Consider the following 227766-nt stretch of genomic DNA (forward strand, 5'->3'; position numbering starts at 1 on the left):
TCGGCGCCGTCCTCCATCACCACCCGGTAGACGACGTTGGGTGCGGTGGAGATGAGGTCGAGGTCGAATTCCCGCTCGAGCCGCTCGCGGGTGATCTCCATGTGCAGCAGTCCCAGGAATCCGCAGCGGAATCCGAACCCGAGCGCCACCGACGTCTCCGGTTCATAGGTGAGCGCGGCGTCGTTGAGTTGCAGTTTGTCGAGCGCCTCGCGAAGCACCGGATAGTCGGAGCCGTCCACCGGGTAGAGCCCCGAATACACCATCGGGCGCGGTTCCCGATAGCCGGTCAGCGCCTCGGTGGCGCCGTGCCGGGCAGTGGTCACCGTGTCGCCGACCTTGGACTGACGCACGTCCTTGACGCCGGTGATGAGGTAACCCACCTCGCCCACACCGAGGCCCTTCGACGGTTTGGGTTCGGGCGAGACGATGCCCACCTCGAGGAGTTCGTGGGTGGCCCCGGTCGACATCATCGCGATCTTCTCGCGCGGCACGATGCGGCCGTCGACCACGCGGACATACGTGACCACACCGCGGTAGGTGTCGTAGACCGAGTCGAAGATCATCGCGCGGGCCGGTGCGTCCGGATCGCCGACCGGTGCGGGCACCTGCCGGATCACCTCGTCGAGCAGTTCGGGCACGCCGGCTCCGGTCTTTCCGGAGACCCGCAGCACCTCGTCGGGGTCGCAGCCGATGATGTGGGCGATCTCGGCGGCGTAGCGGTCGGGGTCGGCGGCGGGCAGATCGATCTTGTTGAGCACCGGGATGATGGTCAGATCGTTGTCCATGGCCAGGTACAGGTTGGCCAGGGTCTGCGCCTCGATGCCCTGTGCTGCATCGACGAGCAGCACCGCGCCCTCGCAGGCTTCCAGTGCCCGCGACACCTCGTAGGTGAAGTCGACGTGGCCGGGGGTGTCGATGAGGTGGATGACGTACTCGGTGTCGGTGCCGTCGGGGTCGGTGACCGTCCACGGCAGCCGCACGTTCTGCGCCTTGATGGTGATGCCGCGCTCACGTTCGATATCCATGCGGTCGAGGTACTGCGCCCGCATGTCACGCTCGGCAACCACGCCGGTGAGCTGCAGCATCCGGTCGGCCAGGGTGGATTTTCCGTGGTCGATGTGAGCGATGATGCAGAAGTTCCGAATCCGGGCGGGATCGGTGAACGTGGTGTCGGCGAAGGTGGGAATCGATCTGCTCCTGGTGACGCGCCGCGCGGCGGGTGGTCGGCTGTTCGGTCCAGTTTCTCACGAGTTCGCCGCCGGCCTGCGCGGCCGGGTCATCACCTGGCCCGTGTGCAGGGGCCAGGCCGCTCGACTCACGTGGGGATTCCGATCCGAAACCCGCCGACGAGCGGCCCGGGGTTTCCTCCCGGTATCGCCTCCCGGTCGATCCACATCGTGGTCGGTTCGATCCGGTCGCCGACGTCGAATGTTTCGTAGCCGGGTAGGAGATCGACCAGCATCCAGACCTCGAGTGCTGATTCGCTCGCCGTGTGATTCGTGGGCACCGGACGCATGCGCCCGGTTATACCGTGGATGGCGTGAATGTCGAGACCTTCTCCGCCGACGATGTTGTCGCCGACGTCTACCGGCCGGGGGGGACCCCACGCGCGGTGGCGGTGCTCGCGCACGGGGCGGGCGGTAACCGGCAGACCGCCATTCTGCGGGCATACGGCACCGAGTTGCGTGAGCGCGGAATCCTTGTCGCGTGCATTGACCTGCCCTACCGGCAGCGCCGTCCGAAGGGACCGCCGAGCCCGTCGACAGCGGCCGCCGACCGAGCCGGGATCCGCGCAGCGGTGGTCATGTTCCGCGGCGACGCCGACGGGCCGCTGATCCTCGGCGGCCACTCCTACGGAGGAAGGCAGGCGTCCATGGCCGTGGCCGACGATCCCGACCTTGCCGACGTACTACTGCTCTCGTCATACCCCCTGCATCCGCCCGGAAAGCCCGAACGCGCTCGCACCGAACATCTTTCGCAGATCACGACGCCGACGGTGATCGTGCACGGAGCCACCGACCCGTTCGCCACGACGCCGGAGATCACGGCCGCAGCCACATTGTTCGCCGGACCCACTCGGCTCGTCGAGATCGAGAAGACCGGGCACGATCTGAAACCGGACAAGCGGCCCACCGCGCAGCTGGCCGCCGATGTGCTCGATGAGCTGATCACCGCCGCCGGGAAACACCGGTGACCGGTCGCGCTCCGGGACGCCCGACCCACGAATTCGCTCGTGAGATCGTCTACTCCCCCGACCTCGACGGTGCCGCCGACCCGGGCGAGATCGTCTGGACCTGGGTTCGTTACGAGGACGACCCGACTCAGGGCAAGGATCGGCCCGTGCTGGTGGTGGGCCGCACCGGCGAAGGTGACCACGCACGGCTGTTGGGTCTGATGCTCTCCACCAAGCAATATCACCGAGACGACCCGAACTGGCTGGCCCTGGGATCAGGCGCCTGGGACGCCGAACACCGGCCCAGCTTCGTCCGGCTCGACCGGGTGCTCATCGTTGCCGAACACGGGATTCGCCGCGAGGGTGCGGTACTTGAACGATCCCGTTTCGAGACCGTGGCCGCGGCGCTGCGTGTCGACCACGGCTGGCAGTGAGGATGCCGGAGAACTCACGCCAGGCGCGTGATCTCCACCACCACATCGAGGTCGGTGGCCTTGCCGCCGGTGTAGATGCCCTTCAGCGGTGACACATCGGAGTAGTCGCGGCCCACGCCCACCGACACATGTTGCTCGGTGATCGGCTTGTCGTTGGTCGGGTCGTAACCCCACCAACCGCCGGTCCAGACCTCGATCCACGCGTGGCTCTGCCCCTCGACGGTCTTGTCGATCTTGGCGTTCGGTTTGGGGTGCAGGTACCCCGACACGTAGCGGGCCGGGACTCCGAGACTGCGCAGCATCGACAGCGTCAGATGCGCGTAGTCCTGGCACACCCCTTTGCGTTCGTTCCACGCATCCACGGCGGTGGTGTGCACGCCCGTGGTGCCGGGCACGTACTCCATCTCCTCGTGGACGAAACGGCAGATCGCCTCCACGGCGGCCTCGGGCTCGAGTCCCTTCGACAGCCGTCGCGCGGTGGTGGTGAGCTGTCGGTTCTTGGGCACATACGTTGTGTACGAGAGCATCTCGTCGTAGCGATCAGCCACGTAGTCGCTCTGGATGCGTTCCCAGTCCGCTGATTTCTCGGCGTCTGGGCGCTCACCGGCCTCGGTCTCGACCACCGACATCCCCGACACCTCGAGCTCTTCGTGGGGTGCGTGGAGGTCGAACGCGGTGACCGCGGTCCCCCAGTAGTCGGTGTAGCGGTAGGCACGGGTTGCCGGAACGGTCTCCACACGGTTGACGATCACGTTCTGGCGGGCATCGCTGCGCGGGGTCAGCCGTGCCTCGTTGAACGATGAGGTCACCGGGCTCTGGTAGGCGAACCCCGTGGAATGCACCACTCTCAGACGCCAGCTCACAGTTCACTCTCCTCGATGACATGGTCTTCGCCGTCGCTCACACGGGCATCCGCCCACGACACGTACGGCGAGACGTGGAAGTACTGGGCGGTGATCGCCTCGTTGACCTCACGACAGGTGTCCTGCAGGTCCAGCAGGCGTTCCTGCAGACCGTCGATGAGGTGTCCGGGTTCGAGGAACTCCAGCGAACTGCGCGCGCGGCCGAGGAGCAGCAACGCCTCGGCCTGCTCACCCACGCGGCTCGGGCGTTTCTCCAGCTCACCCAGATTGTGTTCGGCCACACGAAGGGCATGGAAGATCGACCGCGGGAACAGTCGGTCGATCAGCATGAACTGAACGATGTTCTCCGCGTCGAGGAGGCCACGGTAGGTGCGCAGATAGGTGTCGTGGGCGCCGGCGGACACCAGCACGTTCACCCACGCCGGCGAATCCACCGGGTCGCCGGCCCGCGACAACAGCATGCGGATGGTCATGTCCACTCGCTCCACCGACCGACCGACGAGCAGGTAGCGGTAGCCGTCGTCGTGACTCATGGTCGCGTCGGCCAGGCCCGCGAACATCGCCGCACGATTCTTCACATACGACAGGAACTCGTGCGGTCCGAGTCGGCGACCGCGGCGCTCGGCGTCGCCGAGTCCGTTGTAGGTGGTGTTGAGGCATTCCCACATCTCGCTGGAGGTGACCTCACGTGCCCCGCGGGCGTTCTCGCGTGCCGCGCGGATCAGATCGACTACCGACCCGACGGCTTCCTTGTCGTAGGCCATGCGTTCGGTGAGCGACCACACGTCGAGTGGTTCGTCTGTCTCCGGCGGTTCGAGCCCGAGCACCCGGATGACCATGCGCACCGTGCCGTCCACATCGGCGGAGGTGTCTTCGAGGAGTTGATGGATCGCGACGTCGAGCAGTCGTGCCATGTCGTCGGCACGCTCGACGTAACGACCGATCCAGTACAGCGATTCGGCGTTGCGGGCCAGCATCATCGGTGGCCACCCTCCTGCTGTTGCTGTTGCTGTTGCTGTTGCTGTTGCTGTTGCTGTTGCTGTTGCTGCTGTTGTTGCTGTTGTTGCTGCGTTTGGGTGAACGTCTGGTCGGGTGCGCTCTCGGAGGGACGCGCCGCTTTGGCTCCGCGCGCGGTGACCACCTTGCCGCCGCCGAGTTCACGCTCACTTGCCGACGAACGCGAGGCCAGCACCCACGTGTCCTTGGAACCGCCGCCCTGGCTGGAGTTCACCACGAGCGATCCCTCGGGCAGGGCCACGCGGGTCAGGCCTCCGGGCAGCACCCAGACCTTCTCGCCGTCGTTGACGGCGAAGGGCCTCAGGTCCACGTGGCGGGGACGCAGATTGTCGCCGATCTTCGTGGGCACGGTCGACAGCTGCACCACCGGCTGCGCGATCCAGCCGCGCGGATCGTTGCGCACCTTGCGTGCGAGGGTGTCGAGTTCGGCGGGGGTGGCGTCGGGCCCGAACACGATCCCGTAGCCACCAGAACCCTCGACGGGTTTGATGACCAGTTCGTCGATGCGGTCGAGGACCTCTTCACACTCATCGGGCAGCCAGCACCGCAGGGTGTCGACGTTGGACAGGATCGGCTTCTCACCGAGGTAGTAGTTGATGATCTCGGGCACGTAGGTGTAGATGAGCTTGTCGTCGCCCACCCCGTTGCCCACGGCGCTGGAGATGACGACGTTGCCCGCGCGGGCGGCGTTGAGCAGGCCGGCCACGCCGAGCATCGAGTCGGGCCGGAACTGCATCGGGTCGAGGAAGTCGTCGTCGATGCGACGGTAGATGACGTCGACTCGCTGCTCCCCCTCGGTGGTGCGCATGTACACGACGTTGTCGCGGCAGAACAGGTCGCGGCCCTCGACGAGTTCGACGCCCATCAACCGGGCGAGCAGCGAATGCTCGAAGTAGGCGGAGTTCGCGACACCGGGCGTCAACACCACGATGTTGGGATCTGCTTCGTTGAACGCCGCCGAGGCGCGCAGCGCCCGCAGCAGGTGACTGGGATAGTCGGCGACCGGCCGCACCCGGTGGGTGGAGAACATGTCGGGGAAGACGCGCGCCATCGTGCGGCGGTTCTCCATCACATAGGACACCCCCGACGGCGAACGCAGGTTGTCCTCGAGCACCCGGAAATCGCCGTTCGCGTCACGGATGAGGTCGATGCCCGCGACGTGGATGCGAACACCGTTGGGCGGACGGATGTTTGCGGCCTGACGGTGAAAGTGCTCGCATGAGTGCACCAGGCGTTTGGGCAGCACACCGTCGCGCAGGATCTCCTGCTCGCCGTACACGTCGTCGAGGAACAGTTCGAGGGCCTGCACACGCTGGGTGATGCCGGCCTCGAGCTTGGTCCACTCGGCAGCCGAAATGACTCGCGGCACAACGTCCAACGGGAAGGGCCGCTCCATACCCGAGAGCGAAAACGTGATGCCCTGGTCGATGAATGCGCGACCGAGCGCGTCGACCCGGGCCTCGAGATCGGCCTGATCCGACTCGGCCATCACCTTGAAGATGCCCCGATACGCCGGGCGCACCTCGCCGTCGGCGTCGAACATCTCGTCAAAAGCCTTGCCGTACGGGCCTTTCGAGTATCCCTCGAAGATGCCGGTGTCGGTGGGGCTGGTGCCGCCGCGTCCCGCTTTCGGCTTGGCTGTCTTCGCCGGTTTTGCCGACGACGTCGAACTCGTCGACGATGATCGGGTGGATGTGGACTTACGCGCCGCCTTCTTGGCTGGCGCACCGGTCGACGCGGGGCTCATAGACAGACATGGTGCTACAGATTTCCCATCTCGGCATTGTTGATGACCCAGGCGTGTTGCCTGCCGGTCACTGCGGCGTCACCGCGACGACCACGATCACGGTGGCGCCGGCGCACGGCGCCACCGTGCCCGCACCGTCGAGGTTCAGCGGCGAGGAGTGCGCAGCGCGGTCGCACGCCGGGCGGCCCGGCGGAGCAGATTTCGCCCGCGCGTCCGCCATCGCGGCGCCACGTCGGGCAGCGGGGCGCGCTGCACCATTTCGGCCAGGGTGTCGAGGGCAACCTCGAGAACCTGCTGGGTGGTCGGCGCGGTGTCATCTCCTGCGGCGGTGGCCTTCACCTCGAGGTCGGCGAGGTTACCGGACACCGCATATCCCGCAGCCTTGACGCCGTCGATCATGTGGGCGGCCTGCCGCGACGCCCAGGAACGTTGCGCCGCGGACAGTCCCTGCGGTGGCCCCGACCTGGACGCGAACAGGATCTCGCCGATGACCTGGCCCTTGATCACCCGCTCGTACCGGCGCCACTCGATGTGCTCGGGTTGCACCCGGCTGTTGAGCTGCCTGAGGAACTCGGCCTGGGCCGCCGACAGTGACTTGTTGGTGCTGGGCACCGGAAGATTCAGCAGTGCGGGATCGATGTCGAGCACCGCCAGGAATCGCTCCCACAGGCCGTCCCCGGCAGCGGCGCGCGTTGCGGGCACGGTCACGACGTGAATGCGCTCGGGGCCCACCGCGGCGGCCCAGCGTTCCAGGATCGCCACGTAATCCTGGAACTCCCAGAACGGCTCTTCGGGTCCGTCGGCGTCCGTGGGTGCGTCCGGCGGGTCCGCGTGGGCGCGGACGTTGTCGATGAATGCGTCGAACGTCGTGGGTCGCTGGTTCTTGACGTTCTCCTGCCACACCGACGGCAACTGGCGCGCGAGGTCGCGGACAGTCGCGATGACGTGCACCTCGTCGGCGAAGGAGAGGTCGTCGAGCAACGTCGCGATATGCGCGTCGGTGGCCGTGGCGAACAGTTCGTGCGAGAGCAGCGAGTTTCCGGGCCAGGCCCGCATCTGAGCCCGCATCGTCGGCCAGGTGCCGGCGAAGGCGGGATCGGCCCAGTCGAGGTAGCGCTCCGGCTGTAGGTGCGTGGCGACATGGAAATGGTCGGAGATCACGTTGCCGGGATACAAGAGACCCGACGTCCGCAGCGCCACGTCGCGGTTACGCCAGAGGCGATCCTGCAGGTGGGTGGTTCCGGTCTTGGGAAGTCCGATATGCACAAAAACGACAGACATGGTGGTGCGAGCGTAGAACAGCGCGGTCGCACTGATGCGACGGCGCGCGATTTGGGTGGCGATCCTTCCGGCTGGTAAAGTTGTTCGCTGTCGCAGAGTCGGCGTGGTGGGATCTTCATCATTGCGTCGTAGCTGCTCAGGAGCGATCCCGACATCGCGGACCCCGGTCAACCGGCCACCGCACGGATCACTCGAGACCGACGAACACCGAGCAACAACGAGTACGAGGTAAAAACGCGTGGCAAACATCAAGTCGCAGGTCAAGCGCAACCGGACCAACGAGATCCGTCGTCAGCGCAACCAGTCCGTCAAGTCGTCCCTGCGGACCGCGATCCGCAGCTTCCGTGAGGCCGTCGACGCCGGCGACAAGGACAAGGCCGCCGAGCTGGCCCAGTCTGCGGGCCGCAAGCTGGACAAGGCCGCCAGCAAGGGCGTGATCCACGCCAACCAGGCCGCCAACAAGAAGTCGGCGATGGACCTCGCCGTCAACAAGCTCTGAGTCCGATCCCGGTCAGAGGCCGATAGGTCCCGAGCGCGCACCGTTGAGGTTGCAGCGCCGACCGTCGTACTCCGCACCTGACAACTCACCCCGGTGACGCCCACGCCGTCACCGGGGTGGGTTGCGTTGTCCATGCGGTTGTTCGTCAGCATGAACACGGCATGTCGGCCGCGCGGATGTCAGCGTCGTCGCCCGGTCGGCCGGAGACCGGCCACCGCCGACACCGCATGGGTCAACGCGTAGTCGGCGTCTGCCGCCTGCCCTTTCACCTCACCGTTGAGCGCCGCGACCACCACGACCGCCTGCGCGATCGAGTCGGAATCCCAGGCTCGAGCCTGCGACTGCACGTTCTTGACGCGGCGCGGTGGCATTCCCAGCTCGGACGCGGCAGCGTACTGGTCGACCGATCCCATCGCCCGCACCCTCGCGATCGAGTGAACCGCCTCGGCCAGGGCATCGGCCAGCAATACCCGCGGCACCCCGTGGTGCAGCGCCCAGGCAAGCGATTCCAGCGCGCCCGCCCGGTCGCCGGTCACCGCCTTGTCGGCGACCTCGAATCCGGTCACCTCCGGGCGGCCCTGGTAGTAGAGGCGGACCGCGTCACGGTCGATCTTGCCGCCGGTGTCGGCGACCAGCTGACTACACGCCGCGGCGAGTTCACGGAGCTCCGAACCGACTCCGTCGACCACCTGCTCCACCACGTCGGCACTCACCCGCACCCCCAGAGCGCGGAACTCGTTACGGACGAAGTCCATGCGCTCCGACGGCCACCGGGGTGCGGCGCAGTCGTGCTCGGCGGCCCCGGCCTTGCGCAGGTCGGAGACCATCGATTTCGCGCGGCCGCCACCACTGTGGATCACCATCAGCGTGATCCCGTCGGGTAGTTCGCGGGCCGCCTGCACGATGAGGGCGGCCGGTTCTTTGCCCGCGTCGGCAGCGGACTCCACCACCACCACTCGTTCCTCGGCGAACAGCGACGGGCTGAGCAACTCGGCCAACTCGTGGTGGCTGACGTCGCCGGCGCGCACCCGGGTGACCGGAACGTCGGCGTCGGCCTCGCGTGAGATCTCGGCGGTGACCGCGCCGATCACCCGTCCGGTGAGGAAATCGTCATCGCCGAGGAGCAGGTGGAGTCGTTCGGTCACGAATGTCATGGTGCCAGACGCTTCCGACGACACGGCGCGCCCTGCGCGATGCCCAGGCCCACCGCCATCCGATCAACGCCGCCACACACGTCACGCCGAGCACGAGAAACATTCCGGTCGCGCCCGGCGGCAGTCGGATCACCGCCCACCGCACATCACCGAGGTGTTGCGCACAGCTGAGCATCCACCACAGCTCAGGTCCGAGGGAGCGCAACAGTAGCTGGGCGACGAGGGCGGCCGGACCGTCGGGCGGTCCGGCCGCACCGATCAGCGCCGCCACCGTGCCGACCACACTGATGACGGCCACCACGGGTGCCACGAGGACGTTGGCCGGTATGGAGGCCAGGTTGAATGTCGCACTGATGAATGCGATCAGTGGGGCGGTCACGATCTGCGCCGCGATCGCGATGGCCAGGGCTTCGGCGATCGCCGGCGGTACCCGACGATCGCGGAGCCGGTCACGTAGCACGGGCGCGAGCAGCACCAGCCCGGCCGTCGCCGCCACCGAGAGGGCAAACCCGGGCTGCGTGGCCAACTCCGGCCACCACAACAGACCCCCCACCACTGCGAATCCCAACGCCGGCAGGGCATGTGCCCGGCGCGACGACATCACCGCGAGCAGTCCCACGGCGCCCATCATCGCGGCCCGCAAGACACTGGGCGACGGCCGGACCAGGACGACGAATCCCACGATGACGATCGCACCGAACACGGCGGCCGCACGGGGTGATGCTCCGAGCAGCCGGATGAGGGTGACCGCCGCGCCGCACACGATCGCGAAGTTCGCGCCGCTGACGGCGGTCAGGTGACTCAGTCCGGCGGCTCGGAACTCGGTACGGACGTTCTCCGACAGCGTGCTCTCGTCGCCGATCACCAGACCCGGCAGCAGGCCCGCCGATTCGCCGTCGAGCGCCCGGGAGGCGTTCTCCTGCAATCTGTTCCGAATCATCCCGGCGATCCGCTGCACCGGCGGGGGACGGCCCACCAGCCGTGGCGTTCCCCGTGCGGCCAGGCGCGCTACCGACAGGCCACCCCCGCGCGGCGGACTCACGCTGACCAAGGCCACCACCCGTTGACCCGGTGACAGGTCCGCCCAGCCGGAACTGCGAGCCACCAGGTCGGCGACACCGGCACGGACGCGCCGACCCGCCACCACGTCGACGGTCACCCGGGTGGTGACCTGTCCACGCGCGGCGGGACCGAAATTTCGGGGATCGTCGCGAATGATCATCGAGACTGTGGTCTTTCCCGTCATCTCCGACAGCGGATGGTCGGCGCGTGTCTCCATCCGCAGCCACAACGCGCCGGCGCAGGTCGCCGCCAGACCCGTGCCCACCACCAGAAGGCCGATCCGGTTCCACCCGAACCGACCACCCGCACAGACCACCACCGCTGCGACACAGCCCATTCCGGAAAGTACCGTGACGCACGGCGTCGACCATCCCGGTCCACACAGGCCGATGAGTGTGACCACCCATACCACCAGCGCGGGGACCACCAGGCGAAAGTCCATGTCGGGGACGGTAGCCTCACACGGCAACCACACCGAACATCATTCGGCCGCATACGCATTCGTCTGTGTACACACCACGACCTGTGGACCGTCGACCGTGCCCAGAACCCCGTCGACCGTGCCCGAATGCGGGCACGCTCAACCGAAATGTGGGCACGCTCAACCGAAATGTGGGCACGCTCAACCGGAATGTGGGCACGCTCAACCGAAATGTGGGCACGCTCGACGGGGATCAGACGGTCACCAGATCCTTGAGCTTCGCCAGCCGGGCGGGGCCGATGCCGTCCACCTCGCCGAGTTGGTCGACGGAGGTGAACTTCCCGTGCGTCGTCCGCCAGTCGATGATGGCCTTGGCGGTCACCGGTCCCACGCCGGGCAGTTCATCGAGTTGCTCGGCGGTCGCGGTGTTCAGGTTCACCTTGCCGCCGGCACCGGGCGTGGTCGCAGATCCAGTTGTTCCTGTGGTTGATTGGCCACTCGATGATCCACCTGACGAGTCCGCTGCGGGCGCACCGGACGAGACAACCGCACTGCGCAACGACATCTGGCCCTGCTTGCCCGCGTATCCGACCAGGATCTGATCGCCGTCGTTGAGCACTTGGGCGAGATTGAGCGAGACGGTGTCGGCGCCCGGCCGCGCTCCCCCGGCCCGGGCGATGGCGTCGGCCACCCGCGCACGTGGGGCCAGCCGCACCAGCCCTGGACGGTGCACGAGCCCGACCACACTGACGACCATCGCGGCGGCGGGTACCGGTTGCTGCGCCGACGATGGTGTACCCGACGATGGTGTGCCCGACGCCGCCACGCCGTCCTCCTGCGACGGCCCGCCCTGCTGCGACGCCGCGGTGGGACCCGCAGACTCCGGAAAAGCCACCGTGGGCGTCGCGTCGGGACTCCGGAAGAGGCCGTATGCGGCTACCGCGCAGGCGATCACACCGACGAGGATCAGGGCTATCGCCCCTGGCGGCGCGATCCGCACCCGATGTCGGGATTCGGATTCGTCGTCGTCGGGATCCCAGTCACCCGTCCCGAATCCGTCGGGATCGGCCTCCCCGACCCGGGTCTGGTCGAGCCACGCCGGCGCGGCGCCGATACCCCACTGGTCTGCGTGTCCCGGACTCCCCGACTGCTTCCGACCCCCCGACTGCTCCCTCCCCTCAGCGGCACCAACGACGGACTCGTCGCTGACGGTCTCCCCGGGGGGTGGCGGTGTGATGGCGAGGCGGTCGAGCGCCGAGCGTCCCGCCGGCTCGGCCGCACGACCGAAACCCGTTCGGCCCGCCGTCATCCGGATCGGGTGTGTGCGATTGTCGCTCATGCCGCCACACGGTACGACGGCAATCCGGCTCCGCCGGGGCCGATCACACCGCGTCGATCACCCGCTGTGGACGAACCGGGATGTGTGGATCACGACGTCGACGGAAGCCGCTCGATGGGTTCGAGGTAGCTACCGATCACCACGCCGACCGCGCCCGGCCCCACATGACACCCCAACACCGGTCCGAGGTCCACGGTGATCGTCGAGGTCACATGCCTGAGCCGGTCACGCAACCGTCCGGCGAGATCGGCCGCGGCCGCCGGGGACTGACAGTGCTGAATGCCGACGGTCACCGGACGGTCGTCGACGAACTCGACCGCGGTATCGGCCATCTTGTCGAGCGCCTTGGAGAAGGTGCGAGTGCGTTCACGCAAGGTGAGCATGCCGTCCACCACGTGCAGGATGGGCTTGATCGCCAACGCCGACCCCAGCATCTTGCTGGCCGCACTGATGCGGCCGCTCTTACGCAGGTTGTCCAGGCTCTGCACACACAGCAACGATTCGACGGTGGCCGTCTGCCGGATCGCGGCCTCGTATGTGCGGTCGCGGTCGGCGCCGCTCGCCGACGCTTGGGCCGCGGCGATCGCCGCGAATCCGACGGCGAGGCCCACCGTCCGCGAGTCCACCACGCGGACCTGTCCCGAGTACTCCTCGGCGGCCAGCCGCCCGGCGCTCCACGTTCCCGACAGCTTGCGCGACATGTGGACCGCCACCACCCCGTCGCCCTCACTGAGTTCCACGGCACGCCCGTAGGCCTCGGCGAGATCGTGCGGGTTGGCGCCCGAGGTGGTGACTCCGGGGGTCGAAACGATGTCGTCGGGAACGTTGTCGACACCCTCGCGGTAATCGGTGTCGCCGATGGTCAGGTGTAACGGCACCTGGATGATCCCGTATCGATCGGCCACCGCGGTGGGGAGCCGGGCGGAGGAATCGGTGACGACGACGACTGGCACGCGGTCCACGTTAGCCGGTGGACACCCCCGTCAGTCGCCCGATGCCGACAGCGCGCGCATCACCGGCTGCGCGACCACCTCGGCCACCCGCCGATGGCACTCGAATCCCCAGTGGATGCCGTCGGGGTTCATCTCCTGAGCCGGATCGGAAAAGGCATCGCGGGTGGGCGGATACAGATCTGCGCGGGGCACCCCACGGCCGTCGGCCCACCGGGTCATGGCGGCCGTCGTCGGCACCCGCCCGGTGTGCACGAAGCCGTAGTAGGGGCTGCGGTGGGTCGGCGGCAGACACATCACCAGCGGCAGGTCGGGTCGTAGCTGGTGCAACGCAGCGCGGATCTTCTCGAGGTAGTCCACCGTGACCGCGGGCGGCAGCGCCAGCGGCCAGCCCACTTTCGCCGCCCTCGGCTGGACCCACTGATACGCCGACCGCACCGCCTGCCGCAGCTGCGGCGGCCGCACGTACCGGATCTCCTCACGCAGCGCCGTGGGTAGCGGCGACGGCAGACTGTCCATGCCGCCGAACGCCAGCACCACGAGCCGGGCGTGCGGCACCGCCGCCCAGATGTTGGGGTCCTGGGTCATGGCCCACCACACGTCGCGGCTGGTCCAGCCGATCCGGCCGAACAGCGCGACGGGCAGCCCACAGCGCTCACCGAGCAGGTTGGGCCAGATCCGCGGGTCGTCGGCGGGCAACCCGCCGCGCGGACCGAAGTAGGCCAGCGAATCCGAGAGCACCAGCAGGGTGTCGCCGGCTCCGGGAGGCGTGCTCATCGGCGGACACTCACCGGACGGCGCTCACAGACGGCACTCACAAGACGGCTCTCACAAGACGGACGCGTCGGCCACCTCGGCCGACGCGTTCCACACGTCCAGCCGCCAGCGGGGCCGCGCACCGCGCACGCCGTGACCCGACAGCTGCACCCAGCTGGTGTTGGCGAGGCCACCGAACACCGGCCAACTCCCCTCCGGCAACCCGAGCAGCGACGCGGTCATCGCGGCGATCACGCCGCCGTGCGCCACCAGCACCACGGGTGATTCCGACCGCTCACCGCTTCCCCACTCGGGCAGCCCGGCAACGAGTTCGTCGACCACCGGGGTGGCGCGGGCGGCCACGTCCACGCGGCTCTCGCCGCCCGGCGGACGCCACGTGGCATCGTCACGCCACTGCGCGCGTGCACCGGGCATGATCGCGTCCACCTCGAGGTGGGTCATGCCCTGCCACTGGCCCAGATGCGTCTCGCGCAGCCGCCGGTCGGTGTCCACCGGCAGTCCGGTGACGATCGACAGGGCGGCGGCGGTGTCGGCGGCACGACGCAGATCCGACGACCGGATCAGCAGCGGATCCCGTTCGACCAGTGCGCTCGCGGCCGACTTCGCTTGGCGCACACCGAGTTCGGACAGGTCGGTGTCGAGCTGGCCCTGCATGCGGCTGGTCGCGTTGTACTCGGTTTGCCCGTGCCGCAGCAGAATCAGCCGTCGCACCACGGGGGTCAGCCGCTCGACCGCGGTGTCGTGGTCGTCGGGTTGTCCGCTCACGCCTGTGCCTCCACGTCGATTACCGGACAGTCCTGCCACAGCCGGTCGAGCGCGTAATAGGCACGCTCGTCGGCGTGCTGCACGTGCACGACGATGTCGATGTAGTCCAGCAGCGCCCAGCGGCCCTCGCGCGTGCCCTCGCGGCGTACCGGCTTGTAACCCGCGTCACGCATCTTGTCCTCGATCTCGTCGGTGATCGAATTGACCTGCCGTTCGTTGTCGGCGGACGCGATCACGAACAGGTCGGTGATGACCAGTTGCTCCGACACGTCGATCACCGTCACGTTCTCGGCGACCTTGTCTTCTGCCGCGGCCACCGCCACCCTGGCCATCGCAAGTGATTCGGCTGATGCTGTCACGCGTGTCCCCTTCTGATTCGGCCCGCGGGTTCGCGGTCCGGAGTCTCTGGTCAGTGGCTTGTGCGCGGTTCACCGGGCGCACTCCGGCTCTCAGGGTGCCGACACCCCGGGTGAATCGACCTTCGGCCGGCGATACAGCCGTCGTTTGGCGATGTATTGCACCACCCCGTCGGGCACCAGGTACCACACCGGGCGCCCGCCGGCCGCCCGGCTGCGGCAGTCGGTGGACGAGATCGCGAGCGCGGGTATCTCCATCAGGTGCAGCGTATCGGGCGGCAACGTCGACAGGTGGGTGGCCAGGTGGCTGGCATTGAGTTCGTATCCGGGTCTGCTCACCCCGACGAAGGTGGCCAGTTCGAACAGTTCCTCCCAGTCCTGCCACGACAGGATCGATTCCAGAGCGTCGGCGCCGGTGATGAAGAACAGGTCCGCGTCGGGCAGGATGCCACGCAGATCACGCAGCGTGTCGACGGTGTAGGTGAATCCCTCGCGGTCGATGTCGACGCGGCTGACACTGAAGCGGGGATTGGACGCGGTGGCGATCACCGTCATGAGGTAGCGATCCTCGGCGGGACTGACCTGGCGTGTGCGGTCATTGGCGCCGCCATCGTGCGAACGGGTCGGGGTGCGCGGCTCGGCGGGCTCGGCGTCGGAGAGTTTCTGCCAGGGACGCCCGGTGGGAACGAAGATGACCTCGTCGAGCGAAAACCGATAAGCCACCTCGCTGGCCGCGACGAGGTGGCCGTTGTGGATGGGATCGAACGTCCCGCCCATCACGCCGATCCTGCGTGCGCGCGGGCGCTCTGCTGACATGACGAGTGAGTTTACGCGGTCGGTCACACCGGGAGCAGGTCGGCGATGACCTCCGACAATTGCGCGGCGTTACGGCATTCGAACATGTCGATGACGTCGGCGTAGTCGGCGGCAATCGAATCGCCACTCCCCCAGAGGATTTGTTCCTCAGGGTTGAGCCAGTAGGCGTGACGGGCCCGCTCGGTGAGATCGCGCAACGCGCCGAGCTGCGGGTCGTGATAGTTGTTGCGGGCGTCACCGAGTATCAGGAGTGCGCCGCGATGGGTCAGCGAGTCGGCGTATTGCTCGACGAAGCCGCGCAGCATGTGACCGTAATCGGAGTGTCCGTCGCGGGTGACCAGCCGCGCCCCGGTCAGCATCCGGTGCATCGCCGCCCCGACGTCGGCGCCGCCGAATCCGTCGTCGCCGCCGGAGTCGAAATGATCGGTCACCTCGTCGACGCTGTCGACGAACGCGAACACGCGGACCTTGGAGAACTGCTGACGCAGGGCGTAGACGAGTTGCAACGTGAACTGGGAGAATCCCGACACCGAGCCCGACACGTCGCAGATGATGATCAGTTCCGGTCTGCCGGGGCGCGGTGCGCGCGTCTTGAGTTCGATGGGCACCCCACCGGTGGACATCGACGCCCGCAATGTCGCACGGACGTCCACCGAGCCGCGGTGTGCCCGCCGCCGCCGCACCTCGAGCCGCGACGCCAGCAACCTCGCGAGGGGGGCGATGGTGCGCCGGATCTCGGCGAGATCCCTGGCTCCCGCGGAAAGGAACTTGATGTTCTCGGGCAACTTCGGCACGGCGTAGTCGCCGACGCGGTCACGACCGTTACGGTCGGCCATCCGACGCTGGGTTTCGACCTCGATCGCGGTGCGTAACCGCCCGGCACGTTCGCGCGCGGCACGCCGGTACGTCGGGTCGGCGCCCACCCGCAGGTCGTCACCGCTCCCGCCGGCCATGGCCGCGGCGATCCGGGCGATGAGCGTTTGCGGGTCGACGCTCGACAGCGCCTGGTAGGCGGAGAACGCCTCGCCCCTACTCGACTGATAGCGACCGAGTTCGTCGACCACCTGCGCCACCGCACGTGACAGTCTTCCATCGCTGTCGGCCGAGTCGTCGGCCAACAGCGCGGCGAGCATGTCGCGTAGCGCCGACATGTCGATCTCGCCGTCGTCATCGCGGGGCAGCCCGTCGCCGCCGGTGCGCGCCCCGATCGCCACCGGAAACCACAGATCGAAGAGGCGATCGAACGTGTCACGGTGGAGGTGATCGTCGAGCAGCGTCGCGGCCAGACCCTCGCGGACGCTCGACCGGTCGAGCAGATCGAGCACCTCGACCGCGCGGGCGGCATCGATCAGCGCCGACGGCCCGACCACGATCCCACGGCGGCGCAGCTCGTCGACGAAGTCGGTCAGGTGCGCGACCAACGGGATGGTGCCGGGGCCGCCGGCGTCGGCGGCCATCAGCCGAGCTTGAGTTCTTTGACCGCCGTCTTGAGGTCGGGCCGGTGTTTGAGGACCACGCCCAGCGTGCGGGCGATCAGTCCCTCGTCGAGACGTCCCGACCGTGCACCGCTGTCGCCGGCACCGAGTGCGAGCAGGGTGTTGGCCCAGTCGATGGTCTCGGCGACCGACGGTTTCTTGCGGATGTCGAGGGTGCGCAGCACACCCACGATGCGCACCAGTTCCGCGCTGAGCCTGTCGGGCAACGCGGGCACCCGCGAGGCGAGGATCTCCTTCTCACGCGCGGCGTCGGGGAAATCGATGTAGAGGTACAGGCAACGCCGCTTGAGTGCCTCGGACAGTTCCCGCGTCGCGTTGGACGTCAGGATCACCACGGGCCGGCGGGTGGCCACCACGGTGCCCATCTCGGGGATCGTGATGGCGAAGTCGCTGAGCACCTCCAGCAGCAGGCCCTCGACGTCGACGTCGGCCTTGTCCACCTCGTCGACGAGCAGCACCGCCGGTCCCTCGCGGGTGATGGCGGTCAACAGCGGCCGCGGGAGCAGGAACTCGTCGGAGAAGATGTCGGTCTTGGCGTCGGCCCAGTCGCGCGTGCCGGTGGCCTGGATGTGCAGGATCTGCTTGGCGTGATTCCACTCGTAGAGTGCCCGGGCCTCGTCGATACCCTCGTAGCACTGCAACCGGACCAACTCGGCGTCGGTGGCCGCGGCGATCGCCCGCGCGAGTTCGGTCTTGCCCACTCCGGCGGGTCCCTCCACCAGCAGCGGTTTGCCGAGGCGATCAGCGAGAAACGTGGCGGTGGCGGTGGCGTCGTCGGGCAGGTACCCGGTGGCGCGCAGCCGGTCCACCACGTCGGGCACGCCGGTGAACGACGGCACGATGGGCGGTGTGCCCGCGGCGTCGACGCTCACGCGGGACGGATCTGGCCGTCGCCCCAGGCCAGCCACTTGGTCGAGGTCAGCTCGGTGAGCCCCATGGGCCCCCGGGCATGCAGCTTCTGGGTGGAGATGCCGATCTCGGCACCGAAACCGAACTGCTCACCGTCGGTGAACGCGGTCGACGCGTTGACCATGACGGCCGCCGCGTCCACGCGGTCGGTGAACTCCTCGGCCGCGCGCAGGTCGGTGGTGATGATGGCCTCGGTGTGGCCGGTGCCGTAGGTGTCGATGTGCGCGACGGCGGCGTCGAGACCGTCAACCAACTTCATCGCGATGTCCATGGACAGGTACTCCTCGGCCCAGTCGGCTTCGGTGGCCGGTTCCATTCCGGGTTCGTCGCCGTGGATCACCACACCCTGCGCCTGCAGGGCATGACTGATCTTGGGCACCGCGTCGGCGGCGATCGCCTTGTCGACGAGGACGGTTTCGGCGGCGTTGCAGACGCTGGGCCGCCGGGTCTTGGCGTTGAGCACGATGCGGGTGGCGACGTCGATGTCGGCGAGCGCGTGCACGTAGATGTGGCAGTTGCCGGTGCCGGTCTCGATGGTGGGGACGGTGGCGTCGGCGACCACAGCGCTGATCAGGCCGGCTCCTCCGCGCGGGATCACCACGTCGACGAGGCCGCGTGCGCGGATGAGCGCGGTGACGCTGGAGCGATCGTCGGTGGGCAGCAGCGCGACCACGTCGACGGGCACGCCACGCGCGCCGAGTACCTCGCGAAGAATGCGGACCAGTTCGGCGTTCGACGACGCCGCCGACGACGAACCGCGCAGCAGCACCGCGTTTCCGGACTTGAATGCGATGCCGAAGGCGTCGACGGTCACGTTGGGGCGCGCCTCGTAGACGATGCCGACCACCCCGAGGGGCACCCGCACCTGCCGCAGCCGCAGCCCGTTGGGCAGGGTCTTGCCGGAGACGAGTTCTCCGATGGGGTCGGGCAGCGCGGCCACCTGGCGCAGGCCGTTGGCGATGCCGACCACCCGTTCGGGCGTCAGTCGCAGCCGGTCGAGAAGGCTGGCCTCGATACCCGCGGCCTCGGCGCGTGCGATGTCGTCGGCATTGGCAGCGAGGATCGACTCGGTCCCCGCCTCGACGGCGTCGGCAGCGGCCAGCAGCGCCTCGTTCTTGGCTGCCGCGGACATCCGCGACAGCGTGCGCGAGGCCGAACGGGCGGCCTTGGCCAGGTCGTGGACCACCTGTTCGGTGTCGGCGCCTGCTGGGCGATCGACGGACGGGGGAACGGTGGGTGCGCTCATCTGGAACCTCCACTTCGCATGCACGACGGGCATCCGGACCAGCCTACGTCCGTGGCGGTGCGGCACCCAAGTCCCTGAGTCGTCAGCATTGTGTCGTCAGCATTGCTGCAGGGCCCGCGTCAGCACGTCGCGAGACGAGCGATCCACCTGCAGGCCGTATGCCGTGAGCACGTCGACGAACTGAATGGCGTACTGGCAGTGGAATCCGGTATTGGGCGGCATCCAGCGCCCCGGCTCGCTGTCACTCTTGTCCTGATTGGAATCCCCGTCGACGGCGACGAGGTTGGCCGGATCGTTGGCGAGGTCGGCCCGCCGGGCTGGTGGCCACGCGAAAGCGCCCATGTCCCAGGCGAAGGCGAGCGGGACGATGTGGTCGATCTGGATCGCGGTGGCACGCCGGTCGCGGCGGAAGATCACCACCGCACCGGTGTAAGGGCTGCGCAGTTCACCGGCGAGCACGGCGTGCGGACAACTGGCCACCGGACCCGATCGGGTGTCGGAGAGGTCGCGGGTCAGGATGTCGTTTCGGGTGTCGCAGCCGTTGTCGGAGTCGGCGACATCGGTCGCGTCGGTCCACGGTGAGCCGAAGGCCGTGCGCTCGTAGTCGTCGCGGCGGTGCCGCCCGTCGACCACCGGCACCGTCACCAGGACGCGCAGGGTCGAGGCGGCGAGCGCAGCCAGGTGCGTGTGATCGGCGGGCCGCGCATCACGCAGCGTGCCGCCCGCCACCCCGACCGCGGTGGCCACGCCCGCCGTGACCACCAGCCACCGACGCAGCGGCCACTCGCTGCGCGACCGGTGATGCCATCGACCACGAAGCCGGTAGCGCAGCACCCGACATGTCTCCGCGAGCATCGCTCCCCCATTCGTGGCCCGAACAGTCCGACGCGGCGGCATCGCGACGGGTTCCGCGCACACGTCGGGACTTGCGCCGGCGTCAGGACTTGTCGAGGTAACGCACCTTGCGCGGCACGAGAATGGAGTCGACGAGGTCGGCGACGGGCCGGTGATCGACCAGCGTGATGTCCTCGTCGACGATCCGTTCGGCGAGCTCACGCGCATCGGCGATGACGTCGGCGTCGTCGAGCAGCGACAGGTACTGCAGCGACGACACCCCACCGGACTGCAGCGAACCCAGCAGATCTCCCTCGCGGCGCTGCAACAGATCGACGCGCGCCAACTCGAATCCGTCGGTGGACGATTCGACGGCCGTCAAGCGCGCCGCGGCCTGCGAGATCTCGGGCATCGCCGTCATCAGCAGGCACAGGCCGGGGTGGCTGCCGCGGCCCACGCGGCCACGCAACTGATGGAGCTGGCTGACGCCGAACCGGTCGGCGTCGACGATGACCATCATCGACGCGTTGGGCACGTCGACGCCCACCTCGATGACGGTGGTGGACACCAGGACGTCGATCTCGCCGCGCCCGAAAGCGTCCATGATTGCGTTCTTCTCGTCGCCGGGCATCCTGCCGTGCAGCATCTCCACGCGGTACGCGCCGAGCGGTCCGGCGACCAGTTCGGCGTACTGGTCGAGCAGCGATGTGGTCTCCGGGGCCGGTGGCCCGTCGTCGGAAGTCTTTCTGCGGGAGGGTGGTTCGGTGTCGCCGATACGCGAACACACCACATAGACCTGTCGTCCGGCGTCGACCTCCTCGGCGGCGCGGCGCCACGTCCGTTCGACCCAACGAGCGTTCTTCGACGACACCACGCGGGTGGTGATCGGCTGACGGCCGCGCGGCAGTTCGGTGAGCACCGACGTGTCGAGGTCGCCGAATGCGGTCATCGCCACCGTCCGCGGGATCGGCGTGGCGGTCATCACCAGGAAGTGGGGTGAGGTGTCGCCGCGGCCACGGCCACGCAGTACGTCGCGTTGTTCGACACCGAAGCGGTGCTGTTCGTCGACCACCACCATGCCCAGGTCGAAGAACTCGACGTTCTCCTCGAGCAGAGCATGCGTGCCGATCACGATTCCCGCCTTGCCGGTCACCACATCGAGCAGGGTTTCTCGTTTGCCCTTGGTCTTCATCGATCCGGTGAGCAGAGCAACACCGGTCGCGCCGTCGGCGGCGCCGAGCTCGCCCACCGTACCGAGGTCGCCGAGCATGGTTCGGATCGTTCGATGATGCTGCGCGGCAAGGACTTCGGTGGGTGCGAGAATCGCGCACTGATGACCGTTGTCCACCACCCGCAGCATCGCGAGCAGCGACACGAGGGTCTTACCCGAACCCACCTCACCCTGCAGCAGCCGACTCATGGGCACGGTGGCGTCGAGGTCGTCGCCGATCTCGACACCCACGGCACGTTGACCGTCGGTGAGCGAGAACGGTAATCGCTGCAGCAGACGGTCTTCGAGCCCTCCGGCCACGTGCGGGCACCGCGGAGCGTTCTCGGCACGACCGGCGAGCCTGCGCTGGGCCAGCACCACCTGAATCGCGAGTGCCTCGTCGAATCGCAGTCGCGTGCGAGCGGCCTCGATCTGCTCCTCGGTGTCGGGAAGGTGGATCGATTCGATCGCGGTCTGCAGTCCGACGAGTCCGCGGGCATGCCGCTGCTCGTCGGTGAGCGGATCCGCCAGCGGCGGAAGTTGGTCGAGGAGGCGTCGGATGGTTCCCCAGATGTCCCAGGTCTGGATCTCCCGGTTGGCCGGGTAGATGGGAATGATCGCGCGATCGAAGCTCACCGAGAGCCGCGTGGCTTCGGGAGTTCTCTTCGCCCCGGTGATCTCGGCCTCGAGTTCGTACATCTCGGCCAGCATCGCCGATCCCACCACCCGGTCCACCTCGACGTCGCCGTCGGGGAGCACCACCCATTCGGGATGGGTGAGCTGCGGCTGCTGATGGTAGAACTTCACCGTCCCGGCCACCATCACCCGGGCGCCGGGCGTCAGCGCACGCCTGATGGCGCGTGGGTTGAAGAAGGTGACGTCGTAGGTGCGGTTGCCGTCGGAGACGGTGACCTTCAGGAAACTGCCGGAGCGTTTACGCATCCTGATCATGTCGGCGCGGGTGATCCGCCCCACCACGGTGATCCATTCCCCCGCGACGAGCGTTTCTTCCGGGGACGCCTGCCCGTGCCGCAGGTACCGCCGGGGCGCGTACCGCAACAGTTCGCCCACTGTCGACACCCCCAGTGACGCCAGTCCGGCGGCCGCCACCGGTGGTAACACATCGACGAGCGGGTCCGACAGCGCGACCACTATTCGATACCCAGCTGAACGAGGTCGTCGGCCTGCCCCGTCTCGTAGACCGCCAGTTCCACGCCGGGGTAGGTGCGGTGCATGTGCTCGTCGAGCGCCTGTACTGCTGCCGCGTCGACGTTCGCGCCGGTGAGCGCGGTGACCATCTCGCCGCCGGTGGCGAGCATCAGATCCACCAGTGACACCATCGCGGTGGTCTGATCGGGCGCGATCACCAGCACGTCCGAACCGATCAGGCCCAGGATGTCCCCGACCTCGGAGGTGCCCGCCAGGGTCATGATCTTCTCGTGGGCGACCTGCAACGATCCCCACCGCGCTCCTGCCGCCGCCTCGGCCATCGCGTAGGCGTCGGCGTCGGCCGGTTCGGACGGATCGTGCACCGCGAGGGCGGCCAGGCACTGCGCCATCGACGAGGTCGGCAGCGACACCACCGAGCGCTGCGCCGAGCGCACCTGTGCGGCAACGGTCACCAGATCCTGTGAGGTCAGCGCCCCGTTGGCCATCACCACGACGTGCGCCGAATCCGTGGCGCGAATGGCCTCGGCCAGCGCCGCCGGGGTCAAGCCCGCGTCGGCGCGCAGCACGGCCGCCCCGGCGTCGGCGAAGAGTTCCGCGGCGCCGTCGCCACGCACCACGGCCACCACCGCACGTCTGTGCCGCGGCGGCGGTTCCGTCGAATTCGCTTGCGCTCGTATGGAATCGAGGGCGAAGCAGGTTATCCGGATGTCGGTGATCACGCCCACACCGATACCCGCCTCCACGGCAGCACCGGGTTCACAGGTGTGTACGTGCACGGAGAAGCGCTCGCCGACGGGCGACCCGTCACCGACGATCACGACGGCGTCGCCGAGATCGTCGAGCCGGCTCCTCAGGTGCGCGATGCTGTCGCCGGCGGCTTCGGAGAGCAGATACATCACCTCGAAATCCATGTCACCGGGGTCGTCGCAGTTGTCCTCGTCGGGCAGTCGGGTGTGGCCGCCGCCGGACAGGATGCCGCGGTAGCGACGCCGGCGATGCGTGACGCCGGTCAACACCCCGACCATCGCGTCGAGCATCACCAGCAGTCCGCGCCCGCCGGCGTCCACCACGCCGGCCGACGCAAGTTCGGGCAACTGCTCCGGCGTGCGTTCGAGCGCATCAGCCGCCTCGTCGGCGATTGTCCGTGCGAGGTCGGCGGGTTGATCGTCGGCGTGCGCGGCCGCGGTCTCCGCGGCCACGCGGAGCACGGTGAGCACGGTGCCCTCCCGCGGATCGCTCACCGCCCTGGTTGCGGCCAGCGACCCCAGGCGCAGACCGGAGATGGCGAACTGGGAGAACGTCATGGCCGCGTTGCCGACGGCCAGTTCACACGCGTCGGCGACGCCGACGAGGACCTGCGACATGATGATGCCGGAATTGCCACGCGCGTTGGTCACGGCGGCATCGGCCATCGCGCGCGCGAGCATCGCCGCGTCGGCGTGGGCCGGGACGGTGTCGAGGGCCTCGACCACCGCGCGCATCGTGGCGACCATGTTGCTGCCGGTGTCGGAGTCGGGAATCGGAAAGACGTTGAGGTCGTTGATCTCGCCGCGCACGAGTTCGAGACCGTCCACGCAGGCGTGCGCCCAATCGCGCAGCAACTGGGGGTTCATCACGTGTGCCACCCCGGTGCCGGGCGCCGCCATACGCAGACCCCTTTCGCTCAGATCCACCGGCGGTCGAGCGGCCGCCACGAGGTGTGTTCGAGATTACTCGGCGGCAACGACAGGTCGGGATTTGGCCGTGGACACCGGCAAACGCTATCCTTGCAGGGTTGCCTTGCTGCCGTTGTCACCGCGTCGCGGTGTCCGGCGAGCGGCGTGGCGTAACCCAGAAGACATTTCCATCTACCAAGGGAGTTCGACAATGGCTGCCGTCTGTGACGTCTGCGGCAAGGGTCCGGGCTTCGGCAAGTCCGTTTCGCACTCGCACCGCCGTACCAATCGCCGCTGGAACCCGAACATCCAGTCGGTGCGCGTCGAGGTTGCCCCGGGCAATCGCCGCCGCAAGAACGTCTGCACCTCCTGCCTGAAGGCCGGTAAGACCGCTTCGGCCTGACCGCCGGGCACCACGACCCGATCCCGACCGAGCGCACGCTCGGGGCCGGGGTCGGGTCTTTCGTGTGCGCCGACTAGGGTGTCGCAATGACCTCCGTCACGACGCCCGGGGTGACCCGGCAAGGCTCCCTGCTCATCATCGCGGTCTCCGACGCCGCGTCCGGATCCGCACTCGACGCCGGGGCACTGGCGTCCGGGACGGCGGCGCTGCGTGAGATCGCCTGCGGTCAGCGCGACGCCGGCGCGATCCTGCTCACCGGGTCGGGGCGCAACTTCTGCGCGGGCGGTAACGTCCGCGACTTCGCCGACGCGCCGCACCGGCCGGCATTCCTGCGTGAGCTGGCCGATACGTTTCACTCGTTCGTCACCGCATTGCTCGAAGCCGAACGACCCGTCGTCGCCGCGGTCAAGGGCTGGGCCGCCGGTGCCGGCCTGAGTCTGGTGCTGCACGCCGACGTCTCCGTGGGCGGTCCGTCCACCAAGCTGCGGCCGGCCTACCTGGGCATCGGCCTGTCCCCCGACGGCGGCATGACATGGACACTGCCCCGGGTGGTGGGTACGGCACGTGCCCGCGAGATCATCCTCACCGACCGCATCATCGGAGCCGAAGAGGCACTCGAATGGGGCATCCTGTCCCGGCTGGTCACCGACGACGAGATCGACACGGCCGCGATCGACGTCGCCCGCACGCTCGCCGCCGGGCCACGTGCCGGCATCACCGCCACCCGTGCACTGCTGTCGCGGTCGGCGACGACGACACTGCGGGATCAGCTGGCCGCCGAGGCCGCGGCGATCTCCCTGGCCAGCGGCACTGCCGAGGGCATGGAAGGGGTCGATGCCTTCATCGGGAAGCGCGCACCCGACTTCGTGGCCGCCCGCGAGCGGGGGTGACCGGCGCACGACGGTGATCCCGGAAAGACGGCTCGCTACGGCAGGCGCCAGTCCACCGGTTCGCCGCCGAGATCCTCGAGCTCGGTATTGGCCCGGCTGAACGGTCTCGAGCCGAAGAAGCCCCGACTCGCCGACAACGGCGACGGGTGGGCGGAGACGACGGCGGGCACGTCGGGCATCCATTTCTGCAGTCCCGCCGCGTCACGTCCCCACAGGATCGCCACGAGCGGCTCGTCGCGGTCGGCGAGCGCGCGAATCGCGCACTCGGTCACTGCCTCCCAACCCTTGCCGCGATGAGATGCCGGTTGTCCCGGCGTCACCGTGAGCACCCTGTTGAGCAGCAGCACTCCCGCCCTTGCCCACGGCGTGAGATCGCCGGTGGTAGGCATCGGGTAGCCGAGATCGGCGCAGTATTCGGTGTAGATGTTGGTCAGCGAACGCGGAATCGGCGACACCTCCGGCGACACCGAGAAACTCAGTCCCACAGCGTGACCGGGGGTGGGATACGGATCCTGCCCGACGATGAGCACCCGCACGTCGTCGAAGGGCTGGGTGAAGGCGCGCAGCACGTTCTTTCCGGCGGGCAGGTAGCCGCGGCCCGCGGCGACCTCGGCGCGCAGGAACTGTCCCATCTCGGCCACGTTGTCGGCCACCGGCCCCAGCGCCTGCGCCCACCCGGCGTCGACGAGTTCGGCGAGCGGTCGTGGTCCGGAGGTCAATCGAGCCTCCGCAGTTCCGCACGGTAGTGCAACGCATTCTGGTGGTACATCTCCACGTTGAGGTCGACATGTCCCGACGTGACCTCGAACCCCTCGCGAATCCGTGCGGGCACCCCGAGCGCCATCCGGCGGGCGGGCACCTCGAACCCGAACGGCACCACCGCGCCGGCCCCCACCACGGCGCCGTCACCCACTCGGGATCCGTTGAGCACCACCGCCCCCGACGCGATCAGGCAGTCGTCACCGATCGTCGACCCCTCGATGTGGGCGTTGTGGCCCACCACGCATCCGGTACCGATCACGGTCGGATCGATCGGCGTGCAGTGGATCACGGTGCCGTCCTGGATGTTCGTGCAACGGCCGATGGTGATGGTGCCGTAATCACCGCGCAGCACCGCACCCGGCCACACCGACGCTCCGTCGCCGAGGGTGACCGCGCCGATCACGGTGGCATCGGGGTGGACGTAGACATCGCGCCCGAGCACGGGTTCACGGTCGCCCAGAGCGTAGATCGCCATGCGTCGATCTAATCAGGATGCCCCGCCGCCCTCGTCGACCGGCCGCCCGAACGACTGCCAACCGGACAGTCCGGCCAAGGGTGTTCCGTCGACCCACACCTCACCACCGGGCCGCGTGCCGGCCCCGACCTCGCCGATCACCGTCCACCCCGGCGGCGGCCCGGTCGGCGCGAAGGTCGCGAGCAGGTGGTGATCCTCACCGCCGGTGAGAGCCCACCGGCGTTCGTCGGCGCCGAGCTCGGCTGCCGCCCGACCGGTGGCGGGCGTGCGCGGCACCGCCGCGGAATCCACCGACAGCAGCACCCGCGACGCGGCCGCCATGGTGAGCAGTTCCTCGACGAGGCCGTCGGAGATGTCGGTCATCGCGTGCGCCCCGGCACGGGCCGCGACGGGACCGGCGCCGAGGTCCGGATCGGGCAACCGATGGGCGGCGACGACCTCGGCGTGGCGGTCGAGCAGGTCGGCACCCGCCGACGGCCCCCGGCGCTCGGCCGCCTCGAGCACCGCCAGACCTGCCGCACCCGCACCCAACGGACCGCTGACGGCCACCACGTCTCCGGACCGGGCGCCGCCGAGGGCCACCGGCTCCAGCCCGTCGAGCGCGCCGACCGAGGTGACGGTGAGCACCATCTCGCCGGCCTCCACCAGGTCGCCGCCGAGCACCCGGGCGCCGAGACGGTGCGCGGCACCGACGATGCCCGCGTTGAGATCGAGAACGGTCTGCGCCGGGGTGCTCGACGGGCAGCCGATCGACACCACCACACCGACGGTGCGGGCACCCATCGCAGCGATGTCGGCGGCACTTTGCACCACCACCCGGGCCCCGACCTGCTGCGGTGAGGACCAGTCGAACCGGAAGTGACGTCCCTCGACGGCGGTGTCGGTGCTGATGACCGTGGGACCGGCGGCGTCGAAGACCGCTGCGTCGTCGCCGGAACCGATCACGATGTCGCCGCGCGCATCGTCCTCGCCGCCGGCGGCGGCGGTGAACAGCGCAATCATTCGTCGTTCGCCCAGATCACCGACGGTGCCCCCGGGCCATTTGGCCGTCGTGCGCTCCGTCCCGACCTCGTCGCCGGTGGCCAAATCAGCTCCCTCGCTCGCCCTGAGTCGCGCTCGCACCCGGTTGTCGGTGACAATGTGTGCCACAGTGTATTGGTTTCCCGAGTAACCACGTCGCCTCTCGACGGCGCCGGTTCACCGGGGCCGGGTGCGCGGCACGACGCGAGTCGGGCGGCACCGACGTGGCGCCGACAGCCCGGCACGCGATGAGGCAGACACGAGAGGATGGCCGTGGTTCAGGCATACATACTGATCCAGACCGAGGTCGGACGGGCCGCGTTGGCGGCGGCGACCATTGCGGAGATCTCGGGCGTCGCCTCATCCGAAGAGGTCAGCGGACCTTATGACGTCATCGTCCGCGTCGAGGCCGCCGACGCCGCACATCTCACCGACGACGTGGTCCCGCAGATCCAGAAGGTCGACGGCATCACCCGCACCCTCACCTGCCCGGTGGTCACGGCCGGTCACTGATCGCCCGCTGACACCGTCGACGGCCCGGATGCCCGATGTCCTAGGGTGTTCGTCGTGACCTCATCCGGCCCCGACGATCAGCACGATCGTGACGACAACGATCAGAACGATCCCGAGTCGGCAGCGGCCGATCACGCCGATTACGACACCGGGCCCCGGCTCAGCCCGGCACTCATCGCGACCCTGGTCACGATCCCGGTGATGGTGATCGTCGGGTTCATCGTGTTCGCGGCGATGCGTCCCGACACCCCGACCACCCCGGTCGATTCGTATGCCACCGAGTCCTCGGCCGCTCCGGAATGCGGCAAGTTCCTCGCTGCGTTGCCGGCGACGTTCGAGGGTTTCGGGCAGAAGAAGGTGTCCGGGAATCAGGCCACGTGGTCCGCCGACGGCGACGGCGGTCCGGTGATCGTACGGTGCGGGGTGTCGCGTCCGTCGGATCTGTCGGCCACCAGCAACCTGCAGGTGGTCAACCCGGTGCAATGGTTCATCACCGATTCGGTCGAAGGCAGCGGACAGGCCTTCGTGTGCGTGGGTCATCGTCCCTACGTGGCGATCTGGGTTCCGGCCGACGCCGGCAACGGACCGATCACCGACGTCTCGGCAGTCATCGAACGCACCCTGCCGCGCGGGCCGCTCGATTTTGGCTGACCCGGTCCGGACGGGTCAGTCCCGGTAGACCTCGGGCTTGGACCGGCGCCCCAGCAGTGAGCTGATCGCGTCGGACACCGACAGGCCGGAGTGGCAGACCTTGTCGACCGCCTCGGTGAGTGGCATCTCGACGTGGTGCTTTTCGGCCAGCGCACGCACCGACGTGCACGACTTGACTCCCTCGGCCACCTGGCCGTTGGTTGCCGCCTGTGCCTCCTCCAGAGTGGCGCCCTCCCCGAGCCGCGCCCCGAAAGTGCGATTGCGTGACAGCGGCGACGAGCAGGTGGCCACCAGGTCGCCGATTCCGGCGAGACCGGCCATCGTCTCGATCTCGGCACCCATCGCGGTGCCCAGCCGGATGACCTCGGCGAGTCCGCGGGTGATGATCGTGGCGAGGGTGTTCTGTCCGAATCCGACACCGCTTGCCATGCCGCAGGCGAGCGCGATGACGTTCTTGGCGGCGCCACCGATCTCGCAGCCGATCACGTCGGTGTTGGTGTACGGCCGGAAATAGCCGGTCCTGAAGGCACCCTGCAGCGTCGTGGCCCGGTCGATGTCGGTGCAGGCGATCACGGTGGCCGCGGGCTGGCCCTCGGCGATCTCACGGGCGAGGTTGGGGCCGGAGAGCACCGCGATCCGATCGCCGGACACCTCGGTGACCTCGGCGATGACCTGGCTCATCCGCATCAGGGTGGACGTCTCGATGCCTTTCGCCAGTGAGACCAGCGACGCGTCGGGTTGGAGGTGTTCACGCCACTGCGCGAGATTTTCGCGCAGCGCCTGGGACGGTATCGCACACACCACGATGTCCGCGCCGGTCAAGGCATCCACCGCCACGGCCGTCGCGGTGATCTGTGTGGGCAGCGTGATTCCGGGCAGGTACGTGGCGTTGGTGTGCTCGCCGTTGATCTCCTCGGCCACATCGTTGTGGCGCGCCCAGATGACGGTTTCGGTCCCGGCGTCGGTCAGCACCTTCGCGATCGTCGTACCCCACGAACCGGCACCCATCACCACCGCACGCACATCGATCCTTTCGCCGATCCAACTGTTGGCCTCCTCACAGTAACTCGCGACACATCGCGTTCCGGCCGTTTGCACCCACATCACCACGCCGATCGACCCACCCGGTCGTGATGGGCCATCATGAACAGATGACCGTGCCGTGCAGCGCCAGCCACTCGGCGCGCCCGTCGCAGCAGGCACGCGGTGTGGCTGTGACGGACGTGGTCGCGGTGCTCGCCGTCAAAGACCTCCGCGACGCCAAGACCCGTCTGGCCGTCATTCCCGGCCCACCGTCGGGTCGCGCAGAACTGGTGCTCGCGATGCTCGCCGACACCATCGCCGCACTCCTCGCGGCAGGCATCGACCGGATCGTCGTGGTCAGTCCGGACGAAACCGTCCGCGAACTCGCGGCGCGCGCCGGTGCACGTCCGATACCCGAGGACATCAGCGGGGGCGGACTCAACGCCGCGTACGCGCAGGGGGCCGCGCACGCGCGCGCGCTCTGGCCGGTGGCCGGCATGGCACTGATGATCCAGGCGGACCTGCCCGCCGCGGCACCGCACAGTCTGCGGCAGATCATCGAAGCAGCGGCACCCGACACACAGTCGATCGTCGCCGACCGTTCCGGTGCGGGTACCGCACTGTTGCTGCGTCCCATCGCGATCGACGAGTTGCCCCGCTTCGGGACGGATTCGGCTGCCGCGCACCGCAACGGCGGTGCCACTGAACTCGACCCGCAGGGCACGCGATGGCCCGATGTCCGCACCGACGTCGACACCGTGGACGATCTGCGCGCGGCGATGCGCCTGGGCGTGGGCCCACGCACGCGCATCGCAGCCATCTCGGTGGCCGGTGCGGGGCGGCCGGGCGCGGCCACCGGTGTCGGTACCCAGGCCGATGCGTCATGATGGCAGGGTGAGCCCAGCCGACGACACCGCCACCCCTCCGGCACCCACCACACAACCCGTGGGAGCGATTCCCGGCGCGCCGCCGGCGGCCACGCTGACCCCGGACGAATCGGCCGACCTCCCCGAGGATCGGTATCTCAATCGCGAACTCAGTTGGCTGGACTTCAATTCACGGGTGCTGGCCCTCGCCGAGGACACCTCGATTCCGCTGCTCGAGCGCGCCAAGTTCCTTGCCATCTTCGCCTCGAATCTCGACGAGTTCTTCATGGTTCGCGTCGCCGGGCTCAAACGTCGTGACGAGACGGGTCTGTCGGTGCGCTCCGCCGACGGCCTCTCGCCGCGTGAACAGTTGCTGCGCATCGCCGGCCGCACCCAGACCCTCGCCGACCGGCACGCCCGGGTGTTCCTCGATTCGGTACGTCCAGCCTTGGCGGACAACGGAATTCACGTCGTCTCCTGGTCAGATCTGACCGACCGGCAGAAGCACCGAATGGTCGAGTACTTCCACGAGGAGGTATTCCCGGTGCTGACTCCACTCGCCGTGGACCCGGCACACCCGTTCCCGTACATCAGCGGGCTGAGCCTGAACCTGGCGGTCACCGTCAAGGACGCACACGAGGGTGGCGAACACTTCGCCCGTGTCAAGGTGCCCGACAACGTCAACCGGTTCGTGCGCGTCGACCGCTTGCTGCCGCACACCTCCGAACCCGACAGCAAGGGTCACTACGAGGTCTTCTTCCTGCCGATGGAGACGTTGATCGCCGCCAATCTCGAGCACCTGTTCCCGGGCATGGAAATCGTTGAGCACCATGCGTTCCGGATCACCCGCAACGCCGACTTCGAGGTCGAGGAGGACCGCGACGAGGACCTGTTGCAGGCACTCGAGCGGGAGTTGGCCCGGCGTCGGTTCGGCTCGCCGGTGCGACTCGAGGTGGCCGACGACATGAGCGACCACATGCTCGAACTGTTGCTGCGTGAACTCGACGTCAACCCCGCCGACGTCATTCAGGTCCCCGGATTGCTGGACCTGTCCTCGCTGTTCGAGGTCAACGCGCTCGACCGCCCGCACCTCAAGGACCGGCCCTTCGTGCCGGCAACGCATCCGGCGTTCGGTGAACGCGAGACACCGAAGAGTGTCTTCTCGACACTGCGCGAAGGCGATGTGCTCGTTCATCATCCCTACGACTCGTTCTCCACGAGCGTCCAGCGTTTCATCGAGCAGGCCGCCGCAGATCCGCAGGTCCTCGCGATCAAACAAACCCTGTACCGCACGTCGGGCGACTCCCCGATCGTCAACGCGCTGATCGACGCGGCCGAGGCGGGCAAACAGGTTGTCGCACTGGTGGAGATCAAGGCCCGCTTCGACGAACAGGCCAACATCAAGTGGGCCCGGCAACTCGAGCAGGCCGGGGTGCACGTCGTCTACGGCCTCGTCGGACTCAAAACCCACTGCAAGACGTGTCTGGTGGTGCGCCGCGAAGGGTCGACGATCCGTCGCTACTGCCACATCGGCACGGGCAACTACAATCCCAAGACCGCGCGACTCTACGAGGACGTCGGCCTGTTGACGGCCGCTCCCGACGTCGGCGCGGATCTCACCGATCTGTTCAACACGCTGACCGGGTATTCGCGCAAACGGGAGTACCGCAACATTCTGGTGGCGCCGCACGGCATTCGGTCGGGGATCATCGAGCGGATCGATCGTGAGATCGAGTTGCGGCATGCCGGCGACAGCCGAGCGCGGGTGCAGTTGAAGGCCAACGCCCTTGTCGACGAGCAGGTGATCGACGCGCTCTACCGGGCATCCCAGAACGGTGTTCCGGTCGAGATCGTCGTCCGCGGAATCTGTGCGCTGCGGCCCGGGATGCCCGGGGTCAGTGACAACATTCACGTGCGGTCGATTCTCGGGCAGTTCCTCGAACACTCCCGGATCTTCCACTTCGGTGCACAGGACGAGTACTGGATCGGCAGCGCCGACATGATGCACCGGAATCTCGACCGTCGGGTCGAGGTGATGGTCCGTGTGCGCGACGAGCGGCTGACCGGTGAACTCGCCGACATCTTCACCTCGGCACTCGACCCCCGAACACGGTGTTGGGTACTGCAATCCGACGGCACGTGGCTGGCGTCTCCGGCTGCGGGGGAAGAGGTGCGCGATCACCAGCGGCAGATGATGCGTCGCAACCGTCGTCGCAATGCCGGCGCCTGACACCACGGTGACCGATTCCGGTACCCGATCGGTAACCTCGACCTCTTAGGATCGGCACCGATGTCGAAGACGACGAAGACGATCTGGGCCGCCGGCGGTGTGCTGTGGCGGTTGACCGCTGCCGGTGACGTCGAGATCGGCCTCATCCACCGCCCCCGTTACGACGACTGGACCCTTCCCAAGGGCAAGATCGAGTCCGGCGAAACACTGATCTCCACGGCGGTGCGCGAAATCGCCGAGGAGACCGGCTATCACGCGCATCTCGGCCGTCACCTGCGTGACGTCCATTACGACGTCGGCAACGGCCGCAAGCATGTCCGGTACTGGTCGGCACGCGCAGTCGGCGGTGATTTCGCGCCGAACCACGAGGTCGACGTGATGGAGTGGGTGAGTGTCGAGGCGGGCCTCGCGCGGCTCAGTTATCGGCAGGACAAGGACATCGTCCGCGAGTTCGTCCGGCTCCGCGCGGATCTCGACGTCATGCTGCTGGTTCGGCACGCGCGCGCCGGCAGCCGGTCGGGTTTCGCCGGCGACGATCGGCTGCGCCCACTGGATTCGACGGGTGACCAACAGGCACGAGCACTTGTCGCGCTGCTCACCGCCTTCGGCGTCACCGAACTGCACAGCGCCGACCGCACACGCTGTGTCCAGACACTCGAACCCACGGCCGCCGAACTGGCGGTGCCGATACAAGTGGAACCGACGCTGTCGGAAGAGGCATACAAGGTCGATCCGGATGCGACGCGCGACCGACTGCGTGAACTCGCCGGCACGAGCGGTGGGCCGGGTCGGGTGATTCGCGCAGTGTGCAGTCAGGGCAAGGTGATTCCACCGGTGATGGAGTGGTGGTCGGCGCGCGACGACCTCACGCTGCCCGCTGCCCGCACCCGGAAGGCCAGCATCTGGGTGATCTGCACCAGCGGCGGCACACTCCTCAGTGCCGACTACATCGACAGCCCACTGCCCGGGACGGACACCGGCGTCGGCTCCTGAGCGCAGTGCGCGAAGAGTCCCCGAATACACCTCACCCCCCGACGGGGGAAGACCGTCGGGGGGTGAGAGGGGTTGGGTGCCGGGTCAGCGACGAGTCGTCTTCTTGGCGGCCGTCTTCTTCGCCGGGGCGGTCTTCTTGGCCGCCGTGGTCTTCTTGGCCGGTGCCGCCGTCTTCTTGGCGGCGGTGGTCTTCTTCGCCGGCGCCTTTGTGGCGGTGGTCTTCTTCGCCGGGGCGGTCTTCTTGGCCGCCGTGGTCTTCTTGGCCGGTGCCGTCGTCTTCTTGGCGGCGGTGGTCTTCTTCGCCGGCGCCTTTGTGGCGGTGGTCTTCTTGGCCGCCGTGGTCTTCTTGGCCGGTGCCGTCTTCTTGGCGGCGGTGGTCTTCTTCGCCGGTGCAGCGGCTCCGCTGCCCCGCTTGACCGCCGGGCCGGACGCGGTGAGCTTCTGCTTACCGGACACGACCGCCTTGAACTGCGCGCCCGGACGGAAGGCCGGGACCGAGGTCGCACGGACCTTCACCGTCTCGCCCGTGCGCGGGTTGCGGGCGACGCGCGGTGCGCGGCGGCGCTTCTCGAACACACCGAAGCCGGTGATGGTGACGCTCTCGCCCTTGTGGACCGCGCGGACGATCGTGTCGACGACCTGCTCCACCGCCTCGGTGACGGTCTTGCGATCGGCGTCGAGCTTCTTTGTCAGCTCATCGATGAGCTCTGCTTTGTTCATTGGAAAACCTCCGCAAGCTGTTCTGGCCCACTTGTCGGGTCAGCTAACACCACACGGTAAACGTCAAACACGAAAAGTTCCATCTTCCACGCCAATTAGCGGAACGTGTGTCGAATCCTGTGTGGGCTCTAGGACGTTCCGGGCGGTCGGCCGAGAGGCCGAAAAGGTGACGCGGCTCAGTATGGCAGAGTGACCGGCTTCCACGACGGGCGGCTCGACTCGAACTCAGAAATGGCTTCTACCTGGCGTAATGTCAGGCCGATGTCGTCGAGACCTTCCATCAGACGCCATCTGGTGTAGTCGTCAATTGCCAACGGCACCACGAGGTCTCCCGCCGTCACCGTCTTATCGGCAAGACTGACCGTCAATTCCAGACCGGGCTGTTCCTCGAGTCGCTTCCAGAGCAATTCGACGTCGGACTGCTCCACCTGTGCGGCCACCAGGCCGGCCTTGCCCGCGTTCCCGCGGAAGATGTCGGCGAACCGGGAAGAGATGACGACACGAAATCCGAAGTCTGACAGCGCCCACACGGCGTGCTCGCGCGACGAGCCGGTGCCGAAGTCGGGGCCCGCCACCAGAACCGAGCCGTGGCTCCACGGTTCGGCATTGAGAATGAAGTCGGGATCGGTTCGCCAGCCCGCGAAGAGTCCGTCCTCGAAGCCTGTCCGGGTGACCCGCTTGAGATAGACGGCGGGGATGATCTGGTCGGTGTCGATGTTGCTGCGCCGCAGCGGGACGCCGATACCGGTGTGGGTGATGAAGGGTTCCATTACCTCAACTCCTTGGTGTACGAAGCGAATGCGAGTCGTCAGAGATCTGCCGGCGAGGAAAGTGTGCCGCGGAGCGCGGTGGCCGCGGCCACCGCCGGCGACACGAGATGGGTGCGGCCGCCCTTGCCCTGCCTGCCCTCGAAGTTGCGGTTGGAGGTGGATGCGCATCGCTCCCCCGGCGCGAGCTGGTCGGGGTTCATCCCGAGGCACATCGAGCAGCCCGCCTGCCGCCATTCGGCGCCTGCGGCGGTGAAGATCTCGCCGAGACCTTCTTCGTCGGCCTGTGCCCGCACCCTCATCGAGCCGGGCACCACCAGCATCCGGACGCCGTCGGCGATGGTGCGCCCGTCGAGGATCTCGGCCACCGCGCGCAGATCCTCGATCCGGCCGTTGGTGCACGACCCGACGAACACCGTGTCGACGGCTATGTCGCGCAGCGGCATTCCCGGGGTGAGGTCCATGTACTCGAGTGCCTTCGCCGCCGACGTCGACGCCGACTCGTCACCGAAATCGGCGGGATCGGGCACCGTGGCCGACAGCGGCGCGCCCTGACCGGGATTGGTGCCCCACGTCACGAACGGGCTGAGCGACGACGCGTCGATGTGCACCTCGTCGTCGAACTGCGCGTCCTCGTCGGTGCGCAGCGAGGTCCAGTACGCCACCGCGGCATCCCAGTCGGCGCCGGTCGGCGCATTGGGCCTGCCCCTGAGGAACTCGAAGGTGGTCTCATCGGGAGCGATCATGCCGGCTCGCGCCCCCGCCTCGATCGACATGTTGCAGATGGTCATTCGGGCCTCCATCGACAGCTTCTCGATGGCGCTGCCGCGGTACTCCAGCACGTAGCCCTGACCACCGCCGGTGCCGATCTTCGCGATCACCGCGAGGATCAGGTCCTTGCTCGTGACGCCCGGGGGCAGGTCGCCGTCGACGGTGATCGCCATCGTCTTGAACGGACGCAACGACAACGTCTGCGTGGCCAGTACATGCTCCACCTCGGAGGTGCCGATACCCATGGCCAGTGCGCCGAACGCGCCGTGCGTAGAGGTGTGGCTGTCGCCGCAGACGACGGTCGTCCCGGGCTGGGTGAGACCGAGCTGCGGACCGACGACGTGCACGATGCCCTGTTCGGTGTCACCCATCGGGTGCAGACGGATGCCGAACTCGGCGCAGTTGCGGCGCAACGTGTCCACCTGGGTTCGCGACACCGGGTCGGCGATCAACAGATTGGTGTTGAGGGTAGGCACGTTGTGATCCTCGGTGGCGATCGTGAGATCGGGTCGGCGCACCTCGCGTCCCGCGAGCCGCAGTCCTTCGAAGGCCTGCGGGCTGGTCACCTCGTGCACGAGGTGCAGGTCGATGTAGATCAGGTCCGGATCGCCCGCTGTGCCGCGGACAACCACGTGGTCGTCCCAGACCTTCTGGGCGAGAGTACGTGGCGTGGTGGCGTTGCTCATGGTGCATTTACTCCGACTCGACAAGACCCGGCACGTGGCTGGTGGCACCGGGACGCGAAATCAATCGCGTGCATCTCACTATTTGGAACGCTAATATCGTCCTATGGGAAAGGATAGCGCATCCGAGACGCTCAGCGGAATCGGCGTCCTCGACAAATCGGTGAGCGTGCTCCGGGCCATCGCCGAGGCGCCGGCCAATCTCACCGAGCTGTGTGAACGCACCGATCTGCCGAGGGCCACCGCCCATCGGCTCGCCGTGGGGCTCGAGGTCCACCGCTTGCTCGCGCGCAATGCGGCCGGGCGATGGTATCCGGGGCCCGCACTCGGTGAGCTCGCGGCGTCGGCGCACGATTCCGTTCGCGAGGCATCGCTGATGGTGCTGCCGCGGCTGCGGGAGATCACGGGCGAATCCGTTCAGGTATATCGCCGTGAGGGAGCCGAACGCGTCTGCATCGCGGCGATGGAACCGCCGACCGGACTGCGTGACACCGTGCCCGTGGGCACCCGCTTCCCGATGAACGCCGGGTCGGCCGCGAAGGTGTTGCTGGCCTGGGCAGAGCCCGCCACCCAGCGAGCGCTGCTGCACGACAGCGTGTTCAGCGAGCGGGCACTGCACGAGATCCGGCGCCGAGGATGGGCGCAGAGCGCCGGCGAGCGCGCCGCGGGCGTGGCCAGTGTGTCGGCACCGCTGCGCGACGGCGAGGGTGAGGTCGTGGCCGCCATCTCGGTGTCGGGGCCCATCGATCGGATGGGTCGCCGACCCGGAGCCCGGTGGGCGGCCGACCTTCTCGCCGCGGCCGACGCCATCCACAAGCGGCTGGTCTCCACCACGCAGGGCTGAAGGCGGATACGAATCGCCGTGATGCACACCGGAGCCGGTCCGGTGTCGGTTAGCGTCGTCTGCATGGGAACCAACCAGCGTCAACAGATCGTGATGACGGACAACGAGATTGCCGATTTCGTGGCCCGCAGCCGCACCGCCACCCTGGCCACCTCCGGGCCCGACGGCAGTATCCACCTCGTCGCCATGTGGTACGGCGTCGTCGACGACGCCATCTGGTTCGAGACCAAGGCGAAATCACAGAAGGCGGTCAATCTGCGTCGCAATCCACGGTGCTCGGTACTCATCGAGGATGGCGACACATACGGCACCCTGCGCGGCGTGGCCTTCGAGGGCACCGGGGAGATCCTCGAGGACGCCGACACGTGCCTACGCGTGGGAATCAGTGTCTGGGAGCGCTACACCGCGCCGTACACCGAGGAGGCGCGTCCACTCGTCGAGCAGATGATGAACAAGCGTGTGGCGATCCGACTGGTACCCGAGCGGGTCCGTTCCTGGGACCACCGCAAACTCGGACTGCCCGACATGCCGGTTGCCGGCAACACCGCACCGGCCTGAGCGACCGCAACGCAAATCGTGCGGGGCCGGGTGAGGGGCTGCGATCCATACAGAACGGGCGCCTCCTGGGCATGCGACGCGCACAGGCGCCGGTGGTGTTTGCCGTGGCCGCCAATTCTGTACGGACCCAGAAGCGCCACGCCACGCCGCCTTGGATTCGCGGCATGCCTATGCAGGTTTCCGTGGGCAAAACGTGGGCACGACGCCCACAGACTCCGAACACACGAAGACCCCCTCACCGCTGGTGAGGGGGTCATTCTGCGTTGTAGCCCCGACGGGATTCGAACCCGCGCTACCGCCTTGAGAGGGCGGCGTCCTAGGCCGCTAGACGACGGGGCCATGGATCTCTATTCAGTTGAAACCTCCGGGTGTGGTGTCCCGGCTGTTCGCTGGGGTACCAGGACTCGAACCTAGAATGGCTGAACCAGAATCAGCTGTGTTGCCAATTACACCATACCCCAAGGGTTGTTCTTCCCGGTGAGGAAAAGAACCTGCAGTAGAGTAGCAGAGGGCAACCCGGTAACCGCAAATCGCCTGATCAGAGCCCTATTCTGGGATGTTGGCCCGCGCCGCCGTCAAGCGCGACAAGGTCTTGTCGCGACCGAGTAGTTCCATCGACTCGAACAGTGGCGGACTGATGGCCGACCCGGTGACCGCGACCCGGACCGGACCGAATGCCTTGCGCGGTTTGAGCTCCAACCCGTCGATGAGCGCGGCGTTGAGTGTCTCCTGCAGTGCGGGCGTCTGCCAGGACGCCAGATCGGTCAGCGCGGTGATCGTGGCGTCGAGAACGGGCCCGGCGTCGGCGCCGAGATTCTTCGCCGCCGACTTCTCGTCGATCGCGAACTCGTCGTCGGACACGTAGAGGAACGAGATGAGCGGCCACGCGTCCGCCAGCACCTGGATGCGGGTCTGGACCAATTCGGCAACGGTGGTGAAGGTGACGAGGTCGACGGGTTCGGCGAGCTTGCAATGCGTCACCAGGTAGTCGCGCAGACGCGCGGTGAAGTCGCCGAGTTCGAGCATCCGGATGTGCTCGGCATTGATCGCGTCGGCCTTCTTCTGATCGAAGCGGGCGGGATTCGAATTGACCTGGCGCACATCGAAGGCGCCGATCATCTGATCGAGGGTGAACACGTCGGTGTCGTGCGAGTAACCCCAACCGAGCAGCGCAAGGTAATTGAGCAGGCCCTCCGGGAGAAAACCACGATCACGGTGATGGAACAGATTCGACTGCGGGTCGCGCTTGGACAGTTTCTTGTTGCCCTCCCCCATCACGAACGGCAGATGCCCGAATTCGGGTACCCGCTGCGCGATTCCGATGCGGATCAGCGCCTCGTAGAGCGCGATCTGCCGCGGCGTGGACGAGAAGAGATCCTCCCCGCGCAGCACGTGGGTGATCTTCATCAGGGCGTCGTCGACCGGATTGACCAAGGTGTAGAGCGGGTCCCCGTTCGCGCGGGTCAGGGCAAAGTCGGGCACGGTGCCCGCCTTGATCGTGGTGGTGCCGCGCACGAGGTCGTCCCACGTGATGTCGTGGTCGGGCATGGGCAGGCGCACAACGGGTTTGCGCCCCTCCGCCAGGTAGGCCTCGCGTTGCTCGGCGGTGAGGGTGCGATCGAAGTTGTCGTAGCCCAGTTTCGGGTCGCGTCCGGCGGCGCGATGGCGGGCCTCCACCTCCTCCGGCGTGGAGAATGCCTGATACGCCTCGCCGGCGGCGAGTAGCTGCGCGACCACGTCGAGGTGGATGCCGCGCCGTTCGGACTGCCGATAGGGTGCGTAGGGCCCCCCGACCTCGGGCCCCTCGTCCCAGTCGAGTCCCAGCCAGCGCAGCGAGTCGAGGATCGCGTCATACGACTCCTTGCTGTCGCGGGCCGCGTCGGTGTCCTCGATCCGGAAGACAAAGGTGCCCTTGTCGTGCCGTGCCTGTGCGAAGTTGAACAGGGCTGTGCGCACCATCCCCACGTGCGGGGTTCCGGTCGGCGACGGACAGAAGCGGACGCGAACGGTATCGGTGCTGCTCATGGTGGTCAGCGTATCGAACCGGTACCGACGGCCCGACGCCCTCCCGTCGCCGGCTCAGTCTCGATGTCGTCCGAGGAAGTCCAGCATCAGGCGGTTGACTTCCCGAGGTTGCTCCAGATAGCCGAAATGACCTGCGCGGGCCACCTCCGCATACTCGGCCGCGGGGATGGCGTCGGCCACCTCGCGCGCCAGAAAGACCGGAAGGGTGCGATCATCGGCGAATCCGACCACCAGCACGGGCCGCGAGATTCCCCGGTAGGCCGCGAGCCGATTGGGTTCGGCGGTGTGGATCGAAAGTTGGGCACGCATGCCCGGAGTCATCCCCTTCGACGAGAACATGATGACGTCGAGCCAGTCGCGCACCGTCCGGTCGTCGGCGAGGGTGTGCGGTGAGAGGTTGAGATGTGCGGTGATGGCCGCCGCATACTCGGCGGGCAGGTCGATCTTGTTGTCGTAGAGCGCACGTTCGCCCGCCGAAATCGCTTCCTGCAGCACGGTGCTGCGACCATAGGTGCCCAGCAACACCGCGGCGCGCACCAGATCGGGCCGCGTCAGCGCCAGTTCCTGGCTGATCCGGGCGCCGAGCGAAGTTCCCACGACGAGGGCGGGCGCCACCCCGAGGTGCTCGATGAGTGCAGCGGTGTCGGCCACCATGTCGTCGAGGGTGAATCCGTCGGCGCACTCCGACGACGGTGCGATCCCGCGGTTGTCGAAGGTGATCACCTCGTAGCCGGCGGCGACCAGCGCGGGCTGTTGATTGGCCTTCCAGACCCGACCGGGACTGCCGCTGCCCATCACCATCACCACCGGCGCACCCGAACCGGCTCTCTCGTAAGCGATCTCGATGCCGTTGACACGCGCGGTTCCGGTGGTCACGGTTTGTCCACCACCGGATTGCTCAGCGTCCCGATGCCTGCGACCGTCACCGACACTCGCTGTCCCGCGACCATCGGGCCGATTCCCTCGGGTGTGCCGGTGAGCAACACGTCGCCCGGGAGCAGCGTCATCACCCGCGAGACCCATTCCACGATGGCACCGACATCGTGCAGCATCAACGATGTTCGGCTCCGCTGTCGGACCTCACCGTCGATTTCGGTGACGAGTTCGGCGTCGGCAGGGTCGAAATCGGTCTCGATCCAGGGACCCAGCGGGCAGAACGTGTCGTATCCCTTTGCGCGCGTCCACTGACCGTCGACCTTCTGCTGATCACGCGCGGTGACGTCGTTGGCGACGGTGTAGCCGAGGATAACGCTCTTCGCGTCGGCGGCGCGTACGTCCTTGCACGGCCGGCCGATCACCACCGCGAGTTCGCCCTCGAAATCAACGCGCTGAGACGACGGTGGCCGCACGATCGGCACCTCGGGGCCGACGATCGAGGTGTTCGGCTTGAGGAAGATCACCGGGTCCTCGGGTGCGGTGCCACCCATTTCGGCGGCATGGGCCGCGTAATTCTTGCCCACACAGATGATCTTCGTCGCCAGGATGGGGGCGAGGAGTCGAACGTCGGCCAGGGGCCATGATCGGCCGGTGAACGTGGGCGTGCCGAAGGGATGTTCGGCGATCTCCCTGGCAACACCACCCGATTCATCCTCGATCGAGACGAACGCCACACCATCGGGACTCGCGATACGACCTAGACGCATACCAGAACACTAACGTACGCACGATGTCCACTGTCTGGGACAGCAGTTGGTTCGGGTCGTCATCGGTTTTACAATGTGAACATCTCATCCCATATTTTGAGACTGTGTAGTGTGAGGTCGCCGCTCTGGAGGAATCGCCCATGCCGGATCAACGCAAGCAGGAGGAGGTCGCGTGACGACATCGACCACGATCGGTTCCGCCCGACGCTGGACCATGCTCGCCTGCTCGCTGCTGGCCGCGATGACCACCACCTGTGTCGTGAGTGGAGTCGCCTACCTCATACCGGCGCTGCATACGCGCGAGGGCATGTCGATCGCCCAGGCGTCCGTGCTCGCCACCGTTCCCACGATCGGGCTCATGCTGGCGATCATCGGCTGGGGTGCACTGCTCGACCGTCACGGAGAACGCCTGATCCTGCTCGTGTCCATGTCGATCAGTCTCACCGGTGCGGCGGCGGCGGCAATCGCCGCTGCGCTCGACGCCCCGTTCGCGGTGGTCGGCGCGTGCCTGTTCGTCGGCGGCATCGGGGCCGGCGCCGCCAATGGCGCCAGCGGCAGGATCGTGGTCGGCTGGTTTCCGCCAGAACTGCGCGGCACCGCGATGGGGATTCGCCAGATGGCGCAGCCGCTGGGGATCGCCGTCTGCGCTCTCACCATGCCGGTGGTAGCCGCAGGAGCGGGTGTGGCTGCGGCACTGGCGATTCCGGCAGCGGTCACGGCCCTGGGACTGATCGCGGTGATCGCCGGCATCATCGACCCTCCGATGGCGACGGCCGTGCCCGGTGCCCCGGAGATCGCCGGTGCGAAACGAAACCCATACCGCGAGAGCTGGTTTCTGACTCGCGTGCACGCGGTGAGCGTGCTGCTGGTGATACCTCAGTCGATGCTGTGGACGTTTGTGCCGACATGGCTGATCGTGGCCCGGCACTGGTCTCCCGCGGCGGCAGGCTTTCTCGTGACGGTGACACAAGTGATCGGCGCTCTCGGACGTATCGCCGCGGGTCGGTGGTCGGATGCGTGGCTGTCACGAATGCGTCCGATCCGGCTGATCGCGTTGGCCGGTTCGGGCGCAATGACCGCCTTGGCCGTCACCGATTGGATCGGCGGTCCGGTGGCACCCGCGCTGATGATGATCGCGTCGATCATCTCGGTGGCCGACAACGGGCTGGCCTTCACCGCCATCGCCGAATACGCCGGGCCCGGTTGGAGCGGCCGTGGTTTGGGAATCCAGAACACCGCCCAGTACCTGGCGACGGCGGTGACCACGCCCGTCTTCGGTGCGGTGATCGCGGCCGTGGGCTTCCCGCTGGCCTTCCTGGTGTCGGCCGCGGCACCCGTACTCGCAGCCCCGCTGGTGCCCGCCGACGCCGCACCCCGAGAGGAACCCGTCACCTGATCGGTCGGCCCATCACCGAGCGTGCCTCCACCCGCTGGTTGAGCGCCCCCGCTGGTCGAGCCCCGCCGCTGGTCGAGCCCCCACCGCTGGTTGAGCCTGTCGAAACCACCCCCCGCTGGTTGAGCCCCCACCCGCTGGTTGAGCTTGTCGAAACCACCCACCGCTGGTCGAGCCCCCACCCGCTGGTCGAGCCCCCACCCGCTGGTTGAGCGCCCGCCGCTGGTTGAGCTTGTCGAAACCACCGCTGTGGATAGAAATGTCGAGCTATCACTCACGTGGTCGAGAGTGATGTGATGAGCGGATACATCTACATCCTCGAATGTACGGACGGCAGTTTCTACGTCGGAAGCACGCGGGACGTCGCCCGTCGCGTCGATCAGCACAACAGTGGTGACCGCGGCCGGTATACCAGAACCCGACGACCCGTTCGCCTTGTCTACCAACACGAATGCGAGACCGTCGCCGAGGCATACGCACGTGAGAAGAGGGTCCAAGGCTGGTCACGAGCCAAACGTCGGGCGCTGGTTGCCGGGGACTTCGATTTGCTGACTGAGCTGTCGAGAAGCCGGCGCTGAATCTGACGACAGCGACAAGGGTGGTTTCGACAAGCTCAACCAGCGGGCGGCGCTCAAGCAGCGGGGGCGCTCAAGCAGCGGGGGGCGCTCAACCAGCGGGCTAGAGGCGAGCGCGAATCCGCTTCCCGATGTCTTGGGTGGACAGTGTCTGCCCGCCCCGTTCGAGGAGGTCGTCGGCCACGGCACGCTCGATCCGACCCGCCGACTGCGCATCACCGAGGTGGTCGAGCAATAGACCGACCGACAGGATCGCGGCTGTGGGATCAGCCTTGCTCTGACCGGCGATGTCCGGCGCACTGCCGTGCACGGGCTCGAACATCGACGGATTCGTACCGGTGGCGTCGATGTTGCCCGACGCCGCCAATCCGATGCCGCCGCTGACGGCGGCGGCGATGTCGGTGATGATGTCGCCGAAGAGGTTGTCGGTGACGATGACATCGAACCGGCCGGGGTCGGTCACCAGGTAGATGGTGGCCGCATCCACGTGGCAGTAATCGACTGTCACGTCAGGGTATTCGGCACCGACCTCCTCGACGGTGCGGCTCCACAAGGAGCCGGCGAAGGTGAGCACGTTGGTCTTGTGGACCAGGGTGAGATGCTTGCGTCGACGGGTCGCGCGCTCGAAGGCGTTGCGCACCACACGCTCCACCCCGTATCGGGTATTGACGCTCACCTCGGTGGCCACCTCATGGGGGGTGCCGGTGCGGATCGCGCCACCATTACCGGTGTAGGGACCCTCGGTGCCCTCGCGGATCACCACGAAGTCGATGTCGGGATCCCCCGCCAGCGGCGACGCCACACCCTGGAATCGGCGTGACGGGCGCAGATTCACGTGATGGTCGAGTGCGAAGCGCATCTTGAGCAGTAGTCCGCGTTCGAGCACTCCGGAGGGCACCGACGGATCACCGATCGCACCGAGCAGGATCGCGTCGTGCTCGCGCAGCGACTCCAGGTCGGCGTCGGTGAGCAGTTCACCGTTGCGGTGGTAGCGGCGGGCACCGAGGTCGTACTCGGTGACCGAGACCTCGGGCACCACCGTGGTGAGCACCTCGAGAGCCTCGGAGATGACCTCAGGACCGATACCGTCGCCGGGAATGACCGCGAGCTTCATGACAAATCCACCTGCTTGATCAGCGTGGCGCCCACCGCTTCGGCGATCGCGGTCACCACGACGTCGTCGACCTTCTCGTTCACACGCAACATGACCGTCGCCCCGCCGCCCTCTGCATCCTGCGAAAGGCCTGCCGCGAGGATGTCGATCCCGGCGTTGCCGAGCAGGGTGCCGATCTTGCCCAACGAGCCGGGCTTGTCGGCGTAACTGACGAGAAGGTTGCGTCCCTCGGCCCGCAGGTCGAAGTTGCGGCCGTTGATGTTGACGATCTTCTCCACCTGCCGCGGCTCGGTGATGGAACCGGCCACGTTGTGCACCGATCCGTCGGCGAAGACGGCCCGCACGTCGACGACGCTGCGGTGGCTCGGGCTCTCGGTGGCGTTCACGACCTCGCTGGTGACGCCACGCTCGGCGGCGACGGTCGGCGCGTTGACGAAAGTGACGGGCTCGTCGAGCGCCGCCGAGAACAGACCACGCAACGCCGACAGTCCGAGCACGCCGACATCACTGGAAGCGAGCTCGCCTCGAACGTCCACCACGATCGACGACGGCAGTTCGGTGCTGATGACGCCGATCATCACGCCGAGCTTGCGGGCCATCTCCAGCCACGGCGCCACCTCTTCATCCACGGCACCGCCGGTGATGTTGACCGCGTCGGGCACGAAATGTCCGGCCAGCGCGAGCCGCACACTCTTGGCGACATCGGTACCGGCACGATCCTGAGCCTCGCTGGTCGAAGCGCCCAGATGCGGGGTCACCACCACCTGGGGCAGCTCGAACAGCGGCGAGTCGGTGCACGGCTCGGTGGCAAAGACATCGAGACCGGCGGCGCGCACCTGACCGGAGGTGATGGCGTCGGCCAGCGCCTGTTCGTCGACGAGGCCGCCGCGCGCGGCGTTGACGATGACGACGCCCTTCTTTGTGCGCGCCAGCGCGTCGGCGCCGATGAGTCCCAGGGTCTCCGGCGTCTTGGGTAGATGCACGGTGATGAAGTCGGCTCGCTGCAACAGTTCGTCGAGGCTCACGAGTTCGATGCCCAGCTGAGCGGCCCTCGCGGCGGACACGTAGGGGTCGTAGGCGATGATGTGCGTTTCGAAGGCGGCCAGGCGCGACGCGACGAGCTGTCCGATGCGGCCGAGTCCCACCACGCCGACGGTTTTGTCGAAGATCTCCACACCATTGAACGACGACCGTTTCCAGGTGTGCTCGCGCAGCGTGGCGTCGGCGGCGGGGATCTGGCGAGCCGCGGCGAGCAGCAGGGTGATCGCGTGCTCGGCGGCGGTGTGGATGTTGGAGGTGGGTGCGTTGACCACCATGACGCCTCGCGCGGTGGCGGCCGGAACATCGACATTGTCGAGGCCCACACCGGCGCGGGCGATGATCTTGAGCTTCTTGCCCGCATCGAGCACCTCCGCGTCGACCGTGGTGGCCGAACGCACGAGCAGAGCGTCGGCATCGACGACCGCCTCGAGGAGCTTCGGACGATCGGGACCATCCACCCACTGCACCTCGACGCCGTCACCGAGGGCTTCCACCGTCGATGGCGCCAGTTTGTCGGCGATGAGGACGATCGGACGGCCTGCTGAGGTCACAGTGATTTCTCCAGGATCGGTTGCAGAAGCGGCGCCAACGTCGTATGACGCCCGCCAGACAGCTTAGATGCCGCCTTCACGGACTCTGAAGCCGGTCCGAGGGATGCGATGGACGCTCTGAACGAATTCCCAGGAAAAGCGGGTACATTGTGCTCGGCATTACGGATAGGTTGCAATGCAACCCCGGGTCGATTCCGCACACGGCAGATCGTCCGCGGCGGCCGTTACGGTGTCAGAGGCCTGTCGGTACGACTGGTCCATCGGTGGTGTGTTGACGAGTGGAGCTGTGAATGATGAGAAAGCTGACGGCGATTGTCGCGGTGCTGGTTGCGACGTTGCTGGCCGGCTGGGGCGCGGGCAGTGCGACTGCCGCACCGGCGAAGATCTACCTGGGCGGTGGGTCCGGAATTCTTATCCTCAAAGGCGGTGATACTGCTGCCGCCTGCACACTGACCACCATCGGTCACGCCAAGACGGGTCAACTGATCGGCATCACCGCAGGTCACTGCGGAACGCCGGGTCAGAAGGTGTACTCGGAGACCTTCCAGAACCGCGGCCAGGCCGGCACCATCACCTACTCCGATCCCAAAGAAGACGTCGCGATCATCGAATTCAATCCCGACCGCGTGGTGCCACTGCGCAGCGTCAACGGTGTGACCATCCGATCGATCGACACCCATCCCATCGGATTCCCGACCATCGCCTGCAAGACGGGCCGCACCACGGGCAACACCTGCGGCGTCTCCTGGTTCTCCGACGGCGACGTGCACTTCTCCCAGATGTGCGTCATCGAGGGCGATTCGGGCAGTCCGGTCGTGGTCGGTGACCGGTTGGTCGGCATGGTCAACGCCTACTACTTCGTCGCGTGCCTCGGTCCGGAGACCGGTACCAACATCGCTCCTGTTCTCGACTATGTGAAGTCCACCAAGTACAAGGGCTTCACCCCGATCTGATCGTCCCCTGATCTGGCGGGACCAGACACCCCGGGCGCCATCGTGCACCCGGGGTGTCGTGCATCCGGGCTGTCTTGCATCGGACCGGGGCTGAGTGACAAGTGCCGGCCGTTCGTTCCGCTCGGGCGTACCACGACGACGACGGCCCGGTTCCGCAAAGGAACCGGGCCGTCGTGCCTGTGAGTCGTTGACCGTCAGGCTGTCTCGGTGATGGGGCGATCCACCCAGCTCATCAGGTCGCGCAGCTTCTTGCCGGTCACCTCGATGGGATGCTCGGCATTCTTCTTGCGCAGTTCCTCGAGTTCCTTGTTGCCGCCCTCGACATTGGCGACGAGGCGCTTGACGAAGGTGCCGTCCTGGATGTCGCGCAGGATGCCGCGCATGCGCTCCTTGGTGTCCGCGTCGATCACGCGCGGACCCGACAGGTAACCGCCGAACTCGGCGGTGTCGGACACCGAGTAGTTCATCCGCGCGATGCCACCCTCGTACATGAGGTCGACGATCAGCTTGAGCTCGTGCAGCACCTCGAAGTAGGCCATCTCGGGGGCGTAGCCGGCCTCGACCATCACCTCGAAGCCGGTCTTGACCAGTTCCTCGGTGCCGCCGCAGAGCACGGCCTGCTCACCGAACAGGTCGGTCTCGGTCTCCTCCTTGAACGTGGTCTTGATGATGCCGGCGCGGCCACCACCGATCGCCGAGGCATAGCTGAGCGCGAGCGCCTGGCCCTCGTCCTTGGGGTCTTGGTCGACGGCGATCAAGCAGGGCACGCCCTTGCCGTCGACGAACTGCCGGCGCACCAGGTGGCCGGGGCCCTTCGGCGCCACCATGGCGACGGTGACGTTGGCGGGCGGCTTGATCAGGCCGAAGTGGATGTTGAGGCCGTGTCCGAAGAACAGCGCGTCGCCGTCCTTGAGATTGGGCTCGATGTCCTCGGTGAAGATCTGCGCCTGGCTGGTGTCGGGCGCGAGCAGCATGATGACGTCGGCCCATTCGGCGGCCTCGGCCGCGGTCATGACCTTGAGTCCCTGCTCGGCGGCCTTCTCGCGCGACTTCGATCCCTCGCGAAGGCCGACGGCGACGTCGACACCCGAGTCGCGCAGCGACAGCGAGTGCGCATGCCCCTGACTGCCGTATCCGATCACCGCGACCTTGCGGCCCTGGATGATCGACAGATCGGCGTCGTCGTCGTAGAACAATTCGATCGCCACAGTTATTGATCCCTTCGATTTTCTCTTCTGCCCCACAAGAAGTGGACTTCTCGCCGGGCCCTGTGCAGTGGTTGTGGTGTCAGCGATGCGCCGACATGCTCTTGGGTCCTCGACCCAGGGTCACGGCCCCGGACTGTGCGATCTCCCGAATCCCGTAGGGGTCGAGCATTCGCAGTAGGGCTTCGAGCTTCTCGTCGGTGCCGGTGGCTTCGATCGTCACCGACTCGGGCGACACGTCGATCACCTTGGCGCGGAACAGATTCACCACCTCAATGACCTCGGAGCGGACGGTGGAATCGGCCCGCACCTTGACCATCATCAACTCCCGGGACACCGAGCTGGCCGGGTCCTGCTCGACGATCTTGATCACGTTGATCAGCTTGTTGAGCTGCTTGGTGACCTGTTCGAGCGGGAAGTCCTCGACGGACACCATGATGGTCATCCGCGAGATCCCTTTGAGCTCGGTGGGTCCCACCGCCAGCGATTCGATGTTGAAACCACGGCGGGAGAACAACGCCGACACGCGGGCGAGAACGCCTGGTCGGTCCTCGACGAGGACGCTGAGGGTATGAGTACTCACTTGCTGCCGTCCTTCAGTGCGGCTCGGTCGGGCTGAGCGATGGTGTGGTGGATGTCGGCGACGTCCTCGGCGGCCGAGTCGTCGTCGTCGAACAGCGGGCGGATGTCGCGGGCCGCCATGATCTCGTCATTGCCGGTGCCCGCGGCGACCATCGGCCAGACCTGCGCGTCGGCGCCGACGATGAAGTCGATCACCACCGGACGGTCGTTGATCTCGCGTGCCTGGGCGATGACCGCGTCGACATCGGCCTCGTTCTCCACCCGGAACGCCGCGCAGCCCAGGGCCTCGGCAAGCTTGACGAAGTCGGGGATGCGACGCGAATGGGTGGCCAGATCGGTACTCGAGTAACGCTCGTCGTAGAACAGCGTCTGCCACTGTCGCACCATGCCCAGGTTGCCGTTGTTGATCAAGGCCACCTTGATCGGGATGCCCTCGATGGCGCAGGTTGCCAACTCCTGGTTGGTCATCTGGAAGCAGCCATCGCCGTCGATGGCCCACACCTCGGCCGACGGGTCGGCCATCTTCGCGCCCATCGCGGCAGGCACGGCGTAGCCCATCGTGCCCAGACCACCGGAGTTCAGCCAGGTGCGCGGCTTCTCGTAGGAGATGAACTGCGCCGCCCACATCTGATGCTGCCCCACGCCGGCGCAATAGATCGCGTCGGGTCCGGCGATACGTCCCACCTGGGAGATCACGAACTCCGGCGACATCGATCCGTCGGCGGGTCGGTCGTAACTGAGCGGATAGGTGCGGCGCACTCCGTCGAGGTAGGTCCACCACTCGGTGAGGTCGGCTGCGGTGTCGCTGGTGGCACGGCTGGTGCGCAGCGTCTCGGTCAGCTCGGCGATCACCGCCTTGCAGTCGCCGACGATCGGCACGTCGACGGCGCGGTTCTTGCCGATCTCGGCCGGATCGATGTCGGCGTGGATGACCTTCGCGTTCGGCGCGAACGACGACAGCTGGCCGGTGACGCGGTCGTCGAAGCGGGCGCCGAGTGTGATGAGCAGGTCGCTGCGTTGCAGCGCCGCGACTGCGCCGACGGTGCCGTGCATGCCCGGCATGCCCAGGTGCTGGGGATGCGAATCGGGGAAGGCGCCGCGGGCCATCAGGGTGGTCACCACGGGGATGCCGGTGAGTTCGGCGAGCTCGCGCAACTCCGCGGACGCGTTCGCGCGGATCACACCGCCGCCCACGTACAGCACGGGGTGTTTGGCGGCGTCGATGAGACGCGCGGCCTCACGGACCTGCTTGCCGTGCGGCTTGGTCACCGGCCGGTAGCCGGGCAGGTCGATCTGCGGCGGCCAGGAGAACGTGGTCTGGCTCTGCAAGATGTCCTTGGGGATGTCCACCAGCACCGCACCGGGCCGGCCGCTCTCGGCGATGTGGAAGGCCTCGGCGATGATCCGCGGGATGTCGGCGGCATTGCTGACCAGGAAGTTGTGCTTGGTCACCGGCATCGTGATGCCGGAGATGTCGGCCTCCTGGAAGGCGTCGGTACCGATGAGCGCACGCCCCACCTGCCCCGTGATCGCGACGACGGGAACGGAGTCCATCTGGGCGTCGGCCAGCGGCGTGACGAGGTTGGTGGCGCCGGGCCCGGAGGTGGCCATCATGACGCCCGCCCTGCCGGTCACCTGGGCGTAGCCGGTGGCGGCGTGCCCGGCGCCCTGCTCATGCCGGACCAGCACGTGGCGAACCTTCTCCGAATCGAGCAGCGGGTCGTAGACGGGAAGCACCGCGCCACCGGGGATACCGAAGACGACCTCGACACCGATCTCCTCGAGCGAGCGGACCACCGACTGTGCGCCACTGACCCGCTCGGGCGCGACGGTGTTCTGCGGCACCGCACGGAGGTTCCCCGCGGCGGGGGACTGCTCGAGGAGTACGTCCGCGGCGCGTCCGTTCGTCCGGGCACCGCTCGCTTGGGAATCGCGGTCGGGGTGGCCCGCTTCGTTTGCGGCGCGTGCTGTTGGTGCGCTCACTGCAGGTCCTCACATCTTCTGATCTGGTTGGGCGGGAAAGTGGCAACAAAAAACCCCCGACAGCGAGGCTGTGCGAGGGTGGCGCGTCGATGCTGGAGGTCTACGAAGTGACCGGTCAGGCGACGCGCCGGCCGATTACTACGAGGAGGTTCTTGTGCATCACACTTCACACGGTAGGACCGCGCGTACACACGAGTCAAACTCCGCCCCATCGGTTCCCACATACTGGGAAACCACAGGTGGAGGCTTGGTTGGTAGAGGGTGCCAGAATGGGGAACGTGCCCCCGAATTCCCCCGATCCCACCGATTCGCCCGACGCCGCCGACTCCCCGGGCGCCGCCGACTCCCCCGGCGTCACCGACTCGCTCGACGACGCCATCGAGCTGCCCCAGACCTTCCGCATCCAGCGGGTCGCGTACTTCACCGTGCCCGCTGTGCTGCTCGCGACGGTGATTCTGGCCGGCGCGTCACTCGTCTGGCTCGGGTGGACATTGGTGCTGCCGATCCTGGTCGCCGTGTGGATCGCGCGTCTGCGCACGGTGGTCACCGAGGACGGCATCGTGGCGGTTCAGACGTGGAAGACACGAGAGATCTTGTGGCCGGAACTGGCCGGACTGCGCTTCTCCAGGTGGGGCCCGGTGCGCGCGGTGCTGATCGACGACACCACGGTGCGGCTGCCCGCGCTGGCCTTTCAGGATCTGCCACGATTCTCTGCGGCCAGTCGGGGACGTGTCCCCGACCCCTACGCTTCGGCGGCAGGCGCGGATTCGTGACACCTGTGCGATGGTGGGCGCCAACTCGATAAACCCGCGCTGAACCGGAGGTTAACGACCGAGGTCGGCGTGCGCGGGTGGCCGGCGAGCCGACTACCTTCGCTACGTGCCCACGCAAACGCTGCGACCCCAAGAGGTCAAGGATCTGATCGAGGCCGGCAAGCTCGCCGAACTCGCCGACCTGATGTCGGCGATGCCCCCGAGGGAAATTGCCGCCGTGGGCAACCATCTGCCGCGCCACGACGCCGGCATCGCGTTTCGCCTGCTACCCAAGGCAACGGCGCTCGAGGTGTTCGAAGATCTCAATCCCAAGGTGCAATACCGGCTGATCAAGGCATTGGGCACCAGCGAGATCGGCGAATTCTTCGAAAGCCTCGATCCCGACGACCGCGCCGAACTGCTCGACGAACTGCCCGCCCCCGTCGCCCACGACCTCGTCGCCACCCTCAACCGCGAGGAACGCGAGATCACCGGCCAGGTCCTCGGCTATCCGCAGGGCTCGGTGGGACGGCGGATGAGCCCGGAGATCGTGCATGCCTACACCGACGAGGCGGCGGCGGACGCGATCGAGCGGGTCAAGGAAGTCGGCCACCGGGTGGAAACCATCTACATGATTCCGGTCATCGATCGCGAACGCACCCTCGCCGGGGTGGTGAGCCTGCGCGACCTGCTGCTGGCCGACCCCGACACCCGGCTGTCGACGATGATGCGCTCACCGATCGCCGCCAACGCCGATGACGACGCCGAGCAGCGGGCGCTGCAATGCGTGGACCGCGGCATCCTCGCGATGCCCGTCGTCGACAGTGACCACCGGGTCGTCGGTGTCCTCACCCTCGACGACGCGGTCGAAGTGGTCAATCAGGCCCGCGATGTCGACCAGGCGCGTGCCGGTGCGAGTGAGCCGCTCGACGAGCCCTATCTGCTCTCCTCGGTCTTCTCGATCACCCGCTCACGCATCGTGTGGCTGTTCGTGCTGGCGATTTCGGCCATCCTCACCGTCAACGTGCTCGAGATCTTCGAGGCCACCCTCGACGAGATGGTGGCGCTGGCGCTGTTCATCCCCCTGCTCACCGGCATCGGCGGCAACACCGGATCGCAGGCCGCGGTCACTGTGACCCGGGCGCTCGCCGTCGACGAGGTACGCCCACGCGATGTGGCCTTGGTGGTGGGCAAGGAGTTTCGTGTCGGCCTGACGCTGGGCGCCGTGCTCGGCGTCGTCGGATTCGCGATCGCATCGCTGGCCTACGGACTCGACATCGGCGCGGTGATCGGTCTCACCATTCTGTCGATCTGCACGATGGCGGCCACCGTCGGCGGGTTGATGCCGCTCGTCGCGAAGACCATCAAGGTTGATCCGGCGGTGTTCTCCACCCCGTTCATCTCCACGTTCTGTGACGCCACCGGCCTCATCATCTACTTCTCCATCGCCAAGGCCGTGCTCGGGATCTGAGCCGATCGCGGTTTTGTTCGCGCACCTCAGCGCGGAGTAACGTGGATCGGCGAACACTCGCCCGGCGCCACGCCGACGCTTCGCAGTCACCGCGTCCGCGCCGCCGATTCACCGGGGCGAGAACCGAACCCGATCGAGGAAGTACTCCATGCCAGCTCTGAGGTCGCGCACCACCACCGTCGGACGAGAGGCCGCCGGAGCCCGCTCGCTGTGGCGGGCCACCGGAATGACCGACGACGACTTCGGCAAGCCCATCGTCGCCATCGCGAACTCGTACACCCAGTTCGTGCCCGGGCACGTACACCTCAAGGATGTCGGCGAGATCGTTGCCGACGCGGTGCGCGCCGCGGGTGGGGTGCCCCGTGAATTCCACACCATCGCCGTCGACGACGGCATCGCGATGGGTCACGGCGGCATGTTGTACTCGCTGCCCAGCCGCGAGATCATCTCCGACTCGGTCGAATACATGGTCAACGCCCACACCGCCGACGCCCTGGTGTGTATCTCCAACTGCGACAAGATCACTCCCGGCATGCTCAACGCCGCGATGCGCCTGAACATCCCGACCGTGTTCGTCTCGGGCGGCCCGATGGAAGCCGGCAAGGCCGTCGTCGTCGACGGGGTCGCGCAGGCTCCGACCGACCTGATCACCACCATTTCGGCCTCGGCCAACAGCGCTGTCGACGACGCCGGGCTCAGCGAGGTGGAACGCTCCGCGTGCCCCACCTGCGGCTCCTGCTCGGGCATGTTCACCGCGAATTCGATGAACTGTCTCACCGAGGCGCTGGGGTTGGCGCTGCCCGGCAACGGGTCGACGCTGGCCACCCACGAGGCTCGCCGGGCGCTGTTCGAGCGGGCAGGCCGAGTCATCGTGGAGGCCGCCACCCGGTGGTATCGCGACGACGACGCGTCGGTGCTTCCGCGGTCGGTGGCCAACGCGACCGCGTTCCGCAACTCGATGGCCCTCGACGTCGCGATGGGCGGTTCCACCAACACGGTGCTGCACATTCTCGCCGCCGCCCAGGAGGGTGAGGTGGACGGCTTCGATCTGTCGGTGATCGACGACATCAGCCGACAGGTGCCGTGCCTGTCGAAGGTGTCTCCGAACTCCGACTATCACATGGAAGACGTGCACCGGGCGGGCGGAATCCCGGCCATCCTCGGGGAGCTGCGGCGCGCCGGACTCATCGACGACAGCGCTCCGACCGTGCATTCGGGCACCATGGCACGGTTCCTCGACGACTGGGACATCCGCAGCGGCACCGCCGTGGACGAAGCGTTCGAACTGTTCCACGCCGCACCCGGTGGCGTCCGCACCACCACCCCGTTCTCCACCGCCAACCGCTGGAGCTCCCTCGACGTCGACGCCGAGAACGGCTGCATCCGCGATCTCGAGCACGCCTACACCGTCGAAGGCGGGCTGTGCGTGTTGAAGGGGAACCTCGCCGACGACGGCGCGGTTCTCAAGACCGCGGGTATCAGCGAGGATCTGTGGCATTTCGAGGGTCCCGCGCGGGTGGTCGAGAGCCAGGAGGAGGCCGTGGCTGTGATCCTCTCCAAGACGATCCAGGCCGGTGAGGTGCTCGTGGTGCGCTACGAGGGCCCCTCCGGCGGTCCCGGCATGCAGGAGATGCTGCACCCGACGGCGTTCATGAAGGGCACCGGCATGGGCCGCAAGTGCGGCCTGATCACCGACGGACGGTTCTCGGGTGGGTCGTCGGGCCTGTCGGTGGGCCACATCTCCCCGGAGGCCGCGGCCGGCGGCGTCATCGGCCTCATCGAGGACGGCGACCCGATCCTGATCGACGTCAAGACACGACGCCTGGAGGTGCTCGTCGACGACGAGGTGCTGGCCGAGCGTCGCGCGAAGATGGAGGCGTCCGAGCGGCCGTGGCAGCCCAAGGACCGTCAGCGACCGGTGACCACCGCGCTGCGCGCCTACGCGAAGCTGGCCACCTCGGCCGACCGCGGAGCGGTCCGCAAGGTCGACTGAGCCCACCTGGAGCGGTTTCGACAGGCTCAACCAGCGAGTGGCCGGGCAACCAGCGGGTGGGCGGGCAACCAGCGGGCGGGGTGGTTTCGACAGGCTCAACCAGCGGGCGGGGTGGTTTCGACAAGCTCAACCAGCGGGCGGGGTGGTTTCGACAAGCTCAACCAGCGGGCGGGTGGCCGGGTCAGCGTGGATTTCCGGGCGATGAGAAGGGATCGGTGCCGTTGCACAGGATCCATATCGCACACGCAGCGCCGACACCGATGAGCAGCCACAGCACCGACCCGAGGAACGGCCGCCGCGCCCACGAGCGCGGATAGTCGAGCGAGTAGAGGCCCGGCCCGGTGAGGATGATCGCCGCTGCCGCGACCGCCATCAACAACTCGAACTCGACCCCGCCATCGGCCATGAAGAAGGCGAAGCCGCCGTTGAGGGTCACCCGGAACGCCGACGCGACGAGCATCACGCCGAGAATCGCGGATGCACCCACGGGGGTCAGCAGGCCGACGATGACCATCAGCCCACCGATCGTCTCCGACAACGCGCCCAGTGCCGCCAGCGGTTTCGCCAGATCGGCGTGGAACCCGATCGACGTGTTCGGCTGATTGATCAGGATGTCCTCGAACCCGCTCAGCTTCGGGCCACCCCACCACCCGAACAACTTCTGCAGACCGTGAGCCATGGCGACCACCCCGACCGCCACCCGCAGAAGCAGCAACCCGAGGTCGAGGGTGCCGCGCCGCACACGCGGGCGTTCGGCGTCGTCATCATCGTCGGATCGCTTGCGGCCGCGACGTGCTGCCGCGTCACCGTCGCCGTCGCCGTCCGGTTGCCTGTCGCCGTCCATGTCGTCGTCGACCTCGTGACGCGCGTCCTCGTCGCGGGAGTCCAGGTCGACGACGGTCGCTGTCGACGTCGGCTCGTCGGCCGGTACCGGCGTCGGCGGTTGTGCGCCGATGACCTCGGTGGGTGCGGACTCGCCTGTGAGTGCGGGCCGCTCGGGGCGCGCTGCACCCTGGGGTTGAGCAGCACCTTGGGGTTGAGCTGCGCGCTCGGGCTGAGCAGCGCGGTCACGTTGTGCGGTGAGATCGGGAACGGTCGGCGCATCGGCGGGTTGGGGCACCGGTCTGCGCCGAGACGCCGACGCATCGTTCGCCGGGAACGGCCGGGTCTGCACCTCGTCGGGATCGAGATCGTCGAGTTCCTCGACCGGGGTCAGCGACGGTGGGCGACGCGCATGGCGGTCGTAGAAGGCGTCGCGATCGCGGGCCTGCGGTCGTTGGAGGGGGATTCTGCCGGTCTGTTCGTCGTACGGGCTGGCCGGTTTCCCGGACGAGCCGTCGAAGGTCTGCGGGTTGTTCGAGACGCCGTGACCGTCGGCGTCGCCGCGTCGATCGTCTCGTTGGTTCACGGTTCCGACTCTAGAGCGTGGGAGCCGTCGCGCCGCTGAGCACGCCGCGGTGAGTCGGACGCGATCGCCTACTGTGGTGGTCATGCGTGAGGGGTTGGACAACCGGCGACACCACCGGCGCACCACCACCCACGGCCGGTGGGCGACGGTGCTCGCGGTGACGTCGGCGCTGACGATCGTCCTCGCGGGGTGCGCCAACTTCTCCGCGCAGGATCGTGATCGGGCGGCCGGTCCTTTCAGCGCCGACAACCAGTCCCCGCGAATGCAGCAGACACCGTCACCGCCGAGTGCACCCACAGAGAATCAGGCCCCACCGCCACCGGGCCCCTGTGTCGACCCCGATCCCCAGGTCATCGCCACCTGCCTCGCGTCCACCGGCGGGCTGATGCCCGGCGACGACCAGGCGCAGACGACGGTGGTGGCCGAACGCACCACCGGCAAGCTCATCTCCTCCAAGCGTTACGGTCCGCAACGTGTGGTCGCCTCGTTCCCGGTCGACGGGTCCGGCGACGGAGGCCTGATCGATTTCGCGCTATCCCCCACCTATAGCCAGGACCGCCTGATCTATGCGCTCATCACCACGGCGTCGGACAACCGGATCGTACGGGTGGCTCCCGGGGACGTGCCCAAGCCGATTCTGGTGGGAATTCCCAAGGGTGCCACGGGAAATATGGGCGCGATGCTCTTCCGGTCACCGACCGAATTGCTCGTCGCCACCGGCGACGCAGGGAATCCCGCCGCGGCCGCCGACCCCGGTTCGCTGGCCGGAAAACTGCTCTCGGTGACGCAGCTGGCTTCGGGTACCAACGACCGGCCGAAGGTTCTCGCGTCGGGCCTCGGGTCCGACGTGGCGCTGTGCCCCGCCGACGACGGAGCCCTCTACATGACCGATCAGACCCCGACGGAGGATCGGCTGCAGGTGGTCGAAGCGTCGGGGCCCAAACCGCTGTGGACCTGGCCCGACCGCCCGCAGGTCGCGGGCTGCGCGGTGGCGGCCGGTCAGATCTTCGTCACCACCACCCGCACTCAACACATCGAGGCGCTCAACGCGCCCACCCGCGACAAGCCCACCATCACACCGCCGGTGGTGGTGCTGGAGAAGCGGTACGGAGCGCTCGGCCGGATCGTCAGCTCATCGAGTGGGGCGTTGCAGTTCGCGACGGTCAACCGCGCGTACGGCAAACCGGTGAGCTTCGACGACAGAGTGGTCCGGTTCATCCCGCCGGCGTCGTCGGAGAACCGCACCTGAGCGGTCGCTTCGACCGGTGACCGCACGGGGCGCACGCGGGCCGAGTACGAATCCCGCGGTGCGGCACTAGCTGCAGGCGGCCAGCACCAACTCTTTGACCCGTGCCGGATCTGCTTGCCCCCGAGTTGCTTTCATAACATCTCCGACGATCTTGCCCGCGGCCTGCACTTTGCCGCCGCGGATCTTGTCGGCGATGTCGGGGTTGTTGGCGAGCGCCTCGTCCACTGCCTTCTGCAGTGCGGAGTCGTCACGGACCACCTCGAGTCCGCGGTCGGCGACGATCTGTTCGGGTTCACCCTCACCGTCGAGCACCGCAGTGGCGACCTGCTGCGCCAGCTTGGTGGTGAGCTTGCCGTCGTCGACGAGGCCGATGATCGTGGCCACCTGCGTGGGCGTGATCACGAGGTCGGCGAGTTCGACGCCGCGGGTGTTGGCCTGCTGCGCGAGGAACGACACCCACCAGCCGCGGGCGGCCTCGGGGGCCGCACCGGCATCGACGGTCGCGATGATGAGGTCGATCGCCCCGACATTCACCAGGTCGCGCATCACCTCGTCGGACACGCCCCACTCCTCCTGGATGCGCGCGCGCCGCAGCCACGGCATTTCGGGCAGTGTGGTGGCGATCTCGGCGACCCATTCCGGGTCGGGCACCACCGGCGGCAGGTCGGGTTCGGGGAAGTAGCGGTAGTCCTCCGCGGTCTCCTTGCGACGACCCGGCGACGTGGTGCCGTCGGTCTCGTGGAAGTGGCGGGTCTCCTGCACCACCTCACCACCGGCGGCGAGCACCGCCCCCTGCCGCCTCATCTCATAGGCGACGGCCACCTCGACACTCTTGAGCGAGTTGACGTTCTTGGTTTCGGTGCGGATGCCGAATTCGGTTGCGTCCTTACGCATCAGCGAGAGGTTTGCATCGCACCGCAGCGAACCCTGGTCCATGCGCACGTCGGAGACGTCGAGCGCCTTGAGGAGATCGCGTAGCGCGGTGACGTAGGCACGGGCCACCTCGGGGGCACGAGCACCTGCGCCGACGATCGGTTTGGTGACGATCTCCACCAGCGGAACACCCGCCCGGTTGTAGTCGAGCAGCGAATGGTCGGCGCCATGGATGCGGCCGGAACCACCGATGTGCGTCGACTTTCCGGTGTCCTCCTCCATGTGCGCGCGTTCGATGTCCACGCGCCACTCGGTACCGTCGGCCAACACCAGATCGAGATGACCGTCGGACGCGATCGGCTCGTCGTACTGCGAGATCTGATAGTTCTTGGGCTGGTCGGGATAGAAGTAGTTCTTCCGGGCAAAGACGCTCGACGGACGGATCGAGCAGTTCAACGCGAGTCCGATCCGGATCGCGTACTCGATGGCCGTGGCGTTGGCCACCGGCAGCGACCCCGGTAGGCCGATGCAGACCGGGCACACGTGAGTGTTGGGATCGGCGCCGAAGGTCGTCGGGCATCCGCAGAACATCTTGGTCGCAGTACCGAGTTCGACGTGCACCTCGAGCCCCATGACCGGGTCGAAGTCGGCGACCACCTGGTCGTAGTCCATCAGTTCGGCGGCAGCGGCTGTCATGCCGACCAGTTTATGCCGACCACCCGCGACCGTCCGGGCGGGTCGTCGGCCACCAGGACCCGGGTCGGGATCAGGGTGAACCCCGATGTCACGGCGTCGAGTCGCGCCTAGCGTTGTTGGTGTGGGTGAGCGCCCACACGAGAAGCGAAAGGTTCCACGATGACCTCCCCGACCCCCTACCCCTCAGCGCCGGTTCCGGCACCCCAGAAGCGGCTGATGCGATCACGGTCGGATGCGTGGATCGGCGGTGTCTGCGGCGGGCTCGCCCAGCGGTACGGCTGGGACCCGACGCTGATTCGCGTGCTGTTCGTGTTGTCGGTCCTGCTGCCCGGCCCGCAGGTGCTCATCTATCTGATTCTGTGGCTGGTGATCCCCCGCGAGCCGGCCTGACGTCGAGCGTGCCCAGATCCGAGTCGAGCGTGCCCATTTCGACGTTCAGCGTGCCCACTCCCGCGTCGAGCGTGCCCACTCCCGCGTCGAGCGTGCCCACTCCCGCGTCGAGCGTGCCCATTTCGACGTAGAGCTTGTTCCCTCCACTGATCGAGCTTGTCGAGATCACATCGATTCTCGCCATTGGTGGTTTCGACAAGCTCAACCAGCGGGGGGAAGGCACGCTCAACCAGCGGGGAAAGCACGCTCAACCAGCGGGGAAGGCCCGCTCGACGGGATTGTGGGCACGCTCGACGGGATTGTGGGCACGCTCAACCGGCGGAATCTGGGCACGCTCGACCGAAATGTGGGCACGCTCGACGCGGATCTGGGCACGCTCGACGCGGTCTACCCGAAGATGACGCGCATCTCCTTGTACTGGTCGGCGGGAACCTGCTTGTGGTTGGCCAACGCCTGGTCGAAGGTGGTGCGTTCCACCTCGGTACCTCGCAGCACCACCATCTGACCCCAGCCCTTGTCGGCGATCAGGTCGGTGGTGGCCATGCCCAGCCGGGTGGCCAGCACCCGGTCGAAAGCGGTGGGCACACCACCGCGCTGAATATGGCCGAGCACCGTTGCACGCGTCTCGATACCGGTGCGTTCCTCGATGAGCGGTGCCAGCACCTCGCCGATGCCGCCGAGCCGCGGGCGGTTGAATCCGTCGAGGCCCTTGACCGAGTACTCCTCTTTCATGTCGGGGAGTTTGAAACCCTCGGCCACCACCACCATCGGCGAACGGCCGCGGTTCTTCACGCTGGTCACCCACGCGCAGATCTGGTTGAGGCTCTCGGGCTGTTCGGGAATGAGGATGGCGTGCGCGCCGCCGGCGATACCGGAATACAGCGCGATCCACCCGGCGTGCCGGCCCATCACCTCGAGCACCATGCACCGCTTGTGTGAGTTGCCGGTGGTGCGCAGCCGGTCGATCGCCTCGGTCGCGATCTCCACGGCGGTGTTGAACCCGAACGTGTAGTCGGTGGCGTCGATGTCGTTGTCGATCGTCTTGGGCACGCCGACGATGTTGATACCGTCTTCGTAAAGCCGCTTGGACGCCGACGCGGTGCCCTCGCCGCCGATGGCGATCACCCCGTCGATACCGAGGTTCTTGAGGACCTTCTTGATGTTGTCTGGACCACCGTCGGGCTCGGAATACGGTCCGAATCGGCTGGTACCGAGGATCGTGCCACCCTGGTTCGACAGACCGCGGACCGTGGTGCGGTCGAGTTCGATGATGTCGCCGTAGACCAGCCCGTACCAACCGTCGCGGAAACCGACGAACTCCTGTCCGTAGACGGTCTCACCCTTGAGAACCGCGCCGCGGATCACCGCGTTGAGACCCGGGCAATCGCCTCCGGAGGTGAGGATGCCGTATCTCTTGCCCATGGTGTGACGACCCTTTCGATGGCCCGGTGCGGATGCACCCAATCTAGTGGCCACCGCAGGCTTGTGCCGGACGACCGCAAGACCCGACTGACCCCTCTTGGATGTCACCACGACCATCCGCCGGGCTCGTCACACGACGTTGCACCGCCTGATCCCGTGTGTTCGCCGGAAGGTCAACCCAATGGGCCGCGCGCCGCCTCGTAGGCAGCGCCCACCCGGTAGAGCCGGTCGTCGGCAAGCGCCGGCGCCATGATCTGCAGCCCCACCGGCAAACCGTCGTCGGCCGAGAGTCCCGACGGCACCGACATCGCGGCCACACCGGCCAGGTTGACCGGCAACGTGCACAGGTCGAACAGGTACATGGCCAGCGGGTCGTCCACCTTCTCCCCGATCCGGAAGGCGGTGGTCGGGGTGGTCGGCGAGATCAACACGTCGACGCTCTCGAAGGCGGCGGCGAAATCGCGCGCGATGAGGGTGCGCACCTTCTGGGCCTGCCCGTAGTAGGCGTCGTAGTAGCCCGACGAGAGGGCGTAGGTGCCGATCATGATGCGCCGCTTGACCTCCGGGCCGAACCCGGCCTCGCGGGTCAGTGCCATCACCTCTTCGGCGCTGTGGGTGCCGTCGTCGCCCACCCGCATGCCGTAGCGCATCGCGTCGAACCGGGCGAGGTTGCTCGACACCTCCGACGGCAGGATCAGGTAGTAGGCGCCGAGGGCATAGCTGAAGTGCGGGCACGACACCTCCACCACCTCGGCGCCGCGTTCGGTGAGTGCGGCGACGGCGGCGTCGAAGGAAGCAAGCACGCCTGCTTGGTAGCCCTCACCCTGCAGTTCGGTGACCACACCCACCCGTACTCCGGCCAGATCCTGTTCGGCACCCGCGCGGGCCGCACCCACCACGTCGGGAACTGCCACATCGATCGACGTGGAGTCGCGCGGATCATGTCCGGCGATCACCGAGTGCAGCAGCGCGGTGTCGAGGACGGTGCGACCGCACGGCCCGCCCTGATCGAGTGACGACGCGCACGCCACCAGCCCGTAGCGCGAGACGGTCCCGTACGTGGGTTTGACGCCGACGGTGGCGGTGACCGCCGCGGGCTGGCGGATCGAGCCGCCGGTGTCGGTGCCGATCGCCAGGGGCGCCTGATACGAGGCCAGTGCCGCGGCGCTGCCGCCACCGGAGCCACCCGGGATGCGCGTGGTGTCCCAGGGGTTGCGGGTCACCTGGTAGGCGGAGTTCTCGGTGGAGCTGCCCATCGCGAACTCGTCCATATTCGTCTTGCCGAGGATGGGGATCCCCGCGGCGCGCAGGCGTTCGGTGACCGCGGCGTCGTACGGCGGCACCCATCCTTCGAGGATCTTCGACCCGCACGTGGTGGGCGCGTCGGTGGTGGTGAAGACGTCCTTGAGTGCCAGTGGCACACCGGTGAGCGGCGAGGTGGCCGTGCCGGCGGCGATCGCGTCGTCGGCAGCTTTGGCGGCCACCAGTGCCTCGGCGCTGCTGACGTGCAGGAATGCACCCAGGGTGTCGTCGATCTCGGCGATCCGGTCGAGGTGGGCGGTGGTGACCTCCACCGATGACAGTTCGCCCGACGCGATCTTTTCGCCCAGTTCGGCTGCGGTCAGTCCGGTGATCTCACCGGCCGTGCGGGTGGCGGGAGTCTGCTCGGTCACTGCTCCTCCCCCAGGATCTGCGGCACGGCGAAACGGTCCTGCTCGACGGCGGGCGCCCCCGACAGCGCCTGTTCGGTGGTCAGCCCGGGGACCACGAAGTCGGGTCGCAACACGTTCGCCAGCTGCGCCGGGTGCGCGGTGGGCGGCACATCGTCGGCGGCCACCTCGGAGACCTGCGCCACGTGGGTCAGGATCGAATCGAGTTGCTCCGCGTACAGGTCGAGTTCGGAGTCGCTCAGCGCGAGCCGCGACAGCCTGGCCAGATGCGCGACCTCGTCGCGCGAGATGGCCGCGCCGGATCCGTCAGACATCTTCAGATCACGTCCTTTCACTCCGGCGGCATTCGCGACGCCGGCAACCCCACCAAGCCTAGGCGACCACCCGGAGACGACGATCACCGACCGAGGTGCGGAAAACCGCCGCCTTCAGCCCAGCCAACGTTTGAGGCGCGCGGTGATCCAGGGCAACACGAAGTACACCATCAGTGGCGTGTTGATCAGCGTCGCGATCAGGGTCTTGAGCACCAGTGGAAGGTCGCCGAGGTGCGCGATGACCAGGAAGTTGATGGCCAGCGACATCGGAAAGAAGCCGAGCCAGATGGTGATCGCCTGCTTCCATCGGGGCGGCGGGGCACCCACCACGCGAACCGCGTTGGTGAGATTCGACTGGGGCTCGAACCATCCTTCGATGCCCGACAGACGATGGGTGGCGTACTCCACGGCCATGCCTTCTCCCCTGTCGAGCCATGCCCTGCGCACCGGCGACGAGTTCCAGTCGTCGAGCGACTTCTCGTCGGCGAATCGGTACACCACGTAGTACTCGTCGGGATGACGTGTGGAGCGTAGCCAGCCGCCACCGAGGAAGCCGGGAAACGTCCGCGCCAGTGCGATGCCCGCATCGGTCCAGGTGATGAAGTCATGTTCGCGCCCGGATTCGATCCGGCGCGCCACCGACGTCGTCACATGATCTGCGCCGGCCTCGGTTCCGTCGGGGGTCTCGGCCACCTGCACGAGTCTAGGGACGTCCGACGGTCACCGCCCGGTACGGACCGCCCGGTGCCACGAGTGGCTCCCCGCACCACCGGCGCCCCGAGCGGATCCGCTGCGCCGATGCGAGAATGTCGGTCGTGTCCTACCTGCTTCGGGTGTACCTCAAGGATCGGCCGGGCAGTCTCGGCCTGCTCGCGGCACAACTGGGCTCGGTGGGCGCCGACATTCTCTCTCTGGAAGTGGTCGAACGCGGCGACGGCTACGCCGTCGACGATCTCGTGGTGGACGTGGCCCCGGGTTCGCTGCCCGACGGGCTGATCACCGCCGCCGAACGCGTCAAGGGCGTTCGCGTCGATTCCATACGGCCGTATTCCGGGATGCTCGACACGCATCGGGAGTTGGAGCTGATCGATCAGGTGGCCACCGCCGAGCGTGATCGGTTGCAGATCCTGGTGGACAACGCCCCGCGCGTGTTGCGCGTCTCGTGGGCGATGGTGGTGGCCCGCGGTTCGCACGGGGTGCTGCAGTTGTTCGGCAGTTCCGGGGCGCCGGAGACTCCGCTGACCACCGCCGACTGGCTACCGCTCGACCATGCCGCGCAATTGGCTCCCGATGGGGCGTGGGTGCCCGCCGCCTGGCAGGAGATGGATACGAGGATGGCCGCGGCACCGCTCGGTGACGGGTCAAAAGCGGTGTTGCTGGGCCGAATCGGCGGTCCCGACTTCCGGCCGTCGGAAATCGCGAGGCTCGGCTATCTGACCGGCATCGTCAGCACCGTGCTGCGCAACGGGGAGTGACGGCGATGGTGTCGATCGATCTGGTTCACGGAGACATCACCCGTCAGGATGTGGACGCGATCGTCAATGCCGCCAACTCGTCCCTGCTCGGCGGCGGCGGTGTCGATGGCGCCATCCATCGCCGCGGCGGCCCGGCGATCCTGGCCGCCTGTCGCGAACTGCGGGCAACCCGGTTTCCCGACGGTCTGCCGACCGGACAGGCCGTCGCCACCACCGCAGGCGATCTGGCCGCCCGGTGGGTGATTCACACCGTCGGTCCGGTGTATTCGTCGCGCGCGGACCGAAGCGCACTGCTGGAGTCCTGCTACCGCGAATCACTGCGTGTCGCAAATGAACTCGGCGCCCGCTCGATCGCCTTCCCGGCCATCTCGACGGGCGTGTACGGATGGCCCATGGTCGACGGCGCCCGTCGCGCGGTGACCGCCGTGCGCGAGTCGGACACGCCGATCGACACAGTGCGTTTCGTGCTGTTCGACGACGTGGCCTTCGCGGCGTTCACCGATGCCCTGACCTGAATCCCGATGTGGGGCAACGCCTCAGTCCGGATTCTCCTCGGTCGCCTGCTCCTCCTCTGTCGCCGGGCCCTCGCCGGTCGCCAGCAGGTGTTTGAACGCGCCCTCGTCCAGGATGGGCACCCCGAGTTGTTCGGCCTTGGCCGCCTTGCTACCCGGCGAATCCCCCACCACCACGTAGTCGGTCTTCTTCGACACCGAGCCCGAGGCCTTGCCTCCCCGTTGCAGGATGGCTTCCTTCGCGCCGTCGCGGGAGAAGTCCTGCAACGATCCGGTCACCACCACGGTCTTGCCCTCCAGGGTCCGCGGAATCGACTCGTCACGCTCGTCCTCCATGGAAACACCTGCGGCACGCCACTTCTCGACGATCTCACGGTGCCAGTCGACGGCGAACCAGTCGTGGATGCTCTGCGCGAGCGTCTCGCCGAGACCCTCCACCTCGGCGAGTTGGTCGGTGCTCGCGTCCTCGATCGCCTGCAGGGAGCCGAATTCCGTTGCCAGCGAACGCGCGGCGGTGGGGCCGACGTGGCGGATCGACAACGCGACCAGCACGCGCCACAACGCGGCATCCTTGGCGTTCTCGAGGTTGGCGAGCAGCCGGGCGCCATTGGCGGAGAGCGCTCCGTTCTTGGTGGTGAACAGATCGGTGCGAAGCAGGTCGTCGGCGGTGAGCGAGAACAGATCACCCTCATTGGTGATCACACCGGAGGTGAGCAGGGCGGTGGCCGCCTCGTACCCGAGGGCCTCGATGTCGAAGGCGCCGCGCCCGGCGAGGTGAAAGAGCCGTTCGCGCAACTGCGCCGGGCAGGTCTCGGCGTTGGGACAGCGGATGTCGACGTCGCTGTCCTTTTCCGGTCGCAGCTCGGCGCCGCATTCGGGACAGTGCGTGGGCATGACAAAGGCTCGCTCACTGCCGTCACGCAGGTCCACCACCGGTCCGAGGACCTCCGGGATCACGTCACCGGCCTTGCGAATGGTGACGGTGTCGCCGATCAGCACGCCCTTGCGGCGAACCTCGGACTCGTTGTGCAAGGTGGCCCGCGACACCGTCGAACCCGCCACCAACACCGGCTTCATGAACGCGAACGGTGTCACCCGTCCGGTGCGTCCGACACCGACCTTGATGTCGAGGAGTTCGGTGGTGGCCTCCTCGGGCGGATACTTGTAGGCGATGGCCCAACGTGGTGCTCGGGAGGTGGAACCCAGTCGGCGTTGCCGGGCGAGGTCGTCGACCTTGACCACGATCCCGTCGATCTCGTGCTCCACGTCGTGGCGGTGCTCGCCCCAGTAGGCGATCTTGTCCAGGATGGCGTCGACGCCGTCGACCTTCTCCGTGTGCGTGGACACCGGCAGCCCCCACGCGCCGATCGCGAGGTAGGCCTCGTGCAGGGAGGTGGGACGCCATCCCTCGGTGTGCCCGATCCCGTGGCAGATCATGCGTAGCCTGCGGCGGGCGGTGATCTGCGGGTTCTTCTGCCGCAGCGATCCGGCCGCCGAGTTGCGGGGATTGGCGAACGGCGGCTTGCCGTCGGCCACCAGAGACGCGTTGAGTGCTTCGAAATCCTCCACCCGGAAGAACACTTCCCCGCGCACCTCGAGCACGTGGGGAAGCGGATACTTCTCGGTGCCGGTGAGTCGCTGCGGCACGTCTTCGATGGTGCGCGCGTTGAGCGTGACGTTCTCCCCGGTGCGTCCGTCACCGCGGGTCACGGCGTGGTCGAGCACGCCGTCGAGGTACACCAGGGCCAGCGCCACACCGTCGATCTTGAGTTCGCACAGGTACTCGGTGTCGGCGCCGACCTCGTCGGAGACCCGTGACACCCATGCCCGCATCTCGTCGGCGTCGAAGACGTTGTCCAGGGACAGCATCCGTTCGAGGTGGTCGACCGGCGTGAACGCCGTGGAAAACCCGCCGCCGACGAGTTTGGTGGGCGAATCGGGCGTCGCGAGTTCGGGGTGATCGTCCTCGAGTTGCTGTAGCCGGCGCAGCAGCTTGTCGAATTCGCCGTCGGTGATGATCGGGGCGTCTTTGACGTAGTAGCGGAACTGATGGTCGCGGATCTCCTCGGCCAGTTGCGACCACTGCTCGCGCAGATCGCCGCTCGGGTCCCTGGTGTCCCCGTCCTCTACCACGCCGTCCCCTGCCACGCCGTCCTCTGCCACGTCACGAGCCTATCGGAGGGGTCGGACATCATTGGCCGGTCACATAGCCTGGACGTCATGCCGCACCCCATCATGTTCGACGATTCCGACCCGCATCTGATCCGGGTGCGCGAGATCGCGCTGGCGCTGCCCGATGCCGTCGAGAAGGTGGCACACGGCAGGCCGACGTTCCGATGCGGAAAGATGTTCGGCAACTACGGGGGCAGCGTCAAGGCGTCCGGCGGCCACTGCTCCGTTCCCGCGTACCGATTTCCCTCCCGCGTAAGAGATCCGCTGCGCGGGAGGGAAATGACGCCGCGGGAAGGTGCCCCAGCGTCACAGCGCGTCGGGATCGGCGGCGAGCAACTCCCCCGCCCGCGCGCAGATACCGAGGGCGGTACGCGCCCACTTCGGCGGCGCACCGGCCAGGCCACACGACGGCGTGACCATCACGTTCTCGGACAAGACTTTTCGTTTCAGTCCGATCCGGTCGGTGATCCCGGCGAGCGCCGTCGCGACGGTCTCGGCGCGCGCCGTGCGGTCGACACGATCGGAAGCCACCACCCCCGCCACCAGGATGTCGCCGCGGTCGACCAGTGCACCGATACCGTCGAGTGTCTCCACGTCCATCGACGATGCGCCGGTGCGCACCGCGCGGTCGAGCACCACCGAATGGCCGACGCCGGGCAGCCGGGCGATCAGGTCCCAGCGCGGCGCGCCGCAGTTGTGCACGATGGTGGGACGACCGACGAGGTCGACAATGTGCCGCAACGATTCGGCGACGTCGGCCACCGGCACCGCGGCGATCGGATTCATCCGCGTCAACGGGGTGACGCTGCCGTCGATGACGGCGCCGACGAGCGGTTCGTCGAGTTGCACCACGACGTCGGCACCGAGGCGCCGCGTCACCTCGGCGACGTGCCCGATCACTCCTTCGGCGGTGGACTCCACGATGTCCGACAACGCACCACGATCACGGATTGCCTTGTGCCCGTTGGCCGTTTCGACCGTCGCGGCGAGGGTGAACGGGCCACACACCTGCACCTTGAACGCCCGCCCGGTGTTGATGAAACCCGCAGTGTCCCAGAGCTCTTCGACGGCATCGAGGTCGGCATGCAAGAAGTCGGCGGCGCGGCGCGAGGCATTCGACGGGCGAGCGGCCAGGCGATAGCCCCACGTGCCCGCATCCATCGGCATGTCGACGAGCAGGGTGGCCATCCGGCCGATCATGTCGGCGCCGATGCCGCGGGCGGGCAGTTCGGCCAGATGCGCCAGGTCGAGTTCACCGTTGACGACCGCGGCGGCCTCTGCGGCGTCGGTGCCGGGCATGGAACCGACACCGGTTCCCACGCCGACCGGCAGGGAGTTCACGCGCGTGCGACGGCGGCGTGCCGACTCGCGGCATCGGCCGAGGTGGTGCTGATACGCCCCGATCCCAGCACCAGGTCGCCGCGAAGCTCGTCGGGGAGATAGAGAACGGCGGCCTGTCCGCGGGCGACGCCGGTCAGCGGTTCGCGCAGCGCGATGTCGATCGCGGGTTCGCCGTCCATCTCCGTCGCGGTGGCGACGGCGGCCGCCAGTCCCCCGTGTGCGCGCACCTGCACCGTGCACTCGATCGGCTCGGTGGGCGTCACACCCGACGTCCATACGGCCCGTGTCGCGCGGATGTGCCACACCTGGAGATCCGCCGACGAGCCGACGGTGACGGTGCCCGATCCCGGGTCGATATCGGTGACGTACCGCGGTTTGCCGTCCGCGGCGGGGTTCTCCAGCCCCAGCCCCTTGCGCTGCCCGATGGTGAAACCGTGTACGCCGTCGTGATCGCCGAGGCGTTCCCCCGTCGTGGCGTCGACCAGTGCACCCGGCCGGATCCCGATGCGGGCGCCGAGAAATGCGCGCGTGTCGCCGGTGGGGATGAAGCAGATGTCGTGCGAATCGGGCTTGTCGGCCACCGACAGTCCGCGGCGGGCGGCCTCGGCGCGGATCTGCGGCTTGGGCGTATCACCCACCGGGAACATCGCCCGGGCGAGCTGCTCGCGGGTCAGTACTGCCAGCACATACGACTGGTCCTTGTCGGCGTCGACCGCGCGCCGCAACTCTCCGTCGGCCAGGCGCGCATAGTGTCCGGTGGCCAGCACGTCGAAGCCCAGCGCGACCGCCTTCTGCGCCAGCGCCGCGAACTTGATCTTCTCGTTGCAGGTCAGACACGGATTCGGGGTTTCGCCGGCGGCGTAGGCATCGACGAACTCGTCGATCACGTCGTCCTTGAATCGATCGGCGAAATCCCAGACGTAGAACGGGATACCGAGAACATCGGCGGCCCGGCGCGCGTCGTCGGCGTCCTCGCGCGAGCAGCAGCCACGTGAGCCGGTTCGCAGCGCCCCCGGCGCGGTCGACAGCGCCAGATGCACGCCGACCACTTCGTGACCGGCCTCGACCGCACGTGCGGCCGCGACGGCTGAATCCACACCTCCGCTCATTGCGGCGAGAACGCGCATCAGCGTGCCCTCCCCGCAGGGGCGGAAACCAGACCGGCCATGCGGGCACGGTCGACGATCTCGCCGATGACCTCGGCGACCGTGTCGATGTCGGATTCGGTGGTGGTGTGCGCCAGCGAAAATCGCAGTGACCCCCGCGCCGTGGCCACGTCGAGTCCCATCGCGAGCAGTACGTGGCTGGCCCGCGCGACGCCGGCGGTGCACGCCGAACCCGTCGAGCATTCCACGCCGTTGGCGTCGAGCAGCATGAGCAGCGAATCACCTTCGCATCCGGCGAAGGTGACATGCACGTTGCCCGGCAGACGGCGGTCGTCGCGCGGACCGTTGGCCGAGGCGCCCTCCACGGCCAGCAACGCGTCGAACAGCATCTCGCGCAGGTGTGACACCCGTGTGATGGTGGCGGGCAGTGTCGCGACCGCCCACCGCAGGGCGGCCGCCATGCCGGCCGCGCAGGGAACGTTCTGCGTCCCCGACCGCACGTCGCGTTCGTGCCCGCCCCCGTGCAGCAACGGCACGCAGGCGACGTCGCGGCGCAGCAGCAATGCACCCACTCCCAACGGGCCACCGAACTTATGCGCCGCCACACTCATCGCCGACAGCCCGCTGGCCGTGAAATCGACCGGAATGTGCCCGACCGCCTGCACCGCATCGGAATGGACGGGTACTCCGAACTCGGCGCCGAGCGCCGCGACCTCGGCGATCGGCTCGATGGTGCCGACTTCGTTGTTCGCCCACATCACCGAGATGAGTGCGGTGTTCTCGGCGTTGGACTCCAACTCGGCCCGCAGCGCGCTCAGCGACACCACACCGTCTGCGTCCACGGGCAGCACCACCAGTTCGGCGCCGTCGCAGTCGGCGAGCCATTGCGCCGGGTCGAGCACCGCGTGATGCTCGACGGCGGACACGATGATCCGACGCCGCCGATCGTCCTCGCCGCGGCGGGCCCAGAAGATCCCCTTGATGGCGAGATTGTCGGCTTCGGTGCCACCGCTGGTGAAGATCACCTCCGAGGGCCGCGCCGACAGCGACGCCGCGATGGATTCGCGCGCCTCCTCGAGTAGACGGCGCGAACGGCGTCCCGAACCGTGCAGCGACGACGCATTCCCCGGCTGAGCCGAGGCAGAGATCATCGCCTCGACGGCCTCCGGCAGCAGCGCTGTGGTGGCGGCATTGTCGAGGTAGACGGGTTCACGGGCGGTTGCGGACATACGACTGCAAGGATAAACGTGTCGCGACCGCTGACAAATTCCCGCAATCTGCTCGTTGAGCGCAATGAGGTCGAGCGCAGTGGGGTCGAGCGGCTGCGTGCGCGCCTCACCGCATCACCTGCCCGGCCCGCAACACTCCCGCCGGATCGTATTGCTGCGCGAGTGCCGACAACCAGGCCGCGGTGTCGTCGTCGTAACAGCTGCGGATCATGGCGGGGTCGGTGCCGGCGGTGAAGTTCGGGAGCCGGCCACCGGCGGCCCAGGGAGCCATGTCGGCGACCAGACGTGCCGTGGCTTCGGGCACCATTGCGGCGATGGGCGGCGCCAGGATGCCCACGGCGTGCAGGTTGATGGCCGCGTCGCGGTGACAGAACGCGCTGGTGACCGCCGGCGGGTCCGCGTAGGCCCCGCCGAGGAGCCGCAGCTCGACGACGAGCAGGGGCGACATCACCTCGGGGCCGACGTTGCGCAGCAGTGCCGCGGCGGCGTCGTCGGGCAATCCCGACAGCAGCAGCCCGCCCTCGTAGGCCGGTGCAGGGTGCACGGGATCGGCGTGGATGGCGCCGATCGCCGCGTAGGGCATCACGCCCACCGCGTCGAGGATGGGCGCCGCGACGGCGCGGATCGGTGCGAACGCCTGCGCGGCGGAGTCGGGGGCGGCGACGCTGGCGTACCGGACGGCAACCGTGAGTCGTCCGGCGAGCACCGGCGGCACACCGGGCATGTCGGGCAATCGCAGCAATGCCAGCGAGGTGGACGCCTCCCGGGGCAGATCGGTGGTCCAGCGCTGCCAGGCCGCAAGCACCTCCGGAGCGTCGGCGCCGTCGAAATACACTGCACCACCATAGAATTCGGTGATCGGAAGCAGGTCGATCACCGCGTCAGTGATGATGCCGAGAGTGGCCTTGCCTCCACGCAGCCCCCAGAAGAGTTCCGGATTCTCTTCCGGCGCAGCATGTTTGATCTCACCGTTACCGGTCACCACACCGAAGGACCGCACGCGATCGGACGATACCCCGAATGTGCGGACGAACGGACCGATGCCGCCGCCGCTGAGAAATCCGACGGCACTCACCCCGGGCGCCGATCCGCACAGCGGGGCCAGGCCGTGGGCGGCGGCCTGCTCGATGACCGTCTGCCACGGCACACCCGCACCCACCCGGGCGGTGCGCGTCGCGGGGTCCACCACACATTCGTCGAGTGCGTTGGTGCGCACCAGGATCGACCGGTCGTCGACGGGTGTCCCGCCGTGGCCGGTGGCGAAAACCGTGACGGTCATCGCGTTGGCCGCCGCGAATGCCACAACGGCGGCGATGTCGGCGGCGTCGGCGACGTCGACCACCGCCCACGGTGTGCGCGGCACCGCCACGTTGAATCCGGGACTTGGGTAATCGGGATCGCCCGGGCGGTGCACGGCACCCCGAACCTCGCTTCGCAGTCGGGTGATGGCGGCCTGGTCGGTGTCGGACGCTGTGGACATGAAATTCTCCTTCGCACTCGTTGCGACCGATTGATCGCTCCGCCAGAGTGCGCCGGGGTCATTGCACCACGCTTGGAAGGTGCTTGGACCCTTGTCGTCCTACCGTTGGTATACGGATTCGGTGTGCGGGGTTCAGCGATCCGGGGGTTCAGCGATCCGACGTCTGTGCCGACAGCCGCACCTGCACCGCGGAGTCGGCGAGCTGCTGCATACCGAGCGAGCGGGCGCGGAACTCTATCTCGGCCAGCGCTGCCGAACGCGCCTCCGACGGGGCCTGCCTGCGGAGGCCGAGCAGCCGGCAGCGCAACATCGAGGGCACTCCACGGCCGGTGCGCGCGATGTCGTGCGCAGTGCGCAGTGCCTCGTATCCGCGGTCGTCGTCGCCGATGAGGTAGTGCAGTTCGGCGAGCGCGAGTGCGACCGGACCGACACAGCCGACCTGTCCGAGCGTCGCGATGTGGTCGGCGAACGGGGTCAGGTGATCGATGAAGGTCGGCGCGTATTCCACCATGCGGAGTTCGGCGACGACGTGGGCCAGCAGCACCGCCTGGCACAGCGACGTCCACACCATGGGCCGGTCATCGTCGAGCCACACCGTGATCATCGTCCGCGCCAACTCTCGGTCGCCCGCGGAACCGGCGATCCGCGCGATCCCGGCAGCAACCAGCAGCGCGATCTGGTCGTGGGTGAACTCCTCGCTGCTGCGGCGCGCCCAGTCGAGGGGGTCGGGTCCTCCCGCACCCGCCAGGTCGTCGAGCATGCCGCGTTCACAGGCCATCGCCATCATCGCCAGCCAATTGCTGCCTGCCACGTACAACTCGGTCTGCTCGTGCACCGTGACGGCCGTGTCGAAGTGCTGCCTGGCCAGCGAGAAATCCCCCCGCCAGGAGGCCAGGGACATCTCCATCCAGCGCAACTGCGCGCGCAGGATCGGCAATCGCAGGTATTCGCTTCCCGCGATCGCCCGTCGGACCAGGGTCTCGGTGGTGTCGACGTCGCCCAGCGTCATCGTCGCCATCGTGAGGATGGTGTCGACGACCACCGAATCGACATCGGCATCCGGATATGTCAACGACCGCAACCGCTCGGCCCACTCGAGAGAGGCGTCGGCGTAGTCGGCCACGCCGGAGTAGGTGATCAGGCGCGCGAGGATCACATCGGCCAGCACCGCATCGTCGTCGAGTCCGGCGACCAGCGCGTCCGCTCGCGCCAGCAAGCGAGCCGGAACGGCCGTGTCGCGGTGATAGCAGTGCCCGATCGCGGCGGCAGCGCAGACTCGCGCGAGACTTGCCGGGTCCTCCAACGCGGCATCGGCGGCCCCGGTCAGCGCGGCCAGCAGACTCTCGTCGGCCACGTGGGGGCCGATCCACGGCCAGGCGCCTCCCGCGCGGATCAGACTGCTCGCCAGCAGTCCCAGCGTGCCGTGCGCACCGGCCCGAATACATTCGTAGAGTCGCGTTTCGACCGTCTCGAGAACCATCCGCACCTGACCGGCGCGGGCCCGCGCGGCCAGCAGTGCGATCAGCAGATCGTCGCGCTCGGCGATGGTCGACGCGGTGACCCCGGCGGATTCGTAGGTGCGCAGCGCAGCGTCGAGCCAGTACGACGCGCTTTCCGAATCCCACTGTGTGGTGGCCTCATCCGCTGCCGCCCGGCAGGCTGCGACCACTTCGGCGGCCTCGGCCACCGGACGCGCCTCGAGCAGGTGCGCCGCCCGGCGCGAGATCGCGTCGGCACCGTCGGCACTCGCAAAGATCTCCGCACAGCGCAGATGAATTCGACACCGGCGCAACGGGCGAATCGTCGACAGAGCCTCGTCCCGTAACAGGGCGTGCGCGAAACGCGTCTGCCCACCGGTGTGGGTGGCCATCAGGATTCGCTCGTCGACGGCCTCGTCGAGACAGTCCGCGATCTCGGCAACGTCACGACCCATCACCGTGGCAAGCAGATTGACGTCGATCTCGGTGCCGAGAACAGCCGCGTGACCCACCACCTCGAGCACTGCGGGATCGAGTGAGAGCAGTCGACGGTCGAGCACCGACCGCACCGCGGCCGGAACCATCTCACGACGCCGTTCATCGGGCGGGAGGCGCGCGAATTCGGTGACGAAGAGCGGGTTTCCGCCGGTGCGCCGGGTGAGCGTGGCCGCATCCGCATCGGCGAGCGTGTCGCCTGCCACGGCCCGGACGAGTTCGGCCACCTCGGTGTCGTCGAGCTGAGGAACCGCGATCAACATCCCGCCTGCGCGCGACACCGCCGTGCGCAGCCGCTGTGCGTCGGCTCCCCCTTCACCGTCCCGTACGGTCACCACCATCTGCAGCGGGGTGTCGCGCAGGACCGTGGTGAGGTACGCCAGCAGGCCCAGGGTCATCGCGTCCGCCCAGTGCACGTCCTCGACGATCACCGTCACCGTTTGTGGCGGAACAGATTCCAGCAGAGCTTGGACTCGCTCGTACACGGCGAAACGCGCGGTGTCGGCGTCGGCCCCGGCGGGCACCGACAACACATCGGCCGGGTCCACACCCAGTCCCCGGCACAGCTGCCGCAACGGCCACCACGCCGGGACACCGTCGGCGTCGGGACAACGCACCCAGACCACCGAGTGGCCGGCACGCTCCGCTCGGTGCGCGACCTCCTCGGCCAGTCGTGTCTTGCCGATTCCGGCGGGACCACTGAGCAGCAGCCACCGCGTTGCCGGCGAACCGTCGAAAAGTGTCGAGATCCGATCGATCTGGGCGTCGCGTCCCACCAGGGGGATCTCGCTCATGTCCGCGCCATCGGTCACCGCGGACGACGACACGGGCACCGAAGCAGGCGGATCGGTGACCTCGGCAGGGGCCGCCACGGATTCGGCGCCGGACCAGTGCGGCGCACGCGGCCACGCCGCGATGACCGGATCGTGGCGGAGGATCGCACCCTGCAACTCGACGAGTTCGGCGCCCGGGCGCAGACCCAACTCGGCGTCGAGGGTGCGCGCGTGCCGTGAGTACACGTCGAGCGCATCGGTGGCCCGCCCGGCCCGGTACAGGGCCACCATGTGCAACCAGACTCCCCTGTCGCGCAACGGGTCCCGGGCCCGCAGACCGACGATGCCACTCAGCGCACCGCCGGTGTCCCCGGCGGCGAGCAGCGCGGTGATGTGCGTGTCCTGCACGGCGAGCCGGGCTTCGTCGAGGGCAGCGGATTCGGCCACGATCCACGGGACTTCGGCGCCGGCCTCCGCGAGAAGCTCACCACGCCACAGCCCACGCGCCGATTCGGCTTCGGTGAGGGCATCGGTCCAGCGGTCCTCGTGCCTGGCCGCCCGTGCGGCGGCGACGTGTCCGCCGAACTCGATGAGGTCGAGACGGTCGTCGCCGAGCTCGAGACGGTAGCCGGTGGCGACCCGCTGGATCGGGGAACTCTCACCCCGGTCCGAACGCAGCGACCGCCGCAGGTTCGAGATGTAGGCCTGCAGGCTGGTGACGGCGGCTGCCGGGGGTTCGTCTCCCCACACCGTGTCGATCAATCGGTCGGTGGACACCACCGCACCGCGGGCGAGAAGCAGTGCACCCAGCACCGTCCGCTGTTTGGGAGACCCCAGATCGACCGGACGCCCGTCGTGACGCACCTCGAGCGGACCGAGCACCAGATACTCGCGCACGGATGCCTCCTGCCTGCCCGGATTGTCTGTTTGATCCCGGCCAGAGTGTACGTCGCCGACGGCCGCGAGGATGCTCAGTGCGTCCTCTCATCGACCAAACGGGGCGGGGTCGCGGCAGGCAGGTCGATGCCCCCGTATGAATCGCCCCCGTACGAATCGCCCCCGTATGAATCGCCCCCGGTGCTCGCGCGGGCCGAGCGCATCGCCGCGACCACGACGAGGGCGCCTGCGGCCGCGACTGCGCAGGAGATCCACAGCGCTACCCGCAAGGAGTCGACGAATGCGGCGGGCGAACCGCCGGTCAGCACGGACTGGGCGGGGAACACCGCTCCGAGGGCTGCCACTCCCAACGCGATTCCCGACTGCCGGAAGACGTCGTTGATACCTGCGGCAAGCCCGGAATCGTCGTGGTGGCTTTCGGCGAGCACCACCCCGCTCATGACCGGATTGAAGACGCCCGCGCCGACACAGGCCACAAGGAAGCCGGGCACCATCACCCATCCACTGCTGTGCAGACCGCCGATCGTCATCCACGCCAGCCCACCGGCAACGCCCACCAGTGCCGTCGCCAACAGCACCCAGGGCGCCACCCTGCCGAGGAGTTTGTCGGTGAGTCCGGCGACCACGAGCATCACCATGGTTCCCGGCAGGTAGACGAGGCCGGCCTCGATCGCGGTGAGTCCCAGCACTCCCTGCAGGTAGATGGTCACGTACACGAACACGGCGAACATCGACGCCGAGATCGCGAAGGTGGCCAGCTGGGCGCCGGCGAACGCCGGGTTGCGCAGCATTCCCAACGGCAGCATCGGCTCTGGGACAACACTTTCGATCACCACGAAGGCGCTGATCGCGACCGCGGCCACTGCGAAGGCAGCCAGTGTGACGGAATCCGCCCAACCGCGGGAGTTGGCCTCGAAGAACCCGTAGGTGAGTGCGCCGAGACCGGCGATCACCGCCACCTGCCCCCACCAGTCGCCGTGGCGCGGGGCGCTGCTCCGGGATTCGTCCACCCAACGGGCTCCGAGGACCATCAGCACACCCACGGGGATGTTGACGACGAAGATCGCCCGCCAGTCGAACACCTCGGTCAGCACACCACCGAGCAACGGTCCCACCGCGAACGATGCGCCGATCGTCGCCCCGTACGCCGCCAGCGACGTGGTGCGCTCGGTCCGCCCGGGAAAAGCGTTGGCCAGCAACGCCAACGACGAGGCGAACATCAGGGAGGCACCGAGTCCCTGCACCACGCGGGACACGTTGAGCAGCGCCATCGTCGGGGCGGCCGCGCACGCAGCCGAGGCGAGCGTGAACACCACGACACCCGCCACGAACACACGACGCCGGCCGATCCGGTCGGCCCATGCGCCGGCGCTGAGCACGACTGTGGCCAGTGCGAGGGTGTATCCGTCGACGACCCACTTGAGCGGGGTGATGTCGGCGCGGAACTCTCGGGCGATGGCCGGCAGCGCAGTGTTGACCACCGCGATGTCGAGCATGAGCATCGCTGTCGCAGCACACACCACTGCCAAGGTGATGCGTTGTGTCCGTGAGAAGGCCGGGCTCTTACGTCCCAAGTGCGGGCTCGTGTCCGCCATGTCTCCACCTTTGTTCGATCCGATTCGGTGAAGTCAGGGTGGGCCGAGGGCCTTGGAGGTCGCTTGCGGACTGCTTGGTCGCGCCCTCCGGAGTGTGACGTCGGGGGTGGTGTCGCGTGTGTGATGTCAGGGGTGCGGCAGCGGGCCGCCGACGAGGTCGGCGCAGCGGCGGGCCAGTTCGCGACGGTCGTCACCGGGAAGCTGGGATTCATGGATCCGCACGCGCATGGTGAGTCCACGCATCCGCAGCACCCGACGCATGGTGTCGGCGGGCGAATCGTCGCCGATGAACCCCGGCGCTGCAGTGATCGCACCGTCGACGCTGAATTCGAGGTGCATCGGGATCACCGGCACCCCGGCATTGATGGCTGCCTGGAAGAAGGCCGGACGGAACTCGCCGCGGGCGCGCCCGCACCATGTGGTGCCCTCGGGGAAGACCGCGACCGACGAATCGGATTCCAGGTCGTCGACCACCCGATCGACGGTGTCGGGCAGGGTGCGCAGCGAGCAGCGGTCCACCGGGATGATGCCCAGCCGTCGCGCGACGGTGGAGATCACCGGCATCGCCATCACCTCGGATTTGGCGACGAAATGCGCCGGATTGACCACGGCAATCGCCAGAATGTCCAGGTAGGACACGTGATTGGCCACCACCAGTCCTCGGGTCGACGCCGCGAAGGGGCGGCGATCATCGATCACTACCCGCACTCCGAGGGCACGCAGCACGGCCCGCGACGACCGGCGCAGATAGGCGCGGCGGACCAGACGGGGCAGCGGCATCACGAGCACGCCGCTCACCAGGAGACCGACGAGGATGACGACCAGCCGGGTGACGCGGGCAACCACCCGCATTACACCGACCACGTCGCACCGGTCGGCGCCCAGGCAGGGGGTCCCGCAGGGGCTCGTGGGATACCACGCGTGGGGCGTGTCCGCGACGGGCATGGGATGAGAAGGCCGCAGCGGTGTCGGAACGAGATGGTGTGCGAAAGTGGGGAATTCGGATGTGTCCGGGATGGTCGGCGCCGCTGTGGTCATCGGTCCCTCATTCTCCGGCGTCGGTCAGTCGTGCGCAGGTGGCACGGAGTCGTTCCAGGTATCGGGAGTTGCCGTTCTGCCGATCGAGGACGGTGACGAAATCACCGACGTCGAAGATCTCGTCGATCGCCGGGTCGCCACACACCCGTGCGCCCAGGCGCAGATACGCACGCATCAACGGCGGCACCCCGGCGGTGTCGGGAGGGTCGATGCGGTCGAGCGGTTGCCCGTCGATGGTCGGAGGTGTCAATGGGTGCGCCCGCCACTGCGCCAGGTGCCGATCGCGGAGGAGGTCACGGGCACCGCGCAGCGCCGCGCCGCGCACCCGGCCGTCGATGTCGGGGCCACCCACGGGCACCGAGACGCTTCCCATCAGGTACCGGTAGTCGTTGTGCTCCAGATAGGCGAGCAGCGCCGCCCACAGCAGCGCGGTGATCGAACCGTGGCGATGTCCGGTGGCGACGGCGGCGCGTCCCATCTCCACGGTCGCCGCGCCGATGGAGTCGAGTTCGCCGAGGTCGAAGGCGCCTGCGGTGTACCAGCCGCCGGCGGCGATGGCCCGCGGCGGCGGTAGCAGTCGGGCGCACCCGATGATCCCGGCATCGTCGTGCACCGCGATCAGATGCTCGGCGTACTCGTCGAAGCGGTCGGCGTCGCGGCCGGTGTCCGCATCACCGATGGAGTCGGAGAAGCCCGGCTCGGCGGCGAAGACGTCGAAACGCAGCCGCTGCACCGCGTCGATGTGGTCGGGGTCCTCGGTGAGCAGGATGCGTGTGGCCCCGGCGGCGAGCAATGTGCGCGGTCGGGTAGTGGCCGCGCCCGGCAATCCGGTCATGCCCCCGATGAAATCCAGGTTCAACGACCCCGCGGGAACGGCCGCGTGACGTGTCGGTGCGCGACGGGTGAACTCGCCGCGAGCAACCCCCGAAACGACGTGACCCCCGGCACGGGCCGGGGGTCACGGGGTGGTTTCGACAAGCTCAACCAGCGGAGGGCGCTCAACCAGCGGAGGGCGCTCAACCAGCGGAGGGCGCTCAACCAGCGGAGGGCGCTCACCCAGCGGAGGGCGCTCAACCAGCGGAGAGACGCTCAACCAGCGGAGGTGCCGCTCACTTGCGCTTCTTGACCTCTTCGGTCAGCTGCGGCGCGACGTTGAACAGGTCGCCCACCACACCGAAATCGGAGATCTCGAAGATCGGTGCCTCTTCATCCTTGTTGACGGCGACGATGGTCTTCGAGGTCTGCATGCCGGCGCGGTGCTGGATCGCACCGGAGATGCCGAGTGCGACGTAGAGCTGCGGCGACACGGTCTTGCCGGTCTGGCCCACCTGGAACTGACCCGGGTAGTAGCCGGAGTCGACCGCGGCACGCGATGCGCCCACAGCGGCACCGAGCGAATCCGCGAGTTCCTCGACCACGGAGAACTTCTCCGCGCTGCCCACACCGCGACCACCGGACACGACGATCGTGGCTTCGGTGAGCTCCGGCCGGTCGCCACCGACGTTCGGCTCCACCTTGGTGATCTTGACCGCGTTCTCGGGGGCGGCGGGAACCTCGATGTCCACCCGCTCACCGGCGCCGGCCTGAGGCTCTGCCTCGACGCCGCCCGGACGGATGGAGAAGACCGGGGTGTCGCCCTTGGCCTGCGCCTCGACGGTGAATGCGCCACCGAAGATCGAGTGCACGCCCACGGCGCCCTCCTTGACGTCGATCACGTCGGCGAGTACGCCCGAACCCAGGCGTACGGCCAACCGGCCCGCGATCTCCTTGCCGTCGGCGTTGGCCGCCACGAGGATGCCCGCGGGTGCCGCCTGCTCGGCGATCGCCGACAACACGTCGATCTTGGGGCTGAGGAGATAGCTTGCGGCGTCGTCGGATTCGGCGACGTAGATCTTCTCGGCGCCCGCGGCTTTGAGGTCGTCGATGATGCCGTCGGCCGAGCCGGGGGCACCGACCACGACGGCCGCCGGGGTGCCCAGTGCACGGGCGGCGGTGATGAGTTCGTTGGTCACCTTCTTCAGGGCGCCTTCGGCGTCCTGTTCGACCAGCACGAGTGCTTCTGCCATTGTTCTTCGCTCCTGATGTCTTTCGATGCCCGCGGCCCATCGGGGCGGCCGCCGAGCGGGGTGGTGGTCTGCTCGAGAGGGGTCAGATGATCTTCTGGCCCACCAGGTACTCGGCGACCTTCACGCCGCCGTCGCCCTCGTCGGTGACACGCTCACCCGCGGTCTTGGGCGGCTTGGGGGTGGAGCTGGTCACCGCGGTTCCGGCGTTCTCCAGGCCCACGTCGGTGGGCTCGACGTCGATCTCGGCGAGGGTGACCACCTGAACTTCCTTCTTCTTGGCGGCCATGATGCCCTTGAAGGAGGGGAAGCGGGGCTCGTTGATCTTCTCGTTGACGCTGACGATGGCCGGCAGGTCCGCCTCGATGTGGTAGATGCCGTCATCGGTCTCGCGCTCGCCGGTGAGGTGATCGCCCTCCACGGTGAGCTTGCGCAGGTGCGTGAGATGCGGGAGTTCGAGGTACTCGGCGATCATCGCGGGCACCGCGCCGACGCGGCCGTCGGTGGCCTCGTTGCCTGCGATCACCAGTTCGACACCCTCGACGGTGCCGAGCGCACGTGCCAGCACGTAGGCGGTCTGGACGGAATCGGAGCCGTGGAGCAGGTCGTCCTGGATGTGGATGGCCTTGTCGGCGCCCATCGACAGCGCCTTGCGGATGGCCTCGGTCGCGCGGGCCGGACCAGCGGTGAGGATGGTGACCTCGCCTCCGTTGGCCTCCTTGATCTGGAGCGCCTCCTCGACGGCGCGCTCGTTGATCTCGTCGAGCACCGCGTCGGCGGCTTCACGGTCCAGGGTGAAATCCGAGTCGGAGAGCTTACGCTCGGACCAGGTGTCCGGAACCTGCTTGATCAGAACGACAATGTTTGTCATGGGTCTTCGTCGACCTCCTGCGTCGGGTTCGGCAACTTACCGGCGGGTAAGGCCATCGGTCTACCCCACTTTAGCGTTTCCTATTTGGCCGTAACACATCGCCTACCTCACAGTATGGCGATCAGGGCGCAGGGGCGGGCACCGACAAAGAGTGACAACCGTACACCGAACTCCCACCGAGCCCGGTGCCATCGCGTCTGCGGGTACTACTGTCGTGGGGATGACCGACACACAGGGGGCACCGACACCGGTCGCCGAGCCGATACGCGGTGTGGCCGACCTCGGGACCGACGAGCAACTCGCGCTGACCGGTGAGCGCACCGTTCCCGGGATCCCGGCAGAGAACTACTGGTTCCGTCGCCACGAGATCGCCTACGCCGCCGTCGCCGATGAGTGCGCGGGGCGTCGCGTGCTGGAGGCCGGATCGGGCGAGGGGTACGGTGCGGCGATGCTCGGCGCCGCGGGGGCACACGTGACCTGCGTCGATTACGACCCGAGCGCGGTGGAACACACGCGTCGTCGCTATCCCGGACTCACCGTGGTGCAGGCCAACCTTGTCGACCTGCCGCTGCCCGACGGGTCGGTCGACGTCGTCGTGAACTTCCAGGTGATCGAACACCTCTGGGATCAGGCGCGGTTCGTCGACGAGTGTTTCCGGGTGCTGAGCCCCGGCGGCCGGCTGATGATGTCCACACCGAACCGGATCACCTTCTCACCGGGCCGCACCACTCCGCTCAATCCGTTCCACACCCGTGAACTCGACGCCACCGAACTGTCCGACCTGATCACCGCGGGCGGATTCACCGTCGAGCGGATGTCGGGGGTGTACCACGGCCCGCGCCTGCAGACACTCGACGAGAAGTGGGGCGGATCGCTCATCGACGCGCAGATCGAACGCGCGCTTGCCGGTGAGGACTGGCCCACCGAGCTGGTCGCCGACGTGGCGGCCATCGCCGCCGAGGATTTCGTCATCGTCGAGGCGGGTGACGGCGTCGACATCGACGACTCGCTCGACCTGATCGCCGTTGCGGTCCGACCCGCAAACACCGTATGCCCCTGACACACCGCGTGACGAGTACCGGCACCGCAGCACCGGGCACCGACGTTCCCGGCCAGTTCACCCTGGTGCTGCATTCGCATCTGCCGTGGTTGGCCAATCACGGACGGTGGCCGGTCGGCGAGGAGTGGCTCTATCAGTCGTGGGCCGGGTCCTACCTGCCGGTCGTCGACATGCTCCGCCGCCTGGGGCGCGACGGTTTCACCGATCAGGTGTCGCTGGGCATCACCCCGGTGCTGGCGGCTCAGCTCGACGACCCTCACTGCATCGAGTCGATGTACTCCTGGCTCGCCGACTGGCAACTGCGCGCCGTCGAGGCCGCCGGCTCGTCCGATGCGACGCGGCGCGACCTGGCGACCCTCGAGTTCCGCAATGCCTGCTCGGCCCGGGGACTGTTCGAGCGGCACTGGCGCCACGGCGGTGCGCCGGTGATCCGTGGACTGATCGATTCCGGTGTGATCGACCTGCTCGGTGGTCCGTTGGCCCACCCGTTTGCGCCGCTGCTCGACCCGCGGTTGCGTCGTTTCTCGCTGACCGAGGGACTCGCCGACGCGGACCTGCGCTGGGCGGCACGTCCAGCCGGCATCTGGGCTCCGGAATGTGCGTTCGCACCCGGCATGGAAACCGAGTACGCCGAGGCCGGTGTGGCCCGTTTCATGGTCGACGGTCCCGCGCTGCACGGCGACACCGCCCTGGGCCGACCGGTGGGTGACTCCGACGTCATCGCCTTCGGCCGGGATCTGGCGGTGAGTTACCGCGTCTGGTCGCCCAAGTCCGGCTATCCGGGGCACCCTGCCTACCGCGATTTCCACACCTACGACCATGCCACCGGACTCAAACTGTCCCGCGTGACCGGGAAAACCGTTGCTGCACAGGATAAGAAGCCCTACGACCCGGCACTTGTCGATGCGGTCATCGATCGACAGGCCGACGACTTCGTCGGCCATGTCCGCGAGCGGCTGATCGCCGAGTCCGATCGCCTGGGCAGGCCTGCGCTCGTGGTGGCCGCCTTCGACACCGAACTGTTCGGCCACTGGTGGCACGAGGGTCCGCGGTGGCTGGAACGTGTGCTGCGGACGCTACCCGAGGCCGGGATCCGCGTGGGCACGCTGCGCAGCGCCGCAGCCGACGGATTCGTCGGCGAGCCGGTGCACCTGGCGCCGTGCTCATGGGGATCGGGCAAGGACTGGCGGGTGTGGAACGGACCCGACGTCGACCACCTCGTTCGGCTCAACGCGGAAGTCACCGAGTCCGCACTCGACGCGGTCGACAAGCTCATCGACACCGACACGACACGCAATCGGGTGGCCGATCAGATCGTGCGGGAAACCCTGCTCACGGTGTCGTCGGACTGGCCGTTCATGGTGTCCAAGGACACCGCCGCCGACTATGCGATCCGCCGCGCCCACACCCACGCGCACGCCACGCGCGAGATTGCCGACGCGGCGATGCGTGGCCGCACCGCACAGGCGACGACGCTGGCCGATGGCTGGAACCGCGCCGATGGACTCTTCGCCGATCTCGACGCCCGCCGGCTCCGCATCGGACGCCACCGGTGAAGATTCTTCTGGTCTCCTGGGAGTACCCACCGGTGGTGGTGGGCGGTCTCGGGCGACACCTCGGCCACCTCGCCATCGAGCTGGCCGCGCTCGGCCACGACGTGGTGGTGCTCACCCGCCGGCCGTCGGGCACCGATGCCGGTAGTCACCCGACATCCGACACCCGGGTCGACGGGGTGCGGGTGATCGCGGTCGCCGAGGATCCACCCGAGTTCGAGTTCGGCCGCGACATGATGGCGTGGACCTTGGCCATGGGCCACTCATTTGTGCGCGCCGCATTGAGAATCCTTGCCGCGGAGACGGATTCGCGGTGGACACCGGACGTGGTGCACGCGCACGACTGGCTCGTCGCCCACCCCGCCATCACACTGGCCGAGGTGTTCGACGTTCCGCTGGTGTCGACGATTCATGCCACGGAGGCGGGCCGGCACAGCGGCTGGGTGAGCGGCCGCATCAACCGGCAGGTGCATTCGGTGGAATGGTGGCTGGCCAACGACTCCGATGCGCTCATCACCTGTTCGGCGTCGATGCGTGACGAGGTGACGCGGCTGTTCGGTCCGGCGATCCCCGAGGTGACGGTGATCCACAACGGAATCGATCTGCGGGCCTGGCCATTCGCCGATCGGGCCGACGCCACGCCGGGCACCGAACTGCTGTTCGCCGGCCGTCTGGAGTACGAGAAGGGTCTGCAGGATCTGCTCGCCGCGCTGCCCCGCATCCGCCGCACCCACCCGGGCACCGTGCTGACCGTGGCGGGCACCGGCACCCAACTCGAGTGGCTGCGCGAGACGGCGCGACGGCACCGCGTGTCGCGGGCCGTGCAGTTCCTGGGCGCTGTCGATCACGAGGGGCTGGTGGCGCTGATGCATCGGTGCGCCGCGATCGTGTTGCCGTCACGATACGAACCGTTCGGGATCGTCGCATTGGAGGCCGCGGCCACCGGCGCACCCCTGGTGGTGTCGACGGCCGGCGGTCTCGGTGAGGCCGTCTCGGCGCCGCTGACCGGACTGACCTTTCCCCCCGGAGACGTCGCCGCCCTGGCCGCAGCCGTGCGCACCACACTCTCGGACCCGGCGCAGGCCGCCGCACGGGCGCGCCGGGCCCGGCAGCGTTTGACCGAGGACTTCTCCTGGCGCGAGGTGGCCGAGCGCACGGCGGGTGTCTACCTGGCCGCCAAACGGGGCGTCCGGCACCCGTTGGCAAGACCGATCATCGACGAACGGCCGTTGCCCGAGCGCGACCTGGGGTAGCCGGACTGCACGCGCCGCCGAGGTCGCTCAGGCCTCGCCGCGCGCCGCTTCGGCCTTCTTGCGTTCGATGTCGGCCAGCGCACGTTCGAGTTCGGCACGTTCGGCCGCGTTGGCCGCCCAGGCGTCCTTGCGGTTCTTCACCACGCGAGCCGGGGCGCCGACGGCGATCGAGTAGTCGGGAACCTCCCCCTTGACCACCGCATGCGCGCCGAGCACGCAACCCCGGCCGACGATGGTGTTACGCAGGATCGACACCTTGGTGGCCACCCAGGTGTCCGAGCCGATCCGCACCGGCCCCTTGACGATGCCCTGGTCCTTGATGGGCATGGTGATGTCGTCCATCTTGTGGTCGAAGTCGCAGATGTAGCACCAGTCAGCAACCAGCACCGACCCGCCGATCTCCAGGTCGAGGTAGGAGTTCACCACGTTGTTGCAGCCGAACACGGTCTTGTCGCCGATCCGCAGACTGCCCTCGTGGCAGCGGATGGAGTTGCCGTCACCGATGTGCACCCAGCGGCCGATCTCCATACGACTCATCTCGGGTGTCGCGTGGATCTCGACGTTGCGTCCCAGAAACAGCATGCCGCGCAGCACGATGTGCGGATTGGCGGCCCGGAAACGGGCCAGGCGCACGTACCGGACCAGGTACCACGGCGTGTAGGCGCGGTTACGCAACACCCAGCGCAGTGACTCCATCGTGAGGAAGCGCACCTGCTGGGGATCGCGGCGGCGACCGGCTCGCCAGCGGGACCGGTAGGAGGCGTTCCACATCGTGGTCATGACGACACACCCTAATCCACCGGTTCACCCCGCCGATCTCCCGGCGCGGTGGATGGCACACGATAGGCTCTACTGCTGGCGTCCCGGCGCACTTGCCGAGGACCGACGGACATCATCAACAGCGACGGACAACGGGAGCACGATGACGCGAGTGGGCGGGCGAGCACTGTGGGCCGGCATGGTCGTCGCCGTCGTGTCGGTCCTCACCCTGTCGGCGTGCTCCGACGGTCACGCCGACGTGCGGTCGGTCGCGAGTCCGGGATGGTCGAGTTTCGGCGGGAACGCCGCCAACTCGAACTTCGCCTACCCCGAGGTACCCGACGACCTCACGCTGAGCTGGACGCGTCCCACCGGTGGCCCGGTCACCGCGCCGCTGACGGTCTCCGGCCACTCCAACGTCAGCGTCACCGCGAACACCGACAACGGCTGTAACTTCCTGGTTCTCGACCCCAACTCCGGCCGGAAGAACTTCTGCAAGCGGATGCAGACCGGTATCGCTTCCAACGCGACCCTGATCGACCAGTACGACCAGACGTACGTGGGTGAGTCCACCAACTTTCTCGCGCTCAACGCCGGCGGCGCCTTCCGGTGGCGGATGCCGGTGATCGGGGTGCCGCTGTCGGCGAAGTTCGCGGCACCCAGCGAGGTGCTCATGGTCACCACGCAGGGTCAGATCCTGATGCTCAACTCACAGACCAGCGACTTCACCGCACCCGAGGTGCGGTTGCGGCCCGAGGCCGACCCGGGCGACCCGCTGTACGGTTTCGGCGACTGCGTCACCAACGGCCCGCGATGCGCGGTCCCCGCTCCCCCGGCGGTCGACGAACAACACGAGCGGTTCTTCCTCAACTTCTGGCCCACCGGGGCGATCGCCTCCCAGATCCGCGGTTTCTCCTTCGCCAAGAAGGACGGCGCACGGGCGGTGCGCGAGATCTGGCACGCGGACGTCCCCGGCGGGGTGATCGGCCCGCCGACCCTCTCGGCCGACGGCGCCACGCTCTATACGTTCAGCCGCCTCGGACAGATCGTGGCGATCGACGCGGCATCGGGCACCACCAAGTGGACCTATGACAACGGCGGCTACGGATTCGCCACGATGACCGTCTCCCCCGACGGCCTCATCATTCCGACGGGAGTGATCGGGGCACCGTTGACGATGCTGCGCGACGCCGGTAACCGAGCCGAGCAGGTGTGGCAGCGAAAGGATCTGGCCGTGGTCAGCCTCTCGACGCTCACCGACTCCAAGACAGCCTGGTCCGTGATCCGCGACCCCGGCAAGGATTCTCTGTCGTTGATCGAGGTCAGCAGCAGCGACGGCGCCACCAAACGCACGCTCCCACTGCCGGATTCGGTTGGATTCGCCACCGGGATCGCGGTGTCGCCGGGCGGACAGATCGCCGTCGCCACGAACATCGGCGAGGTCTACTTCTTCGACTCGAAGAAGGAGATCGAATGACCCCCACCCCGGACTGGGTTTCCACGTCGATCTGGTGGCACGTCTACCCGTTGGGTGCACTCGGCGCCGACACCACCGGCGCCGACCGGGGTTGCCGTCGTTCACTGGCCGACCTCACCGGCTGGCTCGATCACGTGATCGCGCTGGGCTGCAACGGAATCGCCCTCGGTCCGATCTTCGCGTCCCGTACGCACGGGTACGACACCCTCGACCACCACGAGATCGACGAACGGCTGGGCACGCTCGACGACTTCCGCACGCTCATCGACGCCTGCCAAGCTCGTGGCATTCGGGTGATGCTCGACGGTGTGTTCAATCATGTGTCCCGCCACCATCACCTGGTCGCCGACACCGCCCACGCCGTCGACTCCGGTTGGGCCCGCCGCGGGAGGGACGGAGAGCTGCGCACCTTCGAGGGACACGGCGAACTGGTTACCCTCGATCACCGAAATCCCGAGGTCGCCGACCTGGTGGTCGACGTGATGTGTCAGTGGCTCGAACTCGGGGCCGACGCCTGGCGACTCGACGCCGCCTACGCGGTACCGCCCGACTTCTGGAGTCACGTGTTGCCGCGGGTGCGCGCACGTTTTCCCGACGTCTACGTGGTTGCCGAGGTGATCCACGGCGACTACCCGGGTTTCGTCGCCGCGAGCACCGTCGACACCGTGACCCAGTACGAGCTGTGGAAGGCGATCTGGAGTTCGATCACCGACGCGAACATGCACGAACTCGCCTGGGCGCTGACCCGCCACGACGAGATGCTCGAGACCTTCGTGCCGTGGACCTTCATCGGCAATCACGACGTCACCCGCATCGCGACCCGGCTACACGGGCTGCCCGCCGACCTCGCGCTGGTACTGCTGGCCACGCTGCCCGGCACCCCTGCCGTCTACTACGGCGACGAGTTGGGCTGGACGGGCGCCAAGGAAGAGCGCGTCGGCGGTGACGACGACATCCGGCCCCCACTGCCGGATGCGCCGCCCACCGATGCCGAACTCCCCCAGGCGTTCCGCCTTCATCAGCGCCTCTTCGGACTGCGGCGTCGCTTCCCCGATCTGCATCGGGCCCCGGTCACCACACTGCACGTCGCTCAGGGTGGCCTCTGCTACCGCGCGGGCGCCGAGAGCCCGATCGTGGTGGCGCTCAACGCCGGTCGCACGCACGAATCGATCACCGTGCCGCTCGGCGACGCGGGGCACCTCGATTCCGAGCATGCCCACCGCGAGGGCGACACCGTCCATCTCGATCCCGGCGGCTGGTACATCGCGGGCGGGTGAGTGCCCCTCTCGCCCCGCACCGGTTCGCTGCCGCAGCCGTGTGCTGTGGCGACATCGCGCTGTCAAGGGGCGCGCACACCCGCGTCGCAGACGAAGCCGACGCCGTGGCGCCCGATGCGGGTGAGCACCAGCGCCAGAGACCGTGCTCCCTTCGGCTTCAACCGCTTTCGCAGCGCATCGGGGTCCACGTCGAGGCCGCGGACCAGGATCTCGAGGGCACCGCAGTCGTGTGCGGCGAGCGTCTTGCGCAGCATCTTCTCCGATACCGTGGTCTGCGCGATCACCCGGAACCCGCGCGCCCCCGATGGCACCGAATCCCCGGTGAGATAGGCGATCTGCGGGTCGAGTTGTCGCAGGCCGTGCCGGTGGGCGTATTGGCGGACCAGACCGGCCCGCACCACCGCGCCATCGGGATCGATGATCCACTCCCCCACCGAGCCGGCGGGTTCGATGTCGTCGGGTTCGCCGTCGCGTACCTCCTCGACGCTCACACCACCGTGCTCGTCGGTCCGCAGCACCGTGGCACGATGTCCATCGGCGATCCCCGGCCCGCTCCACAGGCACGCCTCCCGCACACCGCCGTCGAGCGAGACCACCTGCACCTCACCACCGAAACCGATCCGATCGCGCAACGCCCGATAATCCAGTCCCGGAGCGCATTTCACCACCAGAGGACGACCCGCGTAGGTCATCAGCACGGCCGGCAGCGGCGGCGTGAGTTGATCGAACCGGAACACCCGCCCGGCGCCGGATCGCCGCGCCGGATCGGCGATCACCACGTCGGCGGTGGATGTCGGCGTGAGAGCGTCCGCGCGCATCAGCACCACCGGGTGTGCCCCGTCGGTCAATACATTGTGCTGAGCCATCGCCAGCCGTACCCGGTCGAGGTCCGAGCCGATCACCCCCGCGATCCCGGTGCGGGCCGACAGTTCCACGAGTTCCCCACCCACCGAACAGGTCACGTCGTGTACCACCGCTCCCGGGTGGCGCGCTGCGATCTCGGCGGCGCGGTGCGCGGCCACCGCCGACGGGGTCGCCTGCTGCAGCGCGTCGTCGGTGAGGAGCCACCGATCGGGGTCCCGCAGCTTCGACGCCCGTCGCCGGCACCGCACGGTCTCGATCAGCGCCGCATCGTGTGGCGCATACCGACTACGCGCCTGCGTCACGTCGGCGATCATCGTCGACGGGGTCAACGCCAGCGCGGACATCGATGCCAGTGCCGCCTCGCCGTACCGTGACCGAAGGTAGGTCACGTCGTCGAGGGTGAACGCGTAGCTCATCGGCGGGTACTCGGACCCCGACCGCTCACTCCGGCTTGGTGCCGGTCACCACCACGTTGTAGAAGTACTTCGGCGGCACCACCTTGCGCAGGACGTGCTCGTCGAGCCAGGTCATCCGCTTCCATCCGCCGAAGGCGAACCGCGCCCACCCCCAGCCGAGCTTGTCCGGTGGCACCGCGGCCTCGAAGGTCCGCACCGGCCATCCCAGCATCGCCGCCGCGAGTTCCTCGGTGGCGGTGTCGACTTCGGCGGCGCCCGCCGCGCGTGCGATGCCGGCGAGTTCGTCGGGATCGAAGGTGTGGATGTCGACGACCGCCTCGAGTGCCGCGGCCCGCGACGACTCGTCGAGTTCGGCCTGGGGTCGGCGCCACGACCGCAGCGGCCCGAACCTGGTGAGGTTGGTGGTGGCGTACCAGGTGGCCCGGCTCATCCAGCGTGCGTAGAAATCGCCGATGGTCGACGGTTCACCGGCGAAGACGAACCGACCACCCGGCTTCAGGACGCGCAGCACCTCGCGCAGCGCCTGCTCGACATCGGGAATGTGGTGCAGCACAGCGTGTCCGACCACGAGGTCGAAGGTGTCGTCGTCGTAGGGGATCTTCTCCGCGTCGGCCACCCGGCCGTCGACGTCGAGTCCGAGGTTCTCGGCGTTGCGCAGCGCCACCTTGACCATGCCCGGCGACAGATCGGTGACCGAACCCTTTTTCGCCACCCCCGACTGCATCAGGTTGAGCAGGAAGAAGCCCGTCCCACAGCCGAGTTCCATGGCCCTCCCGTAGGGCAGCGGCACTTCGGAGGCGACGGCGTCGAAACGCCCGCGCGCGTAGTCGATGCACCGGTCGTCGAAGCTGATCGACCACTTCTCGTCGTAGGTCTCGGCTTCCCAATCGTGGTAGAGCACCTGCGCGAGCTTGGTGTCGTCGAGCGCCGCGGCAACCTCGTCGGCCGTGGCATGCGGATTGGGTTCCGGATCGGTATCGGGGGTGGGCGTGGTCGTCATCGTCCTCTGCTCTCTCACACTCTCATCGCTCCCGGGCATCGGCGGTGGCGGGATGCCCGGATCGTCACACCGTAGCGGCCGGGCCGGTCACTCGCCGGTGAAGACAGCCTTACCGGGTCCGTTCTCGATGAACGACGCCATGCCGATCTCACGGTCCTTGGTGGCGAAGAGCGACGCGAACAGCTGTTCCTCGATCTTGAGTCCGGTGTCGAGGTCGACGCCGAGACCCTGATCGACCGCCTTCTTGCCCGCGGCCAGCGCGATCGACGCCGCATTGCGAAACTGCCCGGCCCACGCAAGCGCGGCGTTGTACACCTCGTCGGGGGCGACCACCTCGTCGACGAGTCCGATCGAGAGGGCCTCGGCGGCCCCGACGAAACGGCCGGTGAAGATCATGTCCTTGGCCTTGGCGGGACCCACCAGGCGCGCCAGCCGCTGCGTGCCGCCGCCGCCGGGGATCACCCCGAGGAGCACCTCGGGTACGCCGAGCTTCGCGTTGTCGCCCGCGATGCGCCGGTCGGCACCCAGAACAACTTCGAGTCCACCACCGAGCGCGTACCCCGTGATCGCCGCAACGGTGGGTTTGGGAATGCCGGCGATGGCGCCGAGGCCCGACTGCAGCTTGCCGGCGACCTTGCTCATCTCGGCGAAGGTCATCGTGTCCATCTCTTTGATGTCCGCGCCCGCGGCCAGTACCTTGGGCCCGCCGTAGACCACCACGGCCTTGATGTCGTCGCGGTCGGTGGCTTCGGCGGCGGCGGCGGCGAGTTCCGTCTGCACCTGCCGGTTCAGGGCGTTCATCGGCGGGCGGTTGAGCAGGATGGTGCCCACGCCGGGATGATCGTCGGATGTTTCGAGAGTCACGAACTCAGCCATGGTCGAAGGCTACCGCCCGCCACGTCGGCGTCGTGACGTGGCCCACCCCGCGGTGCGGGCACCTACAGTGGGCACATGCCCTCCTCGGCGTCCGGCGATGCCGGCGACCCGGTGACTCTGGACGTGGGCGAGCGCAGCGTCCGGCTCTCCAGCCCCGACCGCATCTATTTCGACGAGCGCGGAGAAACCAAACTCGACCTCGCGCGGTACTACCTGTCCGTCGGTGACGGCATCGTGCGTGCGCTGCGGCAGCGCCCGTGCATGTTGCATCGCTTCCCCAAGGGCGTCAGCGGCAAGAAGGTGCACCAGAAGCGGATCCCCGCCGGTGCCCCCGACTGGCTGCAGACCACCCAGATCTACTTTCCGCGTTTCGGCCGGACCGCCGACGAACTGTGCGTCACCGAACTCGCCAGCGTGATCTGGGCGGTTCAGATGTCCACCGTCGAGTTCCACCCCTGGAACTCACGGTGCGCCGACCCCGAGGCACCCGATGAGTGGCGGATCGATCTCGACCCGATGCCCGAGTGCGACTTCGAGCGCATCCGACGGGTGGCGCACGTCGCGTACGGGGTGCTCGACGATCTCGGTGTGCGGGGCTTCCCCAAGACCTCCGGTGGCCGCGGCCTGCACATCTACGTGCGGATAGCGCCGGAGTGGGGTTTCCCGCAGGTGCGCCGCGCCGCGCTGGCCTTCGCCCGTGAGGTCGAGCGGCGGGCTCCCGACGACGTCACCACCACGTGGTGGCGCAAGGACCGCGACCCGGCCGCGGTGTTCGTCGACTACAACCAGAACACGCGCGACCACACCATGGCCTCGGCGTACTCGGTGCGCGGCAACGCGCGGGGCACCGTGTCGGCGCCGGTCGGCTGGGACGAGATCGACCACATCGAACCGGACGACTTCACCATCGCCACCATGCCCGCGCGGTTTGCCGAACTCGGCGACCTGCATGCCGAGATCGACGATGTCGCGTTCCGCCTCGACACGTTGCTGGAGTGGGCCGACCGTGACGAGGCCGACGGCGACGCGCCTGCGGGCACAGATCCCGACGTCGTCGACCTCGACCGCTGAACAACCTCCATCAGGCGGCCGGCCCGGGCGCCGCCGAAACGGGCCTCAGCGCAATAATGCGGGAGGTGCCTGGTCGCCGAGACCGGCGAAGTAGTCGTCGGAGTGGGCGAAGCGTAACGCGGCGAGCCCCTCACCCACGCTGACGTCGGGTTCGATCGGCTCGATGGGGTGCTCGGCGTCGAGGAGATCGTCGACGGAGTCGAAGCGCGCCACCTCCGTGAGCTGCGCCCACGTGGGGGGCAGCAGGAAATGTTTGCCCGACTCCCAGGCGGCCAGTGCGTCGCGCGCGCCGGCCCAGCGCGCCACCTCGGCCTCCGATGTGGCGTCGTCGGGTGTCTGTCCCGCCGGTACCGCGGCGAGGAAGAACCGGGTGTCGTATCGGCGCTTTTCGTTCTTCGGCGTGATCCAGTGCGCAAGCGGGCGCAGCAGGTCGGCACGCAGCGTGAGTTCGCGCCTGCGGAGGAACTCCGCGAACGAGAATTCCTTGGCCACCAGCGCGTCCCGATCGTCGCGGAGCGACGCGGGATCGGCGAACGTGCCGTCTGCACGTGAGGCCAGCAGCACCCCGCACTCCTCGAACGTCTCCCGTACCGCGGCGCAGACCAGGGCCTGGGCGAGGTCGGGTGTTGTCGAGAAACGCGCCGCCCACCAGCGGGCGTCCGGTCCGGTCCAGGCGGGGTCGGCGTCGCTGTCGCGGACGTCCACGCCACCGCCGGGAAACACGGTCATGCCACCCGCAAACGCCATCTGCTGCACACGGCGTTGCAGAAACACCTCGACCCCCGACACGCCGTCGCGCACCAGGACCACGGTCGCAGCGTCCCGCAACGGGGCCACGGCCGCCGCCCCTTCGCTCTCCGATTGGCTCACGACGACCTCCTGCGGTCCCGGCGGAACCCGAATGTGCCACGGTGGCAATGCACCCTCGCGGCGAACGTTACCGCACAGTGTGACGTGGGCTACCCCGCGGTGACGTCGGCGGGCGTGCTCAGTCGGCCGCGGCGCGCCGATGACCGCCCGCGCGCCGTGACCGGCGGGCGAAGAAGCGGTTGCCGTCCTTGGTGAGGGTGATCTGCTGCCGGAATGTGGCGGACAGGTTTTTGCTGGTCAGCACATCTTTGATCAGACCCTGCTCGACCACCTCACCCTCCGACAGCAGCATCGCATGGGTGAATCCGGGTGGGATCTCCTCGACGTGATGGGTGATCAGCACGATCGCGGGAGAGTCGGGGTCGGCGGCCAGCCTGGCGAGCCGGTCCACGAGTTCTTCGCGGCCACCGAGGTCCAGTCCGGCGGCGGGCTCGTCGAGCAGCAGCAACTCGGGATCGGTCATCAGCGCACGCGCGATGAGCACCCGCTTGCGCTCTCCCTCCGAGAGCGTGCCGAACCGACGGTCGGCGAGGTGTTCGGCGCCCATGGATTCCAGGGATTCGATGGCCTGTGTCCGGTCGGTCTCGTCGTAGGTTTCCCGCCAGCGTCCGATCACCGAGTAGCCGGCGGAGATCACCACGTCGGTGACGATCTCGTCGTCGGGTACCCGGTCGGCCAGCCCGGGGCCACTCACACCGATCCGGGTGGACAGTTCGCGCATCTCCACCCGCCCGAGCTGCTCGTTGAGAAGGTAGGCGACGCCGGCCGTCGGGTGCAGTTCGGCGGCTGCGAGGCGCAGCAGCGACGTCTTTCCGGCACCGTTGGGTCCGATGATCACCCACCGCTCGTCGAGTTCCACCTGCCAGGTGATCGGCCCGACAAGCGTGTTTCCGCCACGGACCAGACTCACGTCACGGAAGTCGATGAGCAGATCGGGATCGGACGTATCGCTGGCGCTCACGCGTCCCATCGTGCCCTACCGGACGCCGTCGCGTGCGTAGCTGTCCCGAAGTGTCGGCGGACGCGGGCGTCGGGAATACCGAGCGGCGCCGCAGCCTTGCCATTGACATGTCCATCGATCTGTCGATTCTCGATCTCGCGCAGGTCGGTCGCGGTGAGACCGTGGCCGAATCCCTCGCCGCCTCAACCGAAATGGCCCGCAACGCCGAGCGGTGGGGATACCGCCGAATCTGGTACGCCGAGCATCACAACATGCGATCCATCGCCTCATCGGCGCCCGCTGTGCTCGTCGCGCATGTCGCTGCGCACACCTCGACCATCCGGTTGGGTGCCGGCGGGGTGATGCTGCCCAACCATGCGCCACTGACCGTCGCCGAACAGTTCGGCACATTGGCCGAACTGCATCCCGGGCGCATCGACCTCGGGCTGGGCCGGGCTCCCGGCTCCGACCAGCAGACCTTCACCGCTCTGCGGCGCGACATCGCCTCCGCGGACCGGTTCCCCTCCGACGTGCTGGAGTTGCAGGGCTATCTGCGCGGCCAGTCACGCATCCAGGGTGTCGCGGCCACCCCGGGCGCCGGTACGGATGTGCCGCTCTACATTCTGGGTTCCTCGCTGTTCGGCGCGCAGCTGGCCGCGGCACTCGGTCTGCCCTACGCCTTCGCGTCACATTTCGCGCCGCAGGCGCTCACCGAGGCGGTGGCCCTCTACCGGCAACAGTTCCAGCCGTCGGAACAACTCGCCGAACCGTACGTGATCGCGGGCGTCTGCGTCATCGCCGACGACGACGGCGACCTCGCGCGGGCGCAGTTGCTGCAGGCCAAGCGGCAGCGGGTCAGCGCGCTCTTCGGTCGGGGCAGGCAGTTCACCGACGACGAGGCGGATGCGGTGCTGTCGATGCCCCAGGGTCGTCAGATCGACCAGATGATGACCTATACCGGTGTGGGTACGCCCGCCGAGGTGCGTTCCTATCTCGACTGGTTCGCCGGGCATGCCGACGCGGACGAGTTGATCGTGGCGTCGGTGGCCCCGGATCGCGACGTGTGGATGAGCACCCTGGGACATCTCGCGCCGGCACTCACTCCGTCACAGCCCGCGACCTGAGGGTGATCATCGCTTCGGTGTGATCATCGCTTCGGTGTGATCATTCCTCGAGCGCGAAGTCGGCGAAGTCGAACCCGGGCACCACGATGCAGCTGACCAGAGATGCCTCGTCACCGCCGCACCGTGCCCGCTGCCAGTGCCCTGGTGGAACGAGGGCCTGGGGTCGGTGTCCGGCCGCCACATCGGGGCCGACGAGCACGGACTCGTCCGATGCGGGTGCCGTCGCCGCGCCGCCCAGGTCGAGTTCGACCGGTGCACCCCGGTGATACAGCCAGATCTCGCTGCCGCGCACCGTGTGCCACGCCGACTCCTCACCGGGCAGCAGGAGGAACACGATGGCGGTGCCGGCCGCGCGTGGACCGGTATAGCCGTCGGGCAATACGTGGCCCGGCAGCGTCACCTCACTGCGCCACGTCTCGCGGAACCAGCCGCCCTCCGGATGGGGCGAGAGATCGAGTTCACGCGCCCATTCGGGCAGACGACGGTCATCCATGCGGCGGCCCTGTCTCGATGCCGCTCGTGATGTCGGCGATGACCGTCACCGATCCGGGTGCGATCTCGGTGAAACCCGCATCGCGCACGGCCACCGCCCGCCCGGCGGCCTCGGCGGCCAGCAGATCCGTCCAGCGGGCTTCGTCGGGCGAGCAGATCCGCAGGGGACAACCGACGTCGCGCCATGCACGAGCATGCGCCGCGTCGAGCAACCGGACCGCGAGCATCGATCCGTGGCCCACCTGAGCGGCGAGCTTGCCCACCGTCATCTCGAGTGTCGGGTTCACCCACAGGCACACGCCCGGTACCGCCGGCGCCGTGGGCAGCTCGCCGGCGACGTCGGTGCCACCGATCTGCAGCCGTGCGATGCGGCGATCCACATCACCCACCCGGCCCGGGACCAAGGCTCTCGCCGCGGCGTTGCCCTCGGTCGCGGTCAACCCCCAGACCTCTTGTGCGGCATGCCATTGCGCACCGCGAGCGCGCCGCGCGATCTTTCGGATCCGCGCGTCGCACCACGCCTGCATGGGCGCACCCCACGGTCCGTCCGCACCGGATCGGTCGTCGAGGCAGGCGAGTGCCACCGCCCGTGCCGCCGCGACCAGCAGGTCGGTGCGGTCGGGTGGATCGGTCTTCTCGATGTGCAGGACCATCTGCATGGCCAGCACGTCGGCCGGGTCGGGTGGGTCGTCGGCGCCCCCCACGTACCCGGTGAGCCTGCGGTAGGCGTCGGAAAAGGGATCGTCGGCATCGGGCATGCCCGTCACGGCAGCGGCACGCGTCGCAGCACACCGTCGGCCGCGTCGGCAGCCTCGATCTCGTCACGCGTGACGCCGAGGATGAACAGCACCGCATCGAGGAACGGATAGTTGAGCGCGGCGTCGGCCACCTCTTGCAGTGCGGGTTTCGCGTTGAAGGCGATCCCGAGTCCGGCGACGCTGAGCATGTCGATGTCGTTGGCACCGTCGCCGACGGCGACTGTCTGCTCCATCGGCACGCCCACCTGGTCGGCGAACGATCGCAGCGCCCGCGCCTTGCCGGGTCGGTCCACGATCTCGCCGATCACCCGCCCGGTCAGTCTGCCGTCGATCACCTCGAGGGTGTTCGCCCGCACGAAATCCAATTCCAGTTCATGTGCCAGTCCGTCGATCACCTGCCGGAAACCGCCGGACACGAGTCCGCAGTGGTAGCCGAGCCGGTGCAACGTCCGAATCGTGGTGCGCGCCCCCGGGGTGAGGGTGAGGTCGGCGGCCACCTCGTCGAGGACGCGGGCGTCGAGTCCCGCCAATGCGGCCACACGTTGGTGTAGCGACTCGGAGAAGTCGATTTCGCCGCGCATGGCGGCTTCGGTGACCGCGGCCACCTCTGCCTCACGCCCGGCGTGGGCGGCCAGCATCTCGATGACCTCGCCCTGGATGAGGGTGGAGTCCACGTCGAACACGATGAGTCGCTTGGCCCGCCGCGCGAGTCCCCCGCGTTCCACCGCAATGTCGACGCCGTGCTTGGCGGCCACCGCGGCGAGACCCTTGCGCAGTGCGGCGTCGGCGGCCACGTCGTTGCGGCCGGCCACACTGACCATGAGTTCCAGGCCGGTCACCGGGTAATCGGCGACCCCGCGGATGGAGTCGATGTTGCCGTTCTGCCCGGCGAGCTGAGCGGCCACGGCACGGAAGGCTCTCGCGGTGACCGGACTGCCCAGCAGCACCACCGCGTGACTCGACGGCGGATGCCCGGTGGTGGCGCCACCGACCTCGACGATGACCTCCATACCCACCGATGCCATCGCCTGCTCGACGATGTCCTGCAGCTCCTCCGGGTCGCCGCCCACCGACACCATGACCCCGAGGGTGAGCCGGTCGTTGATGACCACCTGCTCGACGTCGAGCAGATCGACCCGCTGGTTGGCCAGCGCGCCCATGAGTACCGAGGTGACGCCGGGCTTGTCCGGGCCGGTGACGGTGATCAGTACCGGTGTGGGGTGTTCCACCGAATTCAGCGGTCGGGATCCCCGGACGCCTCGTGACTTCCGGTCACCAGTGGCTCACGTCGGACGGATTCGGCGGATGCACTGTCGTGGCCGCTTCGCGATCCGACGTGCGCCTCGGCATGCATGCGGTCGACCATGTGCGGGTAGTGCAGCTCGAACGCGGGGCGCTCGGACCGGATGCGCGGCAGCTCGGTGAAGTTGTGCCGCGGCGGCGGGCAGCTGGTGGCCCACTCCAGCGAGTTGCCGAAGCCCCACGGGTCGTCCACGGTCACCACCTCGCCGTACCGGTAGCTCTTGAACACGTTCCACAGGAACGGCAGCGTCGAGAGACCGAGGATGAACGCGCCAACCGTGGACACCTCGTTGAGGGTGGTGAATCCGTCCGACGGCAGGTAGTCGGCGTAACGACGCGGCATGCCCTCGTTGCCCAGCCAGTGCTGCACCAGGAACGTGGTGTGGAAGCCGATGAACGTCAGCCAGAAGTGCCACTTGCCGAGACGTTCGTCGAGCATCCGGCCGGTCATCTTGGGGAACCAGAAGTAGATGCCCGCGTAGGTGGCGAACACGATCGTCCCGAAGAGCACGTAGTGGAAGTGCGCCACGACGAAGTAGGTGTCGGAGAGGTGGAAGTCCAGCGGCGGGCTGGCCAGCAGAACGCCGGTGAGACCACCGAAGAGGAACGTCACGATGAAGCCGACGGAGAACAGCATCGGCGTCTCGAAGGTGATGTGTCCCTTCCACATCGTGCCTATCCAGTTGAAGAACTTGACGCCGGTGGGCACCGCGATCAGGAACGTCATGAACGAGAAGAACGGCAGCAACACCGAACCGGTGACGTACATGTGGTGCGCCCACACGGCCACCGACAGCGCGGCGATCGACAGGGTGGCGTACACCAGGCCGGAGTACCCGAAGATCGGTTTGCGGCTGAAAACCGGGAAGATCTCGGAGACGATGCCGAAGAAGGGCAGCGCGATGACGTACACCTCGGGGTGACCGAAGAACCAGAACAGGTGCTGCCACAGGATCACACCGCCATTTGCGGGATCGTAGAGGTGCGCGCCGAACTGGCGGTCCACCTCGAGGCCGAGCAGGGCCGCGGTCAGCAGCGGGAAGATCAGCAGGATCAGGACGCTGGTCACCAGGATGTTCCAGGTGAAGATCGGCATCCGGAACATCGTCATGCCGGGAGCACGCAGGCAGACGACGGTCGTGACCATGTTGACCGCGCCGAGAATGGTGCCCAGGCCCGAAACGCCCAGACCCATGATCCACAGGTCGGCGCCCACACCCGGGGAGTGCACCGCGTCGGTCAGCGGGGTGTAGGCGGTCCAACCGAAGTCGGCGGCACCACCCGGGGTGAGGAAGCCGCTGATGGCCACGGTGGAACCGAAGACGAACAGCCAGAAGCCGAAGGCGTTGAGCCGCGGGAACGCGACGTCGGGCGAACCGATCTGCAGCGGCAGGACGAAGTTGGCGAAGCCGATGACGATCGGCGTCGCGTACATCAGCAGCATCACCGTGCCGTGCATGGTGAACAGCTGGTTGAACTGCTCGGTGGAGAGGAACTGCATCCCCGGATGCGCAAGCTCGGCGCGCATCAGCAGCGCCATCAGACCGCCAATGAGGAAGAACGCGAAGCAGGCGGTGATGTACATCATCCCGATCAGCTTGTGATCGGTGGTGGTGATCAGCTTGTAGATGAACGAACCCTTGGGCTGGTAGCGCGCCGGATACGGACGCACTGATTCCACTTGCGTGGTGGGCTGGTCAACCGCGGTCACAGATCCTCCTCTTGCCGACCATTGGCCTCGTCACGTCGTGACTAAAGACTCTGTCGGCACATGAACAAACCGAGCGCTGATTACCGATCCTAAACCCTTCTCAGCCCCTCGGCCGAGCGGGTCCTACGATCTGTCGTATTAATTTGGCCGCCCGAGCCGTCACGGCAGGTCAGCATGCCGAACACCCTCGACGCGCCGGGCTCGCGACACCCCCGGAACGTGACCCCCGGACACAGGTTGGGGAAGGCGCGGGACGCGCCGTGCGCCGGGCGGGCGTCACATGCACCGATGCTAGTTTGTTGCGGTGCGAAGCGGCGGTGTGTTCCCAGGTGCGATGACCCCTCACGGGAGCCGTCGTGACCCGATCCGATCGGGCCGACGCACGGTGGGGACGATGCTCGTGGCGGGGATCTGTGCGCTTGCCGTCGGCCTGGCCGGCTGCGGGCAGGACGCCCCGTTGACCACCCCCGACGGGAAGCCGATCTCGACGTCGACCACCAGGATCGCGCAGGTCAACGTCGTCTCCGCCGACCGCGATTACGCACACACCTGCCTGGCTCCGACCGCACCCGACGATGCAGCGGCCGAGGTCGACCGCATCGTGGTCACCGACCCAGGGCTCCTCGACGCGGTCTGCGCGCTCGGGATCGGTCCGAAGGTCACCGCGGTCACCGCAGCACCGGGCTCTGTCCCGCAGTACCTCGGTCCGCAGCTGACCTCCGTCCCGGCGATCGGCACCGCCCCCGACGCCGCGGCCGTGAAGTCGGCCGCACCCGACGTGGTGCTGACCACCCCCGCGACCGCCGCCTCGGCCGCCGCATTCGGTGGCACCAGGGTGGCGACCATCGCACCCGGCGATTGGGAGCAGCAGTTCACCGAGGTCGCCGACGCCCTCGGGCGAGGCCAGAGCGCCCCCCGATTGCTCGACGAGTTCCGCACCGAGGCCACCAGAACCGGACGGCGCATGGATGCCGCCCATTCCCAGGTCTCGTTGGTCCGTTTCACTCCGAACGGCGAGGTGATCGAGGGCACCGAGAGTTTCGCCGGACAGATCCTGTCGATGATCGGCGTCCAGCGTCCCGCCTCGCAGCGCCGGCCCGGCACCATCACGGTGACCGACAAGAACTTTTCCGACGCCGACGCCGACCTCATCTATGTCAGCTTCGACGGTCCCGCCGGATTGTCGCGCGGTAAGGAGGTGCTCCTCAGTGATCGCTGGCTCGACATGGGCGCCCCCACCTGGAAGCGCGTGCTCGCCGTCAACGACGAGATCTGGTACGGCACGTCGGGGCTGGCCGCGGCGTGGCTGGTGCTCAACGACGTGAAGGGCTCGCTGGACGGCAGCTCCGCCGGAGAGTGATTCCGCCCGGTCATGGCCAGCCGGGAGCCGACGGGATCGACCCGTCGGCCACCGCCGCGGCCAACTGGGCATGGTCGCGTTCGGTCTGGTCGGCGTAGGCCTGTGCGAACGAGACCACCGAATCCTCGGCCTTGTTCGACTTGCCGAGGTATTGGGCGATGGCGCGAGCGTCCCCGCTGCGGCCATGAGCGCGGGCCAGCACGTGCCCGCACGCACTGGCGAACGCATCGAGGACGTGGGCCACGCCGGGACCGTCGGGGATCACCTTTCCGTCGCGGAACTGCCGCACGTAGAACTCCTCGTCCCCGATCCGGGTCCAGCCCAGGAACATGTCGGAAGCACTCTGGATCAGCCGTTGACCATTGACCACCCGCTGGCCGTGATTGGCGTACACGCTGGGTGCGAGAAACTTCTCGTACACCGACGGCGCGGCCTGCTTCACCTGCAGGAACAGGGGGTCGGCGGTCACGTGCTCCTCCAGCAGTGTCAAGAACACGCGCATGCCCACACTGCCCACGCCGACCACCTGCTGAACCGCGTCGACCATGTCGAAGCGACGTAGCAGCGCCGCAACCCTCTCGCCGAGCGACCCGTAGTACTTCACGACGATCTCGTCGAGTAGATCAGTGGCCGAGCCGTCGAGGTGTTCCCGGTACGGCGGGTCCTCGATGATCATCCGCTGTCCGTCGACGATGTGGGTGAACTTCTTCGACGCGCCGCGACTGGTGCGCTTCTTGGCCCGTTTGGTGATGGCCTTGTCGAGTTCGGCGCCCTGCGCCGGCGCCAGATACCCGGACAGTTCGTCGGCTGAGATCGTCTCCGCCCACACGTCCAGAATGGGCCAGCCCGCGTAGTCCAGCATCGACGTGTGGTAGGCGGTGAAGCCGGCGCGAACCGCGTCGACCGAGGCGTCCTCGGTGACCCCGTTGTCGCGGCCGAGCACCACCAGGCTCGCGAGGAACCGCAGCAGATCCCACTCGAACGGACCGGGCAGGGTTTCGTCGAAGTCGCGCAGGTCGAACGCCAGTGTGCGTTCGGGGGTGTTCCAGAGCCCGAAGTTGAGGACGTGGGCGTCGCCGCACATCTGTACGTGGATCCCCGTGTTCGGCCGCGACGCCAGATCGGCTGCCATCACCGCGGCGGCACCCCGGTAATACGTCCAGGGCGACTTCGACATCCGGCCATGCCGGATGGGGACGAGCCGTTGATCGCGGATCTCGTTCTGCGCCAGGATGGTCTGTAGGGCATCGTGGCCACGCCGCGACGGATCCCACTGCCCGAGTTGACTGCGCGGGACGACCTTGCGCGCCGCCTTCCCGACGGGATTGCGGGTGGTCGAGTACTTGGTGGGACCGGAAGCCAGCGCGGCGCTGAAGGTCGATGGCCCGGCGGCGGTGGTGGGATCCGACGGAGACATGTCCGGTTCGGTGACGGGCACGTCGGCCATGTCGTCGTTCGGCGTGTCGATTCCTGTCGTGTCGCCGTCTGTCGTATCGCTGCCTGTCGTATCGCCGTCTGACGTGTCGCTGCCTGACGTGTTGCCGTCTGTCGTATCGCCGTCTGTCGTATCGCCGTCTGTCGTATCGCCGTCGCCGAGTGGTGTCGTCATGGGTCAAGTGTGGACCGGTCTGCTCGCATACCCGGCAGTTGTGTCCAAACCGGTGTCGGCCGTCCCGGTTACAGTGGCTTCATGGGGTCGACCGTCTCCGAAGATCGCGTCGGGGCGGTGTCGGCGTCCGGACTGCATGTGCTGTGGCGCCCGGGTATCGGCCTGGCCGTCTGGCTGGACCCCGCATATTCCACCCCGGCCGGAGACCAGCTCCCTGCCACATCTCCTCACCAGACCGGTACCGCACTCCCCGACGCCGTGTCCACACTGTTGGCGGGCAAACGTTTTCGCCGCGACATCGCACTCATCGGGCCCGACGGCCACCGAAATTTCGTCTCCGCAATGACGTTGGGGACGTCGTCGGCCGTCACCCTGCTCGACGCCACCCGGTCCCTGCCGGTCGGCGGGGATGTCCGCTGGTGCCGGCTGATCCTCGACGGCGTTCGCCGATTCGTCGATGCGGGCGCGGTGGTGCCGGCCGTCGTCGACGTCGCCGGGGAGACCGTGGCGCGGTGGCAGCCGATTCCCACCCCGTCGTGGCGCAGTTGGTGCACGGTGGTGGCCGCGGGCGCGCCGCAGGTGCTCCTGGACAACGGGGGTGCGTCCGCGCTGGGTGACCTCGCCGCCGAACTGACAGACTTCGAATGCCGCTCCCGCCTCGCCGCGTCGATACCGCGCCTGGGCCCGGTCGCACCGTCCACGCCGGTGCTCGCCTCCCTGGTCGACGGCGCCACGGTGCCACCGCAGGCACGCCATCCGGCCACCCGGACGGCCTGGAGTCAGTGGAACAGCAGTGCACCGCAAGATGATTCGACACTGATCTTCCGGCTGCACGAGCCCGAGGATCTACCCGCTCCCGACGATTCCTTCGGCGAGTGGGAACCCGACATCGCCATCGCGGAGCCCCGGTGGCGCCTGCAGGTGTGTCGCCGGGCACCCGACGGCCACACCGAACCGGTGCTCCCCCATCGTCTCGACGCCCACGACCTCGACCAGATGACCACCGAACTCGCTTCGGCGGTGCGGGCTTTCGGGGAACTCGCCCAGGCGGAACCGGACCGCACCACGCTCGATTTCCTGCTGGGTACCCGCGCGGTGGAGCAGTTGTTCGCCGAGGGAGCCGCCGCCCTGGGTGATGCGGGATTCCCGGTTCTGTTGCCGCGCACGATCGCCGACGTGCGGCCGGTCCTCGGTGTGCGGGCGACACCGGTTCCCGGTGGCGGCGCGCCGGCCAGAATGGTCGGGTTGCGTGAGGTGCGGGAGTTCGAATGGCGTCTGTCGCTGGGCGACGATCCCGAGGCCGTCACACTCACCGACGGTGACCTCGACGAATTGTCGCGCCAGAAGGGCGATCTGGTCCGGGTTCGCGGAGTATGGATGCGCGCCGAGGGCGCCGCCCTGACCCGCGCGGCAGCATTCATCCGGACCCAGCGCGCCCTGCGCGCCACCGACCAACCCGCCGACATGGGCGAGTTGTTCGGGCTGGTGGTCGACGGAGCCGGCAACGCGCCCGTACCCGTGACCTCGGTCGAAGGGTTGGGCTGGCTCGACGACATCGCGGCCGGGGGCGCGCTGCGGCCGGCGCCACTGAGTCCCCCCGCGGCACTGGCCACCGAACTCCGTCCCTACCAACTCCGTGGACTCGACTGGCTCTGGTATCTGTCGACACTCGGGGTCGGCGGTGTCCTCGCCGACGACATGGGCCTGGGCAAAACCGTTCAGGTGATCGCACTGCTGTGCCGTGAACGGGAGTCCACACCCCCTGGCGCAGTCACCGAACCCACCTTGATCATCTGTCCGATGTCAGTGGTGGGCAACTGGTTTCGCGAGCTGCAGCACTTTGCACCGCACCTACGGGTGGTGGTGCACCACGGCGCCGACCGTGCGCGCGGCAGCGAGTTCGGCACACGCACCGACGGCGTCGACGTGGTGTTGAGCACCTTCGCGATCGCCACCCGCGATCGCGGACTCCTGGCGGGCCGGTCATGGCGGCGCCTGGTGGTCGATGAGGCCCAGCACGTCAAGAACGTCAACACCGCGGCAGCCAAGGCGCTGCGGTCGATTCCGGCCGCCCATCGACTGGCACTGACCGGAACGCCGGTGGAGAACCGGCTGGAGGATCTGCGTGCGGTGATCGACCTGGTGAATCCCGGAATGCTCGGATCTGCGTCCGTCTTTCGCGCACGTTTCGCCGAGCCGATCGAACGTGACCGCGACCCCGGGGCGTTGCGCAGGTTGACCGGTCTCACGCGCCCGTTCATCCTGCGGCGGGAGAAGAGCGACCCGACGATCATCACCGATCTGCCGGAGAAGACCGAGATCACGGTGCGCGCCAACCTGACCGTCGAACAGGCAGCCCTCTACCGCGCGATCATCGACGATCTGATGGCCGCACTCCGCGTGAAGCAGCAACGCGCGATGCGCCGGCGAACCGTCCTCGCCGCCCTCACCCGCCTCAAACAGGTCTGCAACCATCCCGCCCACTACCTCGGTGACGGCTCGGCGATCATGCACCGCGAGCAGCACCGTTCCGGCAAGGTCGAATTGCTCGGCGACATGGCGGCCACCCTGGTCGCCGACGGTGACCGCGCCCTGGTCTTCACCCAGTTCGCAGTCTTCGGCGAGATGCTCTCGGCGTGGCTCGGCGATCTGCTCGAGACGCCGATTCCGCTGTTGCACGGCGGTGTCACGCGCACCGAACGCGACCGGATCGTCGGGGAGTTCGGGTCGGGGCACACCGGACCCCCGATCCTCGTGGCCACGTTGAAGGCCGGCGGCACCGGGTTGAATCTGACCGCCGCCAACCACGTGATCCACGTCGACCGATGGTGGAATCCGGCCGTCGAGGACCAGGCAACCGATCGCGCGTACCGGATCGGTCAGCATCAGCATGTGCACGTCCGCCGGTTCGTCTGCGTGGGGACACTCGAGGAACGCATCGACGACATGGTTGCCAAGAAGCGTGAATTGTCGCGGCTCACCGTCGCCGCGGGCGAGAACTGGATCTCCGATCTCGGCGACGACGAGTTGTTCGACCTGTTCCGGCTACGCGACGAGGCGGTCAGCGAATGAGCCGCGGAACGGTCCCGGTGCGGGGATACGCGTTGACGCGCTGGTCGCGCACGTTTGTGGACGTGGTGGAGGGACGCGCCGACATCGCGGGCGTGGGCGAGATCACCGAGTCGGCCGACAGCCGTCGTATCGCCAAGGCGCGCAGATACTTTCGAGACCGACACGTACATCGGCCGGCCATCACACCCGGACGGGTGACCGCGTCGGTGGAGGGCAGCCAGCTCGAGCCGTTCGAGGTGACCCTCACGATGCGCACCGTCGATGCCGCGACGGTCGCCGAGCTGCTGCGGGCCAACGGTGGGGTCGATGACGTGATGTCGGTGACACGCGGCCAACAGCCGGCGATGCTCGGCGGGTTGCTCGGCCCCACCGAATCGGCCGACGTCGTCTCGGACTGCACGTGTCCGGACGAGTCGTCGCGCTGCATCCACGTGCTCGCGGTGGCCTACGAGGTGGCCGCCGACATCGACCGCTCACCGCTGACGTTGCTGACGGTGATGGGCACGGACCTGTCATCGATCCTCGACGCGCTCGACGATCGCGCCGCGGGCGCTCCGCGGGGTGACGCTTCGGGCGACGACGGCCGCACGCCGCCGGCCGGCAACGACTTCTACGGTGACCACTCCCCGCTTCCGGCGCTGCCGCGTCCTGCGCGGATGAATCCGCTCACCGACCTCGACACCACCGCGCTGCGGACGGCGCTGCGGGCGTCCGGTGTTGCCCCGGGCGATATCGCCGAGGCCATCGACCAGCTCGGCGACCTCTACGACCGGCTCGATCCTCGCGACGCACCGGAGGGATCCGGCGCGTAGTATGTGCCTCCGCCAACCACGGAGGTCGTGCGGTGCAAGAGCATTCAGGAACGGACCAACCCACCACGTCGCGCGTGCACACGTTAGTGACACGGCTCCGGCTCGACCCCACGCTCATCCTCTCCTCGGCCGGGATCGTCGTCGCGGCCGCGGCCGTTCTGCTCGGTATCCGCGCTGCGTTCGGAATGCCGACCGCCTTGTCGTCGTACTTCTGTGTGCTGCTTCTCCTTGCACCGGCGATGCGGCTCCCGCTGCGCTGGCTGTTTGCCGCCGCAGGCTGGGCGCTCATCGTCGCCGTGGTGGGTTACGTCATCGGCGAGCACCGTGACGGCACCGGAGGGTTGGCACTCCTCGTGGTGGCGCTCGTCGTGGTGTGCCTGGCGCAGTCGGTGCTTCGGTTCGGCCAGGTGGCCACGATCTCGCGATCGCCGGTCAATCTGATCCTGTTTGCCGCGATGCCGTCCACCGGCGCCCAGGCCTGGCAGGTGGTGCTCGGAGCGACAATCGGTGCCGTCTTGGCGGTGATCGGTGCCATTGTTCTCGCGGCGAGCAGATCCGGTTCCGACGCCGACGAGGACCTGTCCGAGGCCGTACCCGCCGAGAAGGTGTCCGACCAGTTGCGCAGCGGCCTGTACCTCGCGGTGGGATGCCTGATCATCTTCCTGGTCGCAGAACTCTCACCGTTCGAGTTGCCGCGCGCACAGTGGTCGCTGCTCGCCTTCTGCATGATCTTGGCGGTGGATGCCCCGATGCGCAGTTCTCGAATGCGGGAACGGATCATCGGCACCATCGCCGGCGCCCTGGCCGCGAGTGCGCTCAGCGCCTTGCCATCGCCCATCCCGTTGATCCTGGCGGCGATCTGTGTCGTACTCTGCCTCGCCTACATCCGCGCCCACGACTACACGATGTACGTGATCTTCCTGACGCCCGCGGTGCTACTGACGTCCAGTGGAAAATCGACGTGGTCGCTGGCTCTCGAGCACGTGGAAGCGGTGCTCGCGGCGATCGTGATGGCCTTGGCGCTCACCACCCTCGACACCTGGGTCGGCAATCACCGCCGAGCCCGCTCGTCACGGTGACCGCCGGCAGCCGTCAGAAGTCCCAGTCCTCGTCCTCGGTGTTGACGGCCTTGCCGATCACATACGAACTGCCCGACCCGGAAAAGAAGTCGTGGTTCTCGTCGGCGTTGGGTGACAGCGCCGAGAGGATCGCCGGGTTCACGTCGGTGTCGTCGCGCGGGAACATCGCCTCGTAGCCGAGGTTCATCAGCGCCTTGTTGGCGTTGTACCGCAAGAACTTCTTGACGTCCTCGGTCAGACCCACTTCGTCGTAGAGCGCCTCGGTGTAGTCGGACTCGTTGTCGTACAGGTCGAACAGCAACTCGAACGTGTAGTCCTTGAGTTCCTGCCGACGCTGCGGTGACTGTGTCTCGAGCCCACGCTGATACTTGTAGCCGATGTAGTAACCGTGCACGGCCTCGTCGCGGATGATCAGTCGGATCAGGTCGGCGGTGTTGGTGAGCTTGGCCCGGCTCGACCAGTACATCGGCAGATAGAAGCCGGAGTAGAACAGGAACGATTCGAGCAGCGTGGAGGCCACCTTGCGCTTGAGCGGATCGTCGCCACGGTAGTAGTCCATGACGATCCTGGCCTTGCGCTGCAGTTGGTCGTTCTCTTCCGACCAGCGGAACGCCTCGTCGATCTCCTTGGTGGAACACAGGGTGGAGAAGATCGAGCTGTAGCTCTTGGCGTGGACCGACTCCATGAACGCGATGTTGGTGAGCACCGCTTCCTCGTGCGGGGTGGTGGCGTCCGGGATGAGCGACACCGCTCCCACCGTGCCCTGGATGGTGTCGAGCAAGGTGAGCCCGGTGAACACCCGCATGGTGAGTTCCTTCTCGTATGCGGTGAGCGTGTTCCACGACGGGATGTCGTTGGAGACCGGCACCTTCTCCGGCAGCCAGAAGTTGCCGGTGAGGCGATCCCACACCTCCGCGTCCTTCTCGTCGGTGACGCGGTTCCAGTTGATGGCCGAGACCCGGCTCACCAGCTTGATCGGTGCGCCGTCGGCGGGGCTGTGCGTCCCTGCGGTCATGGTGTCGCCTCCTGTGGCGGGTTGATGTTCATGGTGCGAACTGGGGTCGGTGGAGGTGGGATCGGTCAGGTCACGTGGACGAGGTCGAGGACACGAGCGGCCACAAAGTGGTCGCCGATGCGCTCGACGTCGTCGCGCGGTATGCGGTGCCAGACGGTCAGCAGCAAGTCTGCTGCCGAACCACGCAGCGCCACATCGGCTTTCGAATGCTCACGACGCCACTCGAAGCCGTCTGCGGTGATGTCGACAGACCATTCACCGTCGTCGACGTCGGTGGCGTGCAGGTGCATCGACCGCCCGGCGAGTTCGGGTGGCACTCCGGGCCCGCGGGCGATGGAGCGCTGCGCGAACACCTCGAACCACTCGTCGATCGCATCCGTGGCCAGCGCTGCGGGAATCGGCGTCGGCTCCGGCGGCTGCGTCGCCGACTCCAGATCCCACCGATGCACGGCAACTTCGTGCGCCTGTCTCCGGTACCAGAACGCGACGGTGCGTTCGCCGACGAATGTGGATGCGCGATCGTCGGGGTCGTGCGAACCCAACGTGCTCACCAACTGGTCACGCCCCTCGACGTACCAGTCGATCACCGCGTCCGGACCGGGCACCGGGATACCGTCGTAGCCGCGGTACAGCCGTGTGCCCGCAACCCGGTCGGCAGCCCACCGGTGGACCGCACCCACATGCCCGAGCAGGTCGTGCACCGTCCAGCCCGGGCAGGACGGCACGGCGATCGCCAAATCACCGACCGACGTCGATGCGAGGATCTCGCTCTCCGACTTGATCGCGGCGAGCCACTGTTCTGGTTCCATGCGGTCTGCTCCCGTGAAGCCGCCTGCGCTACAGCATGCAGGAGACGCAGTTCTCCACCTCGGTGCCCTCAAGGGCCATCTGGCGCAGCCGGATGTAGTAGAGCGTCTTGATCCCCTTGCGCCACGCGTAGATCTGGGCCTTGTTGACGTCGCGAGTGGTGGCGGTGTCCTTGAAGAACAGCGTGAGACTCAGCCCCTGGTCGACGTGCTGGGTGGCCGCCGCATAGGTGTCGATGATCTTCTCGTACCCGACCTCGTAGGCGTCCTGGTAGTAGTCCAGATTGTCGTTGGTCATATATGGCGCCGGGTAGTAGACGCGGCCGATCTTGCCCTCCTTGCGGATCTCGATCTTGGCGGCCACCGGGTGGATCGAACTCGTCGAGTGGTTGATGTAGCTGATCGACCCGGTGGGCGGCACCGCCTGCAGGTTCTGGTTGTAGATCCCGTCGCGCGCCACCGCTGCCTTGAGTTCGCGCCAGTCGTCCTGGGTGGGGATGGCGATCTCGGCCTGTGCGAACAACTCCCGCACCTTGTCGGTGGCGGGCAACCACTCCTGGTCGGTGTATTTGTCGAAGAACTCACCGGAGGCGTAGGTGGAACGCTCGAACCCGGCGAAGGCACGACCACGCTCACGCGCGATCGCATTGGATGCCCGCAACGCGTGGAACAACACGGTGTAGAAGTAGATGTTCGTGAAATCCACTCCTTCTTCGCTGCCATAGAAGATGCGTTCGCGCGCCAGGTAACCGTGCAGATTCATCTGCCCCAGACCGATCGCGTGAGAGTCGTTGTTGCCCTTCTCGATCGAGGGCACCGAGGTGATCGCGGTCTGATCGCTCACCGCGGTCAGCCCGCGAATCGCCGTCTCGATGGTCTGTCCGATGTCGGGTGAATCCATCGTCTTGGCGATGTTCAGCGAGCCGAGATTGCACGAGATGTCCTTGCCCACATGGGAGTAGGACAGATCGTCGTTGAACGTCGACGGTGTCGACACCTGCAGAATCTCCGAGCACAGGTTGGAGTGTGTGATCTTGCCGTCGATCGGGTTGGCCCGGTTCACCGTGTCCTCGAACATGATGTAGGGGTAGCCCGATTCGAATTGCAATTCCGCCAGGGTCTGGAAGAACTCGCGTGCCTTGATCTTCGTCTTGCGAATCCGGCGGTCCTCCACCATCTCGTGATACTTGTCGGTCACGTTGATGTCGGCGAAGGGCACCCCGTAGACACGTTCCACGTCGTACGGGCTGAACAGATACATGTCGTCGTTGTTCTTGGCCAACTCGAAGGTGATGTCGGGGATCACCACGCCGAGACTGAGCGTCTTGATGCGGATCTTCTCGTCCGCGTTCTCCCTCTTGGTGTCGAGGAACCGGTAGATGTCGGGATGATGCGCGTGCAGGTACACCGCACCGGCGCCTTGGCGGGCGCCGAGTTGGTTGGCGTAGGAGAACGAGTCCTCGAGGAGCTTCATGATCGGGATGACACCCGACGACTGGTTCTCGATCTTCTTGATCGGTGCGCCGTGCTCGCGAATGTTGCTCAACAGCAACGCCACACCGCCGCCCCGCTTGGACAGCTGGAGAGCCGAATTGATCGACCGCCCAATGGATTCCATATTATCTTCGATGCGAAGGAGGAAACAGCTAACCGGCTCACCGCGCTGTTTTTTGCCCGAGTTGAGGAACGTGGGCGTGGCCGGCTGGAACCTGCCGTCGATGATCTCGTCCACCAGATTGCGCGCCAGCGCGGTGTCGCCGTCGGCCAGCGTCAGGGCCACCATGCACACGCGGTCCTCGAAACGTTCGAGGTAACGCTTGCCGTCGAAGGTCTTGAGCGTGTAGCTCGTGTAGTACTTGAACGCGCCGAGAAATGTGGGGAAGCGGAACTTCTTCGCGTACGCGTGCCCGAAGAGCAGCTTGACGAACTCGCGGTCATACCGTTCGAGGACCTCGGCCTCGTAGTAATTCTCCTCGATCAGGTAGTCGAGCTTCTCGTCGAGGTCGTGGAAGAAGACGGTGTTGAGATTGACGTGCTGCAGGAAGTACTGGTGCGCCGCCTCACGATCCTTGTCGAACTGGATCCGCCCGTCGGCGTCGTACAGGTTCAGCATCGCGTTGAGCGCGTGATAGTCGAGTTCGCCCGGATCGTGACCCGACGGCCCGGCATGCACTCCCGACTTGCTGGCCGAGGTGGTGGTGTCGGTGGTCGCGTCGGAGAGGGATGTGGTTGGCGACACGAAGAACTCCTGTGCAGCTAGAGGATGGGGTATGGCTGAGGACGGTGCTGACACGAACGAGGCTAGTAACGGGGTGCGACAGTCAGGCGCCGCGGGCGACCGATGTCGCGAACGCATCGCTCTCGGCGAACTCGGCGAGTCCGCGACGGACGCGCTCCACGTCCTCGGCGGTGCCCATCAGTTCGAAGCGATACAGATACGGCACCGAGCACTTCGCGGAGACGATGTCGCCGGCGAGGCAGTACTCTTCACCGAAATTCGTGTTGCCCCCGGCGATCACGCCGCGGATCAGCGAACGGTTGTGCGGATTGTTCAGGAACTTGATCACCTGCTTGGGCACGAAGCCGCCGCCGATACCCGACGACACCTTTCCACCCCCGTAGGTGGGACAGATCAGGACGTACGGCTCGTCGACGGTCACACCCCCCGCCACGCCGCCACTCAGCGGGATGCGCACGGCACGCACGCCGAGTTTGCCGACGAAGCGGTGGGTGTTCTCCGACACGGACGAGAAATAGACCACCAGCGGACCCGCCGTGGTGGTGGGTGATTGCATGGATGTTGAGTCGGTGGACATCATGATCGATCCGGCTTCCCCTTCGGATCGTGGGCGCGAACCTCAGGCAGCTGCCGCGGCCAGCGCCTTGATGCGGTCGAGACGGAAGCCCGACCAGTGCTCATCGCCCGCCACGACCACCGGGGCCTGCAGATAACCGAGCGCCATCACGTAATCGCGGGCCTCCGCGTCCTGGCTGATGTCGACGACCTCATAGGACAGACCCTGCTTGTCGAGAGCCTTGTAGGTGGCATTGCACTGGACGCAGGCCGGCTTGGTGTAGACGGTGATGGCCATTCGATCGCTCCTTCAGAAGGTGAGGTAGTCGAGGAGTCCTGGTGTGGCTCGCTACGAAACACTGGCGGTTCGGACGGTTTCCCAGAGTGAACTATGTGACTCAGGTCACCGATCCACCGCCTTCTCCGAGTCGCCCATTCCGGGGTTCGTCGTCGGCCTTGCTGGTGTGGAAAACACTACACCTAGTGTCTGACATTTGGGGTCACCACTAGAAGTTGTGAATCACATTCGTGAAAGTCGCTGGTCACCGGCGGTGCAGAATCTCGAATTGCCGCGTGTCGCGGCGCGTCGCGGCGCGCGCCGACGACCGAAACGCGCTCGACGCATCACAATCGTGTGATTCACCCGTATCCGCCGCCGGCGAGAGCCGGTGCCCAGACCAACGCCCGACACACAGTCAGGGAATGTTTCACGGCGCCGAATCGCTACACTGGAGTGAGACAACCGGACCATGGTCCGATTAATTCCCACACGATCGGGTCTCATCCCGTTCACCATCCTGTCGACCGTTAGGCTCATCGCATGCGCAAGCACATCGAGGACGGCCCGCTCCCGTTGCACGTGCACGGGCGCCCGGACAGCGAACGCGCAGACACCGAACGCGCAGACGCGGCCCGCAACCGGCAGCTGCTGCTGGCGGCGGCCAAGAGTCTCATCGACAACCACGGCGCCGCCGCGGTGACGATGGACGCCGTGGCGCGCGAAGCCGGGGTGGGCAAAGGCACCGTCTTCCGCCGCTTCGGCAGCCGGACCGGACTGATGTTCGCGTTGCTCAACCACTCCGAGTCCGAACTGCAACAGGCCTACCTCTCGGGTCCCGTACCGCTGGGTCCCGGCGCTGATCCGCTCGACCGACTCCTCGCCTATGGACGCGCGCGGCTGAAGATGAACCTCGACCACCTCGACATCCTGCTCGAGGCGGGCACCGACAACGGGGAGTTCTGGGATCACCCGGTGATGCGGGCGTCCACCCAGCACGTCCAGATCTTGTTGCGGCAGGTCGGGTTCCCCGACCCACTCGACGTCGTGGCGACGGCGATTCTGGCGCCGCTGGGCGCCGCCCCCCTGCGGCACCTGACCCGTGTGGTCGGCCTGGATTACGCGTCGATCCTGGCCAGTTGGGAGCGGATGGTCACCACGTTGGCCGCCGGACTGGGTCCTCGCTGACCCCACCCCTACTCGACGCGCGGACGAGTCCGATCCCCTTTAGCCTGGTGACACCTGGCGAAAGGAACGACCGTGAAGGCTGTCATCATCGGCGCGGGAATGGGTGGGATGAGTGCGGCGATCGCACTCAAACAGCTCGGCTTCGATGTCGAGGTCTATGAGCAGGTCACCGAGAACAAGCCGGTGGGCGCGGCCATCTCCGTCTGGTCCAACGGCGTCAAATGCCTCAACCATCTCGGGCTGGAGAAGGAAACCGCCGACCTCGGCGGCATCGTCGACACCATGAGTTACATCGACGGGCACACCGGAGACACCATGTGCCGCTTCAGCATGCAGCCGCTGATCGACGAGGTCGGGCAGCGCCCCTACCCCATCGCACGCGCCGAGTTGCAGCTGATGCTCATGGAGGCCTACGGAATCGACGACATCCACTTCGGTAAGCGGATGTCGTCGGTATCCGACGGTCCCGATGCCGCGACGGTCGAGTTCACCGATGGCACCTCCGACTCCGCGGACGTGGTCATCGGCGCCGACGGCGCCAAGTCGATCACCCGGGAATACGTCCTCGGCGGCCCGGTCACCCGGCGCTACGCCGGGTACGTCAACTTCAACGGCCTCGTCGCCACCGACCCCTCGATCGGCCCGGCCACCGAGTGGACCACCTACGTCGGTGACAGCCGCCGGGTCTCGGTGATGCCCGTGGCCGGCGACCGCTTCTACTTCTTCTTCGATGTTCCGATGCCCGAGGGCGAACCCTTTGAGCGCGGCACCGCCCGCGAAGTACTCGCCGAGGAGTTCGCCGACTGGGCACCGGGTGTGCAAAAGCTCATCGAGACCCTCGACCCCGCCACCACCAACCGTGTGGAGATCCTCGACCTCGATCCGTTCCATACCTGGGTCAAAGGCCGCGTCGCGGTGCTCGGCGACGCCGCCCACAACACCACACCCGACATCGGTCAGGGCGGCTGTTCGGCCATGGAAGACGCTGTGGCACTGCAGTTCGCATTCAAAGAACACCCCGACGACGTCCATGCAGCGCTCGTCGCCTACGAGGCGTCTCGCACCGAGCGAGCGGGCGACCTGGTGCTGCGTGCCCGCAAGCGCTGCGACGTCACCCACGGCAAGGACCCGGAGAAGACGTCCGCCTGGTACGCCGAGCTACGCGACGAGGACGGCTCCAACATCATCCGCGGCATCGTCGGCAACATCATGGGCGGACCGCTCACGTCCTGACCCGTCATCGGGCGACCGGGCCCGACCGTGAGTTTCCCGGCCGTCAGTTGCCCGGCGGCGTGAGCCGTCAGTTGCCCGGCGGCGTGAGCCGTCAGTTGCCCGGAGGCGTGATCGGCCGCCCCTGCTCGTCGGCCGCGATCCCGTCGTGGGAGACCAGCGCATTCTCCCTCGAGAGTGTGGGACCCGCGGCCAGCAGCGACACCACCGCCCAGGGGGCGGGCGAAGGCGAATCACCCAGTCCCAGAAGCGTTCCCGTAGCCTTGTCGGGCACTCCGAATCGCACACCGGTATCGCCGACGAAGAACCGCGACTCGGCACGGGCGCTGTCCGGCTCGTTCCCGGTGACCTGGATGTACTCGCCGCTGCCGGGTGCGAGATACACATGGTCGACGCCGGGCCCGCCGCCGTCGGCCGTGGCCACGTCGACGGCCTTCGCGCCGGCGGGCACCGGCAGCTGCCGGCCCACCAGAAGTTGGGTGGTCGCATTCGGTTCACCGGCGTCGCGCCGCCACACACGGCATGCGGTGGGTGACGTCTGGGCGTCCACCAAATGCGGTGTGACGGTGGGGAAATCATCCACCGGTAGGGCGTGTCGCACCGGTAGGGAAGCCACCGCGCCGGGCGCCACGGTGGCCACCGGCGCGGCACCCTCCCGGTCGGCGAGGCGCAGGATCTCGGCGGTCGCCGCCGAGATCGGCTGGACCCCATCACGCAGCGCGACAAAGTACTGCGGCACGTCGTCGATACCCGTCGACTTGATCACTGCCCCCACCGCCACCCCGGCCAGCGGCCCGGCACCGCCCGCCCCGTCGACGCGTGGCAGGGTGAGGTCGTCGACCTCCGGGAAAGTGTTGAGCAGGCCGGTGGCGATCGGCCGTGGAGTGACCCCCTCGAGCGCGAGCGCGCGCATCACCGGCACGCTGGCCGTGTCGACGCGTGCACGCACCGACACCGTCGCCGATGCCCGCTGCAGCTGATAGACGAGGAAGGTGTCGGTGCCGTCGGTCACCAACAGCGCGGCATCGCGCTGCGCCACGTCGATGCCGTCACCGAGTGCGGGTGGCGCAGCAAGCACCGACAACCGGCGGGATGAGGCGTCGGCCGAGGACGGGTCGGTGTGCTCGCCGACGGGTCCGTCGCACACCGTCCACACCGAGATGTCCGGATGCGCCGACGACGGCAACGCGAACGGCGCACCGGGAATCCCCAGCAGCGGGCCGCGCGGATAGCGCGCCAGCTTGCGATCACTCACCGAGGCAGGCGTGGCCGAACTGCCGGTGATCAGTCGTGCGGATGCCAGATTCAGGACCGGGTGCAGGGTGCCGTCGATCAGGACGTAGGTTCCGCCGGTCTTGCCGGCGATGATGTTCGCCTTGCCCACCGAACCCTGCGGCGACACCAGCCCCCAGATCCCGAATCCGGCCAGCGCCAGCAACGCGAGCACGGTCCCGACGACCAACGCCCGCGACTGGGAACGCATCGGGTCGTGCAGCATCCGGACATCGCGGCGGACCAGCGCGTGCTCGAGTCGGCGCAGCAGGAAGCGATATCCGTTGACCTGAGCCTTCGTGGTCAGCTGACGGGCCATCGCTCCCCCTGTGTACATGTGCGCGCCACCGCCGGTCGCGGTACTCGCGCGTCGCAGCACGCGCCGCGTCCGTCGAGTGTGACGGGCGGCGCCCGCGTCCGGTTCCCCCCGGCGGCGATCGGCGTTCGTTCGAACGACATGGCCGCCGGCGCGGTGGATTCCGCCGCGCGTCCGGCCGCGGCGCGGTAGTAGCCTAACCGAAACCCGATCACCGGCAGCGACGTGTCCGGGTGCCGGGGCGGACTTCGAGGGGGCGGTCGATGACGGTGACGACGCAGCGCCGTGCCGTGTCCACGGCATCGCGTCGGATGCCACACCTGCCCGGTCTGGCGACTCTTGTCGGTGTGCAGGTGCTCCTCGCCCTCGGCATGATCATCTGGATCGCGTCGGGCAGTCCCTGGGGGTGGATCGCACTGCTCACCGCATTGCTGATCGCCCTCGCGTTCATTCCGCTGGGCGAGCGCGCCTCGGCGGCGGCGGCGGGCACACGCCGCATCGGCTTCGCCTGGTCACGCATGCGACGGCGCTCCGCCGAGCTGACGCCCGCTCCGTTCGACATACCCATCACCCGGCCGCCGGCCCGCGGTGCGCGAACGGCGCAGGACCCCGGTGGACATGTCGGCGCGCGCTGGGCCGGCGGCACTCTCATCACGGTGTTGCGCGTCTCCCCCGCAGCACCGGCCCCCACCCATCTCACCCCGCACGGCGGCATTCCGGGTACCGACGAGGGCCAGCTGATTCCGCTGACCGCCCTGGCCATGTGTATCGACCCGTTCGACATCCCGCTGGCCTCGATCGACGTCATCACACGTGGGGTGCGCCTCGGGGGAACCGGCCGGGTCGCCGCCGCCTACGACCGCACACTGGGGCCACTGCCCGCCACCGCCCATCGCTCGGTCTACGTCGTCTTGCGCCTGGACCCCACCGATTGCGCCGACGCGGTGGCCCGACGAGGCGGGGGCGCAACCGGCGCACTGCGCACGGCCACCATCACCACCCGGCGTGTGGCCCGGCGGCTCACCGAGACCGGACTGCAGGCCGTACCCCTCAATGCCGCTGAAATCACCTCTGTCACAACGCAGTTGACCGAAGGGGCGGCACTGGAGAGCACGTCCGAGGAGTGGCAGGGGGTGCATGCGGGCCGAGTCCGGATTCGCACCGCCGCCATCGAGCCCGCCGACCTGGGCCGGGTGCTGTCCACCGCCTGGGTGAACCAGGCGCTGTCGACCACGACGGCGCTGCGCCTGGCCAACGGCCCCGACGGACGCCTACGGGTCAGCGCACTCCTACGTGTCGCCGAACTGCCCGATGCCGGCCGCGCGATCACCGCGTGGCCGCGGGGCGCGTGGCCGGTCGACGGGCGTCAGTTCGACGCCCTGACCGCCACCATCCCCACGGCCGCCTCCGCACGGTTGTTCCGGCACCTGCCCGCCACCTCGGGGGGCGCCGCATACGACCTGCTCGCAGCCATCGCGCTGCCGGCCGCGGGCTGCGGACAACTCGTCGGCGCCGATCACCTCGGCCGGGCCGTGGCGATCCCGCTGTACGGTCCCGATGTTGCCGACGTCGCGGTGATCGGTGGACATCGTCTGGCCACACTGCTGACCGCGCGTATCGTCGCGACGGGCGCGGCCGTCGTGGTGCACACCACCCGGCCCGATCGGTGGGCACGACTGGCGGAATCCGTCGGCGACCCGCGGCAATTCTCGGTCCACCAGCGTCATCCCGGTGCCGCAGGTCACTTCGGGGTGGAGGTGTACGACGGGGTGGCGCCACACCCAGCGCCGGCGGGCACCACCCGGCTCTTCCTCACGCAGACCGACGCGCCGGAGGTCGCCTCGGCGACGATCGTGTTGATGCAGGATCCGCGTTCCCCCCAAGACATCACGGTCACGACCCCGGACGACCGGTTCCGCGTGACCATGGTCGCCACCGACGAGGAATGGACCCTGATCGGGTCCGGACCGACGGCACGATCCGTCCCGCCTAGGCCGTTCCCGCCAGCGGCACCAGGGCCCGGAAGAACACCGCGCGGCTAGCGGCCGCGCGCACCACCACATCGGGATCACCGTCGGCAAGCCAGACCGCACGGCCCTGCGGAACGGTGAGCGAATCGCCGGTGCCGGGTCGGACCTCGACCGAGCCGGACAACACCATCAGGATTTGCGGTCCCGGCATGTCGAAGCAGATCGAGGACGCATGAAGCATGCCCGTGCCGTCGAGTTCCACACTGGAGAGCCGGAATTCGCCGAACGGCGTCAGGTAGACCCGCTCGGCGCCGACCATCCGGATGCGGGGTTGTAGCTCGTCCTCCGCGACGGGCGTGAAGTCGAGGACCTTGAGCAACTCGGGCACGTCGATGTGCTTGGGGGTCAAACCGCCGCGCAGCACGTTGTCGGAGTTCGCCATGATCTCCACGCCCGTACCCCGCAGATAGGCGTGCAGATTACCCGCCGGCAGGTACAGGCCCTGCCCCGGACTCAGCGACACCCGGTTGAGCAGCAGGGACGCGAGTACGCCCGGATCGTTGGGATACATCTCGCCGAGTTCGAGGACCGTCCGCAGTTCCTTCACGAAGGGGGTGCCACCGGCCTCGAGCGCACCGACCGCCGCCGCGAGTACGGCCGGGACCAGCGCCCGGATCGAGGCCTCGGGCAGCGTCAGCCACGTGGTGAACAGGGCACGCAGGCCTTCGCGGTCGGGCTGCCCGGCCAGCATCCCGAGGAAGGGGTCGAGCTCGCTGATCTGCAGTGCGCGCAGCAGTTCGATGGTCCGCCCCGGGTCCCGGAAACCTGCCAGCGCGTCGAAGTCGGTCACCGCGACGATCAGTTCGGGTTTGTGCCAGGGGTCCTTGTAATTGCGGTCCGACGCGTCGAGGGGAACGCCCTGCGCATTCTCGCGGTCGAACCCCTCGCGTGCCTGGGCGGCGCTCGGATGTGCCTGCAACGACAGGGGCTCCTCGGCGGAGAGATACTTCAGCAGAAACGGCAGCCGCTTGCCGAACTCCGCGGTGCACCCGGCGCCCAATGCGAAGACGGGGTCGGAGTCGATCACGGTGAGCAGATCCGAGACCGGCCGGTTCTGCGCGTCGAGCACATGTGCCGGACCCTGCGGGTGCGCGCCGAACCACAACTCGGCCTCCGGGTGTGGCGACGGGACCGGCATCCCGCGCAACGACGCGATCGCGGTCCGCGAACCCCACGCATAGGGCCGCACCACACCCTCGAGTACCTTCATCGAACCCCGCCCGCGGTCAATGCCAGATAGACCGCCGCCATCTCCACCCGCTCGGCCACGACGAGCAGCGACGCCAGGTCGGTAGGTGCGTCGCCGAGATCGTCGGGTCCTGCCGGGCCACCGGCAGGAGTTGCGGGCGAGGCCTGCTCACCCACCACCACGTCCGCGTCCGGCATTCCCGCCGCCACCTGGCGCGTGTACCACTCCCGGGCAGCGGTGGTGGCCACGAACACCCGGGGCGGCGGATCGGCCGCAGGACCATCGATGTCCGGGTCGAAGAAGATGGGATCGACCTCGGGTCGACGATTCGCCCAGATTTGCCTGGACGTCTGCGCAGCCGTGGCGAGATCGCTTGTGCCGCAGACGATTCCAGATACCGAGAGCAGTGTTGCGGCATTGTGGGATGCGATCACGGTGGCGGCGGGACCGTCGCCGGTCCACACCGTCGGGCGTTCACCGATTCGTGCGGCCAGCAACTTCGCCTGATTGTGAAACGTCTCGCGGGAGGAGTGGTTTGCGGCCGCCTCCGCGTCGAGGGCATCGGCCACGTCATCCAGACGCGGCATGGCACCGGTGAGCCGCACCCCGGTCAGCGACGCGAACACCGCGAACAGCGCCGCGACGTTGCCGGCGAAGGCGAAGCGCCGGTCGACATGCACCCGGGGCGAGGCGTCGATTCCATTTCCGGACAGCGCATCCCGCAGTGGACCTTCGATCGGGGCGACGACGACCACTTCGGCGCGGCGCCGGGACGCGCGCGCCGCGGCGTCCGCGAGAACCATGTCACCGGCGTCGTCGCCGACCACCACGACGACGTCGAGCGGACCGATCCACCCGGGTAACGACGGACAGGAGACAATCGGGACGTCCAGGCGCCCGGCCAACAGCGCCGACACGCATGCGCTCGCCGCCCGTGCTGTACCGGTGGCCGCGCACACCACCACCACACTGCGCGGCCGCAGCTCGTCGAGTGGCTCGAACACGCCCTCCCGGAGTGCCTCGGCCACCGCGCGTACCTGCGCGCCACCGAGGGCCGCCACCGGGAGCAGTCCGTCGACGTCGGCCGCGATCAGATCGTCGACGTCGTCGAGGTCGGGAGCACCGGTTCGCATGACACTCAGCCTAGCGATGCACGACGCTCGCCGTCTCAGTCGATGGGGTCGGGCAAGACCCGGAGATGCCCACGACGCCCCGGACGCGGCTTGACCGCACCGGAACGATGCGGTCCGCCTCCCGAACGGCCGCCGTCGGCCGGGGGCGAATCGAGCACGGGTCCGGTCGAGCGGTGTCGGCCCGACTGCACCTCGTCGAACAAATCCTGGTCGGCTCCGGCTCCGCCGCCGTCGGCGAACCCGACCCCAGGACGACCCGCGGAGTTGCGGAACGGCCGGCCACCACGGGCAGCGCCGCCACCGGCGGCCCCGACCTCGCGAACCGCTTCGGCGAGCGCGGTGAGTTCGTAGTCCTCGGCGACCGGCGCCGAGAAACCCCGCTCGCTGCGCAGCATCTGCCAGCCCCGCGGAACGGTGATCCGCGCCGCGTGATCGCCGCACAGATCCCACGAATGCGGTTCATCCGACGTCGCCAGCGGCCCGATGACCGCCGTGGACTCGGCGTACACGAAGGTCAGGGTCGCCACCGCCGCCCGGGAGCAGCCCGGTCGGCAGCACTGTCGGGGAAGCTTCACGCCCACGAGGTTATCCCGGCGTGTCGGCGATCACGGGTGGCGACACGCGCCTGCCGCCGACACCGGACGGGGGCTTGCGGACGGGCCTTGCGGACATGACGGCGCGGTGGCCACTACACTCGCGCCATGCGTATCGATCGGCGGCGGCAGGCGCGGGATCGCAATCCGTCACCGACCACGGCCGTCTCGCGTCGTACGCGCCGGGACCGCCGGGGCCGTGGACTTCGCGCGCCCCTGCTCCCGCAAGGTGTGCCGGCCTGGCAGAGCAGATCCGACGACTTCGACGCCGTCGTCCTGGAGGCATTCGCAGAGATCGACGGCCGCTGGCACGAGCAGTTGGCCGGACTCGATATTGCGGTGGACGAGATTCCCCGTTTGCTGCCGCGGGATCCGGAGACTGTGCAGTGGCCCGAAGAGGTGACCGCCGACGGGGCGGTGCCGTTGGCGCGCCTGATGCCGGCCGGGATCGATGTCGCGGGCCAGCCCACGCGGGCTCAGATCATTCTCTTCCGGCGCCCGCTGGAGAGCCGGGCCAAACGCGGCGCCGATCTTCTCGATCTGGTCCACGAGGTGCTGGTGCAACAGGTGGCCACCCACCTCGGCATCGACGAGGACACCGTCGACCGCGGGCCGGAGTGACTCCTACCCTCGCATCCTCGCGGGCAACGAGTTCGGGTCAGATGATCCCGCGCTTGAGGCGGCGACGCTCACGCTCGGAGAGCCCGCCCCAGATGCCGAACCGCTCGTCGTTGTGCAGCGCGTACTCGAGGCATTCGGCCTTCACCTCACACCCCTGACAGATGCGCTTGGCCTCGCGGGTGGAACCGCCCTTCTCGGGGAAGAACGCCTCCGGATCGGTCTGCGCACACAGCGCCCGGTCCTGCCACTGATCCTCGACCGCTTCGAAGAGATCGTCGAATTCGTTGGGCACCAGGGAAAGGTGCCGACGGGCTCCAGTGGCCTCGTCCATGGTTCCGGTGCCGCCGATCAGCGACTCGTCAACCGGCCCAAGGGTTCTGAACATCGAGTCCAAACCATCCTCGGGATCAAATGCGGAACTGTCTTGTGGTTCAAGGGGATTGCCGATCGCATTGTCAAAAGCCATCGTCGGCGCCTCCTGCCTGGGAAGTCGTTTCTCGTTCTGTCATCGTGCATCGCGACGCCACTGCCGCCTGCCACTCATACCCGTACATTCTCGATCTTCACCAAGTGTCCGGCGCGACGGTCACCCCGATGGTGTCCGAACAATCCGTCCGGATTCGAACAATTGATCGAAGCCCTTGCGGGCCAGTGCTTCTCGATCTCGAGCCCGGAATGACACTGATGTGATTACACACGCACACCGCGGGTCTGGTCAAGTTGAATCGAAAGATTCCTTAATACCATCGACCGACGCCGGAGCTCCGGTAAGACACGATGCGTGTTCGCCGGGGGGTGGATTCTCACATTCTGACCCGATCGCCCGGGGTCGGATCGTGGTCCGTGGTAGGGGCTCGGGAACCAGTCACTACAGTTGGTCGGGTGAAGGTGACGGTACTCGTCGGCGGTGTCGGCGGCGCACGATTTCTGACCGGTGTCCGCGAACTACTCGGCCCGACACCGTTTCCTGCCGTCGAGGCAGCCGACGAGGGGGCGCCGTCGGATTCGCCCGCGAGTGCACACGAGGTCACCGCGATCGTCAACGTCGGTGACGACGCCTGGATGCACGGGGTACGCATCTGCCCCGATCTCGACACCTGCATGTACACCCTCGGCGGTGGTATCGACCCCGAACGCGGCTGGGGACGCCGCGCGGAGAGCTGGCACGCCAAAGAAGAACTCGCCGCCTACGGCGCCGATCCCGACTGGTTCGGTCTCGGTGACCGCGACCTGGCCACGCACCTCATCCGCACGCAGATGCTCGACGCGGGCTATCGCCTCTCGGACGTCACCGCGGCGCTGTGCCGGCGCTGGCAACCGGGCGTACGCCTGCTGCCCGCCACCGACGAGAGGCATGAGACGCACGTCGTGGTGGCCAAACCCGACGGCGCCGAGGACGAACGGGTCGCGATCCACTTCCAGGAGTGGTGGGTGCGCTACCGCGCCCAGATCCCCACTTTCGGTTTCGCACAAGTCGGTTCGGATGAGACGCAGACCGCTCCGGGGGTGTCCGACGCGATCGCCGAGGCCGACATCGTGTTGCTCGCGCCGAGCAACCCGGTGGTGAGCATCGGCGCGATCGTCAGCGTGCCGGGTATGCGTGCGGCCCTGCGGTCCACGTCGGCGCCGGTGGTGGGGATCTCCCCGGTCATCGACAACCGGCCGCTACGCGGAATGGCCGACGAGTGTCTCGCAGTGATCGGGGTGCAGACGTCGGCGGCTGCGATCGCAGAGCACTACGGGGCGCGCAGCGGCAACGGCATCCTCGACGGCTGGCTCGTGGCCGACGGTGATCAGGCGCACGTGAACGGGATAACGGTGGGTTCGGCCCCCTTGCTGATGACCGACGCGTCAGCGACGGCACGGATGGTCCGCGCCGCGTGCGCGCTCGTCGGCGTTGCGACGCCCGAACACGCGGCCGGCGGACAATGGTGAGCATCGCCGACCACCGGGCACATGGCGCGATCGAGATCCTGCCGGTCACCGGACTGCCCGAGTTCACCACCGACTCCGATCTCGCAGCCGAGATCCTCGGCCACGCACCGTGGTTGCACGACGGCGACATCCTGGTGGTCACCAGCAAGGTGTTCTCCAAGACCGAGGGGCGGATGGTCACCGCACCGACCGATCCCGACAAGCGAGATGCCTTGCGACGCCGGCTCATCGACGAGGAGTCGGTGCGCGTGCTGGCCCGGCGCAACCGCACCCTGATCACCGAGAACCGCAACGGGCTGGTGCAGGCAGCGGCGGGCGTCGACGGCTCCAACGTCCCCACCGACCGGATCGCGCTGCTGCCCGTCGACCCCGACGCCAGCGCCCGATCGCTGCGTCAGGCGATCGCCGCTGCGGGCGGGCCGACGGTGGCGGTGATCGTCACCGACACCATGGGCCGCGCCTGGCGGACCGGACAGACCGACGTGGCGATCGGCGCCGCCGGGATCGCGGTGACCCACCCGTACGAGGGCGCAGTGGACGGCCACGGCAATCCGTTGCTGGTCACCGACATCGCCGTGGCCGACGAGATGGCCGCGGCCGCCGATCTGGTCAAGGGGAAGCTGGACGGAATCCCGGTGGCGGTGATCCGCGGATACGGCGTGGTGGACGACGGGTCCGCCGCGGCCGATCTGGTCCGCCCCACCGAGGACGATCTGTTTCGCCTCGGTACCGAGGAGGCGATCGTCCAAGGTCGCCGTGAGGCCATCCGCACCCGTCGGTCGGTGCGATCGTTCACCGACGCACCGGTCGATCCGCAGGATCTGCGCGACGCATGCGCCGACGCTCTCACGGCACCGGCTCCCCATCACACACACCCGGTGCGACTGGTCTGGGTCCGCGATCGCCGACGGCGACGGGAATTGCTGGACGCGATGGCGGCGGACTGGCGGGCCGATCTGGAAGCCGACGACAAGTCCGCCGAGTCCATCCAGAAGCGGCTTCGACGGGGCGCCATCCTCTATGAGGCAACCGAACTCGTGATTCCGTTCCTCACCCCGGACGGCGCCCACTCCTACCCCGACGCTCGCCGCGCGGCGGCCGAGCACACGATGTTCACCGTTGCCGCCGGCGGCGCGGTGGCCAGTCTCCTCGTCGCGCTCTCGGTTCGGGGGCTGGGCAGTTGCTGGGTGGGGTCGACCATTTTCGCGCCCGCGACGGTGACTCGTGTTCTCGACGTCGATCCCCGCTGGGAACCGTTGGGCGCGGTCGCCATCGGCCACCCGGCCCACGAACTCACGGTGCGTGATCCGGCGCCGACGGATCAGTGGCTGGTGCAACGATGACCGCTGCGTCGCTGCATTCCTCGACGGTGGAGCTGCTCACCTCCTGGGTCGCGCCGAGCCCCGAACAGGATTCGTTGCGGCACACCTACTTGGCCTTTCTCGCAGCCGCCCCCGATGCCTGCCTTCGCCGGTCGGTGCCCGGTCACGTGACGGCGTCGGCCATGGTCTTCACTCCTTCGCTGACCCACGTGTTGCTGACCTTGCACCCCCGCATCGGCAAATGGGTGCAGCTCGGTGGTCACTGCGAGCCGGAGGACCACACGATCGCCGCCGCCGCACTCCGGGAGGCGAGGGAGGAATCAGGTAATCCCGGCATCGAGCTGACCGGCGGCCTCGCACGGCTGCACACCCATCCGATCACTTGCTCACTCGGTGTGCCCACGCGACATCTGGACGTCCAATTCGCCGCTGTCGCACCACTTTCCGACACCGACACCGCGCTACCCGCGATCGTGTGCAGCGACGAGTCGACGGATCTGCAGTGGTGGCCGGTCGACGGCCTACCCGCGGACACCGATCGGATCACGGTGACACCGCTCATCAACGACGCACTACGGCTGTTACGGAGCCTGCCGGCTCCCATGGGACACGACTGATCCGGTCGCTCAGACCTGGATTCCCTTGCCCACGGTGACCACCCCACCCGCGCTCACCGCGAACCGGTCACGATCGGACTCCACGTCGACACCGACCTGCCCGCCGTCGGAGACCACCACGTTCTTGTCGAGGATCGCGTGCCGCACCACCGCGCCCTTGCCGATACGCACACCGGGCATCAACACGCTGCCCTCCACCACGGCACCGTTCTCGATCACCACATTCGACGACAACACCGAGTTGGTCACCGTGGCGCCCGAGATGATGCACCCGGCACCCACCACGGAGTCCGACGCGTGACCGCCTTGGACGAACTTCGCCGGCGGAAGGTTCAGTGATTCGCCGCGAATCGGCCACCGCAGATTGTAGAGGTTGAACACCGGATGCACCGACACCAGGTCCATGTGGGCGTCGTAGAAGGCGTCGAGCGTCCCGACGTCGCGCCAGTATCCCTTGTCTCGTTCGGTCGCCCCCGGCACCTCGTTGTCCTTGAAGTCGTAGACGTATGCGGTGCCTCGCCCCACAAAGGCGGGGATGATGTCGCCGCCCATGTCGTGGTCGGAGTCCGGGTCGGCGGCGTCGGCGCGGATCGCATCGACCAGTGCGTCGGTGGTGAACACGTAGTTGCCCATCGATGCGAACGCCGCATCGGGATCGTCGGGGGTTCCGGGCGGGTCACTGGGCTTCTCGAGGAAGCGGGTGATGAGACCGTCGTCGTCGGAATCGATCACACCGAAGGCGGACGCCTCGGCGCGAGGCACCCGGATACCGGCCACCGTCACGTCGGCACCGGAGGCGATGTGTGCCTCCACCATCTGTGAGGGATCCATCCGATACACGTGGTCGGCACCGAACACGACGATGTAGTCGGGCTTCTCGTCGAAGATCAGATTCATCGACTGGAAGATGGCGTCGGCACTGCCGGTGTACCAACGCGGGCCAAGTCGCTGCTGTGCGGGCACCGGTGTGATGTATTCACCGTGAAACCCCGATGACCACCAGGTCTGCGAGATATGGCGATCAAGTGAATGCGACTTGTATTGCGTGAGCACACAGATTCGTTCGTAGCCCGCATTGACGAGGTTGGACAGCACGAAGTCGATCAGTCGGTAGGCACCCCCGAACGGAACCGCGGGTTTGGCGCGGTCCATCGTCAACGGGTAGAGGCGTTTTCCCTCGCCGCCGGCGAGGACGATTCCGAGCACATGCGGCTGCGATCTCACACTTCCAACTTAACCGTCATCCCAGGCCGGGGCCAGACGAAAAGCAGTACGAAACGCCATAGTTGCGTGGGTTCGGTATCGAGATCGCACGCTGCGATGGCGAAGTGACCGCCGTACCGCTAGCGTCGTGTGCCATGAAGGTGGCGATGATGACGCGGGAGTATCCACCTGAGGTCTACGGCGGCGCCGGAGTCCATGTCACCGAACTCGTCCGGCATCTCCGTGATCTCGTGAGCGTCGACGTCCACTGCATGGGCGCGCCGCGCGACACGGCATTCGTCTACGCACCCGATCCCGCTCTCGCCGACGCCAATACCGCGTTGGCGATGCTCTCGACGGATCTACGGATGACCCACGGCGCCGCCGGTGCCGACGTCGCGCACTCGCACACCTGGTACACCGGCCTCGCCGGCCATCTGGCCGCCGAACTGTATGGCATTCCGCACGTACTCACCGCGCATTCGCTCGAACCGATGCGCCCGTGGAAGGCCGAGCAACTCGGTGGCGGGTACCGGGTGTCGAGCTGGGCCGAGCGTAATGCCGTGGAAAACGCCAACGCCGTGATCGCGGTCAGTTCGGGTATGCGCACCGACGTCTGCGACACCTATCCGCGACTCGATCCCGACCGGGTGCACGTGGTGCGCAACGGCATCGACACCACCGCGTGGTTCCCGGTGGACGAGCCGTTCGGCCCGGACTCGGCGCTCGTTCGTCTCGGCGTGGACCCGGATCGGCCGATCGCGGCCTTTGTCGGGCGGATCACTCGCCAGAAGGGCGTTGCGCACCTGGTGGCCGCCGCGCATCATTTCGATCCGGATGTGCAGTTGGTGTTGTGCGCGGGCGCCCCCGACACGCCGGAGATCGGCGCCGAGATCGAGGCGGCCGTGGCGCAACTGTCGGCGACGCGTGCCGGTGTGTTCTGGGTGCGGGAAATGCTACCACTCCCCCGCATCAGGGAAATACTGAGTGCGGCAACAGTTTTCGTGTGCCCGTCGGTGTACGAACCGTTGGGCATCGTCAACCTCGAGGCGATGGCCTGCGCCACCGCGGTGGTTGCGTCGGAAGTGGGTGGCATCCCGGAGGTGGTGCGTGACGGCGTCACCGGACGTCTGGTGCCCTACAACCCGGCCGACCCGGTGTCGTTCGAACGCGGCCTGGCCGAGTCGGTCAACGCGGTCGTCGGGGATCCGGCGGGCGCTGCGGCGATGGGCGCTGCGGGGCGCGAACGTGCACAGGCCGAGTTCTCCTGGTCGAGCATCGCCGAGCAGACGGTCGCGGTCTACGAGGCGTCGATGCGCTGAGCGGGTCGACACACAGTGGCGGTCACGGCGACGGTGACCGGTAGCGCTGTAGTGCCTCCGTTGGTCAATGCCGCTGCGGCATCAGCGATCTCGCGTGTGGTTCGGTGAAACGCGGACGGCCCCATGCCGACGAGGTCGCCGATCACCTGCGCATCGCAATCGTGGCGGTACACGATCTCCCTGTGGTCGATCACCTCGAAAGCGGGAGCGACGGCCTCGGCCACCTGCTCGGCCTTGTCGGTGGCGATGCTCAGCATTCCCATCGGCTCGATGAGTTCGGCGAGATGGTCGCGCCGGGGCGTGACGATCACCCAGATGCCGCCGGGCGCGAGGATCCGGAGGGTCTCGGACACGTTGCGCGGAGCGAAAACCGACAACACCTCAGTGGCGATCCCGTCGGCCAGTGGCAGCCTCCGCCAGACGTCGGCAACCACTGCCGCCGCCCGGTCGACGGTGCGCGCGAGGGTGCGCGCGCAGTACTTGGAGAGGTCGATGCCCAGTCCGCGCGCGTCCGCGGGCGCGTGCGCGAGAGCGGCATGAAGATAATGGCCAGGGCCGGAGCCGAGATCCACGATGATCGGGCGGCCACTCGACGCCTGCCGCCAGTCCGCGCCGATCTCGCCGACGCCCGCCACGACGCCGTCGAGAACCCCCGCCCGGTGCACGCGGACACGGGCGGCGACCATGTCGGCGGTATCAGAACGCATCGACATCGGCCGCCCGTCGAGCAGCGACACGTACCCCTGACGAGCGATGTCGAATGAGTGCCCGCCACCACAGCGCAGCGCTGATTTCTCCAGGGAGACCGGCGCACCGCAGATCGGGCAACGCAGAATGTCGAGCAGATCGCCGAGAGCGGCGATCGAGGTCAGCTGGTGACTCCGCGCAGTTCCTCACCCAGTGCGCTGGCCTCGTCGGCGGTCAGTTCCACCACGAGGCGTCCGCCACCTTCGATCGGAATGCGGACAACGATTCCACGCCCTTCCTTGGCCGCTTCGAGGGGGCCATCCCCAGTTCGTGGCTTCATTGCCGCCATGCGCGAACTCCCTTCAGACTGTTCCTCACCGGCCCATGCTGATCTTCACCAGCCGACGCCGGGCGTGACAACGGGCGTGCCGCCATGACAATGATACGTGTTCACCCCAACCGGCCCGCCCACCCGGGCGGTGTGTCAATCACGGGCGTCCGCGTCGGCCCTCTCCTGAAGGTTGTGAACGAGCGTGCGCAAATCGTCGATCTCGGTGGCGAGCCGGTCGAGAACCCAGTCGACCTCACTCTGCCGGTACCCGCGCAGTGTTTGGGCGAACATCAGCTCGCGGACGTCGCGGCCGCTGATCCCCGCGGCCGGCAGACGCGTGAGGGTGGTGTCCTTGTCGAGGGGAGGCAGATCTTCGCCGCGGCCGAACACGAACCACGCGGCAGCGAACACCGCCACCACCACGACGGCCATGATCAGCAGGTAGAGCAACAACGTCTGCATGAGACGAGTGTATGCGGACGTCACGCCGACCGGATCGGGCCGTGGCGGCTCGATCCGGTCGGCGGCGGTAGGTCTAGCTGGCCATCTCCGCGTCGTCGGATTCGATGACGCGGAGGGTGTTCATCGGCGGCCGGTCCTCGAGGTACACCTCGGTGGTGTGCGGGGTGAAAGTACCGTCGGGCTCCGCGGTGAACTGGGTGAGCCCGGTTCCGGAATCCTCGATCCCGCACCGGCGCATGAGCGTTCCCACGATCTGCCGACTCATCACGCCGAGTTCGATGAGCGGACGATTGCGGTGGGTGCGGACGCCGAGGTTCACCTGTCCGATCCCGTTGAGGCCGTAGCGGTCGTAGGTGTCGATGAGCAGGCCGATCTCGACGCCGTAACCGGGTGCGAACGGAACCGCGGAGAGCAATTCACGGGTACCGGCGTACTCGCCGCCGAGCGGCTGCAGGACTGCGGTGAGTTCCGGCTTCTGCGACGCGAGCAGCGGCCGCGCGACGAGTTCGGTGACGCGTCCTCCGCCGTTGGCGTCCTGGGTGCCACCGGTGCGCAGCGGGCGCCGGTAGTAGCCCTTGACGAGGTGGATCTCGGGGTTGATCAACAGCGGACCCAGCATCTTCGGCACGAACATCGGGTCGGGGTCGATGAGGTCGGAGTCGACGAACGCGATGATGTCGCCGGTCACTGCGGCGATCGAGCGCCACAGCACCTCGCCCTTCCCCTTCACCGGCTCGAGTTCGGGTACCGCCTCCTCACGCGAGATCACCTGCGCACCGGCGGCCAGCGCGCGCTCGGCGGTGGCGTCGGTGGAGCCCGAGTCGAGAACGATGAGTTCGTCGACCAGCGTGCCCAGCAGCGGGCGGATCGTGGCGATGACGTCGGCGACGGTCTCCTCTTCGTTCAGCGCGGGCAGGACCACCGACACGGTCCGCCCGTCCTTGGCTGCGACGAGTTCGTCGATGGTCCAGTCCGGTTGTTCCCACGTGTGGGTCTGCGACCATTCGCGATCCTCACCGAGCGAGTCGGCGGGTGCGGGCCACATGGCGGTCCTGTCCCGGTTGTTGGCTGCGGTCGCCCTGTGGCGCGGATGGGTTCGACGTGCCTGATCGGTCATGCGAGTCCCCTGACTGTTCGGGCGGGAGGTCGTGTTCCCGCTATGGCAGCGACCATGTCGACCACACGACGGGTGGCGGCGACTTCGTGGACGCGGAAGATCCTCGCACCATGTTCGGCGCTCAGCGCTGTCGCGGCCAGTGTCCCCTCTACTCGTTCGTCGAGGCCCACACCCAGAGTCTCCCCCACGAAGTCCTTGTTGCTGAGCGCCATCAACACAGGCCAGCCGGTATTAACAAGATCTTTTACGTGGCGTAACAGAGCCAAACCGTGATGGGTGTTCTTACCAAAATCGTGCGTCGGATCAATAACGATCGCATCACGGCGCACTCCAGCGGCCTCTGCCGCCCGAGCCGCGGAGGTCACCGACTCGATGACATCGCGCACCACGTCGTCGACGTGATCGCCGTAGGCCACTCGATGCGGACGAGTGCGCACCACCGCGCCGCCGGTGTGCGAGCACACGATGCCCGCTCCGCGCACGGCCGCGACCTTCACCAGGTCGGGGTCGGTTCCGGCCCACGTGTCGTTGATGAGGTCGGCCCCGGCGGCGCATGCCTCGTCGGCAACCTCCGCGCGCCACGTGTCGACGCTGATCAGCAGGTCGGGAAACGTGTCGCGTATCCAGCCGATCATGGGGATCACCCGGGCGATCTCGGTGGCCGCATCGACTTCCCGGCCGGGACCGGCCTTCACTCCGCCGATGTCGACGATGTCGGCGCCCTCGGCGACGACCTGCACCACCCGTGTCTGCGCGGCCTCGTCGGTGAACGCGGCGCCACGGTCGTAGAACGAGTCCGGGGTGCGATTGACGATGGCCATGACCAGCGCACGATCGGCCGCGACCGGGCGGCCGCACAACGTCGCGTTCATGCGGGCCAGCCTAACGATCGCCGTGCACTGCGTGCAGCGACGGGGATTCAGTTCTTGGGCACCCGCGCCTTGGCGACGTCCTCGGCATAGTCGTCGTAGAACTCGACGTAACCCTCCTCTCGTCCCCGCAGCACGTACAACGCATCGTCATCTACATCGCTGTAGCCCTGCTTGCGGAGTTCGGTCTTGAGGTTCTTGAACGTCGAGGTCGCCTCCAACTGATCGACGACGCGGATGAACAGCGGGATCGCGTAGGTCGGCATCACCTCGTAAAGGTGATCGGCCAGCGCCTTGCCGTCGAGTTTCTCGCCGTCGTGCAGCGTGACCGCACCCATCCCGGCCCGGCCGTCGGTGCGGGGCACCTCCACCCCGTAGACCACCGACTGGGTGACGGAGTCGAAGCCGTCGAGTCCGGCCTCCACCTCCGAGGTGGCGACGTTCTCACCCTTCCACCGGAAGGTGTCGCCGAGACGGTCGACGAAGGCGATGTGCGAGAAGCCCTGGTCGCGCACCAGATCCCCGGAGTTGAACCATTCGTCACCGTCCTTGAAGGCGTTGCGGATGATCTTCTTCTCGGTCTCGGCCGAATCGGTGTAACCGTCGATCGGCACCCTGTCGTTGATGCCCGAGACCAGCAGGCCCACCCCTCCGCGCTTGACCTTGGTCAGTCGGCCCTTGTCGTTGCGTTTGGGTTCGCCGTCCTCGTCGTATTCGACGATGGCGTAGGGCAGCGGACAGAATCCGGCGGTGCGTTCGGCGCTGAAGGCGTTGACGAAGACGAGGTTGAGTTCGCTGGCCCCGTAGAACTCCACGATCCGGTCGATCCCGAAACGTTCCTGGAATTCGTCCCAGATGTCGGGGCGCATCCCGTTGCCCACGGCCAAGCGCACCGAGTGCTGACGGTCGGTGGGCTTCTCCGGCTGCGCGAGCAGGTACCGGCACAGTTCACCGATGTAGCAGAAGGCGGTCGCCCGGTTGAGGATCACCTCGTCCCAGAACTTCGACGCGGAGAACTGCTTGCCGATGGCGAAGCAGGCGCCCGCGGCGAGGACCGACGACAGCGACACCGACAGCGCGTTGTTGTGGTACAGCGGCAGCGGCACGTACATGGTGTCGTTGTGCTTGAGCCGCACCGCAAGCCCGCCGATACCGGAAAGGCTTGCAAGCCAACGGTTGTGACTCATGACGCTGGCCTTGGGCAACCCGGTGGTGCCGGAGGTGAAGATATAGAACGCCTCGGTGGATGCCGGCAGGGTCGCGGTGATCGAGGGGTTCGTCTCGGGCTTGCCGTCGGCTTCCTTGTCGAAGGCGGCGAAGTCGAAGACCCGCTCGGGCAGTGCCGCGGAATCGATCGAGTCGAGCGCCTCCGCCGATTCGGGATCGTGCACCAGCACGCGGGCGCCGAGCAGCTTGAGGCTGTGTTCGAGCACATTGCCGCGTTGGTTGTAGTTGATCATCCCGGCGATCGCGCCGAGTTTCACGGTGGCCAGCATCAGCATCAGGTCGGTGGGGCAGTTGCGTGACACCAGCGCCACCACATCACCCTTGCCCACACCGTTGTCGGTGAGCGCCGCCGCGTAGCGGTTGACGGTGCGGTTGGCCTCGCCGTAGGTGGTGGTCTTGCCCTCGAACCGGATGAACGGACGTTCGGGGTGGTCGGCGGCGCGCTTCTCGAAGATCGAACCGATGGTGCGCTTGGCGTCCGGTGGGCGCCGGATCAGTCCGGGGGCATGCTTGACCATCCCGTACGCGTCGGGCGCCATCTTGACCACGCCCTTGACGAGGTCTGAGATACCGACGACTTTCGGTGCGCCACCTGACATCGAATTTTCCCTCCACCCTGAGCAACACACTCACCATGACAGTTGCGTGGAACACATCTTACCGGCCAGTAGCAAGTGCGATGGCACCCTCCACCGAATCGGCGGTCAGCAGTCTCTCCAGGGATCTCGCAGCCACGAAACCCGCAGGTACCAGGCCCTGCAGCCACGTGAGCAGTGGAAGGTAGAAGTCGATCGGGTCGAGCAGGATCACCGGTTTGGTGTGCATGCCGAGGTAGCCCGCCGTCCACGTCTCGAAGAGCTCTTCGAGCGTGCCGATTCCGCCGGGCAGGGTGATGAACGCGTCGGCGCGCTCGTCCATGAGCTGCTTGCGCTGCCGCATCGTCTCGGTGACCACCAACTCGTCGGCCCCGAGATCGGCCACCTCGCGTTCCATCAGCGCGCGCGGGATGATGCCGACGGTCCGCCCGCCCGCAGCCCTGGTGGCCTCGGCGACCGCGCCCATCATGGAGATGTTGCCGCCGCCGGACACCAGCGTGTGGCCACCGGACCCGATGGCGGTGCCCAGTTCGGCGGCGAGGTCGAGGAACGATCGATCAACCGGACCCGACGCGCAGTACACACAGATCGCGGTCATCGATCGCGCACCCGCGACGACTCCACCACTATCTGCACGGCCTCCTGCGGCGTGTCCACCACATGGAGGAGATCCAGGTCGCCGGCCGAGACCATCCCGGTGGCGAGGAGCCGGTCACGCATCCAGTCGACGAGGCCGCCCCAGTGGTCACACCCGATCAGCACGATCGGAAAGCGCACCACCTTCTTCGTCTGCACCAGGGTGAGCGCCTCGAACAGTTCGTCGAGGGTGCCGAAACCTCCCGGCAGGCAGACGAAGGCCTGCGCGTACTTCACGAACATCGTCTTGCGGACGAAGAAGTACCGGAAGTTCATGCCGAGATCGACCCACGGATTGATGTGCTGCTCGAAGGGAAGCTCGATGTTGAGCCCGATGGACCGCGAGGGAGTCTGTGCCGCACCACGATTGGCTGCCTCCATCACCCCCGGACCACCGCCGGTGATCACCGCGTAGCCCGCTTCCCCCAGTGCCCTACCGAGTTCCACCGCGAGGTCGTATTCGGGTGTATCGGGCGCGATACGCGCCGACCCGAACACGGTGACCGCCTCGGCCACGTCGCTCATCGCGTCGAACCCGGCGACGAATTCCGATTGGATGCGCAGCACCCGCCACGAGTCACGCATGGTGCGTTCGGTGCGCAACTGCTTGTCGCGTGGATCGACCCATTCGAGCAGCCGCCGATCCTTGGTCTCGGCGTCGGTGGGTGCGTGCACGGACTGGGGCGTGCCGAAGAATTCGGGCGGGTCGGACGACATGCTGGTCACGCTAGCAAGCTGGCGCACCCGAATCCCGGCACGCGCGAATCGCCGGGGTCCGATCTGCGTGTGTGGTCTGATGCGTGAGGACAGGGCTGCCAGGACAGGGCGATCAGGACAGGGTGATCAGGACGGGGCGATCAGGACAGGTAGGAGCGCAGCAGTTCGGCGACCTCGGTGATCTGGGCGGTGGGCACCCGCTCGTCGACGCGGTGGGCGAGGCTCGGGTCACCCGGACCGAGGTTGACCGCGGGAATGCCGAGTGCGGAGAACCGCGAGACGTCCGTCCAGCCGTACTTCGCCCGGAATCGTCCGCCGGCGGCGTCCACGAGGGCGGCCGCGGCGGGGTGGCGCAGGCCCGGCAGTGCACCGGGCGCCGAATCGGTGAGTTCCATGGTGATCCGGCCGGTGTCGAGGTCGCCCGCGAACACCTCGCGAACATGGTCGAGGGCGGTCTCGACGCTACGGTCTGGGGCGAAGCGGAAGTTGACGTCGACCCACGCCGCATCGGGCACCACATTGCCCGCCACCCCGCCGCCGATCCGTACCGCCGACAAGCCCTCGCGGTACTCGCATCCGTCGATGTCGACCCGGCGCGGCGAGTAGCGCTGCAGCGTGCCGAGAACGGTGTCGAGTTTGTGAATTGCGTTGTCGCCCATCCATGATCGGGCCGAGTGCGCTCGGGTACCGGACGCGGTGAGCCGCACCCGCAGGGTCCCCTGACAACCCGCCTCGATCTGCCCGGCGGTCGGTTCACCGAGAATCGCGACGTCGCCCGCCAGCCAGTCGGGTAGTTCCCGTTCGATGACACCGAGGCCGTTGTACTCCGCGGCGATCTCCTCGCAGTCGTAGAAGATCAGCGTCAGATCGTGCGCGGGTTCGGTGAGGGTGGCCGCCAGGTGCGCGAACACCGCGTCGCCGGATTTCATGTCGACGGTGCCGCAGCCATGTAGCACGTCGCCCTCGTCGGGGTCGGTGGTGCGCCGGTGCGGCAGATTGCCCGCCACCGGCACGGTGTCGAGATGGCCGGCGAGAATCACCCGGCTCGGCTTGCCGCGATCGGTGCGCGCCAACACCCGGTTACCGTGGCGGAGAATCTCGAATCCGGTGGTCTGGCGGCGCAACGCGTCCTCGACCGCGTCCGCGATCGCCGCCTCGTCGCGTGATTCCGACGCGATGTCGACCAGCGCCGCGGTCAGGTCGACCGGATCGGCGTGCAGGTCGAGGACGGCTTTCTCGGCGATGCTCACACCGTCAATCTATCCCGGGGCACTCAGTGGTCGACGCCTCCCAGGTTCCGGGTCGACCATCCCGGCATGTCGATGGTGGGTTCTCGGCAGCGAGACGAACCGCGCCCGCGGCCGGTGGTGGCAGCAGGGTCACACCGGCCGCATGTCGGCCGCACCGAAGGACACGCTGAATTGCTCGCACCACAGGAACACCGCGGGGTAGCGCGATTGGTCGACGTCGGCGGGAATCGCATAGACCTGGTTGCCGCGGTTGCCCTTGATCTGACCGAGGTCGACGTGCGGCGCGTTCGCCGCGGTGCGCCAGCCGCGCAGGCCTTCGATCACCTCGGCCGCCGACAACCAGACGTGAACGTCCGGCCCGGTGGTGGTGTCGAGATCTTCGATCGCGAGAACCCTGGATCCGTCCGGCTTTTCGATGACCGACACCATGCCCGACGTATCGTGCTCGTGACTGATCAGTGCGCCGCGTGAGATCACCACGGGTCCGGCGGGCGTGTCACCGCCGGGAGTCACCGATGCCGACGGCACCGCCACGGGTACGACGTCGTCGACCCGGGTGTGGACGAAGATCAGCCACGGCTTGAACACCGCGGCCGCGACGATTGCGGCGGCCACAATGATCACAGCGCCCCCGCCGACGATCCAGCGGAGACGACGGCGAGGTCGTCGCGCGGACATCCGGTTGTCGGCCATGACCCGACATTACGGACATCGACGTGGCCGCGACCAGGACCGATCGACCGGTCGAATGACATCGTCACCCATGTCCGGCTCGACCTCACCGCGCCTGCGGTGCGGGAACCGCCCCGGGAACCGTTGTGTCCGAAACATTCAAGACACCGCCGTACCGGCGCCGTAGCTTGGCAGGCATGACCACCCCCGAGCACCCTGTTCTCAACGCGCTGTCGTTCGTCGTCGCCGACATGGGCGCGACCGTTGCCTTCTACACCCGCCTCGGCCTGCGATTCGAGGCGGAAGCCGCTGGGGCACCACATGTCGAGACCACCGCGGCCGGCATGCGCATCATGTTCGACACCCGTGACGTGGTGGAGTCGTTCATGCCGGACTGGACCGATCCGTCCGGTGGCCACCGCGCGGCGCTGGCATTCGAGTGTGGCAGTCCCGCTGCCGTGGACGCCTGGCATCACGACCTGGCGTCGCAGGGATACGGCTCGGTGCGCGAACCCTTCGACGCCGTGTGGGGTCAGCGGTACGCGGTGATCAGCGATCCGGACGGGAACCCGGTGGACCTTTATGCCCCGCTGGGCTGACGTGTCCCGGCCGGCTTCACGCTCACGGCGAATGCGGGCGGCGGCGCGCCGGCGAGCTCACTGAACTCCCGGTGCATGTGCGAATAGTCGGCGTATCCGGCGTCCGCGGCGACGTCGGAGAGCGGACGGCCGCCGATCAGTCTCATCGCTGCACGCATCCGCAGTACCCGCGCCAGGGTCTTGGGGCCGTATCCGAAGGACTGCAACGACATTCGGTGCAGGGTGCGTGGTGTGACACCCAATGCCTCGGCGCAGTCGGCCACGGGGATGCCCTGACCGAGCATCGAGACCAGGGCATCGATTGCGAGCGGAACGCCATCGTGAGTGCAGCCGGCACAGAGCGTCCGTAGCGTCGCGGCGGGATCGTCGGACTCCGCCAGCATGTCCGACCAGCGCCGCACCCGGGTGGTCGGCCAGATGTCGGCGGCGGGTACCCGCAGATCTGTGAATCGGGACGCGGGATGTCCCAGCAGACCCGGCGCGTGGCCGGGAGCGAATCGTAGGCCCACGATGTCGCGTCGGATCGCGCTGGAGAACACGTTGGGGACGGTGTCGGGGCCTGCGATGAGCAGCGTGTCGCCGGTCCAGATCACATCCATGCAGCCGTCGGGCAGAATCACCGCGTCGCCGGGCGGGGTGGCGGCACGCCAAAGCGTCACCCGTGTCCCGCTTCCGGCAGTCATCCGCTTCAGTATTGCGTGGGGGGAACTGCCCTGTCACGCGGGACGAAAGTCCCTCTCCGGACACACTCGCGCGCGCCGATAATGGAGGTAGCGGATCGTCGACTCTGAGGAGATGATCACATGTCCGCTCATTCGGAAACCAATGGACAACATCCCGTCGCTGTTGCGGGTTTCGTCCTCACACTCTTCGGCTTCATCGCCGCACCGGTCGCGCTCGTCGCCCTGGCCTTGGGTCACGGTGGTGCCGCTCTGGTCGCCGGAATAGTGGCGATCGTCGTGTTGAGCATCGGGATCGCGATGATCACCGTGATGACCAGGCGGATGCACCACGGCGCACTGGTCCCCGATATGACGCCGACAGAGGAACAGCACTACCTCGACGAGTACCGGCACGAGGTGGCCTGACCGGCACGGCCGAGTAGTGCACGTCGTGTCGCGGACTGACACGTTGGCGGTCCGGTGGCGCCGGTAGACTCGTCGCCCGTGACTACGATTGGTGCTTTCGCGACCGGTATCGCCACCGTCACCAACGGTGGCTCGAACGACCCGGGTGTGGTTCTCGACGTCTGGTATCCCGAGCCCGAACTCGGTACCCACTCGACCTCCGACACCAGGGTCCTCTCCGGGGACGAGACGCCGTCGGAGCTGACCGCGCTGGTGGGTGCCGACGCCGTGCGTGGCGTGAAGACCGTGGCGGTGCAGACCACCATCGCCGATCTCGGCGAACCTCCCGTCGACGCCTACGACGTGTACCTGCGCCTGCACCTGATCTCGCACCGTCTGGTGAAGCCGCACGCGGCGAATCTCGACGGCATCTTCGGCTTGCTGGCAAATGTCGTGTGGACCAATCACGGACCGTGCCCGGTGGAGGGATTCGAGAAGGTGCGCGGCCGACTGCGGTCGCGCGGCCACGTGACGGTGTACAGCATCGACAAGTTCCCCCGCATGGTCGACTACGTCGCACCGGGCGGGGTGCGGATCGGTGATGCCGACCGTGTGCGGCTGGGTGCTCATCTCGCGGCGGGTACCACGGTGATGCATGAGGGGTTCGTCAACTACAACGCCGGGACGCTCGGGTCGTCGATGATCGAGGGACGCGTGTCGGCGGGTGTCGTGGTGGGCGACGGCTCTGACATCGGCGGCGGCGCCTCGACCATGGGCACCTTGTCCGGCGGCGGCAAGGAGGTCATCTCGCTCGGCAAGCGATGCCTGCTTGGCGCCAACTCGGGATGCGGCATCGCGCTGGGCGACGACTGCGTTATCGAGGCGGGCCTGTATGTCACGGCCGGCACCAAGGTGACCGGACCCGATGGGTCGGCGGTGAAGGCACGGGAACTCTCCGGGCAGTCGAATCTGCTGTTCCGCCGCAACAGCATGACCGGGGCGATCGAGGTGCGGCCGTGGAAGGGTGACGGCATCGCGCTCAACGCGGCGCTGCACAAGAACGACTGATCAGATCCCGGAAGTTGCCGGTTGACGCGCGATGGCCGCGTCAACCGGCAATTTTCTTGGGTCGTGACGCGGGACGGCGGCGACCGGTTCAGTCGGCGAGTCGCTGCGCTGCCGCGTCGATGCGCTCGTCGGTGGCGGTGAGCGCGAAACGCACATGCTCGGCGCCGCGTGGTCCGTAGAAGTCGCCCGGAGCCACCAGAATCCCGCGTTGCGCCAGCCACGCCACGGTGTCGCGGCACCCCTCGCCGCGAGTGGCCCACAGGTACAGGCCGGCCTCGGAGTGATCCACCCGGAACCCCGCACCGCGCACCGCGTCGAGCAGCCGCATGCGACGCGCCCGATAACGCTCACGCTGGGCGTCGACGTGGACGTCGTCGCGCAGGGCTGCGGTCATCGCGGCCTGCACCGGGTACGGCACGATCAGCCCGGCGTGCTTGCGCACCGCAAGCAGTTCCGAGATCAGCTCTCGATCGCCGGCGAAGAATCCCGCGCGATAGGACGCGAGGTTGGAGATCTTCGAGAGCGAATGAATGGCGAGCACTCCCGTGTGATCACCGTCGGTGACCCGCGGATCGAGAATCGAGACCGCCTCGGTGTCCCAGGCCAGGCCGAGATAGCACTCGTCGGATGCGACCACGGTGTCGTGGTCGCGCGCCCACTCGACGACCTTGCGGAGATGGTCGACGCCGAGCACGCGCCCGGTCGGGTTGGACGGCGAGTTGACGAACATCAGGGCGGGCGCGGTGCGCCCGCGCACCGGACCGAGTTGCACGGTTGAGTCGGCGCGCACCGGAGTGGCCCCGGCCAGCAGCGCGCTCACCTCGTACGTGGGGTAGGCGACCTCGGGAATCACCACGGTGTCGCCGGCCCCGACCCCGAGAGTGGACGCGAGACCGGCGATCGCCTCCTTGGTACCGATCACCGGCAGGATGGAATCCTCGTCGAGTCCGGTGGCCCCGTAGCGACGCGACAGCGCGTCGGCGGCGGCACCACGTAGTTCTGCGGTACCCACCGTCGTCGGGTAACCGGGAAAGGCCGACGACTCGTAGAGCGCGTCCCGGATACCCGCATCGACATCGTCGATCGGCGTGCCCACGGACAGGTCGACGATGCCGCCCACGTGTGCGGCCGCCACCGATTTGGCCTCGGTGAGAGTGTCCCAGGGGAAATCGGGCAGGAGCGTGCTGATACGGCGGCGCCGGACCGACAAAGTCAGTCCTCGCCCTCACCCATGGGCGGCAGTGCCTTGATCAACGGTGCGTCGTAGTCCACCTTGCCTGTCTTGGCGGCACCGCCGGGCGAACCCAGCTCGTCGAAGAAGTCGGCGTTCGCACTCACATAGGGTTCCCACTCGTCGGGGACGTCGTCCTCGTAGAAGATCGCTTCCACCGGACACACCGGTTCGCAGGCACCACAGTCGACGCATTCGTCGGGCTGGATGTAGAGCATCCGTGCACCCTCGTAAATGCAGTCCACCGGGCATTCCTCGACGCAGGCCTTGTCCAGGACATCCACGCAAGGCTCCGCGATGATGTACGTCACCACAATCTCCTTCACTACAACGAGCTCGTACCCGTCGCGCCGGCGGCGAAGCGTCAACACGCTCCCACGGTGCGACCGGTCTCGGCGCGGGGCTGTCGCGCCACACCCGCACCGAGTTCGTCAGTCCCCCACCCACGGGTTCGGCGCACATGCGTACTCAAGGGTAATCGTCGGTGTGGCCCGGATCGACACCCGCCCCGGGCGGATGGCCCGATGACGACGAAGATCACACCTGCCGGCCCCGGCTCCGACCGACCCCGCTGGGACGCAGGCGAGTTGCGGTCAGCGTGACGACAACTCTCGCCTCTCCTCGTGCGTGAGCGCATCCTGTGTCGCGTGAGTGCGCGTCTCCTTCTCCCCCGACGCAGTGTCGCGCTGCCGGCGCTGCTGGCCATCGAGCGTTGTCGGCGGCAGTGACCTTCCACCGTCCTGACGCCGATCCGACCGGGAGAAACCATGACCTCAACACTCGATCCGACCCGACCATCCGCTCGAAGCGGTAGCCTGCCCACCCGTCTGCGTCCCGCCGACCTGTTACGCGTCACCGATCAAGGTGTGGCCGATGTGCTCGACGGCCGTTACGACCACCTCTTGCCGCACGAGTGGGACCCCGTGGAACGCTGGTCCACCCGCCTCGAGTCCAACGACGATCTCGACGTCTGGCTGATCAGCTGGACGCCGGACCGTTCGACCGACCTGCACGACCACGCGGGTTCTCTCGGCGCGCTCACCGTGCTGTCGGGTGCATTGCGCGAATATCGGTGGACCGGCGACGATCTGGCGCTGCGCGTGCTGTCCGCCGGCGACCAGGCAGCCTTTCCGCTCGGATGGGTTCACGATGTGCAGCACCACGCGAGTGCGCCACCGTTACGTGGGGTGTCGGGGTCGGCAGCGGTGCAGGCGAGTCCCGGCACGGTCCACGGACCCACACTGAGCGTCCACGCGTATTCACCGCCACTGACCGCGATGTCGTTCTACGAGGTCACCGACTCGAGGTCGCTGCGACGTACGCGCACCGAGCTCACCGACGAACCGGAATAGTCTGGCGGACATGCCCATGACGATCAACGATCTGCTGCTCACCGCCCGAGAGAGCCTCGAGCGCGTGAGCGTCGGCGATCTCGCCGGTGAACTCGACGACGGGGCCTACCTCGTCGACATCCGTCCCGCCGCCCAGCGAGCCCGCGAAGGCGAGTATCCGGGGGCGCTTGTCGTGGAGCGCAACGTGCTCGAATGGCGGTTGGACCCGGCCAGCGACGCGCGTATCCCGGAGGCCGTCGACCACGACGTGCGCTGGATCATCCTGTGTTCGGAGGGCTACAGCTCGAGTCTGGCGGCGGCGGCGTTGCAGCAGTTGGGCCTACACCGCGCAACCGACCTGGTAGGCGGCTATCAGGCAGTGCTGGCACAGAACACCTGAGCCCCCCGCTGGTTGAGCGACCCCCGCTGGTTGAGCTTGTCGAAACCCCCCACCCGCCGGTCGAGCGCCCACCCGCTGGTTGAGCGACCCCCGCTGGTTGAGCTTGTCGAAACCACCCACCCGCCGGTCGAGCGCCCACCCGCTGGTTGAGCTTGTCGAAACCACCCCACCGGGCACGCTCGACGCGAATCCGGGCACGCTCGACGCGAATGCGGGCACGCTCGACGCGAATCCGGGCACGCTCGACGCGGATCCGGGCACGCTCGACGTCAGGCGACGGCCGGCCACGGCAGGCCGGTGGGAATCGTGTCGGCGGCCAGGCCGGTGACCGGATCGCTCAGGGCGGCCACGTGGGCGTGCAGCGACGGATCGATCCAGTGGTCACGGTCGAGCACATACGGTGGCTGAGCGGTGATCCGCTCGGTGAGGCGGTAGCCGGACTCGGCGGTGATTGCGGCCAGCGCCGCCAGATTGGGCCACGGCCGTTCGGGATTCACGTGGTCGGGCGTCAGCGGAGACACCCCGCCCCAATCGTCGATCCCCGATGCGATGAGGGCCGCACATTCGGCCGCGGACACCAGATTCGGCGGGGCCTGGACCCGCATGTGCGGACCCAGCACGATCCGGGCCACCGCCACGGCAGCGAGGAATTCGGTCATCTCCGCGTCCGGGGTGCCGCGCATCGCGGTGTCCGGCTTCGCCCGGAAGTTCTGCACGATCACCTCTTGGATGTGTCCACCGGCCCGTGCCACATCGGCCAGCGCGAGCAGCGATTCGGCACGCTCGGTGAGGGATTCACCGATGCCCACCAGGATTCCGGTGGTGAATGGGATGGCGAGATCCCCGGCGTCGCGCAGCACCTGCATCCGCACCATCGGATCCTTGTCCGGGCTGCCGTAATGGGGCTCGCCGCGGTCGGTGAACAGCCTGCGCGCGGTGGTCTCGAGCATCATGCCCATCGACGGCGCCACCGGACGCAGACCCGTCATCTCGGCCGCACTCATCACCCCCGGATTCAGATGCGGCAACAGACCGGTGTCCTCCAGCACCGCCACCGCGGCCGCGCGCACATAATCCAGCGTCGACGAATAGCCGCGTGCGCCAAGCCATTCGGCCGCCTGCGGCCACCGGTCCTCGGGCCGGTCACCCAGCGTGAACAGCGCCTCCTTACAACCGAGCGCGGCACCCTGGCGGGCAATGCCCACCACCTGGTCGAGATCGAGATACATGCCCTCCCCGCTACGGGCGAGCTTTCCCGGGACGGTGACGAAAGTGCAGTAGTGGCACCGGTCCCGGCACAACCGGGTCAGGGGCACGAAGACCTTGCGGGAGTAAGTGATCTGCCGTTCACGCCGCGCCTCTGCGAGGCCCTCGTCGCGCAGGGCCGACGCGATCGACGCCACCTCCCGCAGGTCGTCACCCGATGCCGACAACAGTGCCGCCACCTCGGAGGTACCGAGGCGGGCGCCACCACCTTCGCGTGTGCCGCGCGCGGCATCGATCGCGTCGGCCACACTCACCGATGCACTCACCGACATCTCCCCTCCTCGTCGTCGGAAACGGTGTCCATCAGGAACGGTCCAGGGTCGAACGTGCCGTTGCGTTCCCGGAACGAGACGGCCGTACCAGGCCACAGGAGGGTCAGCCTGCCGCTTTCGGGATCGACATACCAACTGTCACAGCCGGTGAGCCACACCGTGGAAGCGCTGCGCTCGTCGATCTCGGCGGTGTAGGCGGCCTCGGCCTCCGCGGTGACCTCGAGAGCGAGCACGCCCGGTTCGGCGAGGGCGTCGAGCGCGCCGAGCACGTACCCGAGTTGTGTCTCGATCATGTAGATCGCCGAATTGTGGCCGAGCGCGGCATTGGGCCCGTCGAGGACGAACATATTGGGGAAACCGCTGACCACCGTCGAGGCATAGGAAGTCATCCCCTGCGACCAGTGGTCGGCGAGTACGACGCCATCTCGGCCGACCACCCTGCCGGCGACCGGCGGCCGCGCCGCCTCGAAACCGGTTGCGAGCACCAGCACATCGAGCTCGTAGCCGTGCCCGCTCGACGCCCGGGCCTTGCACTCGGTCACCGACTCCAGCGCACTCGGCTCGAACACCACGTTGTCACGGAGCAGGGTCGGGTAGAAGTCGTCGCTGAGCAGGATGCGTTTGCATCCGATCTCGTAGTCGGGAGTCAGGATCGCGCGCAACGCAGGGTCGCGGATCTGTTGGTCCAGGTGACCCGCCGCGCGCTCGCGGATCTCGTCGATATCGGGTCGCAGGCCGAGGCGCTGCCGGAACGCGGTGTCTGCGTCGCGAAGCATCTGATCGCGAATGTCCTGAGCCACAACGGGATCGAGATACTCGGCACGTTCCGCGGCGGAGTAGACCCGGTCCTCACGGGGCACGACGTACGGGGGCGTCCGCGAGAAGATCACCAGTTCATCGGCTTGTGCGGCCAGGTGGGGCGTCACCTGCACGGCCGACGCACCGCTGCCGACCACGCCGATCCGCGCACCGTCCAGACCGAGCTCGGGACGCCACGCCGCGGTGTGCACCACCTCACCCGTGAACGTGTCGAGTCCCTCGATCTCGGGGATATGCGGTTCGGAGAGTCGTCCGACGGCCAGGATCAGAATGCGCGCCAAAATTGTTCCCGCACCGGTCTCGAGCACCCACCGATGGTCGCTGGAATTCCACATGGCCCTGCGCAATTCACAACCGAACCGTATCGATTCCGACACACCTTCGGCCTCGACGGTCTGCTCGAGATAGTGCTTGATCTCCTGGCCACTCGGATACACCGACGTCCAATCGGCGGGAGGGCGGAAGGAGAAGGAGTAGAGGTGGGCGGGAATGTCACACGCGATGCCGGGGTAGGTGTTGTCACGCCACGTACCGCCGACCTCGCCGGCGCGTTCGAGGACGAGGAACGACTCGCGACCACGTCGGGCCAGCATCGTCGCCATGCCGATCCCGGCGAAACCGGCACCGACGATGACCACATCGACGTCGGCTGGTCCCGACCGCCGACCGCTCCCCGCGACGGTCACCGCCGCGCTCCGGCAACATCGCTGTCCGGCAACGGGATACACCGCTCCGCAGGGAGCGTCTCGTATCGCGTGGTGCGTTGCCGCGGGGTGCGGCCCACCGAGTCGGCGATGCCGACGAGTTGCTCGACACCCAGCGTGCGGCCCGCCTCCTGCCCCGACTCCGGTGAGAGCCGACCGTCGAGCAGCAGTCCGCCGATGTCGTCGGCGCCACCGCGCAGCACGTCGGTCACCTCCTCGGCATCGAGCTTGGGCCACGCCGCCTGCAGGTGGTTGAACCGGCCCAGGGTGAGCAATCGCGCCACCGCATGCACCGCGCGGGTCTCCCGCCGCGACACCCGGTGCGTTGCGGCGTCGGCCAGGTGCGGCGGCGCGTTCCCCGGCAGCATCGGCATCAGGATGAGTTCGCTGAAGCCGCCGGTGCGGGCCTGAATCGCACACAACAGCCGCAGATGCGCCACCTGCTGCTCGGGAGTCTCCACATGGCCGTACAACATCGTCGCGGTGGAAAACAGTCCTGCTCGGTGAGCCGACTCGATGGTGTCCACCCAGTCACTCACCGGCGCCGGCGTCCCGGTGGGGTGCAGTGCGCTACGCACCTCGTCGTCGAGGATCTGCGCGGCGGTACCGGGCACCGAACCCAGTCCCGCATCGCGGGCACGAATCAGGAACTCGGACACCGTGATCCGCATCCGGGCCGCGGCGTCACGCACCTCCGGCGGGCGAAATGCGTGCACGTGCAGCTCTGGGGCGACGCCGTGGATGCGGGCCACGAGACGCAGGTACTCGTCGACCGGAGCGTCGTCGGGGACGGGTCCCTGCATGCAGATCTCGGTGGCGCCGATTGCGGCCGCCTCGGCAACGAGGTCCTCCAGCGACGGATCGGCCTCGCGCCGGGCGACGACGGCGGTGTCCAGGTTGCGATTGACCACGAAGGTGAGCACATCGGGGTCGGTGGCGGTGGCCCGCGCGGCGTCGGCCAGGGCACACAGTTCGTCGAGTTCGTCGCCTCGTGCCCCGAGCAGCGCCACCCAGTCGTGATCGGTCACCGACGCGGCATCGCCGCGCACTCGTGCGAGAGCGGTGGTCACCTGTCCGATCGGGGCGGGGCGGTCGTCCGCCCACGCGCGCAACACCATGGGTGCCACTCTAACGATCAGGCTCTCGGCTACTCCGGTTCGGGCAGACGTCGGGTCCAGATCAAGGCCACCGGCGCTCCGAGTCCGATCACCACCAACAGCAGCGTCGCCAGGGTCATCGAACCCTGCACGGCGAGCATCACATCACCGCCGGGTCCCGACAACGCTGCGGCGACGAGCACCACGAGCCACGCAACCAGTGGGCCGTAACGCAGCGGCCCGTCGGTCTGCCGGGCTGCCAGCCAGAGCAGCACACAGTTGCCGATGCCTGCGCCGACGGCGGCCGCGGGGACCGCGACACCGTCGATTCGCAGGTAGACGAAGGCCACCGACAGCAACCCGACGATCAGCCCGTCGACGATGAGCAGACCGAGCAACACGCGATCGAGGATGCGCATCACACCACCGGTTCGAACAGGTCGGTGACCCGCCGCCCGGCCACGGCTGCGCCGGGACTGCGACGGATGAAGTGCTCGACGGCCATGATGGGCTGCGCGATGTTGTTGCTCAGCGCGTACTCCGTACCCGAGGGGGCAACCGTGACCTGGGTGGCGTGCGCCGCCAGCGCCGCGACCTTGCGCGCGTAGACCTGCGAGACGTCGATCGCGGCGTCGATGTCGGCGTCGGGATAACTGGGCAACTCACCGGGCGCGGGCATCCGCCACCCGGCCGGGATCGCCGCGGCGGCGGCCAGCCCGGCGTGCAGCGCCGAGTGCTCGGTCACCGACTCCCATACCACCAGGTCATGTCCGGTGCGCTGTTCGGCGAGCGGGATCGCGGCCATCGACGCCTCGTGCACCTGTTTGTGGTCAGGGTGGCCGTACGTGCCCGCGGCGTCGTAGGTGACCAGCACCTGCGGGTCGAAGTCGACGATCAGGTCGGTGAGGGTGGACACCACATCGTCGAACGGGGCCCGGGCCAGCGCGCGCGGATGCCGGGCCGACGCGGTTCCCGCCATCCCGGAGTCACGCCAATGACCGGCACCACCGAGAAACCGGGGCTCCAGCGACGGCCGGCCCGCCGGGGTCAGTTCGGCGAGCGCCCGGGTCAGTTCCAGGACGCGGTAGCCGCCGAGCTGATCGGCGCGGTCGGCGGTGAGCTGGGCCCACCGCTCGCCGATCACCTCCCCCTCCTCCCCGAGGGTGAACGTGAGCACGCGAACGTCGACACCCGCGTCGAGATAGCGGGCGATGGTCCCGCCGGTCATGATCGTCTCGTCGTCGGGATGTGCGTGCAGCAACAACATCCGGCGGCGCGTCGAGGTGTCGGTCATCGCCACACCCCTGTCATCGCAGCGCCCACGTCTGCGCCGTGCCATAGATCGACACCTGGATCGGCCCCGACAGCGGCACGTCGCGCACCTTGGGGGTGACGCCGACCAGCATGCTGTCCTGGTAGAGCGGCAGGTAGATGGCCTGTGCGGCGAGCAGCGGTTCGGCCTCGACCAATTGCGGGGTGGGATCGGGCGCCGACATCGCCTCGCGCGCCATGCCGATCAGCACCGGGTCGCACAGCCCCGACGGATTGCTGGCGTACACGTCCTGTGCGGGGGCGGCATCCTGCCCGGGCGCCACGCTGGTGGGCGTGGGCGGGGTGCTCAGCGACGGCGCGGTCCCCGGTTTGGGCTGATCGCAGTCCACCTGCGAGGCGAACGCCGCGGCGGGTGGCACACCGAGTCCGCTCCAGCCGACCACCACGTCGACCTTCGACTCGGTCAGTGCCACCCCGTACAGCTCATTGCTGGGCAAAGACACCACCCCGGCGCGTACTCCGGCCCCGCGCAGTTGGTCGACCACGTTGGCCGCCGCCGACATCGACCGGACATCCCCGCTGATGGCACCGACCCGGACAACGAGATCCCGACCGTCCTTCTGAAACGGCGTCACTCCGTCGGGTACCGGACCGATCCCCGACCCGGTCTCGCCCTCCGGGGCGGACTCGGGTGACGACGCCGGGCTCGACGAGGGCTCCTGCGACGTCGTCGCCGATCCCGGAGTCCGGGTCGGCGCACCGGCGACGGCCGGGGCGCGCCGGTATCCCGCCGAAGCGAGCAGGTCGTCGATCCCGGCGGGCCCGGGGCGGTTGCGCGTCACCGGAAAGTACCCCGGGTCCGACGGTGCGAGCACCGTGTTCGCATACGGCTCCACAATCCAGTCGCCCGCGGCGGAGTACGTGGTGAGCGTGGGGTCGATCATGCCGAGGATTGCCCTGCGTACGGCGACGGAACCCATCACCGGTGTCCTGGAGTTGACGCTGATGCCCAGGGATCGCGACGTCAGGCTGCGTTGCGTGACGACACCGGGGACGGCGGCGAGCTCTGCGCTTGTCGCCGGTCCCATACCGAGGGTGGCGATCGCCGAGGCATCCGATCGCACCGACTCGACCATCTGCGACGCGGTTCCCGCGCGGCGTAGCACCACCTGATCGAGGTTGGCGGGTTTCATCCAGTAGCGGTCGTTGCGGATGAGCCGCACCTCGTCGCGCGTGGTGTCGATCGAGAACACCGAGAACGGTCCCGCCGACACCGGTTTGCCGCTGTCCATACCGGTCTGAAATCCCGCGGGCGCGCCCTTGAGTACGTGACTGGGCAGCAGCCAGTTGAACAACTCCCGCCACGCCGGATACGGCCGGGCGAACTTCACGGTGACCACCTTGCCGCCCGAACTGGTCTCCACCGAGTCGATCAGGCGGTATCCCGCCGGCGCCACCACATTCGGCTGCCGCGACATCTGCTGCCAGAGGTAACTGAAGTCGTCACCGGTCACCGGCAGACCGTCGGACCACTGGGCGTTGGTGTGAATCGTGTAGGTCACCGTGAACGGCGCCTGACCGGTCACCTCGGCGGAGGTGAGCAGTGCGTCCTGCCGCTGCCACACCACCCCGGTCGGTGTTTGCACGGGCTCGAACGCCGACGGCAGTGTCATCGCGGCGATCGCGGTGGTGACCGGACTCTGATCTGCACCCAGATGCGGGTTGAAACCCGTTCCCACCGAATCGGTGGCGACGAAGATCGTCTTCTCGGTGGGGTACTCGGTGGGTGTGGGCGGCGGCGCGGTGTCGCGAACCGGCGGCGGCGGGTTGGACATGCAGGCCGACGTCGCGATCGCCAGGACCGCGGTGAGCAGCAGCGTCACCAGCGTCCGTCCGCCGGGTCCGCCCGGACCCGGCCACCGCGGCGACCTGCCCCTCACTCCATCACCCCCGACCACGCATCACCCTCGTCCGACTCTGCCTCACCTGCGCATCACACTCGGCCGCCGAGCAGACCGTGCCGCGCGGACTCCGGCCGTCAGCCTGCCGCCTGATCGCGCGACTTGGCCCGTGACCGTTCGCGGGCCCGTGTCGACGCATCCAGGTGCACCTTACGCACCCGCACCACTTCGGGCGTCGCCTCGACACACTCGTCGCCGGCACAGAATTCCATCGCACCCTCGAGATCGAGTTGCATCGGCTTGGCCAGCGTCTCCATCACATCGGCCGACGACTGCCGCATGTTGGTGAGCTTCTTCTCGCGGGTCACGTTGATGTCGAGGTCCTCGGCGCGCGGATTGATACCCACGACGTGGCCCTCGTAGGTGTCGTCACCCGGGTCGACGAAGAAGGTGCCACGGTCGGCGAGCTGGATCATCGCGAACGGGGTCACCGTGCCCGCCCGGTCGCTGACCAGCGAACCGGTGTGGCGTGCCCGGATCTCACCGGCCCACGGGTGGTAGCCCTCGAACACCGCGTTGGCGATGCCGGTGCCGCGGGTTTCGGTGAGGAAATCGGTGCGGAAGCCGATCAGGCCACGCGACGGCACGGTGAACTCCATTCGCACCCAGCCGGACCCGTGGTTGTTCATCTGATCCATTCGGCCCTTGCGCGCGGCCAGCAGCTGGGTCACCGCGCCGAGGTACTCCTCGGGTACGTCGATGGTGAGGTGCTCGAAGGGTTCGTGCACCTTGCCGTCGACCTTGCGGGTGACCACCTGGGGCTTGCCGACGGTCAGCTCGAAGCCTTCGCGGCGCATCTGTTCGACAAGGATGGCCAGGGCGAGTTCACCTCGACCCTGCACCTCCCACGCGTCGGGGCGGTTGATGTCGACCACGCGGAGCGACACGTTGCCGATGAGTTCGGTGTCGAGACGGTCCTTGACCATTCGGGCGGTCAGCTTGTGTCCCTTGACCCGACCGGCCAGCGGTGAGGTGTTGGTGCCGATGATGACCGAGATCGCGGGCTCGTCGACGGTGATGCGCGGCAACGCGACCGGGTTCTCGGAGTCGGCGAGGGTGTCGCCGATCATGATCTCCGGGATGCCGGCGATCGCGACGATGTCGCCGGCGACCGCCGACTCGGCGGGGCTGCGTTCAACACCGACGGTGGCGAGCAGTTCGGTGATCTTGGCACGTTCGACGACCGGTTCGGCGGTGCCGTCGTCCTTGGTGATCTCACGCATCCACGCAACGGTCTGCCCCTTCTTGAGGGTGCCGTTGTGGATACGGACGAGGCCGAGACGACCGAGGAACGGCGAGGCGTCGAGGTTGGTGACGTGCGCCTGCAACGGCGCGTCGGAATCGCCCTTGGGGGCGGGCACGTGCTCGAGGAGCACGTCGAAGAAGGGGTCGAGGTTGTCGCCCTCGGGCACCTCACCGTCGGCCGGCTCGACGGTGCTGGCCACACCGGCGCGACCCGAGGCGTAGAGCACCGGGAGATCGAGCACCTGCTCGGCGGCCGCAGCGGCCTCCTCGGGCAGATCGGAGGCCAGGTCCAGCAGCAGATCGTGCGTCTCTTCGACGACCTCGGCGATGCGGGCGTCGGGACGGTCGGTCTTGTTGACCACCAGGATCACCGGCAGCGAGGCGGCCAGCGCCTTGCGCAGCACGAAGCGGGTCTGCGGCAGCGGCCCCTCCGAGGCGTCGACGAGGAGCACCACGCCGTCGACCATGGACAGTCCGCGCTCCACCTCCCCACCGAAGTCGGCGTGCCCGGGGGTGTCGATGACGTTGATGACGACCTCGGTGCCGTCGGGCTGGCGGCGGTGGACGGCGGTGTTCTTGGCGAGGATGGTGATGCCCTTCTCGCGTTCGAGGTCACCGGAGTCCATCACCCGGTCGACGAGTTCGGCACGCTCACCGAACACCCCGGACTGGCGGAGCATCGCGTCGACCAGCGTGGTCTTGCCGTGGTCGACGTGCGCGACGATCGCGACGTTGCGGAAGTTGGGAGCAGCGCTCACTGAGTTCTCTTTCGTGCTGGGGCGGCTGCGGCGGGGCCGCGGCGGTGGACTTCGGTGCCGCAGACTCCCGGTCGGCGGTCAACCTGTACAGGGTATCGGTTGTGCCGGTGAGATCGCGATCACAGCATCAGGGTCGGCGTCGATCCCCCGGTGTTACCGTGCCCTCATGGCGAAGGTGAACCCGCGAAAGGTCGCCGGGCTCACGCCCAAGAAGAAGTGCTGCCGCAGCTCGACGCGCTGTGTGCGCTGCCCGGTGGTCATCAACCGCATGTCCAAACTCGACACCTCGCAGTTGTCGAAGAAGAAGTTGTCGAAGGCGCTCAAGAAGGCGCGGGCCGCCTGACCGCGCACGTCCGGCCGGTGGTCGCTCAGCCGGTGGCGGGATCGGCACCGGGATCGGGCGCGCGCACCGCCACGGCGAACGCCACCAGCGCGATGCCGATCAGTTCGGCGGGCTGCGGCCGTTGTCCGAGAACCACGAATCCGACGACCGCCGCGGTCACCGGTAGCAGGGCGAGCAGCAGCGCGAATCCCGCCTGCCCCACCGATCGCAATACGACCTGGTCGATCGCGTAGGGCAGGGCCGTGGAGGCCACACCCAGTCCGAGTCCGAGGAGCACCAACCGTCCGGTGGGGGCACCCGGCGCGAATGCCGGGCCCAGCAGCAACGCGAGCGGCGAGGTCACCACCGCCGCCACGACGAACCCGGTGGCGAGATCCTCCAATCCCGAACCACGTTGCGCCACAAGTTTTCCCGCCACGATGTAGCCTGCCCAGCACAGCGCGGCGAGCAAGGCGAACAGCACTCCCGCGGCCGACCCGGCCCACCGCACGTCGACGATCAGGATCACCCCGATCACTGCGAACACCAACACGGCCACGTCACGCCGGGTGCGCGACCCGGCAGCGGCCACCACGATCGGCCCCAGGAACTCCAGTGCCACCGCCGTCCCGAGCGGCAAGCGGTGCAGCGCCTCATAGAAAGCGATGTTCATCGCGGCGGTGACGAGCCCGAACGCGCCGGCCAAGCGCAGACGTCCCGGAGTCCAGGCGTCGCGCGGGGGCCGGACCCACGCGGCGAGGACCACCGCGGCCCCGGCGATCCGCATCCATGCCACCCCGGCCGGTGATATGCGGTCGAAGAGGACCACTGCGATCGCCGCGCCCAGGTACATCGAGGTTCCACCGGCGACCATGAGTACCGGCGCCCGCCAGGTCTGGCGCCGGGGTCGTCGAATCACAGTGCCCGACGCTACCCCGGACGCGCCGATGGTTCGGGCGCCCTGCCAGTGGCCGCTGTCCTGTGCGGACTCCGAGCCATCGGCAGGTCAAGAGGACCCGGCCGAGCCCGTCGACGAACCGTTGGACTCCCCGGCCTTCACGCACCCGGTGACCGCCCGTTTGCCCGCGAAACGATCGGCGAGCCAACCGAACGCCTCGTTGAATCCGGCGACACCGCCGGCGATGTGCCCGAGCGGGGTGCCGCCGAGTACCGGGAACCGGATGTATCTGTACTCGAGCGAGGCGGGATTCTTGGCGCACCAGTCCCCGTAGAGCTGATCGCCCTGGAACTTGGGTACGGTCGGATCGACGGGGTTGGCCGACAACAGGATCGGGATCGAGGTGGGCGGCAGCATGCCCACCCGTTGTTCGTCGACACGCTTGGCGAGCGCCGGGTTCTCGTCGATGATCTCGCCGATCTTCTTGCCGCTCGCGGTCCAGCTACTGGTCTTCGGCGCGCCGAGCAGACTCACCGCGACGATGCACTGATCCTTGGTGGAGGCCATGACCCTCTTGCCTTCGGCGTTGAGCAAGCCGGGCACGAGCGTGGCGATCTCCGGATAGCGCGCCGTCGCACCGTTGATGGCCCACGCGATCGCTCCGCCGAGCCGGTTGCCGTCGAGGTAGTCGAGGAGCGAACGCAGATTGGTCGGCGCGCCGCCCGCATAGATGCCGACCACCTGCTTCCTGAGTTCGGGAGCGTAGTCGTCGATGATTTCCGCCGCGGCCGCGGTGGCCGCGCCGCCCTGGGAATACCCCGCCAGCGCCACCTTGGTGTGGGGGTCGACGTTGGGAAGTGTCAGCGCCGCGCGGGCGGCGTCGATGACAGCGTTTGCCTGGTCGACGCGGATACCGAAGGTGTGTACCCCCGGCGTGCCGAGTCCGATGTAGTCGGTGCTGACCACCCCGTATCCCTTGGCGACCAGGTTGTAGGTGATCAGCGACTCGATCTCGGCCATCGGGCCACCGGGTGAGGACACGGTGACCGACTGCAGCACCCGCGACGGTGCGCACTGGTCGCCCTGCCCGTGCGCTCCCGGCGCGTACGACACGAGCGGCCGGGGGCCGGGTCCCTTCCACGCCCGCGCAGGCTGCAGGTAGTAGCCGCTCACCGCGGTCTTGTGGCCGAGCGCGTCGGTGGTCACATACATGATGAGCGTGGCCCGCGCCGGAACCCGGCCCCAGGCACTCGGCACTGTGATGAACGTCGACATCGGAGCCGTCTTCAACAGGGTCCCGGGCGCGGGCAGAGGCCCCGACGGCGGAGTGTAGAAACTCGTGTCCACACCGGCGCTGCCCGTCGATGATCCGTTGCCACCCGACGATCCCGTCGGTGCGGCGGCCGCGACGCCGATCGCACCCACGCTCATCACCACGGCGATCGATGCCGCCAGCACACTCATCACCGTCCGGCGGGCAGTCCCCATGTGCCAACCCGTCATCGCCACGTTGCCCCCCGAATCCCTCGGTAGTCACCAAAGGGCGCCACGACTCGTGATCCCTGGTCGTGGCGCCTGTTCGTCGGTGTCTGACACTAGCGAGATCCGAGAATGCGCGTCGACCCGAACGCTGCTTTGAACCCGAACGGACTACATACCCGTTGCCGCGTCGTGACACTCACGGGTCAGGTGCCTTCGAGAACGGCCAGGATCTCGGGCAACCACGCGGTGTCGGCGGGCACGATCTGCCCGAGTTCGGCCAGGCGCCGCAATCGCGCGGCGTCCACCCAGGCGACGGCCGCGTGATCGAGTGGTCGCACCGTCCCCCCGACGATCCGAGCCCACATCGCGATCAGGGTGAGGTCCGCCGAGAGTGGGACCTGAACCTCGAGACGCACACCGGGTTCCACCAGCACGTCGAGTTCTTCGAGCAGTTCGCGACGCAACGCCGCCGCGAGGTCCTCCCCGTCCTCCACCTTGCCGCCGGGCAACTCCCACAATCCGGCCACCTCCGGCGGATAGCGGCGCTGCGCCAACAGAATTCGATCATCCGACGTCGCCAGCACCGCCCCGGCCACCACCACGCGTCCGCTCACGACGCGATCACCGCGATCCGCTCGGGCACCAGCCGGACACTCACCTCGTCGCCCGCCTCGACCGGCCCGTCGGCCACGGCGTCGAGGTCGCCACCGGCGGTCGACAGACGCAAGCGGGTCCCGGTGGGCAGATCCGCGGCGACGAGAACGGTTGCGGTCACACCGGTCTCGCGGGTCGTCATGACACGCACCGACTCCGCCCGTAACCCCAGGAGCCCCTCCGACCACGGGACGTCAAGATCGACCTCGCCCAACGGGGTCGCCACCCGGGCGCCGACACGGTGTGCGGCCACGATCGTGGTGCAGCCGAGGAACCGCGCGGTCCACTCGTCGACGGGCGCCTTCCACAAACCCGCCGGTGGCGCCGACTGCACGATCCGGCCGTTCCGCATCACCGCGATCACATCGGACATCACCGCGGCCTCGGTGTGATCGTGGGTCACCATGATTGTCGGAGTTCCGCTGGCACAAACGATCTCGCGGATCTGCAGGGCGAGTTCGTCGCGCAGTGCCCGATCGAGGGCGGCCAGGGGTTCATCGAGCAACAACAGTCGGGGTCTCGGTGCCAGCGCACGTGCCAGCGCGACGCGCTGGGCCTGCCCGCCGGAGAGTTCCTCCACCCGCCGGTCCTCGAAGCCGGGTAACTGCACGAGTTCCAGCATCTCCGCAACCCGGCGCGTCCGCTCGGCGCGCGGCACGCGTCGGGCTCGCAGTCCGTAGGCGACGTTGGCGCCCACGGTGCGTCCGCCCAGCAGTTGGCCATCCTGGAACACCACCCCGAAGTCACGACGGTGCGCAGGAACGCCCTCGAGATCGACTTCGTCGAAGCGGATGCGGCCGCCCGCGGGCCGCTCCAATCCGGCCACCGCACGGATCAGGGTCGATTTGCCGCACCCCGACGGACCGAGCAGTGCGGTCACCGGCGCTACGTCGCCCACCCGCCAGCTCAGATCGTCGATCACCGACTCGGCGCCGTAGCTCACCCGCAGTCGGTCGAGTTCGAGCGTCACAGCAACACGCCCGATCGTGGCCGCAATGCCTCGACCGCGAGGACGGCCACCGAGGTGGCAGCCACCAACACCATCGATGCCGCCATCGCGGTGGCGAGATTCGACGCCCCGGGCCGGTTGAGCGCCGATCCGATGAGCACGGGCAGTGTGGTGGTGTCTGCACGCGCCAGAAAGCTGGTGGCGCCGAATTCACCGAGCGCCATCACGAAGGCGAATCCACCCGCGGCGGCAACGGATCGGCCGATGACGGGGGCATCGACCGTGGCGAATACACGGATCGGTCCGGCGCCGAGGGTGGCTGCCGCCTGCTGTTGCCGCGGCGGCACCGACTCCAGCGCCGGGATCACGATGCGGATCACCACCGGTATTGCGATCAGCGCCTGCACACACGGGATCACCAGCGGCGACGACGCGATCCGCGCGGGCATCGCCGCCAGCACGAGGAGATAACCGAACCCCAGGGTCACCGCGCTCAATCCGAGCGGGATCATCCCGAGAACCTCTCCCACCGAACGCAATGCACCCCGCGTACGGTGCAGCGCGAGCGCGGCGAGCGAGCCCACGCACACGGCGATCACCATCGCGAGTGTGGCGGTGATCAGCGAATAGCGCAGCGAGGCAAGCGGTGTCACACCATTGACCGGCTCGGCCAGTGCGCGGTAGCCGGACAGCGTCCAGTCGCCACCGGCTCGGGGCCGCACCGACCGCAGCGCGAGGACGAGCACAGGGCCGACGAGAACCACGGTCGTCCACGCCGACACGGCGACCACTGCGACCCACGTCGCCCCGCTGATGGGACGTCGTCGGGTGTATGCCCGGGCGGTGCCCGGCCCGGCCCGGCCACCGGCGAGCACACTGACCAGCAATGCTGCGATGACCACCACGATCTGGAGCATCGAGAGCGCCACGGCCTCGGGAATGCGGAAGTAGCCGATGGCTTGCGTGTAGATCTCGGTTTCGACGGTGCGCAGCGTGCCGCCACCGAGAATGATGATGACGCCGAAACTGGTGGAGCAGAACAGGAACACCAGCGTGGCCGCGGCGGCGGTCGGCGGCAACAGCCGGGGCGCCACCACCGTGCGCCAGGCCCGCCATTCCCCTGCACCGAGGGTGCGTGCGGCATCGACCGCGCGCGTGTCGAGGGATCGCCATGCTGCGCCGACCACCCGTACGAACACGGCGACGTTGAGAAAGGCATGCGCCAGCAGCACCGCCCACCATCCGGAGCCGATGTGCGCGAACGCCAAGGGGCCGTCGAGTACGGCGCGGAACGCGACGCCGACCACCACCGTGGGCAGCACGAACGGGATCGTCACCACCACGGTCAGCACGATCGTGCCGACACCGCCGGAACGGACGTAGAGCCACACGATGGGGGCGGCGACGAGCAGGGCGAGGACGGTGGATGCGGCGGCCTGCCCGAGGGTGACCGCCAGAAGGTGCGCGGCGTGTGTGCGCCGCAACAGCTCTGCGAGCGAGTGCGATCCCCCGTCACCGGCGGTGGTCATCGCGCGGCGCACGAGCGCGGCCACCGGCCACACGAACAGCAGCCCGATGAACGCGGTGGGCACCACAGCGAGGAGCCACGGACCGACCCGGCCGCCGCTCACCGCCCCACGGCGGCGCGCCACTGCTCGAGCCACGTTTCCCTGTTCTGCGCGATGTAGGCGGGCGGCAGGGTCACCGTGGACTGCGGCACCGGTGCACGTTGCGCCCAGCCGTCGGGCAACGGGGTGTTGCGCTGCACCGGATAGACGTACATGGCCGACGGAAGAGCCCGCTGAACAGTGGGACTGAGCATGAAATCGACCACTTTGCGGGCACCTGCGGCATTCGTCGCGCCCTTGAGCACACCGACGTATTCGACCTGACGGAAACAGCCGTCGAGCAACGCACTGGTCCCGGGCGTCGCGGCCGGCGACGACGCATAGGACAACACGATGGGCTTGCTGCCCCGGCCCTCACCGGCGGTGAACAACTGGTTGTAGGCGATCTCCCATCCCGAGACGATCGTGGCGCCACCCGCGACAACCTGCTTCCAGTAGGACAGCCATTTGTTGCCGAACACACCGATCGTGCTGAGCAGGAACGCCATTCCGGGCGAGGACGTGCCCGGGTCGAGCAGGGCCGCCTGTGCGGCGAACGTGGGCTCGCGCAGATCGCGAAGACTCGTCGGTGCCGGCTGCGCCTTGGTGCGGTACCACTCGTCGTCGACGTTGAGGCACACGTCGGCGCGGTCGACGGCGGTCAGTTCCCCGTTGGTGTCGGGCAGCGCGTAGTCGGCGGCACCGTCGGCCGCCGCCGGCGGCGTGTACGGCTCGAGCGCACCCGCCTCCACCGGACGTGAGGCGAAGGTGTTGTCGATGCCGTAGACGACGTCGGCCTTGGGCGATCCAGGGGTCAGCGAGATCGTCGACGCGAGTTGGCCGGCGTCGCCGGATTTGACCACCTTCAGGGTGAGACCGGTCTGTTTGGTGAACGCATCGAACACCGATTGGGGCAGGCTGAACGAATCGTGTGTGAGCATCGTGACCGCAGTGGCCGATCCGGTGTCATCACCGCAGGCAGACACCAGGGACACGCCGGTCACCACCGCCACGGCCAGCACTGCGGCCCGTCCGATCCGTGTGGCGGACATCGATCGAACCCCTCCGGTCTGCTCGGCCACCCGGCCTCCTCACCACACCCGATGTCGGTGTAACCCTGCACAGCGGTCGCGCGATACGACTGCTGTCGATCTAACCAGTTCGGCGGGTGCCCCACGACACAAGGCCCGTTCGTAACATTGGTAACAATTGAATCAATAGTCTCAGTTGTCACACAGGATCGGGGTTAGGCTGCCTGGACATCGCCTAGCCCCGGCTGCTTAGAATGACCCGCGGCACTCGGCGTCACCGGCGGGTCCGCCCCACCGACAACCGATAGGAACCCACGTGCGTTTGTCAGCACTGACCCGTCGAGCACGGTTGGCCACCGTCGCAGCCACGTTCGCCCTCGCGGCGTCGCTCGCCGCTCCGGCCATCGCGTCGGCGGCGCCGGCCCCCGCCCCGAAGGTCGACCAGCGCACCCTGGACTCGCTCGGCGCGTTCGCCCCGGCGATCATCGGCTCGGTCACCACCCCGGGCCCGGACGGCAAGATCAACGCGCAGCTACTCGACCAGGCGCGCACGATGGCAGCACAGCCGGGGATGCCCCCGCAGGTGGCCTCGACGTGGCGCGCGATCATCGATTTCATGGGCGAACCCGGGCGCCGGCAGATGCTGCGTCAGCAACAGGTCGCCGAGGTGGCCAAGCCCGGTGAGCCCGAGATCCCGCAGGGGCCCAACGCGCCGCGCATTCAGGAATTCCTCTATCCCACACTCGGTTTCGGCTGCATGCCGGACGGCGGCAATTCACTCGGCCGAGCACTGGTCACCGCGGGTCCGCAGAAGGCTCCGGCGCCGGGACCCAAGCGCGGACAGGCCGGGTATGTCTACACCAGTCTCGGTACGGGTCCCGCGATCAACAATCCGGTGCGCAAGCTCTGGGTCAGCTGGATCAACATCGACAACGGACGCACCGGCCAACTGCAGCTCAAGCGCAATCCGCTGATCAATGCCGCGGCGGGTCCGGGCACGTTCACCGGGATCGCGACGCCCGGCAAGGGTCGGCTGATCTCCACGATCTACGGCGACGTCACCACCAAGATGAAGGGTCGCGTCATCTCCTGCACCATCGTGCCGACCATCGGACTCGCCATCATCTAAAGGCGGCCCGCGCGGATACGCACACGTCTCCGATGCACTCAGAACACCCTCGTGTGGCCTCGCCACGCGAGGGTGTCTCGTCTGCGGGGCACCGACGGCCGAGTCGTTCGACGGTGATCGCCCCTCGGTAGCGGCCACGTCACAGGTCGGCTTCACGACTTGAAGTCGACAGCTCAAACGTGGTCTCTTTTAACTTGAGCAACACCAGTCACATGCGCCCCATCGCTCGTGGGGCCGTTTCGGCTCGTCTCAAGGAGTGATCATGACCGCAGGCTCCCGCCGCACACCTCTGCGTCGCACCGCACGCCTGGGTGCCGCTGTCGCGTCGATGGCGATCGTGGCCGGGTTGGCCTCGGTCCCTGCCGACGCCTACGCAACGCCGGGCGCCCCGAGCACGCTGTCGCCGACCTCCCCGTCGCTCGGTGCAGGGCCCCTCGACCACGAACTCGCCGAGGCGGTCAAGGCACTCAAAGCGGCCGGCGCCGACAAGATCGCCCTGCAGGCCGCGGAGGCCGTGAAGTCGTCGCTCGGACAGATGTCGACGCAGGACGTGGTCAACAAGCTCAGTGCGCTGTCGAGTCAGCTCGGCGGGACGACGGTGTCGGCGCCGACGGCGGCCCGTCCGGTGGCCGCGGCCGACACCATGAGCATCCTCAAGTCGTTGGGAATCCAGCCGTTCTCCCCGTCGATCGCACCGCTGTGTACCGATCCCACCGCCGACAATCCACTCGGGTTGGTCACCGCCGGCGCGGGAGCCGCACCGGGCCCGTGGCCGGCCAAAGAGGAACCCATGAAGGTCATCGACCCGCTCAAGCCGCTGCTCAACCTGGTACCCGGTATCAAACTCCCCGAGAAACTGAATCTGGTGGAGCAAGGCGAAACCGCGTACGCGTTTGTGCCGGCATCCCCCGACGCCAACGGTGACGGGCATATGCAGGTGGCGTGGTTCAACACCAACACCCTGCAGGGCGGTTTCGCCGAACTGCAACCGCTCGACCAGCGGGTGCGATCGGTGCTGCCGCCGCTCGCCGGGGTGCGACTGGCACCGGTGAAGACCGGCAGTGGCACCATTCTGTCGGCGATCTACGGCACGTCCGGCAACAACGGGCGAACCTGCTACTTCCTCCCGGCGATCGGTGTGGTCACTGCACCATGAGCACCACCGGTATCACCCGGGGCAGGGCGTGGATGTGCACGGCGATCGCTGCCGCCGCAGCGATCGGCATGACCTTGGCGGGCGGATCCGCGCACGGCGCCCCGACCACCAGCACGCCGAGCCCGAGCACCTCCAGCGCCTCCGACCCCGCCCCCGGTAAGGCCGGGACAGTCTTCGCGAACCGACAGATCCCCCGGGCGAACCTCGTGCCGGGAGCGGCGAGTGGCAACATCTTCACCTACTGGAGCACCGGCGCCGACGACAAACCGCACCTGTCCAGCGGTGTCCTGCTGCTCCCGTTCACTCCGGCACCGGCCGGCGGTTACCCCGTCGTCGCATGGGCCCACGGCTCGCGGGGTCTCGCCGATACCTGCGCACCCACCACTCACCCGACGGCCGAGGACCTCGACCAGGCGAAGACATGGCTCGGCCGTGGTTACGCCGTGATCAGCAGCGACTACGCCGGACTGGGCACCGAGGGCGTGCCGCAGTACTTCGACAGCGACGCCACCGCACGCAACATCGTCGACGCTGTCCGCGCCGGGCACGACATCGCCGACAACCTGTCCCGGTCGTGGGCGGTGGTCGGACGGGGACAGGGAGCGGCCGCCGCGGTGGCGCTCGCCCGGATCGCCACCGCCCTGCAGGGACCCGAACTGGACTTCCGTGGCGCGGCCGCATCGTCGATCCCGGCGCAGTTCTCGACGCTGCTCACCCGTCTCGGTCCGGGTACCACCACGATGCCCGCCGGGCTCACCGCAGATGCCCTGTTCACGCTCAGCGCGATCAGCCGCGCCCGCCCCGAGGTGGACGTGGTGGACTACCTGACCGATTCCGGACGGCAGTGGATCAACAAGGCCGCCGACCTGTGCGTCGCCGAACTCACCCGGCAGGTCGACGGTGTACCGCTGGGATCGCTGTTCAGCAAACCGCTGTCGGGCAACCGCGAACTCGGTGCCGTACTGCAGTCCGCATCGGAATTGCCGGTGCGCGGCTTCACCCGTCCGGTGCTCATGGCTCAGGGCCTGGTGGATCCGACGGTGGTGGTGCCGTTGACGTTCAAGTACATCAACGACGCGCGTATCGCCGACTCGCACGTGACCCCCCGCCCCTACCTGGTGTTCCAGGCCGACCAGGCAGACGCCATGGCCGCCAACGACTTCCGGTGGTTCGTCAACCGGCTGATGCAGTGACGCACCGGCCGCGGGGATGGCCTGCGCGGTTCACCGTGGGCTACCTCGCCGCGGCCGGTCTGGCCACCGCCGCGGGCGCTTTCGGCCCGCGCACACTGGCGGCAGCGACCAAACCCGTACCTCTCGGCCTTCTCGGGATGCGGGTGTTGGCCGGCCGCACGCATCGATCCGCGCTCGACAACGTGCTGCTCACCGGGGTGATCGCCGGGGCGATGGCCGGTGACCGGGCCATGCTGGTCGAGGAGTTCACCGACCTGACCGAATCCGTTGACGGACAGGCGGACTGGCGCGCCAAGGACCGTCACCTCGCCCGCGCTGCGCTGTTCTTCGCCGGCTCGCAGCTCTGCTATTGCGCACTGATGGTGCGTCGGGGCGCGCGATACCGGCTCGCCTCGGCGGCGCCGCGGACGATGATGCTCGCCGAATCGGCCGCGGTGATCGCCACGCATCGTCCGGGGCTACTGCCCGTGCTCGGCGCCTACGGGACGACATTGGCGACGATGGCCACCCTCGCCGGCGACATCCCCGCACCGCAGCCGCGAATGCGGCGCGGTGGCTGGCTGTTTCTCGTCTCAGACCTGACGATTCTCAACCGCAGGCACCTCATCAGCAATCAGCGCGCCCGGAAGATCAGCGAGTTACTCGTGCTGGCAACCTACTTCGCCGCACAGGCGCTGCTCGTCGGCGGGCTGGCCGCAGGCGTACCCGCCTCGACAAGAGTTGCCGATTGACGCGCCCGGCGCGTCAATCGGCAACCTGTGGTGCGGCGTGGTGGAATCTCTACCGAGCCTTGGCCGCACGTGTCGCTTCCAGACGCGACAACGACGACTCGGCCACCGCGTCCATTTCCTCGAGTTCCATGCCCTTGGTCTCCTCGACCTTGGCCCGGACGTAGAAGAACGACGCCGCGGCACACGCCGCGAAGAATCCGTACACCCAGCCGAGACCGAGGGTCGCCGATGCCTGCGGGAACAGCATCGAGATGGTGAAGTTGGCCATCCAGTTGACCGCGGTGCACACACCCAGTGCCACACCCCGGATGCGGTTGGGGAACATCTCGCCCAGCATCACCCACATGACCGGGCCCCAGGTGGCGGCGAATGCGACGACGAACAGGTTCGCCCCGATCAGCGCGATCACGCCCCAATTGCCGGCCAGCGTGAGACAGTCCTTGTCGGTGTTACCCGGGGTACACGTGACATCACCGACCATCCCGGACTGCTGATACGACGACTGCGTGAACGCCACACACGCCATCAGTAGCCCGATGAACATGCCCACCGACCCCCACAACAGCAGGTTGCGGCGGCCCACCCGGTCGACGAACAGGATGGCCACGAAGGTCATGGCGACATTGATGGCGGAGGTGATCACCGAGGTGGTGAAGGCGTCACTGGTGGAAAAGCCCACCGACTTCCACAGGGTTGTCGAGTAGTAGAAGATCGCATTGATGCCGACGAATTGCTGGAAGATGGCCAGCCAGATACCCACCCACACCAGCGGGTGCAACCCGAACGACGGTCCACGAATGTCGGAGAGCTTCGTCCTCGATTCCCGGCGGACACTCAGTTTGATCTCTTTGACGCGCTCGAGCGGATGAGGCTCGCCGGTGACCTCCTCGAGGATGCGTGCCGCCTCGGCGTCGCGGTTGCGGCCGACGAGGTATCGCGGGGACTCCGGGATCGACAGTGCCAGGATGCCGTAGACGGCGGCCGGGACCACGCCCACCAGGAACATCCAACGCCACGCCTCCAGCCCCCACCAGAGGTCGTTGAGCGGCGCGCCCGCCGCGTTCTGCAGCAAGGTGTCCGACAGAAGGGCGGCGAAGATGCCCAGCGTGATCGCGAGCTGCTGCATGGAGGCCAGTGCGCCGCGGTATCGCGCGGGGGCGATCTCGGCGATGTAGGCGGGTGCGATGACCGATGCGATACCGATACCCAGGCCACCGAGCACACGCCACAGCAACAGGTCCCAGACCGTCTGCGTGTACGCGGTCCCGATCGCCGAGATGACGAACAGCACCGACCCGAGAAGCATCACGCGTTTGCGGCCCCACACGTCGGCGAGTTGACCCGCGAACCAGGCGCCGACCACGCATCCGAGCAACGCGATGGCCACCGCGAAACCGGTGAACAGATCACCCAGCCCGAAAGTGCTCTGAATCGAGTCGACGGCGCCGTTGACCACCGAACTGTCGAATCCGAAGAGGAAACCACCCACCGCGGCCGCGATCGTCACGCCGAGAACCTTGGCGGTGTGCTGTTCGGCCACCTCGGCAGCCTGCTGTTTATCGACCATCTGACCGACCTCGCCTCACTGCTCGAAATGCGCCTGTGCGATTACTGAGAATTCACGCTACCCGCGTGGCAATGCGAATCCGCAGAAATCGGTGAGTTGCCACCGGTTTCGTGACCTACGGTTCCCGATCTCACGATTTCGTGACACTACGATTCCGTGAGCTAGGCGTTCGCGACGCCACGGCACGTCGAGTACTGCGGGTTGACCATCGGCAGAAATGCGACGGCACCGATCGTCTGGTGGATGGTGAAAACCACCGGACCCGCCCCCGGATGCAGATCGATCTGCCAGCTGACCGTGCGTGCCCGACTCGGCGCCGACACCACACCTCGCGCGCCGGTGCGCAGATTGCGCCAGGTGACCCGGACCTGCGTGGTGTACTCCACCAGTTGCGGCTTGCCCCGAATGGAACCGATCAGGGTGATCGCCGGGCCGGGTAGTCCGTCGGCCGGGAACCGTATCCCGTTGAACACGTCGACCTTCACCGGCAGCGGACCCAGTGGCCACGGGTTGGCACTCGGACAGTCGAGTGTGGTGACGAGGTTGGGGTCGCTGTACTCGGGAATCGCCTGCGCCACCGGCGCCGTCGCGCATGCGATCACCGCGATGGCCCCGGCCGCCACGGCGACGATGCTGCGACGCCGCAACCGAAGCGCGGTGGGTCGGCGGACGAATCGACGCATCGACACCTTCACACCCACCCCGCCGGACATGGCGACAGTGTACGAGTCCCTACGATGGCCTCATGGCGAAACTGCAGATTGCCCAGGAGGCGGCCGCCGACGAACTGCTGTCGTCGGATCCGTTCGCGTTGCTCACCGGAATGCTCTTGGACCAGCAGTTTCCGATGGAACGCGCCTTCGCCGGACCAGCGAAGATCCGTGACCGATTCGGCAGCATGGACCCGACGGCGATCGCCGATGCCGATCCGGAGGCGTTCGCCGACTTGTGCGCCACCCCACCGGCCATCCACCGCTACGGCAGATCGATGGCGGGGCGTGTGCAGGAGCTGGCGCGGGTGGTGGTCGACGACTACGACGGCGACACCGCTGCCATCTGGACCGGCGCCACCAGCGGTGCCGATCTGTTCGCGCGGCTGCGCGCGCTACCCGGATTCGGTGACCAGAAGGCCAAGATCTTCACCGCGTTGCTGGCGAAACAGCTGGGGGTGAAACCGCGGGGCTGGACGACGGTGGTCGGAGACTACGGGAAGAAGGGTTACCGGTCCGTGGCCGACGTGACCGATCCGGATTCGTTGCAGAAGGTCCGTGATTTCAAGAAGGCCGCCAAGGCAGCGGCCAAAGCGGGCGGTACCTCCGCCACGGCGGGTTAGGGTACGGCCATGAGCTCTGATCAGCCGGACGCGCGGACGCTGCTCGAACTGCCGTTCAGGCTCGGCTTCGCTGCGACCGGCGTTGCCCTCACCGCCGCGGAGTCGGCCGTGAGCATTGCGCGCATCACCGCCGCCAGCTTTCAGTACGAGGTGAACCATGCGCTCGGGATAAGCGGTGACGAGGTGGGTGGCGCGCGTGCACCGCTGGCCCTCATCTCGCAGCTCGCCGACCTGATGTCGCCCGAGCGTCCGTTGGGGCGGCTGGTGGCGCCCGGCGGACCGCTCGAAAGGCTGGTCACCCCGGGTGGCGTGGTCGACCGGCTCACGGCTGCGGACGGATTGCTCGAGAAGCTGACCGCGCCCGGCGGCATTCTGAACCAGATGACCGAGGATGGCGGAATCCTGGTGCGGCTCACCGCCAAAGACGGTCCACTCGATCGACTCACCCGCGAGGGCGGTGTCATCGATCAGTTCACCGAGGACGAGGGCATCCTGGATCGGCTGACGTCGGAGGGGGGCATCGTCGATCAGCTCACCGCCCCCGACGGCGTGCTGGAGAAGGTGACCGAACCGGGTGGCATCCTCGACCGGCTCGCCGCCGACGGCGGTTTGCTCGATCAACTCGTCGGCGAGAACGGCGCCATCGAGCGAACGATCGCGCCCGGGGGACCGCTGGACCGGATCACCGAGTTGACAGAGGTGATCGGCCAGCTCGCACCCAACCTGCTGGCGATGCAGGACACCGTGCACGAACTGGCCGAGACCGTGGATCTGCTCAATCAGACGGTGGCACCGCTGGGCGGGCTGGCCGACCGACTACCCAAGCGGCTCACCCGGGCGCCGAAGAACTCGCTGCCGAGCGGACATGATCCGGCCCGCAGTCCGCGCAGTCAGCTGTGATCCGCGCGATCGCGGACTCGAGAAGGTCGACGTAGCGGTCGATGTCGGGGCAGACGGCTGTGCTCGTGGTCAGTGAGATCGTCACGGTGTCGCCTATCCCGTGCACCCCGTGCGTCAATCCCTGCGCCGGCGACAACGCGGGAAACCCCGCGGTCATCAGCACCGCACGCCCGTCGAGGGTGAGATCGGCCGCGCCGCGGTAGACCGACGACACCACGGTCACACCCGTGACCCGTTCCGGTCGCACCGTCGGATCGAATTTCCCTATCCCCCACCGTTGTAGCGGTGCCGGTGTCGCGGCGGTGGCGCGCCGTGATGCCCGCCGTGCCGCATCGTCGCCGTCGCGGCGGACGGTGTCGATCTCGGCGGCGATCAGCCCGGCACGCGTGCGCAGATCGGGTTCGGCAACGTGCAGATCGACCCCGGCGTTGCGGAAGTTGTTACGCACGTTGGGTTGTGGCTTTCGTGCGATGGTCAGCTCCACGGCACACCGGCCCTCGATACCGCCGAGATACTCCGGTAACGCCATCGAGATGGCGAGCAGCGCGCCCACGGTGACGCTGTGCCCACACACGCGCAGGCGATCGCGGTCGACGGTGACTGTACGCAACTGCCGGTCGCGTCCGGGTGGGCGGTTGAGTGCGGTGAGCGCAACACCTCCCTCCAGGCGCGGTGCGGCGGTCCGCTCGAGCCGGAACGCACGCACCCCGAGTGCGAGCATCGCGGCCAGCTCGATGGGCAGTCGCACCGCACCCCGTACCGCGGTGAACACCGGCGCCGGCATCGCGCGCGGCCGGGCCGCGCCGTGTCCGGTGCGGGGGTGGGCTTCGGCGCGGAAATCGGGCCCGAATAGTTCGCGCGCGATGCCGGCGGTGCGCCGACCGTCGCCGAGGGTGTGGCTGATCTGCAAGGCCACCACGACCGTGGTGTGGCGCCGCCCGGCCACGATCACGTCGGTGACGGGTCCGAAAATGTGTGCGCGCCAAGCGTGTCGGGTCGCGTCGAGTTGATCGGTCATCTGTTCGCCGAGAACGTCGAGACACTGCGTCCACTCCGTCGCGGTGCGGTGGAGCCGGATCTGGTCGTCGTCGACCGGCGCCCGCACCCAGTACGGACGGTCGAGGTCGCCCGGCACGGGCTTCACACGCAGTCGCAGATCGTCGACACCCTCCGCGCGCCGCCGGACCCATGTCGCGATGTCCTCGAGTCCCACACCGTCGAGTCCCACACCGTCCGGTTGCACACCGTCGTTCGCGGAATCGGCGGAGAAGCCGAAGACGACGAATTGGTCGTTGGGGATGATCGGCGCCATCCAGAACGCCTGCGCATCGCCGGCCGACATCGGTTGCATCAGCGTCACGGTAGTCCCGGGAATCCACCGGAGGTGACCGACACGACGGCGATCAGCTGACCGTGTGCAGATGCACCAGCGCCTGCACATGTACATCCGAGCCGTCCACGGCGGTTCGGACGCGTTGCACCTCGGGTCCGAGCACGGCGGCGATCTCGTCGTAGGAATAGGTGGGCGGAGCGGTCACCGTGATCCTGATGATCTTTCGGCCGCGGTCGTCGAGCGCCTTGGCGGTGACCTCGTCGAACATGGTGTTGCCAGCGAGATCGTCGGCGACCGCGGCGGCAATCAACTTGGGCGCCACGGTGAGCCGTCCGTCGGCGTTGCTGCCGGAGAGTTCGAGCTCGTCCACCTTGTTCGGTCGGATCGCGGTGGCCAGGAGTGACCAGCTCCAGACCAGGCCGACGATGGCGACGCCGAAGAGCACCACGATCCACCAGTCCGTCCTCGCCAGGCGCGACGCCCAACCCGCGTCGAGGTGGTCGGCCCACTCGCGCACGACGGGCACGTGGAGCTGCCACAGCACTGCACCGACGCCGACCAGCAGGACGGCGATGCCGAAGATGCCTGCGGTGATGCGATGCAATGTGGCGGGTCCGCGGTTCATGAGTCCTCTCCTTCGCGGTTGCTCTCCCCCGTGCGGTGGCTCTCCCCTGCGCGGTGGCTCTCCCCTGCGCGGCGGCGCGCGACGATCTTGACCTTCACCCGCAGCGGTTTCTCCGGGGCGGCCGCCGCGGACGCCACCGCGGCGCGGATCGCGTCGGCGTCGGGATGCGTATCGGTCGCGGTCACCACGACCTTCGCCCGGCGGCGGCCCACCACGGTGGTGGCGTGCTCCACCCCGGGCACCGACAACGCCGCCGTACTGATGCGCCGGGCGATGTCACCGCGCCGCGTCCACATCACCTCGTAGCCGCCGAGGCTCACGTGGGTACGGCGACGTGTCCGGACCGCCGACCACAACAACCACAGGCCGATGAGGATCAGCGCGATCGCAACCGGCCACATCCACTGTTGCCAGGTGCTGCGGGCCACCCAATCGGCCCCTTCCCGCGACCATCGGGTACCCGACACCCAGCCCGCCTGTACCACCAGATCGCGGATCGCGACGATGACCAGCGCCAGCAGAACGAACGCGATCACCACGCCCCCGACCACGGCGACCGGCGTCGACGACGGCGCGAAGACCTTGCCCTGATGCGTGTCTGCGGTGCGGGCGATGGCGATCCGGCGGGTCTTCTCGTCGTCGTGCGGTTCGTGGTCGGTGGACGTGGTCATGTCTCCTCCGGGACGGGTAGTTCGATGTAGCCGTCGCGCCGACGACGGACTGCCTCCCCCGACACGATCCGGGCGACGGTCACGTCGACCCGCGCCGGTCGCACGCCGGTGAGGCGGGCGATCTCGTCGGCGACATGGTCGCGGGTACGTGCGCACACCGCGGCCACCGCGCAGGGCCAACTCAACGCGACCGTCAACGCGACGGTCGGCGCGGTCTGCGACATGTCGACGCTCGCCGACGGGTAGCCGCTCGACAGCGGATTGATCGCGCCCAGAACCGACGGGCCGCCGCTGTCGGTGCGGATCACACCGTCTACGTCGAGGGCGACCCGTTCGGCGATCTTGACGCCCACGCGGTCGGCGAGCACCAACGATCCACGGACGTCGGAATCCGGCTCCTGCGCAGCCACTCCCGGTGCGTGGGCCGGCGCTGCGGTACCCGACGCGCCGGCGTCGGTGGCACCGACGGTGACGGTGACCGCGTCAGCCACGGTTCCGGCTCTTCAGGATTGCACCGAGATCGATCGAGCCGTCGCGGTGCAGCCCAAGCGCCAAACCGAAAGCACCGAGCAGAACCGCCAGGATGAACCCGCCGAACCCGCCGGTGGTGGCCGCGATCGCAAGCAGCAATCCGGCCAGCAGACCCAACATCGCGTTGTTACCCATCGTTTTTCACCCCTGTGGACGGCTGTTCTTCTTCAGGCTGCTGTGTTTCTTCAGGCTGCTGTGCTTCTTCGGGCTGCTGCGTCGCTGCACCGCCGACACTGATGTCTTCGACCACCACCGACACCGGTACACCGGCAACAGCGGAGGCGGCATCGGCGGCTTGTTCGGCAACGGCTCGCAGATCGTGTGCCATGTCGACGACGATGTGCACTTCACCTGCGTTGTCCGACAACGTGATGCCACCGACTCGACCGCCCGGCAGGTAGGTGGCGATCTCCCCGAAGGCTCCGGCGTACAAACCGGTGACCCCGGGCACGGCGCCGACCGCCGCGACCACGCGTTCGGCCGCCGACCCGCTGTCCGAGCCCGGGACCGCCGCATCGGTCGCTGACAGCGGTTCGGATGGGGACATCACTGCACCCTCGGCGTCTCGGGGGTGTCGTCCTCGTCGCCGAAGTGGATGTCGTGGACGGTGACGTTGACCTCGGTGACCTCGAGGCCGGTCATCTGCTCGATCGCGGTGACGACGTTGCGGCGGATGGCCGCGGCGAGCTGGTGGATCGCAACTCCGTAGTCGGCGACGATCGAGACGTCCACCGCTGCCTGTCGTTCACCGACCTCGACGTTGATGCCCTGCGTGGTGCTGGTGGCGGTGCCGGGCAGCACCTCACGGACCCGGCCCACCATCCGCTCGGTGGTGCCGCCGACGTCGTAGACGCCACTGATCTCACGGGTGGCGATGCCGGCGATCTTGGCGACCACCTGATCGGCGATCGACGTCTTGCCGCGTTCTCCCACGGGCTTGGCCGCGGCCTTGCTCTTCGACGAATCGGCGAGGGTCAACGCGTTGCCGGAGCCGTTCTCCGGGGTGGCGTCCCCGGTTGCTGTGGTGGATGACGTTGTCGATGAGGTTTCGGACATGGACGCTCCTTTGTCGCTTCGGCACCTCACGGTGCGGGATGGGCGCGACCCCCGGCCGCACCCGTATAAGGTCAGTCGTAGTGGAAGCGATTTCTGCACGCGTCGATTTCGGTGATGCCGGACACAGCGATGCCTCGGCCGGGGGGACGCGGCAGCGCCCCGAGTTGTCTCCCGGACTCGATCTGTCCACCCTCTCCGACGACGAACTCGCCGCCGCCGCGGCCGCCGGCGACACGGAGGCCTTCGCGATTCTGGTGCAGAAGGTGTCCGAACCGCTGCTGCGCTACCTGCGTCGCATGGTCGACGACCCACAGACCGCGGAGGATCTGGCGCAGGACACACTGCTCGACTCCTGGCGTGGGCTCCCGGATTTCGCCTTCCGAAGTTCGTTTCGCACCTGGATGTTCGGCATCGCCCATCGCAAGACCGTCGATCACTGGCGCCGACGACGCGACGTGCCGACCGACGACCGACGCTTCGCCGACCTCGCCGACGCACGGTCGCTCCCCGCCGACGAGGCGGTCCGGATGAGTCTCGTCGAGGCGTTGCGCCGCGAACTGGCCACCTTGCCCGAAACGTCACGCGCCGTATGGTGGCTCCGAGAGGCCGAGGGACTCTCGTTGACCGAGATCTCGCGGGTGCTGCAGATCTCCGTCGGCTCCGTGCGGGGGCACCTGCAGCGAAGCCGCAAATACCTGGCCACGCGCCTGTCGCCCTGGCGGCCCGACACCGCGGCGGCTCCCCAACGCCATACGGCCCCAACCAAAGGCCTCACTGGACGGCCATCGCGCACCCGACCGGGAGGAGGACAGCCATGAGTGAGACATACCTCGACGACGACCCCGATCACACCGACTCGTGGCTGGTCGATGCGAGTCGACGCCTGAGCGAACCCGACGCCGACGTGGGCCGGCTCATCTCGTCGATCACCGGAAATCTCGAGCGGGTACGCCGGCCCGCGCGGCGGCTGGACACCGACTCGACGGGCATCGAGGTGAGTGATCGTGTGATCAGGCAGCTGCTTGCCACCCGGATCCGTCAACGGTTGGGCCGACTGGTGGTACAGGTCAGCCTCGACGGCGACGACGCGCAACTCGCCCGGGTCCGGATAGGGCTGATCGCGCGCTACCACGACGACCTCGTCGGCGACTCCGACCGCGTCCGCGACGTGGCCGACGAGGTACTGACCGCGACGCTGGGGCCGCGCTCGAGCGATGCGGCACGCCGGTCGATCGATGTGCGCTGGCAGGACCTCTACACCCGGGAATGGCTGACCTGACCGGCGCGGGCGGGTCGCCCGATCAGGACCGGTCGGCCCGCCGGTCGCCCGCGCTCCACGCGTAGGGCAGGTCGGCACCGTTGAGTTCGCGTGCGCCCACCGCCCGCAGTTTGTAGATCAGGGGATTGTGCGCGGAGATGGTCCGCGCGTTGCGCCAGTGACGATCGAGGCGCAGTCGTTCGCTGGTGATGGATGCGCCGCCGACCTCGAACAGCTGCGTGGTGGCGTCCAGCACGGTGGTGATCACGGCCTGCTGTGCCCGCGCCACGTCGAACTCTGCCTTGTCGAGCAGCTGTTCGTCCGTGCCGCCGGCGTCGAGGAGTTCATCGAGGGTGGCCGCAACGTCGAGCACCAGCACCCGGGCGGTGTAGGCGGCCGCGGACAGGCGTCCGATCACCTGCTGCACCAGCGGATCCTCCCGCGGCAGATCGGCGGCGGCATGACTGAAGGTGCGGGTCCGGTCACGCACCCACTCAACGGTGTCGTCGAGGGCGCGTCGCGCGATCCCGGCCAGCACCGCGAGTTGCACGAGCTGCAGGTAGGAGGTCGCATAGGTGCGGCCGGGAGCCCCGTACCCTGCGCCGAGCAGACGCTCAGCGGGCACCGTGACGTCGTGGAATTCCGTTGTGCCGCTGGCGGTCAGACGCTGACCGAAACCATCCCAGTCGTCGTGCTGGATGACGCCGGGCGCATCGGCGTCGACCAGCACCGAGACCCGGTCGCCGTCGGAGTCGGCAGCGACGAGGATGTGATCGGCGTACAGACTCCCGGTGCTGTAGTACTTGGTGCCGTTGACCACCCATCCGTCGCCGTCGGCGGTGACCGTGGTGCGGTAGCGATCGGCCGCGCCAACGCCGGGTTCGGTGATCGCATTTCCCACCAGGGTGCCGCCCACCACGGCCCGCAGCCAACGCTCCCGCGCGACGGGATCGTCGGCGAGCAACTGATCCTCCACGAACGACCAGTGCACCCGGAGTGCTTGGGGCAGATTGGATTCCGCGGCCGCGAGGTCGATCAGGAGACCGAACAGCTGGCGGACCGACGCGCCGTAACCCCCGAGCTCGACCGGCACACGCAGCGCACCGAATCGGACGTCCTTGAGCGCTCGTACCTCGTCGTGGGCGAGCGCGCGATCGGTCTCGCGGGCCACGGCGCCCTCGGCGATGCGGGCGAACACCGGGGAGAAGACCTCGTCGAGTTGGGCATCGGTGTAGGCGCGAATGGATGTCGCGGTCACTGTCGGATCCTTTCGTCGTCGGTGAAGCCGGATCAGACCCGTGCGGCCGTCGGCAACCCGAACAGTGTCGCGGCAGGCGTGAGAACTGCCCACCCTTTCGGCCGCCACGAGAAAAATTACGCACCCGCGCGCTGCAAGGCGGTGCGACCGGGGCTCGGAACGGGCAATCGTCACCTATCCTTCAGCCAAGGGCCCGGAGAACACCCGACCACACGCGGCCGCGGCCGCGCGGCGAGAGGAACACATGGCGCGCACCAAGGCTGCCGACCCGAGAGAGTCCACCCGGCCCAACGCGCCGGACTGGTCCCTGCCGCGCGGCACCGTGGTGTTGCTGTCGATCACCGGCCTCGTGGTGACGGTGTTGGGCATCAGGTCCATCGGTTCCCTTGTGGGGCCGGTTTTCCTGGCACTGATGCTGACGGTGGCCGTGGCGCCGGTACCGAGCTGGCTGCGCCGGAAGGGGTGGCCCGCCTGGTCGGCACTGATCGTCACCATTCTGCTGGTGTACGGCATCATCATCGGGCTCTTCGCTGCGCTCACCTATTCGGTCGCCCGGTTGGCGACGATCCTCCCGCAGTACTCGGCCAAGTTCAACGACCTTCTCGACGACTTCCAGAAGTTTCTGACCAGCCATGGCGTGAGCCAGCAGAAGGTTCACGACATGATTGCCAACGTCGACTCCGGCAAGGTGATAGGCGCGGTGGGCAACGTGGTGTCGAGCACCATGGGTGTGGCGTCCGCGCTGACACTCGTGCTCATCACGCTGCTGTTCATGGCGTTCGATTCGGTGGGCTCGAGCGAACGCATGGAGGTGCTCCGACGCGACCGTCCCGACATTGCCGCGGCATTTACCTCGTTCAGCACCGGCACCCGCTCCTACCTCTGGGTGTCCACCGTGTTCGGACTCATCGTGGCGGCGTTCGACACCGGGGCCCTGGCGCTGATGGGCATTCCGCTGCCGATCCTCTGGGGATTGCTCTCGTTCATCACCAATTACATCCCGAACATCGGGTTCGTGATCGGCGTCATCCCTCCCGCGCTACTGGGTCTGCTCGACGGCGGCTGGGTGCTGATGGTCTGGGTGATCGTCGTCTACTCGGTGATCAACTTCGTGATCCAGTCCATCATTCAACCCAAGTTCGTCGGCGATTCGGTGGGCCTGTCGACCACGCTGACCTTTCTGTCACTGATCTTCTGGGCGTGGGTGATCGGGCCGCTCGGGGCGATCCTCGCGGTGCCGCTCACCTTGTTCGCCAAGGCGATGCTCATCGACATCGACCCCTCGGCGCGGTGGGCCGACGTCCTGCTGACCTCCAAGCGGCCCGAGAAGCCCTCCGACCTCGTCGATCCCTCGCCCATGGACGAGGACGCCGGGAACCTCGACTCCGCGCCCGACGCAGGCGAGGACACGAACACGGCGGGCCCCGACACTCCAGCCCCAGACACTCCAGCCCCGACACTCCAGCCCCGGACACCACGAGCCCCGACACTCCCGGCCCCGATTCCGGCGGTACACCCGCACGCGGGTGAACGCGGGCGCGACCACCCGTCAGCGGTCGGACCAGACCGGGTCCCGTTTGGCCAGGAACGCCGACATCCCTTCTTGCGCATCGCAGGTCATCGCATTGGTCGCCATCGTCTCGCTCATCAGCCGGTACGCCTCCGCCTCGTCCCGATCGATCTGCGCGTAGAACGCCCGTTTGCCGATCGCGATCGTCGAGGCGCTGGCCGCGGCGATCCGCAGCGCCAACTCACGCACGGTCGACGCCAGCGCCTCGGGGTCGACCACGTCGTTGACCAGGCCCCAGTCGGCGGCGGTGTGCGCGTCGACGAGGTCGCCGGTGAGCAGCATCTTCATCGCGCGCTTGCGGCCGATCGCGCGTGTCAGCGCCACCATCGGGGTGGAGCAGAACAGACCGATGCGCACCCCGGGTGTGCCGAAGACAGCGGTGGTGGCCGCGACGGCCAGATCACAGGTCGCCACGAGCTGACACCCCGCCGCGAACGCCAATCCGGCCACCTCGGCGATCACCGGCTGCCGGATGTCGTGCACCGCGCTCATCATGTCGACGCAGGACGCGAAGACCGCGCGCTCGTCATCGAGGGTTCGGTCGACGAGTTCGCCGAGATCGTGTCCGGCGGAGAACGCCGGACCGAGCGCCCGGATCACCACCACACGCACGGTCGGATCGCGATCGAAGTCCCACAGCGTGGTCGTCAGGGCCGTCATGGTCGCCACCGACATGGGGTTTCGTCGTCGTGACTCCGAGAGGGTGATCACACCGATCGGACCGTCGATGTGCACGTGCACCGCAGCGGATCCGGCCGGCTGGATGGTGGCACCCTCGGCGGCACCGACATCGTTCGTGCTCACGATTGCTCCCTGTCGTCTCACTTCTTGCGGCCGTTCTCGCGGGTTGCGGCGGGCACCGGACTCGAGGGGACAAAACCCGGCGTCGCGCTGTGTCCCAGACCACATTCTGCACGTGTTCCCCCTCACACTTCGACGCCGGTCCCGGCGACGCCCCTCGCACGCCGACACGCCGCGATGCGCAGGGACTTCTCCGGAAATCCACAGCGTTATCTCAGCGTGATCGGGTGGTCGCAGGTCAGAACCTCGGCGTGACCTTTCCGTGACCGATCCGTATGGTCGCCCACGGTCCGAGATCACGCCGCCCGGAAGTATCGGGTGGCCGATAGGAGGAACGATGACCATGCGGATGAAGAAGACCGCGATGCGCGCCGGCCTGATCGGCGCATTGGCCCTGGCCCCCTTCGGCGTCGCCACCGCGACCGCCTCGGCAGACAGCCACAACTGGGACGCCGTTGCACAGTGCGAGAGCGGCGGCAACTGGGCGATCAACACCGGCAACGGCTACTACGGCGGCCTGCAGTTCACGCAGAGCACCTGGGAGGCCAACGGCGGTAGCGGCAGCGCGAGCAACGCGTCGCGCGAGGAGCAGATCCGCGTCGCGGAGAACGTCCTCGCCACGCAGGGCCCGGGCGCGTGGCCGGTGTGCGGTCAGTACCTCTGACCTCACACGTGACCGCATGACCCGCGGCACCACCCGTTGACCACCGACACCCGACCGTGGTGCGCTTTCGGCGCGCTCGGCCGGGTGTCGGCGTCCGGCGACTCAGGCCGTGTCGATTCCACCCGCCTGCGGCACCGACCGGGCACCGATGAGACGTGCGATCAACGGAAAAAGCAGGACCGTGGTGGCTCCCGCGGCCACCAGTAGCGACGCCTTTGTCGGAGACATCAGTTCGGCGTCGACGGCCGCCTGTGTCACCGCCACGATGATCGGTAGTCCGGTGGCGGCATAAAGGGCCAACTGCACGCGTTCTCGTGGCGGTACCACCGCAGCGTCCCTGCCCACAAAGCGTTCGGCGAACCACACCGGCACGCCCCGGGCCACCCCGATACCCAGCACCAGGACCACCCACCCCAACGGGTTACCGGTGACCGCGCGCGGATCGATGCCCATTCCGGAAGTGACGAAGAACAGTGGGATCAACAAGCCGAATCCGATGACCTCCAACGACCGGGCGATCACCGGATACTGCTCACCGATGAGCCACCGGAGGATGCCGCCGGCGGCAAAGGCCCCGAGCACCACGTCGAGGTCGAACACCGCGGCGATCGCCATCAGCGTGAGCAACAACAACAGCACCACCCGAATGGGTAGCTGGGTGGTACCGCCACCGAGTTCCACCGCCACCCGACGCACACCGGGAACACGGGCAGCCAACCTGCGGGGCACCACCGCCAGCAGTACCGTCGCCACACCGAACAGCGCGATCACCACCACGGCGGCCACCACGCTCCGACTGGTCAGCAGCAATGACATCGCCAGGATCGGCCCGAGTTCACCGATCGCGCCGTGCGCCATCACCCCACGCCCCAGCGAGGTGCCCAGCAGATTGTCGGCCTTGAGGATCGGTAGGAGTGTGCCCAGCGCGGTGGAGGTCATCGCGATGGCCACCGCCACGTCCTGGGAGAAATTGATCGACAGCAACAAGCCGACCACCGCTCCGGCCAGCACGAGACTGACCAACCAGGTGATCCCCGCAACCGCTCCGGGCCGGCCTCGCAAGAGGTCCGGATCGAGTTCGTACCCGGCCAGCAGGAACAGCATGCCAAGGCCCAGCTGGCTGAGCACCGCGATCTGATCGGGATCGGTCCACCCCAGCATGTGCGGCCCCAGCACCACCCCGACGGTCAGCAGCACCACGACCTCCGGCACGAAGCCCCGGCAGGCGCGGGCGATCAGCGGGGCCAGCACTGCGGCCAACGCCACCCAGAAAAGGGTCAGCACCGCCGACGACGACGATTCCGAGGCAGCGAGCACGATCACCCGCTCATCCTGCCGCACGGTGCCCCCGACGTGACAATGGGTCATCGAGAAGGTGCGCCGGCCGGTCGACACCCGAATAGGCTCTCCCCATGGAGCCCACCGGACGATCGGCACACGGAGTACCCGGTGCACCCATTGTGGCCGCAACCGTTGACGGCGCGGCGGATGACACCGGTCCCCTTCAGGTGAGCGACGACGACCGCGCGCATCTGTCGATGTCACTGCTGATGACGCCCGGCATGGCCAACTTCACCGGAAACGTCCACGGCGGCACACTTCTCAAGCTGCTCGACGAAGTGGCCTACGCCTGCGCCAGCCGGTATTCGCGTCGCTATGCCGTCACGCTGTCGGTGGACCGGGTGATCTTCCGCGAACCGATCCGGGTGGGCGAACTGCTCATTCTGTCGGCGTCGATCAACTACACCGGGCGAACGTCGATGGAGGTGGGCATCCGGGTGGAGACCGAGAACATTCACACCGGGGTACGCCGACACACCAATAGCTGCTACTTCACGATGGTCGCGATGGATGACGACGGCCGCCCCCATCCGGTGCCGCCGTTGCAACCACGAACCGCCGACCAGAAGCGTCGATTCCGGGAGGCCGAGCAACGACGCGCGGCCTGGCGCTCAGCGCAGTGACACACCCCGGTACCGCGCCGACGACATCGCATCTGTTGACGGTCCGCGCCGACAGCACTTAGCGTTTTGGGCGAGGCCGGATCACAGGGAATGACGGCCCATCAGCCCCCTAGTCCCTGGCGGTGTCCCATGCACACACGACTGTTCCGGCGCGCGCAGACCCGAGTGGTGGTCGCCCGATGAGAGTCGCCTTGTTCGCGACCTGTTTCAACGACACGATGTGGCCGAACACCCCACGTGCAACGGTGCTTCTTCTCGAACGGCTCGGTGTCGAGGTGGAGTTCCCGATCGAACAGACCTGTTGCGGTCAGATGTTCACCAATACCGGCTACGCCCAGGAGGCGATCGCGGGCGTGCGGCAGTTCGTCGACGTGTTCGGCGACTACGACGCAGTGGTGGCACCGTCGGGCTCGTGTGTCGGGTCGGTCCGTCATCAGCACGCCGACGTGGCCGACCGCAGCGGCGACCGCTCGTTGCGCGCGGCCGTGGATGTGTTGGCGCCCAAGTTCTTCGAGCTCAGTGAGTTCCTCGTCGACGTGCTCGGCGTGACCGACGTGGGTGCCTACTTCCCGCACCGCGTGACCTACCATCCCACCTGTCATTCATTGCGGATGCTGCGGGTGGGCGACAAACCCTTGCGCCTCTTGCGCGAGGTGAAGGGCATCGACCTGGTGGAACTGCCTGGCGCCGAGCAATGTTGCGGGTTCGGCGGTACGTTCGCGATGAAGAACGCCGACGTCTCGGTGGCCATGGGCGGCGACAAGGCCGGTCACGTGAAGGATACCGACGCGGAAGTGCTTGTGGCCGGCGATAATTCATGCCTGGCTCATATCGGCGGGCTACTGTCCCGGGAGCGGTCGGGGGTGCGCACCATGCATCTCGCGGAGATTCTGGCGTCCACCGAGAAGGAGCCGGCATGACCACCTCCGCGCGCCCGCACACCACCGGTATCGATCATCCCCACGTCGGGGTGACCACCACCTTCGTCGGGATGCCGAAGTTCCCCGCCGCGGCCAGGACGGAGTTGGCAAACACCACCCAGCGCCGGAATCTGGCACACGCCACCGGGATCATCCGCGACAAGCGGGCCGAGGTGGTCGACGAACTCGACAACTGGGAACAGCTCCGGCTGGCCGCGGAAGCGATCAAGAACCGGACGCTGCGCCACCTCGACACCTACCTGGAAGAGTTCGAGGCCAAGGCCACCGCCGCCGGTGCCACCGTGCACTGGGCGTCGGACGCCGCCGAGGCCAATCGCATCGTCGTCGACCTCGTCCGCGCGTCGGGCGCCGACGAGGTGGTCAAGGTGAAATCCATGGCCACCCAGGAGATCGAACTCAACGAGGCCCTCGCCGCAGCCGGCATCGACGCCTGGGAGACCGATCTCGCCGAACTGATCGTGCAACTCGGCGACGACTGGCCCAGCCACATCCTGGTACCTGCCATCCACCGCAATCGCGCCGAGGTGCGCGAGATCTTCCTGCGGCGCATGAAGGAGGTGGGGCGCCCGGCACCGGCCGACCTGTCCGACGACCCGAAGGCGCTCGCCGAGGCGGCCCGGCTGCACCTGCGCGAAAAGTTCCTGCGCGCCAAGGTCGGGATCAGCGGCGCCAACTTCGCCGTCGCCGACACCGGCAGCCTGGTGGTGGTCGAATCCGAGGGCAACGGACGCATGTGCCTGACCCTGCCGGAAACCCTGATCTCGGTCGTCGGCATCGAGAAGATCCTGCCCACCTGGGCAGATCTGGAGGTGTTTCTGCAGGTCCTGCCGCGGTCGAGCACCGGGGAGCGGGAGAATCCGTACACGTCGATCTGGACCGGGGTGACGCCCGGCGACGGGCCGCAGAACGTGCACATCGTGCTTCTCGACAACAACCGGAGCACGGTACTGGCCGATCAGGTGGGCCGCGCCGCCCTGCGCTGCATCCGGTGTTCGGCATGTCTCAACGTCTGCCCGGTGTACGAACGCACCGGCGGGCACGCCTACGGCTCGGTGTATCCGGGGCCGATCGGCGCCATCCTCACCCCGCAGTTACGTGGCACGTCATCGAAGGTCGACCAATCCCTGCCGTATGCGTCGAGTCTGTGCGGGGCATGCTTCGACGTGTGCCCGGTCCGCATCCCCATCCCGGATCTGTTGGTGCATCTGCGAACCCGGGTGGTCGACGAGCACCGTGGCGGCCTCCCCTCGGCGGAAGCGGCCGCGATGAAGGCCATGGAGGTGGTGTTCGGCGATCACCGTCGCCTCGAGGCGGCGCAGAAGGCGGCCACCACCAGTCACCGGTTCTTCGGCGCGCGCCGAACCCTGGGTGCGTTGCCGTGGCCGATGACGCCGTGGTCGAGTGCCCGCGACACCCCGGTGCCGCCCGCAGAAACATTCCGTGACTGGTGGAAACGCGAGCGCGGCAACCGGAACGGGGACCAGCGATGAGTGCGCGGGCCGACATTCTGGGCCGTGTGCGTGCGGCGCTCGCCGATGTACCCGCCGGAGACGCGACCCCCGTGGACTGGTCCTATGGTCAGCCGGTGAGCACCGGCGACCTGGGTCTGGTGGATCGGTTCGCCGAGCGCGTCGCCGACTACAAGGCCGTCGTGGAGCGGGTGAGCGTCGACCGGCTCGCCGAGCACGTCGGCGCGGCACTGGCTGCCGTCGACGGACCGGTGCTGGCCGACGCAACGGTACGCACACTGCTGGGTGCCGCAGCCGACGGCGTGACGTCGTGGATCACCGACGACGACCTGTCGGCTGCCGCACTCGACGGCGTCGGCGCGGTGGTCACCACCGCCGCCGTCGGCATCGCCAACACCGGCACCATCGTGCTCGATCACGCTGCCGGACAAGGGCGTCGGGCGGTGACCCTGGTTCCCGACGTGCACATCTGCCTCGTGGCAGCAGAGCAGATCGTCAGCGACGTCCCCGAAGCCGTCGCCCGTCTCGTCGAGCAGGGCTCTGCGGGACGGCCGCAAACCTGGATCAGCGGCCCGAGCGCGACGAGCGACATCGAACTCGACCGGGTCGAGGGAGTGCACGGGCCCCGGACACTGCACGTCATCGTGGTCACCGACCCGGCATGACGAGATACCGGCATGACGAAATACACGGAGCCCTCATCGGGTTGAGGGGTCCATGACCGAGGGAATCCGTTTCGGCGTCAACCTGATGGGAACCGGCACCGGGGAGCAGTTTCGCGCGCAGGTGAGATCGGTTGCCGACGCTGGCGCCGACGTCGTTCTCGTACCCGACCATCTGGGTCTCATCGGCCCGGCACCCGCCCTGGTGGCCGCTGCGGCCGAGGCGCCGGAACTGCGGGTGGGTACGTTCGTGCTCAATGCGCCGTTCTACTCGCCCGCGCTACTCACCCGCGACCTCGCCACCGTCGACCAGTTGACCGGCGGACGATTGGAGATCGGATTGGGTGCCGGCTACGTGAAGTCCGAATTCGACGACGCCGGAATATCTTTCGAGCGTCCCGGACGGCGGATCGCACACCTGGAGGCAACCGTCGACCGGCTGCGGGCGACCTTCGACGACCCGACAGCGTCGCCACCCTTCGCCCAGCCGCACCCGCCGATCATGATCGCCGGGATCGGCGACCGGATGCTCTCCCTCGCGGCGCGCAAGGCCGACATCGTGGCGCTGTCGAATCTGCCGACGGTCGATGCACTGCTGGAACGGACCGCCCACGTGCGCGCGGCGGCCGGCGAACGGTTCGACGAGATCGAACTCAACGTGATCGTCTTCGATCTCGCGGTGGGCCGCGACCCGGATGTGTCGGCGCTGCGCGGCTGGAATCCCGAACTCGACGACGACGCCCTGCGCGAATCGGTGAATCTCCTGCACGGCACTGCCACTCAGGTCGCCGAGCGCATCACACGCCTTCACGAACTCGCCGGCGTGTCCTACTTCACCCTCATCGAACCCTCACCCGCCGACGTCGACGCACTCAGCGACGTGATCGCGCTCGTCCGCGCGGCCTGAGCGGCCGGGCGGAGAACCGACTCACCCGCGGGTCCGGTCAGGCGTCGGGGTTGGATTCGCCTGCGGATCCGGTGTCGGGGTCGTCGACCGGGCGGGCGATGGCGTCGTCGACGGGCACCGCGATGTCCAGCGCGCTCACCGCGATGCCGTAGGGCAGGAAGCGGACGCGACGATGCGGGTCGGTGTTGCGCTGGTTGGCGCGCAGTGCGTCGATCTCGGTGGCGAAGACCTGCTCGACGCGTGCGCCGCCGTCGACGTCGGTGACGAAGACCGCCCACACCCCCGACCCGGTGTCACCGGTGGTCTCGGGTTCGGGTCGGCGCGCGCGGGTGCGTTGCGCTCCGCCCTGGTCGAAGATCGCCGAGAAGGCACTCACACCGCCCGGAGTGTCGAGGAAACGACCGACCATGTCGCGCAGGCCGTCACCCGCCTCACGGGCGAATCTGTCGAAGTCGTCCGGATCGAACCCGAAAGGTCCGTTGTTGCCTGCCATCGTCTACCTCCTGTGCCCGCGCGCTCGAACGCGGCTGCTGGTTACCAGTGTGGCGACGACGACGCCACTTCGCCACCATCGACCGTCGATATCGGCGTCGCCGCACCTCACCAGCGGTAATCGAGGAACTTGCCGTCGAAGGTGATCACCACGCGGTCGCCGTCGGGATCGGGTCGGCGCGCGATGTCGACCTTGAAGTTGATCGCACTCATGATGCCGTCACCGAACTCCTCGTGAATCAGTTCCTTGAGGGCCGGACCGTACACGGCCAACGCCTCGTAGAGGCGATAGATGGTCGGGTCGGTGGCCAGATCGTCGTCGCGGACCCGCGCGGGTTGTTGCCGGAGACTCTCGGCCACCCCCTCGCCCAATCCCAGCATTTCGCAGACGAGTTCGGCCTTCTCGGCGGGCACCGGATGCTGGCCGAGTAGCGCCGCCACCGTCCAGACCACCGGTGCGTCGATCCGTTCGGCGATGTCGTTCCAGCTCAGACCCGCGCGGATACGGGCGGCGACGATCAGCTCGGCGGCGTCGGACTTCTTCATGATGGGTGCGTTCACCAGGGCTCCTCACGGGAATGACATGCGGACACCTCCACCCTCGCCGCTGCACACGGTGACCGCCAGTCGAGGCTGTCACTGGCGGTCCGGGTTCCCGCGGGTGGTATCTGTTCGCGCGGGCTGTCGACGGTTCGCGTGATCGGAGAAGACCCGCGGGACCCCCGCGCCGTTGTCGGCGGTTTGTTCAATGGTTGTTACGAAGCCACCGGGTGACCCGTGTCAGCGGCCAGGTGGTGACGATCCGGTCCGGGTCGATGCCGAGTCGTTCGGCACGTTCGGCGCCGAGAGCCTTGAACTCGAGCTGGCCCGGCGCGTGCGCATCGGAATCGATGGCGAACAGGCAACCCAGGTCGCGGGCGAGTTCGATCAGATCATCGGGCGGGTCCACCCGCTCGGGCCGGGAGTTGATCTCCACGGCGGTGTCGCTGTCCGCACACGCCGAGAAGACGTGGTGCGCATCGAATCTCGACGGTTCGCGGTGTCCGCGACCGGTGAGCACGCGCCGCCCGGTGCAGTGGCCGAGTACCCGTACCCGCGGATTGCGCACCGCCGCGACCATGCGGCGGGTCATCGGCGCGGCGTCCATCTTCAACGCGGAATGCACCGACGCGGTCACCACGTCGAGACGGTCGAGCATCGCGTCGGACTGATCGAGGGTGCCGTCGTCGAGGATGTCGACCTCGATACCGGTCAGCAGCACGACGCCCGAGCCGGCGCGATTGTGACGCTCGATCTCCGCGATCTGTCGTTCAAGCCGTTCGACGCTGAGTCCGTTGGCCACCGTCAGGCGCGGCGAGTGGTCGGTGATCGCCAGCCATTCCTGTCCGAATGCGGTTGCCGCGGAGGCCATCTCCTCGATGGAGGCGCCACCGTCGCTCCAATCGGTGTGTGCGTGCAGGTCGCCGCGGAGCAGCCGGTAGAGGTCCGCGCCGCCGTCGGCAACAGCCGGTGCGCCGGCTTGGAGCTCGGCGAGCCGGGCGGGCACACGTCCCGAGATCGCCGACGCGATCACCTCTGCGGTGGACGTGCCGACGCCGGGCAGGTCGGTCAACGAACCCGCAGCGGCGCGCTGGTCGAGTTCCCCGGCGGGCAGTGCGGACACGGTGCGGGCGGCACGCCGGAACGCCTCCACCCGGTAGGTGCTCTGCCGGTCACGCTCGAGCAGCCACGCGATACGGGTGAGCGCATCGACCGGATCGACGGGCGCGGCGAGCGGTGACAATGCCCTCATGGTGGTGAGGGTAGTCGCCGGTCATCCGACGTTGATCGCGTCGAGCCTCTCCTTGATGAAGTCGCCCGCCGTCACCGGCGGCCGGCCGGCTTCCCGGCCCAGCGGGGGTTCGAGCGGTGTGACGACGGCGTCGTGATCGAGCTCGTAGAAGTAGATGAGCGAGACGAGGTCTTCTTCCGGCGTCTCCGGTTGCGGTGGCAGCACGCGGTGGCGGCCCGCCGGCCAGCGACCACCCGACCAGTATTCGAGCAGGTCACCGATGTTGATGGTCAGTGCCGCGGGATCGTAGGGGGCGTCGGCCCAGCCGCCCTGCTCGCTGTAGACCTGCAGTCCACCGGCGCCCGGTTCGCGGTCGAGGACGGTGACCGTGCCGAAATCGGTGTGCGGTCCGATCCGGAACTGCCCGGGTTCGGGGGCACCGACCGCCGTCATCGGCGGGTAGTGGTTGATGTTGGAGGTCCAGGTGGCGTTGGCGGCGAGCCCGCGGAACGGGTTGCGCTCACCGGCGAGACCGAGCGACGCCGCCATCAGGGCGAGCAGGTCGTCGGACAACGTCTTCATCTGGGTTGTCCACGCGGTGAACAACTGTCGCAGTGCGGGCGCCTCGGCGGGCCACACGTCGGGGGCGAACCAGAAGTCGTCGACCTCCGGGATGCCGACGGGGGTCTGCGCGCCGGAGTTGTAGGTCTCCTTGAGATCTGGTGGTGTCTCGGTGCCCTCGGCGTAACCGTTGGCCTCCATACCCGGGCCGATCCACCCGCGCCCGCCCACACCGACGGCGTACTGTTCCTTCACCTCGCTGGGCAACGCGAAGAAGTCACGCGCGGCGGCGCGCAGCGCGGCGGGCAGTGCCGGGTCGATGCCGTGCCCGGTCACCAGCAGGAAACCTGCCCGCTGCAGCGATTCGTCGACCGCGGCGCACACCGCATCGGCGGGCGCGCCTCCCGCACGCCACTGTGCGAGATCGACGGTGAGGATGGGGCCGGCGGTGCCCGACGCCGCGCCGCTCATCGGATCTCCGTTTCCGCGACGCCGATGTCCTCGTTCCACAGGGCGGGGCGTTCGGCGATGAAGTCGGTCATCATCGACACGCACCGCGGGTCGTCGACAACGGTCACATCCACCCCCAGCTCACGAAGCCACTCCTCGCCTCCCGAGAACGTCCGGTTCTCCCCGATCACCACCGCGCCGATGCCGAACTGACGGATGAGTCCGCTGCAATACCAACAGGGCGCCAGCGTGGTGACCATGATCGTCGACGAGTAGTCGCGTTGCCGGCCCGCAGCCCGGAAGGCATCGGTCTCACCATGCACCGACGGATCGTCGTGTTGCACGCGGCGATTGCGGCCCTCGCCGAGGAGTGTGCCGTCGGTACCGAACAGTGCGGCGCCGATCGGGATTCCACCCTCGGCCAACCCTTGTCGGGCCTGGCGGTAGGCGACGTCGACGAGTGCCGAGACGTCCAGCAGGGCGAAGACGTCTGCACCGGCGGGCGTGCGACCCAGATCGACGGGACGGTCAAGGGACATGATGTGAGCGTGCCGCGCACCGTCGGTCGCGGCAACCGACAGTCCGTCGTGTCGCGGAGCGATGTCGACGTGCATATCGTCAGTGCATGTCCATCGCGGAATCTGTCCCGGAATCACCACCGCATCACGCCACCGGCGCGACGCTACAGCGAATCGTCGACGAGTTCCTGGTGGGCGCCGACCCGCATGTGCTCACCGCCCACGACCGTCTCGACGTGGTGGTCAACTGGGTGCATTCGAGTGAGATCTTCGAGATCGGGCCGCTGCTGGCCGGCGGCGAACTGCTGCTCACCACGGGTCTGGGATTGGCCGGCCTCGACGCGGGCACCCGCAGGCACTATGTACGCGATCTGGCCGAACGCGGTGTGGCCGGACTGGCCTTCGAGGTGGGCCGCACCTTTGACGCCGTGCCCGAGGAGATGGTCCGGGAAGGGTCGTCGTGCCGCTTGCCGATCATCGAACTGCGACGCGTCCTACCGTTCATCGAGGTGTGCCGACAGGCCAACACCGCCATCGTCTCCGGTGAGCTCTCCGATCTGCGGGCCCGGGGCGCACTCGACGCCGAGCTGCACCGCGACCTCGGCGCGTCGAACGGGGTGGCCCTCATGCTCGAACACGTCTCGGATGCCGCGCGGTGTCCGATCGTGCTGGTGGGTGGGGGTGGTGCCCTGCTCGCCGCGCACGGGGTGGACGACGACCGCTCCGCGTGGCGGATGGTGGACACCGCGTCGGCCTCGGCGCCGGTCACGGTGCGCGGACGAGAGATCGCACGGGTGATCGCCGGCCGGGCACCCGATTCGGTGCGAACAGAACTCGTTGCGGCACTTCTCGATTGCGCCTGCGGCCCGATCGGCACCGCGCTGTCGCGGTCGGGCACGTCGAGGTCGGCGGTCGGCGAACGGCTGATCGAGGAACTGCTGGCCGCCCGGCCGATCCGACGTGCCGACCTGTATTCACGATTGGGCGTGTCCGGGGTGTCGGTATCCGCCTCGTCGCACCTGATCCCGATCAGCGCCGATTCTCCCGACCCGCGGATGGCCGAGGTTCTGCTCGCCGACGCGCTGGCCTCCGACGCGGCATCGGGGATCGGTGGCACCGTGCGCGCCACCGTGGACGCCACGGTGCAGGCGGTGGTGGTGGTCGCCGGGGGCGAGGCGTCCGACGACGCGGTGGAACGTGTGGCGCGCGCGCTCACGCGGCGGGCCACCACCAACGGCCGGGTCACCGTGGTGGTCGGCGATGTCGTCCGCCCCGCAGGTCTGGGACCGGGTGCAGCCGTGGCGCGTGCGGTGGGGCACTCTCTGCGGACCTGTTCGGATCGGCTGGGGATCGCAGTGGATCTGGTGCGCGACGGCGCGTCGACCGCGCGGGTGTTCACCGCACGCTCGCTGGTGGCCGAGGCCGCGATGCGACACGCCGGGTCGGCGACGCGCGCGGAACTGGCGGCGCTCATCGCGCCGCTCATCGCTCACGACGCCGTCGCGTCCACCCGCCTGGCACCCACACTGGAGGTACACCTACGCAACGGGTGCAGTGCCACCCGATCGGCGGAGGTGCTTCATGTGGGTCGCCAGAGCCTGTATCAGCGCCTCGACCGAATCCGGGGGCTTCTCGGGTTCGATCCGACCGAGCCCGACATGTATGCGCCGATGTTACTGGCGTTCAGCGCATCACGCGCCGATGGAGCGGTTCGCGAGTCCGGCGCGAAAGACCACTGACCGAAAGGCGTGCTGCGTCGGCGCATGGATCGGGGCCCGATCCGACGTGCCTCTCCGTCGGACCGGGCCCCGGGCTCATTCGGGTGAGGCGGCGCTATCCGTAGACGCGCACCGACTCCTCCACCTTCTTGCGGGCGAGGATCAGATATGCCACGAACGCGATCGCGAATCCGGCGAACGCGCCGATATCGCCGAGTTCGGGGACCTGCCGGACCACGTAGCCGACGAACTTGGTCTGATTGCAGAAGAGCAGCACCGACCCGACCAAGCCGATGACGAAGGCGGCGAATCCGCCCCAGTTCGCATACCGGGTGTCGTAGAGCAGCGCCAGCGAGGGCGGTTCCTTACGCAGCACCCGGTCGGCGAACACCACCCCGAGCCACGGCCCGATCCAGTACGCGACCAGCAGCAGGAACGCCTCGTACGAGGCGGCCGCGTCGGCCAGCGCCCACCAGGCCACCAGGAATCCGACCACACCGAAGAACACGGTCACCAGCGCCCGCTGCGTGCGCATCGGCAGCCTGAATCCCATGGTGACGAACGCCATCGCGCCGGAGTAGATGTTGATCGCGTTGGCGGCGACCGCCCCCACCGCGATCGCGAGCAGCGTGAGATCGGCGATCAGCGTCGGCAGGTTCGCGGTGAACGCCTCGGTCGGATTGTCCGAGGTGGGCTCGCCGATGGTCGCCGATGCGGCACCGACAAGCATCAGGAAGGTGCACGACACGAACAAGCCCGCCGACGCCGACAGCCCGGTGTGCAGTTTCGAGACCGTCGGGGGCAGGTAGCGGGTGTAGTCGGCGGCGTAGGGCGTCCAGCCGGCGGTGTAGCCGAACGACGCGCCCACCGTCAGCCAGAACCCGGCCATCGAGAATCCGCCGCCACTGGCCGGAGCGTTGACATGCGACTTGCTGAAGATGATGACGGCGCCGATCACGAAGATGATGGCCAGCAGTGGCGCGGCGATCCGCTCGAAACGCTGCACCAGATTGTGGCCGAAGAACGCGAATGCGGTCTGTGCCACCACGATCACGATCAACCCCACGAGCGGGGTGAATCCGAACAGCGTCGACAGCGCGAACGCCCCACTGACGCTGTTGGTGGCAAACCAGCCGACTCCGCACATCACGGCCATGAACGTGGCAGGCAGGATGTTGCCGCGATATCCGAATGCCAACCGCCCCAACACCATCTGCGGCACACCGTGCAGCGGACCCTCGGCCGAGAGCACGTAGTGCGCGACCGCGGCGAGACCGTTGCCGAGCACCATCGCGGCCACCGCCTGCCAGAACGACAGACCGAACACCGCGACCGCGAGGACCCCGACGAAGATGGTCGCGAATTCGAGGTTCGGCGCGGTCCACGTCCAGAACAGTCCCCGGGGTTTGCCGTGGCGCGCCTCGAGCGCGATCGGCTCGCTGCCACCGGGTTCGACGGCGAGAACCTTCTTGCCGTATCCGAGTTGTGAGACGGTCGGGTCGGCGTTGTCGGTGGGTGCGCCAATGGTCATGGCCGATACTGTGCTGCCCATCACCCCGGCGGGCAACCGACGAAGTGTCGGTTGCCGAACCGGCAATCGGCGACAGATCGACGCGTCAGTCGACGCAGGGCACCCCACCGTCGGCGGTGACCGCTCCCCCGGTGTCGGGTTGGGGTCCCGCCGGATCGGGGACGGAGGTGGACGTGGAGTCGGCGGCCGCGGAGGCGCCCGCCGCTGCGGTCCCCGCACCCGATGCCGCGACGGGCATCCCGAACGCGGTCTGGACCAGCGTGCGGATCTGATCGGTGTCGACGATGTTGACGTCCTCACCGTCGAGGGTGTCGTAACGCTCGACCGGCAGCGTGCGGAAACTGATGCGCTGGCCGGTCGGCGCCAGCATCTGCTGACCCCAGGGCAGCAGATCCCAGTTGTCGGACAGCACGACATCTCGGTTCAGCGCGCTCATCAGCCGGTTCAGCTGTCCCGGATCGGTCAGCATGCCGGTGCTCTGCATGCGGTGCAACACCGACAGCAGGAACGCCTGCTGTCGGTGGGTGCGGTCGAGGTCGCCGTTGTCGAGGCCGTGACGTTGCCGTACGAAGGCGAGCGCCTGCGAAGCGTTGAGATGCCGGCGGCCGGCCGGGAATCGTGCGCCCGAGTAACTGTCGTGCACCGGGTGATTGAGACAGACGTCGATGCCGCCGAGCGCCTGGGCGACGTCGTAGAAGCCGACGAGGCTGACCTCGGCGAAACGGTCGATCGGGACCCCGGTGAGCGCCCGGACCGTCTGCAGGGTCGATGCCCGGCCGGCCTCGCGACCACGGGACTCCAGCGTCTGCGGGTCGGTGATGCCCTGGTCGAGTAGTTGCTGCTCGACGATCGCCTTGCGGCGTCCGTAGGCCTCCTTGATCTTCGCCTGCGGTACGTCGACATCGTCCACCGTCACCAGGTCGTCACGCGGTATCGAGAACGCGACGATGTTCTTCCGGTCGGCGGGGATGTGCACCAGGATCAATGTGTTCGTGTTGTAACCACCGTTGTCGCTGTCACCGGCGTGGAGTTGCGCAAGGACCTCGGGCGACAGGTCGTTGCCGTCGGCATCCTTCCGGGTGTCCAGGCCCATCAGCAGGATGTTCTCCGCACCGCCGCCCGACGTCGGCGCCGACCCCAACGCCGCCGAACGCCCGAAGCCCGTCGACACCTGATGCGCCGCACCCCACGCGACCCCGACGAACCCGAGCACGGTGACCGAGCACAGCGCCACCGCCACCCGCGCGGCTCCGACGGCCTTGCCCACGCCCGGACGACGTCGTTTCCGGGTCGCCGCGGATTCCGAGCGGCTGCGCAGCGCCGGTGTCATACGGTGCTGCACCTGACCCGGCGGGCCGGGTCGCGAGTCCACGGGGCCGGCCGACGCGGCGCGGGCCACCTCGCCGGCGGTGAGTCGCCGCCCGTTGGGCGCGCGGTAGCGGGAAACAGAACGCGGCCCGGCATTCCGATCGTGCATCCGCCCTCCGCTCGCTCTGCCCTCCGCTCGCTCTGCACGGAACGGGCGCTCCGCCGGATGGGGAGACTACGACGGACTCCTGTGAGTGCACTGAGCACACGACAAACTTCTCCACCCGGACAGCCCGGTCTTCGCCACCCGGACAGCCCAGTCGCAGAGGCACATCCGACGGTTGGTGTTCTGTCAGGAAACCGACCATTGAGTTCTGACACTCTTCTCAGAGATCGTCGGCACAGTGGTCGCGTGAGCAACGAACGATCCGACGAGGGCCCCACGGCACCTCTCACCGGGCCCCACACGCGGCCCGACGCGCACGTCCCGGCCGACCACTCCGGTTGGCGCAGCACGTACTTCGACCAGGGCGCCGGCCCTGTACCGCCGTCGCACCAAGCAGCGTCGACGTATTATTCTGCACCGCAACCTGTTTCGCCTCGACACGGCACCGCGCGAACGATCGTGGCGACCGCCCTGCTCGCCGGACTCATCGGCGGCAGCGTGGGCGCCGGCGGGTACGCCCTGCTCGATCACGGTTCGTCGGGCAGTGCACCGGTGATCGCGTCGGCGCCCGCGGCGGCCACCCCGGCCGTCGACGCCAAGCCCGGTTCCGTCACCTACGCAGCTCAGGTGGCGTCGCGTTCGACCGCCGACATCAAGGTCGCCACGTCGCAGGGCACCGCCGTCGGCAGCGGCGTCATCCTCTCCCCCGACGGTTACGTCCTGACCAACAACCACGTGGTGGCCGGAGCCGGTGACCGAAGCACCATCGAGGTGACCACCCCGGACGGGAAGACGTATCCGGCCACGGTCAAGGGCACGTCCCCCTCCTATGACATCGCGGTGATCAAACTCGACGGGGCGTCGGGATTGACCCCGGCGGTGATCGGCGATTCCAGCACCCTGCAGGTCGGTGAGCAGGTGGTGGCCGTCGGCAGCCCGGAGAACCTCTCGAACACGGTGACCTCCGGCATCGTCAGCGCGCTCTCGCGCACCGTGACCGCGGCCGACGAGCAGGGCGGTTCGGTCACGGTCTACAACGGTCTGCAGACCGACACCCCGATCAACCCGGGCAACTCGGGAGGGCCGCTGGTGAATCTGCAGGGCCAGGTGATCGCGGTGAACTCGGCCGTCGACACCGGGCAGGCCGGCAGCGGCGGCCCGCAGGCATTCGGTCTGGGTTTCGCGATTCCCATCAACGCCGCCAAGCGGGTGGCCAACGAACTCTTGCAGAACGGTCAGGCCACCAAGCCGGTGCTCGGTGTGTCGGGTTCGCTCGAATCCGCCCGCGGCGCAGCGGTGAACGGCGCCCGGGTCACCGGGGTACAACGTGGTGGAGCAGCCGCCGACGCGGGCATCCGCGCCGGCGACGTCATCACGAAGGTGGGCGACGTGCCGGTCAGCAACTACGCCGATCTCATGGCCCAGATTCTCACCCATACCCCCGGTCAGACCGTTCCGGTCACCGTCACCAGAAACGGCCAGACCGAAACCATGCAGGTGAAGCTCGGTGGTGCCGCCGACAAGCAACAGACGACGATTCCGGAGCAGAGCGGATCGGGCGATTCGGGCGGCTCACCGCTTCCGTTCGGCGGTGACGGAGGCGGACTCGTGCCCTGATCGGCACCGCACCGGGACCAATGACCGCCTCATCGCCGCATACGGCCATGAGATGCTACGGGGATGACACTCCGTCGTCTGGTGATCTGCGCATTGATCGTGCTCACGGTTCTGGGGTCACTGGTGGGCGCGGGACGCGCCGAGGCGGCCACCTACCAGCGGGTGATGCTGGGCGGCTGCGGCATGCCCGCCACCCCGGTCGACATGTGGACCCGGCCGGGCAATTACAAGACGGTGATCGCGTTGTCGGGGCTGCGTGCCACGTCCACGGCGAGCGGCTGGAAGCTGCTGACCAACGTCGGGCGGATGGCCGACTCCGGGGTGAACGTGGTGGCCCCGGCCGGGGGCCTGGCCAGCTTCTACACCGACTGGGACGCCCCGCACAGCCTCAACTCGTTGCGATATCGCTACCTGTGGACGTGTCGACTCAACACCCTGGTGGCCATGCTGGACCGGCGGGGACTCGACGTCGGGCCCAGACACAAGTACGCGATCATGGGGATCTCCATGGGCGGCAACGCCGCACTCATCTACGGCGCCTATCACCGGGCGCGCATCTCGCATGCCTTCTCGATGTCGGGGTTCCTGAATCTGTCCGCGCCGGGCATGCGGTCGGCCGTGCGTGCCGCGCTCTTCGACGCGGGCATCGAGGCAGGAGTGGGTCCGTTCAACTCCGACGACATGTGGGGACCGCCGTGGAGCGGCAGGTGGCTCGACAACGATCCACTCGTCCAGGTTCCCCGGATGCACGGCATGAGAATCCGTGTGGCGGCGGGCTCCGCCCTGTGGGGTAATCGTGACGACAACGTCTCCAACTCCATCAAGGGCACACCGCTCGAAGCGCTCTCGCTCGCCCAGACCCGCGCCTTCGAGGTTGCCGCCCTGCTCGGGAGGCTGCCCATCACCACCGACTACCCGACGATCGGTACCCACAGCTGGGGGTACTGGGAGGAGATGACGTGGCGGGCCAAGAACTCCGGATGGTTCCACGACCGCTGAGCGGCACCCACACGAGCGCGCCACAGACGGGAGGGTGTTCGGCATGAGTGCGAACTCCGAACGTCGGGCACTGCGGCTGAGCCTGGCGGCGACCGCCGTGCTCGGCGGCGGCGCGGTGGTGTGGGGCGTCATCAGCGGTTCGAGTGTGGTGTTGTTCGACGGCATCTACATGCTCGCCGGAATCGCCCTGGTCGCGACGTCGATGCTGGCCGCGCGCGCCGCGGGCAGCGAACCCACCGCCGAATTCCCCTTCGGCCGCCACGGCGCCACCCCGCTCGCGGTGGCCCTGCAGGGTGCCGCGCTCCTGGCCACGCTGGTCTACGGCGCGGCCGATGCGATCTCGGTCATCCTCAACGGCGGATCGAATGCGGCACCTGGTTCGGTGGCACTCTACGGAGCCGTCTCGGCATTGGTGTCGCTGCTCATCGTGTTGGCATTGCGCAGTCCGGCGCGCGTGTCGCAACTCGCGGCCGCCGAAATGGTGGGCTGGCGGGCGGGCACCCTGATGAGCCTGATGGTGGCGGTCGGCGGCGCAGTCGCGATCGCACTGCAGCGTTCCGGGGCCGACGCGGCAGCCGCCTACGTGGACCCCACACTGGTCCTGATCGCCACGGCGGGCGTGGCACCGATGGCGATCAAACTGGCCCGCCAAGGCATCCGCGAGTTGCTCGAGGCCGCGCCCCCACCCGAGATCGCCGGAATCATCAACGCCGCGGCCACCGACGCGGCCACCGAGTTCGGACTCACCGATCCGCTCGTCCGCTCCACCCGGCTCGGGCGCCGACTGTATGTGGAAGTCGACTTCCTCGTCGGTTCGGGCATCTGGCGGGTCGAGGACGAAGACCGGGTGCGTCGCTTCATCACCGACCGCCTCAAGGCCACCGACCATGAGGTGTGGGCGACGGTGGAACTGTCCACCGACAGGTCGCTGATCGAGGGCTGACCGGGTTCACACGTATCGGCGTGCGATGTCGGCGACCTGTCGCCGATAACCCCCACCGAACACGACGGCATGCATCAGAACCATCGAGAGTTGGTGCAGTGCAACGCGGTCGGCCCATCCGTCGGCAAGCGGCACCGCCTCCCGGTAGCCGGCCAGGACATCGTCGAGAAACGAGAAGCCGAACAGGCCGAGCGCGGCGAGATCGGTCTCCCGGTGCCCCACGTGCGCGGACGGGTCGATCAGCACACATCCGCCCTCGGACCACAGCACGTTGCCCGACCACAGATCACCGTGCAGCCGGGACGGTGCGTCACCGGTGTCGAAGTCGCCGTCGCGTAGGCGTTCACACAGACGGTCGACGGCGGCATGGTCGGCGGCGGCGAGGCCCGCGTCGGGCAACAACGGCTGCAAACGCTCCTGCGCGTACATCTCCCCCCACGTGTCGTGGCCGTTGAGCGGCAGGTCGATGAGGTGCTCGTTGGGTCCCTGGTATCCCGGCCCCGACCAACCCGGCGGTCCCTGCCCCCACCGCATCCCGTCCAGCGCGTGGGTGACGGCCAGCCCGCGGCCGAAGTCCGCCGCAGCTTTCGCCGTCGGCGCCGATGTGGTCACCCGCTGCTCGGTGAGTCCCGATTCGTCGCGCGACACCACGGCAACCACTGCGGCGCCGCCGGAGTCGATCGGCTCGGCAAGCCACTCGAGCCCGGCGACCTCCCACTGCGCCGGACGACCCGTCGTACGTTTGGTGAAAGTCTGGCCCATGACGTCCTTGCTACCCGCCGACCGGCGTGCCCGCCACGTCGATCGCATCGGCAGCGGACGAATGACCCTGACAGACATCCCGTCCCGGGGTTACCGTTACCCGCATGGAGGTACTACGCAGCGTCATAGCCCTGTTTCACATCGTGGGTTTCGCCGTCACGTTCGGCGCCTGGGCGGTCGAGGCGACGTCGCGTCGCAGACGCTTTATCCCGTTGATGGACTACGGTCTGTTGCTCTCGCTGCTCACCGGTGTCGCCCTGGCCTTCGAGTGGCCCGCGGGCGTCGAACTCGACTACCCGAAACTGTGGGTGAAACTGGCGATCCTCATCGTGATCGGCGCCGTCCTCGGCATGGGCGGTGCGCGTCAACGCAAGACGGGCACGGCGGTTCCGGCTGTCATGTTCTGGTCGGTGGGCGTGCTGTCGTTCGCCGCGGCGGCGATCGCGGTCATCTGGCGCTGACCCCTCCGACCGTGAAGTTCGCCGGGGTCATCGCGTGCTGCGCCGAATCATGGTGAGCGCGTTGTCCACCGCGGCACCGCCGGTGTCGTTGTTGAAATACACGTAGACGTCGTCGGTCCCGAACGTTTCGCCCAGACGCCCCACCCAGGTGTCGATTGCGCGCACTCCGTAAGCGGTCGGTGGCGATGCACGACCGGAATGCATACGCAGATAACCGAAGTCGGCTGTTCGCCACAGCGGCGTCATGCTGCGGCCGTCGCGGTCGGACCAGCACAACGCGGCGTTGTGCGCGGTCAGTACCGCACGCACGTCGTCGTGCCACCACGACGGGTGGCGGGGTTCGACCACCAGTCGCATCGCACCACCGAACGCGTCCAACGTCTCGGCGAGCGCGTCGGGACGGGCGTCGAGAGTCGGTGGTAGCTGCAGCAGCACCGGGCCGAGGCGGGTGCCGAGCGCGGTCGCGCGATCAACGAAGCGTTGCACCGGCTCTGCGGGGTCGGCGAGCCTGCGTACGTGGGTGAGGTAGCGGCTCATCTTGACCGTCATGACGAATCCGTCCGGCACCTCGTCGGCCCACCGCAGGAACGTCGACCGTTGCGGTAACCGGTAGAACGTGTTGTTCACCTCGACGGTGGAGAACGTCTTCGCATACCAGGCCAGCCACTGCCGTTGGGGCACGGTGGTGGGATAGAACCGCCCCCGCCAATCCCTGTATTGCCAGCCCGAGGTACCGATGTGCAGCATCGACACCGATGGTAGCGATCACGCCGACTGCGATTACGCGGCGAAACCGCTGCTTACGCCGGTTCGCGCATCACGCCGATGTGACGCACCTTGCCGGAGAGACCGGGAAGCTCCTTCGGGTTCCCCCAGTCGTACAGATTCGGGCTGTCGGAGTAGAGATACTTGTTCCTGGTGTAGGCGTCGAGGAAGAGCCGCCAGGAGCCGTCGGGCAACTGGATGACCGTGGGACCTTCGACGTAGGAGCCCCAGGGGCCCGGGGCGACGAACCGGTAGGGCCCGCCCAGCGACTGCGCCACGGCGTGTTCGATCACCTTCTTGGTCTCGTTCTTGGTGAACGCGTGGTAAGTCGATCCCTCCTTCACCACCATGGTGTCGATGTGGTCGGCACCGATCCCCGTGATCGGGACCGGCCAGCTCCACGCACGGAACGACGAATCGAGCGCGGTCATCAGGTACGGCACGAATCCGCCGCCGGTGGACATCGACAGGATGATGTGCACCCGGCCACCCTCGACGAACCACTCCGGCGCCCACGCCTTGGTGGTGAACGGCGAGAGCGACGGACCGTCGGACGAACCCGCCGATCCGAAGCCGGGAATGTCGACCGAACCCGTGCCCTTGCCGTCACCGGTGCCAGGCAGGAACGCACAGCAGAAGGGCACGGGATAGTTGTGCATGAAGGCCCAGTTCACGCGATCGCGACTGCGCGCGAAACCGATGTTCGCACCGTCGACCGTCGTATAGGTGAGGTAGTAGAAACCGTCCGTGCTCTTGAAGATGCTGGGGTCGCGCACCCGCCCCGACGGCGGCCGGTACGCCGACAGCTTCAGCGTTGAGAAGTCCGTCGCGTTGGACGATTGATAGACGTCGAGGTCGCGGTCGCTGATATTGCTGAACGCCACCATCGTGTACAGCCAGCCCCCCGGAGAGGCATCCGCCCTGCCGGGAAGGGAGACGAGCAGTCCCCCAAGGACCAGCAGCACCACCGACAGCGCGCACAGCGCGGTTCGCTTGGTTCGCATCACCAGGGCAGTATCGCCGACGCCGGCCGTAACTCGCTTGTCGATGCACACTGGGCATCCAATCGTTACGGACGCTTCGTCAACTCCTCGGCGAGCATCACGATGATTCCGCTCGGACCGCGCACGTAGGTGAGACGGAAAATGTCCTGGTATGTCGCCACCCCGCGCAGCGGCCGGTATCCGTGTCGCGCGGCTGCGGCCAGCGCGGCATCGAGATCGTCGACCCGGAATGCGACGCGGTGCATGCCGATTTCGTTGGGCAGCGTCGGACTCGTCGCGATGGCGTCGGGATGGATGTACTCGAAGAGTTCCAGGCGCCCATGACCGTCGGGGGTCTGGAGCATCGCGATCCTGACATGGTTGCCGTCGAGTCCGACGGCGGTGTCGGCCCACTCCCCGCTGACCGTGTCACGTCCGATCACGGTGAGCCCGAGGTCGGTGAAGAACGCTACCGCCGCGTCCAGATCCTCGACGGCGATACCGACGTTCTCGAGGGCTATGTCCATGGGCTTCCACAGTAGACGGGAGACCTCATCCCCGGTCGCGAAGAGACATCCCGAAGTAGAATCCCGGGACGGCGCCGGCGACTTCGGCCCGGCCGTTCGATGGTGGGCGCGGCACCCACCGGAGAGGCGGAGTCATGCGGATCGGCTCGCCCACGTGGCGGCGCGTCGTCGATGTTCCCGATCGGCCCGAGTGGGTGAGCCGCTCACCGCGCTCCTACTGGTACTCGGTGGCCGGTATCAGTTTCGGCGCGTTGATGGTCCAACTCGACTCGAGCATCGTGACGCTGGCGCTACCGGCTCTGCAGCGATCCTTCGACGCGTCGTTGGCATCGGTGCAATGGGTTTCGGTCGCATACGTGCTTGCCGTCGTCTCATTGGTGACGCCGTGTGCTCGACTCGGTGACGGGCTGGGCCGCAAATCCCTGTACATCTACGGTTACGCCATCTTCACGATCGGCTCACTGGCGTGCAGTATCGCGCCGAATCTGTTATCGCTCATCATTTTTCGTGTCGTTCAGGGCATCGGCGGGGCGGCGATAGCCGGTAACGCAATCGCCATGGTCACCGAGAGCATGCCCAAGGCCAAGTTGCGGGACGGGTTGGCGGTGCAGGCGTCGATGCAGGCACTCGGGTTGGCGTTGGGACCGCTGATCGGCGGCCTGCTGGTCGACGATTTCGGATGGCGTTCGATCTTCTGGGTCAATGTTCCCATCGGCGTGGCGGCACTGGCCTCGGCGTTCGTTCTGCTGCCGGCACCGAAGACCGACGACGGGACATCGAGGCGACCGATGATGCCGCGATTCGACGGGCCCGGCACGATATTGCTCGCCGCGGCGGCTATCACCCTGATGTTGGGTCTGTCCGGGGTGTCGGGTCTCCCGATGAGTCTGCCGCTCGCGCTGGTGTTGCTGGTGGCGCCGCTGGTGCTCGCATCCGGATTCTGGGTTCGGGAAAACCACTACGACACACCGCTGATCGATCCGCGGTTGATCCGCACACCGCAGATCTCGATCGGTGTCGTGGGCGCACTGGTGAGTTACCTGTTGCTCATCGCGCCGATCGTTCTCGTTCCGCAGTTGCTGGTCCCGTTGGGACGTTCGGTGTCCTCGACCGGCGTCATCCTGTCGTCGATGCCTGCCGGTTTTCTGATCTCCACGGTGATCGGGACCACCGCGCTGCGCGGCGCGGGAACCAATGCGTCTCGCGCACTGCTGGGATGCGCGCTGATCGTCGGCTCGCTGATCACGATGGCATTGCATCCCATCGAAATCGGTTGGCTGGTGCCGTGTCTGGCGATCCTCGGGGTGGGCCTGGGAACTTTTGTGCCGGCCAACAACGCCGGCGTGATGGCCGCGGCGAATGCCGCGGGAACCGGAACGGCGGGATCGTTGATCGCCATCTTCCGCAACATCGGGGTGGCGACAGGCGTCGCGGTCATCACCCTCACACTGCACCTCGCCCAACACGACAGCCGCCGCGATGCCTCCGACACGGGCGGGATGAACCACGCCAACCTGGTGCGCGGCGCGGAGCTGTCGTGGTGGGTTCTCGTTGCGTTCGGGGTGGTGGCAGCGGTGGTGGCGATCACGATCACCCTGTTGGGGCGCAACCGGTCCCGCAGCTGATTAGGGGCGCTGTCCACCGCATCACCGAGGACGTCGATCCGCTACACGGTGAACCGGAAATCCACCACGCAGCGTCACCGATAAACGTCACGACGATGCCGAATGTCGATGACCCGGATGACCACAACTTCCTCGTGGATCTCGTAGACAACCCGAAACTCGCCGCGCCCCGCCGACCAACGCCCATCCAACTCGGCGTGCAGGCGCTTGCCCACCAGTTGCGGGTTCTCGGCGAGTGGACCTCGGATGAACTCCCAACAAGCCGCGGCGACAGCCTCGGGGAGTTCCTCGGACAGACTTCGGAGAGCGCGACGAGTCAGTTCGACCCGGTAGCTCATGAATTGATGACGCCCTTCGCGCGGAGTTCAGCCTCCACCTCGTCGAGCGAGTAGACCCGACCAGCGGCGATGTCGGCGTCCGATTGGCCAATGGCCGCCATCGATTCTCGATCACTCAGTATTTCGAGCGTCTCCATGAGCGAGTCGTAGTCGTCGGCACCGATCAGCACTGCAGCCCGACGTCCGTTCTTGGTGACCTCCACCCGCTGATGGGTGCGCATCGCCTCGTCCACCAACTTGGAAAGGTTGGCGCGTACGTCAGCGATCGGCAAGGTAGTCATGTACAGAATTCTAGCGTGAACCGTGGGGCGGGACGTCGGTCGTTCACCGGATCTGCGCCCGAATCTCGCGAATCGTCGACCCCAGCACCCCGCGCGTGAGCAGTCCGGGTCCGGGGGGACCGGAGGAATCACTGCCCAGCTCGGGAAGCCGCCGCAGCGCAGCGCGCTCGTCATCGGTCAGGTTCGCCAGTTGCCAAGTGATCTCGGCTCGCACTGCCTCAGGGTGATCTGGATGTGCAAGTTCCACAGCCTTGGTCGCGTACGCAGCCCCAACCTCTTCTTGATCTCCGACGCAGCGGTGCTCTCACCCTTGGCGTAGGCACGCGTTCGCGCAACGCCCATCCCTGATCAGTTCCTCAGAGCTGGAATCGGCCTCGAACATGGGAAGTACCCGCTCCGCGCAGCAGATCGCCCAGCGTGCGAGAGTGCGACGCTCGGGATCGCTCAGGGTTTGGATGGATGACACCGTGAGATCGTCTCACACTGATCGACGCCGCTTGCCGACCAAATACCGTTGTGGCCCAACACGTCTGAATTGCGGAGCTACACGTTGAACCGGAACTCCACAACACGACGGCGTCGATAAACGTCACGCGATTTCGGCGTCTACCCCGGCCTCTACGCTCGCCGCCCTTAACCGCTTGTCTCTCGTCCACAGCGTCGCGCCATCGACGAGAAGCACCGAACCGAGCAGACGAGCATCGACCGGACTCAATCCGCGACCCCAGAGTCGCCGAGCCTCGACGAGGTGCAGCAACTCCACATGAGTGAGAACGGGAAATCGGAAAAGATTGCCGAGCAGATCGATCACCACGTCGCGGTTCGCGATTGATCCCATCGCCAGTTCCTCGACCACCATTGGGTGACAACCGATCTCGTCTTCACCGAGGAGTGCGCTCAAACGTTCGTTCTCGGTATGCAGATGGTCGACCCAGACCGACGTATCAACAAGGATCATCCGACGGACGAACGGCGACGCGGAGCGGCAGTGGCGGCCGGATCGGTACCGCCGAGCGCAGCAAGGCGACGCGCACTCTCCACGCGGATCAACGCCTGCAACCCCTCGCGAATGAGCGCCGCTCTCTCATGAACACCGGTCAGCTCGGCCGCCTTCGCCAGAAGGTCGTCGTCAAGGGTTACCGTCGTGCGCATCCCGCATCTCCAATCGCATCAAACTATGTCGTCAATGATGCCTGGAATTCGACCGGATTGCACGACCGGTAACCGAACATCAGTCTTCCCCGACTGTGACCGAGTACCGGCGTTCTGTGCCGGCGGTGGCGCGGCCCCACTCACTGTCCAACACTCGCTGCTGGTGGAAGGTGAACGCCGCATCGTCGACAAATCTCTCGTCAACACGCCAGACCAGCGGATCATCGGTCCGGTCGACATCGAAGGACAGCATCCCGGCTCTGCTCGTGTCAGGTCGACGTGCCGCATCAGGTGTCGTTCGACAGTGTCGGCCTCCTCGGCATTCGCACAGACCAGGGATCCTGCAATGACGACCTCTGTCATGCCGACTGAAGCGGAATGATCGCGGCAATCTGCTCTGCTGCACAGTCCTCGGCGAGGTCCAGGTCATAATGCGACTGCAGATTGAGCCAGAACTGAGCCGATGTGCCAAAGTACTTCCCAAGTCGCAAGGCCGTGTCAGCGCTGATCGCGCGCTTGCCGTGCACGATCTCATTGATGCGCCGCGGAGGCACACCAATTGACACCGCCAACTTGTTCTGCGTGATGCCGAAACCTTCGATGAAGTCCTCCATGAGGACTTCACCGGGATGGATCGGCGCGATCTTGTCAGTGGTAGTCAACAATCTCCACCTCCTCTGGCCCAGTGCCCGCCCAGACGAAGCAGATTCGCCACTGGTCATTGATTCTGATGCTGTGTTGTCCCGCCCGATCACCTTTCAGCGCTTCGAGCCGATTCCCGGGTGGGACCCTGAGGTCGTCGAGCGACTCCGCCGATCCCACCTGACGAAGTTTGCGCAGCGCGACCCGGTGTATCCGCGGATCGATCGAGCGAGCGCGTTCACGACGCCAGAGGCGTTCGGTGTCCTCGTTGCCGAACGACCGGATCACGCACGCAGAATATACCGCGATGCGTTATTAACGCTAGACGTTAAAGCGGAACTCGACCACATCCCCGTCGGCCATGACGTAGTCCTTGCCCTCCATCCGCACCCTGCCGGCGGCTTTGGCGGCCTGCATCGAGCCGGCGGCGTCGAGGTCGTCGAACGACACGATCTCGGCCTTGATGAAGCCCTTCTCGAAGTCGGTGTGGATCACGCCGGCAGCCTTGGGTGCGGTGTCCCCCTGGTGGATTGTCCACGCGCGCGACTCTTTCGGACCCGCGGTGAGGTAGGTCTGCAGGCCGAGGGTGTGGAATCCGGCGCGCGCGAGCGACCGCAGACCCGGCTCGTCCTGGCCGATCGAATCCAGCAACTCCTGCGCGTCCTCCTCATCGAGTTCGAGGAGTTCGCTTTCCACCTTGGCGTCGAGGAACACCGCGTCGGACGGCGCCACCGCGGCCTTGAGTTCGGCCTTGCGCGCGTCGTCGGTCAGGATGGCCTCGTCGGCGTTGAAGACGTACAGGAATGGCTTGGCCGTCATCAGGTGCAACTCGCGGACCGAAGAGAGGTCGAACGAATCCTTCTGCGAGAACAGGGTTTTGCCGCTGTCGAGGATCTCCTGCGCTTTCTTGGCCGCCTCGAGGGTCTCGGCGAGATCCTTGTTCTTGCGCGCGTCCTTCTCCAAACGCGGGATCGCCTTCTCCAACGTCTGCATGTCGGCGAGGATCAGTTCGGTCTCGATCACCTCGATGTCGGCGAGCGGGTCGACGCGGCCGTCGACGTGGACGACGTCGTCGTCGGCGAACACCCGGACCACCTGACAGATCGCGTCGGCCTCCCGGATGTTGGCGAGGAACTGGTTACCCATCCCCTCACCTTCCGACGCACCCTTCACGATGCCGGCGATGTCGACGAACGACACCGTCGCGGGCAGGATTCGCTCGCTGCCGAAGATCTCCGCGAGCCGACCCAGGCGCGCGTCGGGAAGTTCGACGACGCCGATGTTGGGTTCGATGGTCGCGAACGGATAGTTGGCGGCCAGCACGTCGTTGCGCGTCAACGCATTGAACAGGGTGGACTTGCCGACGTTGGGTAGCCCGACGATTCCGAGGGTGAGACTCACGGGCGTCGAGTCTATCGGGCCGAGAGCGCCGTCCCGAGGGCGGTCATGAGCTCGACCCCGTGTCCGCAGCGTCCGGCGCGGCGGTATCCGATCCTGGATCGTCGGGCACGCCGATGTTCTCGGTCACGTCCTCACCATGAGGCGGCAGAATCTCCCCCGACCGCACGGCGATCTGTTCATTCACATAGCGCAGCACCACCGCGAGCGTCGCGGCCGCGGGCACGGCGAGGAATGCGCCGATGATGCCGAACATGGACCCGCCCAGGGTCACCGACAGCAGCACGATCACCGCGTGCAGGTTCATCGACTTGGCCTGCAGCCACGGTTGCAGCACGTTTCCCTCGAGCTGCTGCACCGCGATGATGATCGCCAGCACGATCAGCGCGGTGGTCAGACCGTTGGAAACCAAGGCGATGAGCACCGCCAACGCACCGGCCACGAAAGCGCCGACGATCGGGATGAACCCACCCAGGAACGTGATCACCACCAACACCCCGGCCAACGGGACCCGCAGGATGAACAGCCCCGCACCGATGAAGGTGGCGTCGACGAGACTCACGATCGCTTGGGTTCGGATGAACCCGCCGAGACTGTTCCACATCCGCAGCAACACCTCGCCGACATGGGTTGCCGAGGGCTCACCGATCGTGCGCTGCAGCCACGGGATGAACTTGGGCCCGTCCTTGAGGAAGAAGAACACCAGCACGAGCAGCGTGAAGATGGTGACGAGCACCGACGTCGCCGTCCCGAGTCCGGTGAACACACCCGACGCGATGGTCGAGGCGCTGGACTGTAGTTTCTCGGTGATCGCATGTACCGCGTTGTTGATCTGCTCGTCACGGAGGTTCAGGGGCGGCCCCTGCACCCATTTCTGCAGTTCGCGGAGCCCGTCGGCGGCCCGCGAGGCGAGCGCCGGTACCTGGCTCACGATCGACGGCACGATCAGGGCGATCACCGCCGCGATCACGCCGATCCCGACGAGCATCATCACCAGCGCCGCGGCCGCCGGCGGTGCGCCGTGGTTGCGCATCCACCGTGCGGGCGGCCACATGACGGTACAGACGATGATGGCGAGCAGCACCGGAAGCAGGATCACCCAGAGCTTGCCCAGCACCCAGAACAATGCCCACAGCGCCACCACCAGGATCACGCCTTGCAGCGCCACCTTCGAGGTGGCCTGCAATCCGGACAGGAAGACATGCAGGCGAGTGGGATAGGTGCGGCCAGGGGACGCTGGATCGGTCTCGTCCGAGACCCCGGAACCCGACGTATCAGTCACCCGACGATCCTCACACACGTCATCGTCGGGTGGGAGTGGTGTCGGCCCGTTCGATCGTGCCGCTCAGGCTTCGGGGTCGGTTCCGGTGGCGCGCCGCCGGAACGTCCGCTTGAGCACACGCAGAAGCGCGTTGATGGCCTCGATCTCGGCCACCATCGGCGACAGCAACGCGGCATCCGACGGTGTTGCGGGTTCCGACGGTGTCGCGGGTTCCGGCGTGGGGCGGTTGAGGGTCGCGGTGTTGCCCTGGGTCTCGTCGCGATCGATGGACTCGCGTGGTCCGGGACGGGACCTGGGCGCCGCGGGGTTGTGCGACGGCGGATGGTGGGAATGCCGGGCGACCGGATCGTCGGCGACGGCATGTTCGATGGTCTCGGGGCCGTACAGTCCCATCATGATGTCCAACGCCCACGCCGGATAGTCCGCCAGTGGGAGCTCTCGGTTCCGACCTCGTTGTCGGTCACCGCCGAACGGTGTGCTCATAGCGCTCATGGTGCCAGGAGTGTGTGGTCTCCGTCACCATTACTCCTCTCAAACTCAATTTTAATCCGGTGTCCGATTCCCGCCAGAATCGCCCCTGTACGGCATGCCACAGTGAAAGAGTGAACGCCACGACCACCGTGACCGGTGACCTCGATTTCGATCGCTGCTACCGCGCCCTGCAGGCACGCGACACGCGATTCGACGGGCAGTTCTTCGTCACCGTTCACACCACCGGCATTTACTGCCGTCCGTCGTGTCCGGCGCAGACCCCACGTCCGCAGAACGTCTCCTTCGTTCTCACCGCGGCAGCCGCGCAGACCCGCGGATTCCGCGCCTGTCGACGCTGTGCACCCGACGCCGTGCCCGGGTCGCCGCGCTGGAATGTGAACGCCGACCTGGCGTCACGTGCGATGCGTCTGATCGAGGACGGGGTGATCGATCGGACCGGAGTGGACGGCCTGGCCACCCGGATGGGCTATTCGTCGCGCCACCTCACCCGTGTCATGACCACGGAGCTGGGAGCCGGACCACTGGCCATCGCCCGTGCCCATCGCGCGACCAACGCGCGCATCCTGATCCAGTGCACCGCGATGCCGATGGCCGACATCGCGTTCGCAGCAGGATTCGCCAGCGTGCGGCAGTTCAATGACACGATCAAAGAGGTATTCGGCCTCACGCCCACCGGACTGCGGGCCCTACGCGTCCCCAGCTCCGGAAGCGCCCGGGGTGCCGCGCAGCCCGTTTCCCCACGCGACGGGGTGTCGCTGCGACTGCCCGTGCGCGAGCCGTTCGATCCCGCGTGGCCGGCCCTGCTTCTGCGCGCGCACGCCATACCCGGCGTCGAGGAATTCTCGGGCGACCCGAAGGGCATCTGGTGCTACCGGCGGGTGCTCTCGCTGCCGCACGGACCGGCGCTGGTCGAGATCTCACCCGGATCGAACGCCGCGCGAGGTCGGGCCCACGTCGCAGTCGGTGTGCGCTACCTCGACATGCGAGATCTCGGCACGGCGGTGAACCGGGTGCGACGACTACTCGATCTGGATGCCGACGCGGCCGCCGCCGCCGAGGCGCTGCGCGCCGACCTCACACTGTCGCCGCTGATCATCGCGCACCCGGGAACGAGGCTCGTGGGTTGCGTCGACCCTGCCGAAGCGCTCATCCGCACCATGATCGGCCAGCAGATCAGTGTGCAGGCCGCCCGCCACCACCTCGGTGGACTGGTCGCCGCCCTGGGCGCGGACACGGCGTGGCCGGGCGGGTGGCGCGCATTTCCCACTCCCGACGCCATCGCGGCCGGGGGCCACGGAGCTCTGCGCGGCCCGGCGCGCCGCGTGCAGGCCGTCGTGTGCGCTGCCGGAGCACTCGCCGAGGGAACGGTGGAACCACATGCGGGGGTTGCCGCGTCAGACTTGCGTGCCCGACTACTGACCCTTCCGGGGGTCGGTGACTGGACGGCCGACTACGTGACGATGCAGGTGACCGGCGATCCCGACATCCTGCTCGGGCGCGATCTGGTGATCCGGCATGCGGCCGCCGATCTCGGTGTGGACCTCACCGCGACCGGTTCCTGGGCACCGTGGCGGTCCTACGCGTCGATGCACCTGTGGCGTCATCGACTCGCCCGCCGCCCCCTACCCACCCCCGACAACCTGCGAGGAGACTCCTGATGACCACCACCGACCCCGACACCCGCACCGATGCCCCGACCGGCGACGCCGCGGCGTACACCTCGGTCTCGACACCCAACGGCACATTCACGGTGATCGCTGACGGCACGGGCGTCGTCCTGGCGTCCGGGTGGACCGATGATCCCGACTATCTGCTCGCGCTCGTCCATCGGGCCATCCGTCCCGACCGCGCGATTCGTAGTGGGCAACTCACCGCGATCACCGACGCAGTGTCGGCGTACTACGCGGGCGAGGTGTCAGCCGTGGACGCGATCACGGTGCGACAGCGGTCGGGACCGTTTCTCGAGCGGGCGTGGCAGACCCTGCGCACAGTGGTCCCCGGCGAGCCGGTCAGCTACGCCGACCTGGCCGCCCGCACCGGCGAACCGACGGCGGTACGCGCCGCCGGCGCCACCTGTGCCCGCAACGCCGCGGCACTGTTCGTGCCCTGTCATCGTGTGCTGCGCGGCGACGGCAAGCTGGGTGGGTTCCGGTACGGCCTGCCCACCAAGCAGTGGTTATTGGCCCACGAGGCGGCGGTACGGGCCGCCGCCTGACCCGCTGTCGGGTCGACATCGTCCGGCGTTGATCGTCCGGCGTTGATCGTCCGGCGTTGTCGGTGCCTGGGTGCACCATCGGGGCATGCTCCTCACCGTGTGCGCACTGATCGCCGGACTCGTGCTCGGCGTCGTCATCGGATGGCTTGCGAACGCCTCGCGGTCGGCCGCCGCCGTGTCGGCGGCCCGTGCCGACGCCGCGGCGGTCCGTGCCTCGCAGGAACTCGCGGCGCGGTCACTGTCGTCGGCGTCCGAGGACGCCGCCCGCAGGCAGTCCACCGCGATCGGCAGTCACGTGACCCACATCGTGGAACCGCTGCGCGCGGTGCTCGGCCAGCTGTCGGACGAGTTGCGACGTGTGGAGCACAACCGCATCAGCGCCTACTCGAGCCTGACCGAACAGGTCCGGGGCATGCAGACCGCGTCGGTACGCCTCGGCGATCAGACGCAGGCGCTCGCGAATGCGCTGCACACCCCGCACGTCCGTGGCCGCTGGGGCGAGTTGCAACTCGAGCGGGTGGTCGAGCTCGCCGGTATGACCAAACACTGCGACTTCAGCACCCAGGTGTCGGCCCACTCGGACCTGACCGGCGACGTGCGCCCCGACCTGGTGGTGCACTTGGCCGGCGGTCGCAGCATCGTCGTCGACGCCAAGGTGCCCCTGCACGCCTACCTCGACGCCACCGAATCCACGGATCCGGCCGCGGCTGATGCGCTCCTCGCCGATCACGCCCGGGCGTTGCGCACCCACATCGCGACGCTGTCGGGCAAGTCGTATTGGACCGCCTTCGACGACGCGCCCGAATTCGTGGTGCTCTTCGTTCCGGGCGACGCGGTGCTGGAAGCCGCTGCGCGCGCCGATCCGGGACTGATCGAGTTCGCATTCGCGCAGAACGTGGTGGTGTGCACCCCCACCAGCCTGATCGCCCTGCTTCGCACGGTTGCACTCGGCTGGCGTCACGACGCGATGACCGCCGATGCCGCGGTCATCCATCAACTCGGCGTCGAACTCTTCCACCGGCTCGAATCGGTGCTCGCCCACCTCGACCGTGTCGGCGGATCGTTGCGCCGGGCGGTCGAGGCCTACAACTCCACCGTCGGGGTCATCGACACCCGGGTGGGCGTCACGGCACGGCGACTCGCCTCGCTCGACGCGCTCGGCGACCTGGCCGAGCCCGCAGTCCCCGACATGATCGACGCCACCGTACGGGTAGCCGCGCGATCGGGCACACATGCCGAAACCCGTGAATCGGGCACCTCGACGCCCGTCGATACCACCGCACACCCAACATCAGCGAGCGGTTGACGGGAATCCGCGCGATAACCGGTACCGTCTACATGTGCCCTTTCCCCAGCGAAGCCGGTCGGCGGTGCCCCTCGATCAACAGTCGGTGCTCCCGTCGGTGCGTGGCCTCCCCTGGTGGGGCGCGGTACTGGTCGCCGCGGGAGTCACCGCTGTGGGTGCCGCGATCGATGCCAACGCGAACGACACCCTCGGCGCGGTGTTCAACTTCTGTTATCTGCTCGGCTGCGTCGTGGCCGCCCTCGCGGTGCGTCGGCGCGCCCTGTTCACCGCGGCGGCACAGCCCCCGCTGATCGCCTTCGGCGTGGGCATGATCACCCTGTACGGACTCAACGCCGACGAGGCGTCCGGACTCAAGAGCCTGGTGTTCAAGGTGCTGCTACCGATCGCCAACGACTTCCCATGGATGGCGTTGACGTTCGTGGTGACATTGCTGCTGGTGCTGGCGCGCTGGTTCATGACCCGTGACAAGGGCGACGCCCCGACCGAACGTCCTCGTGGCGGAGGCTCGCGACCCTCGGCGAGATCGAAAGCGGCCACTGGCGACGACGCGCGACCCGACACGAGTGCGCCCGACCGCGAACGCAAGCCGCGGCCGGCCCGTAGCGATGACGCCGCCGTGGCCCGTGCGGAGTCCGCGGACAGCCGAACCGGAGGGACACGGCGCCGGGACACCCGACGCCGGGACACCCAGCGCAGTGAGATGCCGCGTCGTGAGGCACAACGTCGTGATGCCCAACAGCCCGATCCTCAGCGCGGTGAGATCCAGCGCCGGGAAAACCAGCGAGGTGAGACCCGACGCCGGGACGCTCAGCGCAGGGAGGCAGCCGGCGCAGCAGCGACATCGTCGACGGCCACCGCGTCGCCGGGCACCCGCTCGCGGTCGACCGCGGGTGAGGTCCAGCGCCGACGTGCCGGTGAGGAACTCGGCGACCCCGCAGATGCGGTGACGACCACCATCCCGGCGGCCAGAGCGGTACGCGAAAGTGCCCCCGCGGCCGATCGGCCCTCGGCCACCCGCGCCGCCAGGCGTCCCGTCTCCGCGGCGGCCGACCTCGCCACCTACGAATCCGCAGCGCGTGAGGGGACGGCATCAGCGAGTTATCCGTCCACCCGTTCGCGTAATCAGCGCTGAGTCCCCAACTCTGCAGGCGCGCATCTTCCTGACTACCTGCGGCCGGTGATCCAGTCCCCCAGTTGTCGCGCTGCGCCGTCGACCAGCGTGGGCCAATCCAGGGCCTGTTCGTCGGCCCGATCGCTGACCACCTTCACCAGACGGCAGGCGACGCCGAACTCCGCGGCCACGTGGGCGATCGCACATCCCTCCATGTCCACCAGGTCGGCGGTCGTGGCCAACTCGGCGCGGCGAACTGGATCCGCGACGAAGGTGTCGCCGGAAGCGAGGACCGAGCCGTCGCCGTCGGGCAGTTCCCAGCGATCGATCACGGGATAACCCATCGCGCGCAGTTCCGTGGCGCTGATGTCGTGTTCCACCACCACCGAGGGCAGAAACAGCCCCCCATGGTGATCGTGCAGCGCGCCGGCGGTACCGATGTTGATCACCCTCCGGATCGGCGCTCCGTGCACCACACTGAGCGCTCTGGTCAGCGCGGTCGACGCACGTACCTTGCCGATACCGGTGATCAGCAGCCGCGCACCCGACGGCACGTATCGCGCCTCGGCGTGCGTCGCGGACACGATCAGCGTTGTCGGATCGAGTTCATCGCCGCGGATGAACGGGTAGCCATCCATGCCTGACATGATCGCGCGGGCGACTCAGCCCATCAGCGCCAGGGTGGCCCGTGCCGCATCCCCGAGTGCCACGCCATAGCCGGGACCATGCCGTACTGCGTGTACCGCAAGGGGATGCATCTGGTGCAGCGGGACACGGGCTTCGGCACCTTCGACGAGCGGCGAGGCGTCGCGATAGCCGGCGATGATGTGCGCGAGCTGCGGACAGCCGAACAATTGCAGCATCGCCAAATCGGTTTCGCGGTGCCCGCCGTGGGCAGCCGGATCGATCAGCACCACCCCGTCCGGGGTCCACATCACGTTTCCGCTCCACAGATCGCCGTGCAACCGGCTCGGCGAGGCCCCGTCGTCGAACGCACCGTCGGCGATGAACTCGCAGGCACGCCTCGCAGCAGCCTCGTCGGCGGGCGACACGTTCCCGGCGGCCACGGCACGATCGACGTAGGGAAGCACGCGTTCGTTCGCATAGAACTCGCCCCAGTTGGCGTGGGTGCGCGTACTGAGCGGAAGCACGCCGATGAACTGCTTGCCGGTGTAACCGTTTGGGCGCGAACCGAACTCGGGCGCACCCGCATCATGCATCCGGGCCAGACGAACTCCGAACTCGCGAGCCGATTCGGGGTCGGGCGCACGAGTCACAAGTCTCTGCAACTCGATTCGCTGCGGGCTCACCAACACCACCTCCACCACCGGTGCCCCCGCCTCACCGAGCCAGCGCAACGACGCCGCTTCGGCCGCGAAGAGGTCCGGATCGGCACCGGACTGTCGCTTGACGAAGGTGTCGGTCACCCTCTGTCGGACCCGATCTCGGTGGCGGTCGTATGCCCGGCGTCGGTCCGCGATGTGAGCCCGGCCACGCGACCCAGGTAGTCGAAGCGGTCGTTGGCGATCCTCATCACGATCTCGTAGGGCCAGGCGAACTTCCGTGCCCACCAGTAGGCGAATCGGGTGTCGAAGGAGGTGTAGACCATGTACCGGTTCTTGCGCACCCCGTCGAGGATCGCCGCGGCAGCCTTCTCCGGGGTCACCGAAATGCGGTGGAAGTTCGCGATCTGCGAGGCCACCCTCGGGTCGTCGCGGTCCACACCGACGATGTCGACGGTGTTGACCAGCGGCGTGGCCACCGCACCGGGGCACACCAGCGACACACCGATGTGATGGCGGCGTAAGTCGAACCGCAGCACCTCCGACACCCCGCGGATGCCGAACTTGCTGGCGCTGTAGGCCGAGTGCCACGGGAGGGCCAGCAGTCCCGCCGCCGACGACACGTTCACCAGATGTCCGCCGTGTCCGCGGCGGATCATCTGCGGCACAAACGATTCGATGATGTGGATCGGGCCCATCAGGTTGACGTCGACCATGGTGCGCCAGTGCTTGTGCTGCAGATTTTCGACGGTGCCCCACACCGACACACCGGCCACGTTCATCACCACGTCCATGACGCCGACCTCGGCGTCGACCTGACGCGCGAACGCCGACACCCACTCGAAGTCCGACACGTCACCGGCGAGATGGAACAGCACACTGCCCCCGTCGGTGGTGATGTCGGCGGCCACTGCGTCGAGGGGTTCGGCATGCAGGTCGGTGAGCACCAATTCGGCGCCTTGGGCCGCCGCCGCCACGGCGGTCGCCCGGCCGATCCCGCTGGCCGCGCCGGTGATGAGCACCTTGCGTCCGCGCAGCGTCGGCACCGGCGTGTCCATCACGAACAGATCCTTGATCCCCATGCCACGACCTTAGCCGCGCGGGCTGCGTCGCACGTCACACCGGCGCGCCCGCGCATCGGGCTCACCCGATCGGGAGTTTGCCGCCGAACAGGCCGTAGATCACGTTGAGCATCGCGCCGAGCACCTGGGCGGACACGTCGGGACCCTGTGAGAGCAGTAGCGAGGCGATCTGCTGCGGGTCCTTGGATTTGAGGAGCTGCTCGACAAACGGGATCACGATGGACAAGCCGTTGTCATCGGAGCCGGCGGTGCCCGGCGTGGTGGCCGTGCCCGGCGAGGTGGCCGTGCCCGGTGCGGACGTGCCCGGTGAGGTGGTCGGCGCCGCCCCGGGGTGCACGTAGTTCAGGATTCCATTCGTCACGGCCATCGCGTATTTGAGCTGACCGTCGCGGCCGGCCAGCGCAGCCGCCTCCTGCGGATTGGACAGATTGCCCATCTCGATGAACACCGCGGGAATGGTGGTGAGGTTGACCGCCGCGATATCCGACCGCGTCTGAATGCCCTGATCGGCGCCTGCATAGTTGGCGGGCGGGAAACCCGCCTTGACGAAGGCGTCACGCATGATGGTCGACGCCTTGCGTCCTTCCCCGGACTGCACGCGGTTGACGGTGGGATCGGGGATCGGCAGTGCGGGCACGATCATGTGGAAGCCCTTTTTCGTATTGTCGGCTCCGTTGACCGTGGAATCGGCGTGCAGGCTCACCGCCACCGCGGCGCCCGAACGACTCGCGGCCGCGGCGCGCTCGTCGACACAGCCGCCCCAGCCGGTGTCGTCGGGACGGCTCAGAACCACGCGCGCGCCCTGACTTTCCAGGCCCGCTTTCACCAGCTCGCTGATCTGCCAGGTGACGGTGTGTTCCTTCGCGCCGTTGACCCCGGTTGCCCCTGTGGTCTGGCAGTCCTTCTTGCCACCCCGACCGTCGGGGACCTGCTTGGCGAGGTCGTGCCCGGCCGATCCGCCCTGGTGACCCGGGTCCAGGAAGATCGTCTTGCCCAGCAATGCCGTGCCCCCGGCTGTGGGTGCGGGGGCGGCCGCTGCAGGCGCAGCGCCCCCGGTCACCGCGGACACGGATCCGATGGCGGCCACGAACGCAACGGTCGCGGCACCGAGGCGCCACCCGGTGCGCCGGAAACGGCGATGTCGTTTCTGGATCATCCTGGTTTGGACGCCGGTCGCATCACTTCGCGACGACGCCGCACTCCTTCCCGCACGCAACACTGGTCACAACAGTCACAGCTTTAACAGCTAAGCAGCCCTGTGCGCAATGCGGAAATCGGTGACCTCGTACGACGGGATTTCGTTAGACAGCTGTGACGTCACCGACATCGCGAGGTTGTCGCGACACCGCGTGCGTGCATCACCCCTGCGGAAGATGCCGCGTGATGTGCAGGATGCCGTGTTCGTCGGCGGCGGTCGCCTCCGTGGCGATCACGGCATCGAGAGCCCCACGAGCGGCCGCGGTGTCCATGTCCACACCGATGAGGACCACGTCGGTATGCGGCGGCGCCGTGCCCCAGGGCTCCCGGTGCACGCGCACGAATCCGCCCACACCATGCACGCTGAAGCGTCCGCGAGATCCCGGCAGGTCGAACCACACGACTCCCTTGATCCGGTAGCAACCGGCCGGTGGCCGTTGCAGCAGCTCCGCGAGCCGGCGCGGATCGGCGGCCGCGTCGGTGGACAGTTCCACAGACTGATACCGCTCGTGCAGGTGCCGGTGATCGTCGTCGACCGCCCAGTCGTGGTCATGGTGATCGCTGTCGTGGTCGTCGGCCATGAGTTCGTCGAGGGTCAGCTGCCGCGGCCCGGTGTCGGCGGCCTCGGGCGAATCGACTCGGTCGAACAGGACGTCCGGATCGATCGCGGCATCGTTGACCGTCAGCACCGGCGCCGTCGGATTGAGCTCGCCGACAACAGAGTTCACGTCACGCAGGGTCACCTCGTCGACGAGGTCGCGTTTGTTGATCACCACGAGATCCGCGACGGCCACGTGTCCGTCGATCTCCGGATGCCGTCGGCGCATCGTGCCGAACTGTGCGGCATCCACCAGGTACACGAGTCCGCCGTAGTGCATCCTCGGGTGTCGCGCCGACGAGATCATCCGGATCAGGGCCTTGGGTTCGGCGATCCCGCTGGCCTCGATCACCACGGCATCGAGGCCGGCCGACGGCCGCAGCAAGGCGCTGAGCGCTGAGTCGAGCCCGTCGCGGTCGACCGCGCAGCACATACAGCCGTTGGCGAGGCTGATCGCACCGTCGACCTGCCCGGCGATCAGCAGCGCGTCGACGTTGACCGATCCGAAGTCATTGACGAGCACTCCCAGCCGTGCCCGTCCCGAACGGCCGCCGACCCGCAGCAGGTGATTGAGCAGCGTGGTCTTACCCGCGCCGAGGAACCCCGCGATCACCACCACGGGAATCGACGACCGCCTCATGCGGACTCGACGGCCACCGCGGCGAGACAATCGGGACAGATCACCGCCAGCGCTCGACCCAGGGCGTCGGGATAGTTGGCGACATTGCTGGTCGGTTGCCCGCACTCGGCGCACCGTCCCACCACGGCAGCGTGGTCGGAGAAGTCCGTGGACATGCGCTTGTCGAAGACGTACAGCGATCCTTCCCACAGTCCGTCGTCGCCGAAGCGTTCGCCGTAGCGGACGATACCGCCGTCGAGTTGGTACACCTCCCGGAATCCGCGTCGGCGCATCAGCATGCTCAGCACCTCGCAGCGCACGCCTCCGGTGCAGTACGTCACCACCGGCCGGTCCTTCAGATCGTCGAAGGCCCCACTGTCGAGCAGCGGCAGAAATTCGCGCGTAGAGGTCACCTCGGGCGTGATGGCGCCGGCGAAGTGCCCGATCTCGGCCTCGACATGGTTTCGCCCGTCGAAGAAGGCCACCTCGTCGCCGCGCTCCTCGACGAGACGGTGCAGGTCGTCGGGGGTGAGGCGCGTTCCTCCGCCCACCACCCCGTCCGCGGTCACCTCGATCTCGTCGGGCGCCCCGAAGGTGACGATCTCACTGCGTACCCGGACCGACAGGCGTGGAAAGTCGTTGCCGGTGCCGTCGGACCACTTGATGTCGGCGTCGCGGAACGCGGGATATCCGCGGGTGGCCCTGACGTAGCGTTTCACCTGACGGATGTCCCCGCCGACGGTGCTGTTGATTCCGTGTCGTGACACGATGATCCTGCCCCGCAGCCCCAGGGACTCGCATAAGGTCTGCTGCCACAGCCGGATGGCTTCCGGGTCAGGCAGCGGCGCAAAGACGTAGAACAGCGCGATCTTGGGGGTCGACACATATGCAAGGGTACGGACCACGACGAACGCGGTTTCTCGCCGTCCCGGCGCTGGTCGGACTCGTGGTGATCGGTGTAGGAGTGGCCGGATGCGGTTTGTCCACCGACACCCGCCCGTCGACCATCGTGGTGCCCCCCACCGACGTTCTGTCCACCGAATCACAGATCTCGACCGCCTCGGCGACGGCAGCACTCGAGAGTGAGACACCGACCGCATTGCCGAGTTGGACGATCGGGCGGGTTATCGCGATGGCTCCGCGGGCAGCCAATTCGCGCTATCGGCAGGGTTCGACGTCACCGGGATCACCGGTACAGCAGACGTCCGGATATCACTTCTCCACGCCCGACCGCACGGTCAATTGCTCGACGGGTGACAACGACCGCAACACCCTCGCATGCCGGATGGAAAACATCGAAACCCGCGCGAAGCGCCCGTCTACGCTACCGAGTTCCTGTGATTGGTCTGAGAGCGTAGTGGTGCTCGACTCCTCCGGATCCCGACAAGGTGCCTGCACCGACGAACACCCCGTGCTCTATCGAAGCGCGATCGTCGACTATGGAGACACCATTTCCGTCGGTCGATTCTCCTGCCTCGTACAAACGGTCGGTTTGTATTGTCTCGAGTCTCGTTCCCGCGCCGGATTCTCGCTCACTGCAACAGGTTACGCTCCGCTCCGCGCGTCCGATCGCGCTCCCGGGGCGCTGGTGGGGCCGTCGACCGCCGACCTCGGGCCGACGCTCGACACCCGGGAGAAGATTCCGGAACCCGGAGAAACCACTACTCCGACACGGTGAATTCACAATTTTCTGATGTACGACAAAGATCACACTGCCGAGTCTCGGATTCACAAAGTCACATAACCTTACAGAAGCGTGACCGGCGCGCCGGGACACCGCTCTTTCCCATTGGTTTATGACCCGTGTATAAATGGGAAGACGCACAAACTGTCGATTTGGGCAACCGCCGATTGATGCGAGACAGTTCTTGCGCACAACAAAAGAACACCACAAGAGGTATCGGGAGAGATTCGTGGCCAAGAAAGAAATCGTCCAGGTAGTTGATGACATCGACGGCAAGGTTCTCGACAACTACGAAACGGTCCGCTGGAGCCTCGACGGAAAGAGCTACGAGTTCGATACGTCGTCGAAGCACGCCCAGCAATTTCGTGACGCCCTCGCGAAATACGTCACAGTGTCGCGGTCGGGCGGATCACGCACAGCCAAGCGCACCGCGACCAACGGCGGCGCCCGCAGCAAGGAACAGACCCAGGCAATCCGCAAGTGGGCCACCAAGAACGGGTACGAGGTCAGCGATCGCGGGCGAATCCCGCTGACCGTCCTCGAGGCGTTCGAAGCCGCACACTGACGCACCGCGGCCATCCACGGCCGCTTCAGTCGCCTTCTGCCCGATCAGGTTCGCCGCGTCCTGCTGCCTGGTCGGGCAGAGTGCTGTTCGGAGGACCACGGAAGCGAAGGTCACCAACTCCGCAGCCGACGCGGGGTGACGCGCACCAGAACCGAATACGACTCGAGGAAGCCGTCCGGGGTGAGTCCGATCCCAGGGATCGCGTCGGCGTACTTCGCGAGGTAGGCCGAGACCTCCTCCTGTGCGGGACCAACCTCGTCGACGAGTCCGTCACCCACGAACACCGCGACATCACCGCCACCGGGACTCGAATTGAAGTGCATCGACACGGTGGGCTGTGACGAAATGTTGCGCAGTTTCGCCTTGGCCGGCTGACTGAAGATCACGAACCGATCGTCATGCCACAGGAACCACACCGGTGTGGCGATCGGAGCGCGGTGAACGTCGACGGTGGTGAGCCAGATGACCTGCTCGTGGTCGAGTCGCTGCGCCACGCGGTCCGGAATGTTGAGGCGAGTCATGCATCAAGGCTAGCCCTGGGAAGAGTCGAACGGATTTGGTTCCATTCCGGACCATGGTGTAGTTTCGCGAGTGCGCTTCGGAGTGATCCGAGGGCACACAACAGCACACGGGGCTATGGCGCAGCTGGTAGCGCACCACACTGGCAGTGTGGGGGTCAGGGGTTCGAGTCCCCTTAGCTCCACAATCAGAAACCCCCTCCGACCTACGTCGGAGGGGGTTCCTCATTGTCGGGGCAGACTCCGGAGGTCGCGGGTTAATCGGCTCTTCCTGATTGACGGTGCGTCATCGAGGGGGCCGGGGTTAGGTGGGTTCATTGCCCGGAACTGGCCGCGTGTCGCGTTCGGCGACGGGCCGCGACCACTGCGCCGATACCGATGGCCACGGCGGCGAACATGACCAGGGTCGAACTGACCGCTGCGGGCAGCCCCGAAGCGGCGTCGGTGGCCGACGTCAGATTGAAGGCCGTATGCCACAGCGCGACGATCAGCACGCTGTGCCCGGCTCCGGCGTACATCCAGGCCAACACCACCGAGCCCGCGGTCAGGCCGATCAACCAGCCGATCGTCCCGCCGACACCGAAATCCCGGAACGACGCCACCACCCAGAACATCGGCAGATGCCACAGCGCCCAGGGCACGGCAACGAGGAGACCGGTCGTCGCGGCCCCGAACCGGTTCAGCAACCCTTCGGCGAGGTAGCCGCGCCAGCCGGTCTCCTCGCCGAAGCCGTTCACGATCACGACATAGACCAGCATCACGACGATGGGCACCGTGCCGACGCCCGAGTACGAGGCGAAGTCGGCTGCCGAGGGGGCGGCGGAATCCGACAGCCAGGCAGCCGGGTAGGCGAGCAATGCGCACGCGACGGTCGCGATGATCAGCGCGTACCACCACCACGCGACGCGCCAGCGAGTCATCCGAGACCACAACCCGCGCAACCCATCTCGCCCTTCGGTCGCCGCCACCACGACCACCGCGGCGAACGCCGGGCCGAGCAGGCCGGGCAGGTGCGTGGGCCACCCCTGACCCGGTCTCGTGATCGCGCCGTCGAGCGCCAACGGAATCCACCACGACCACGAGAACGCGCAGGCGAGCAACCAGTAGGCGACGAGTCGTCGCCAGTGCACCACCCCACTGCGGATTGTCGCCGACTCTGCTGCTGCCATACCTCTACTGTGGCGCAGATCCCCCGCGATCCGACAGTGGCGTTCGGCATCAGTAGCTCCACCGACGAGAAGCCCGCTCTGACCTCGGTCGGAGCGGGCTACTTCATGTCGAAGCGACCGGGATGACTGCCCGGCCGGTGGTCACGCTGCATCTGGGTGGTGTTGGAGAATCTGGATGCTGTAGCACCCGGGTTCTCCGGCCCGACCCACGTCGGTCTGCGATCAGCGATATGCGCTATCCAGAACGACGCAGCGGGTTGATGATGCGCACACCGCGAAGGGTGCTGCCGTCTGCCAGGTCCTCAGTCCAGAGCTCGTCGCAGCCGCCGCGGACCGCTGCTTCTACAATCATCGCGTCGAAGATCGATAGCTCGTGCGTTGCGGCTGTACGGGCGGCGACCCGAACGAGTTCGGCGTCGGCGGCAACAACATCGAGCGGCAGAGTGTCGAGCACTCGCGCGGCGTCGGCGCGCGTACGTCCCAGCTTCCGCGTCAGCACCGAATGCAACTCAATGAGCACCTGGGTGCTGATGACGGCTTCCGTGGCGCTTGCGATGAACGCCTCGCGGGCACGCGCCTGCTTGTCGGGTAGAGAGTCGTCGAACTGGTAGGCAATCAGATTCGTGTCCAGGAAAATGGTCACCGATCGGCCTCGATGTCGTAGAGCTCGTCACGCGTCCAGCCCGTGCCGTCGCTGCTTCCGCTCAACTCACGCGACAAGCTCACAAAGTGGGCAGCCGCGCGTCGTCGTCGTGAGCTTGCAGCATCTGCATCCGCATACTCGACAAGACGTTGCGCCAGATACTGATTCACCGACTCGCCGCGCTCCACAGCGCGGACCCGCGCCCGCTTGAGCACCTCGTCGTCGACCGTGATCGTCAGATTTGCCACATTTCAGTGTAGCACTGATCCCGTGTAGCACTGACCATCTCCCCTTTCAGCGCCGCGACCAAGGCTGGTGGCCGCATTCGTCATGTGCGCCCGCGACGACGGCCGCCGCGATGTCGTAGTGGGCAACGGGGTGAGCCCCACGGGATCAGCGGCCGTAGGGAAGCAGAGCCATCTCGCGGGAGTTACGGATGGCCGTGGCCACCTGCCGTTGCTGCTGCGGAGTGAATCCGGTGAGGCTTCGTGCGCGGATGCGACCGCGGTCGGATAGGAAGTGCCGGAGTGTGGAGACGTCCTTGTAATCCACCCCGCCCACGACGCCGAGAACGGCGTGGTTCACCAGCTGGCCTTTGAGATTCCGGGAAGTTCGCCGCGGTGCGCGAGTTCCCGGAAGCGCACCCTCGAGACGCCCGCCTTGCCGATGAATCCACGTGGGCGGCCGTCGATGGCGTCCCGATTGCGGATGCGCACCGGACTTGCATCGCGCGGAAGCGCCCGCAGCGACCGACGGGCCTCTGCGCGTACGGCGTCGGTGACGCCGGTACGTGCGAAGTGCTTGAGCTCGGCGCGCCGCTGCGCGTACCGCGCCACCGTCTCGCGGCGCCGTTCGTTGCGAATGATCGCGGACTTCTTGGCCATCAGCGTTCCTCCTTGAAATCGACATGGCGGTGGACGACGGGATCGTACTTGCGCAACACCATGCGGTCGGGATCGTTGCGTCGGTTCTTCCGCGTGACGTATGTGTAACCCGTTCCGGCGGTGGACTTGAGCTTGATGATGGGGCGTATCACGTTGCGCGCCATCAGATCATCTCCCCGCGACGACGCATGTCGGCGATCACGGCATCGATCCCGTGGCGATCGATGGTCTTGATGCCCTTCGCACTGACCCACAAGGTGAGCGAACGCCCCTCGGCGACAGAGTAATACCGCCTACGCTGAACGTTCGGGTTCCACCGTCGCGACGTCCGTCTGTGCGAGTGCGATACCTGTTTGCCGAACCCCGGCGTTCGCCCGGTGACCTGACAACGTGCCGACACAATCCCTCCTCTCATATGCGCGAACGCACATGACTAATGACAACGATTCGCAATACTGCGCTGACAACTGTAGCGTGGGCGACCGATAAATGACAATCGTTACCAATACGAGAGGAGTCCGGTGAAGGACACACGAACGCCGATGATCATGGTCTGCGGGCTCGACGCCAGCGCGGTCGATCGTGCGGCAACATCGCTCGTGGTGGCCGGGACCGCACTCGTGCATCACGATCTGACGCGACTGGCCGACGGCGTCATCACGCGCACCGTGCGCACGGTCGACCTCGAGGGCGTGGAGTGCCTCAGCGTCACCGACCTGACACTCGCGCACGGATGCGTCAGCTGCACGATGCGCGAAGACCTGCTGCCACTGCTACGCCGACTGCATCGGCGCAGCAACGTGACCACGATCGTCCTGGCACTCGATCCGATCATGGAACCCGAGGCCGTGAGCGACGCCGTCACGAGCATGATCGTCGCAGGCGTCCCCGGTTACATCGATGCTCCGGCCGGGCACGACGTCACCATCCACGCCACCATCACCTGCGTCGACGAGTCGACGTGGCTGGACGATGCCACCGGCGACGTACCCCTGTCGGATGCGCGGCAGGGAGTGGTCGACGACGAACGAACACTGGCCCAGATCGCCGTGGGCCAGGTGGCCTTTGCCGACGGTCTCGTGATGACCGCGTGCGCACCGGAGGATCGCGACGCGTGGGGAGCGGCACGCCTGGTGGCCGTGCTGGCACGCCTCGCGCCGGGCGCACCAACGATGATGCCCACACCGACACGGCCGATGACCCCGCTCATGGCGGCCCGCCTGCTCGCCGCCATCGGCCCTACGGCGCGGCGCGGGCGGATCGACATGCCGCACGATCCCCTGCTACGCGGCACGCCCCCGCTCGAGGCCGAGTGCGGCGTGCAACTCGTGGAGTTTCACTCCGACAGGCCTTTTCACCCTGAACGGCTGCACGACGCCATCGACGTACTACTCGACGGTGTGGTCAGTTCCCGGGGACGCCTGTGGCTGGCCACCCAACCCGACGACGCGTTGTGGCTGGAATCGGCGGGCGGCGGTCTACAGGTGTGCTTGGGCGGCCCGTGGCTGGCCGCGATGACCGACGAGGAACGGACTTTCGAGCCGGACGAGCGGCTCGCGATGGCCGCCCTGCGCTGGGACGAGACCTTCGGCGACCGCCACTCGTCGATCGTTGCGCTCGCACACAACGCCGACCCCGACCACATCCTCGAAGAACTGCGCCGCGCATGCCTGACCGATGCGGAAATGGCTCTGGGACAACAACTATGGCTCGCCTACCCAGACCCGTTCGGACACTCCCACACCGACCCGTGCGACGACGCCGCCGAAAACTCGCCGGCGTCGTCGGCACAGCCATCCAACGGAACCGACAACAGACAGGAACGATCATGAGGCCAGGCATCCACCCCGACTACCACCCGGTGGTGTTCCGCGACGCGGCCACCGGCGACGAATTCCTCACCCGTTCGACCGCGACGTCGTCGGAGACCGTGGTGTTCACCGACGGACACACCTACCCGCTCGTCATCGCCGACGTGACCGACAAGTCGCATCCGTTCTGGACCGGCAACCGGCGACTCGTCGATGCCGAAGGCCGGGTGGAACGGTTCCGACGTCGCTACGGCATGCGCTGAAACAGGAGACCGACATGAAAGTACGTAACTCCCTCCGGTCGCTGAAGAACAAACCGGGCGCACAGGTGGTGCGACGCCGTGGACGGCTGTTCGTCATCAACAAGAAGGACCCGCGATACAAGGGTCGACAAGGCTGAGGGCCCGACTCCCCCGGAGCCTCAGCTCTTGGAGAATTTGCTCTTGAGTGCGGCGACGCGCTCCTCGCGCTTCTCCTTGCGCTCGGCCTTGCGTTCCTTGCGCATCGACTCGCGGGCGGCGTCGGCTGCCGCCTCGGCGGCCGCCTCCTGGGTTTCGAGCTCTGCGATGACGTCGTCGAGGGGGCGTCGGACGATCGTGCCGTTGTACTTGGACACGAGCGCGTCGAGGGGTGCGGTGTCGGCCTCGTCGGTCTGTGCGAGAAGCGCATTCCCGCCGGCCGGGATCGAACGCCCGAACTCGGTGATCGCATCGTCGTGGTCGTCGGACCTGCCGGCATCGACCACCGCACCACCGGCAGCGCCGAGACCGAAGCCGAGGAGCACACCGAGCGGACCACCGAGCAGGCCGACGAGCATACCGATCAACGAGCCGCCGACAACGGCATCCCCGGCTTCCACATCGCCGCCCTCGGTCACCGTGAGATGGCCCGCGTCGTCACGCTCGACGATCGCGGCGGAAACGAACTCTGCGGACACCTCCGAATTGGTGATGGAGTTGTAGACCTCGTAAGCCGTCGACTTCTCCGGAAAACTGATTGCCGCAACATAATCGGTCATGCTTGTCCCTTCGACCTGCACGCGACGCACCCCCGCCACGCCGACTTCGGACCCCACCACTTTCGACATTAGCGCAAGTGTGAGACCCAGATGCCCGCTCGGGCAGTCAGAAGTGGGATCGGCCCATGACGATTCGTGATCGACGCGCACTCGCGGCCGTGAGGTCGCGTCGCATCAACGGCTTGTTCACCTTCTCGGTGAACGTGTCGATCAGCGGCCCGGCGAAGAACGCGGTCACCACAGTGCCCGGACCGATCTGCCCGTGGAACACCACGGCCAGGACCAGAAAGGTCAGGTCCTGGATGACGCGAACCGCACGGTAGGGCGCGCCGGCGTGGTCGACGATCATCGGCGCAATCGCGTCGTAGGGCGAATTGCCCAGGGCCGACGTCATGTACAGCGAGCCACCGTAGGCGAACAGCCCGATCCCGATGACGAACATGACGAGTTGCAGCAACGGGGACGGATCGTCGGGGACCGCGGGATCGAGCAATGTGGTGAACCACTGGATGAAATAGCCCACCAGAACCATGTTCAATATCGAGCCGACTCCGATGTACTTGCGTCCCCAGAACAGCATCGGAATGAACAGCACCACGTTACTGATGAGTTGGTAGGTGCCCAGGTCCATGCCGATCGTGTTGCTGATGCCGATGTTGGCCGCGGTATAGGGATCGACGCCCAGTTTCGCCACGCGAAGAGTGGCCGACCCGAGACCGATGAGCGCGATACCGACCAGCGACCAGAAGACCCGGCGGACGTAGTAGCCGTCGAGAAGCGTGCTGTCGGAGGGCGCGGCGGCGTCATCCGGACCGTTCGAGCCACCCGACGCGACTTCAGGGTCGCCGCCGCGATCGCCACCATGCGTACCGGTCATTCCGCCTTCACCACCCACTGTGCGCCTTTTCGTCAATTGCTTTTCCAGAGTGCCACCGATCCGCACAAGGTCGCCCGATTTCCACTATTTGGAGGTTGGCATGTTCCTCGGGTGGGCAAGATCGTGTGCGGCCGGGCGGAGACCCAGCGATGAACGTTCGGTCGACTTGTCCGACACAGGCTGTCAGTCATCGTCGTTCACGTATCGTCTCTACGATCAACCCTCCTTCGATGGGTTCGAATTCGGGAGCGCGCCATGCACCTATTCGTCGACAGTCCCCTGCTCGCATTGTTCTTCTGTGTCGGGGTGGGATGTGCCTTTGGACGCATTCCGTTCGGCCCCATATCGTTTGGTCCCGCGGGCGCGCTGTTCGCCGCGCTGGCCCTGTCCGCGCTGGAACCCGATATCAATCTGCCGCCACTGGTGACCAGCATGTCACTGTGTGTGTTCTGCTACATGGTGGGGATCTCGGCCGGACCGGCATTTCTCGGCGCCATCCGCACCGGGTGGAAACCGGCACTCGTCTCGATCGTCGCCATCCTCGGCATGGCTGCAGTGGCACTGGGTGTGGGCAAGGCCTTCGGACTCGACATCGGCACCATCGCCGGCTCCTTCTCCGGGGCGGGAACCGCCACCGCCGCACTCGGAGCGGTACAGGAACAACTCGCCGGTGACGGACCCATCCCGCCCGAACCGGCCATCGGCTATGCCGTCGCCTACCCCATCACGGTGATCCTCACCATTCTCGCGTGCACCTATCTGATCGCGGTCGGCCGCCGCAAACCCACAGCCGAAGACCGCGAGCATGTGGCACCCATCGTGGTCCGCACCCTCGAAGTGGTGGGCGACCCGCATCTGACCGTCGCCGACTTCGAACGCAAGTACACCGCGGTGATCTCCCGGATGACGCGCGATGGGGCCACGGTCGTCGCACGTGAGAAGGAGACGCTCCGCTCGGGCGATCTACTCACCGTGACCGCACGTGAAGACCAGACCGCGACCATCACCGACGACCTCGGCCGCCCGGCGACGAGCGAGCCGTGGCTGGATCGAAGTGCCATCGACTTCCGGCGGATCACGCTCTCCAACCCCGCGTTGGTCGGACGCGAACTGCACACCCTACGGCTCGAGGAGCGGTTCGACGCCGTGGTCAGCCGGGTGCGGCGCGGCGACGTGGACATCATCGCCACTCCGGACCTCATCCTGCAGAGCGGTGACCGCCTGCGCGTCACCGCGCCGCGTGAGCGCCTTGCGGAGATCGGCGCCGCGCTCGGCGACTCCGAGCGCGCGGCATCGGACATCAATCCGATCGGGTTGGGACTCGGCCTCACCATCGGCCTGCTGCTGGCCTTCGTGCAGATCCCACTTCCCGGCGGCGGCACGCTGATACTCGGAACCGCCACGGCCCCGCTCATCGTCGGCGTGGCCCTCGGCGCGATCGGGCGAACGGGCCCCGTGGTGTGGACGTTGCCGGGCAACGTCGCCAACACGCTCAATCAGTACTCGCTGTTGCTGTTCCTCGTCGCCGTCGGCCTCGGCGCGGGCGCCGGACTGGTGGATGCGCTGGCCGACAACGGCATTGCACTCGTCGTGCTCGGCGTGGGGATCTCGGCGATCCATGCGGTGATCTGCGTGGTCGGCGATCGCAACATCCTGGGTTACGGAACGGCCCGGGCACTGGGAGGACTCACCGGCTCGCAGCTCAATCCCGCCCCCTACGCCTTCGCCATGAGTCGTGTGCCCGACCAGCGCGTGGCCGTCGGCTACGCGGTGCTGTTTCCCATCAGCATGATCGTCAAAGTGCTTCTCGCGCAGATCATGGTCGTCCTCTTTTAAATCTGAATCCGCCGCAAGGCTCCACATCCCCGACGCCGATAAACGCGGCCGGGGACGTAACTTTCGCGATCATATCAACCGGGATCAATGTTGTGCGTTCTGGAATTCGTCCCCCAAAAAGGCGTCATACCGCCTTCCAGCGCTGCTGTTACGCTACGCACGTGCGTAAGCCGAGCGAACGAAATCGCCACTGACACTTGGCTTATCACGGTAACACACAGCTGAACAAGAAGTGAAGCTCAAATGACCCACCGGGGTGATATCGATTTCCGGCGCTCATCATTTGGTCGCATCCGCCACAGACAGCCAGTGGTGGAGCGTTTGCGTTCGCTCCGACAGAAGGACCTGACTGGCAATGAAATTCGAAATGTCGCGCCGGAACTTTCTGCGCACTGCCGTCATCGGCGGAGGATTGGGGCTGGCGGCCACCACCGGCCTGACCGCGTGCGCCTCGGGTTCGAGCTCCAGACTGGTGGTCTACAC

The 227766-nt window shown here is 67.6% G+C and carries 227 protein-coding genes, 3 tRNA genes and 3 pseudogenes (2 of these 233 running past the window's edge); 80 read left to right on the forward strand and 153 right to left on the reverse strand.

Features of this window, described 5'->3' with window-relative positions; genetic code table 11:
• Window positions 1–1187: the 5' portion of a translation elongation factor 4 gene (lepA, locus tag ACWDTD_RS00275; protein WP_449745463.1), read on the reverse strand. It extends 673 nt beyond the left edge of the window; the window shows 1187 of its 1860 coding nt (coding positions 1–1187); the start codon lies at window positions 1185–1187; its stop codon lies off the left edge, out of view.
• A gap of 128 nt (window positions 1188–1315) precedes the next feature.
• Window positions 1316–1516 (reverse strand): hypothetical protein, encoded by a 201-nt coding sequence (locus tag ACWDTD_RS00280; RefSeq protein ID WP_449745059.1) that lies wholly within the window; start codon window positions 1514–1516, stop codon window positions 1316–1318.
• A gap of 24 nt (window positions 1517–1540) precedes the next feature.
• On the opposite strand from ACWDTD_RS00280, the gene ACWDTD_RS00285 reads away from it, so the two are divergent.
• The gene (locus tag ACWDTD_RS00285) at window positions 1541–2194 is read left to right on the forward strand and encodes an alpha/beta hydrolase family protein (protein WP_449745060.1); all 654 of its coding nucleotides are present in this window, start codon (window positions 1541–1543) and stop codon (window positions 2192–2194) included.
• A complete protein-coding gene (locus tag ACWDTD_RS00290) occupies window positions 2191–2607 on the forward strand; it encodes a type II toxin-antitoxin system PemK/MazF family toxin (protein WP_449745061.1) in 417 nt (138 codons plus the stop codon). The genes ACWDTD_RS00285 and ACWDTD_RS00290 overlap by 4 nt, the downstream gene beginning before the upstream one ends.
• 14 nt (window positions 2608–2621) lie before the next feature.
• Here ACWDTD_RS00290 and ACWDTD_RS00295 read toward each other — a convergent pair whose 3' ends face one another.
• From ACWDTD_RS00295 to ACWDTD_RS00310, 4 genes are all read right to left on the reverse strand, one after another.
• Window positions 2622–3470, reverse strand: a complete 849-nt coding sequence (locus ACWDTD_RS00295) for a transglutaminase family protein (protein WP_449745062.1) — start codon at window positions 3468–3470, stop codon at window positions 2622–2624.
• Window positions 3467–4450 carry an alpha-E domain-containing protein gene (locus ACWDTD_RS00300; protein WP_449745063.1) on the reverse strand — a complete coding sequence of 328 codons (984 nt, stop codon included), beginning with the start codon at window positions 4448–4450 and terminating at the stop codon, window positions 3467–3469. The genes ACWDTD_RS00295 and ACWDTD_RS00300 overlap by 4 nt, the downstream gene beginning before the upstream one ends.
• Window positions 4447–6234, reverse strand: coding sequence for a circularly permuted type 2 ATP-grasp protein (locus tag ACWDTD_RS00305; RefSeq protein WP_449745064.1), 1788 nt, complete (start codon window positions 6232–6234; stop codon window positions 4447–4449). Before ACWDTD_RS00305 ends, ACWDTD_RS00300 begins: the two co-directional genes overlap by 4 nt.
• 144 nt (window positions 6235–6378) lie before the next feature.
• Window positions 6379–7515: a sulfotransferase family protein gene (locus tag ACWDTD_RS00310; protein ID WP_449745065.1), complete on the reverse strand. Its 1137-nt coding sequence runs from the start codon at window positions 7513–7515 to the stop codon at window positions 6379–6381.
• A gap of 238 nt (window positions 7516–7753) precedes the next feature.
• Between ACWDTD_RS00310 and rpsT the strand changes: the two genes are divergently transcribed.
• Window positions 7754–8014, forward strand: coding sequence for a 30S ribosomal protein S20 (gene rpsT / locus ACWDTD_RS00315; protein ID WP_449745066.1), 261 nt, complete (start codon window positions 7754–7756; stop codon window positions 8012–8014).
• A 179-nt stretch (window positions 8015–8193) separates the two neighbouring features.
• On the opposite strand, the gene holA is transcribed toward rpsT, so the two are convergent.
• From holA to ACWDTD_RS00385, 14 genes are all read right to left on the reverse strand, one after another.
• A complete protein-coding gene (gene holA, locus ACWDTD_RS00320) occupies window positions 8194–9168 on the reverse strand; it encodes a DNA polymerase III subunit delta (RefSeq protein WP_449745067.1) in 975 nt (324 codons plus the stop codon).
• A complete protein-coding gene (locus ACWDTD_RS00325) occupies window positions 9125–10672 on the reverse strand; it encodes a ComEC/Rec2 family competence protein (protein ID WP_449745068.1) in 1548 nt (515 codons plus the stop codon). Before ACWDTD_RS00325 ends, holA begins: the two co-directional genes overlap by 44 nt.
• A gap of 232 nt (window positions 10673–10904) precedes the next feature.
• Window positions 10905–11990 carry a helix-hairpin-helix domain-containing protein gene (locus ACWDTD_RS00330; protein ID WP_449745069.1) on the reverse strand — a complete coding sequence of 362 codons (1086 nt, stop codon included), beginning with the start codon at window positions 11988–11990 and terminating at the stop codon, window positions 10905–10907.
• A gap of 89 nt (window positions 11991–12079) precedes the next feature.
• Window positions 12080–12943: a DegV family protein gene (locus ACWDTD_RS00335; RefSeq protein ID WP_449745070.1), complete on the reverse strand. Its 864-nt coding sequence runs from the start codon at window positions 12941–12943 to the stop codon at window positions 12080–12082.
• A gap of 30 nt (window positions 12944–12973) precedes the next feature.
• Window positions 12974–13717: a diglucosylglycerate octanoyltransferase gene (octT, locus tag ACWDTD_RS00340; protein ID WP_449745071.1), complete on the reverse strand. Its 744-nt coding sequence runs from the start codon at window positions 13715–13717 to the stop codon at window positions 12974–12976.
• Window positions 13718–13768: 51 nt separating this feature from the next.
• The gene (locus tag ACWDTD_RS00345) at window positions 13769–14482 is read right to left on the reverse strand and encodes a histidine phosphatase family protein (protein ID WP_449745072.1); all 714 of its coding nucleotides are present in this window, start codon (window positions 14480–14482) and stop codon (window positions 13769–13771) included.
• Window positions 14479–14841 (reverse strand): ribosome silencing factor, encoded by a 363-nt coding sequence (gene rsfS / locus ACWDTD_RS00350; protein ID WP_449745073.1) that lies wholly within the window; start codon window positions 14839–14841, stop codon window positions 14479–14481. Before rsfS ends, ACWDTD_RS00345 begins: the two co-directional genes overlap by 4 nt.
• A gap of 90 nt (window positions 14842–14931) precedes the next feature.
• Complete coding sequence (gene nadD, locus ACWDTD_RS00355) at window positions 14932–15654, reverse strand: nicotinate-nucleotide adenylyltransferase (RefSeq protein ID WP_449745074.1); 723 nt, start codon at window positions 15652–15654, stop codon at window positions 14932–14934.
• 23 nt (window positions 15655–15677) lie between these two features.
• A complete protein-coding gene (locus ACWDTD_RS00360) occupies window positions 15678–17111 on the reverse strand; it encodes a vWA domain-containing protein (RefSeq protein WP_449745075.1) in 1434 nt (477 codons plus the stop codon).
• Entirely contained in the window at window positions 17111–18022 is a 912-nt protein-coding gene (locus ACWDTD_RS00365; RefSeq protein WP_449745076.1) for an AAA family ATPase, read from the reverse strand. The genes ACWDTD_RS00360 and ACWDTD_RS00365 overlap by 1 nt, the downstream gene beginning before the upstream one ends.
• Entirely contained in the window at window positions 18019–19305 is a 1287-nt protein-coding gene (locus ACWDTD_RS00370; RefSeq protein WP_449745077.1) for a glutamate-5-semialdehyde dehydrogenase, read from the reverse strand. Before ACWDTD_RS00370 ends, ACWDTD_RS00365 begins: the two co-directional genes overlap by 4 nt.
• 96 nt (window positions 19306–19401) lie before the next feature.
• Window positions 19402–20160, reverse strand: a complete 759-nt coding sequence (locus tag ACWDTD_RS00375; protein WP_449745078.1) for an HNH endonuclease family protein — start codon at window positions 20158–20160, stop codon at window positions 19402–19404.
• 82 nt (window positions 20161–20242) lie between these two features.
• Window positions 20243–22501: an ATP-dependent DNA helicase RecG gene (gene recG, locus ACWDTD_RS00380; protein WP_449745079.1), complete on the reverse strand. Its 2259-nt coding sequence runs from the start codon at window positions 22499–22501 to the stop codon at window positions 20243–20245.
• Window positions 22501–24165 (reverse strand): DAK2 domain-containing protein, encoded by a 1665-nt coding sequence (locus ACWDTD_RS00385; RefSeq protein ID WP_449745080.1) that lies wholly within the window; start codon window positions 24163–24165, stop codon window positions 22501–22503. Before ACWDTD_RS00385 ends, recG begins: the two co-directional genes overlap by 1 nt.
• A 220-nt stretch (window positions 24166–24385) precedes the next feature.
• On the opposite strand from ACWDTD_RS00385, the gene rpmB (ACWDTD_RS00390) reads away from it, so the two are divergent.
• Window positions 24386–24577, forward strand: coding sequence for a 50S ribosomal protein L28 (gene rpmB / locus ACWDTD_RS00390; protein WP_449745081.1), 192 nt, complete (start codon window positions 24386–24388; stop codon window positions 24575–24577).
• Between the two features lie 86 nt (window positions 24578–24663).
• Window positions 24664–25467 (forward strand): enoyl-CoA hydratase/isomerase family protein, encoded by an 804-nt coding sequence (locus ACWDTD_RS00395; RefSeq protein WP_449745082.1) that lies wholly within the window; start codon window positions 24664–24666, stop codon window positions 25465–25467.
• A 35-nt stretch (window positions 25468–25502) separates the two neighbouring features.
• Here the strand turns inward: ACWDTD_RS00395 and ACWDTD_RS00400 are convergent, their stop codons facing one another.
• From ACWDTD_RS00400 to thiL, 3 genes are read right to left on the reverse strand one after another with little or no spacing between them, the layout of a single operon-like run.
• Window positions 25503–26186, reverse strand: a complete 684-nt coding sequence (locus ACWDTD_RS00400; protein ID WP_449745083.1) for a uracil-DNA glycosylase — start codon at window positions 26184–26186, stop codon at window positions 25503–25505.
• Window positions 26183–26704: a gamma carbonic anhydrase family protein gene (locus ACWDTD_RS00405; protein ID WP_449745084.1), complete on the reverse strand. Its 522-nt coding sequence runs from the start codon at window positions 26702–26704 to the stop codon at window positions 26183–26185. Before ACWDTD_RS00405 ends, ACWDTD_RS00400 begins: the two co-directional genes overlap by 4 nt.
• A gap of 12 nt (window positions 26705–26716) precedes the next feature.
• A complete protein-coding gene (gene thiL, locus ACWDTD_RS00410) occupies window positions 26717–27790 on the reverse strand; it encodes a thiamine-phosphate kinase (protein ID WP_449745085.1) in 1074 nt (357 codons plus the stop codon).
• Between the two features lie 201 nt (window positions 27791–27991).
• On the opposite strand from thiL, the gene ACWDTD_RS00415 reads away from it, so the two are divergent.
• The gene (locus ACWDTD_RS00415) at window positions 27992–28237 is read left to right on the forward strand and encodes an Lrp/AsnC ligand binding domain-containing protein (RefSeq protein WP_449745086.1); all 246 of its coding nucleotides are present in this window, start codon (window positions 27992–27994) and stop codon (window positions 28235–28237) included.
• Between the two features lie 54 nt (window positions 28238–28291).
• On the forward strand, window positions 28292–28888 hold the full coding sequence (locus ACWDTD_RS00420) for a DUF3515 domain-containing protein (RefSeq protein ID WP_449745087.1): 597 nt from the start codon (window positions 28292–28294) through the stop codon (window positions 28886–28888).
• A gap of 15 nt (window positions 28889–28903) precedes the next feature.
• On the opposite strand, the gene ACWDTD_RS00425 is transcribed toward ACWDTD_RS00420, so the two are convergent.
• Complete coding sequence (locus ACWDTD_RS00425; RefSeq protein WP_449745088.1) at window positions 28904–29911, reverse strand: NAD(P)H-dependent glycerol-3-phosphate dehydrogenase; 1008 nt, start codon at window positions 29909–29911, stop codon at window positions 28904–28906.
• A gap of 191 nt (window positions 29912–30102) precedes the next feature.
• On the opposite strand from ACWDTD_RS00425, the gene cofC reads away from it, so the two are divergent.
• Genes cofC through ACWDTD_RS00440 form a run of 3 tightly spaced genes read left to right on the forward strand, consistent with a single transcriptional unit; the run spans window position 30103 to window position 34000 of the window.
• Window positions 30103–30798 (forward strand): 2-phospho-L-lactate guanylyltransferase, encoded by a 696-nt coding sequence (gene cofC / locus ACWDTD_RS00430; RefSeq protein ID WP_449745089.1) that lies wholly within the window; start codon window positions 30103–30105, stop codon window positions 30796–30798.
• Window positions 30799–30805: 7 nt separating this feature from the next.
• Window positions 30806–33007 carry an RNA degradosome polyphosphate kinase gene (locus ACWDTD_RS00435; RefSeq protein WP_449745090.1) on the forward strand — a complete coding sequence of 734 codons (2202 nt, stop codon included), beginning with the start codon at window positions 30806–30808 and terminating at the stop codon, window positions 33005–33007.
• Between the two features lie 60 nt (window positions 33008–33067).
• Window positions 33068–34000, forward strand: a complete 933-nt coding sequence (locus ACWDTD_RS00440; RefSeq protein ID WP_449745091.1) for an NUDIX hydrolase — start codon at window positions 33068–33070, stop codon at window positions 33998–34000.
• 84 nt (window positions 34001–34084) lie between these two features.
• Here ACWDTD_RS00440 and ACWDTD_RS00445 read toward each other — a convergent pair whose 3' ends face one another.
• The 3 genes from ACWDTD_RS00445 to leuC all read right to left on the reverse strand — a co-directional run bounded on the left by ACWDTD_RS00445 (window position 34085) and on the right by leuC (window position 36944).
• Window positions 34085–34720, reverse strand: a complete 636-nt coding sequence (locus tag ACWDTD_RS00445; RefSeq protein ID WP_449745092.1) for an HU family DNA-binding protein — start codon at window positions 34718–34720, stop codon at window positions 34085–34087.
• 176 nt (window positions 34721–34896) lie between these two features.
• A complete protein-coding gene (gene leuD / locus ACWDTD_RS00450) occupies window positions 34897–35490 on the reverse strand; it encodes a 3-isopropylmalate dehydratase small subunit (RefSeq protein WP_449745093.1) in 594 nt (197 codons plus the stop codon).
• A 38-nt stretch (window positions 35491–35528) separates the two neighbouring features.
• The gene (gene leuC / locus ACWDTD_RS00455; RefSeq protein WP_449745094.1) at window positions 35529–36944 is read right to left on the reverse strand and encodes a 3-isopropylmalate dehydratase large subunit; all 1416 of its coding nucleotides are present in this window, start codon (window positions 36942–36944) and stop codon (window positions 35529–35531) included.
• Between the two features lie 103 nt (window positions 36945–37047).
• On the opposite strand from leuC, the gene ACWDTD_RS00460 reads away from it, so the two are divergent.
• Both ACWDTD_RS00460 and ACWDTD_RS00465 read left to right on the forward strand, forming a co-directional pair.
• Window positions 37048–37785, forward strand: coding sequence for an IclR family transcriptional regulator (locus ACWDTD_RS00460; RefSeq protein WP_449745095.1), 738 nt, complete (start codon window positions 37048–37050; stop codon window positions 37783–37785).
• Between the two features lie 63 nt (window positions 37786–37848).
• A complete protein-coding gene (locus ACWDTD_RS00465; protein ID WP_449745096.1) occupies window positions 37849–38343 on the forward strand; it encodes a PPOX class F420-dependent oxidoreductase in 495 nt (164 codons plus the stop codon).
• A 266-nt stretch (window positions 38344–38609) separates the two neighbouring features.
• On the opposite strand, the gene ACWDTD_RS00470 is transcribed toward ACWDTD_RS00465, so the two are convergent.
• The 5 genes from ACWDTD_RS00470 to ACWDTD_RS00490 all read right to left on the reverse strand — a co-directional run bounded on the left by ACWDTD_RS00470 (window position 38610) and on the right by ACWDTD_RS00490 (window position 42011).
• Window positions 38610–38682: transfer RNA gene (locus ACWDTD_RS00470), tRNA-Glu, on the reverse strand.
• A gap of 50 nt (window positions 38683–38732) precedes the next feature.
• Window positions 38733–38804 (reverse strand) — tRNA-Gln (locus ACWDTD_RS00475).
• Window positions 38805–38889: 85 nt separating this feature from the next.
• Complete coding sequence (gene gltX / locus ACWDTD_RS00480) at window positions 38890–40368, reverse strand: glutamate--tRNA ligase (RefSeq protein ID WP_449745097.1); 1479 nt, start codon at window positions 40366–40368, stop codon at window positions 38890–38892.
• Window positions 40369–40422: 54 nt separating this feature from the next.
• Window positions 40423–41244: an alpha/beta fold hydrolase gene (locus ACWDTD_RS00485; protein WP_449745098.1), complete on the reverse strand. Its 822-nt coding sequence runs from the start codon at window positions 41242–41244 to the stop codon at window positions 40423–40425.
• Window positions 41241–42011, reverse strand: coding sequence for a fumarylacetoacetate hydrolase family protein (locus tag ACWDTD_RS00490; RefSeq protein WP_449745099.1), 771 nt, complete (start codon window positions 42009–42011; stop codon window positions 41241–41243). Before ACWDTD_RS00490 ends, ACWDTD_RS00485 begins: the two co-directional genes overlap by 4 nt.
• 214 nt (window positions 42012–42225) lie before the next feature.
• Between ACWDTD_RS00490 and ACWDTD_RS00495 the strand changes: the two genes are divergently transcribed.
• Complete coding sequence (locus tag ACWDTD_RS00495) at window positions 42226–43407, forward strand: MFS transporter (RefSeq protein ID WP_449745464.1); 1182 nt, start codon at window positions 42226–42228, stop codon at window positions 43405–43407.
• Between the two features lie 293 nt (window positions 43408–43700).
• Entirely contained in the window at window positions 43701–43982 is a 282-nt protein-coding gene (locus tag ACWDTD_RS00500) for a GIY-YIG nuclease family protein (protein WP_449745100.1), read from the forward strand.
• 100 nt (window positions 43983–44082) lie between these two features.
• Here the strand turns inward: ACWDTD_RS00500 and ACWDTD_RS00505 are convergent, their stop codons facing one another.
• Both ACWDTD_RS00505 and serA read right to left on the reverse strand, forming a co-directional pair.
• On the reverse strand, window positions 44083–45093 hold the full coding sequence (locus tag ACWDTD_RS00505) for a 3-isopropylmalate dehydrogenase (RefSeq protein ID WP_449745101.1): 1011 nt from the start codon (window positions 45091–45093) through the stop codon (window positions 44083–44085).
• Complete coding sequence (gene serA, locus ACWDTD_RS00510; protein WP_449745102.1) at window positions 45090–46685, reverse strand: phosphoglycerate dehydrogenase; 1596 nt, start codon at window positions 46683–46685, stop codon at window positions 45090–45092. Before serA ends, ACWDTD_RS00505 begins: the two co-directional genes overlap by 4 nt.
• Before the next feature lie 290 nt (window positions 46686–46975).
• Between serA and ACWDTD_RS00515 the strand changes: the two genes are divergently transcribed.
• Window positions 46976–47638 (forward strand): serine protease, encoded by a 663-nt coding sequence (locus tag ACWDTD_RS00515; RefSeq protein ID WP_449745103.1) that lies wholly within the window; start codon window positions 46976–46978, stop codon window positions 47636–47638.
• 194 nt (window positions 47639–47832) lie between these two features.
• On the opposite strand, the gene ilvC is transcribed toward ACWDTD_RS00515, so the two are convergent.
• The 3 genes from ilvC to ACWDTD_RS00530 all read right to left on the reverse strand — a co-directional run bounded on the left by ilvC (window position 47833) and on the right by ACWDTD_RS00530 (window position 51408).
• On the reverse strand, window positions 47833–48846 hold the full coding sequence (ilvC, locus tag ACWDTD_RS00520) for a ketol-acid reductoisomerase (protein ID WP_449745104.1): 1014 nt from the start codon (window positions 48844–48846) through the stop codon (window positions 47833–47835).
• Between the two features lie 79 nt (window positions 48847–48925).
• Entirely contained in the window at window positions 48926–49426 is a 501-nt protein-coding gene (gene ilvN / locus ACWDTD_RS00525; protein WP_449745105.1) for an acetolactate synthase small subunit, read from the reverse strand.
• Window positions 49423–51408 carry an acetolactate synthase large subunit gene (locus tag ACWDTD_RS00530; protein ID WP_449745106.1) on the reverse strand — a complete coding sequence of 662 codons (1986 nt, stop codon included), beginning with the start codon at window positions 51406–51408 and terminating at the stop codon, window positions 49423–49425. The genes ilvN and ACWDTD_RS00530 overlap by 4 nt, the downstream gene beginning before the upstream one ends.
• A gap of 269 nt (window positions 51409–51677) precedes the next feature.
• Here ACWDTD_RS00530 and ACWDTD_RS00535 point away from each other — a divergent pair, with 269 nt between their 5' ends.
• The 3 genes from ACWDTD_RS00535 to ilvD all read left to right on the forward strand — a co-directional run bounded on the left by ACWDTD_RS00535 (window position 51678) and on the right by ilvD (window position 55624).
• Entirely contained in the window at window positions 51678–52181 is a 504-nt protein-coding gene (locus ACWDTD_RS00535; RefSeq protein WP_449745107.1) for a PH domain-containing protein, read from the forward strand.
• Between the two features lie 106 nt (window positions 52182–52287).
• On the forward strand, window positions 52288–53631 hold the full coding sequence (mgtE, locus tag ACWDTD_RS00540; RefSeq protein ID WP_449745108.1) for a magnesium transporter: 1344 nt from the start codon (window positions 52288–52290) through the stop codon (window positions 53629–53631).
• Between the two features lie 148 nt (window positions 53632–53779).
• The gene (gene ilvD / locus ACWDTD_RS00545; RefSeq protein WP_449745109.1) at window positions 53780–55624 is read left to right on the forward strand and encodes a dihydroxy-acid dehydratase; all 1845 of its coding nucleotides are present in this window, start codon (window positions 53780–53782) and stop codon (window positions 55622–55624) included.
• A gap of 181 nt (window positions 55625–55805) precedes the next feature.
• On the opposite strand, the gene ACWDTD_RS00550 is transcribed toward ilvD, so the two are convergent.
• Window positions 55806–57032 carry a DoxX family membrane protein gene (locus ACWDTD_RS00550; RefSeq protein WP_449745110.1) on the reverse strand — a complete coding sequence of 409 codons (1227 nt, stop codon included), beginning with the start codon at window positions 57030–57032 and terminating at the stop codon, window positions 55806–55808.
• An 82-nt stretch (window positions 57033–57114) separates the two neighbouring features.
• Between ACWDTD_RS00550 and ACWDTD_RS00555 the strand changes: the two genes are divergently transcribed.
• Entirely contained in the window at window positions 57115–58281 is a 1167-nt protein-coding gene (locus ACWDTD_RS00555; protein WP_449745111.1) for a PQQ-dependent sugar dehydrogenase, read from the forward strand.
• Window positions 58282–58347: 66 nt separating this feature from the next.
• Here ACWDTD_RS00555 and gatB read toward each other — a convergent pair whose 3' ends face one another.
• The gene (gene gatB / locus ACWDTD_RS00560; protein ID WP_449745112.1) at window positions 58348–59850 is read right to left on the reverse strand and encodes an Asp-tRNA(Asn)/Glu-tRNA(Gln) amidotransferase subunit GatB; all 1503 of its coding nucleotides are present in this window, start codon (window positions 59848–59850) and stop codon (window positions 58348–58350) included.
• A gap of 159 nt (window positions 59851–60009) precedes the next feature.
• Here gatB and ACWDTD_RS00565 point away from each other — a divergent pair, with 159 nt between their 5' ends.
• Window positions 60010–60240, forward strand: coding sequence for a PspC domain-containing protein (locus ACWDTD_RS00565; RefSeq protein ID WP_449745113.1), 231 nt, complete (start codon window positions 60010–60012; stop codon window positions 60238–60240).
• Here ACWDTD_RS00565 and ACWDTD_RS00570 read toward each other — a convergent pair.
• From ACWDTD_RS00570 to ACWDTD_RS00590, 5 genes are all read right to left on the reverse strand, one after another.
• Window positions 60194–60424: a hypothetical protein gene (locus ACWDTD_RS00570; RefSeq protein ID WP_449745114.1), complete on the reverse strand. Its 231-nt coding sequence runs from the start codon at window positions 60422–60424 to the stop codon at window positions 60194–60196. The genes ACWDTD_RS00565 and ACWDTD_RS00570 overlap by 47 nt on opposite strands.
• 203 nt (window positions 60425–60627) lie before the next feature.
• Entirely contained in the window at window positions 60628–61662 is a 1035-nt protein-coding gene (locus tag ACWDTD_RS00575; RefSeq protein ID WP_449745115.1) for a 6-phosphofructokinase, read from the reverse strand.
• A gap of 173 nt (window positions 61663–61835) precedes the next feature.
• Complete coding sequence (gene gatA, locus ACWDTD_RS00580) at window positions 61836–63335, reverse strand: Asp-tRNA(Asn)/Glu-tRNA(Gln) amidotransferase subunit GatA (RefSeq protein WP_449745116.1); 1500 nt, start codon at window positions 63333–63335, stop codon at window positions 61836–61838.
• Window positions 63332–63646: an Asp-tRNA(Asn)/Glu-tRNA(Gln) amidotransferase subunit GatC gene (gene gatC, locus ACWDTD_RS00585; protein WP_449745117.1), complete on the reverse strand. Its 315-nt coding sequence runs from the start codon at window positions 63644–63646 to the stop codon at window positions 63332–63334. The genes gatA and gatC overlap by 4 nt, the downstream gene beginning before the upstream one ends.
• Window positions 63647–63760: 114 nt before the next feature.
• Window positions 63761–64339: an antibiotic biosynthesis monooxygenase gene (locus ACWDTD_RS00590; RefSeq protein WP_449745118.1), complete on the reverse strand. Its 579-nt coding sequence runs from the start codon at window positions 64337–64339 to the stop codon at window positions 63761–63763.
• A gap of 113 nt (window positions 64340–64452) precedes the next feature.
• On the opposite strand from ACWDTD_RS00590, the gene ACWDTD_RS00595 reads away from it, so the two are divergent.
• Both ACWDTD_RS00595 and ACWDTD_RS00600 read left to right on the forward strand, forming a co-directional pair.
• The gene (locus tag ACWDTD_RS00595) at window positions 64453–65121 is read left to right on the forward strand and encodes an amino acid-binding protein (protein ID WP_449745119.1); all 669 of its coding nucleotides are present in this window, start codon (window positions 64453–64455) and stop codon (window positions 65119–65121) included.
• 5 nt (window positions 65122–65126) lie between these two features.
• Entirely contained in the window at window positions 65127–65636 is a 510-nt protein-coding gene (locus ACWDTD_RS00600) for an O-acetyl-ADP-ribose deacetylase (RefSeq protein WP_449745120.1), read from the forward strand.
• 21 nt (window positions 65637–65657) lie between these two features.
• On the opposite strand, the gene ligA is transcribed toward ACWDTD_RS00600, so the two are convergent.
• On the reverse strand, window positions 65658–67796 hold the full coding sequence (gene ligA, locus ACWDTD_RS00605; RefSeq protein ID WP_449745121.1) for an NAD-dependent DNA ligase LigA: 2139 nt from the start codon (window positions 67794–67796) through the stop codon (window positions 65658–65660).
• A gap of 57 nt (window positions 67797–67853) precedes the next feature.
• Between ligA and ACWDTD_RS00610 the strand changes: the two are divergent.
• Window positions 67854–68015 (forward strand): annotated as a pseudogene (locus tag ACWDTD_RS00610) (MmcQ/YjbR family DNA-binding protein); the annotation flags it as partial.
• 96 nt (window positions 68016–68111) lie between these two features.
• On the opposite strand, the gene ACWDTD_RS00615 reads toward ACWDTD_RS00610, so the two are convergent.
• The 10 genes from ACWDTD_RS00615 to ACWDTD_RS00660 all read right to left on the reverse strand — a co-directional run bounded on the left by ACWDTD_RS00615 (window position 68112) and on the right by ACWDTD_RS00660 (window position 82171).
• Window positions 68112–69146: a vitamin-B12 independent methionine synthase gene (locus ACWDTD_RS00615; RefSeq protein ID WP_449745122.1), complete on the reverse strand. Its 1035-nt coding sequence runs from the start codon at window positions 69144–69146 to the stop codon at window positions 68112–68114.
• Window positions 69143–70273: a tRNA 2-thiouridine(34) synthase MnmA gene (mnmA, locus tag ACWDTD_RS00620; protein ID WP_449745123.1), complete on the reverse strand. Its 1131-nt coding sequence runs from the start codon at window positions 70271–70273 to the stop codon at window positions 69143–69145. Before mnmA ends, ACWDTD_RS00615 begins: the two co-directional genes overlap by 4 nt.
• Window positions 70273–71481, reverse strand: coding sequence for a cysteine desulfurase family protein (locus tag ACWDTD_RS00625; protein ID WP_449745124.1), 1209 nt, complete (start codon window positions 71479–71481; stop codon window positions 70273–70275). The genes mnmA and ACWDTD_RS00625 overlap by 1 nt, the downstream gene beginning before the upstream one ends.
• A 106-nt stretch (window positions 71482–71587) precedes the next feature.
• Complete coding sequence (locus ACWDTD_RS00630) at window positions 71588–72961, reverse strand: FAD-binding oxidoreductase (RefSeq protein WP_449745125.1); 1374 nt, start codon at window positions 72959–72961, stop codon at window positions 71588–71590.
• 148 nt (window positions 72962–73109) lie between these two features.
• Window positions 73110–76604 (reverse strand): BTAD domain-containing putative transcriptional regulator, encoded by a 3495-nt coding sequence (locus tag ACWDTD_RS00635; RefSeq protein WP_449745126.1) that lies wholly within the window; start codon window positions 76602–76604, stop codon window positions 73110–73112.
• A gap of 74 nt (window positions 76605–76678) precedes the next feature.
• Entirely contained in the window at window positions 76679–78199 is a 1521-nt protein-coding gene (locus tag ACWDTD_RS00640; RefSeq protein WP_449745127.1) for an MFS transporter, read from the reverse strand.
• A gap of 126 nt (window positions 78200–78325) precedes the next feature.
• Window positions 78326–79237, reverse strand: coding sequence for a lysophospholipid acyltransferase family protein (locus tag ACWDTD_RS00645; RefSeq protein WP_449745128.1), 912 nt, complete (start codon window positions 79235–79237; stop codon window positions 78326–78328).
• 7 nt (window positions 79238–79244) lie between these two features.
• Window positions 79245–80072, reverse strand: a complete 828-nt coding sequence (locus ACWDTD_RS00650; RefSeq protein WP_449745129.1) for a GNAT family N-acetyltransferase — start codon at window positions 80070–80072, stop codon at window positions 79245–79247.
• Between the two features lie 274 nt (window positions 80073–80346).
• Window positions 80347–81303, reverse strand: coding sequence for an electron transfer flavoprotein subunit alpha/FixB family protein (locus ACWDTD_RS00655; protein ID WP_449745130.1), 957 nt, complete (start codon window positions 81301–81303; stop codon window positions 80347–80349).
• 82 nt (window positions 81304–81385) lie between these two features.
• Complete coding sequence (locus tag ACWDTD_RS00660; protein ID WP_449745131.1) at window positions 81386–82171, reverse strand: electron transfer flavoprotein subunit beta/FixA family protein; 786 nt, start codon at window positions 82169–82171, stop codon at window positions 81386–81388.
• A gap of 220 nt (window positions 82172–82391) precedes the next feature.
• Here ACWDTD_RS00660 and ACWDTD_RS00665 point away from each other — a divergent pair, with 220 nt between their 5' ends.
• From ACWDTD_RS00665 to ACWDTD_RS00675, 3 genes are read left to right on the forward strand one after another with little or no spacing between them, the layout of a single operon-like run.
• Window positions 82392–83231 (forward strand): class I SAM-dependent methyltransferase, encoded by an 840-nt coding sequence (locus ACWDTD_RS00665; RefSeq protein WP_449745132.1) that lies wholly within the window; start codon window positions 82392–82394, stop codon window positions 83229–83231.
• Window positions 83222–84787 (forward strand): 1,4-alpha-glucan branching protein domain-containing protein, encoded by a 1566-nt coding sequence (locus ACWDTD_RS00670; protein WP_449745133.1) that lies wholly within the window; start codon window positions 83222–83224, stop codon window positions 84785–84787. The genes ACWDTD_RS00665 and ACWDTD_RS00670 overlap by 10 nt, the downstream gene beginning before the upstream one ends.
• Window positions 84784–86037, forward strand: a complete 1254-nt coding sequence (locus tag ACWDTD_RS00675; RefSeq protein WP_449745134.1) for a glycosyltransferase family 4 protein — start codon at window positions 84784–84786, stop codon at window positions 86035–86037. The genes ACWDTD_RS00670 and ACWDTD_RS00675 overlap by 4 nt, the downstream gene beginning before the upstream one ends.
• 27 nt (window positions 86038–86064) lie before the next feature.
• Here ACWDTD_RS00675 and ACWDTD_RS00680 read toward each other — a convergent pair whose 3' ends face one another.
• Window positions 86065–86817, reverse strand: coding sequence for an acyltransferase (locus tag ACWDTD_RS00680; protein WP_449745135.1), 753 nt, complete (start codon window positions 86815–86817; stop codon window positions 86065–86067).
• Between the two features lie 178 nt (window positions 86818–86995).
• Here ACWDTD_RS00680 and ACWDTD_RS00685 point away from each other — a divergent pair, with 178 nt between their 5' ends.
• Window positions 86996–88273: an outer membrane protein assembly factor BamB family protein gene (locus ACWDTD_RS00685; RefSeq protein ID WP_449745465.1), complete on the forward strand. Its 1278-nt coding sequence runs from the start codon at window positions 86996–86998 to the stop codon at window positions 88271–88273.
• Window positions 88270–89550: an alpha-amylase family glycosyl hydrolase gene (locus tag ACWDTD_RS00690; RefSeq protein ID WP_449745136.1), complete on the forward strand. Its 1281-nt coding sequence runs from the start codon at window positions 88270–88272 to the stop codon at window positions 89548–89550. Before ACWDTD_RS00685 ends, ACWDTD_RS00690 begins: the two co-directional genes overlap by 4 nt.
• 62 nt (window positions 89551–89612) lie before the next feature.
• On the opposite strand, the gene ACWDTD_RS00695 is transcribed toward ACWDTD_RS00690, so the two are convergent.
• From ACWDTD_RS00695 to ACWDTD_RS00705, 3 genes are all read right to left on the reverse strand, one after another.
• Window positions 89613–90830 (reverse strand): THUMP-like domain-containing protein, encoded by a 1218-nt coding sequence (locus ACWDTD_RS00695; protein ID WP_449745137.1) that lies wholly within the window; start codon window positions 90828–90830, stop codon window positions 89613–89615.
• A gap of 25 nt (window positions 90831–90855) precedes the next feature.
• The gene (locus ACWDTD_RS00700; protein ID WP_449745138.1) at window positions 90856–91830 is read right to left on the reverse strand and encodes a class I SAM-dependent methyltransferase; all 975 of its coding nucleotides are present in this window, start codon (window positions 91828–91830) and stop codon (window positions 90856–90858) included.
• 87 nt (window positions 91831–91917) lie between these two features.
• The gene (locus ACWDTD_RS00705) at window positions 91918–92706 is read right to left on the reverse strand and encodes an enoyl-CoA hydratase/isomerase family protein (protein ID WP_449745139.1); all 789 of its coding nucleotides are present in this window, start codon (window positions 92704–92706) and stop codon (window positions 91918–91920) included.
• A 75-nt stretch (window positions 92707–92781) separates the two neighbouring features.
• On the opposite strand from ACWDTD_RS00705, the gene ligD reads away from it, so the two are divergent.
• A complete protein-coding gene (gene ligD, locus ACWDTD_RS00710) occupies window positions 92782–93777 on the forward strand; it encodes a non-homologous end-joining DNA ligase (protein WP_449745140.1) in 996 nt (331 codons plus the stop codon).
• A 45-nt stretch (window positions 93778–93822) separates the two neighbouring features.
• Here ligD and ACWDTD_RS00715 read toward each other — a convergent pair whose 3' ends face one another.
• Together ACWDTD_RS00715 and ACWDTD_RS00720 are read right to left on the reverse strand one after the other, a co-directional pair.
• Window positions 93823–94647: an NUDIX hydrolase gene (locus ACWDTD_RS00715; protein ID WP_449745141.1), complete on the reverse strand. Its 825-nt coding sequence runs from the start codon at window positions 94645–94647 to the stop codon at window positions 93823–93825.
• A gap of 118 nt (window positions 94648–94765) precedes the next feature.
• Entirely contained in the window at window positions 94766–95617 is an 852-nt protein-coding gene (locus ACWDTD_RS00720) for an ABC transporter ATP-binding protein (protein ID WP_449745142.1), read from the reverse strand.
• A 98-nt stretch (window positions 95618–95715) separates the two neighbouring features.
• Here ACWDTD_RS00720 and ACWDTD_RS00725 point away from each other — a divergent pair, with 98 nt between their 5' ends.
• Complete coding sequence (locus ACWDTD_RS00725) at window positions 95716–96711, forward strand: LLM class flavin-dependent oxidoreductase (protein WP_449745143.1); 996 nt, start codon at window positions 95716–95718, stop codon at window positions 96709–96711.
• 40 nt (window positions 96712–96751) lie between these two features.
• Here the strand turns inward: ACWDTD_RS00725 and ACWDTD_RS00730 are convergent, their stop codons facing one another.
• From ACWDTD_RS00730 to ctaD, 4 genes are read right to left on the reverse strand one after another with little or no spacing between them, the layout of a single operon-like run.
• Window positions 96752–97204, reverse strand: coding sequence for a cupin domain-containing protein (locus ACWDTD_RS00730; RefSeq protein ID WP_449745144.1), 453 nt, complete (start codon window positions 97202–97204; stop codon window positions 96752–96754).
• The gene (locus ACWDTD_RS00735; protein ID WP_449745145.1) at window positions 97197–97961 is read right to left on the reverse strand and encodes a peptidyl-tRNA hydrolase; all 765 of its coding nucleotides are present in this window, start codon (window positions 97959–97961) and stop codon (window positions 97197–97199) included. The genes ACWDTD_RS00730 and ACWDTD_RS00735 overlap by 8 nt, the downstream gene beginning before the upstream one ends.
• 5 nt (window positions 97962–97966) lie before the next feature.
• Window positions 97967–99190 carry a phosphoserine phosphatase SerB gene (gene serB, locus ACWDTD_RS00740; RefSeq protein ID WP_449745146.1) on the reverse strand — a complete coding sequence of 408 codons (1224 nt, stop codon included), beginning with the start codon at window positions 99188–99190 and terminating at the stop codon, window positions 97967–97969.
• Window positions 99191–99195: 5 nt separating this feature from the next.
• Complete coding sequence (ctaD, locus tag ACWDTD_RS00745; protein ID WP_449745147.1) at window positions 99196–100974, reverse strand: aa3-type cytochrome oxidase subunit I; 1779 nt, start codon at window positions 100972–100974, stop codon at window positions 99196–99198.
• Between the two features lie 394 nt (window positions 100975–101368).
• Between ctaD and ACWDTD_RS00750 the strand changes: the two genes are divergently transcribed.
• Window positions 101369–102334: an ABC transporter substrate-binding protein gene (locus ACWDTD_RS00750; protein WP_449745148.1), complete on the forward strand. Its 966-nt coding sequence runs from the start codon at window positions 101369–101371 to the stop codon at window positions 102332–102334.
• Between the two features lie 10 nt (window positions 102335–102344).
• On the opposite strand, the gene ACWDTD_RS00755 is transcribed toward ACWDTD_RS00750, so the two are convergent.
• Window positions 102345–103751, reverse strand: coding sequence for a DUF2252 domain-containing protein (locus tag ACWDTD_RS00755; RefSeq protein WP_449745466.1), 1407 nt, complete (start codon window positions 103749–103751; stop codon window positions 102345–102347).
• Window positions 103752–104024: 273 nt separating this feature from the next.
• Here ACWDTD_RS00755 and ACWDTD_RS00760 point away from each other — a divergent pair, with 273 nt between their 5' ends.
• From ACWDTD_RS00760 to ACWDTD_RS00770, 3 genes are all read left to right on the forward strand, one after another.
• Window positions 104025–107015 carry a DEAD/DEAH box helicase gene (locus ACWDTD_RS00760; RefSeq protein ID WP_449745149.1) on the forward strand — a complete coding sequence of 997 codons (2991 nt, stop codon included), beginning with the start codon at window positions 104025–104027 and terminating at the stop codon, window positions 107013–107015.
• Entirely contained in the window at window positions 107012–107827 is an 816-nt protein-coding gene (locus ACWDTD_RS00765) for an SWIM zinc finger family protein (protein ID WP_449745150.1), read from the forward strand. Before ACWDTD_RS00760 ends, ACWDTD_RS00765 begins: the two co-directional genes overlap by 4 nt.
• A gap of 74 nt (window positions 107828–107901) precedes the next feature.
• Window positions 107902–108906, forward strand: coding sequence for an FUSC family protein (locus ACWDTD_RS00770; protein WP_449745151.1), 1005 nt, complete (start codon window positions 107902–107904; stop codon window positions 108904–108906).
• Window positions 108907–108919: 13 nt separating this feature from the next.
• On the opposite strand, the gene nrdF is transcribed toward ACWDTD_RS00770, so the two are convergent.
• The 5 genes from nrdF to nrdH all read right to left on the reverse strand — a co-directional run bounded on the left by nrdF (window position 108920) and on the right by nrdH (window position 113819).
• On the reverse strand, window positions 108920–109921 hold the full coding sequence (nrdF, locus tag ACWDTD_RS00775; protein WP_449745152.1) for a class 1b ribonucleoside-diphosphate reductase subunit beta: 1002 nt from the start codon (window positions 109919–109921) through the stop codon (window positions 108920–108922).
• 65 nt (window positions 109922–109986) lie between these two features.
• Entirely contained in the window at window positions 109987–110730 is a 744-nt protein-coding gene (locus ACWDTD_RS00780) for a maleylpyruvate isomerase family mycothiol-dependent enzyme (protein WP_449745153.1), read from the reverse strand.
• A gap of 28 nt (window positions 110731–110758) precedes the next feature.
• Window positions 110759–112966, reverse strand: a complete 2208-nt coding sequence (nrdE, locus tag ACWDTD_RS00785) for a class 1b ribonucleoside-diphosphate reductase subunit alpha (protein ID WP_449745154.1) — start codon at window positions 112964–112966, stop codon at window positions 110759–110761.
• 82 nt (window positions 112967–113048) lie between these two features.
• Window positions 113049–113522 (reverse strand): class Ib ribonucleoside-diphosphate reductase assembly flavoprotein NrdI, encoded by a 474-nt coding sequence (nrdI, locus tag ACWDTD_RS00790; protein ID WP_449745155.1) that lies wholly within the window; start codon window positions 113520–113522, stop codon window positions 113049–113051.
• Window positions 113523–113585: 63 nt separating this feature from the next.
• A complete protein-coding gene (gene nrdH / locus ACWDTD_RS00795; protein WP_449745156.1) occupies window positions 113586–113819 on the reverse strand; it encodes a glutaredoxin-like protein NrdH in 234 nt (77 codons plus the stop codon).
• Between the two features lie 522 nt (window positions 113820–114341).
• Here nrdH and ACWDTD_RS00800 point away from each other — a divergent pair.
• Window positions 114342–114986: a TetR/AcrR family transcriptional regulator gene (locus ACWDTD_RS00800; protein WP_449745157.1), complete on the forward strand. Its 645-nt coding sequence runs from the start codon at window positions 114342–114344 to the stop codon at window positions 114984–114986.
• A gap of 72 nt (window positions 114987–115058) precedes the next feature.
• Window positions 115059–116219, forward strand: coding sequence for an FAD-dependent urate hydroxylase HpxO (hpxO, locus tag ACWDTD_RS00805; protein ID WP_449745158.1), 1161 nt, complete (start codon window positions 115059–115061; stop codon window positions 116217–116219).
• 91 nt (window positions 116220–116310) lie between these two features.
• Here hpxO and eccB read toward each other — a convergent pair whose 3' ends face one another.
• Complete coding sequence (eccB, locus tag ACWDTD_RS00810) at window positions 116311–117807, reverse strand: type VII secretion protein EccB (RefSeq protein WP_449745467.1); 1497 nt, start codon at window positions 117805–117807, stop codon at window positions 116311–116313.
• A gap of 260 nt (window positions 117808–118067) precedes the next feature.
• Between eccB and eccE the strand changes: the two genes are divergently transcribed.
• Entirely contained in the window at window positions 118068–119846 is a 1779-nt protein-coding gene (gene eccE, locus ACWDTD_RS00815) for a type VII secretion protein EccE (protein WP_449745159.1), read from the forward strand.
• Here the strand turns inward: eccE and manA are convergent.
• The 3 genes from manA to ACWDTD_RS00830 are packed head-to-tail and all read right to left on the reverse strand — an operon-like array spanning window position 119794 to window position 122731.
• Complete coding sequence (gene manA, locus ACWDTD_RS00820; protein WP_449745160.1) at window positions 119794–121044, reverse strand: mannose-6-phosphate isomerase, class I; 1251 nt, start codon at window positions 121042–121044, stop codon at window positions 119794–119796. The two genes, eccE and manA, sit on opposite strands and share 53 nt — an antisense overlap.
• Complete coding sequence (locus ACWDTD_RS00825) at window positions 121041–122156, reverse strand: hypothetical protein (protein ID WP_449745161.1); 1116 nt, start codon at window positions 122154–122156, stop codon at window positions 121041–121043. The genes manA and ACWDTD_RS00825 overlap by 4 nt, the downstream gene beginning before the upstream one ends.
• Window positions 122157–122191: 35 nt before the next feature.
• Complete coding sequence (locus ACWDTD_RS00830; RefSeq protein ID WP_449745162.1) at window positions 122192–122731, reverse strand: DUF3499 domain-containing protein; 540 nt, start codon at window positions 122729–122731, stop codon at window positions 122192–122194.
• Window positions 122732–122857: 126 nt separating this feature from the next.
• On the opposite strand from ACWDTD_RS00830, the gene ACWDTD_RS00835 reads away from it, so the two are divergent.
• Window positions 122858–123370: a metallopeptidase family protein gene (locus ACWDTD_RS00835; RefSeq protein WP_449745163.1), complete on the forward strand. Its 513-nt coding sequence runs from the start codon at window positions 122858–122860 to the stop codon at window positions 123368–123370.
• A gap of 37 nt (window positions 123371–123407) precedes the next feature.
• Here ACWDTD_RS00835 and ACWDTD_RS00840 read toward each other — a convergent pair whose 3' ends face one another.
• Window positions 123408–123665, reverse strand: a complete 258-nt coding sequence (locus ACWDTD_RS00840) for a WhiB family transcriptional regulator (protein ID WP_449745468.1) — start codon at window positions 123663–123665, stop codon at window positions 123408–123410.
• A gap of 587 nt (window positions 123666–124252) precedes the next feature.
• Here ACWDTD_RS00840 and cofD point away from each other — a divergent pair.
• Genes cofD through ACWDTD_RS00855 form a run of 3 tightly spaced genes read left to right on the forward strand, consistent with a single transcriptional unit; the run spans window position 124253 to window position 127244 of the window.
• Window positions 124253–125305: a 2-phospho-L-lactate transferase gene (gene cofD, locus ACWDTD_RS00845; protein ID WP_449745164.1), complete on the forward strand. Its 1053-nt coding sequence runs from the start codon at window positions 124253–124255 to the stop codon at window positions 125303–125305.
• Window positions 125299–126648 carry a coenzyme F420-0:L-glutamate ligase gene (locus tag ACWDTD_RS00850; protein WP_449745165.1) on the forward strand — a complete coding sequence of 450 codons (1350 nt, stop codon included), beginning with the start codon at window positions 125299–125301 and terminating at the stop codon, window positions 126646–126648. Before cofD ends, ACWDTD_RS00850 begins: the two co-directional genes overlap by 7 nt.
• On the forward strand, window positions 126645–127244 hold the full coding sequence (locus ACWDTD_RS00855; protein ID WP_449745166.1) for an NUDIX domain-containing protein: 600 nt from the start codon (window positions 126645–126647) through the stop codon (window positions 127242–127244). The genes ACWDTD_RS00850 and ACWDTD_RS00855 overlap by 4 nt, the downstream gene beginning before the upstream one ends.
• Window positions 127245–127253: 9 nt before the next feature.
• On the opposite strand, the gene glgC is transcribed toward ACWDTD_RS00855, so the two are convergent.
• The gene (glgC, locus tag ACWDTD_RS00860) at window positions 127254–128468 is read right to left on the reverse strand and encodes a glucose-1-phosphate adenylyltransferase (protein WP_449745167.1); all 1215 of its coding nucleotides are present in this window, start codon (window positions 128466–128468) and stop codon (window positions 127254–127256) included.
• Window positions 128469–128602: 134 nt separating this feature from the next.
• Here glgC and glgA point away from each other — a divergent pair, with 134 nt between their 5' ends.
• Entirely contained in the window at window positions 128603–129769 is a 1167-nt protein-coding gene (glgA, locus tag ACWDTD_RS00865) for a glycogen synthase (protein WP_449745168.1), read from the forward strand.
• Here glgA and ACWDTD_RS00870 read toward each other — a convergent pair.
• The 10 genes and pseudogenes from ACWDTD_RS00870 to ACWDTD_RS00915 form a co-directional block, all read right to left on the reverse strand.
• A complete protein-coding gene (locus tag ACWDTD_RS00870) occupies window positions 129748–130641 on the reverse strand; it encodes a putative RNA methyltransferase (protein ID WP_449745469.1) in 894 nt (297 codons plus the stop codon). The two genes, glgA and ACWDTD_RS00870, sit on opposite strands and share 22 nt — an antisense overlap.
• Window positions 130638–130805: a DUF3117 domain-containing protein gene (locus ACWDTD_RS00875; RefSeq protein WP_449745169.1), complete on the reverse strand. Its 168-nt coding sequence runs from the start codon at window positions 130803–130805 to the stop codon at window positions 130638–130640. Before ACWDTD_RS00875 ends, ACWDTD_RS00870 begins: the two co-directional genes overlap by 4 nt.
• 159 nt (window positions 130806–130964) lie before the next feature.
• Window positions 130965–131249, reverse strand: a pseudogene (locus tag ACWDTD_RS00880) (DivIVA domain-containing protein); the annotation flags it as partial.
• 73 nt (window positions 131250–131322) lie between these two features.
• Entirely contained in the window at window positions 131323–132366 is a 1044-nt protein-coding gene (locus tag ACWDTD_RS00885; RefSeq protein ID WP_449745170.1) for a glucosyl-3-phosphoglycerate synthase, read from the reverse strand.
• Complete coding sequence (folP, locus tag ACWDTD_RS00890; protein ID WP_449745171.1) at window positions 132363–133238, reverse strand: dihydropteroate synthase; 876 nt, start codon at window positions 133236–133238, stop codon at window positions 132363–132365. Before folP ends, ACWDTD_RS00885 begins: the two co-directional genes overlap by 4 nt.
• A 47-nt stretch (window positions 133239–133285) precedes the next feature.
• Window positions 133286–135061 carry a long-chain-acyl-CoA synthetase gene (locus tag ACWDTD_RS00895; RefSeq protein WP_449745172.1) on the reverse strand — a complete coding sequence of 592 codons (1776 nt, stop codon included), beginning with the start codon at window positions 135059–135061 and terminating at the stop codon, window positions 133286–133288.
• 58 nt (window positions 135062–135119) lie between these two features.
• Window positions 135120–135656 (reverse strand): LOG family protein, encoded by a 537-nt coding sequence (locus ACWDTD_RS00900; RefSeq protein WP_449745173.1) that lies wholly within the window; start codon window positions 135654–135656, stop codon window positions 135120–135122.
• On the reverse strand, window positions 135653–136411 hold the full coding sequence (locus ACWDTD_RS00905; RefSeq protein ID WP_449745174.1) for an LOG family protein: 759 nt from the start codon (window positions 136409–136411) through the stop codon (window positions 135653–135655). The genes ACWDTD_RS00900 and ACWDTD_RS00905 overlap by 4 nt, the downstream gene beginning before the upstream one ends.
• Before the next feature lie 140 nt (window positions 136412–136551).
• Window positions 136552–137661, reverse strand: a complete 1110-nt coding sequence (gene dapE / locus ACWDTD_RS00910) for a succinyl-diaminopimelate desuccinylase (RefSeq protein ID WP_449745175.1) — start codon at window positions 137659–137661, stop codon at window positions 136552–136554.
• Between the two features lie 129 nt (window positions 137662–137790).
• Window positions 137791–138303, reverse strand: coding sequence for a DM13 domain-containing protein (locus ACWDTD_RS00915; RefSeq protein ID WP_449745470.1), 513 nt, complete (start codon window positions 138301–138303; stop codon window positions 137791–137793).
• Window positions 138304–138530: 227 nt separating this feature from the next.
• On the opposite strand from ACWDTD_RS00915, the gene ACWDTD_RS00920 reads away from it, so the two are divergent.
• Complete coding sequence (locus ACWDTD_RS00920; protein WP_449745176.1) at window positions 138531–138932, forward strand: VOC family protein; 402 nt, start codon at window positions 138531–138533, stop codon at window positions 138930–138932.
• Here ACWDTD_RS00920 and ACWDTD_RS00925 read toward each other — a convergent pair.
• Entirely contained in the window at window positions 138914–139615 is a 702-nt protein-coding gene (locus tag ACWDTD_RS00925; RefSeq protein ID WP_449745177.1) for a helix-turn-helix domain-containing protein, read from the reverse strand. The two genes, ACWDTD_RS00920 and ACWDTD_RS00925, sit on opposite strands and share 19 nt — an antisense overlap.
• Window positions 139616–139735: 120 nt before the next feature.
• Here ACWDTD_RS00925 and ACWDTD_RS00930 point away from each other — a divergent pair, with 120 nt between their 5' ends.
• Window positions 139736–140020: a hypothetical protein gene (locus ACWDTD_RS00930; protein WP_449745178.1), complete on the forward strand. Its 285-nt coding sequence runs from the start codon at window positions 139736–139738 to the stop codon at window positions 140018–140020.
• 78 nt (window positions 140021–140098) lie between these two features.
• Window positions 140099–141067, forward strand: a complete 969-nt coding sequence (gene dapD, locus ACWDTD_RS00935) for a 2,3,4,5-tetrahydropyridine-2,6-dicarboxylate N-succinyltransferase (RefSeq protein WP_449745179.1) — start codon at window positions 140099–140101, stop codon at window positions 141065–141067.
• Window positions 141068–141155: 88 nt separating this feature from the next.
• Here dapD and dapC read toward each other — a convergent pair whose 3' ends face one another.
• Window positions 141156–142277: a succinyldiaminopimelate transaminase gene (dapC, locus tag ACWDTD_RS00940; RefSeq protein WP_449745180.1), complete on the reverse strand. Its 1122-nt coding sequence runs from the start codon at window positions 142275–142277 to the stop codon at window positions 141156–141158.
• A 2-nt stretch (window positions 142278–142279) separates the two neighbouring features.
• Window positions 142280–142612, reverse strand: coding sequence for a ferredoxin (fdxA, locus tag ACWDTD_RS00945; RefSeq protein ID WP_449745181.1), 333 nt, complete (start codon window positions 142610–142612; stop codon window positions 142280–142282).
• A gap of 453 nt (window positions 142613–143065) precedes the next feature.
• Between fdxA and ACWDTD_RS00950 the strand changes: the two genes are divergently transcribed.
• Window positions 143066–143650 carry a cysteine dioxygenase gene (locus ACWDTD_RS00950; protein ID WP_449745182.1) on the forward strand — a complete coding sequence of 195 codons (585 nt, stop codon included), beginning with the start codon at window positions 143066–143068 and terminating at the stop codon, window positions 143648–143650.
• Window positions 143651–143660: 10 nt separating this feature from the next.
• On the forward strand, window positions 143661–144029 hold the full coding sequence (locus tag ACWDTD_RS00955) for a rhodanese-like domain-containing protein (RefSeq protein ID WP_449745183.1): 369 nt from the start codon (window positions 143661–143663) through the stop codon (window positions 144027–144029).
• 269 nt (window positions 144030–144298) lie between these two features.
• On the opposite strand, the gene cofG is transcribed toward ACWDTD_RS00955, so the two are convergent.
• From cofG to typA, 7 genes are all read right to left on the reverse strand, one after another.
• Window positions 144299–145567, reverse strand: coding sequence for a 7,8-didemethyl-8-hydroxy-5-deazariboflavin synthase CofG (gene cofG / locus ACWDTD_RS00960; RefSeq protein ID WP_449745184.1), 1269 nt, complete (start codon window positions 145565–145567; stop codon window positions 144299–144301).
• Window positions 145558–147072: a flavin-containing monooxygenase gene (locus ACWDTD_RS00965; RefSeq protein ID WP_449745185.1), complete on the reverse strand. Its 1515-nt coding sequence runs from the start codon at window positions 147070–147072 to the stop codon at window positions 145558–145560. Before ACWDTD_RS00965 ends, cofG begins: the two co-directional genes overlap by 10 nt.
• Complete coding sequence (locus ACWDTD_RS00970; RefSeq protein ID WP_449745186.1) at window positions 147069–148208, reverse strand: FO synthase; 1140 nt, start codon at window positions 148206–148208, stop codon at window positions 147069–147071. Before ACWDTD_RS00970 ends, ACWDTD_RS00965 begins: the two co-directional genes overlap by 4 nt.
• Before the next feature lie 29 nt (window positions 148209–148237).
• Window positions 148238–148606, reverse strand: coding sequence for a facilitated glucose transporter (locus ACWDTD_RS00975; protein WP_449745187.1), 369 nt, complete (start codon window positions 148604–148606; stop codon window positions 148238–148240).
• Window positions 148606–149481, reverse strand: coding sequence for an N-acetyl-1-D-myo-inositol-2-amino-2-deoxy-alpha-D-glucopyranoside deacetylase (mshB, locus tag ACWDTD_RS00980; RefSeq protein ID WP_449745188.1), 876 nt, complete (start codon window positions 149479–149481; stop codon window positions 148606–148608). Before mshB ends, ACWDTD_RS00975 begins: the two co-directional genes overlap by 1 nt.
• 13 nt (window positions 149482–149494) lie before the next feature.
• The gene (locus ACWDTD_RS00985; RefSeq protein ID WP_449745471.1) at window positions 149495–151294 is read right to left on the reverse strand and encodes an ABC transporter family substrate-binding protein; all 1800 of its coding nucleotides are present in this window, start codon (window positions 151292–151294) and stop codon (window positions 149495–149497) included.
• A gap of 203 nt (window positions 151295–151497) precedes the next feature.
• Entirely contained in the window at window positions 151498–153423 is a 1926-nt protein-coding gene (gene typA, locus ACWDTD_RS00990; RefSeq protein WP_449745189.1) for a translational GTPase TypA, read from the reverse strand.
• Window positions 153424–153589: 166 nt separating this feature from the next.
• On the opposite strand from typA, the gene ACWDTD_RS00995 reads away from it, so the two are divergent.
• Window positions 153590–153766: a hypothetical protein gene (locus ACWDTD_RS00995; protein ID WP_449745190.1), complete on the forward strand. Its 177-nt coding sequence runs from the start codon at window positions 153590–153592 to the stop codon at window positions 153764–153766.
• Between the two features lie 25 nt (window positions 153767–153791).
• Here ACWDTD_RS00995 and ACWDTD_RS01000 read toward each other — a convergent pair whose 3' ends face one another.
• From ACWDTD_RS01000 to ACWDTD_RS01025, 6 genes are all read right to left on the reverse strand, one after another.
• Complete coding sequence (locus tag ACWDTD_RS01000; RefSeq protein ID WP_449745472.1) at window positions 153792–154598, reverse strand: EamA family transporter; 807 nt, start codon at window positions 154596–154598, stop codon at window positions 153792–153794.
• A gap of 153 nt (window positions 154599–154751) precedes the next feature.
• Entirely contained in the window at window positions 154752–156131 is a 1380-nt protein-coding gene (locus ACWDTD_RS01005; RefSeq protein WP_449745191.1) for a lipase family protein, read from the reverse strand.
• 197 nt (window positions 156132–156328) lie between these two features.
• Window positions 156329–156739: an NUDIX domain-containing protein gene (locus ACWDTD_RS01010; RefSeq protein WP_449745192.1), complete on the reverse strand. Its 411-nt coding sequence runs from the start codon at window positions 156737–156739 to the stop codon at window positions 156329–156331.
• Window positions 156736–157749, reverse strand: coding sequence for an ABC transporter ATP-binding protein (locus tag ACWDTD_RS01015; protein ID WP_449745193.1), 1014 nt, complete (start codon window positions 157747–157749; stop codon window positions 156736–156738). The genes ACWDTD_RS01010 and ACWDTD_RS01015 overlap by 4 nt, the downstream gene beginning before the upstream one ends.
• A complete protein-coding gene (locus tag ACWDTD_RS01020; protein WP_449745194.1) occupies window positions 157746–159392 on the reverse strand; it encodes an ABC transporter permease in 1647 nt (548 codons plus the stop codon). Before ACWDTD_RS01020 ends, ACWDTD_RS01015 begins: the two co-directional genes overlap by 4 nt.
• On the reverse strand, window positions 159356–160387 hold the full coding sequence (locus tag ACWDTD_RS01025) for a thiamine ABC transporter substrate-binding protein (RefSeq protein ID WP_449745195.1): 1032 nt from the start codon (window positions 160385–160387) through the stop codon (window positions 159356–159358). Before ACWDTD_RS01025 ends, ACWDTD_RS01020 begins: the two co-directional genes overlap by 37 nt.
• 295 nt (window positions 160388–160682) lie before the next feature.
• On the opposite strand from ACWDTD_RS01025, the gene ACWDTD_RS01030 reads away from it, so the two are divergent.
• From ACWDTD_RS01030 to ACWDTD_RS01045, 4 genes are all read left to right on the forward strand, one after another.
• Window positions 160683–161495 (forward strand): Rv1157c family protein, encoded by an 813-nt coding sequence (locus tag ACWDTD_RS01030; RefSeq protein ID WP_449745196.1) that lies wholly within the window; start codon window positions 160683–160685, stop codon window positions 161493–161495.
• Between the two features lie 262 nt (window positions 161496–161757).
• On the forward strand, window positions 161758–162651 hold the full coding sequence (locus ACWDTD_RS01035; protein WP_449745197.1) for a hypothetical protein: 894 nt from the start codon (window positions 161758–161760) through the stop codon (window positions 162649–162651).
• Window positions 162648–163844, forward strand: coding sequence for a lipase family protein (locus tag ACWDTD_RS01040; RefSeq protein ID WP_449745198.1), 1197 nt, complete (start codon window positions 162648–162650; stop codon window positions 163842–163844). Before ACWDTD_RS01035 ends, ACWDTD_RS01040 begins: the two co-directional genes overlap by 4 nt.
• Window positions 163841–164575: a lysoplasmalogenase family protein gene (locus ACWDTD_RS01045; RefSeq protein ID WP_449745199.1), complete on the forward strand. Its 735-nt coding sequence runs from the start codon at window positions 163841–163843 to the stop codon at window positions 164573–164575. The genes ACWDTD_RS01040 and ACWDTD_RS01045 overlap by 4 nt, the downstream gene beginning before the upstream one ends.
• 49 nt (window positions 164576–164624) lie before the next feature.
• Here ACWDTD_RS01045 and ACWDTD_RS01050 read toward each other — a convergent pair whose 3' ends face one another.
• Window positions 164625–166142, reverse strand: a complete 1518-nt coding sequence (locus ACWDTD_RS01050; RefSeq protein ID WP_449745200.1) for a sugar porter family MFS transporter — start codon at window positions 166140–166142, stop codon at window positions 164625–164627.
• A 161-nt stretch (window positions 166143–166303) separates the two neighbouring features.
• Entirely contained in the window at window positions 166304–166825 is a 522-nt protein-coding gene (locus ACWDTD_RS01055) for a hypothetical protein (RefSeq protein WP_449745473.1), read from the reverse strand.
• Between the two features lie 62 nt (window positions 166826–166887).
• On the opposite strand from ACWDTD_RS01055, the gene ACWDTD_RS01060 reads away from it, so the two are divergent.
• Window positions 166888–167475 carry an HhH-GPD-type base excision DNA repair protein gene (locus ACWDTD_RS01060; RefSeq protein ID WP_449745201.1) on the forward strand — a complete coding sequence of 196 codons (588 nt, stop codon included), beginning with the start codon at window positions 166888–166890 and terminating at the stop codon, window positions 167473–167475.
• Between the two features lie 9 nt (window positions 167476–167484).
• Window positions 167485–168375: a hypothetical protein gene (locus tag ACWDTD_RS01065; protein ID WP_449745202.1), complete on the forward strand. Its 891-nt coding sequence runs from the start codon at window positions 167485–167487 to the stop codon at window positions 168373–168375.
• On the opposite strand, the gene ACWDTD_RS01070 is transcribed toward ACWDTD_RS01065, so the two are convergent.
• The 7 genes from ACWDTD_RS01070 to ACWDTD_RS01100 form a co-directional block, all read right to left on the reverse strand.
• Window positions 168305–169726, reverse strand: a complete 1422-nt coding sequence (locus ACWDTD_RS01070; RefSeq protein ID WP_449745203.1) for a WS/DGAT domain-containing protein — start codon at window positions 169724–169726, stop codon at window positions 168305–168307. The two genes, ACWDTD_RS01065 and ACWDTD_RS01070, sit on opposite strands and share 71 nt — an antisense overlap.
• Before the next feature lie 52 nt (window positions 169727–169778).
• A complete protein-coding gene (locus ACWDTD_RS01075; protein WP_449745204.1) occupies window positions 169779–170333 on the reverse strand; it encodes a hypothetical protein in 555 nt (184 codons plus the stop codon).
• Window positions 170330–171004: a DUF6286 domain-containing protein gene (locus ACWDTD_RS01080; protein ID WP_449745205.1), complete on the reverse strand. Its 675-nt coding sequence runs from the start codon at window positions 171002–171004 to the stop codon at window positions 170330–170332. The genes ACWDTD_RS01075 and ACWDTD_RS01080 overlap by 4 nt, the downstream gene beginning before the upstream one ends.
• The gene (locus ACWDTD_RS01085; protein ID WP_449745206.1) at window positions 171001–171495 is read right to left on the reverse strand and encodes an Asp23/Gls24 family envelope stress response protein; all 495 of its coding nucleotides are present in this window, start codon (window positions 171493–171495) and stop codon (window positions 171001–171003) included. Before ACWDTD_RS01085 ends, ACWDTD_RS01080 begins: the two co-directional genes overlap by 4 nt.
• Window positions 171488–171670, reverse strand: coding sequence for a DUF2273 domain-containing protein (locus ACWDTD_RS01090; RefSeq protein WP_449745207.1), 183 nt, complete (start codon window positions 171668–171670; stop codon window positions 171488–171490). Before ACWDTD_RS01090 ends, ACWDTD_RS01085 begins: the two co-directional genes overlap by 8 nt.
• Window positions 171663–172007, reverse strand: coding sequence for a hypothetical protein (locus tag ACWDTD_RS01095; protein ID WP_449745208.1), 345 nt, complete (start codon window positions 172005–172007; stop codon window positions 171663–171665). Before ACWDTD_RS01095 ends, ACWDTD_RS01090 begins: the two co-directional genes overlap by 8 nt.
• Before the next feature lie 74 nt (window positions 172008–172081).
• The gene (locus ACWDTD_RS01100; RefSeq protein ID WP_449745209.1) at window positions 172082–172591 is read right to left on the reverse strand and encodes an Asp23/Gls24 family envelope stress response protein; all 510 of its coding nucleotides are present in this window, start codon (window positions 172589–172591) and stop codon (window positions 172082–172084) included.
• An 80-nt stretch (window positions 172592–172671) separates the two neighbouring features.
• Here ACWDTD_RS01100 and ACWDTD_RS01105 point away from each other — a divergent pair, with 80 nt between their 5' ends.
• Both ACWDTD_RS01105 and ACWDTD_RS01110 read left to right on the forward strand, forming a co-directional pair.
• Window positions 172672–173409 carry an RNA polymerase sigma factor gene (locus ACWDTD_RS01105; RefSeq protein WP_449745210.1) on the forward strand — a complete coding sequence of 246 codons (738 nt, stop codon included), beginning with the start codon at window positions 172672–172674 and terminating at the stop codon, window positions 173407–173409.
• A complete protein-coding gene (locus ACWDTD_RS01110; protein ID WP_449745211.1) occupies window positions 173406–173870 on the forward strand; it encodes a hypothetical protein in 465 nt (154 codons plus the stop codon). Before ACWDTD_RS01105 ends, ACWDTD_RS01110 begins: the two co-directional genes overlap by 4 nt.
• A 22-nt stretch (window positions 173871–173892) precedes the next feature.
• Here ACWDTD_RS01110 and ACWDTD_RS01115 read toward each other — a convergent pair whose 3' ends face one another.
• Window positions 173893–175107 carry an acyl-CoA dehydrogenase family protein gene (locus ACWDTD_RS01115; protein ID WP_449745212.1) on the reverse strand — a complete coding sequence of 405 codons (1215 nt, stop codon included), beginning with the start codon at window positions 175105–175107 and terminating at the stop codon, window positions 173893–173895.
• 244 nt (window positions 175108–175351) lie between these two features.
• On the opposite strand from ACWDTD_RS01115, the pseudogene ACWDTD_RS01120 reads away from it, so the two are divergent.
• Window positions 175352–176431: pseudogene (locus ACWDTD_RS01120) on the forward strand (AI-2E family transporter); the annotation flags it as partial.
• A 225-nt stretch (window positions 176432–176656) separates the two neighbouring features.
• Here ACWDTD_RS01120 and ACWDTD_RS01125 read toward each other — a convergent pair.
• Entirely contained in the window at window positions 176657–177442 is a 786-nt protein-coding gene (locus ACWDTD_RS01125) for an enoyl-CoA hydratase (RefSeq protein ID WP_449745474.1), read from the reverse strand.
• Window positions 177443–177815: 373 nt separating this feature from the next.
• Here ACWDTD_RS01125 and ACWDTD_RS01130 point away from each other — a divergent pair, with 373 nt between their 5' ends.
• Window positions 177816–178142 (forward strand): transglycosylase family protein, encoded by a 327-nt coding sequence (locus ACWDTD_RS01130; RefSeq protein WP_449745213.1) that lies wholly within the window; start codon window positions 177816–177818, stop codon window positions 178140–178142.
• A gap of 102 nt (window positions 178143–178244) precedes the next feature.
• Here the strand turns inward: ACWDTD_RS01130 and ACWDTD_RS01135 are convergent, their stop codons facing one another.
• Window positions 178245–179510, reverse strand: a complete 1266-nt coding sequence (locus tag ACWDTD_RS01135; protein ID WP_449745475.1) for a cation:proton antiporter — start codon at window positions 179508–179510, stop codon at window positions 178245–178247.
• 170 nt (window positions 179511–179680) lie between these two features.
• On the opposite strand from ACWDTD_RS01135, the gene ACWDTD_RS01140 reads away from it, so the two are divergent.
• From ACWDTD_RS01140 to ACWDTD_RS01160, 5 genes are all read left to right on the forward strand, one after another.
• On the forward strand, window positions 179681–180106 hold the full coding sequence (locus tag ACWDTD_RS01140) for an acyl-CoA thioesterase (protein ID WP_449745476.1): 426 nt from the start codon (window positions 179681–179683) through the stop codon (window positions 180104–180106).
• Window positions 180107–180285: 179 nt separating this feature from the next.
• The gene (locus ACWDTD_RS01145) at window positions 180286–181026 is read left to right on the forward strand and encodes a (Fe-S)-binding protein (protein ID WP_449745214.1); all 741 of its coding nucleotides are present in this window, start codon (window positions 180286–180288) and stop codon (window positions 181024–181026) included.
• Window positions 181023–182537 carry a LutB/LldF family L-lactate oxidation iron-sulfur protein gene (locus ACWDTD_RS01150; protein WP_449745215.1) on the forward strand — a complete coding sequence of 505 codons (1515 nt, stop codon included), beginning with the start codon at window positions 181023–181025 and terminating at the stop codon, window positions 182535–182537. Before ACWDTD_RS01145 ends, ACWDTD_RS01150 begins: the two co-directional genes overlap by 4 nt.
• Window positions 182534–183181: a LutC/YkgG family protein gene (locus ACWDTD_RS01155; protein WP_449745216.1), complete on the forward strand. Its 648-nt coding sequence runs from the start codon at window positions 182534–182536 to the stop codon at window positions 183179–183181. Before ACWDTD_RS01150 ends, ACWDTD_RS01155 begins: the two co-directional genes overlap by 4 nt.
• 52 nt (window positions 183182–183233) lie before the next feature.
• Window positions 183234–184085 carry a TIGR03621 family F420-dependent LLM class oxidoreductase gene (locus ACWDTD_RS01160; protein ID WP_449745217.1) on the forward strand — a complete coding sequence of 284 codons (852 nt, stop codon included), beginning with the start codon at window positions 183234–183236 and terminating at the stop codon, window positions 184083–184085.
• A gap of 37 nt (window positions 184086–184122) precedes the next feature.
• Here ACWDTD_RS01160 and ACWDTD_RS01165 read toward each other — a convergent pair whose 3' ends face one another.
• From ACWDTD_RS01165 to ACWDTD_RS01185, 5 genes are all read right to left on the reverse strand, one after another.
• Complete coding sequence (locus ACWDTD_RS01165; protein ID WP_449745218.1) at window positions 184123–184578, reverse strand: hypothetical protein; 456 nt, start codon at window positions 184576–184578, stop codon at window positions 184123–184125.
• A 107-nt stretch (window positions 184579–184685) separates the two neighbouring features.
• Complete coding sequence (gene cynS / locus ACWDTD_RS01170; protein WP_449745219.1) at window positions 184686–185138, reverse strand: cyanase; 453 nt, start codon at window positions 185136–185138, stop codon at window positions 184686–184688.
• 184 nt (window positions 185139–185322) lie between these two features.
• Window positions 185323–186369 carry a PHP domain-containing protein gene (locus ACWDTD_RS01175; RefSeq protein ID WP_449745220.1) on the reverse strand — a complete coding sequence of 349 codons (1047 nt, stop codon included), beginning with the start codon at window positions 186367–186369 and terminating at the stop codon, window positions 185323–185325.
• Between the two features lie 21 nt (window positions 186370–186390).
• A complete protein-coding gene (locus ACWDTD_RS01180) occupies window positions 186391–187380 on the reverse strand; it encodes an isopenicillin N synthase family dioxygenase (protein WP_449745221.1) in 990 nt (329 codons plus the stop codon).
• A complete protein-coding gene (locus tag ACWDTD_RS01185; RefSeq protein ID WP_449745222.1) occupies window positions 187377–187898 on the reverse strand; it encodes a nucleoside deaminase in 522 nt (173 codons plus the stop codon). Before ACWDTD_RS01185 ends, ACWDTD_RS01180 begins: the two co-directional genes overlap by 4 nt.
• A gap of 86 nt (window positions 187899–187984) precedes the next feature.
• Between ACWDTD_RS01185 and ACWDTD_RS01190 the strand changes: the two genes are divergently transcribed.
• On the forward strand, window positions 187985–189616 hold the full coding sequence (locus ACWDTD_RS01190) for a PucR family transcriptional regulator ligand-binding domain-containing protein (RefSeq protein WP_449745223.1): 1632 nt from the start codon (window positions 187985–187987) through the stop codon (window positions 189614–189616).
• Between the two features lie 94 nt (window positions 189617–189710).
• On the opposite strand, the gene ACWDTD_RS01195 is transcribed toward ACWDTD_RS01190, so the two are convergent.
• Both ACWDTD_RS01195 and ACWDTD_RS01200 read right to left on the reverse strand, forming a co-directional pair.
• The gene (locus tag ACWDTD_RS01195) at window positions 189711–191126 is read right to left on the reverse strand and encodes a purine-cytosine permease family protein (RefSeq protein WP_449745224.1); all 1416 of its coding nucleotides are present in this window, start codon (window positions 191124–191126) and stop codon (window positions 189711–189713) included.
• Window positions 191127–191211: 85 nt separating this feature from the next.
• Window positions 191212–192603 carry an LCP family protein gene (locus ACWDTD_RS01200; RefSeq protein ID WP_449745225.1) on the reverse strand — a complete coding sequence of 464 codons (1392 nt, stop codon included), beginning with the start codon at window positions 192601–192603 and terminating at the stop codon, window positions 191212–191214.
• Between the two features lie 243 nt (window positions 192604–192846).
• On the opposite strand from ACWDTD_RS01200, the gene ACWDTD_RS01205 reads away from it, so the two are divergent.
• The 3 genes from ACWDTD_RS01205 (at window position 192847) to ACWDTD_RS01215 (ending at window position 196159) form a co-directional block, all read left to right on the forward strand.
• The gene (locus ACWDTD_RS01205; RefSeq protein ID WP_449745226.1) at window positions 192847–194217 is read left to right on the forward strand and encodes a S1C family serine protease; all 1371 of its coding nucleotides are present in this window, start codon (window positions 192847–192849) and stop codon (window positions 194215–194217) included.
• Between the two features lie 63 nt (window positions 194218–194280).
• Window positions 194281–195216 carry an alpha/beta hydrolase gene (locus tag ACWDTD_RS01210; protein ID WP_449745227.1) on the forward strand — a complete coding sequence of 312 codons (936 nt, stop codon included), beginning with the start codon at window positions 194281–194283 and terminating at the stop codon, window positions 195214–195216.
• A 43-nt stretch (window positions 195217–195259) separates the two neighbouring features.
• Window positions 195260–196159, forward strand: a complete 900-nt coding sequence (locus ACWDTD_RS01215) for a cation transporter (protein ID WP_449745228.1) — start codon at window positions 195260–195262, stop codon at window positions 196157–196159.
• Between the two features lie 6 nt (window positions 196160–196165).
• Here ACWDTD_RS01215 and ACWDTD_RS01220 read toward each other — a convergent pair whose 3' ends face one another.
• The gene (locus tag ACWDTD_RS01220; RefSeq protein WP_449745229.1) at window positions 196166–196921 is read right to left on the reverse strand and encodes a fructosamine kinase family protein; all 756 of its coding nucleotides are present in this window, start codon (window positions 196919–196921) and stop codon (window positions 196166–196168) included.
• Window positions 196922–197025: 104 nt separating this feature from the next.
• On the opposite strand from ACWDTD_RS01220, the gene ACWDTD_RS01225 reads away from it, so the two are divergent.
• Window positions 197026–197382, forward strand: a complete 357-nt coding sequence (locus tag ACWDTD_RS01225) for a Fe-S protein (protein ID WP_449745230.1) — start codon at window positions 197026–197028, stop codon at window positions 197380–197382.
• Window positions 197383–197409: 27 nt separating this feature from the next.
• Here the strand turns inward: ACWDTD_RS01225 and ACWDTD_RS01230 are convergent, their stop codons facing one another.
• The 3 genes from ACWDTD_RS01230 to ACWDTD_RS01240 all read right to left on the reverse strand — a co-directional run bounded on the left by ACWDTD_RS01230 (window position 197410) and on the right by ACWDTD_RS01240 (window position 199657).
• The gene (locus tag ACWDTD_RS01230; RefSeq protein WP_449745231.1) at window positions 197410–198129 is read right to left on the reverse strand and encodes a DUF72 domain-containing protein; all 720 of its coding nucleotides are present in this window, start codon (window positions 198127–198129) and stop codon (window positions 197410–197412) included.
• A gap of 53 nt (window positions 198130–198182) precedes the next feature.
• The gene (locus tag ACWDTD_RS01235) at window positions 198183–199151 is read right to left on the reverse strand and encodes an arabinofuranosidase (RefSeq protein ID WP_449745232.1); all 969 of its coding nucleotides are present in this window, start codon (window positions 199149–199151) and stop codon (window positions 198183–198185) included.
• 65 nt (window positions 199152–199216) lie between these two features.
• The gene (locus ACWDTD_RS01240; RefSeq protein ID WP_449745233.1) at window positions 199217–199657 is read right to left on the reverse strand and encodes a VOC family protein; all 441 of its coding nucleotides are present in this window, start codon (window positions 199655–199657) and stop codon (window positions 199217–199219) included.
• Window positions 199658–199791: 134 nt separating this feature from the next.
• Here ACWDTD_RS01240 and ACWDTD_RS01245 point away from each other — a divergent pair, with 134 nt between their 5' ends.
• Complete coding sequence (locus ACWDTD_RS01245) at window positions 199792–201282, forward strand: MFS transporter (RefSeq protein WP_449745234.1); 1491 nt, start codon at window positions 199792–199794, stop codon at window positions 201280–201282.
• Between the two features lie 74 nt (window positions 201283–201356).
• Here ACWDTD_RS01245 and ACWDTD_RS01250 read toward each other — a convergent pair whose 3' ends face one another.
• From ACWDTD_RS01250 to ACWDTD_RS01300, 11 genes are all read right to left on the reverse strand, one after another.
• A complete protein-coding gene (locus ACWDTD_RS01250; protein ID WP_449745235.1) occupies window positions 201357–201620 on the reverse strand; it encodes a type II toxin-antitoxin system RelE family toxin in 264 nt (87 codons plus the stop codon).
• Window positions 201617–201901 (reverse strand): type II toxin-antitoxin system Phd/YefM family antitoxin, encoded by a 285-nt coding sequence (locus ACWDTD_RS01255; RefSeq protein ID WP_449745236.1) that lies wholly within the window; start codon window positions 201899–201901, stop codon window positions 201617–201619. The genes ACWDTD_RS01250 and ACWDTD_RS01255 overlap by 4 nt, the downstream gene beginning before the upstream one ends.
• Window positions 201902–201944: 43 nt before the next feature.
• Window positions 201945–202115 carry a hypothetical protein gene (locus tag ACWDTD_RS01260; RefSeq protein WP_449745237.1) on the reverse strand — a complete coding sequence of 57 codons (171 nt, stop codon included), beginning with the start codon at window positions 202113–202115 and terminating at the stop codon, window positions 201945–201947.
• A gap of 90 nt (window positions 202116–202205) precedes the next feature.
• Complete coding sequence (locus ACWDTD_RS01265; RefSeq protein WP_449745238.1) at window positions 202206–202367, reverse strand: putative immunity protein; 162 nt, start codon at window positions 202365–202367, stop codon at window positions 202206–202208.
• 123 nt (window positions 202368–202490) lie between these two features.
• Window positions 202491–202859 (reverse strand): type II toxin-antitoxin system VapC family toxin, encoded by a 369-nt coding sequence (locus ACWDTD_RS01270; protein WP_449745239.1) that lies wholly within the window; start codon window positions 202857–202859, stop codon window positions 202491–202493.
• Window positions 202856–203053, reverse strand: coding sequence for a type II toxin-antitoxin system VapB family antitoxin (locus ACWDTD_RS01275; RefSeq protein WP_449745240.1), 198 nt, complete (start codon window positions 203051–203053; stop codon window positions 202856–202858). Before ACWDTD_RS01275 ends, ACWDTD_RS01270 begins: the two co-directional genes overlap by 4 nt.
• 359 nt (window positions 203054–203412) lie before the next feature.
• Complete coding sequence (locus ACWDTD_RS01280) at window positions 203413–203715, reverse strand: HigA family addiction module antitoxin (RefSeq protein ID WP_449745241.1); 303 nt, start codon at window positions 203713–203715, stop codon at window positions 203413–203415.
• Entirely contained in the window at window positions 203702–203983 is a 282-nt protein-coding gene (locus ACWDTD_RS01285; RefSeq protein ID WP_449745242.1) for a type II toxin-antitoxin system RelE/ParE family toxin, read from the reverse strand. Before ACWDTD_RS01285 ends, ACWDTD_RS01280 begins: the two co-directional genes overlap by 14 nt.
• A gap of 33 nt (window positions 203984–204016) precedes the next feature.
• Window positions 204017–205096 carry a redox-regulated ATPase YchF gene (gene ychF, locus ACWDTD_RS01290; RefSeq protein WP_449745243.1) on the reverse strand — a complete coding sequence of 360 codons (1080 nt, stop codon included), beginning with the start codon at window positions 205094–205096 and terminating at the stop codon, window positions 204017–204019.
• Window positions 205097–205139: 43 nt separating this feature from the next.
• On the reverse strand, window positions 205140–206375 hold the full coding sequence (locus tag ACWDTD_RS01295) for an AI-2E family transporter (RefSeq protein WP_449745244.1): 1236 nt from the start codon (window positions 206373–206375) through the stop codon (window positions 205140–205142).
• A 63-nt stretch (window positions 206376–206438) separates the two neighbouring features.
• Complete coding sequence (locus ACWDTD_RS01300; RefSeq protein WP_449745245.1) at window positions 206439–206858, reverse strand: hypothetical protein; 420 nt, start codon at window positions 206856–206858, stop codon at window positions 206439–206441.
• Window positions 206859–206977: 119 nt separating this feature from the next.
• On the opposite strand from ACWDTD_RS01300, the gene ACWDTD_RS01305 reads away from it, so the two are divergent.
• From ACWDTD_RS01305 to ACWDTD_RS01320, 4 genes are all read left to right on the forward strand, one after another.
• Window positions 206978–208525 carry an Ada metal-binding domain-containing protein gene (locus tag ACWDTD_RS01305; protein WP_449745246.1) on the forward strand — a complete coding sequence of 516 codons (1548 nt, stop codon included), beginning with the start codon at window positions 206978–206980 and terminating at the stop codon, window positions 208523–208525.
• The gene (locus ACWDTD_RS01310; protein WP_449745247.1) at window positions 208525–209082 is read left to right on the forward strand and encodes a methylated-DNA--[protein]-cysteine S-methyltransferase; all 558 of its coding nucleotides are present in this window, start codon (window positions 208525–208527) and stop codon (window positions 209080–209082) included. Before ACWDTD_RS01305 ends, ACWDTD_RS01310 begins: the two co-directional genes overlap by 1 nt.
• A gap of 85 nt (window positions 209083–209167) precedes the next feature.
• Window positions 209168–210388 (forward strand): DNA recombination protein RmuC, encoded by a 1221-nt coding sequence (locus ACWDTD_RS01315; protein WP_449745248.1) that lies wholly within the window; start codon window positions 209168–209170, stop codon window positions 210386–210388.
• A gap of 34 nt (window positions 210389–210422) precedes the next feature.
• Window positions 210423–211520 carry a DUF6542 domain-containing protein gene (locus ACWDTD_RS01320; protein WP_449745249.1) on the forward strand — a complete coding sequence of 366 codons (1098 nt, stop codon included), beginning with the start codon at window positions 210423–210425 and terminating at the stop codon, window positions 211518–211520.
• 32 nt (window positions 211521–211552) lie between these two features.
• Here the strand turns inward: ACWDTD_RS01320 and ACWDTD_RS01325 are convergent, their stop codons facing one another.
• From ACWDTD_RS01325 to trhO, 6 genes are all read right to left on the reverse strand, one after another.
• Entirely contained in the window at window positions 211553–212137 is a 585-nt protein-coding gene (locus tag ACWDTD_RS01325; protein ID WP_449745250.1) for a nucleosidase, read from the reverse strand.
• Between the two features lie 24 nt (window positions 212138–212161).
• The gene (locus ACWDTD_RS01330; RefSeq protein ID WP_449745251.1) at window positions 212162–212926 is read right to left on the reverse strand and encodes a fructosamine kinase family protein; all 765 of its coding nucleotides are present in this window, start codon (window positions 212924–212926) and stop codon (window positions 212162–212164) included.
• On the reverse strand, window positions 212923–213864 hold the full coding sequence (locus tag ACWDTD_RS01335; RefSeq protein ID WP_449745252.1) for an SDR family oxidoreductase: 942 nt from the start codon (window positions 213862–213864) through the stop codon (window positions 212923–212925). Before ACWDTD_RS01335 ends, ACWDTD_RS01330 begins: the two co-directional genes overlap by 4 nt.
• 61 nt (window positions 213865–213925) lie before the next feature.
• Window positions 213926–215020 carry an N-acetylmuramoyl-L-alanine amidase gene (locus ACWDTD_RS01340; protein ID WP_449745253.1) on the reverse strand — a complete coding sequence of 365 codons (1095 nt, stop codon included), beginning with the start codon at window positions 215018–215020 and terminating at the stop codon, window positions 213926–213928.
• Window positions 215021–215222: 202 nt separating this feature from the next.
• The gene (locus ACWDTD_RS01345; protein WP_449745254.1) at window positions 215223–216299 is read right to left on the reverse strand and encodes a CobW family GTP-binding protein; all 1077 of its coding nucleotides are present in this window, start codon (window positions 216297–216299) and stop codon (window positions 215223–215225) included.
• Window positions 216296–217162, reverse strand: a complete 867-nt coding sequence (gene trhO, locus ACWDTD_RS01350; RefSeq protein WP_449745255.1) for an oxygen-dependent tRNA uridine(34) hydroxylase TrhO — start codon at window positions 217160–217162, stop codon at window positions 216296–216298. The genes ACWDTD_RS01345 and trhO overlap by 4 nt, the downstream gene beginning before the upstream one ends.
• 1029 nt (window positions 217163–218191) lie before the next feature.
• On the opposite strand from trhO, the gene ACWDTD_RS01355 reads away from it, so the two are divergent.
• A complete protein-coding gene (locus ACWDTD_RS01355) occupies window positions 218192–218527 on the forward strand; it encodes a histone-like nucleoid-structuring protein Lsr2 (RefSeq protein WP_449745256.1) in 336 nt (111 codons plus the stop codon).
• Window positions 218528–218637: 110 nt separating this feature from the next.
• On the opposite strand, the gene ACWDTD_RS01360 is transcribed toward ACWDTD_RS01355, so the two are convergent.
• Window positions 218638–219048, reverse strand: coding sequence for a TIGR03667 family PPOX class F420-dependent oxidoreductase (locus tag ACWDTD_RS01360; RefSeq protein ID WP_449745257.1), 411 nt, complete (start codon window positions 219046–219048; stop codon window positions 218638–218640).
• A gap of 109 nt (window positions 219049–219157) precedes the next feature.
• On the opposite strand from ACWDTD_RS01360, the gene ACWDTD_RS01365 reads away from it, so the two are divergent.
• A tRNA-Ala gene (locus ACWDTD_RS01365) sits at window positions 219158–219230 on the forward strand.
• Between the two features lie 129 nt (window positions 219231–219359).
• Here the strand turns inward: ACWDTD_RS01365 and ACWDTD_RS01370 are convergent.
• From ACWDTD_RS01370 to rpmB (ACWDTD_RS01400), 7 genes are all read right to left on the reverse strand, one after another.
• A complete protein-coding gene (locus ACWDTD_RS01370) occupies window positions 219360–220214 on the reverse strand; it encodes a CPBP family glutamic-type intramembrane protease (protein ID WP_449745258.1) in 855 nt (284 codons plus the stop codon).
• 235 nt (window positions 220215–220449) lie between these two features.
• A complete protein-coding gene (locus tag ACWDTD_RS01375; protein ID WP_449745259.1) occupies window positions 220450–220857 on the reverse strand; it encodes a PIN domain-containing protein in 408 nt (135 codons plus the stop codon).
• Window positions 220854–221105 carry a hypothetical protein gene (locus ACWDTD_RS01380; protein ID WP_449745260.1) on the reverse strand — a complete coding sequence of 84 codons (252 nt, stop codon included), beginning with the start codon at window positions 221103–221105 and terminating at the stop codon, window positions 220854–220856. Before ACWDTD_RS01380 ends, ACWDTD_RS01375 begins: the two co-directional genes overlap by 4 nt.
• 145 nt (window positions 221106–221250) lie before the next feature.
• The gene (gene rpsR, locus ACWDTD_RS01385; protein ID WP_449745477.1) at window positions 221251–221445 is read right to left on the reverse strand and encodes a 30S ribosomal protein S18; all 195 of its coding nucleotides are present in this window, start codon (window positions 221443–221445) and stop codon (window positions 221251–221253) included.
• Window positions 221439–221741, reverse strand: a complete 303-nt coding sequence (rpsN, locus tag ACWDTD_RS01390; RefSeq protein WP_449745261.1) for a 30S ribosomal protein S14 — start codon at window positions 221739–221741, stop codon at window positions 221439–221441. The genes rpsR and rpsN overlap by 7 nt, the downstream gene beginning before the upstream one ends.
• Window positions 221741–221905 (reverse strand): 50S ribosomal protein L33, encoded by a 165-nt coding sequence (gene rpmG, locus ACWDTD_RS01395; RefSeq protein ID WP_449745262.1) that lies wholly within the window; start codon window positions 221903–221905, stop codon window positions 221741–221743. Before rpmG ends, rpsN begins: the two co-directional genes overlap by 1 nt.
• Window positions 221905–222141 carry a 50S ribosomal protein L28 gene (gene rpmB, locus ACWDTD_RS01400; RefSeq protein WP_449745263.1) on the reverse strand — a complete coding sequence of 79 codons (237 nt, stop codon included), beginning with the start codon at window positions 222139–222141 and terminating at the stop codon, window positions 221905–221907. Before rpmB (ACWDTD_RS01400) ends, rpmG begins: the two co-directional genes overlap by 1 nt.
• Before the next feature lie 142 nt (window positions 222142–222283).
• On the opposite strand from rpmB (ACWDTD_RS01400), the gene mrf reads away from it, so the two are divergent.
• From mrf to ykgO, 3 genes are read left to right on the forward strand one after another with little or no spacing between them, the layout of a single operon-like run.
• Window positions 222284–223573: a ribosome hibernation factor-recruiting GTPase MRF gene (gene mrf, locus ACWDTD_RS01405; RefSeq protein ID WP_449745478.1), complete on the forward strand. Its 1290-nt coding sequence runs from the start codon at window positions 222284–222286 to the stop codon at window positions 223571–223573.
• A complete protein-coding gene (locus ACWDTD_RS01410) occupies window positions 223570–223815 on the forward strand; it encodes a type B 50S ribosomal protein L31 (RefSeq protein WP_449745264.1) in 246 nt (81 codons plus the stop codon). The genes mrf and ACWDTD_RS01410 overlap by 4 nt, the downstream gene beginning before the upstream one ends.
• Before the next feature lie 14 nt (window positions 223816–223829).
• Window positions 223830–223952 carry a type B 50S ribosomal protein L36 gene (gene ykgO / locus ACWDTD_RS01415; protein WP_082946557.1) on the forward strand — a complete coding sequence of 41 codons (123 nt, stop codon included), beginning with the start codon at window positions 223830–223832 and terminating at the stop codon, window positions 223950–223952.
• A gap of 21 nt (window positions 223953–223973) precedes the next feature.
• Here ykgO and ACWDTD_RS01420 read toward each other — a convergent pair whose 3' ends face one another.
• Window positions 223974–224570: a DUF1269 domain-containing protein gene (locus ACWDTD_RS01420; RefSeq protein WP_449745265.1), complete on the reverse strand. Its 597-nt coding sequence runs from the start codon at window positions 224568–224570 to the stop codon at window positions 223974–223976.
• A 106-nt stretch (window positions 224571–224676) separates the two neighbouring features.
• Entirely contained in the window at window positions 224677–225447 is a 771-nt protein-coding gene (locus tag ACWDTD_RS01425) for a YczE/YyaS/YitT family protein (RefSeq protein WP_449745266.1), read from the reverse strand.
• Window positions 225448–225702: 255 nt separating this feature from the next.
• On the opposite strand from ACWDTD_RS01425, the gene ACWDTD_RS01430 reads away from it, so the two are divergent.
• Window positions 225703–227283, forward strand: a complete 1581-nt coding sequence (locus ACWDTD_RS01430) for an aspartate:alanine exchanger family transporter (protein WP_449745267.1) — start codon at window positions 225703–225705, stop codon at window positions 227281–227283.
• 355 nt (window positions 227284–227638) lie between these two features.
• On the forward strand, window positions 227639–227766 hold the beginning of the coding sequence (locus ACWDTD_RS01435) for a substrate-binding domain-containing protein (protein ID WP_449745268.1). It continues 931 nt past the right edge of the window; only the first 128 of its 1059 coding nucleotides appear in the window; its start codon is at window positions 227639–227641; its stop codon lies beyond the right edge, outside the window.

The organism is Gordonia sp. NPDC003425 (assembly GCF_053588635.1).

Coding starts and splice junctions, on each gene's coding strand:
- ACWDTD_RS00280 (WP_449745059.1), bottom strand. CDS start 1,516: ATGCGTCCGGTGCCCACGAATCACACGGCGAGCGAATCAGCACTCGAG.
- ACWDTD_RS00300 (WP_449745063.1), bottom strand. CDS start 4,450: ATGATGCTGGCCCGCAACGCCGAATCGCTGTACTGGATCGGTCGTTAC.
- ACWDTD_RS00305 (WP_449745064.1), bottom strand. CDS start 6,234: ATGAGCCCCGCGTCGACCGGTGCGCCAGCCAAGAAGGCGGCGCGTAAG.
- ACWDTD_RS00310 (WP_449745065.1), bottom strand. CDS start 7,515: ATGTCTGTCGTTTTTGTGCATATCGGACTTCCCAAGACCGGAACCACC.
- holA (WP_449745067.1), bottom strand. CDS start 9,168: ATGACATTCGTGACCGAACGACTCCACCTGCTCCTCGGCGATGACGAT.
- ACWDTD_RS00325 (WP_449745068.1), bottom strand. CDS start 10,672: ATGGACTTTCGCCTGGTGGTCCCCGCGCTGGTGGTATGGGTGGTCACA.
- ACWDTD_RS00330 (WP_449745069.1), bottom strand. CDS start 11,990: ATGAGCGACAATCGCACACACCCGATCCGGATGACGGCGGGCCGAACG.
- octT (WP_449745071.1), bottom strand. CDS start 13,717: ATGAGCACGCCTCCCGGAGCCGGCGACACCCTGCTGGTGCTCTCGGAT.
- nadD (WP_449745074.1), bottom strand. CDS start 15,654: ATGTCAGCAGAGCGCCCGCGCGCACGCAGGATCGGCGTGATGGGCGGG.
- ACWDTD_RS00360 (WP_449745075.1), bottom strand. CDS start 17,111: ATGGCCGCCGACGCCGGCGGCCCCGGCACCATCCCGTTGGTCGCGCAC.
- ACWDTD_RS00370 (WP_449745077.1), bottom strand. CDS start 19,305: ATGAGCGCACCCACCGTTCCCCCGTCCGTCGATCGCCCAGCAGGCGCC.
- ACWDTD_RS00375 (WP_449745078.1), bottom strand. CDS start 20,160: ATGCTCGCGGAGACATGTCGGGTGCTGCGCTACCGGCTTCGTGGTCGA.
- ACWDTD_RS00385 (WP_449745080.1), bottom strand. CDS start 24,165: ATGGCGGCGCCCGGCACCGGGGTGGCACACGTGATGAACCCCCAGTTG.
- rpmB (WP_449745081.1), top strand. CDS start 24,386: ATGGCTGCCGTCTGTGACGTCTGCGGCAAGGGTCCGGGCTTCGGCAAG.
- ACWDTD_RS00395 (WP_449745082.1), top strand. CDS start 24,664: ATGACCTCCGTCACGACGCCCGGGGTGACCCGGCAAGGCTCCCTGCTC.
- ACWDTD_RS00405 (WP_449745084.1), bottom strand. CDS start 26,704: ATGGCGATCTACGCTCTGGGCGACCGTGAACCCGTGCTCGGGCGCGAT.
- ACWDTD_RS00415 (WP_449745086.1), top strand. CDS start 27,992: ATGGCCGTGGTTCAGGCATACATACTGATCCAGACCGAGGTCGGACGG.
- ACWDTD_RS00440 (WP_449745091.1), top strand. CDS start 33,068: ATGTCGAAGACGACGAAGACGATCTGGGCCGCCGGCGGTGTGCTGTGG.
- ACWDTD_RS00445 (WP_449745092.1), bottom strand. CDS start 34,720: ATGAACAAAGCAGAGCTCATCGATGAGCTGACAAAGAAGCTCGACGCC.
- leuD (WP_449745093.1), bottom strand. CDS start 35,490: ATGGAACCCTTCATCACCCACACCGGTATCGGCGTCCCGCTGCGGCGC.
- leuC (WP_449745094.1), bottom strand. CDS start 36,944: ATGAGCAACGCCACCACGCCACGTACTCTCGCCCAGAAGGTCTGGGAC.
- ACWDTD_RS00460 (WP_449745095.1), top strand. CDS start 37,048: ATGGGAAAGGATAGCGCATCCGAGACGCTCAGCGGAATCGGCGTCCTC.
- ACWDTD_RS00465 (WP_449745096.1), top strand. CDS start 37,849: ATGGGAACCAACCAGCGTCAACAGATCGTGATGACGGACAACGAGATT.
- gltX (WP_449745097.1), bottom strand. CDS start 40,368: ATGAGCAGCACCGATACCGTTCGCGTCCGCTTCTGTCCGTCGCCGACC.
- ACWDTD_RS00490 (WP_449745099.1), bottom strand. CDS start 42,011: ATGCGTCTAGGTCGTATCGCGAGTCCCGATGGTGTGGCGTTCGTCTCG.
- ACWDTD_RS00495 (WP_449745464.1), top strand. CDS start 42,226: ATGCTCGCCTGCTCGCTGCTGGCCGCGATGACCACCACCTGTGTCGTG.
- ACWDTD_RS00500 (WP_449745100.1), top strand. CDS start 43,701: ATGAGCGGATACATCTACATCCTCGAATGTACGGACGGCAGTTTCTAC.
- ACWDTD_RS00505 (WP_449745101.1), bottom strand. CDS start 45,093: ATGAAGCTCGCGGTCATTCCCGGCGACGGTATCGGTCCTGAGGTCATC.
- ACWDTD_RS00515 (WP_449745103.1), top strand. CDS start 46,976: ATGATGAGAAAGCTGACGGCGATTGTCGCGGTGCTGGTTGCGACGTTG.
- ACWDTD_RS00535 (WP_449745107.1), top strand. CDS start 51,678: ATGGGGAACGTGCCCCCGAATTCCCCCGATCCCACCGATTCGCCCGAC.
- ilvD (WP_449745109.1), top strand. CDS start 53,780: ATGCCAGCTCTGAGGTCGCGCACCACCACCGTCGGACGAGAGGCCGCC.
- ACWDTD_RS00555 (WP_449745111.1), top strand. CDS start 57,115: ATGCGTGAGGGGTTGGACAACCGGCGACACCACCGGCGCACCACCACC.
- gatB (WP_449745112.1), bottom strand. CDS start 59,850: ATGACAGCCGCTGCCGCCGAACTGATGGACTACGACCAGGTGGTCGCC.
- ACWDTD_RS00565 (WP_449745113.1), top strand. CDS start 60,010: ATGACCTCCCCGACCCCCTACCCCTCAGCGCCGGTTCCGGCACCCCAG.
- ACWDTD_RS00570 (WP_449745114.1), bottom strand. CDS start 60,424: ATGGCGAGAATCGATGTGATCTCGACAAGCTCGATCAGTGGAGGGAAC.
- ACWDTD_RS00575 (WP_449745115.1), bottom strand. CDS start 61,662: ATGGGCAAGAGATACGGCATCCTCACCTCCGGAGGCGATTGCCCGGGT.
- gatC (WP_449745117.1), bottom strand. CDS start 63,646: ATGTCTGACGGATCCGGCGCGGCCATCTCGCGCGACGAGGTCGCGCAT.
- ACWDTD_RS00595 (WP_449745119.1), top strand. CDS start 64,453: ATGTCGGTCGTGTCCTACCTGCTTCGGGTGTACCTCAAGGATCGGCCG.
- ACWDTD_RS00600 (WP_449745120.1), top strand. CDS start 65,127: ATGGTGTCGATCGATCTGGTTCACGGAGACATCACCCGTCAGGATGTG.
- mnmA (WP_449745123.1), bottom strand. CDS start 70,273: ATGCGCGTTCTCGCCGCAATGAGCGGAGGTGTGGATTCAGCCGTCGCG.
- ACWDTD_RS00625 (WP_449745124.1), bottom strand. CDS start 71,481: ATGTCCGCAACCGCCCGTGAACCCGTCTACCTCGACAATGCCGCCACC.
- ACWDTD_RS00630 (WP_449745125.1), bottom strand. CDS start 72,961: ATGTCCACAGCGTCCGACACCGACCAGGCCGCCATCACCCGACTGCGA.
- ACWDTD_RS00640 (WP_449745127.1), bottom strand. CDS start 78,199: ATGGCGGACACGAGCCCGCACTTGGGACGTAAGAGCCCGGCCTTCTCA.
- ACWDTD_RS00645 (WP_449745128.1), bottom strand. CDS start 79,237: ATGACCACAGCGGCGCCGACCATCCCGGACACATCCGAATTCCCCACT.
- ACWDTD_RS00650 (WP_449745129.1), bottom strand. CDS start 80,072: ATGACCGGATTGCCGGGCGCGGCCACTACCCGACCGCGCACATTGCTC.
- ACWDTD_RS00655 (WP_449745130.1), bottom strand. CDS start 81,303: ATGGCAGAAGCACTCGTGCTGGTCGAACAGGACGCCGAAGGCGCCCTG.
- ACWDTD_RS00660 (WP_449745131.1), bottom strand. CDS start 82,171: ATGACAAACATTGTCGTTCTGATCAAGCAGGTTCCGGACACCTGGTCC.
- ACWDTD_RS00665 (WP_449745132.1), top strand. CDS start 82,392: ATGACCGACACACAGGGGGCACCGACACCGGTCGCCGAGCCGATACGC.
- ACWDTD_RS00670 (WP_449745133.1), top strand. CDS start 83,222: ATGCCCCTGACACACCGCGTGACGAGTACCGGCACCGCAGCACCGGGC.
- ACWDTD_RS00680 (WP_449745135.1), bottom strand. CDS start 86,817: ATGACCACGATGTGGAACGCCTCCTACCGGTCCCGCTGGCGAGCCGGT.
- ACWDTD_RS00685 (WP_449745465.1), top strand. CDS start 86,996: ATGGTCGTCGCCGTCGTGTCGGTCCTCACCCTGTCGGCGTGCTCCGAC.
- ACWDTD_RS00690 (WP_449745136.1), top strand. CDS start 88,270: ATGACCCCCACCCCGGACTGGGTTTCCACGTCGATCTGGTGGCACGTC.
- ACWDTD_RS00695 (WP_449745137.1), bottom strand. CDS start 90,830: ATGAGCTACGCGTTCACCCTCGACGACGTGACCTACCTTCGGTCACGG.
- ACWDTD_RS00700 (WP_449745138.1), bottom strand. CDS start 91,830: ATGACGACCACGCCCACCCCCGATACCGATCCGGAACCCAATCCGCAT.
- ACWDTD_RS00705 (WP_449745139.1), bottom strand. CDS start 92,706: ATGGCTGAGTTCGTGACTCTCGAAACATCCGACGATCATCCCGGCGTG.
- ligD (WP_449745140.1), top strand. CDS start 92,782: ATGCCCTCCTCGGCGTCCGGCGATGCCGGCGACCCGGTGACTCTGGAC.
- ACWDTD_RS00720 (WP_449745142.1), bottom strand. CDS start 95,617: ATGGGACGCGTGAGCGCCAGCGATACGTCCGATCCCGATCTGCTCATC.
- ACWDTD_RS00725 (WP_449745143.1), top strand. CDS start 95,716: ATGTCCATCGATCTGTCGATTCTCGATCTCGCGCAGGTCGGTCGCGGT.
- ACWDTD_RS00730 (WP_449745144.1), bottom strand. CDS start 97,204: ATGGATGACCGTCGTCTGCCCGAATGGGCGCGTGAACTCGATCTCTCG.
- ACWDTD_RS00735 (WP_449745145.1), bottom strand. CDS start 97,961: ATGCCCGATGCCGACGATCCCTTTTCCGACGCCTACCGCAGGCTCACC.
- ACWDTD_RS00750 (WP_449745148.1), top strand. CDS start 101,369: ATGCTCGTGGCGGGGATCTGTGCGCTTGCCGTCGGCCTGGCCGGCTGC.
- ACWDTD_RS00755 (WP_449745466.1), bottom strand. CDS start 103,751: ATGTCTCCGTCGGATCCCACCACCGCCGCCGGGCCATCGACCTTCAGC.
- ACWDTD_RS00760 (WP_449745149.1), top strand. CDS start 104,025: ATGGGGTCGACCGTCTCCGAAGATCGCGTCGGGGCGGTGTCGGCGTCC.
- ACWDTD_RS00765 (WP_449745150.1), top strand. CDS start 107,012: ATGAGCCGCGGAACGGTCCCGGTGCGGGGATACGCGTTGACGCGCTGG.
- nrdF (WP_449745152.1), bottom strand. CDS start 109,921: ATGACCGCAGGGACGCACAGCCCCGCCGACGGCGCACCGATCAAGCTG.
- ACWDTD_RS00780 (WP_449745153.1), bottom strand. CDS start 110,730: ATGGAACCAGAACAGTGGCTCGCCGCGATCAAGTCGGAGAGCGAGATC.
- nrdI (WP_449745155.1), bottom strand. CDS start 113,522: ATGCAATCACCCACCACCACGGCGGGTCCGCTGGTGGTCTATTTCTCG.
- nrdH (WP_449745156.1), bottom strand. CDS start 113,819: ATGGCCATCACCGTCTACACCAAGCCGGCCTGCGTCCAGTGCAATGCC.
- ACWDTD_RS00800 (WP_449745157.1), top strand. CDS start 114,342: ATGCGCAAGCACATCGAGGACGGCCCGCTCCCGTTGCACGTGCACGGG.
- eccB (WP_449745467.1), bottom strand. CDS start 117,807: ATGGCCCGTCAGCTGACCACGAAGGCTCAGGTCAACGGATATCGCTTC.
- eccE (WP_449745159.1), top strand. CDS start 118,068: ATGACGGTGACGACGCAGCGCCGTGCCGTGTCCACGGCATCGCGTCGG.
- manA (WP_449745160.1), bottom strand. CDS start 121,044: ATGAAGGTACTCGAGGGTGTGGTGCGGCCCTATGCGTGGGGTTCGCGG.
- ACWDTD_RS00825 (WP_449745161.1), bottom strand. CDS start 122,156: ATGCGAACCGGTGCTCCCGACCTCGACGACGTCGACGATCTGATCGCG.
- ACWDTD_RS00835 (WP_449745163.1), top strand. CDS start 122,858: ATGCGTATCGATCGGCGGCGGCAGGCGCGGGATCGCAATCCGTCACCG.
- ACWDTD_RS00850 (WP_449745165.1), top strand. CDS start 125,299: ATGGTGAGCATCGCCGACCACCGGGCACATGGCGCGATCGAGATCCTG.
- ACWDTD_RS00855 (WP_449745166.1), top strand. CDS start 126,645: ATGACCGCTGCGTCGCTGCATTCCTCGACGGTGGAGCTGCTCACCTCC.
- glgA (WP_449745168.1), top strand. CDS start 128,603: ATGAAGGTGGCGATGATGACGCGGGAGTATCCACCTGAGGTCTACGGC.
- ACWDTD_RS00875 (WP_449745169.1), bottom strand. CDS start 130,805: ATGGCGGCAATGAAGCCACGAACTGGGGATGGCCCCCTCGAAGCGGCC.
- ACWDTD_RS00885 (WP_449745170.1), bottom strand. CDS start 132,366: ATGACCGATCAGGCACGTCGAACCCATCCGCGCCACAGGGCGACCGCA.
- folP (WP_449745171.1), bottom strand. CDS start 133,238: ATGAACGCGACGTTGTGCGGCCGCCCGGTCGCGGCCGATCGTGCGCTG.
- ACWDTD_RS00895 (WP_449745172.1), bottom strand. CDS start 135,061: ATGTCAGGTGGCGCACCGAAAGTCGTCGGTATCTCAGACCTCGTCAAG.
- ACWDTD_RS00900 (WP_449745173.1), bottom strand. CDS start 135,656: ATGACCGCGATCTGTGTGTACTGCGCGTCGGGTCCGGTTGATCGATCG.
- ACWDTD_RS00905 (WP_449745174.1), bottom strand. CDS start 136,411: ATGTCGTCCGACCCGCCCGAATTCTTCGGCACGCCCCAGTCCGTGCAC.
- ACWDTD_RS00920 (WP_449745176.1), top strand. CDS start 138,531: ATGACCACCCCCGAGCACCCTGTTCTCAACGCGCTGTCGTTCGTCGTC.
- ACWDTD_RS00925 (WP_449745177.1), bottom strand. CDS start 139,615: ATGACTGCCGGAAGCGGGACACGGGTGACGCTTTGGCGTGCCGCCACC.
- ACWDTD_RS00930 (WP_449745178.1), top strand. CDS start 139,736: ATGTCCGCTCATTCGGAAACCAATGGACAACATCCCGTCGCTGTTGCG.
- ACWDTD_RS00950 (WP_449745182.1), top strand. CDS start 143,066: ATGACCTCAACACTCGATCCGACCCGACCATCCGCTCGAAGCGGTAGC.
- ACWDTD_RS00955 (WP_449745183.1), top strand. CDS start 143,661: ATGCCCATGACGATCAACGATCTGCTGCTCACCGCCCGAGAGAGCCTC.
- cofG (WP_449745184.1), bottom strand. CDS start 145,567: ATGTCGGTGAGTGCATCGGTGAGTGTGGCCGACGCGATCGATGCCGCG.
- ACWDTD_RS00970 (WP_449745186.1), bottom strand. CDS start 148,208: ATGGTGTTGCGCGCGTGGGCGGACGACCGCCCCGCCCCGATCGGACAG.
- ACWDTD_RS00975 (WP_449745187.1), bottom strand. CDS start 148,606: ATGCGCATCCTCGATCGCGTGTTGCTCGGTCTGCTCATCGTCGACGGG.
- mshB (WP_449745188.1), bottom strand. CDS start 149,481: ATGACCGACACCTCGACGCGCCGCCGGATGTTGTTGCTGCACGCACAT.
- ACWDTD_RS00985 (WP_449745471.1), bottom strand. CDS start 151,294: ATGTCCAACCCGCCGCCGCCGGTTCGCGACACCGCGCCGCCGCCCACA.
- ACWDTD_RS00995 (WP_449745190.1), top strand. CDS start 153,590: ATGGCGAAGGTGAACCCGCGAAAGGTCGCCGGGCTCACGCCCAAGAAG.
- ACWDTD_RS01000 (WP_449745472.1), bottom strand. CDS start 154,598: ATGTACCTGGGCGCGGCGATCGCAGTGGTCCTCTTCGACCGCATATCA.
- ACWDTD_RS01005 (WP_449745191.1), bottom strand. CDS start 156,131: ATGGGGACTGCCCGCCGGACGGTGATGAGTGTGCTGGCGGCATCGATC.
- ACWDTD_RS01025 (WP_449745195.1), bottom strand. CDS start 160,387: ATGTCCGCCACACGGATCGGACGGGCCGCAGTGCTGGCCGTGGCGGTG.
- ACWDTD_RS01035 (WP_449745197.1), top strand. CDS start 161,758: ATGACCGCAGGCTCCCGCCGCACACCTCTGCGTCGCACCGCACGCCTG.
- ACWDTD_RS01040 (WP_449745198.1), top strand. CDS start 162,648: ATGAGCACCACCGGTATCACCCGGGGCAGGGCGTGGATGTGCACGGCG.
- ACWDTD_RS01050 (WP_449745200.1), bottom strand. CDS start 166,142: ATGGTCGATAAACAGCAGGCTGCCGAGGTGGCCGAACAGCACACCGCC.
- ACWDTD_RS01055 (WP_449745473.1), bottom strand. CDS start 166,825: ATGCGTCGATTCGTCCGCCGACCCACCGCGCTTCGGTTGCGGCGTCGC.
- ACWDTD_RS01060 (WP_449745201.1), top strand. CDS start 166,888: ATGGCGAAACTGCAGATTGCCCAGGAGGCGGCCGCCGACGAACTGCTG.
- ACWDTD_RS01065 (WP_449745202.1), top strand. CDS start 167,485: ATGAGCTCTGATCAGCCGGACGCGCGGACGCTGCTCGAACTGCCGTTC.
- ACWDTD_RS01070 (WP_449745203.1), bottom strand. CDS start 169,726: ATGCAACCGATGTCGGCCGGCGATGCGCAGGCGTTCTGGATGGCGCCG.
- ACWDTD_RS01075 (WP_449745204.1), bottom strand. CDS start 170,333: ATGAACCGCGGACCCGCCACATTGCATCGCATCACCGCAGGCATCTTC.
- ACWDTD_RS01080 (WP_449745205.1), bottom strand. CDS start 171,004: ATGACCACGTCCACCGACCACGAACCGCACGACGACGAGAAGACCCGC.
- ACWDTD_RS01090 (WP_449745207.1), bottom strand. CDS start 171,670: ATGGGTAACAACGCGATGTTGGGTCTGCTGGCCGGATTGCTGCTTGCG.
- ACWDTD_RS01100 (WP_449745209.1), bottom strand. CDS start 172,591: ATGTCCGAAACCTCATCGACAACGTCATCCACCACAGCAACCGGGGAC.
- ACWDTD_RS01110 (WP_449745211.1), top strand. CDS start 173,406: ATGAGTGAGACATACCTCGACGACGACCCCGATCACACCGACTCGTGG.
- ACWDTD_RS01130 (WP_449745213.1), top strand. CDS start 177,816: ATGACCATGCGGATGAAGAAGACCGCGATGCGCGCCGGCCTGATCGGC.
- ACWDTD_RS01135 (WP_449745475.1), bottom strand. CDS start 179,510: ATGACCCATTGTCACGTCGGGGGCACCGTGCGGCAGGATGAGCGGGTG.
- ACWDTD_RS01140 (WP_449745476.1), top strand. CDS start 179,681: ATGTCACTGCTGATGACGCCCGGCATGGCCAACTTCACCGGAAACGTC.
- ACWDTD_RS01145 (WP_449745214.1), top strand. CDS start 180,286: ATGAGAGTCGCCTTGTTCGCGACCTGTTTCAACGACACGATGTGGCCG.
- ACWDTD_RS01150 (WP_449745215.1), top strand. CDS start 181,023: ATGACCACCTCCGCGCGCCCGCACACCACCGGTATCGATCATCCCCAC.
- ACWDTD_RS01155 (WP_449745216.1), top strand. CDS start 182,534: ATGAGTGCGCGGGCCGACATTCTGGGCCGTGTGCGTGCGGCGCTCGCC.
- ACWDTD_RS01160 (WP_449745217.1), top strand. CDS start 183,234: ATGACCGAGGGAATCCGTTTCGGCGTCAACCTGATGGGAACCGGCACC.
- ACWDTD_RS01165 (WP_449745218.1), bottom strand. CDS start 184,578: ATGGCAGGCAACAACGGACCTTTCGGGTTCGATCCGGACGACTTCGAC.
- ACWDTD_RS01175 (WP_449745220.1), bottom strand. CDS start 186,369: ATGAGGGCATTGTCACCGCTCGCCGCGCCCGTCGATCCGGTCGATGCG.
- ACWDTD_RS01180 (WP_449745221.1), bottom strand. CDS start 187,380: ATGAGCGGCGCGGCGTCGGGCACCGCCGGCCCCATCCTCACCGTCGAT.
- ACWDTD_RS01185 (WP_449745222.1), bottom strand. CDS start 187,898: ATGTCCCTTGACCGTCCCGTCGATCTGGGTCGCACGCCCGCCGGTGCA.
- ACWDTD_RS01190 (WP_449745223.1), top strand. CDS start 187,985: ATGTCCATCGCGGAATCTGTCCCGGAATCACCACCGCATCACGCCACC.
- ACWDTD_RS01195 (WP_449745224.1), bottom strand. CDS start 191,126: ATGACCATTGGCGCACCCACCGACAACGCCGACCCGACCGTCTCACAA.
- ACWDTD_RS01200 (WP_449745225.1), bottom strand. CDS start 192,603: ATGCACGATCGGAATGCCGGGCCGCGTTCTGTTTCCCGCTACCGCGCG.
- ACWDTD_RS01210 (WP_449745227.1), top strand. CDS start 194,281: ATGACACTCCGTCGTCTGGTGATCTGCGCATTGATCGTGCTCACGGTT.
- ACWDTD_RS01215 (WP_449745228.1), top strand. CDS start 195,260: ATGAGTGCGAACTCCGAACGTCGGGCACTGCGGCTGAGCCTGGCGGCG.
- ACWDTD_RS01220 (WP_449745229.1), bottom strand. CDS start 196,921: ATGGGCCAGACTTTCACCAAACGTACGACGGGTCGTCCGGCGCAGTGG.
- ACWDTD_RS01225 (WP_449745230.1), top strand. CDS start 197,026: ATGGAGGTACTACGCAGCGTCATAGCCCTGTTTCACATCGTGGGTTTC.
- ACWDTD_RS01230 (WP_449745231.1), bottom strand. CDS start 198,129: ATGCTGCACATCGGTACCTCGGGCTGGCAATACAGGGATTGGCGGGGG.
- ACWDTD_RS01235 (WP_449745232.1), bottom strand. CDS start 199,151: ATGCGAACCAAGCGAACCGCGCTGTGCGCGCTGTCGGTGGTGCTGCTG.
- ACWDTD_RS01240 (WP_449745233.1), bottom strand. CDS start 199,657: ATGGACATAGCCCTCGAGAACGTCGGTATCGCCGTCGAGGATCTGGAC.
- ACWDTD_RS01245 (WP_449745234.1), top strand. CDS start 199,792: ATGCGGATCGGCTCGCCCACGTGGCGGCGCGTCGTCGATGTTCCCGAT.
- ACWDTD_RS01250 (WP_449745235.1), bottom strand. CDS start 201,620: ATGAGCTACCGGGTCGAACTGACTCGTCGCGCTCTCCGAAGTCTGTCC.
- ACWDTD_RS01255 (WP_449745236.1), bottom strand. CDS start 201,901: ATGACTACCTTGCCGATCGCTGACGTACGCGCCAACCTTTCCAAGTTG.
- ACWDTD_RS01270 (WP_449745239.1), bottom strand. CDS start 202,859: ATGATCCTTGTTGATACGTCGGTCTGGGTCGACCATCTGCATACCGAG.
- ACWDTD_RS01275 (WP_449745240.1), bottom strand. CDS start 203,053: ATGCGCACGACGGTAACCCTTGACGACGACCTTCTGGCGAAGGCGGCC.
- ACWDTD_RS01300 (WP_449745245.1), bottom strand. CDS start 206,858: ATGAGCACACCGTTCGGCGGTGACCGACAACGAGGTCGGAACCGAGAG.
- ACWDTD_RS01310 (WP_449745247.1), top strand. CDS start 208,525: ATGACCACCACCGACCCCGACACCCGCACCGATGCCCCGACCGGCGAC.
- ACWDTD_RS01315 (WP_449745248.1), top strand. CDS start 209,168: ATGCTCCTCACCGTGTGCGCACTGATCGCCGGACTCGTGCTCGGCGTC.
- ACWDTD_RS01325 (WP_449745250.1), bottom strand. CDS start 212,137: ATGGATGGCTACCCGTTCATCCGCGGCGATGAACTCGATCCGACAACG.
- ACWDTD_RS01335 (WP_449745252.1), bottom strand. CDS start 213,864: ATGGGGATCAAGGATCTGTTCGTGATGGACACGCCGGTGCCGACGCTG.
- ACWDTD_RS01340 (WP_449745253.1), bottom strand. CDS start 215,020: ATGATCCAGAAACGACATCGCCGTTTCCGGCGCACCGGGTGGCGCCTC.
- ACWDTD_RS01345 (WP_449745254.1), bottom strand. CDS start 216,299: ATGAGGCGGTCGTCGATTCCCGTGGTGGTGATCGCGGGGTTCCTCGGC.
- ACWDTD_RS01360 (WP_449745257.1), bottom strand. CDS start 219,048: ATGACTCGCCTCAACATTCCGGACCGCGTGGCGCAGCGACTCGACCAC.
- ACWDTD_RS01370 (WP_449745258.1), bottom strand. CDS start 220,214: ATGGCAGCAGCAGAGTCGGCGACAATCCGCAGTGGGGTGGTGCACTGG.
- rpsN (WP_449745261.1), bottom strand. CDS start 221,741: ATGGCCAAGAAGTCCGCGATCATTCGCAACGAACGGCGCCGCGAGACG.
- rpmG (WP_449745262.1), bottom strand. CDS start 221,905: ATGGCGCGCAACGTGATACGCCCCATCATCAAGCTCAAGTCCACCGCC.
- mrf (WP_449745478.1), top strand. CDS start 222,284: ATGATCATGGTCTGCGGGCTCGACGCCAGCGCGGTCGATCGTGCGGCA.
- ACWDTD_RS01410 (WP_449745264.1), top strand. CDS start 223,570: ATGAGGCCAGGCATCCACCCCGACTACCACCCGGTGGTGTTCCGCGAC.
- ykgO (WP_082946557.1), top strand. CDS start 223,830: ATGAAAGTACGTAACTCCCTCCGGTCGCTGAAGAACAAACCGGGCGCA.
- ACWDTD_RS01420 (WP_449745265.1), bottom strand. CDS start 224,570: ATGACCGATTATGTTGCGGCAATCAGTTTTCCGGAGAAGTCGACGGCT.
- ACWDTD_RS01425 (WP_449745266.1), bottom strand. CDS start 225,447: ATGACCGGTACGCATGGTGGCGATCGCGGCGGCGACCCTGAAGTCGCG.
- ACWDTD_RS01430 (WP_449745267.1), top strand. CDS start 225,703: ATGCACCTATTCGTCGACAGTCCCCTGCTCGCATTGTTCTTCTGTGTC.